158 protein-coding genes, 2 tRNA genes and 6 pseudogenes (1 of these 166 running past the window's edge) are annotated in these 175592 nt (G+C 71.8%); 93 read left to right on the top strand and 73 right to left on the bottom strand.

The annotated features are described in order from the left end of the window. From ABZ117_RS02600 to ABZ117_RS02575, 6 genes are all read right to left on the bottom strand, one after another. The coding region (locus ABZ117_RS02600) for a DEAD/DEAH box helicase (protein ID WP_356816607.1) at positions 1 to 628 on the bottom strand (628 nt) is incomplete at its 3' end. A 342-nt stretch (positions 629 to 970) separates the two neighbouring features. Then, positions 971 to 1174 carry a cold-shock protein gene (locus ABZ117_RS02595; protein WP_077060004.1) on the bottom strand — a complete coding sequence of 68 codons (204 nt, stop codon included), beginning with the start codon at positions 1172 to 1174 and terminating at the stop codon, positions 971 to 973. A 400-nt stretch (positions 1175 to 1574) separates the two neighbouring features. After that, positions 1575 to 1647 (bottom strand) — tRNA-His (locus ABZ117_RS02590). 114 nt (positions 1648 to 1761) lie between these two features. Beyond that, positions 1762 to 2364: an oligoribonuclease gene (gene orn, locus ABZ117_RS02585; RefSeq protein ID WP_356816604.1), complete on the bottom strand. Its 603-nt coding sequence runs from the start codon at positions 2362 to 2364 to the stop codon at positions 1762 to 1764. A 147-nt stretch (positions 2365 to 2511) separates the two neighbouring features. Then, positions 2512 to 3732 (bottom strand): helix-turn-helix domain-containing protein, encoded by a 1221-nt coding sequence (locus ABZ117_RS02580; RefSeq protein ID WP_356816603.1) that lies wholly within the window; start codon positions 3730 to 3732, stop codon positions 2512 to 2514. Positions 3733 to 4110: 378 nt separating this feature from the next. Beyond that, positions 4111 to 4380: a hypothetical protein gene (locus ABZ117_RS02575; RefSeq protein WP_356816601.1), complete on the bottom strand. Its 270-nt coding sequence runs from the start codon at positions 4378 to 4380 to the stop codon at positions 4111 to 4113. Between the two features lie 320 nt (positions 4381 to 4700). Between ABZ117_RS02575 and ABZ117_RS02570 the strand changes: the two genes are divergently transcribed. Then, a complete protein-coding gene (locus ABZ117_RS02570) occupies positions 4701 to 5228 on the top strand; it encodes a universal stress protein (RefSeq protein WP_121788617.1) in 528 nt (175 codons plus the stop codon). A gap of 258 nt (positions 5229 to 5486) precedes the next feature. On the opposite strand, the gene glmS is transcribed toward ABZ117_RS02570, so the two are convergent. Beyond that, positions 5487 to 7304 carry a glutamine--fructose-6-phosphate transaminase (isomerizing) gene (glmS, locus tag ABZ117_RS02565; RefSeq protein WP_356816599.1) on the bottom strand — a complete coding sequence of 606 codons (1818 nt, stop codon included), beginning with the start codon at positions 7302 to 7304 and terminating at the stop codon, positions 5487 to 5489. Between the two features lie 45 nt (positions 7305 to 7349). Then, complete coding sequence (locus tag ABZ117_RS02560) at positions 7350 to 7607, bottom strand: hypothetical protein (RefSeq protein ID WP_121788619.1); 258 nt, start codon at positions 7605 to 7607, stop codon at positions 7350 to 7352. A gap of 165 nt (positions 7608 to 7772) precedes the next feature. Here ABZ117_RS02560 and ABZ117_RS02555 point away from each other — a divergent pair, with 165 nt between their 5' ends. From ABZ117_RS02555 to ABZ117_RS02490, 14 genes are all read left to right on the top strand, one after another. Then, positions 7773 to 9338 carry a metallophosphoesterase family protein gene (locus ABZ117_RS02555; RefSeq protein WP_356816649.1) on the top strand — a complete coding sequence of 522 codons (1566 nt, stop codon included), beginning with the start codon at positions 7773 to 7775 and terminating at the stop codon, positions 9336 to 9338. A 1426-nt stretch (positions 9339 to 10764) separates the two neighbouring features. Beyond that, entirely contained in the window at positions 10765 to 12366 is a 1602-nt protein-coding gene (locus ABZ117_RS02550) for a beta-N-acetylhexosaminidase (protein ID WP_356816597.1), read from the top strand. A 68-nt stretch (positions 12367 to 12434) separates the two neighbouring features. Further along, the gene (locus tag ABZ117_RS02545) at positions 12435 to 13028 is read left to right on the top strand and encodes an RNA polymerase sigma factor (protein WP_356816595.1); all 594 of its coding nucleotides are present in this window, start codon (positions 12435 to 12437) and stop codon (positions 13026 to 13028) included. Next, positions 13025 to 13825 carry an MGMT family protein gene (locus ABZ117_RS02540; protein ID WP_356816594.1) on the top strand — a complete coding sequence of 267 codons (801 nt, stop codon included), beginning with the start codon at positions 13025 to 13027 and terminating at the stop codon, positions 13823 to 13825. The genes ABZ117_RS02545 and ABZ117_RS02540 overlap by 4 nt, the downstream gene beginning before the upstream one ends. A 42-nt stretch (positions 13826 to 13867) precedes the next feature. Then, positions 13868 to 14539 (top strand): methylated-DNA--[protein]-cysteine S-methyltransferase, encoded by a 672-nt coding sequence (locus ABZ117_RS02535; protein ID WP_356816592.1) that lies wholly within the window; start codon positions 13868 to 13870, stop codon positions 14537 to 14539. A 93-nt stretch (positions 14540 to 14632) separates the two neighbouring features. Further along, the gene (locus tag ABZ117_RS02530) at positions 14633 to 15409 is read left to right on the top strand and encodes a 2OG-Fe(II) oxygenase (RefSeq protein WP_356816590.1); all 777 of its coding nucleotides are present in this window, start codon (positions 14633 to 14635) and stop codon (positions 15407 to 15409) included. A 297-nt stretch (positions 15410 to 15706) separates the two neighbouring features. Then, positions 15707 to 16792, top strand: coding sequence for a 50S ribosomal protein L11 methyltransferase (locus ABZ117_RS02525; RefSeq protein WP_356816588.1), 1086 nt, complete (start codon positions 15707 to 15709; stop codon positions 16790 to 16792). Positions 16793 to 16862: 70 nt separating this feature from the next. Beyond that, positions 16863 to 18275 carry an iron-containing redox enzyme family protein gene (locus ABZ117_RS02520; protein ID WP_356816586.1) on the top strand — a complete coding sequence of 471 codons (1413 nt, stop codon included), beginning with the start codon at positions 16863 to 16865 and terminating at the stop codon, positions 18273 to 18275. Next, positions 18263 to 18643: a Rieske 2Fe-2S domain-containing protein gene (locus tag ABZ117_RS02515; RefSeq protein ID WP_356816584.1), complete on the top strand. Its 381-nt coding sequence runs from the start codon at positions 18263 to 18265 to the stop codon at positions 18641 to 18643. Before ABZ117_RS02520 ends, ABZ117_RS02515 begins: the two co-directional genes overlap by 13 nt. A gap of 132 nt (positions 18644 to 18775) precedes the next feature. After that, positions 18776 to 20023 carry an ATP-grasp domain-containing protein gene (locus ABZ117_RS02510; RefSeq protein WP_356816583.1) on the top strand — a complete coding sequence of 416 codons (1248 nt, stop codon included), beginning with the start codon at positions 18776 to 18778 and terminating at the stop codon, positions 20021 to 20023. Then, the gene (locus tag ABZ117_RS02505) at positions 20023 to 21327 is read left to right on the top strand and encodes an MFS transporter (protein ID WP_356816581.1); all 1305 of its coding nucleotides are present in this window, start codon (positions 20023 to 20025) and stop codon (positions 21325 to 21327) included. Before ABZ117_RS02510 ends, ABZ117_RS02505 begins: the two co-directional genes overlap by 1 nt. A 53-nt stretch (positions 21328 to 21380) precedes the next feature. Then, on the top strand, positions 21381 to 22352 hold the full coding sequence (locus ABZ117_RS02500; RefSeq protein ID WP_356816579.1) for an alpha/beta hydrolase: 972 nt from the start codon (positions 21381 to 21383) through the stop codon (positions 22350 to 22352). Further along, positions 22339 to 23613 carry an ATP-grasp domain-containing protein gene (locus ABZ117_RS02495; RefSeq protein WP_356816577.1) on the top strand — a complete coding sequence of 425 codons (1275 nt, stop codon included), beginning with the start codon at positions 22339 to 22341 and terminating at the stop codon, positions 23611 to 23613. Before ABZ117_RS02500 ends, ABZ117_RS02495 begins: the two co-directional genes overlap by 14 nt. Then, positions 23610 to 24248, top strand: coding sequence for a LysE family translocator (locus tag ABZ117_RS02490; RefSeq protein ID WP_356816575.1), 639 nt, complete (start codon positions 23610 to 23612; stop codon positions 24246 to 24248). The genes ABZ117_RS02495 and ABZ117_RS02490 overlap by 4 nt, the downstream gene beginning before the upstream one ends. Before the next feature lie 56 nt (positions 24249 to 24304). Here the strand turns inward: ABZ117_RS02490 and ABZ117_RS02485 are convergent, their stop codons facing one another. The 11 genes from ABZ117_RS02485 to ABZ117_RS02435 all read right to left on the bottom strand — a co-directional run bounded on the left by ABZ117_RS02485 (position 24305) and on the right by ABZ117_RS02435 (position 39722). After that, complete coding sequence (locus ABZ117_RS02485; protein WP_356816574.1) at positions 24305 to 26401, bottom strand: BTAD domain-containing putative transcriptional regulator; 2097 nt, start codon at positions 26399 to 26401, stop codon at positions 24305 to 24307. A gap of 358 nt (positions 26402 to 26759) precedes the next feature. After that, positions 26760 to 28529 (bottom strand): IucA/IucC family siderophore biosynthesis protein, encoded by a 1770-nt coding sequence (locus ABZ117_RS02480; protein ID WP_356816572.1) that lies wholly within the window; start codon positions 28527 to 28529, stop codon positions 26760 to 26762. Next, positions 28526 to 29050 (bottom strand): GNAT family N-acetyltransferase, encoded by a 525-nt coding sequence (locus tag ABZ117_RS02475; RefSeq protein ID WP_356816570.1) that lies wholly within the window; start codon positions 29048 to 29050, stop codon positions 28526 to 28528. Before ABZ117_RS02475 ends, ABZ117_RS02480 begins: the two co-directional genes overlap by 4 nt. Then, positions 29047 to 30327 (bottom strand): lysine N(6)-hydroxylase/L-ornithine N(5)-oxygenase family protein, encoded by a 1281-nt coding sequence (locus ABZ117_RS02470; RefSeq protein WP_356816569.1) that lies wholly within the window; start codon positions 30325 to 30327, stop codon positions 29047 to 29049. The genes ABZ117_RS02475 and ABZ117_RS02470 overlap by 4 nt, the downstream gene beginning before the upstream one ends. Beyond that, complete coding sequence (gene desA / locus ABZ117_RS02465; protein WP_356816568.1) at positions 30311 to 31753, bottom strand: lysine decarboxylase DesA; 1443 nt, start codon at positions 31751 to 31753, stop codon at positions 30311 to 30313. The genes ABZ117_RS02470 and desA overlap by 17 nt, the downstream gene beginning before the upstream one ends. Positions 31754 to 31864: 111 nt before the next feature. Beyond that, complete coding sequence (locus ABZ117_RS02460; RefSeq protein WP_356816566.1) at positions 31865 to 32731, bottom strand: siderophore-interacting protein; 867 nt, start codon at positions 32729 to 32731, stop codon at positions 31865 to 31867. 113 nt (positions 32732 to 32844) lie between these two features. Then, positions 32845 to 33891, bottom strand: coding sequence for an ABC transporter substrate-binding protein (locus tag ABZ117_RS02455; protein WP_356816565.1), 1047 nt, complete (start codon positions 33889 to 33891; stop codon positions 32845 to 32847). Between the two features lie 155 nt (positions 33892 to 34046). Continuing rightward, entirely contained in the window at positions 34047 to 35207 is a 1161-nt protein-coding gene (locus ABZ117_RS02450) for an acyl-CoA dehydrogenase family protein (RefSeq protein ID WP_356816563.1), read from the bottom strand. Positions 35208 to 35212: 5 nt separating this feature from the next. Further along, positions 35213 to 36157, bottom strand: a complete 945-nt coding sequence (locus tag ABZ117_RS02445) for a hydroxymethylglutaryl-CoA lyase (protein WP_356816561.1) — start codon at positions 36155 to 36157, stop codon at positions 35213 to 35215. Then, the gene (locus ABZ117_RS02440) at positions 36154 to 38094 is read right to left on the bottom strand and encodes an acetyl-CoA carboxylase biotin carboxylase subunit (RefSeq protein WP_356816559.1); all 1941 of its coding nucleotides are present in this window, start codon (positions 38092 to 38094) and stop codon (positions 36154 to 36156) included. The genes ABZ117_RS02445 and ABZ117_RS02440 overlap by 4 nt, the downstream gene beginning before the upstream one ends. A gap of 11 nt (positions 38095 to 38105) precedes the next feature. Further along, the gene (locus ABZ117_RS02435) at positions 38106 to 39722 is read right to left on the bottom strand and encodes a carboxyl transferase domain-containing protein (protein WP_356816557.1); all 1617 of its coding nucleotides are present in this window, start codon (positions 39720 to 39722) and stop codon (positions 38106 to 38108) included. Between the two features lie 98 nt (positions 39723 to 39820). On the opposite strand from ABZ117_RS02435, the gene ABZ117_RS02430 reads away from it, so the two are divergent. The 4 genes from ABZ117_RS02430 (at position 39821) to ABZ117_RS02415 (ending at position 43641) form a co-directional block, all read left to right on the top strand. Next, positions 39821 to 40417, top strand: coding sequence for a TetR/AcrR family transcriptional regulator (locus tag ABZ117_RS02430; protein WP_121788643.1), 597 nt, complete (start codon positions 39821 to 39823; stop codon positions 40415 to 40417). A gap of 243 nt (positions 40418 to 40660) precedes the next feature. Beyond that, the gene (locus tag ABZ117_RS02425; protein ID WP_356816556.1) at positions 40661 to 41818 is read left to right on the top strand and encodes an acyl-CoA dehydrogenase family protein; all 1158 of its coding nucleotides are present in this window, start codon (positions 40661 to 40663) and stop codon (positions 41816 to 41818) included. A gap of 36 nt (positions 41819 to 41854) precedes the next feature. Further along, positions 41855 to 42739, top strand: coding sequence for an acyl-CoA thioesterase II (locus ABZ117_RS02420; protein WP_356816554.1), 885 nt, complete (start codon positions 41855 to 41857; stop codon positions 42737 to 42739). Positions 42740 to 43278: 539 nt separating this feature from the next. After that, positions 43279 to 43641 (top strand): hypothetical protein, encoded by a 363-nt coding sequence (locus tag ABZ117_RS02415; RefSeq protein ID WP_356816553.1) that lies wholly within the window; start codon positions 43279 to 43281, stop codon positions 43639 to 43641. 80 nt (positions 43642 to 43721) lie between these two features. Here the strand turns inward: ABZ117_RS02415 and ABZ117_RS02410 are convergent, their stop codons facing one another. Together ABZ117_RS02410 and ABZ117_RS02405 are read right to left on the bottom strand one after the other, a co-directional pair. Beyond that, positions 43722 to 44513: a phosphatase gene (locus tag ABZ117_RS02410; RefSeq protein WP_356816551.1), complete on the bottom strand. Its 792-nt coding sequence runs from the start codon at positions 44511 to 44513 to the stop codon at positions 43722 to 43724. A gap of 79 nt (positions 44514 to 44592) precedes the next feature. Next, positions 44593 to 46119 carry a PucR family transcriptional regulator gene (locus ABZ117_RS02405; protein ID WP_356816549.1) on the bottom strand — a complete coding sequence of 509 codons (1527 nt, stop codon included), beginning with the start codon at positions 46117 to 46119 and terminating at the stop codon, positions 44593 to 44595. A gap of 194 nt (positions 46120 to 46313) precedes the next feature. On the opposite strand from ABZ117_RS02405, the gene ABZ117_RS02400 reads away from it, so the two are divergent. From ABZ117_RS02400 to ABZ117_RS02340, 13 genes and pseudogenes are all read left to right on the top strand, one after another. After that, positions 46314 to 47780 (top strand): sodium:solute symporter, encoded by a 1467-nt coding sequence (locus ABZ117_RS02400; RefSeq protein ID WP_356816548.1) that lies wholly within the window; start codon positions 46314 to 46316, stop codon positions 47778 to 47780. A gap of 56 nt (positions 47781 to 47836) precedes the next feature. Next, positions 47837 to 48817, top strand: a complete 981-nt coding sequence (gene speB / locus ABZ117_RS02395; protein ID WP_356816546.1) for an agmatinase — start codon at positions 47837 to 47839, stop codon at positions 48815 to 48817. Further along, complete coding sequence (locus tag ABZ117_RS02390) at positions 48814 to 50499, top strand: thiamine pyrophosphate-binding protein (RefSeq protein WP_356816544.1); 1686 nt, start codon at positions 48814 to 48816, stop codon at positions 50497 to 50499. Before speB ends, ABZ117_RS02390 begins: the two co-directional genes overlap by 4 nt. Positions 50500 to 50659: 160 nt before the next feature. Continuing rightward, a pseudogene (locus tag ABZ117_RS02385) lies at positions 50660 to 50809 on the top strand (UTRA domain-containing protein); the annotation flags it as partial. A 106-nt stretch (positions 50810 to 50915) separates the two neighbouring features. Continuing rightward, positions 50916 to 52256, top strand: coding sequence for a VanZ family protein (locus tag ABZ117_RS02380; RefSeq protein ID WP_356816542.1), 1341 nt, complete (start codon positions 50916 to 50918; stop codon positions 52254 to 52256). Positions 52257 to 52450: 194 nt separating this feature from the next. Next, a complete protein-coding gene (locus ABZ117_RS02375) occupies positions 52451 to 53374 on the top strand; it encodes a serine hydrolase (RefSeq protein ID WP_356816540.1) in 924 nt (307 codons plus the stop codon). 503 nt (positions 53375 to 53877) lie between these two features. After that, positions 53878 to 54798 (top strand): serine hydrolase, encoded by a 921-nt coding sequence (locus ABZ117_RS02370; protein WP_356816538.1) that lies wholly within the window; start codon positions 53878 to 53880, stop codon positions 54796 to 54798. Positions 54799 to 55834: 1036 nt separating this feature from the next. Then, the gene (locus ABZ117_RS02365) at positions 55835 to 56401 is read left to right on the top strand and encodes a DUF642 domain-containing protein (RefSeq protein ID WP_356816536.1); all 567 of its coding nucleotides are present in this window, start codon (positions 55835 to 55837) and stop codon (positions 56399 to 56401) included. Between the two features lie 117 nt (positions 56402 to 56518). Further along, positions 56519 to 57976 (top strand): DUF642 domain-containing protein, encoded by a 1458-nt coding sequence (locus tag ABZ117_RS02360; RefSeq protein WP_356816535.1) that lies wholly within the window; start codon positions 56519 to 56521, stop codon positions 57974 to 57976. A gap of 379 nt (positions 57977 to 58355) precedes the next feature. Then, a pseudogene (locus ABZ117_RS02355) lies at positions 58356 to 59108 on the top strand (esterase-like activity of phytase family protein). Positions 59109 to 59470: 362 nt separating this feature from the next. After that, positions 59471 to 63187: an ABC transporter ATP-binding protein gene (locus ABZ117_RS02350; RefSeq protein WP_356816533.1), complete on the top strand. Its 3717-nt coding sequence runs from the start codon at positions 59471 to 59473 to the stop codon at positions 63185 to 63187. Between the two features lie 122 nt (positions 63188 to 63309). Continuing rightward, positions 63310 to 63705 carry a hypothetical protein gene (locus tag ABZ117_RS02345; RefSeq protein WP_356816531.1) on the top strand — a complete coding sequence of 132 codons (396 nt, stop codon included), beginning with the start codon at positions 63310 to 63312 and terminating at the stop codon, positions 63703 to 63705. Between the two features lie 116 nt (positions 63706 to 63821). Beyond that, a complete protein-coding gene (locus tag ABZ117_RS02340; protein ID WP_356816529.1) occupies positions 63822 to 65237 on the top strand; it encodes a S28 family serine protease in 1416 nt (471 codons plus the stop codon). 16 nt (positions 65238 to 65253) lie between these two features. Here ABZ117_RS02340 and ABZ117_RS02335 read toward each other — a convergent pair whose 3' ends face one another. Next, entirely contained in the window at positions 65254 to 67104 is a 1851-nt protein-coding gene (locus ABZ117_RS02335; RefSeq protein ID WP_356816527.1) for a glycoside hydrolase family 3 protein, read from the bottom strand. A gap of 187 nt (positions 67105 to 67291) precedes the next feature. On the opposite strand from ABZ117_RS02335, the gene aroA reads away from it, so the two are divergent. Together aroA and ABZ117_RS02325 are read left to right on the top strand one after the other, a co-directional pair. Next, positions 67292 to 68527 carry a 3-phosphoshikimate 1-carboxyvinyltransferase gene (aroA, locus tag ABZ117_RS02330; RefSeq protein ID WP_356816525.1) on the top strand — a complete coding sequence of 412 codons (1236 nt, stop codon included), beginning with the start codon at positions 67292 to 67294 and terminating at the stop codon, positions 68525 to 68527. A 50-nt stretch (positions 68528 to 68577) separates the two neighbouring features. Further along, on the top strand, positions 68578 to 69174 hold the full coding sequence (locus ABZ117_RS02325; RefSeq protein WP_356816523.1) for an alpha/beta hydrolase: 597 nt from the start codon (positions 68578 to 68580) through the stop codon (positions 69172 to 69174). 10 nt (positions 69175 to 69184) lie between these two features. Here ABZ117_RS02325 and ABZ117_RS02320 read toward each other — a convergent pair whose 3' ends face one another. The 3 genes from ABZ117_RS02320 to ABZ117_RS02310 form a co-directional block, all read right to left on the bottom strand. After that, the gene (locus ABZ117_RS02320; RefSeq protein ID WP_356816647.1) at positions 69185 to 69985 is read right to left on the bottom strand and encodes a sugar phosphate isomerase/epimerase family protein; all 801 of its coding nucleotides are present in this window, start codon (positions 69983 to 69985) and stop codon (positions 69185 to 69187) included. Between the two features lie 77 nt (positions 69986 to 70062). Then, the gene (locus ABZ117_RS02315) at positions 70063 to 70665 is read right to left on the bottom strand and encodes a dihydrofolate reductase family protein (RefSeq protein WP_356816521.1); all 603 of its coding nucleotides are present in this window, start codon (positions 70663 to 70665) and stop codon (positions 70063 to 70065) included. A 1094-nt stretch (positions 70666 to 71759) separates the two neighbouring features. Then, positions 71760 to 72809 (bottom strand): LacI family DNA-binding transcriptional regulator, encoded by a 1050-nt coding sequence (locus ABZ117_RS02310; RefSeq protein WP_356816645.1) that lies wholly within the window; start codon positions 72807 to 72809, stop codon positions 71760 to 71762. Positions 72810 to 73057: 248 nt separating this feature from the next. Between ABZ117_RS02310 and ABZ117_RS02305 the strand changes: the two genes are divergently transcribed. Genes ABZ117_RS02305 through ABZ117_RS02295 form a run of 3 tightly spaced genes read left to right on the top strand, consistent with a single transcriptional unit; the run spans position 73058 to position 76193 of the window. Then, positions 73058 to 74209 carry a Gfo/Idh/MocA family oxidoreductase gene (locus tag ABZ117_RS02305; RefSeq protein WP_356816519.1) on the top strand — a complete coding sequence of 384 codons (1152 nt, stop codon included), beginning with the start codon at positions 73058 to 73060 and terminating at the stop codon, positions 74207 to 74209. Next, positions 74206 to 75357: a dihydrodipicolinate synthase family protein gene (locus ABZ117_RS02300; RefSeq protein WP_356816517.1), complete on the top strand. Its 1152-nt coding sequence runs from the start codon at positions 74206 to 74208 to the stop codon at positions 75355 to 75357. The genes ABZ117_RS02305 and ABZ117_RS02300 overlap by 4 nt, the downstream gene beginning before the upstream one ends. A gap of 38 nt (positions 75358 to 75395) precedes the next feature. Next, on the top strand, positions 75396 to 76193 hold the full coding sequence (locus ABZ117_RS02295) for a sugar phosphate isomerase/epimerase family protein (RefSeq protein WP_356816643.1): 798 nt from the start codon (positions 75396 to 75398) through the stop codon (positions 76191 to 76193). 177 nt (positions 76194 to 76370) lie between these two features. Here ABZ117_RS02295 and ABZ117_RS02290 read toward each other — a convergent pair whose 3' ends face one another. Both ABZ117_RS02290 and ABZ117_RS02285 read right to left on the bottom strand, forming a co-directional pair. Beyond that, entirely contained in the window at positions 76371 to 76598 is a 228-nt protein-coding gene (locus tag ABZ117_RS02290; protein WP_356816515.1) for a DUF397 domain-containing protein, read from the bottom strand. Next, positions 76585 to 77409, bottom strand: a complete 825-nt coding sequence (locus ABZ117_RS02285; RefSeq protein ID WP_356816514.1) for a helix-turn-helix transcriptional regulator — start codon at positions 77407 to 77409, stop codon at positions 76585 to 76587. Before ABZ117_RS02285 ends, ABZ117_RS02290 begins: the two co-directional genes overlap by 14 nt. Before the next feature lie 128 nt (positions 77410 to 77537). Here ABZ117_RS02285 and ABZ117_RS02280 point away from each other — a divergent pair, with 128 nt between their 5' ends. Further along, complete coding sequence (locus ABZ117_RS02280) at positions 77538 to 77768, top strand: hypothetical protein (protein ID WP_356816512.1); 231 nt, start codon at positions 77538 to 77540, stop codon at positions 77766 to 77768. After that, positions 77765 to 78067 (top strand): hypothetical protein, encoded by a 303-nt coding sequence (locus tag ABZ117_RS02275; protein ID WP_356816510.1) that lies wholly within the window; start codon positions 77765 to 77767, stop codon positions 78065 to 78067. Before ABZ117_RS02280 ends, ABZ117_RS02275 begins: the two co-directional genes overlap by 4 nt. Before the next feature lie 24 nt (positions 78068 to 78091). On the opposite strand, the gene rbsD is transcribed toward ABZ117_RS02275, so the two are convergent. The 5 genes from rbsD to ABZ117_RS02250 all read right to left on the bottom strand — a co-directional run bounded on the left by rbsD (position 78092) and on the right by ABZ117_RS02250 (position 83988). Beyond that, a complete protein-coding gene (rbsD, locus tag ABZ117_RS02270; RefSeq protein ID WP_356816509.1) occupies positions 78092 to 78481 on the bottom strand; it encodes a D-ribose pyranase in 390 nt (129 codons plus the stop codon). Continuing rightward, positions 78478 to 79380, bottom strand: coding sequence for a ribokinase (locus ABZ117_RS02265; protein WP_356816507.1), 903 nt, complete (start codon positions 79378 to 79380; stop codon positions 78478 to 78480). Before ABZ117_RS02265 ends, rbsD begins: the two co-directional genes overlap by 4 nt. Positions 79381 to 79464: 84 nt before the next feature. Continuing rightward, on the bottom strand, positions 79465 to 81414 hold the full coding sequence (locus ABZ117_RS02260) for a substrate-binding domain-containing protein (RefSeq protein WP_356816505.1): 1950 nt from the start codon (positions 81412 to 81414) through the stop codon (positions 79465 to 79467). Beyond that, the gene (locus tag ABZ117_RS02255; protein ID WP_356816503.1) at positions 81404 to 82936 is read right to left on the bottom strand and encodes a sugar ABC transporter ATP-binding protein; all 1533 of its coding nucleotides are present in this window, start codon (positions 82934 to 82936) and stop codon (positions 81404 to 81406) included. Before ABZ117_RS02255 ends, ABZ117_RS02260 begins: the two co-directional genes overlap by 11 nt. After that, positions 82933 to 83988 (bottom strand): LacI family DNA-binding transcriptional regulator, encoded by a 1056-nt coding sequence (locus ABZ117_RS02250; protein WP_356816501.1) that lies wholly within the window; start codon positions 83986 to 83988, stop codon positions 82933 to 82935. The genes ABZ117_RS02255 and ABZ117_RS02250 overlap by 4 nt, the downstream gene beginning before the upstream one ends. Before the next feature lie 239 nt (positions 83989 to 84227). On the opposite strand from ABZ117_RS02250, the gene ABZ117_RS02245 reads away from it, so the two are divergent. Then, a complete protein-coding gene (locus tag ABZ117_RS02245) occupies positions 84228 to 85715 on the top strand; it encodes a protein kinase (RefSeq protein ID WP_356816499.1) in 1488 nt (495 codons plus the stop codon). 151 nt (positions 85716 to 85866) lie between these two features. Here the strand turns inward: ABZ117_RS02245 and ABZ117_RS02240 are convergent, their stop codons facing one another. From ABZ117_RS02240 to ABZ117_RS02230, 3 genes are all read right to left on the bottom strand, one after another. Beyond that, positions 85867 to 86121: a hypothetical protein gene (locus ABZ117_RS02240; RefSeq protein WP_356816497.1), complete on the bottom strand. Its 255-nt coding sequence runs from the start codon at positions 86119 to 86121 to the stop codon at positions 85867 to 85869. A gap of 68 nt (positions 86122 to 86189) precedes the next feature. Next, positions 86190 to 87134, bottom strand: coding sequence for a hypothetical protein (locus tag ABZ117_RS02235; protein WP_356816495.1), 945 nt, complete (start codon positions 87132 to 87134; stop codon positions 86190 to 86192). Positions 87135 to 87167: 33 nt separating this feature from the next. Then, complete coding sequence (locus ABZ117_RS02230) at positions 87168 to 87578, bottom strand: ATP-binding protein (protein ID WP_356816493.1); 411 nt, start codon at positions 87576 to 87578, stop codon at positions 87168 to 87170. Positions 87579 to 87777: 199 nt separating this feature from the next. On the opposite strand from ABZ117_RS02230, the gene ABZ117_RS02225 reads away from it, so the two are divergent. Then, positions 87778 to 88614: a helix-turn-helix transcriptional regulator gene (locus ABZ117_RS02225; RefSeq protein WP_356816491.1), complete on the top strand. Its 837-nt coding sequence runs from the start codon at positions 87778 to 87780 to the stop codon at positions 88612 to 88614. Positions 88615 to 88622: 8 nt separating this feature from the next. Next, complete coding sequence (locus ABZ117_RS02220) at positions 88623 to 88829, top strand: DUF397 domain-containing protein (protein ID WP_356816489.1); 207 nt, start codon at positions 88623 to 88625, stop codon at positions 88827 to 88829. Positions 88830 to 88833: 4 nt separating this feature from the next. Here the strand turns inward: ABZ117_RS02220 and ABZ117_RS02215 are convergent, their stop codons facing one another. Continuing rightward, positions 88834 to 89337: a hypothetical protein gene (locus tag ABZ117_RS02215; RefSeq protein ID WP_356816487.1), complete on the bottom strand. Its 504-nt coding sequence runs from the start codon at positions 89335 to 89337 to the stop codon at positions 88834 to 88836. A gap of 54 nt (positions 89338 to 89391) precedes the next feature. Here ABZ117_RS02215 and ABZ117_RS02210 point away from each other — a divergent pair, with 54 nt between their 5' ends. Together ABZ117_RS02210 and ABZ117_RS02205 are read left to right on the top strand one after the other, a co-directional pair. Continuing rightward, entirely contained in the window at positions 89392 to 91668 is a 2277-nt protein-coding gene (locus tag ABZ117_RS02210) for an ATP-dependent RecD-like DNA helicase (protein ID WP_356816485.1), read from the top strand. Between the two features lie 178 nt (positions 91669 to 91846). Further along, entirely contained in the window at positions 91847 to 93136 is a 1290-nt protein-coding gene (locus ABZ117_RS02205) for a citrate synthase (RefSeq protein ID WP_356816484.1), read from the top strand. Between the two features lie 614 nt (positions 93137 to 93750). Here the strand turns inward: ABZ117_RS02205 and ABZ117_RS02200 are convergent. From ABZ117_RS02200 to ABZ117_RS02190, 3 genes are all read right to left on the bottom strand, one after another. Continuing rightward, a complete protein-coding gene (locus tag ABZ117_RS02200; protein ID WP_356816482.1) occupies positions 93751 to 96009 on the bottom strand; it encodes a heavy metal translocating P-type ATPase in 2259 nt (752 codons plus the stop codon). A gap of 86 nt (positions 96010 to 96095) precedes the next feature. After that, a complete protein-coding gene (locus tag ABZ117_RS02195) occupies positions 96096 to 96335 on the bottom strand; it encodes a heavy-metal-associated domain-containing protein (RefSeq protein ID WP_356816481.1) in 240 nt (79 codons plus the stop codon). A 182-nt stretch (positions 96336 to 96517) separates the two neighbouring features. Continuing rightward, positions 96518 to 96718, bottom strand: a complete 201-nt coding sequence (locus ABZ117_RS02190; RefSeq protein WP_356816480.1) for a MerR family transcriptional regulator — start codon at positions 96716 to 96718, stop codon at positions 96518 to 96520. Positions 96719 to 97054: 336 nt separating this feature from the next. Between ABZ117_RS02190 and iolC the strand changes: the two genes are divergently transcribed. From iolC to ABZ117_RS02160, 6 genes are all read left to right on the top strand, one after another. Continuing rightward, entirely contained in the window at positions 97055 to 98005 is a 951-nt protein-coding gene (gene iolC, locus ABZ117_RS02185) for a 5-dehydro-2-deoxygluconokinase (protein WP_356816479.1), read from the top strand. A gap of 44 nt (positions 98006 to 98049) precedes the next feature. Continuing rightward, entirely contained in the window at positions 98050 to 98940 is an 891-nt protein-coding gene (locus tag ABZ117_RS02180; RefSeq protein WP_356816641.1) for a deoxyribose-phosphate aldolase, read from the top strand. Between the two features lie 7 nt (positions 98941 to 98947). Next, positions 98948 to 99772: a 5-deoxy-glucuronate isomerase gene (gene iolB / locus ABZ117_RS02175; protein ID WP_356816477.1), complete on the top strand. Its 825-nt coding sequence runs from the start codon at positions 98948 to 98950 to the stop codon at positions 99770 to 99772. Beyond that, positions 99769 to 101646 (top strand): 3D-(3,5/4)-trihydroxycyclohexane-1,2-dione acylhydrolase (decyclizing), encoded by a 1878-nt coding sequence (iolD, locus tag ABZ117_RS02170; protein WP_356816475.1) that lies wholly within the window; start codon positions 99769 to 99771, stop codon positions 101644 to 101646. The genes iolB and iolD overlap by 4 nt, the downstream gene beginning before the upstream one ends. A gap of 15 nt (positions 101647 to 101661) precedes the next feature. Then, complete coding sequence (gene mmsA / locus ABZ117_RS02165; RefSeq protein WP_356816473.1) at positions 101662 to 103164, top strand: CoA-acylating methylmalonate-semialdehyde dehydrogenase; 1503 nt, start codon at positions 101662 to 101664, stop codon at positions 103162 to 103164. 470 nt (positions 103165 to 103634) lie between these two features. Beyond that, the gene (locus tag ABZ117_RS02160; protein WP_356816471.1) at positions 103635 to 105110 is read left to right on the top strand and encodes an APC family permease; all 1476 of its coding nucleotides are present in this window, start codon (positions 103635 to 103637) and stop codon (positions 105108 to 105110) included. Between the two features lie 3 nt (positions 105111 to 105113). Here ABZ117_RS02160 and ABZ117_RS02155 read toward each other — a convergent pair whose 3' ends face one another. Further along, on the bottom strand, positions 105114 to 105521 hold the full coding sequence (locus ABZ117_RS02155; RefSeq protein ID WP_356816469.1) for a GNAT family N-acetyltransferase: 408 nt from the start codon (positions 105519 to 105521) through the stop codon (positions 105114 to 105116). Positions 105522 to 105636: 115 nt separating this feature from the next. Here ABZ117_RS02155 and ABZ117_RS02150 point away from each other — a divergent pair, with 115 nt between their 5' ends. Together ABZ117_RS02150 and ABZ117_RS02145 are read left to right on the top strand one after the other, a co-directional pair. Further along, complete coding sequence (locus ABZ117_RS02150; RefSeq protein WP_356816467.1) at positions 105637 to 108288, top strand: CocE/NonD family hydrolase; 2652 nt, start codon at positions 105637 to 105639, stop codon at positions 108286 to 108288. Next, positions 108285 to 109139, top strand: a complete 855-nt coding sequence (locus ABZ117_RS02145; protein WP_356816465.1) for an ABC transporter permease — start codon at positions 108285 to 108287, stop codon at positions 109137 to 109139. The genes ABZ117_RS02150 and ABZ117_RS02145 overlap by 4 nt, the downstream gene beginning before the upstream one ends. A gap of 81 nt (positions 109140 to 109220) precedes the next feature. Here the strand turns inward: ABZ117_RS02145 and ABZ117_RS02140 are convergent, their stop codons facing one another. Further along, positions 109221 to 109619 (bottom strand): rodlin, encoded by a 399-nt coding sequence (locus ABZ117_RS02140; RefSeq protein WP_356816463.1) that lies wholly within the window; start codon positions 109617 to 109619, stop codon positions 109221 to 109223. A 245-nt stretch (positions 109620 to 109864) separates the two neighbouring features. Between ABZ117_RS02140 and ABZ117_RS02135 the strand changes: the two genes are divergently transcribed. The 3 genes from ABZ117_RS02135 (at position 109865) to ABZ117_RS02125 (ending at position 111515) form a co-directional block, all read left to right on the top strand. Continuing rightward, entirely contained in the window at positions 109865 to 110257 is a 393-nt protein-coding gene (locus tag ABZ117_RS02135; RefSeq protein ID WP_356816461.1) for a rodlin, read from the top strand. A 237-nt stretch (positions 110258 to 110494) separates the two neighbouring features. Then, a complete protein-coding gene (locus ABZ117_RS02130; protein ID WP_356816460.1) occupies positions 110495 to 110722 on the top strand; it encodes a chaplin in 228 nt (75 codons plus the stop codon). 115 nt (positions 110723 to 110837) lie between these two features. After that, a complete protein-coding gene (locus tag ABZ117_RS02125) occupies positions 110838 to 111515 on the top strand; it encodes a chaplin (protein WP_356816458.1) in 678 nt (225 codons plus the stop codon). A 1310-nt stretch (positions 111516 to 112825) separates the two neighbouring features. Here the strand turns inward: ABZ117_RS02125 and ABZ117_RS02120 are convergent. After that, complete coding sequence (locus ABZ117_RS02120) at positions 112826 to 114139, bottom strand: ATP-grasp domain-containing protein (protein ID WP_356816456.1); 1314 nt, start codon at positions 114137 to 114139, stop codon at positions 112826 to 112828. A gap of 154 nt (positions 114140 to 114293) precedes the next feature. Between ABZ117_RS02120 and ABZ117_RS02115 the strand changes: the two genes are divergently transcribed. Beyond that, positions 114294 to 115604: a glycosyl hydrolase gene (locus ABZ117_RS02115; RefSeq protein ID WP_356816454.1), complete on the top strand. Its 1311-nt coding sequence runs from the start codon at positions 114294 to 114296 to the stop codon at positions 115602 to 115604. On the opposite strand, the gene ABZ117_RS02110 is transcribed toward ABZ117_RS02115, so the two are convergent. The 9 genes from ABZ117_RS02110 to ABZ117_RS02070 all read right to left on the bottom strand — a co-directional run bounded on the left by ABZ117_RS02110 (position 115601) and on the right by ABZ117_RS02070 (position 126515). Next, positions 115601 to 116722, bottom strand: a complete 1122-nt coding sequence (locus tag ABZ117_RS02110) for a GNAT family N-acetyltransferase (protein WP_356816452.1) — start codon at positions 116720 to 116722, stop codon at positions 115601 to 115603. The genes ABZ117_RS02115 and ABZ117_RS02110 overlap by 4 nt on opposite strands. After that, the gene (locus ABZ117_RS02105; protein WP_356816451.1) at positions 116719 to 117375 is read right to left on the bottom strand and encodes a lipopolysaccharide biosynthesis protein; all 657 of its coding nucleotides are present in this window, start codon (positions 117373 to 117375) and stop codon (positions 116719 to 116721) included. Before ABZ117_RS02105 ends, ABZ117_RS02110 begins: the two co-directional genes overlap by 4 nt. Beyond that, positions 117372 to 118529 (bottom strand): glycosyltransferase, encoded by a 1158-nt coding sequence (locus ABZ117_RS02100; protein WP_356816449.1) that lies wholly within the window; start codon positions 118527 to 118529, stop codon positions 117372 to 117374. The genes ABZ117_RS02105 and ABZ117_RS02100 overlap by 4 nt, the downstream gene beginning before the upstream one ends. After that, positions 118526 to 119293 carry a polysaccharide deacetylase family protein gene (locus ABZ117_RS02095; protein ID WP_356816448.1) on the bottom strand — a complete coding sequence of 256 codons (768 nt, stop codon included), beginning with the start codon at positions 119291 to 119293 and terminating at the stop codon, positions 118526 to 118528. The genes ABZ117_RS02100 and ABZ117_RS02095 overlap by 4 nt, the downstream gene beginning before the upstream one ends. Continuing rightward, the gene (locus ABZ117_RS02090; protein WP_356816447.1) at positions 119277 to 120974 is read right to left on the bottom strand and encodes a lipid II flippase MurJ; all 1698 of its coding nucleotides are present in this window, start codon (positions 120972 to 120974) and stop codon (positions 119277 to 119279) included. The genes ABZ117_RS02095 and ABZ117_RS02090 overlap by 17 nt, the downstream gene beginning before the upstream one ends. Before the next feature lie 877 nt (positions 120975 to 121851). Further along, on the bottom strand, positions 121852 to 123213 hold the full coding sequence (locus ABZ117_RS02085; protein ID WP_356816445.1) for an O-antigen ligase family protein: 1362 nt from the start codon (positions 123211 to 123213) through the stop codon (positions 121852 to 121854). A gap of 3 nt (positions 123214 to 123216) precedes the next feature. Next, entirely contained in the window at positions 123217 to 124638 is a 1422-nt protein-coding gene (locus tag ABZ117_RS02080) for an exopolysaccharide biosynthesis polyprenyl glycosylphosphotransferase (protein ID WP_356816443.1), read from the bottom strand. Then, entirely contained in the window at positions 124635 to 125876 is a 1242-nt protein-coding gene (locus ABZ117_RS02075; protein ID WP_356816441.1) for a glycosyltransferase family 4 protein, read from the bottom strand. Before ABZ117_RS02075 ends, ABZ117_RS02080 begins: the two co-directional genes overlap by 4 nt. A 57-nt stretch (positions 125877 to 125933) precedes the next feature. After that, on the bottom strand, positions 125934 to 126515 hold the full coding sequence (locus tag ABZ117_RS02070) for a hypothetical protein (RefSeq protein ID WP_356816439.1): 582 nt from the start codon (positions 126513 to 126515) through the stop codon (positions 125934 to 125936). A 211-nt stretch (positions 126516 to 126726) separates the two neighbouring features. On the opposite strand from ABZ117_RS02070, the gene ABZ117_RS02065 reads away from it, so the two are divergent. From ABZ117_RS02065 to ABZ117_RS02030, 8 genes are all read left to right on the top strand, one after another. Beyond that, positions 126727 to 126966 (top strand): chaplin, encoded by a 240-nt coding sequence (locus ABZ117_RS02065; RefSeq protein WP_356816438.1) that lies wholly within the window; start codon positions 126727 to 126729, stop codon positions 126964 to 126966. 170 nt (positions 126967 to 127136) lie between these two features. After that, positions 127137 to 128153, top strand: coding sequence for a hypothetical protein (locus tag ABZ117_RS02060; RefSeq protein WP_356816436.1), 1017 nt, complete (start codon positions 127137 to 127139; stop codon positions 128151 to 128153). A gap of 137 nt (positions 128154 to 128290) precedes the next feature. Continuing rightward, positions 128291 to 128578, top strand: coding sequence for a hypothetical protein (locus tag ABZ117_RS02055; protein WP_356816434.1), 288 nt, complete (start codon positions 128291 to 128293; stop codon positions 128576 to 128578). Between the two features lie 158 nt (positions 128579 to 128736). Beyond that, positions 128737 to 129240, top strand: a complete 504-nt coding sequence (locus ABZ117_RS02050) for a DUF5949 family protein (RefSeq protein ID WP_356816432.1) — start codon at positions 128737 to 128739, stop codon at positions 129238 to 129240. Next, on the top strand, positions 129240 to 129824 hold the full coding sequence (locus ABZ117_RS02045) for a vitamin K epoxide reductase family protein (protein WP_356816430.1): 585 nt from the start codon (positions 129240 to 129242) through the stop codon (positions 129822 to 129824). The genes ABZ117_RS02050 and ABZ117_RS02045 overlap by 1 nt, the downstream gene beginning before the upstream one ends. Before the next feature lie 100 nt (positions 129825 to 129924). After that, entirely contained in the window at positions 129925 to 130437 is a 513-nt protein-coding gene (locus ABZ117_RS02040; RefSeq protein ID WP_356816428.1) for a hypothetical protein, read from the top strand. 225 nt (positions 130438 to 130662) lie between these two features. Continuing rightward, positions 130663 to 131160: a tyrosinase family oxidase copper chaperone gene (locus ABZ117_RS02035; RefSeq protein ID WP_356816426.1), complete on the top strand. Its 498-nt coding sequence runs from the start codon at positions 130663 to 130665 to the stop codon at positions 131158 to 131160. Next, positions 131144 to 132010: a tyrosinase family protein gene (locus tag ABZ117_RS02030; protein WP_356816424.1), complete on the top strand. Its 867-nt coding sequence runs from the start codon at positions 131144 to 131146 to the stop codon at positions 132008 to 132010. The genes ABZ117_RS02035 and ABZ117_RS02030 overlap by 17 nt, the downstream gene beginning before the upstream one ends. Positions 132011 to 132091: 81 nt before the next feature. On the opposite strand, the gene ABZ117_RS02025 is transcribed toward ABZ117_RS02030, so the two are convergent. Then, positions 132092 to 132397, bottom strand: a complete 306-nt coding sequence (locus tag ABZ117_RS02025; protein WP_356816422.1) for a chaplin — start codon at positions 132395 to 132397, stop codon at positions 132092 to 132094. A 211-nt stretch (positions 132398 to 132608) separates the two neighbouring features. On the opposite strand from ABZ117_RS02025, the gene ABZ117_RS02020 reads away from it, so the two are divergent. Then, positions 132609 to 133163: a DUF2087 domain-containing protein gene (locus ABZ117_RS02020; protein ID WP_356816421.1), complete on the top strand. Its 555-nt coding sequence runs from the start codon at positions 132609 to 132611 to the stop codon at positions 133161 to 133163. Positions 133164 to 133245: 82 nt separating this feature from the next. Here the strand turns inward: ABZ117_RS02020 and ABZ117_RS02015 are convergent, their stop codons facing one another. Then, entirely contained in the window at positions 133246 to 134208 is a 963-nt protein-coding gene (locus ABZ117_RS02015; protein WP_356816419.1) for a D-2-hydroxyacid dehydrogenase family protein, read from the bottom strand. Positions 134209 to 134330: 122 nt separating this feature from the next. Here ABZ117_RS02015 and ABZ117_RS02010 point away from each other — a divergent pair, with 122 nt between their 5' ends. The 6 genes from ABZ117_RS02010 to ABZ117_RS01985 all read left to right on the top strand — a co-directional run bounded on the left by ABZ117_RS02010 (position 134331) and on the right by ABZ117_RS01985 (position 138472). After that, positions 134331 to 134798 carry a hypothetical protein gene (locus ABZ117_RS02010; RefSeq protein WP_356816417.1) on the top strand — a complete coding sequence of 156 codons (468 nt, stop codon included), beginning with the start codon at positions 134331 to 134333 and terminating at the stop codon, positions 134796 to 134798. 249 nt (positions 134799 to 135047) lie between these two features. Further along, positions 135048 to 135404 carry a DUF4333 domain-containing protein gene (locus tag ABZ117_RS02005; protein WP_356816416.1) on the top strand — a complete coding sequence of 119 codons (357 nt, stop codon included), beginning with the start codon at positions 135048 to 135050 and terminating at the stop codon, positions 135402 to 135404. 120 nt (positions 135405 to 135524) lie between these two features. Further along, positions 135525 to 135959, top strand: coding sequence for a hypothetical protein (locus ABZ117_RS02000; protein ID WP_356816415.1), 435 nt, complete (start codon positions 135525 to 135527; stop codon positions 135957 to 135959). A 96-nt stretch (positions 135960 to 136055) separates the two neighbouring features. Beyond that, positions 136056 to 137360, top strand: coding sequence for a hypothetical protein (locus ABZ117_RS01995; RefSeq protein WP_356816414.1), 1305 nt, complete (start codon positions 136056 to 136058; stop codon positions 137358 to 137360). A 40-nt stretch (positions 137361 to 137400) separates the two neighbouring features. Then, positions 137401 to 137898 (top strand): hypothetical protein, encoded by a 498-nt coding sequence (locus ABZ117_RS01990; protein ID WP_356816413.1) that lies wholly within the window; start codon positions 137401 to 137403, stop codon positions 137896 to 137898. 61 nt (positions 137899 to 137959) lie between these two features. Further along, positions 137960 to 138472, top strand: coding sequence for a hypothetical protein (locus ABZ117_RS01985; protein ID WP_356816412.1), 513 nt, complete (start codon positions 137960 to 137962; stop codon positions 138470 to 138472). Between the two features lie 3 nt (positions 138473 to 138475). Here ABZ117_RS01985 and ABZ117_RS01980 read toward each other — a convergent pair whose 3' ends face one another. Continuing rightward, positions 138476 to 138955, bottom strand: a complete 480-nt coding sequence (locus ABZ117_RS01980; RefSeq protein WP_356816411.1) for a hypothetical protein — start codon at positions 138953 to 138955, stop codon at positions 138476 to 138478. 137 nt (positions 138956 to 139092) lie between these two features. After that, a pseudogene (locus ABZ117_RS01975) lies at positions 139093 to 139221 on the bottom strand (GntR family transcriptional regulator); the annotation flags it as partial. Positions 139222 to 139557: 336 nt separating this feature from the next. On the opposite strand from ABZ117_RS01975, the gene ABZ117_RS01970 reads away from it, so the two are divergent. The 3 genes from ABZ117_RS01970 to ABZ117_RS01960 all read left to right on the top strand — a co-directional run bounded on the left by ABZ117_RS01970 (position 139558) and on the right by ABZ117_RS01960 (position 141398). After that, the gene (locus ABZ117_RS01970) at positions 139558 to 139836 is read left to right on the top strand and encodes a hypothetical protein (protein WP_356816410.1); all 279 of its coding nucleotides are present in this window, start codon (positions 139558 to 139560) and stop codon (positions 139834 to 139836) included. A gap of 395 nt (positions 139837 to 140231) precedes the next feature. Then, positions 140232 to 140648, top strand: a complete 417-nt coding sequence (locus ABZ117_RS01965; protein ID WP_356816409.1) for a hypothetical protein — start codon at positions 140232 to 140234, stop codon at positions 140646 to 140648. Positions 140649 to 141200: 552 nt separating this feature from the next. After that, a complete protein-coding gene (locus ABZ117_RS01960) occupies positions 141201 to 141398 on the top strand; it encodes a hypothetical protein (RefSeq protein ID WP_356816408.1) in 198 nt (65 codons plus the stop codon). A gap of 469 nt (positions 141399 to 141867) precedes the next feature. On the opposite strand, the gene ABZ117_RS01955 is transcribed toward ABZ117_RS01960, so the two are convergent. Next, a complete protein-coding gene (locus ABZ117_RS01955) occupies positions 141868 to 142092 on the bottom strand; it encodes a cold shock domain-containing protein (protein WP_356816407.1) in 225 nt (74 codons plus the stop codon). A gap of 231 nt (positions 142093 to 142323) precedes the next feature. Further along, positions 142324 to 142788: a hypothetical protein gene (locus tag ABZ117_RS01950; protein ID WP_356816406.1), complete on the bottom strand. Its 465-nt coding sequence runs from the start codon at positions 142786 to 142788 to the stop codon at positions 142324 to 142326. A gap of 471 nt (positions 142789 to 143259) precedes the next feature. Here ABZ117_RS01950 and ABZ117_RS01945 point away from each other — a divergent pair, with 471 nt between their 5' ends. The 3 genes from ABZ117_RS01945 (at position 143260) to ABZ117_RS01935 (ending at position 145019) form a co-directional block, all read left to right on the top strand. Further along, complete coding sequence (locus tag ABZ117_RS01945; RefSeq protein ID WP_356816405.1) at positions 143260 to 143535, top strand: hypothetical protein; 276 nt, start codon at positions 143260 to 143262, stop codon at positions 143533 to 143535. Between the two features lie 505 nt (positions 143536 to 144040). Next, positions 144041 to 144280: a hypothetical protein gene (locus tag ABZ117_RS01940; protein ID WP_356816404.1), complete on the top strand. Its 240-nt coding sequence runs from the start codon at positions 144041 to 144043 to the stop codon at positions 144278 to 144280. Positions 144281 to 144539: 259 nt separating this feature from the next. Further along, positions 144540 to 145019 carry an SMI1/KNR4 family protein gene (locus tag ABZ117_RS01935; RefSeq protein WP_356816403.1) on the top strand — a complete coding sequence of 160 codons (480 nt, stop codon included), beginning with the start codon at positions 144540 to 144542 and terminating at the stop codon, positions 145017 to 145019. 563 nt (positions 145020 to 145582) lie between these two features. On the opposite strand, the gene ABZ117_RS01930 is transcribed toward ABZ117_RS01935, so the two are convergent. Beyond that, positions 145583 to 145658: transfer RNA gene (locus ABZ117_RS01930), tRNA-Arg, on the bottom strand. 322 nt (positions 145659 to 145980) lie between these two features. Between ABZ117_RS01930 and ABZ117_RS01925 the strand changes: the two genes are divergently transcribed. From ABZ117_RS01925 to ABZ117_RS01910, 4 genes are all read left to right on the top strand, one after another. Then, positions 145981 to 147588, top strand: a complete 1608-nt coding sequence (locus ABZ117_RS01925; protein WP_356816402.1) for a dynamin family protein — start codon at positions 145981 to 145983, stop codon at positions 147586 to 147588. 3 nt (positions 147589 to 147591) lie between these two features. Next, positions 147592 to 150186, top strand: coding sequence for a YfjP family GTPase (locus ABZ117_RS01920; protein WP_356816401.1), 2595 nt, complete (start codon positions 147592 to 147594; stop codon positions 150184 to 150186). 344 nt (positions 150187 to 150530) lie between these two features. Further along, positions 150531 to 151007, top strand: coding sequence for a single-stranded DNA-binding protein (locus ABZ117_RS01915; RefSeq protein ID WP_356816400.1), 477 nt, complete (start codon positions 150531 to 150533; stop codon positions 151005 to 151007). A 376-nt stretch (positions 151008 to 151383) separates the two neighbouring features. Further along, positions 151384 to 152742, top strand: coding sequence for a Cys-Gln thioester bond-forming surface protein (locus ABZ117_RS01910; RefSeq protein WP_356816640.1), 1359 nt, complete (start codon positions 151384 to 151386; stop codon positions 152740 to 152742). Positions 152743 to 152791: 49 nt separating this feature from the next. Here ABZ117_RS01910 and ABZ117_RS01905 read toward each other — a convergent pair whose 3' ends face one another. The 4 genes from ABZ117_RS01905 to ABZ117_RS01890 form a co-directional block, all read right to left on the bottom strand. Then, positions 152792 to 153997 carry a cellulose-binding domain-containing protein gene (locus tag ABZ117_RS01905; protein ID WP_356816399.1) on the bottom strand — a complete coding sequence of 402 codons (1206 nt, stop codon included), beginning with the start codon at positions 153995 to 153997 and terminating at the stop codon, positions 152792 to 152794. A 122-nt stretch (positions 153998 to 154119) separates the two neighbouring features. Next, positions 154120 to 154791, bottom strand: a complete 672-nt coding sequence (locus ABZ117_RS01900) for a lytic polysaccharide monooxygenase (RefSeq protein WP_356816398.1) — start codon at positions 154789 to 154791, stop codon at positions 154120 to 154122. A 312-nt stretch (positions 154792 to 155103) separates the two neighbouring features. Continuing rightward, positions 155104 to 156384, bottom strand: coding sequence for a site-specific integrase (locus ABZ117_RS01895; protein ID WP_356816397.1), 1281 nt, complete (start codon positions 156382 to 156384; stop codon positions 155104 to 155106). Next, entirely contained in the window at positions 156384 to 156581 is a 198-nt protein-coding gene (locus tag ABZ117_RS01890; protein ID WP_067314647.1) for a helix-turn-helix domain-containing protein, read from the bottom strand. Before ABZ117_RS01890 ends, ABZ117_RS01895 begins: the two co-directional genes overlap by 1 nt. A 13-nt stretch (positions 156582 to 156594) precedes the next feature. Here ABZ117_RS01890 and ABZ117_RS01885 point away from each other — a divergent pair. The 3 genes and pseudogenes from ABZ117_RS01885 to ABZ117_RS01875 form a co-directional block, all read left to right on the top strand. Further along, positions 156595 to 156873 (top strand): annotated as a pseudogene (locus ABZ117_RS01885) (NUDIX domain-containing protein); the annotation flags it as partial. A 255-nt stretch (positions 156874 to 157128) separates the two neighbouring features. Then, positions 157129 to 158307, top strand: coding sequence for an IS110 family transposase (locus ABZ117_RS01880; protein WP_356816396.1), 1179 nt, complete (start codon positions 157129 to 157131; stop codon positions 158305 to 158307). Between the two features lie 339 nt (positions 158308 to 158646). After that, entirely contained in the window at positions 158647 to 159321 is a 675-nt protein-coding gene (locus ABZ117_RS01875) for a hypothetical protein (RefSeq protein WP_356816395.1), read from the top strand. Between the two features lie 350 nt (positions 159322 to 159671). On the opposite strand, the gene ABZ117_RS01870 is transcribed toward ABZ117_RS01875, so the two are convergent. Further along, positions 159672 to 160259, bottom strand: coding sequence for a hypothetical protein (locus tag ABZ117_RS01870; RefSeq protein ID WP_356816394.1), 588 nt, complete (start codon positions 160257 to 160259; stop codon positions 159672 to 159674). Between the two features lie 379 nt (positions 160260 to 160638). Here ABZ117_RS01870 and ABZ117_RS01865 point away from each other — a divergent pair, with 379 nt between their 5' ends. Both ABZ117_RS01865 and ABZ117_RS01860 read left to right on the top strand, forming a co-directional pair. Continuing rightward, positions 160639 to 160992 (top strand): hypothetical protein, encoded by a 354-nt coding sequence (locus ABZ117_RS01865; RefSeq protein ID WP_356816393.1) that lies wholly within the window; start codon positions 160639 to 160641, stop codon positions 160990 to 160992. Positions 160993 to 161040: 48 nt separating this feature from the next. Further along, positions 161041 to 161810 (top strand): annotated as a pseudogene (locus tag ABZ117_RS01860) (transposase). A gap of 232 nt (positions 161811 to 162042) precedes the next feature. Here ABZ117_RS01860 and ABZ117_RS01855 read toward each other — a convergent pair. Then, positions 162043 to 162993: a hypothetical protein gene (locus tag ABZ117_RS01855; protein WP_356816392.1), complete on the bottom strand. Its 951-nt coding sequence runs from the start codon at positions 162991 to 162993 to the stop codon at positions 162043 to 162045. 124 nt (positions 162994 to 163117) lie between these two features. On the opposite strand from ABZ117_RS01855, the gene ABZ117_RS01850 reads away from it, so the two are divergent. Further along, a complete protein-coding gene (locus ABZ117_RS01850; RefSeq protein WP_356816391.1) occupies positions 163118 to 163402 on the top strand; it encodes a hypothetical protein in 285 nt (94 codons plus the stop codon). Positions 163403 to 163544: 142 nt separating this feature from the next. Further along, a complete protein-coding gene (locus ABZ117_RS01845; protein ID WP_356816638.1) occupies positions 163545 to 164420 on the top strand; it encodes an IS481 family transposase in 876 nt (291 codons plus the stop codon). Positions 164421 to 164548: 128 nt separating this feature from the next. On the opposite strand, the gene ABZ117_RS01840 is transcribed toward ABZ117_RS01845, so the two are convergent. From ABZ117_RS01840 to ABZ117_RS01815, 6 genes and pseudogenes are all read right to left on the bottom strand, one after another. Further along, entirely contained in the window at positions 164549 to 165418 is an 870-nt protein-coding gene (locus ABZ117_RS01840; RefSeq protein ID WP_356816390.1) for a hypothetical protein, read from the bottom strand. 515 nt (positions 165419 to 165933) lie between these two features. Next, a pseudogene (locus tag ABZ117_RS01835) lies at positions 165934 to 166750 on the bottom strand (IS5 family transposase). Between the two features lie 38 nt (positions 166751 to 166788). Then, positions 166789 to 167091 (bottom strand): hypothetical protein, encoded by a 303-nt coding sequence (locus ABZ117_RS01830; RefSeq protein ID WP_356816389.1) that lies wholly within the window; start codon positions 167089 to 167091, stop codon positions 166789 to 166791. Beyond that, the gene (locus ABZ117_RS01825; protein ID WP_356816388.1) at positions 167088 to 167831 is read right to left on the bottom strand and encodes a GntR family transcriptional regulator; all 744 of its coding nucleotides are present in this window, start codon (positions 167829 to 167831) and stop codon (positions 167088 to 167090) included. The genes ABZ117_RS01830 and ABZ117_RS01825 overlap by 4 nt, the downstream gene beginning before the upstream one ends. Next, positions 167828 to 168052: a hypothetical protein gene (locus ABZ117_RS01820; RefSeq protein ID WP_356816387.1), complete on the bottom strand. Its 225-nt coding sequence runs from the start codon at positions 168050 to 168052 to the stop codon at positions 167828 to 167830. Before ABZ117_RS01820 ends, ABZ117_RS01825 begins: the two co-directional genes overlap by 4 nt. A 516-nt stretch (positions 168053 to 168568) precedes the next feature. Beyond that, positions 168569 to 168853, bottom strand: coding sequence for a hypothetical protein (locus ABZ117_RS01815; RefSeq protein WP_356816386.1), 285 nt, complete (start codon positions 168851 to 168853; stop codon positions 168569 to 168571). Between the two features lie 78 nt (positions 168854 to 168931). Here ABZ117_RS01815 and ABZ117_RS01810 point away from each other — a divergent pair, with 78 nt between their 5' ends. After that, positions 168932 to 169687 carry a GntR family transcriptional regulator gene (locus ABZ117_RS01810; protein ID WP_356816385.1) on the top strand — a complete coding sequence of 252 codons (756 nt, stop codon included), beginning with the start codon at positions 168932 to 168934 and terminating at the stop codon, positions 169685 to 169687. On the opposite strand, the gene ABZ117_RS01805 is transcribed toward ABZ117_RS01810, so the two are convergent. Beyond that, positions 169684 to 170178, bottom strand: coding sequence for an HAD domain-containing protein (locus ABZ117_RS01805; protein WP_356816384.1), 495 nt, complete (start codon positions 170176 to 170178; stop codon positions 169684 to 169686). The two genes, ABZ117_RS01810 and ABZ117_RS01805, sit on opposite strands and share 4 nt — an antisense overlap. A 241-nt stretch (positions 170179 to 170419) precedes the next feature. On the opposite strand from ABZ117_RS01805, the gene ettA reads away from it, so the two are divergent. The 3 genes from ettA to ABZ117_RS01790 are packed head-to-tail and all read left to right on the top strand — an operon-like array spanning position 170420 to position 173193. Further along, the gene (gene ettA, locus ABZ117_RS01800) at positions 170420 to 172084 is read left to right on the top strand and encodes an energy-dependent translational throttle protein EttA (RefSeq protein ID WP_356816383.1); all 1665 of its coding nucleotides are present in this window, start codon (positions 170420 to 170422) and stop codon (positions 172082 to 172084) included. 6 nt (positions 172085 to 172090) lie between these two features. After that, the gene (locus tag ABZ117_RS01795; protein ID WP_356816382.1) at positions 172091 to 172519 is read left to right on the top strand and encodes a thioesterase family protein; all 429 of its coding nucleotides are present in this window, start codon (positions 172091 to 172093) and stop codon (positions 172517 to 172519) included. Then, positions 172516 to 173193 (top strand): hypothetical protein, encoded by a 678-nt coding sequence (locus ABZ117_RS01790; RefSeq protein WP_356816381.1) that lies wholly within the window; start codon positions 172516 to 172518, stop codon positions 173191 to 173193. The genes ABZ117_RS01795 and ABZ117_RS01790 overlap by 4 nt, the downstream gene beginning before the upstream one ends. Before the next feature lie 122 nt (positions 173194 to 173315). Here ABZ117_RS01790 and ABZ117_RS01785 read toward each other — a convergent pair whose 3' ends face one another. Further along, the gene (locus tag ABZ117_RS01785) at positions 173316 to 173720 is read right to left on the bottom strand and encodes a globin (protein ID WP_356816380.1); all 405 of its coding nucleotides are present in this window, start codon (positions 173718 to 173720) and stop codon (positions 173316 to 173318) included. 159 nt (positions 173721 to 173879) lie between these two features. Between ABZ117_RS01785 and ABZ117_RS01780 the strand changes: the two genes are divergently transcribed. Then, entirely contained in the window at positions 173880 to 174857 is a 978-nt protein-coding gene (locus ABZ117_RS01780) for a methyltransferase domain-containing protein (protein ID WP_356816379.1), read from the top strand. A 6-nt stretch (positions 174858 to 174863) separates the two neighbouring features. Here ABZ117_RS01780 and ABZ117_RS01775 read toward each other — a convergent pair whose 3' ends face one another. Continuing rightward, positions 174864 to 175592, bottom strand: partial view of an FHA domain-containing protein gene (locus ABZ117_RS01775; protein ID WP_356816378.1) — the 3' portion only. Its footprint extends 852 nt past the window's final position; only the last 729 of its 1581 coding nucleotides appear in the window; the start codon falls outside the window, past its right edge; its stop codon occupies positions 174864 to 174866.

Below are 175592 nucleotides of genomic sequence, written 5' to 3'. Positions count from 1 at the left end.
CGACCTGGTTCAGCCGGCAGTCGCCGCGCTCGATGAGGTCCTTGAGCCGTCCGGGAGTGGCGACGACGACCTCGGCTCCGCCGCGCAGCGCGGCGGCCTGGCGGCCGATCGACATCCCGCCGACGACCGTGGCCAGCCGCAGCCTGACCGAGCGGGCGTACGGGGTGAGCGCGTCGGTGACCTGCTGGGCCAGCTCACGCGTCGGTACCAGGACCAGGGCGAGCGGCTGGCGGGGCTCGGCACGCTGTCCGGCGGTCCGGGCCAGCAGGGCCAGACCGAAGGCGAGGGTCTTGCCGGACCCGGTGCGCCCCCGGCCCAGCACGTCACGGCCGGCCAGTGTGTTGGGGAGGGTGGCGGCCTGGATCGGGAACGGCACGCTCATCCCCTCGGCGCGGAGGGAGGCCAGCAGCTGCTCGGGCATGTCGAGATCGGCGAACGCCTCGACGGCGGGCAGCGCCGGAGTCTGGGTGACCGGCAGGGCGAACTCCCCCTGCACGGAGGTCCGGCGGGCCGGGCCACTCGAGCGGCTCGGCTTGCCGGAGCGGCCGGAACCACCCCAGCGGGCGGCGCGGTCGGAGCCGCCGGTCGAACGGTTGCGGGAGCGCTCGGACGTACGTGTGCGGTTCATGCGGAACCTTCCTCGATATGGCTCGTGTCAAGGAATTACCGCGGAAGAAGAGCACACGGAGAATCGCGAGAACGGGCCAGAATGAAAACAGCAGCGAAAGGAAATGCGGCCGGGAAAAAAGCAGCCATCGCTGGAAAAAGTCACGGCAGGGGTCCTCGGCCGGGGCCGAAGCTCATACGGAACATGTCCGGAGCAAGAGGGGAACGCCCAGTGCGCGTGAGCCCGCGGGTTCAGGGCCTGTCACGTGGGGCAGGCGCCGGGAGCGGGGGAGGGCTGTGCCCGGATACTCCATGAGCTGGGGCCCGCACTCAAAGGTGCGGGCCCCAGCTCACGATGCGCGTGTCAGGCCGGAACGATGTTCTCGGCCGTCGGGCCCTTCTGGCCCTGCGCGATGTCGAAGTTCACCTTCTGGCCTTCGAGCAGCTCACGGAAGCCCTGGGCGGCGATGTTCGAGTAGTGGGCGAAGACGTCGGGGCCGCCGCCGTCCTGCTCGATGAAGCCGAAGCCCTTTTCCGCGTTGAACCACTTCACGGTGCCAGATGCCATGTTAAATCTCCTTCGGGGCAGTGCCCGGAGTCCACACTGTGCGGACTCCGCGTCGCCGCGTTGATCGCCCCTCCGGAAAGCTTGGAGTTTTTGGGAACCACAACTGCAACTGGAAACGACACTAGCACGGCGGGAGTGGCGCTGCCGCGTGACTAATCCCTCCCGGCCCGCCTGTTTGAGAAATCCTGACACGGAATCGCTCTGAATTCTCGCTTCCCGGCTACAGATATTCGCTCACCCCGGAGGCATGTCCCGCGAGAGGGCGGAGGGGCGTGGGGGAGGAGGGGGGTGAGGCGAGGAGGGGCGTCAGGGGTGGGCCGGCCGGTCGTCCGGTCATCCCGGACACACGAAAACGATGAAGGGCTGACCCGGTTCTCCGGATCAGCCCTTCATCTGTGAGGGTGAGTGACGGGACTTGAACCCGCGACATCCTGGACCACAACCAGGTGCTCTGCCAGCTGAGCTACACCCACCATGACCGGCGGTGGAACTGTCGTTTCCCCGACCGGCCGAGAAGAAGTCTACAGGGTCCGAAGGGATGCTCGCGCACAGGTTTTCGCGCGGGCGCCCACGCGGACCCGGGGCGGTTACTGCGCGGGCAGGACGTGCCGGGCGGCGATCTCCCTCGCGGTGTCGGAGTCCGGGCCGGGCTGCGGGACGAAGACGGCCTCGCGGTAGTAGCGCAGCTCGGCGATCGACTCGCGGATGTCGGCGAGGGCGCGGTGGTTGCCGTTCTTCTCGGGGCTGTTGTAGTACGCCCGCGGGTACCAGCGGCGGGCCAGCTCCTTGATCGAGGACACGTCCACGATCCGGTAGTGGAGGTAGCCCTCCAGCGTCGGCATGTCCCGCAGCAGGAAACCGCGGTCGGTGCCGACGGAGTTGCCGCACAGCGGGGCCTTGCCGGGCTCCTTGACGTGCTCCCGGACATAGGCGAGGACCTGTTCCTCGGCGTCGGCCGGCGTCGTGCCCCCCTCCAGTTCGGCGAGCAGCCCGGACGCGGTGTGCATCCGACGCACCACCTCCGGCATCGTCTCCAGTGCCCGGTCCGGCGGCCGGATGACGATGTCGACCCCCTCGCCGAGTACGTTCAGTTCGGAGTCGGTGACGAGGGCGGCCACCTCGATGAGCGCGTCGTCCGACAGCGAGAGGCCGGTCATCTCGCAGTCGATCCACACCATGCGATCGTTCATGCGACCACCCTAAAGCTGACGTCGGCGTTTGGATGCCCCGCGTCGGTGCGGGGCCTCGCGCGCACGCGCACGGGTACACGCGCACGGGTAAAGGGGGACGGAGTCGTACTCCGTCCCCCTTGCCTCCTGCTTTCTCCCGCTCCCCGCTCAGCTGCCGCTGCGCGGGCCCGGGAGCAGGCCCACCGCGCCGGCCGCCGCCCGGCGGCTCTGCATCGGCACCCCGCCGTCCCGCTCCGAGTGGAGCAGGGCGGCCGCCCCGCTCATCGGTCCGGGACCGGGCAGGCCCAGGGGCGACCCGTGCTGGCCGGGCGGCGCCATCGCCGGCTCGGCCTCACCCGGCCGGTCGCCCTGCGGGCGGCGAGCCCGGTAGGCGGCGCGGTAGGCGGCGGGGGACGAGCCGAGCTGGCGGCGGAAGTGCCCGCGCAGCGCGACCGGTGAGCGGAAACCGCACCGGCCCGCCACCTCGTCCACCGAGTAGTCCGACGTCTCCAGCAGCCGCTGGGCCTGGAGCACCCGCTGCGTGATCAGCCACTGGAGCGGGGCGCTCCCGGTGAGCGAGCGGAACCGGCGGTCGAACGTACGGCGGCTCATGTAGGCGCGTGCCGCCAGTGTCTCCACGTCGAACTGCTCGTGGAGGTGTTCCAGCGCCCAGGCGACGACCTCCGCGAGCGGGTCGGCGCCGATCTCCTCGGGTAAAGACCTGTCGAGGTAGCGCTCCTGTCCGCCGCTGCGGCGCGGCGGGACCACCAGGCGCCGGGCGAGCGCGCCGGCCGCCTCGTTGCCGTGGTCCGACCGCACGATGTGCAGACACAGGTCGATGCCCGCCGCCGTGCCGGCCGACGTCAGGACGTCGCCGTCGTCGACGAACAGCTCCCGCGGGTCGACGTGCACGGACGGATAGCGCTTGGCCAGCGTCGGCGCGTACATCCAGTGGGTGGTCGCCGGGCGGCCGTCCAGCAGGCCGGCCGCCGCGAGCACGAACGCGCCCGTGCACAGGCCGACGATGCGGGCCCCCTCCTCGTGCGCCCGGCGCAGCGCGTCGAGCGCGTCCTCCGGTGGCGGTGAGGTGATCGAGCGCCAGGCCGGTACGACGACCGTTCCGGCGCGTGAGATGGCCTCCAGCCCGTGTGGCGCGGTGAGTTCCAGGCCCCCTGTGGTCCGCAGCGGGCCTTCCTCACCGGCACACACCAACAGGCGGTAGCGCGGTACTCCGGCGTCCTGGCGGTCGATCCCGAACACCGAAAGCGGTATGGAACTCTCGAAGATGGGACCGCCGCTGAACAGCAGCACCGCGACGATCTCCTTGCGTCGTCGCCCGGAAAGTTTCCGGGCCGCGGCGTCCGGCGCGGCAGTGGAGTCGTGGCTCATCCTGCTAAGCCCCCCTCGGTGGTCGCGGCTCCTCGGTCGTGTCGCTCCTGCACGTTTCCCCTCGGTCCTGCACGAGTCCCCCGCCGTAAGACAGTCAAGATCGAATTTACTGGCTCCCGCGTGACCACGGTGACCAGTTACCCACGCGGCACATTGTCGACATGACAACTTGGCGTAAAGCATTCGATCACGAAGCGTTGCACTCGGGAGACGCACAGGGAAGTGCGCCTTGTCGCGGTGGCCAAACCGCGTAGGGTGCGCAGCGGCCCGTGGACCCTTTCCGTGCAGGTGGAACGGGGGTTGGGGGTGGTTCGGAACCCCCCTGGGGCGGTATCCAGAAGTTGGCTGAAAAGCAGCGCTCGAAGGTACGGAAACAGGTCAGTCGACCGGTGTCTGTCCCCGGGTGTGCCGTCCGCCCCTTTGCGCCTCGCAACGCCCGGCGCACCGCTCGGAGCGGCGCAGCAGCCACCGGCAGACGGCCGTGACGGCCATGAGGCCCAGTGCGGTGCCCGTGGTGCCGGCCAGCGAGGTGCCGAACCAGAGGAGGACCACCGGCACGAGCACACAGCTGAAGGCTGCCCAGCGGATCACATCACTCACGGTGTCCGGTGCGGACCGCGGGCCGCGAGGGGACCGGGGGGCGGGCATCTCGTACTCCCTGTGGCGGTGGTTCACCCCGGTTCAACGTCCGTCCGTCCGGTCGGTCACCGGCGGCGCGGGAGTGAACCCCGTGCAAACCGCCTGTACGGGGCAGCAACCATTGCGTTACGGGCGCGGCTCGTGCATGCTCCGGTGAACCCCTACGGACGTCGGGGACCGCTTACGGAGCGTGCGCGGGATCTGGGCTCAGGAGGCTTGCCGCCGTACCCTTGTGGGTAAGGGCTTGGGAAGATGTTTCCCGGACACAGCTCCGCCGCACTTCCGCCGCACACTGTCCCCCCATAAAGGATCACAACGCCGAGACAGTCATGGCCGGTCACGAATTCTTCGAACCCGCGGACCGCAAGCGGCCGGTCGCCGATCCCACGGCGGCCGATCCCCTGGCGGCGGCAGACTCACGCCCGTCCTGCGATCCCGCCTTCCGGCACGGAGTGGTCGTCGGCTTCGACGGCTCCGACTCCAGCGAGCGTGCCCTTGCCTACGCGATCGGCATGGCCCACCGGTCCCGTTCCGGCCTGATCATCGTGCACGTCGCCAACCGGCTGCCCACCACCGTGTGGGCCGGCTGCGAGCCGCCCGTCTTCGTCGACGTCCCCGACCACCGCACCGAGGTCCTCGGGCTCGAACTGGCCTGCGCGGACTATCTGGCCGAGGTGCCCTGGATCCTGGTCGAGCGCGGCGGCGACATCTGCCACGAACTCGAAGAGGTGGGGCGGGAGTACGAGGCGGACGCGATCGTCGTGGGCTCCACGCACGGCATCGTCGGCCGGATCTTCGGCTCCGTCGCGGGACGGCTCGCCAAGCGGGCGCGGCGGCCCGTGATCGTCATCCCCTGACCGTCGCGTCCCCCGGCGGCCTCACACACCGTGAATTGTGTTGCGGTGGCGCGAGACTACTCGTGCGTAGAGGTGGTTCGCGCCCCGGCGCAGGGCATATAGCGGTCACCGCACCACCACTCACGCAGGAGAGGCGCCGGCCCGCGCCCCCTCCGTGGCGTGCCGCCGGCCGGGGGGTGACGGCCACCGGCCGATGGACCGCGGCACGGGAAGGACCCCCACGTGCTGGGTGGCACACGTGGGGGTCCGTTCCGCCGCCTACTCGACCGTGACCGACTTGGCGAGGTTCCTCGGCTTGTCGATGTCCCGGCCCAGGGCCTTGGCCGTGTGGTAGGCGAGGAGCTGGAGCGGGATGCCCATCAGGATCGGGTCCAGCTCGTCCTCGTTCTTCGGGACGATCACCGTCTGGTCGGCCCTCTCCTGCTCCCGGTGGGCCACCGCCAGGATCCTGCCCTCGCGGGCCTTGATCTCCTCCAGGGCCGCGCGGTTCTTCTCCAGCAGGTCGTCGTCGGGGACGATGGCGACCGTGGGCAGGGCCGGCTCGATGAGGGCCAGCGGACCGTGCTTCAGCTCGGAGGCGGGGTAGGCCTCGGCGTGGATGTAGGAGACCTCCTTGAGCTTCAGGGAGGCCTCGCGGGCCACCGGGTAGCCCCGGACGCGGCCGATGAAGAGCATCGAGCGGGCGTCGGCGTAGCTCTCCGCCAGCTTCCTGATCTCCTCCTCCTGCGCCAGGATCTCGGAGATCTGCCCCGGCAGCCGGCGCAGGCCCTCGATGATCCGCTTGCCGTCGCGGACGGAGAGGTCGCGGGTGCGGCCGAGGTGCAGGGCGAGCAGCGCGAACGCGACCGTGGTGTTGGTGAAGCACTTGGTGGAGACGACGCAGACCTCGGGGCCCGCGTGCACGTAGATGCCGCCGTCGGCCTCGCGGGCGATCGCCGAGCCGACCACGTTGACCACGCCGAGGACGCGCGCGCCCTTGCGCTTCAGCTCCTGCACGGCGGCGAGGACGTCGTACGTCTCACCGGACTGCGACACCGCGACGTACAGGGTGTCGGGGTCCACGACCGCGTTGCGGTAGCGGAACTCGGAGGCGGGCTCGGCGTCGGCGGGGATGCGGGCCAGCTCCTCGATCATCTGGGCGCCGATCATGCCCGCGTGGTAGGAGGTGCCGCAGCCGAGGATCTTGACGCGGCGGATCCGCCGGGCCTCGCGGGCGTCCAGGTTGAGCCCGCCGAGGTGCACGGTGGAGAACCGGTCGTCGATGCGGCCGCGCAGCACGCGGTCCACGGCGTCGGCCTGCTCGTGGATCTCCTTGTGCATGTACGTGTCGTGGCCGCCCATGTCGTACGACTCGGCCTCCCACTCCACGGTGGTGGGCTCGGCCGTCGTACGGGTGCCCTCGGTGGTGTAGGTGCGGAAGTCGTCGGCCTTGAGGGTGGCCATCTCGCCGTCGTCGAGGGTCACTATCTGCCGGGTGTGGGTGACGAGCGCGGCGATGTCCGAGGCGACGAACATCTCCTTCTCGCCGATGCCGAGGACGACCGGGGAGCCGTTGCGGGCGACCACGATCCGGTCCGGGAAGTCGGCGTGCAGCACGGCGATGCCGTACGTGCCCTCGATCAGGCGCACGGCCTGGCGGACCTTGTCCTCCAGCTTCTCGGCCTGGGAGCGGGCGATCAGGTGGGTGAGGACCTCGGTGTCGGTCTCGGAGAGGAACTCGACGCCGTCCGCCTCCAGCTTGCGGCGCAGGTCGGCGGCGTTGTCGATGATGCCGTTGTGCACGACGGCGACCTTGTGGTCGGCCGACATGTGCGGGTGGGCGTTCACGTCGGAGGGGGCGCCGTGGGTGGCCCAGCGGGTGTGGGCGATACCGGTGGTGCCCTTGAAGCGCGCCGGGACCTTGGCCTCCAGGTCGCGCACGCGGCCCTTGGCCTTGACCATCTTCAGGCCCGGCGTCTTCGGGGAGGTGACGACGATGCCCGCGGAGTCGTAGCCGCGGTACTCCAGGCGCTGCAAGCCCTCCAGCAGGAGGGGCGCCACGTCACGCTTCCCGATGTATCCGACAATTCCGCACATGTAAGAGGTATCCCTTGGGTGTCGCTGGTCCGGTACGGCCGGTTCTCAGCCGTAGACCATGCGGCGCAGCTGCCTGAGCGTCAGCTCCGGCGGCGCGACCGCGCGGTATTTCAGATCCGCCTCGATCCGTCCGAAGATCTCCGTGTTCACCAGGCCCTGGGCCTGGAGTTCACGGTGGCGGCGACGGACGTACTCGGCGGTCGTCTCGTCGAAGTAGGCGAGCACGTCCTGGACCACGCGCAGCGCCTCGCCCCGGCTCAGGGGCGTGGACCGCGTCAGATGATCAACGAGTTCGTCGTGCACCCGGTAGATCCTGGAGTACCGGCGCCTCTTTCGCAAGAATCGTGCCCGATTCCGGGCAGGCGCCTGTTGGATCTCTTATGGTGCTCTGTTCGCAAGCTGTCCATCCTGCGTCTTGCGCGTCGTCGCCCGGACAGACGAGTTTCAGACGCCATGGACATACCTCGCATGGGCGTTCCCGAGAAGCTGGCCGAGCGCATGAGCATGGCCGAGCAGCACGAGTACCTGCGCGCCCGTTTCTCGCGGCGCTCGATGATCAGGGGCGGCGCCGTCACGCTGGGCGCCGTCGCGGGCGGCGCGTTCGTGCCCGGCGCCACCGCCCAGGCGGCCGCGCCGACGCGGCACACCGCCCCGGCCGCCACTCCGGTCGACGGCGCGCTCGTCGCCCCCTTCGGCCGCCACCTCGCCTACGGCAACGACCCGCGCACCGAGATCACCGTCTCCTGGCAGGTCCCGGTCGCCGTCAAGAAGCCGTTCATCCGCATCGGCGCCCACCCCTGGGACCTCTCCCGCAGGATCGAGGCCGAGGTCCGCACCCTGTACACCCCGGCCGGCGTCGGCGCGAGCGGCGACCACACGCAGTACTACCTGCACGCCGAGCTCACCCACCTGCGCCCCGGCCGGACGTACTACTACGGCGTCGGCCACCAGGGCTTCGACCCGGCCCGGCCCCACCTGGCGGGCACCCTGGGCACCTTCACCACCGCCCCCGCCCACAAGGCGCCGTTCACCTTCACCGCCTTCGGTGACGAGGGCGTCGGCTACCACGGCCTGGCCAACAACTCCCTCCTCCTCGGCCAGAACCCCGCCTTCCACCTGCACGCCGGTGACATCGCCTACGCCGACCCGTCCGGCGCGGGCAGGACCACCGACACCGGGTTCGACGCGCGCACCTGGGACCAGTTCCTCGCCCAGACCGAGTCGGTCGCCAAGCAGGTCCCGTGGATGCCCGCCTACGGCAACCACGACATGGAGGCCTGGTACTCGCCCAACGGCTACGGCGGCGAGGAGGCCCGCTGGAACCTCCCCGACAACGGGCCCGACAAGAAGAACCTGCCGGGCGTCTACTCCTTCGTCTACGGCAACACGGCCGTCATCTCGCTCGACGCCAACGACATCTCCTTCGAAATACCGGCGAACCTGGGCATATCCGGCGGAACCCAGACCAAGTGGCTCGAAGGCCAGCTGAAGAAGTTCCGCGCCGCGAAGGACATCGACTTCGTCGTCGTCTTCTTCCACCACTGCGCCTACTGCACCTCCACCGCGCACGCCTCGGAGGGCGGGGTACGCCAGGAGTGGGTGCCGCTGTTCGAGAAGTACACCGTGGACCTCGTCATCAACGGCCACAACCACCAGTACGAGCGCACCGACGTCATCAAGGGCGGCAAGGTCGCCAAGAAGCTCCCGATCGGCGGCACCGCCTACCCCGAGACCGAGGGCGTGGTCTACGTCACCGCCGGCGCGGCCGGCCGCAGCCTGTACGCCTTCAGCGCCCCGGACTCCTACGAGGGCCACGAGCACGAGACCGACTCCGTGGCCTCGTTCGTCAACACCAAGGACGGCAAGGTCGACGAGACCGTCGCCTGGTCCCGGGTGCGCTACCTCGACTACTCCTTCCTGCGCGTGGACGTCACGCCCGCCCCGAAGGGCCGGCAGACCACACTGACGGTCTCGGGCATCGCCGAAACCGGCGACCGCGTCGACCACTTCACGGTGTCCCGCAGGGCGAAGTAGCGAAAGGGCCACGCGCGGGGGCGTGGCCACGCCCGGACGGCGGGTGCGCCCGCCCACCGGCCGCGCCCCGGCGGGCCTCCGCGGTCCGGTGGGGGCGCGGTGGCGGCGGACAGCGGGCGGTCCGCACGGTCTCACGGCCGTCCGGGGAGCGCCTGTCCGGCCGGGGCCGGCTGCGCGTCCGGCGAGCGGGGGCCGGCGTCGGTGCAGCAGCGGTAGCCGCCGTGCGGCGGTAGCGCCGCCGCCTACGGGCGCTGCCCTGCGGGGGCAGGGGTTGGCGCCGCCTCGCAGCCGCAGCCGCAGCCGTGCCGCCGCTCACGGGCGCGCCCGGACGAGCGGACGCGGTCCCGGTGGACAGCGGGCGGCTCTCACGGCCTCACGGCCGTCTGGGGGAGCGCCTGGCCGGCGGGGGCCGCTGCGCGTCCGGCGGGCGGGGACTGGCGCCGCCGTACCAGCGGTGGTCGCCGTGCGGTGGTCGTGCCGCAGCCGTGCCGCCGCCTGCGGGCGTGGCCCGGCGGGCGGGCGCGGTCCCGGTGGGTAGCGGGCGGTTCTCATGACCTACACGGCCGCCGGGGGACCGGCTGTCCGGCCGCAGCCGGCGCGTCGTGCGGTCGAGGTTCGGCGCCGCCGTACCAGCGTTAGCCGCCGTGCGGGGGTAGTGCCGTCGCCTGCGGGCGGGGGCCCTGCGGGTGGGCGCGGTCCCGGTGGGTAGCGGGCGGTCCGCATGGGCCTCACGGTCGTCGGGGCGCCGCCTGGCCGGCCGGGGTCGAGTGCGTGTCCGGTGGGCGGGGGCCGTCGCCCACCGCGCAGTCGCAGCAGCGCCGCCGTACCAGCGTTAGCCGCCGTGCGGCGGTAGTGCCGTCGCCTGCGGGCGGGGGCCCTGCGGGTGGGCGCGGTGCCGGTGGGTAGCGGGCGGTTCTCATGCGCCTCACGGCTGTCGGGGCGCCGCCTGGCCGGCCGGGGCCGAGTGCGTGTCCGGTGGGCGGGGGCCGTCGCCCACCGCGTAGTCGCAGCAGCGGGGGCGTCGTAGCGGTAGTCGCCGTGCGGGGGTAGTGCCGTCGCCTGCGGGCGTGGCCCTGCTGGTGGGCGCGGTGGCGGCGGACAGCGGGCGGTCCGCACGGTCTCACGGCCGTCCGGGGAGCGCCTGTCCGGCCGGGGCCGGCTGCGCGTCCGGTGGGCCGGGCCGGAGCCACCACCACCACCACCACCGCAGCCGCAGCCGCAGCCGCAGCCGCAGCCGCAGCGGCAGCGGTGGCGCCGTAGCGGTGGCCGTCGCGTGGTGGTACCTCCGTCGGCGGTGCCGCGGTCGGTCCGGATCGCGATGCCGGACCGCTCCAACTTCCGCCGCGGCGGGGACGATTCGGCCGTTGTGCGGGACAGTGGGGGCCCGGCCGTGTCCGACGGTCGGGTTCCCTCGAAGGGAGCGCATGTGAGTCGGAAAAGCCGTGGCACGACCTCCCGGACATCCCGCGTTCTCGGATCCCTGCTGCTTCTCACGGCCGGTGTCCTCACCCTCGGCGCGACCCCCGCCGCGCCGCCCGTGGCCCCCGTTCCCCTGGACCGGGTGGTCCCGGCGCCCGCCTCGGTCGCGCCGGGCGGCACCCCGTACCGCATCACCCGCGCGACCGGCATCCGCGTCGACGACTCCGCCGAAGTGCGCCGCGTCGGCGCCTACCTGGCCGGCATCCTGCGGCCCTCCACCGGCTATCCCCTGCCGGTCACCGACCACGGCGTCGGCGGGGTCCGACTCCACCTGGCCGCCGGGGACTTCGGCGCCGAGGGGTACCGGCTGCACAGCGGCGCCGACGGCGTCACCGTCACCGCGAGCACCCCGGCCGGGCTCTTCCACGGCGTCCAGACGCTGCGTCAGCTGCTCCCGGCCGCCGTGGAGAAGAGGACCGTGCACGGCGGCCCCTGGCGCGTCGCCGGCGGCACCGTGCGGGACCGCCCCCGGTACGCCTACCGGGGCGCCATGCTGGACGTCGCCCGGCACTTCTTCACGGTCGCCCAGGTCGAGCGGTACATCGACGAGCTGGCCCTGTACAAGATCAACGAGCTGCATCTGCACCTCAGCGACGACCAGGGCTGGCGCATCGCCGTCGACTCCTGGCCGCGCCTGGCCTCCCACGGCGGCTCCACCCAGGTCGGCGGCGGCCGGGGCGGCTCCTACAGCAAGGCGGACTACCGGGAGATCGTCCGGTACGCGGCCTCCCGGTACCTGGAGGTCGTGCCCGAGATCGACATGCCCGGCCACACCAACGCGGCCCTCGCCTCCTACGCGGAACTCAACTGCGACGGCGTGGCACCGCCGCTGTACACCGGCACCGCCGTCGGCTTCAGCTCCCTGTGCGTCGCACGGAAGACGACGTACGGCTTCGTGGACGACGTCGTCCGGGAGCTGGCCGCCCTCACCCCGGGCCGCTATCTGCACATCGGCGGTGACGAGGCGCACTCCACCCCGCACGCCGACTACGTGACGTTCATGGACCGCGTCCAGCCGGTGGTGGCGTCCTACGGCAAGAAGGTCATCGGCTGGCACCAGCTCACCGGCGCCCGTCCCGCCCGCGGCGCCCTCGCCCAGTACTGGGGCCTGGACGGCACCGGCGCCGCGGAGAAGGCGCAGGTCGCGAAGGCCGCACGGAACGGTACCGGCCTGATCCTGTCCCCGGCCGACCGCACCTACCTCGACATGAGGTACACGAGGAGCACCCGGCTCGGCACGGACTGGGCGGGCCTGGTGGAGGTGAGGCGGGCCTACGACTGGAACCCGGGCGCCTACCTGCCGGGCGTGCCCGCGGCGGCCGTCCGCGGCGTGGAGGCACCGCTGTGGTCGGAGACGCTGAGGAAGTCCGCCGACCTCGAGTACATGGCCTTCCCCCGGCTCGCCGGCACCGCCGAACTGGGCTGGTCACCGGCGGCCACCCACGACTGGAACCGCTACCGCGCACGGCTGGCCGCGCAGGGCCCGCGCTGGGACGCCCTCGGCATCACCTACTACAGGTCGCCCCAGGTGCCCTGGCCGAGGCGATGACCGGCGGCGGAGAACGCGTCCCGGAACGGGGTGCAACCCTTCACCCGGATCCGGTGTTTTCCTGAGTGATGGATGAGAAGGCCGAGCGGCAGCTGACCGAACTCCTGGCGGCGGACCTCGACGACGGCTTCACCGAGCTGGTCAGGGTCCACGGCAGGGCGGTGTACACGTTCCTGCTCCGGGTCTGCGGCTCGGCCACCGAGGCCGACGACCTGGGGCAGGACGCCTTCCTGCGCGCCTACACGGCCTTACAGGACTACGGCCCCGAGCGCCGGCGGGACCTCAGGCCGCGTGCCTGGCTGCTCACCATCGCCGCCAACGTGTGGCGCAACCACCTGCGCACCTGTTCACGCCGGCCCGCCCTGGCGGGGCTCCCCGTCGAGGACACCGCCGACACCTGGACCGACCGCAGTCCGGGACCGGAGGAGCGGGCCGCGCTCGCCGACGACCGGCGCCGGCTGGTCACGGCGCTGCTGGAACTGCCGGAGCACCACCGCACGCCCGTGGTGCTGCGCCATGTGGTGGGTCTGAGCTACACGGAGGTGGCCGAGGTGCAGCGGTGCGCGGTCGGAACGGCCAAAGCACAGGTGTCCCGGGGTCTGAAGAGTCTGCGCCGGCTGCTGGAGCCGGAGACAGCCGTGCTGGAGGAGGTGACGACATGAGGAGTGACCGCGAGGTACCGCGCCCCGGCGCGGACCGGCCCGGCCTGGCCGGGCTCGCCACGGAGCCACCGGCGGACTTCGCCGTGCGCGTGCTGCGGCGCACCGGCGTCCCGCGCGAGATCTACGACACCTATGTCCGCCTCGACACCGCCGTCGGCGGTCTTTTCGTGGCGGCGAGCCCGGAGGCGGTGACCGGGGCCGCGCTGGACACGGGCGGACTGTCCGCCACGGCCTTCGAGGAACTGCACCGCGCCCGGACCCGGCGTTCGGCCCTGCGGTCGGGCAGACCGTTCCCGGGGGTGACCACCGCGCTGCGGACCGGCCGCGCCCGGCGGCTGCCCATCGACCTCTCCCCGCTCGGCCCGGTGGACCGGGCCGTGCTGGAGGCGGTCCGCGCCGTCCCCGCCGGGCAGCTGCGCCCGGTCGGCTGGCTCGCCCGGGAGGCCGGGGTGGCACCGGAACGCGTGGTCGGCGCCCTGGCCCGCAACCCGGCCGCGGTGCTGATCCCCTGCCACCGTGTGACGTACGACAACGGCACGCCCTGCGACGCCGGCCACCTCCCCGCGGTGGGGGACGCGCTGCGCGCCGCGGAGGGCGTCGACCTGCTGCGGATGGCGGAGCTGCACCGGCGCGGCGTGGTGTTCCTCGGCAGCGACACGACCCGTATCTACTGCCATCCCACGTGCGCCCACGCCCGCCGCATCACCCCGCCCCACCAGGTGCCGTTCCGTACCGCGCGGGAAGCCGGCCGGGCCGGGTACCGCGCCTGCAAGAGCTGCCGGCCGGTCGCGGTATGACGGCCATCCGAACCCGACGGTCACGATCCACACGGAGTTGTTGTGCGAACCAGTAACATCCCCGGCGACACCACGGCGGCGGTCGCGGTCCATCCCACCCCGCTGGGGCCGCTCGTGCTGGCGGCCACGGCCGACGCCCTCGTGCTGTGCTGCTACGGCACCCCCGAGACCGGTGTCGCCCGCCTCACCAGGGCGGGGCTGCGCACCGTCGAGGAGGAGCACGCGGACGCGGGTTCCCGCGCGGTGCTGGCGGAGACCCGGACCCAGCTCGACGCCTACCTCACCGGCGCCCGCCGTGACTTCACCGTGCCGGTGGACCTGCGGCTCGCCACGCCCTTCAGCCGGCTGACCGTGGCGGCGCTGGACGCGTTCGTGCCGTACGGGCGCACCGCGACCTACGCGCAGCTGGCGGCGGCGCTCGACCGGCCGCGGGCCGCCCGCGCGGTCGGCACGGCCCTCGGCGCCAACCCGGTCTGCGTCGTCCTGCCGTGCCACCGGATCGTCGGTTCCCAAGGCAGCCTGACCGGGTACGCGGGCGGCCTGGCGGCCAAGCAGTTCCTGCTCGGCCTGGAGTCCTGGCACGACGGCCTGACCGGAGAGCGGGAGCCGGCGGCGCTGCCCACCGGCCTGACGGCCCCAGAAGGCCTGACGGCCCCAGAAGGCCTGACGGCCCCAGAAGGCCTGACGGCCTCCACCGGCCCGACGGCCCCCTGACCGGTGGGCGTCGGGAGATCCCCCGTCACCGGCGCCCACCTCCCCTTCCTCGTGTCCCCCGTACGACCTCCCGTCCCCCGGAGAGCTGAGCGCGTGAACTCCTACGACACCCCGTCCCTGCCCGGGCTCGACGAGCCGGCGGCCCTGGACCGGCCGGCCCCCGACGCCGACGGGCTGCCCGCACTGCGCCGCCTCGACTGGCCCGTCCTGGCCGCCGAACTGGACGCGGAGGGCGTCGCGCTCACCCCGCCCCTGCTCTCCGCCGACGAGTGCGCCCGGCTGCGGGACATGTTCGACGAGCCGGGGCTGTTCCGCAGCACGGTGACGATGGCGCGGCACCGGTTCGGCGAGGGCTCGTACCGCTACTTCGCCCGCCCGCTGCCCGATCCGGTGGCGGCCCTGCGCCGGGAGCTGTACCCGCCCCTGGCGCGCATCGCCAACACCTGGGCCGCGCGGCTCGGCGAGCCGGAGTTCCCCGGCCGGCACGAGGACCTCGTCGCGGCCTGCGCCGCCGAGGGCCAGCACCGGCCGACGCCCCTGCTGCTGCGCTACGGGCAGGGCGGTTACAACTGCCTGCACCAGGACGTCTACGGCGACCTCACGTTCCCGCTCCAGGTGGCGGTGCTGCTGGACCGGCCGGACGAGGACTTCACCGGCGGCGAGAGCGTGTTCGTGGAGCAGCGGCCGCGCGCCCAGTCCCGGCCCCTGGTGCGACGGCCGGCGCAGGGGCAGGGGCTGATCTTCGCCGTGCACCACCGCCCGGTGCGCTCGGCGCGCGGCTGGAGCCGGGTGATGCTGCGGCACGGGGTCAGCGCCGTCACCAGCGGACAGCGGCACGTGCTCGGCGTGATCTTCCACGACGCCCGCTGAAACGCCGCCGCGGCGAACCTGCCCGCGCCCCGCTGAAACGCCGCCTGCGGCGAACCTGTGTACGACCGCTGCACCGGCCCGGTTCTGCCGCCTCGCTCCAGTGAACCGGCAGTCTCCGCAACGCCGCTGGTCAGCGCCGCCTCCTCCGCTCGTGGAACTGCCGCTCCGGCTGGAGTGCCGCTGGAGAACCGCAACAACACGGTTACGTACGGTCGCTGTTGCGACGGCAGGAGGGTTTCGGGACCTGCCTCGTACCACTGTCAACCCGGCGAGTCACCGTAAGGAGCAGTGGCACACATGCAGCACGTACAAGGGGCACGGGACACCCCAGCGGAGCGGGAAGTCCGGCCGGAAGCGGGGGCCAAGCCGTCGAGCGGCTCCTCCTACCGGCTGGGCGCGGCTCTGCTGCAATCGCTCGCGCAGGAGATGAACGCCCTCGCCGAGCAGGCGTCCGCGCTGTTGAGCACGCCCCCGGAGAGCCTGTCCCTGGACGCGGACGTGTTCGCCCAGATCGCCCGCAGGAACGTTCCACGCTGGCACTTCGCCATGCTGAACGACACCGAGCGCAACGACGGGCTCGTCACCGCCCTGGAGCGGGGCATCCCGGCGGGGGCGACCGTGCTGGACATCGGCTCCGGCAGCGGGCTGCTCGCCATGGCCGCGGCCCGCGCCGGTGCGAGCAAGGTGTACACCTGCGAGATGAACCCGCTGCTGGCCGAGATCGCCCGCAACGTCATCGACGCGCACGGCCTGTCCGACGTGATCACGGTGTTCGGCAAGCCGTCCACGGAGCTGGACGCCGAGCGGGACCTCGGCGGCCGGGTCGACGTCCTCGTGTCGGAGATCGTCGACTGCGGCCTCATCGGTGAGGGCCTGCTGCCCTCGGTGCGCCACGCCCGCGAGCACCTGTTGGCGCCGGACGGCATCATGCTGCCGTCGGCGGCCCGGCTGCGCGGCAGGCTGGTCAGCAGCGAGGCGGTGCTGAAGCTGAACCAGGTCACCACGGCCGGCGGTTTCGACGTCTCGCTCATGAACACGGTCGCCACCCGCGGCCACTTCCCGGTACGGCTGGACACCTGGCCCCACCGCTTCCTGTCCGAGGCGGCGCCGGTGCTGGAGTTCGACCTGGCGCGCGACGCCCTGGAGCCCGGCGAACGCGCCCTCACGCTGCCCGCCACCGCCGACGGTGAGGCACAGGCCCTGGTGGTCTGGTTCGAGCTGGACATGGGCAACGGCGTCGTCCTGTCCAACCCGCCGGACAACCCCGGTTCGCACTGGATGCAGGGCTGGGTCCCGCTGGAGAAGCCCGTACCGACGAAGGCGGGCGAGACGGTCTCCCTCCGGCTCCGCTGGAGCGACTTCACGCTCCGCGTGAGCCTCTGACACGGCCTCGGCCGGCGCCCGCGCGGCACCGGCGGCCGGACCTTATTCGATTAGGACCAGGGAGCAAGCGATGAGTCACGTCCCCGCGCACGTCCCGTTCGAGCTGAGCGGCACCGAGCTGCGCGACGCGGTGGTGCAGTACGCCACCGCCCCGATCTACCACGACAACCTGGACTGGCTGAACCACGACAACCCCTACCGCCGCCAGCTCAGGCCGCAGGTCCTGCCCCATCTGAACTACGACAAGATACCGGGCCGGGAGAACATACTCGACTACTCGAGCCTGGCCGTGCAGCGCCTGCTGACCTCGATCTACGAGGCCGACCTCGTGTTCTTCCCGAAGTCCGGCCTGAAGGGCAAGGAGGAGGACTTCCGGGCGTTCTACAGCCCGGCGAACCGCGCGCTCGGCGAGCGGATCCGGCCGGCGCTGGAGCGCTACGCCTTCGGCTTCCTCGACGACGAGGTGGAGACGTCCGGGAACTGGACCGCCGAGAGCCTGGACGCCTACCTGGACGCGCTGGACACCAGCGGCGGCCAGGAGCAGTCACCGGCCGAGAAGGCCATCGCAAACTCCTCCGACCCGCAGCGGGCGGCCCGGATGTGGCTGGTGCAGTTCGCGCCGGACTTCCTCTCCGAGGCCTCGCCGATGATGCGCAACGTCCTCGGCTACTACGGCCCGGCCCAGTCCGAGTGGTTCAAGGTCGTCATCGACGAGTACGGCTACGGCGTCCACGACACCAAGCACAGCACCCTGTTCGAGCGGACCCTGGAGTCGGTCGGCCTCGAGTCCGACCTGCACCGGTACTGGCAGTACTACCTCAACAGCAGCCTGCTGATGAACAACTACTTCCACTACCTGGGCAAGAACCACGAGCTGTTCTTCCGCTACGTCGGGGCGCTCTACTACACGGAGTCCTCCCTGGTCGACTTCTGCCGCCGCGCCGACCAGCTGCTGCGCGACGTCTTCGGCGACTCGGTGGACACCACCTACTTCACCGAGCACGTCCACATCGACCAGCACCACGGCCGGATGGCCCGCGAGAAGATCATCAAGCCACTGGTGGAGGCCCACGGCGAGGGCATCATCCCGGAGATCGTGCGGGGCATCGAGGAGTACCGGGTGCTCCTGGAGGTCTCCGACTTCGACTTCTCCGAGCAGATCTCGTGGATGGACGACCAGCCCGAGCTGAAGAAGCTGCACGACCCGGTGTTCGAGGGCCTGGGCAAGATCGACGCGCCCGTGGCGCACATCGTCGAGCCCCGCGGCGAGCTGTCCAACACCCACTGCCACGACGGCGACGAGCTGTGCCACATCGTCTCCGGCACCATGCGCTTCGAGAGCGGCCTGGGTTCGTCGCTCACCCTGGAGGCGGGCGAGGGCGTCGTCATCCGGCGCAACCGGCTGCACGGCGCCAACATCGAGTCGGACGAGTGCGTCTACGAGATCCACTCGGTGGGGGACTACCGCAAGTGCCTGTCGTGACCTTCTCCGCCGCGGGGCGGGACAACTGCGTCGTCGTCGCCGGGACACCGTACGTCTACGCGACGGTCGGCGGCCGGGGCTTCGTGATGCGGGCCCAGTGCCCGCACCGCGGCGGCCCCCTGCACCTGGCCGACGTCGCCGAGGACGGTGTCCGGCTCGTGTGCCCGTGGCACGAGCGCAAGACCTCCGTGGCCCGGATGCGCGGGGAGATCCCGGCCGTACGGGTGGGCGAGCGGATCACCGCGGTCTTCCCGGAACGCCCGCCCGCCCGGGGCTGGCCCGCGGCACCGGCGGCCTGCGGCGACGTGGCCCTGGAGCACCGGCCGCTGGCCCCCGCGCTCACGCGTGCGCGCGTGACGGCCGGCTGACCCGCCGGCGACTGCAACGACCCGGGGCCGGCCGGTGTTCTACAGACGGCCGGTACGCGCGCGCCGGGGGCCCGGCACGGCCCCCGGCGCGCGTACCGGACCACGAGTGACCACATGCAAGGAGAGCGGAACATGGGCACGGACGGTGGCAAGCCGTTGCTGCTGCTGATCGGCAGCAGCGCCCGGCGCAGCCGGGAATTCATCCTTCGGTCGGTGAGCCGGCGCTACGCGCTCTGGCTGCTCCAGCCGGCCCAGGTGACCTGGGAGGAGCCCTACGTCGTCGGCAGCACGTCGGTCGACAACACCCGTCCCGAACCCCTCATAGCAGCAGCCCGGCAGGTGGCGGCCGAGCACGAGGTGGCCGGCGTGTTCTGCTACGACGAGGGCCTGGTCACCCCGGCCGCCCACGTGGCGCAGGCGCTCGGACTGCCGGGCAACTCCCCGGAGACCGTCATCGCCTGCCGCGACAAGAACGCCACCCGGGTGGCGCTGGAGCGGGCCGGGGTGGCCCAGCCCGCCTCCATCGGCGTGCGTTCCCTGGAGGAGGCACGGCAGGCGGCCGAGAAGATCGGCTTCCCGGTCGTCCTCAAGCCCCGGGGCCTGGCCGGCGGCATGGGCGTGCGCCGGGCCGACGGCCCCGGTGACGTGGAGAGCGCCTACCGGGCGGCGTCCGGCGCCTCCTACCCGGGCGTTCCCGTCTTCGAGGTGTCGGTGCTCGTCGAGGAGTACGTCGACGGCCCCGAGATCAGCGTCGACGCCGTCTTCTTCGAGGGCGAGGGCACCCCGCTGGCCGTGGCCCGCAAGAAGGTGGGGCTCGCGCCCTTCTTCGAGGAGACCGGCCACGAGGTCGACGCCGCCGACCCGCTGCTGACCGACCCCCAGCTCCTCCAGGCGCTGCGGGCCAGCCACGCCGCGCTCGGCTTCCACACCGGCGTCAGCCACACCGAGTTCCGCCTCACCGCGGCCGGCCCGCGCCTGATGGAGGTCAACGCCCGCCTCGGCGGCGACATGATCCCCTTCCTCGGCGAACTGGCCACCGGCGTCGACGTGGCGCTGGCCGCGGCCGACGTCGCGGCCGGCCGGCGGCCCCGGACGACGGCGACCCGGCGGCGGGCCGCGGCGATCGCCTTCCTGTACCCCGAGCGCGACACCGAGATCGAGTCGGTGACCGTGCACGAGGACCGGTTCTCGCCCGACGTCCACAGCGCCGACGTGATGGCCGACCCGGGAGCCGTGCTGCGGCTGCCGCCGCGCGGCTACATCTCCCGCTACGCCCGGGTCATCACCCTCGCGGACTCCGTCGAACAGGCGCGGGCGGCACTGCTGCGGGCGCCGGAGATCGTCGAACTCACGGGCCGCCCGGTGGAGGAGTCCCCCTGATGAGCCCCGGAAAGACCTCGTCCGAGCCCGGGAAGACCGGCCGGCCGTCGATCGTGCAGACCCTGCGGGGCATCCCGGGCCCCATCTGGCTCGTGCTCGTCGGCATGCTGGTCAACCGGCTCGGCAACTTCCTCCAGATCTACCTGGTCCTCTACCTCACCGCGAAGGGCTTCTCCGCGACCGAGGCGGGCCTGGCGCTCGGTGCCTACGGCGTGGGCTCGGTGGTCGGCGTACTGGTGGGCGGCACGGCGTCCGACCGGATCGGCTACGCCTGGACGATCGTCGGCTCCATGGCGCTCGCCGGACTGGGCACGCTGAGCCTGCCCCACCTGCACACGCTGCCCCTGATCATCGCGGTGGCCTCGGTCATCGGACTCCTGGCGCAGATGTACCGGCCGGCCTCCTCGGCGCTGCTGGTGGAGCGCACCCCCGAGGACCACCACGTGATGGTGTTCGCCGTCTACCGGATGGCGTTCAACCTGGGCACCACGGTCGGCCCGCTGCTCGGCGCGCTGCTGATCAGCCACTCGTACGACCTGATCTTCTACCTGGAGGCGACGGCCCAGCTGGTCTTCGCCGCCTTCGCCCTGATCCTGGCGCGCTCCGGGGGCGCGGCCCGCCCGGCCGGACACGACACGGACGGCCCCACCCGGTCGTACGCCGCCGTGCTGCGCGACACCCGGTACGTGGTGTTCCTGCTGGCGCTGTTCCTCAACGCCGTCGTCTACATCCAGCACACCTCCGCGCTGCCGCTCCAGATCAAGGCCGACGGACACGGGGTCACGTTCTACTCCAGCCTGCTGTCGCTGAACGCCGTCATGGTCATCTCCCTGGAGCTGCTGTTCACCAAGTACGTCCAGCACCTGCCCGGCAAGGTGGCGGTGGCCCTCGGCGTCGGCCTGGTCGGCGTCGGGATGAACCTGTACGTGGCCGGACCCAGCATGGCCATGTACGTCGTGGCGACCGTGGTGTGGACGTCGGGCGAGATGATCGGCACACCGACCGCCTCGGCCTGGCCGGGCAAGGTCGCCCCCGGACACCTGCGGGGCCGCTACATCGCGGCCGCCGCGTTCCCCATGCAGATCGGTTACGCCATCGGCCCCGTGCTCGGCGTCGCCGCCTGGCAGGCGTCGTCGTCCTCCGTGTGGTGGCTGTCCGGGCTGCTGACCGTGGGCGCCGTGGCCGCCGTCCTCTTCGGCATGAGCGAACGGCCCGCGGACGCGGAACCCGGCGCCACCACCCCGGCCGACGGGACCGCCCCGGCCGACGAGCCGGCCGGACCGGTCGCCGCCGACACCCCCTGACCCTCCCACTCCTTCAGTCCGTGCCGCGGGTTCCGGCACCCAGTCCCCAGGAAATGAGCGAGCTGCGCATGGCGTACGCCGATGGCATCGAGAAGTTCGTGGAAACCGTGAACGGCGCGCTGCCGCCCGACTTCTACACCTACCCCGTCGACCGGCAGCGCGTCCTGTACGACTCGCTGACCGAGGTCCTCCCCATCCCCGTCCCCGACGGCGTCCGGCACCGGGACGCGACCGTCGTGCACGAGGGCCGCACCGCGCGGATCCGCATCTACGAGCCGGCCGAACGCGCCGGCAGCGCCGTGCTCTTCTACATCCGCGGCGGCGGCTTCGTCATCGGCTCGCTGCACAGCCACCACAGCCTGGTCGCCGAACTGGCCGACCGCACCGGCCTGGTGACCATAGCCCTGGACTTCGGCATGGCGCCGGAGAACCCCTTCCCCGGCCCGCTGGAGGACTGCTACGCCGGCCTCTGCGGCACCCTCGCCGACCTGCCCGGACTCGGACTGGACGGCCTCGACCCGGACGGCGCGGTGATCTGCGGCGAGAGCTCCGGCGCCAACATGGCCGTCGTGCTGTCGATGATCGCCCGCGACCGCGGCGGCCCCCGGCTGCGCGGCCAGGCGGTGATCAGCCCGGTCCTGGACTTCACCCGCTGGCGGCACGGCGGCGAGGACGCGCCCCTGCTCTCCGGCGGCGAGATGGAGTTCTACACGGCCTGCTACTGCCCCGAGCCGGAACAGGCCACCGACCCCTACGTCTCACCGCTGCTGGGCGCCGCCTTCCACGACCTGCCGCCGGCCTACGTCGTCGGCTGCGAGATGGACTCGCTGTGCGTCGACGCGGAGAAGTACACCGCCCTGCTCAGGGAGAACGGCACGCCCGTGACGTACGTGCGGGAGGAGGGCATGGTGCACGCCCCGGTGCGCGCCCGGCGGGTCAGCGAGCCCGCGGCCGACTTCTTCGCCCGCTACTGCGCCGCCGTCTCCGCCCTGGCGGCGAAGGGGAGCGCCGATGGTCGGCACTGACCCGCTCACCGGGCCGGGGCCCGGCCCCTGCGTCATCGTCGACCCCTACTCCTCGGGCGCCCTCTTCACGGAGGCGCTGCGGGGCCGGGGCGTACCGGTCGCGGCCGTGGTGAGCAGCCCGCACCCGCCCGAGGCGTTCGCCTCGTCCTACCGGCCGCAGGACTTCCCCGACGTCATCGTGTACGACGGCGATCTGGACGACGTCGTACGGCGGGTACGGGCGCTGGAGCCGCGCTGCGTCATCGCCGGCTGCGAGTCCGGCGTGGAACTGGCCGAGCGGCTCGCCCCCCGGGTGCTGCCCGGGCTGAGCAACGTACCGGAGCTGGCCGAGGCCCGCCGGGACAAGAGCCGCATGGCCGACGCCGTACGCGCGGCCGGGCTGCCCGTCATCCCGCAGCTGTGCACCTCCGACGTCGAGGAGGCGGCGGCCTGGCTGGAACGCGAGGGTCTGTCCGGCGCCGACCTCGTCATCAAGCCGCCGAAGAGCGCCAGCACGGACGGTGTCGTCAAGGTGCAGGGCGGCACGGACTGGCGGGCCGTGTTCGAGCGGCAGATCGGCCGGGTCAACCAGTTCGGCGAGGTCGACGACCGGCTGCTCGTGCAGAAGTTCGTCACCGGCACCGAGTACGTGGTGGACACCTTCAGCCACGACGGCAAGCACTCCCTCGTCGACGTCTGCGCCTACGGCAAGGTCGACAACGGACCGCACATGGCCGTCTACGACACCATGCGCTGGCTGCCGCCGGACGAGCCCGCCGTCGCGGTCCTGGCCGAGTACGTCTTCGGCGTACTGGACGCGGTGGGCGTCCGTTTCGGCTCCGCCCACGTCGAGGTGATGGGCACCGCCGACGGCCCCGTCCTCATCGAGCTGGGCGCCCGCCCGCACGGCGGCGGCCAGCCGCGGTTCAACCGCAACGCCACCGGCGACAGCCAGATCGACCGGACGGTGCGCTGGCTGACCGGGGGCGAACTGCCGCAGAGCTACGAGCTGCTGACCCACCAGATGTGCGTCTTCCACATGGCCCGCCGCTCCGGGGAGGTACGCGGCACCGCTGTCCTGGACGAGATCCGGACGCTGCCGAGCCACCACTTCTCGGTGCAGAACCTGTCCGACGGGGACCACGTGCCCGTCACCCGGGACCTGGTCGACAGCCTCAACTTCGGGTTCGTGATCCTCGCCCACCCGGACGAGGAACAGATCCAGCGGGACTACCGGGCCGTCCGCGCCCTGGAACAGCGGCTGGTCATCGGAGAGCCGTGATCAACGCGCTCGCGTTCCTGACGAGTTCACTGGTGGTGATCATGGCGCCGGGTCCCGACCTGGCCCTGATCACCCGCCTGGTGCTGGCCGGCTCGCCGCGCACGGCGGCGCCCGCCGCGTTCGGGATGATCGCGGCGGGCGCCGCCCAGGCGGCGCTGGGGGCCCTGGGCCTGGCCGCGCTGCTCGCCGCGCGCCCGGACCTGTTCGCCGCCTTCCGCTGGGCGGGGGCCGCCGTCCTGCTCGTCTGGGCCTGCCGGGCCCTGCGCGCGGCCCTGCGCCCGCCCGGGCCCGAGGACCCGGGCCCGGGGGAACCGGCGCAGCCGGACGGGCCGCCGCGCGGCAGGCGCCGGGCCTTCGTCCTGGGACTGCTGTGCACCGGCTCCAATCCCAAGGTCGGCATCTTCCTGATGGCGTTCCTGCCGCAGTTCGTGCCGGCCGGGATGAACCCGACCGCCGGAGTGGTGGTCCTGGCCGCCTGCTACCTCGCCCTGGTGCTCGTATGGCTGCTGACCTGGATGAGGCTGGTGCACCGGCTGGCCCGGCACCTGAACTCCGCGTCGGCCCAGCGGCTGACCAACGGGCTCACCGCCGCCGTCTTCGGCGTGTTCGCGGTGCGTCTGGCCCTCGGCGGATGAGCGCCCCCCACCGGACCGCAGCCGGCCCCCGCCCGGGTCCGGCGGCCCCGGGCCGCTCAGACCGTCTGGAAGCGCTCCTCCTCCTGCTCGGACAGCGCCTGCGCGTACCGCAGCAGCGGGGCGGACATGCTGAACCGGCCGGGCGCGTGCTCCCGCAGCAGACTCGCGTCGACCAGGCGGTACAGAGCCCACCTGGTCTCCGCCGGCGTCATGCCCCCCGCCGCGTCGGCCAGGGAGTACGCGGTGATGCCGTTGCCGTCGGTCCGGCCGAGCAGCCGGAACACCCGGCGCGCCGGCTCCGGGAGCGCCGTGTAGGACAGCTCGAAGGCCGTCTGGACGTTGGACAGCAGCAGGTCCCCCGGGACGGAGGGCCGCCGGAAGAGCCCGGCGTCCTGCAACTCCACGTAGTACTGGGCGATGCTGAGACAGGGGTGCTGCGCGAGACGCGTGGCGAGGATCCGCACCATCAGCGGCAGCCCGCCGCAGTACCGGCCCAGGGCCATGGCGGCCAGCGCCTCCGCGCCGACCCGTTCGGGCCCCAGCAGCCGCCCGAGCAGGGCGAGCACGTCCTCGTCGTCGAGCGCGTCCACGAAGACCCGCCGGACCCCGTCCCTGGCCACCAGGCCGGGCAGTGTGTTGCGGCTGGTGACGAGCACGGCGCAGCCGGCGTCACCGGGGATCAGGGGCCGTATCTGGTCCTCGTCGCGGGCGTTGTCCAGGACCACCAGCACCCTCCGGCCGGACAGCCGGGTGCGGAACAGGTTCGCCGCCTCGTCCAGGGTGTCCGGGATGCTGCCGTCCGGGACGCCGAGGGCGCGCAGGAACGAGGCCAGGGCCGTCAGGGCGTCGAGGGGACGCCGGCGCGCGTGGCCGTGCAGGTCGATGTAGAGCTGCCCGTCGGGGAAGCGGCCGAGCACCCGGTGCGCCCACCGCAGCGCCAGCGCCGTCTTGCCCACGCCGGGCGGCCCGGTGATCAGTGCGGCCGGCACCTGCCCGTCCCGTTCGCCGGCGGCGAGGAACAGCTGGTCCAGGTCCCGGATCTGGGCGGTGCGCCCCACGAAGTGCCGCGTCCGGGCGGGCAGTTGCGACGGCCTGACGTCCGGCGGCGGATGGGGGGCCGCCGGTCCGGGCGGCCGCGGGGTGTCCGCCGGCTGCCGGGTGAGCAGTCCGTTCCCGGGCCAGGCCAGCTCCTGCTGGAGAACCCGCAGATGGGCCTGGCGCAGCTCCGGTCCTGGCTGGAGGCCCAGTTCGCCGTCGAGGCGCTGGGTGACGTCGGCGTACACCCGCAGTGCCTCGTACTGCTCGCCGCAGCTGGCCAGGGCCAGCATGAGCCGCGCCTGGAGTCCCTCGTGCAGCGGTTCGTCCTCGGCGGCGGCCCGCAGCGCCGGCACCACCTGCTCGGGCTGCTGGAACCGCAGGGCGAGATCCGCGTACAGCAGCAGGTTCTCGATCCGCCGGCGGACCGCGGCCGTGGCCGCCGGATGCAGGGCGAGCACCGGCTCGTCCGCCAGGATCGGGCCGCGCCAGCAGTGGTGGGCGAGCGAGGCGAACTCGTAGGCGGCCCTGGCCTCCCCGGCGGCGTGGGCCTGCCGCGCCTTCTCCGCCAGGCTCCGGAACCGGGTCAGGTCGACCTGGTCGCGGCCCAGGGACAGCGCGTAGCCGGTCGGTGTGCGGATGAGGTACGAGGTGGCCTGGCCCGCGGGGCCGGACTCCGGGAGGCGCAGCAGCCCGCGCGCCTGGCTCACGTAGGTGTGGATGAGGTTCTGGTAGGAGCGCGGCGGCTCCTGCGGCCAGAGGGTGCTGCCTATTTCGTCGAGTCCGGCCGGCTGCGGGTGGCAGAGCGCCAGCAGGGACAATAAGCGCCGCAGTTTGAAAGCGCGCACTTCGCTGACGACGCCGTCGCGTTCGATGGTCAGGGCGCCGAGAATGCCGATACGAAGGCCCGCTCTGTCCTGATCGACGGGTTTACGCATACTGGTCATGGAACGCCGCAGGTCGTCGACGTCGAGTCCGAGGACGAGCGCCAGGCTGCGCAGGGTTCGCTCCTGCGGCTGTTCCACCCGGCCGCTCTCGATGTCCCGCAGGGTTCGCACGCCGACCCCGGCCAGCTCGGCGAACTGACGCTGCGTCAGGCCCGTGCGCTGCCGGAACATGCGGATCTGGGTGCGGACGGGAAGCGGTTCTGCCGGATGGGGTCGATGGCTCGTGGCCGCTCCGGCACTTCGAAGGTTCGACATGGTCCCCCCGCCGCCGAGTGATGACTCAGCTCGTGATCAGAATGTCCCCGGGTGATCTCGACTTTTTGATCTCTGATCCCCGGCACCGCTCGATCGGGAATGATCGTAGATCGAGTGGCTGGATACCGCAATTGACACTCTGGTGAACGACTCGGTGCCCGGCAAAAGTCCCCGGGGGCACGGCACAATTCAGGTCACATATTCTTGTCCGAAAAGGAAGTTGACGGGCATCCCGGAGGACCGTACTCCGGGATGCCCGTCCGCCGGCCGGCCCTCAGTGGCCCGCGAGGGGGTTCTTCAGGCTGCCGGCCAGCTGGAGCGCGCTGGACGGATCGGCGAGGTCCACCATCTGCCGGTTGTCGCGCAGCTGGAGCCGGTTGAGACAGGACAGCGGGAACTCGGGCGCGAACATGTCGTACTGGCCGAACTTGTCCGCCAGCTGGGGGTTCGCCTCCTGGTACTCGCGGGTGACCTCGGCGACCGTCCGCCAGAAGCCGTCCTCCGCCAGGACGCCCTCCTCGGCCAGGAGGGCGGCGAGGAAGCGGAAGAAGCAGTCGAAGACGTCGGTGAAGACCGACAGCAGCTTCTTGTCGTCCGGCACCTCGACACGGATCCGCCGCACCGGACGCGGCAGGGCCGCGTCCGGGTCCATGACGGCGATCTCCTCGGCGATGTCCTTGTACACCGTGCGCTGCACGGCGCCGTCCTTCAGCACCAGGATCGTGTTCTCGCCGTGCGGCATGAACACCAGGTCATAGGCGTAGAAGCTGTGCAGCAGCGGCGTGTAGTAGGCCCGCAGGTACTGCCGCAGCCACGTGGTGGGCCCGAGGCCGGAGCGCTCGATCAGCGCGCCCGCGAAGGAGGCGCCCCGGTGGTCCACGTGCAGCAGGGAGGCCATGGTCGCGAGGGACTCGCCGTCCCGCAGCGAGGACACCGGGCTCTCCCGCCACAGGGCGGCCAGCATCTTGCGGTACGGCGAATGGCGGTCGGTGGCCTGCTCGTACTCCAGGTGCCGGTAGCCGACGGCCGCCCGCTCCCGGATGATCGTCAGGCCCGTCGACCGCAGCACCGGGTCGTCCTCGATCAGCTGGGCCAGCCAGTCGTTGATGGCCGGGGTCGCCTCCATGTAGGCGGCCGACAGTCCTCGCATGAAGCCCATGTTGAGCACCGACAGGGCCGTCTTCACGTAGTGCTTGCGCGGGTCGCTGATGTTGAAGAACGTCCGGATCGACTGCTGTGCCAGGTACTCGTCGTCGCCCTCGCCGAGGCACACCAGGTGGTCCCGGGCCACCTCGGCGGCGAAGGTGACGCTGAGCTTGTTCCACCACTGCCAGGGGTGGACCGGGATGAACAGGTAGTCGGCGGGGTCGAGGCCCCGGCCGGTGAGGACGGCGTGGAAGCGGCGCACCGCCGGTTCGCCCAGCTCCTCGCGCAGGAACGACTCGTACGCGATCCCGGCACCGGCGGTGAACGCGGCCCGCGAGCGGTGCGCGGCGAGCCAGACCAGGCGGACGGGGTTCGCCGTCTCGGGGGCGTACGCCAGGTACTCGTGGCCGGCGAACCCGAGCCGGCCGCTGTTCGCGACGAAACAGGGGTGGCCCTCGGTCATCCCGGTCTCGATGGTCTGGAATCCGCCGCGGGCCAGCTCGGCGGAGGTCACCCGCGGCTTGGCGAGTTTGTAGCAGGTGCTGGAGAGAGTGGAGGAGATCTCCTCCAGATAGACCGGCAGGATCTCGTCACTCAGCCCCAGGGACCGCCGGAACTCCAGGAAGAAGTCGAGCGCGGCCAGGGGCAGCCGGTCCCCGCCGCGGTACCGGGTGACGGAGCCGGCGTCGACCTGCCAGTGGTCGAGGGACCGCCGTACGGCGGTGAACCGGTAGGTGGTGTGCCCGTCGTCGCTGCGGACGGTGTACGCGTCGCCGTCCGGCTCGGGGGTGAGCAGCCGCTCGTGCGCGAACTCGGCGAGCGCCTTGCGGACCAGCAGCCGGTTGGCCCTCTCCCAGCGCTCGGGGGACAGGTGGGCCACGGCGTCGGCGGGGGTCACGCGGCCACCGCCCGTTCGAACCGTTCGCGGGTGCAGAAGCTCAGCAGGGCCTTCTTCTCGGGCTTGCGTATCTCCCGCTCGGGCACGAACCCGACGGCCGCGTTCAGGGCGTGCACGGCCGTGTTGCGGACGTCCGGCTCGACGACGACGCGGGCCACCGCCGGGTCCTGGAAGAGGCGGGCCAGCACGGCGGTGATGACGGACCGGGTGAACCCGTGCACGGGCGTGCCGGTCGCCGGCACGAGGAAGTGCATGCCGACGTCCCCGGGCCGCGGCTCGTACAGCCCGGCCAGTTCCCGGTGCGCGGGGTCGTACGTCTCCATGAGGAAGGCGGGGACGCCGTCGCGCAGCCCGAGCAGCGCGTGATGGTGCGCGTCCGCCGCGATCTCCGCGTAGGCGCGTTCGACGTCCGCCTCGCTCGCGTCCTGCATCATCCAGAACACCGCCTTGGGGTGGGTGACCCAGGAGTGCAGCAGCTCCGCGTCCTTCGGGGGGTCGACGGGACGGAAGGTGAAGGTCATACGGCGAACTCCTGGAAGGCGATGCTCTTCTCGACCGGGTAGTACTCCGTGCCGAGCAGCTCACGGATGATGTACGCGTTCCGGTACGCGCCCATGCCCAGGTCGGGGCTGGTGATGCTGTGGGTGTGGACCCCGGCGTTCTGGAGGAAGACGCCGCGGCCGGTGCGGTCGACGGTGTAGTTGCGGGCGATGTCGAAGTTGCCCCGGCCGTCGTAGCGCAGCCGGTGGCGGACGGGCCGCAGGAACTCCGGTTCGGTGTACCGGTAGCCGGTGGCCAGGATCAGGCCCTCGCTGGTCAGCTCGTAGTCCTTCTCCTGCTCCTCCTGGCGCAGCCCCAGGACGTAGGTGCCGTTCTCGTGACGGGCACCGGTGAGCGCGGAGTTGGTGAGCAGCCGGGTGGGGACCGGGCCGCCCAGGCTCTTGCGGTAGAGCAGGTCGAAGATCGCGTCCACCAGGTCGCCGTCGATGCCCTTGAACAGGCCCTTGTGCGCGTCGGTGAGGCGGTAGCGGGTGGCCTCGGGGAGGGCGTGGAAGTAGTCGACGTACTCCGGGCTGGTCATCTCCAGCGTGAGCTTGGTGTACTCGAGCGGGAAGAAGCGGGGGGAGCGGGTGACCCAGTTCAGCTGGTAGCCGTGGACGTCGATCTCGCCGAGCAGGTCGTGGTAGATCTCGGCCGCGGACTGGCCGCTGCCGACCAGGGTGATCGACTTCTTGCGCTGGAGGTCCGCCTTGTGGTGCAGGTAGCGGGAGTTGTGGATGAAGTCGCCGCCCAGGCCCCGGCAGGCGTCCGGGAGGTGGGGCGGGGTGCCGGTGCCGAGGACCAGGTGCCGGGCGTGGTAGGTGTCACCGTCCCCGGTGCGCACGACGTACGTCCCGTCCTCGTCCTCGTACGTCACCTCGGTGACGGTCGCGCCGAAGCGGACGCTGCTCAGCCGGTGCGCGGCCCAGCGGCAGTAGTCGTCGTACTCGACGCGCAGCGGGTAGAAGTTCTCGCGGATGTAGAACGAGTACAGTCTGCCCTTCTCCTTCAGGTAGTTGAGGAAGGAGTACGGCGACGTCGGGTCGGCCAGGGTGACCAGGTCCGACAGGAACGGGGTCTGGAGGTGGGCGCCGTCCAGGAACATCCCGGCGTGCCACTCGAAGTCGGGCTTGGACTCCAGGAAGACGCCGTCCAGCTCGGCGATCGGCTCGGTGAGGCAGGCGAGGCCGAGATTGAAGGGACCGAGCCCGATCCCCACGAAGTCGTGGGTGCGGTGGGCTTCAGGACGCGCGGTCAAGGGACTCTCCCAGGTACTGCTCGGCATGGCCGGCGATCAGGTCGAGGACGGCGGTGATGTCGGCCGTCGTGGTCTCGGGGTTGAGCAGGGTGAACTTCAGGTAGTGGCGGCCGGCCACCTTGGTGCCCGCGACCACGGCGTCACCGGAGGCGAACAGGGCCTTGCGGGCGTACAGGTTGGCCCGGTCGGTCGCGGCCGGGTCGGTGACGGCCGCCGGGACGTAGCGGAAGACGAGGGTGGACAGGGTCGGCTCGACGACGACGTCGAAGCGCGGGTCGGCGGCGAGCAGCCGGTAGCCCTCCCGTGCCAGGTCGCAGACCTCGTCGAAGAGCTGTCCGATGCCGTCGGCGCCCATCGTGCGCAGGGTGAGCCACAGTTTCAGGGCGTCGAAGCGGCGGGTGGTCTGGAGGGACTTGTCGACCTGGTTGGGGATACGTTCCTGCACCATGCGGCGCGGGTTGAGGTACTCCGCGTGGTAGGTGGCGTGCCGCAGGGTGGCCGCGTCCCGGACCAGCAGGGCCGACGAACTCACCGGCTGGAAGAAGGACTTGTGGTAGTCGACGGTGACCGAGTCGGCGCGCTCGATGCCGGCGAGCCGGTCCCGGTACCTCAGCGAGGCGAGCAGCCCGCAGCCGTAGGCGGCGTCGACGTGCATCCAGACGCCGTACTGGGCGCACAGCCCGGCGATCTCCGGCAGCGGGTCGATGGAGCCGAAGTCGGTGGTGCCGGCGGTGGCGACGACCGCCATGGGGACCAGGCCGTCCTTCGCGCAGCGCTCCAGCTCGTGCGCGAGGGCCACCGTCTGCATGCGCTTGTCGTGGCCGACGGGGATCGTGACGACGGCGTCCTGCCCCAGGCCGAGGAGTTTCGCGGACTTCCCTACGCTGAAGTGGCTCGCCTCGGAGGCGAAGACGCGCAGTCTCGCGATGCTGTCGGTCTTGGCCTCCTCCCGGGCCAGCAGCAGCGCCTGGAGGTTGGACTGGGTGCCGCCGGAGGTGAACACGCCGTCGGCGGACGGGCCGAGGCCGGCGCGGGCGGCCGTCCAGTCGACGAGCCTGCGCTCGATGAGGGTGGCGCCGGCCGACTGGTCCCAGGTGTCCAGGGAGGAGTTGACGGCGGAGAGGACGGCCTCGGCGAGCACCGCCGGGATGACGACGGGGCAGTTGAGGTGGGCGAGGTAGCGGGGGTGGTGGAAGTAGACCGCGTCCCGGAGGTAGACGTCCTCCAGCTCGTCCAGGACGGCGGAGGTGTCGCCCAGGGGACGGTCGAGGTCGACCGCGTCGATGCGGGGCGCCAGCGCGTCCGCGGTGACGCCGGTGAACGGACGCCCGGTGGTGGCGAGTCTGGCCGCCACCCGCTCGACTCCTTCGGTCACGGAGCGGCGGTAGTGCTCCGCGGTGAGGCCATTGAGCAGGTGCGAGCGCATGCGGGGGTCCTCCGAGGGGACGGTCCGTCGGGATCAACTTAGGTTAGCCTAACCTAAAATTCTTGGGTCAGGGTATGCCTCACCGGCGGTCGGCGGCAGGGCCGCGACAGGTCATTCGGCGGCGCGGAGCTGCTCCTCCGTCATCCCCCGCCGCCAGTACCCGACGAAGGTGACCCGCCGCCGGTCCACCCCGCACTCGGTGACGAAGTACCGCCGCAGCGCCTTCACCTGACCGGACTCGCCCGCGATCCACACGTACGGCCGCCCGGCGCCCGTGAGCCCGGCGGCCCGTACGGCGTCGACGGTCGTGGGGGCCGGCGCGTCCGTGCCGTCGCGCCGCACCAGCCAGGTGATCTCCGCGTCGGCCTCCGTGCGCACGTCCTGGATGTCTCCGGCGTGCGGCACCTCCAGCCAGGCCCGCGCCGGGGTGCCGGCGGGCAGGGATTCGAGGATCGCGGTCGCCGCGGGCACGGCGGTCCCGTCGCCGCACAGCACCACGAGGCCGGTGTCGCCGGGCGGACGGAAGCGGATCGCGCGGTTGTCCGCGAGGGCCGGGCCGAGCAGCAGCACCCGGTCCCCGGCGGCGGCCCGCGCGGCCCATCGGGAGGCCGGCCCGGCGGGGGAGACGGCGTCCGGTCCGACCCCGTGCAGCGCGAAGTCGATGTCGATCTCGGCCGTCTGCCCCGAAGCGTCCCGCCGCAGGGCCCGCAGGGTGTACGAGCGCATCACCGCCCGCACGCCGTCGGGGAGTTCGCGCCAGCCCTGCCACCAGCGGTCGCCCAGCTCCAGCGGGACGACCGGCTCGGCCTGCCCCGGGTGCGGCAGGAACAGGGACAGGGACTGGTCCCGGCCGTGGGACCGGAAGGCGTGCAGATCCGGGCCGGTGAAGGTCACCCGGACCAGGGACGGACCGAGCCGCCTCGTCGTCACGACCTGGAGGGAGAAGAAACGGAACGGGGCGGCCACGGCCGTTGTCATGGGGGCTCCTGAGGGATGCGGGCAGGCGGCGATCCGGGGGGGGGCGCCGGGAACCGCGACGGGCCGCGACGAACCCGCGGTTCCCCGGGAGCGGACCGGCCCTTCGGTGGGACCTAGCCGACCTTCCTTGCCTTCTCCAGCGCCTCGGCGAGCCCGGTGAGCAGCGGCACGCACTTGTCGTAGGAGAGGATCGGCTCCGGGGAGCGGGGGATGACCTGGCCGGCCTTCACCGCGGGCAGTTCCTTCCAGGTGGCCTTGGTGATGCCGGCCGGCTGGATGGCCGAGGTGCGGTCGTCCATCATGATGATGTCGGCCCGGTACTTGTCGGCGTTCTCCCAGCTCAGCGACTCGTACCAGCCGCCGCCCTTGGCCTTGGCGCTCGCCGGCGGCTCCACGAAGTCCACCCCGAGGGACTTGAAGTACTCCAGGTCGACGGAGAGGTCGGTGCCGGAGACGTAGAACAGCTCGTCGCTCGCGCTGGCGGCCATCACCCTGATGCCGGGCTTGGCCCTGGCGGCGGCGCGCAGCCGGGCGGCGGCGTCCTCGAACCGCTTCTTCGCCGCGGTCACCTCGGTGGCCTTCAGGTCCGCGCCCAGTGACCCGGCCAGCTCCCACATCCGCTGGAGCGGCTCGGTGAGCGGGCGGTCGTAGACCGAGATGCCGACGCTGGGGGCCAGCTGGGAGATCTTCTTCTTCGACTCGTCGGGGACGTACCAGAGGGTGCCGGCGTCGTCGAACATCGTGCTGATGAGCACGTCCGGTGCGAGGGCGGCGTACTTCTCGATGCTGAACTGGCCCCAGGCGTTGCCGAGGACGGTCACCTTGCTGATGTCCATGTCGCCGGCCTGGACGTCGGGCTTGCCGCCGCTGGTCCTCGTCGGGCCGAAGACGCCCTTCACCTGGACGCCGTAGTCGTACAGCGCGGCGGCGGCACCGGTGAAGGCGACGATGTTCGCCGGGACCTTGTCCAGCTTCACGGTGGTGCCCCGGTCGTCCCTGAACGACCAGGGGCCGGACCCGCCGGCCGTCGTCCCCTTGCCCGAGCCGGTGTCCTTGCCCTTGTCGTCCCCGCAGGCCGCGAGCGCGGCACCGAGTCCGAGGGCGCCGCCCGCGGCGAGCAGGCCGCGGCGAGTGGGGTGGGTGGCACGGGCGTGGGGCATGGGTACGACTGCTTTCGAACGGGGCGGGACGCCCACCGGACAAGGTGAAGATAGGTTAGCCTAACCTCACTTGATGTCCAGTGGGCGGTCGCTCCGTGCCCGGGCCGGCGTACCGCCCGCGCACCGGCCGCAGTTGCGGCCGTGGTGCTCCTGTCTCAGCTCACCAGGCCCAGTTCGCGGGCGATCAGCATGCGCTGGACCTCGCTCGTGCCCTCGCCGATCTCCAGGATCTTGGAGTCGCGCCACATGCGGGCCACCGGGTACTCGTTCATGAAGCCGTAGCCGCCGTGGATCTGGGTGGCGTCGCGGGCGTTGTCGACGGCGACCGTGGAGGAGTGCAGCTTGGCCAGCGCCGCCTCCTTCTTGAAGGGTTCGCCCGCCACGAGCCGTGAGGCGGCGTCCCGCCAGGCCAGCCGGGCGGTGTACGCCTTCATCTCCATGTCGGCGATCTTGAACTGGATCGCCTGGTTGGCGCCGATCGGCCGGCCGAAGGCGTGCCGCTCCCTGGCGTACTTCACCGACTCGTCCACACAGCCCTGCGCCAGCCCGGTCGCGAGCGCCGCGATCGCGATGCGGCCCTCGTCCAGGATGCGCAGGAACTGGGCATAACCGCGGCCCTCTTCGCCGAGCAGGTTGGCGGCCGGTACCCGGACGTCCTGGAAGGACAGCTCGCGGGTGTCGGAGGCGTTCCAGCCGACCTTCGAGTACGGCGCGGCCACCGTGAAACCCGGCGTACCGGCGGGGACGATGATCGCCGAGATACGCGGCCGGCCGTCCGGCTTGCGGCCGGTGACCGCGGTGACCGTCACCAGGCCGGTGATGTCCGTGCCCGAGTTGGTGATGAAGCACTTCGTGCCGTTGATCACCCACTCGTCCGTGTCCGGGTCCAGGCGGGCCGTCGTACGGGTCGCCCCGGCGTCGCTGCCGCCGTCCGGCTCGGTCAGGCCGAACGCGCCCAGCATCTCGCCGGAGCAGAGGCGGGGCAGCCACTCGCGCTTCTGCTCCTCGGTGCCGAAGAGGTGCAGCGGCATGGCACCCAGGGAGACGCCCGCCTCCAGGGTGATGGCCACCGACGAGTCGACGCGGGCCAGTTCCTCCAGGGCGATGCCGAGGGCGAGGTAGTCGCCGCCCATGCCGCCGTACTCCTCGGGGAAGGGCAGCCCGAACAGGCCCATGCGGCCCATCGCGCGGACGATCTCGTAGGGGAACTCGTGCCGCTCGTAGAAGTCGCCGATCTTCGGCGCCACCACGTCGTGCGCGAACTCTTCCACCGTGCGGCGGAGTTCCTCCAGCTCGGGGCTGAGGCGGTGGTCCATGCTGATCACTGGTCCTTGTGGGAGAGAGCGCGGACGGTACGGGACGGGCTGGGCCGGCCCAGCTGTTCGGCCATCCACACGCTGGTGGCGGTCAGACGGCCGAGGTCGACGCCGGACTCGATGCCGAGCCCGCGCAGCATCCAGACGAGGTCCTCGGTGGCGAGGTTGCCGGTGGCGGACCTGGCGTACGGGCAGCCGCCGAGGCCGCCCGCGGAGGCGTCGACCGTGGTGACGCCGTGGCGCAGGGCGGCCAGGGTGTTGGCGAGCGCCTGGCCGTACGTGTCGTGGAAGTGCACACCGAGCGCGGGGGTCGGCACGCCCCGCTCGTTCAGCAGGGTGAGGAGGGCCCGGACCTGGCCCGGGGTGGCGACCCCGATGGTGTCACCGAGGCTCAGCTCGTCACAGCCCATGTCCCGCAGGGCCGTGCAGACCCGGGCCACCTGCTGCGGGGGCACCGCGCCCTCCCAGGGGTCGCCGAAGCACATGGACACGTAACCGCGCACATGCGCGCCGGCGTCCTTCGCCTGCCGCACCACCGGTTCGAACACGGCCAGCGACTCGTCCACGGTGCGGTTGAGGTTGGCCTTCGCGAAGGACTCGGTGGCGCTGGCGAACACCGCGACCCGGCGGGCGCCGAGCGCCAGCGCGCGGTCCAGGCCGCGCCGGTTGGGGACCAGGACGGGCAGGTCCACCCCGTCCAGGTCGCTCACCCCCGGATACAGCTCCTCGGCGTCCGCCAGCTGGGGGACCCACTTGGGGTGCACGAAGCTCGTCGCCTCGATGGTCGTCAGACCCGCGCCGGCCAGCCGCCGGATGAACTCGGCCTTCACCGCGGTGGGTACGGCAGTCTTCTCGTTCTGGAGCCCGTCCCGCGCGCCGACCTCGTGGATCCGTACCCGGGCGGGCAGGTCCGGGGCCGGTACGACCATGGGCAGTGCGCCGGCGGTCACCGCGCCACCTCCGCTTCCTCTGCGTGGGGGGCGATGACGGCCAGTACCTGGTCCATGGCGACCGTCGAGCCCGGGGAGACGTCCAGCTCGGCGACCGTGCCGGCGTGCGGGGCGGAGATGACGTGCTCCATCTTCATCGCCTCGACCACCAGCAGGCTCTGGCCGGCGGCCACCTCGTCGCCGACGGCCACCTTGACCACGGTCACCGTGCCGGGCATGGGCGCGGTCAGCGAGTCGGCGCCCGCGTGCCCGGCCCGCGTCAGGGAGGCGGCCACCGGGTCGTGGTCGCGCACGTGCCAGGCGTCGCCGTCCCGGCCGATCCAGTCACCGGCCCGGCGGAAGGTGTGCCGGACGCCGTCCAGGGTGACGGCCACCCGGTCGCCGGTCACGGTGTGGGTGCCGCGCGGGCTGTACGTCACCGGCTCGGCCACCCGCAGCGGGAACGCCGGCGGTTTCGGGGTGCCGCCGAGCCGCCAGCCGCTCGGCACGGAGAACGGGTCCACCCAGCCTTGTGCGCGCGGCCTGAGCGCCTCCAGGCGGACGGCCGCCGCCGCCTCGTACACCTCCTCCGGGACGTCCGTGGTGACCAGCTCGTCCACGACCCGCTCCACGAGCCCGGTGTCCAGCTCGCCGGCCACGACCGCCGGATGGCCCAGCAGCCGGCGCAGGAAGCCCGCGTTGGTCTGCACGCCCAGCGTGACCGTCTCCGCGAGGGCCGCGCGGAGCCTGCGCAGCGCCGTCTCGCGGTCGGGGCCGTAGGCGATCACCTTGGACAGCATCGGGTCGTACAGGCTGCCGACCTCGGTGCCCTCGCTGAGCCCGGAGTCGGTGCGGACGCCTTCGCCGCCGGGCTCGTCCAGCAGCAGCACCGTGCCGCCGGAGGGGAGGAAGCCGCGCGCGGGGTCCTCCGCGCAGATCCGGGCCTCCACCGCGTGCCCGGTCAGCCGCACGTCCTCCTGCGTGAAGCCCAGCCGCTCCCCGGCCGCCACCCGCAGCTGCCACTCCACCAGGTCCAGCCCGGTGACGAGTTCGGTGACCGGGTGCTCCACCTGGAGGCGGGTGTTCATCTCCATGAAGTAGTACGAGTCCGGGTCCCCGCCGGGGACGATGAACTCCACCGTGCCCGCGCCCCGGTACCCGCACGAGCGGGCCGCCTGCACGGCCGCCTCGCCCATCGCGGACCGGGTCCGCTCGTCGAGGAGCACGCTGGGCGCCTCCTCGATGATCTTCTGGTGCCGCCGCTGGAGGGAGCACTCCCGCTCGCCCAGGTGGACCACGTTCCCGTGGCCGTCGGCCAGCACCTGGATCTCGATGTGCCGGGGCCTGTCGACCCACCGCTCCACCAGCAGCGTGTCGTCGCCGAAGGAGGCGCGGGCCTCGCGGCGGGCGGCGGCGATCTCCTCGGCCAGCGCGTTCACGTCCCGGACCAGGCGCATGCCCTTGCCGCCGCCGCCGGCCGACGGCTTGAGCAGCACGGGTGTGCCGATCTCGCGGGCGGCCGCGGCCAGTTCGGCATCGGACAGCCCGCTGCCGCTCGACCCCGGCACCACCGGCACCCCGGCGGCCCGCACCGTCTCCTTGGCGCGGATCTTGTCGCCCATGAGCGCGATCGCGTCGGCCGGCGGGCCGATGAAGACCAGGCCCGCCTCCTCGCAGGCGCGCGCGAAGCCCGCGTTCTCCGCCAGGAAGCCGTATCCCGGGTGGACGGCCCGGGCGCCGGTGCGGGCGGCGGCCGCCAGGAGCCGCTCCACCGACAGATAGCTCTCGGCGGCCGGGGCCGGACCGATCCGCACCGCCGTGTCGGCCTCCCGCACATGCCGCGCGTCGGCGTCCGCGTCGGAGAAGACCGCCACCGAGCGCACGCCCAGCGAGCGCAGCGTACGGATCACGCGTACGGCGATCTCGCCCCGGTTGGCGACCAGCACTGTGTCGAACACGGTTCCCCTCCTCACATCCGGAAGACGCCGAACTGGGGATCTCCCAGAGGCGCGTTGGCGCAGGCCGTCAGGGCGAGCCCGAGGACCTGACGGGTGTCCAGCGGGTCGATCACACCGTCGTCCCAGAGCCGGGCGGTGGCGTAGTAGGCGTTGCCCTGGCGCTCGTACTGCGCGCGGATCGGCGCCTTGAAGGACTCCTCGTCCTCGGCGGCCCAGTCCTCGCCCCGCGCCTCCGACTGGTCGCGCTTGACCGTGGCGAGGACGCTGGCGGCCTGCTCGCCGCCCATGACGGAGATCTTGGCGTTGGGCCACATCCACAGGAAGCGGGGGGAGTAGGCCCGGCCGCACATCGAGTAGTTGCCCGCGCCGTACGAGCCGCCGACGACCACGGTCAGCTTCGGCACGCGCGTGCAGGCCACCGCCGTGACCATCTTGGCGCCGTGCTTGGCGATGCCGCCCGCCTCGTAGTCCTTGCCGACCATGAAGCCGGAGATGTTCTGGAGGAACAGCAGCGGGATGCCGCGCTGGTCGCACAGCTCGATGAAGTGGGCGCCCTTCTGGGCGGACTCGGAGAACAGGATGCCGTTGTTGGCGACGATCCCGACGGGGTGGCCGTGGATCCGGGCGAAGCCGGTGACCAGGGTCTGCCCGAACTCGCTCTTGAACTCGGCGAACCGGGAGCCGTCGACCACGCGCGCGATGATCTCGCGGACGTCGTAGGGGGTGCGGGAGTCGACCGGGACGGCGCCGTACAGGCCGTACGGGTCCACCTTCGGCTCGGCCGGTGCCGTCACCTCCCAGGGCGGCGACTGCCCGGCGGGCAGGGTGGCGACGATGTTCCGGACGATCCTCAGGGCGTGCGCGTCGTCCTCGGCGAGGTGGTCGGTGACCCCGGAGATCCGGGAGTGCACCTCGCCGCCCCCCAGCTCCTCGGCCGTGACGACCTCGCCGGTGGCCGCCTTCACCAGCGGCGGGCCGCCCAGGAAGATCGTGCCCTGGCCGCGGACGATGACCGCCTCGTCGCTCATCGCCGGGACGTACGCGCCGCCGGCGGTGCAGGAGCCGAGGACGGCCGCGATCTGCGGGATCCCGGCGCCCGACAGCCGCGCCTGGTTGTAGAAGATCCGCCCGAAGTGGTCCCGGTCCGGGAAGACCTCGTCCTGCATCGGCAGGAAGGCGCCGCCGGAGTCGACCAGGTAGACGCACGGCAGCCGGTTGTCGAGGGCCACCTCCTGGGCGCGCAGGTGCTTCTTCACCGTCATCGGGTAGTACGTGCCGCCCTTGACGGTGGCGTCGTTGGCGACGACCACGCACGCGCGTCCGGCGACCCGGCCGATCCCGGCGATCACGCCCGCCGCCGGGGCCTGTCCGTCGTACATCCCGTCGGCCGCCAGCGGGGCCAGTTCCAGGAAGGGGGAGCCCGCGTCGAGCAGGGTGTCCACCCGGTCCCTGGGCAGCAGCTTGCCGCGCGCGGTGTGCCGCGCCCGTGCCTTCTCGCCGCCGCCGAGCGCCGCCGCGGCCAGCTTGGCGCGCAGCTCCTCCACCAGCGCCCGATGGCCCTCCTCGTTGGCCCGCCAGGCCTCCGACGCGGGATCGGCCGCGCTCCGAAGCTCCGGTGCCTCCTGCATCCTGCGGTTCCCCTCACCCGGTGGTCGAACCTGTTAATGAGCGTTAACCATTTCCTTCAGGTTAACGACCGCTAACCTCGCTGTCTAGAATTGACGGCATGGTCACCAGAACCGACGCCTCGACCCGCCGCGAGCAGATCCTCAAGGAGGCCGCCCGGCTCTTCGCCGAGCGCGGCTTCCACGGCGTCGGTGTCGACGAGATAGGCGCCGCGGTCGGCATCAGCGGCCCCGGTCTCTACCGGCACTTCCCGGGCAAGGACGCGATGCTCGCCGAGCTGCTCGTCGGCATCAGCGGCCAGCTGCTGACCGGCGCCAGACGGCGGCTGGCGGAGGCCGACGGGGTGCCCGCGAGCCGGGTCCTGGACTCGCTGGTCGAGGGCCACATCGACTTCGCCCTGGACGACCGGCCCCTGATCACCCTGCACGACCGCGAGTTGGACCGGCTGCGCGACAGCGACCGCAAGCTGGTGCGCCAGCTCCAGCGGCAGTACGTGGAGCTGTGGGTGGAGGTGGTGCGCGAGGCGCATCCGGGGCTGACGGAGCCGTCCGCCCGCTCGGCCGTCCACTCGGTCTTCGGCCTGCTCAACTCCACCCCGCACCTGGGCCGCGCCGGCACGCTCCCCGGCCGGGGCGCGACGGCGGCCCTGCTGCACCGGATGGCGCGGGGCGCGTTCGCGGCGGCGGGCGAGGAGTGACCGGGGCCGGGGTGGCCGGGGCCGGGGTGGCCGCCCGGGGCCGCCCGCGCCGGGCCGCGTGACGAGCATTACGGCCGAACCCCTGGACGACCTTTCCTACCGGCCGGTACGGTTGAGTGAGCAAGCGCTTAGCCATCGGGTCGCCGCCCAGCCGGGGGAAACCAGCCGGGGGGACGCCCGAGGGCGAGCAGCCAGGTACGCGAGAGCGGCGCCGGTCCAGGCGCGAAGAAGGGCGGTGGCGGCGTGCGCCGTACGGTGTTCAACGAGGATCACGAGGCGTTCCGGGAGACCCTTCGTTCCTTCATCGAGGCCGAGGTCGTCCCGGTGTACGACGAGTGGTTCGCCGCGGGCCAGGCGCCGCGCGACTTCTACTACAAGCTGGGCGAGCTGGGCATCTTCGGCATCAGCGTTCCCGAGGAGTTCGGCGGCGCGGGCCTGGACACCCACAAGTTCGAGGCCGTCATGTACGAGGAGACGGCCCGCGCGGGCGTCCAGTTCGGCGGCTCCGGAGTGCACGTCCTGCTCGCCCTGCCGTACATCAAGATGCTCGCCACCGACGAGCAGAAGAAGCGGTACCTGCCGAAGTTCGTCTCCGGCGAGGAGATGTGGGCCATCGCGATGACGGAGCCGGGCACCGGTTCCGACCTCGCGGGCATGAAGTCCACCGCCAAGCTCTCCGAGGACGGCACGCACTACGTCCTCAACGGCGCCAAGACCTTCATCACCGGCGGCGTGCACGCCGACCGGGTGATCGTCTGCGCCCGTACGGCCGCGCCGACCGCCGAGGACCGCCGCCACGGCATCTCCCTGTTCGCCGTGGACACCAAGTCCGAGGGCTACTCCGTCGGCCGCAAGCTCGACAAGCTCGGCCTGAAGACCTCCGACACCGCCGAGCTGGCCTTCGTCGACGTCAAGGTGCCGGTCGAGGACCTCCTCGGCGAGGAGAACAAGGGCTTCTCCTACCTCGGCCACAACCTGGCCTCCGAGCGCTGGGGCATCGCCTTCGGCGCCTACGCGCAGGCCAAGGCCGCCGTCCGGTTCGCCAAGCAGTACGTGCAGGAGCGCACCGTCTTCGGCAAGCCGGTCGCCCACTTCCAGAACACCAAGTTCGAGCTGGCCGCCTGCCAGGCCGAGGTGGACGCCGCCGAGGCCGTCGCCGACCGTGCCACGGAGGCCCTGGACGCCGGTGAGCTGACCCCCGCCGAGGCCGCCTCCGCCAAGCTGTTCTGCACCGAGGTCGCCCACCGCGTGATCGACCGCTGCCTCCAGCTGCACGGCGGCTACGGCTACATGAACGAGTACCCGATCGCCCGCCTGTACGCGGACAACCGGGTCAACCGCATCTACGGCGGCACCAGCGAGATCATGAAGACGATCATCGCCAAGGACATGGGTCTGTAAGGTCCGGGCAACCGCCGGCCGGTACAACCGACACCCATGAGCCAGGCACTCCAGGATCTCCTCGATCTGCTCGACCTCGAACAGATCGAGGAGAACATCTTCCGCGGCCGGTCCCGCTCCGCCGTCGTCCCCCGGGTCTTCGGCGGGCAGGTCGCGGCCCAGGCGCTGGTCGCCGCGGGGCGCACGGTCCCCGCCGACCGGCCCGCCCACTCCCTGCACGCCTACTTCCTGCGCCCCGGCGACCCCGGCGCGCCGATCGTCTACACCGTGGACCGCATCCGCGACGGCCGGTCCTTCACCACCCGCCGGGTGGTCGCCGTCCAGCACGGCAAGCCGATCTTCCACCTCTCGGCGTCCTTCCAGGCGGACGAGGAGGGCCTGGAGCACCAGGCCGTCATGCCGCCCGCGCCCGACCCGGCGACCCTGCCCACCTCCCAGGAGCGGCTGCGCGGCTACGGCCACCTCGCGCCCGAGGTGGTGGAGCGCTTCCTGGAGGCCCGCGAGGCGATCGACCTCAGATACGTGGACGAGCCGCCGTACGGAAGGTTCGGCGAGCCGCGCGACCCGCACTCCCAGGTGTGGTTCCGCACCAACGGCAAGCTCGGCGGCGCCGTGAGCGCCCTCGACGAGCCCCTGCTGCACGTCGTCCTCGCCACCTACGTCTCCGACATGACCCTGCTCGACTCCGTCCTGCTCGCGCACGGCCGGGGCGGCTGGGCCGTCGGTGACGTCGTCGGGGCCTCCCTGGACCACGCGATGTGGTTCCACCGGCCCTTCCGCGCCGACGAGTGGCTGCTGTACGACCAGGAGTCGCCCTCCGCCCACGGCGGCCGCGGCCTCGGCCAGGCCCGTATCTACACCCAGGACGGGCGGCTCGCCGTCACCGTCATCCAGGAGGGCGTCGTCCGCGTCCCGCGCTGAGCCGCCCCCCTGCCGGCCGCACACGGCGAGGCGGGCGGGAACCCCGTCCGGGGGACCCGCCCGCCTCGCCGTACCCGCGTCGTCAGCCCACGTGGACGCAGCCGGCGTCGACGTAGGCGGCCTGCACGTCACCGGCGACGGCCGCGCCGCCGGAGTGCCAGCAGGCGGGACTTGCCCGACTCTCCGGCAGGGCCTGCCGCTCCGCACGCCGGGTGGCGCGACCGGGTGGCACGACATCCGTTGCCCAAGGTGACGTACGACGTATGTGGGATTAGGCTCTAGTGTGAAAGCCGCAGCGAACGGCATGCTCGGCCGGCGAGGTGTGGGAACGTTCCGTGACTCAGCCGCAGCACCCGAAGGCGCCACGACGTACGGGTGGGCTGCAGGCGCCGGCGAAAGCGTCGTGCCGCTCATGACGCAGCGGTGACATCCGAAGACCGCGCCGCCAACTTCCCCTTCGTCATGACGGCGCCGGCCATCAACCTCGTGACGCTCCCCGCGGGGAGCCGCGAGAGACGATGGGAACGGAAGGTATTCCTATGCGATCACTACGCACCAGGCGTCTCGTCGCGACGTCAGCGGCCGGGCTGCTGCTGGCCGGCGGAGCCGCCATCGCCGGGGCCGGCACCGCGTCGGCGTCGTCGGACCACCACGACAGTGGCAGCAGCTACAGCCGCCACTTCGACGACAACAACCGGGACAACAACAACCGGGATCACAACAACCGGGACAACAACAACCGGGACAACAACAACTGGTGGAACAACGACAACGGCCACGGCGGTCGCCACAACCATGACAATGGCTACGGCAACGGCCATGACAACGGCTATGGCAACGGCCATGACAACGGCTACGGGCACAACAACGGTCGTCACAACAACAACGACAACTGTGACTGACTGACCCGTCCGACCAGCGCGGCGTGCGGCTCCGGTTCTCGGCCGGACCGCGCGCTGCGGCACGTCAGCAGGACGGCACCTCAGGTCCCGAGCCCCGCCCGCGCCAGCAGATACGCCGTCATCGGGTCGTAGTGGCGGGGACTGACCACGTGGTCGTCCAGCGGTACGGCGACCTGGAGCGTCCCCTCGGACTCGGCGAGGAACAGCGCCGGGTCGTTGCAGTCGGCGTACCCGACCGAGTCCACGCCGTGCTGTCCCGCGTACCCCGCCCAGCCGTGATCGGCGACCACCAGGTCCGGCAGCGGGCGCCCCTCGCGCTCGAGGCCCGTGAGAACGGCCCGCATCGGCTCCCCCGAGTGCGTGTGCCACAGCGTCGCCCCGTGCTCCAGCACGGCCACGTCGGCGAACTGCATGACGTACCCCTCGTCCGTCCGCAGCCCGTCCGGGATGACGACGATCTCGCAGCCGGCGGCACGCAGCGCGGCGGCCGTGGCCCGGTGCACGTCCAGCAGGCCGCCCGGGTGCCCGGTGGCGAACAGCACCCGCTGGCGCCCCTCGGCCGCCTTCCGCAGCCGGGCCGCCACGCGCTCCAGCGCGTCCACGGTCAGTTCGGGGTCGATGGTGTCCTGCCCGTACCGGTACTCCGGGTCGTCGTTGACACCCACCCGCTCGGCCATCACCGCGAGCACGTCCTGCTCGTCCGTCCAGCGGTCGCCCAGCTCCAGGCCGAACCAGAAGTTGCGGACCCCGTTGGCGAGCTGACGGTAATGGGAGAGGTTGTTCTCGCGGGGCGTGGCGACGTCCCCCGCGATACGGGTCCTCACCAGGTGGTCGACGAGCTGGGCGCGGCTGGGTGTCCCGGGTATCGGCATGGCTCCCATTGTGGGGCAGCGCCCCGCGCGCGTCCTCGGCATACCGCCCGCTGGGACGGGCGTCACCCGGCCTCGTCCGTCACTCCTGCCGCAGCGCGAACCACAGTTCCATGCGCACGTCCGGGTCGTCCAGGTCGGCGGGCAGCAGGGCCGCGCAGCGGGCGATCCGCTGCCGCACGGTGTTGCGGTGCACGGCCAGCGCCACCGCCGTACGGTCCCAACTCCCGTGCAGCGACAGCCAGGTGCGCAGAGTCTCGGCGAGCGCCGGCTGCCCGGCGAGCGGTGCGAGCAGCGTCCGGGCGTGCGCCCGCGCCTCCGCCGGGGGCACCAGGTCCGCCAGGGCCGGCCGGGCGCCGTGCCGGACCAGGCGGACGCGGGTGGCGCGGGCGCGGGCCAGGGCCCGGGCCGCCTGGGTGTCGGCGGCCGGCCAGTCGCGCGGCGCCGCGGCGGCACTGATCCCGAGCGTCCAGCCGGGCTGCGGCTCCGGTTCCCGCCCGGCCGGCACCAGCACCCGTACGGCGTCCCGGCCGACGTCGACCAGCGGTGACCCCAGGGCGGCGCCGAGGGCGGAGGCGGAGACGGCGTCGTGCGGGCCGCCCCGGTCGGGGCCGCCCCGGTCCGGCCGCGCGTGCACGACGACCCACTCACCGGTGCCCAGCAGGGGCGCCACCTCCTCGGGCGGGGCGCCCAGCAGCAGCCGTACCAGCGCGGAGGACCGGGCGGTGCCGGTGCCGCTGCGGTGCTCACCGGTCAGCAGGGACAGCAGGACGGCGGCCACGGAGGCGATGGTGTGGTCACCGGGCTCCCGGCGGGGCGTGGCCACACCGAGCACGAAGCCCTCGCCGGCGCCGAGGGCGTAGACGGCGAGGTGGGTGGAGCCGAGGGTGTCGGTGGCGGAGGCGGGCAGGGGCCCGGGTCCACCGCCCGGCGTGCCGTCCGCCGTGTGCTCCGCCGGCGGTCTGACCACGCCGGTCAGCTCCGCCAGTGCCTCCCGCACGCCCTGCCCCGGCTCGCGGCCCGCCGTCGCGATCGCGGTGCCGTCGGGGCCGTGCAGGACCGCGTGCCCGCCCAGCCGCTGGGCCAGCCGGCGCAGGACCGACGGCACCGGGTCCGGGCGGGAGGCCGCGGCGGCGAGGCTCTGCTGGGCCTCCGTGACGCGGCGCAGCTCGGCCAGCCGGGCCTGCGCCATCAGCTGCCACACCGCGCGGGCCACACCGGAGAACGTGGTCTGCGGCGGGACCTCCAGCAGCGGCAGGCCGTGGCGGTCGCAAGCGGTGGCCAGGGCGGGGGGCACCGTGTCGTGCACCGGTGCCAGGCCGAAGCCGAGGGCCGCGCCGCCCGCGGCCACGATCCGGCAGACGTAGTCGTCGAAGTACGTCCCCGCTTCCGCCGCCCGGGGGATGTGCACCCCGGCCGTCAGCAGCAGCTCGCCGCCCAGCAGGTACGGGTACGGGTCGGCCATCTCGGAGGTGTGCGCCCAGTGGACGACGGCGCCCGGGTCCGCGGGGCCCGCGATCTGCCGCAGGCCGAGGTCCTCCCGGGCCAGCAGGGCCGCGAGCGGCACGGGCGGGGTCGGGGGTACCGCTGGGGTGATCGTCTCCGGCATGGTGTGCGTTTCCTCCATCCCGCCCCGCTCCACTGGATGAAACGTACTCTTCGCAGTCGCTTTCCGGCCACCTAGGGTCGTCAGGGAACGGCAGCCGCGGGTACGGGCGGATGTCCCCGCGATCCGCTGCCGTCACACCCCACCCCCACGCCCCCGCACGACACGCCACCGAAGTCAGCGAAGGAGCACCGCCCATGGCCGTCGACTACACAGTGATCGTCGTCTATCTCGCCGGCATGCTGGGCATGGGCTGGTGGGGCATGCGCCGGGCCAGGTCCAAGAGTGACTTCCTGGTGGCCGGCCGCCGCCTCGGGCCCGCCATGTACTCCGGCACCATGGCGGCGATCGTCCTCGGCGGCGCCTCCACCATCGGCGGCGTGGGCCTCGGCTACCGGTACGGCCTGTCCGGCGCCTGGATGGTCCTCACCATCGGCCTCGGCCTGCTCGCCCTGTCGGTCTTCTTCTCGGCCCGCATCGCCCGACTGAAGGTCTACACGGTCTCCGAGATGCTCGACCTGCGCTACGGCGGCCGGGCGGGGGTCATCTCGGGCGTGGTGATGTGGGCGTACACCCTCATGCTGGCGGTGACGTCCACCATCGCCTACGCCACGATCTTCGACGTCCTGTTCGACATGGACCGCACGGTCGCGATCGTCCTCGGCGGCGCCGTCGTCGTCGCCTACTCCACCCTCGGCGGCATGTGGTCCATCACGCTCACGGACATGGTCCAGTTCGTCGTCAAGACCATCGGCGTGCTCCTCCTGCTCCTGCCGGTCGCCGTCGTCAGGGCGGGCGGCTTCGCCGAGATGAAGGCCCGGCTGCCGGCCTCGTACTTCGACCCGCTGGGCATCGGCGGCGACACGATCTTCACCTACGTCCTGATCTACACGTTCGGCATGCTGATCGGCCAGGACATCTGGCAGCGCGTGTTCACCGCCCGCAGCGACAGGACCGCCAGGTGGGGCGGCACGGTGGCCGGAACCTACTGTCTGGCCTACGCCCTCGCCGGCGCGGTGATCGGCACGGCCGCCAAGGTGCTCTACCCCGACCTGGGCAGCCCCGACGACGCCTTCGCCACCATCGTCAAGGACCAACTCCCCGTCGGCGTGCGCGGACTGGTGCTGGCCGCCGCCCTCGCCGCCGTGATGTCGACGTCCTCCGGCGCCCTGATCGCCTGCGCCACGGTCGCCAACAACGACATATGGTCCCGGCTGCGCGGTGCCGTACGACGGGACGGCGACGGCGACGGCCACGACGAGGTCGCGGGCAACCGGGCCTTCATCCTCGTCATGGGCGTGGCCGTGATCGGCACCGCGATCGCCCTGAACAACGTGGTCGAGGCCCTCACCGTGGCCTACAACCTCCTCGTCGGCGGCCTGCTCGTCCCCATCCTCGGCGGCCTGCTGTGGAAGCGGGGCACGGCCCCGGGCGCGCTGGCCTCGGTCGTCGTCGGCGGCCTCGCCGTCATCGGGCTGATGGCCGGCTACGGCATCCTCGCCGACGAGCCCGTCTACTACGGCCTGCCGGCCTCCCTCGTGGCCTACGTCGCCGTCTCCCTGGCGACGAGGCCCACCGACGAGGCGGTCCTCGCCGCCTGGCGTGAACGCCTCGCCGGACGGTCCCCCGAACTCGTGTCCGAACCGGCCCCGGCTCACCAGTAGAGTCGTAGGGAAAGCAGTACATGCGCGACGAAGCGCAGGAAAGAAGGCATTCGACCATGAGCAGCAACGAGACGCCCCGCGGCCCCGTGGACTCCTCCCGCATCCCGCGGTACGCCGGCCCCGCGACCTTCGCCCGGCTGCCCCGCCTCGACGAGGTCGGCACCGCCGATGTCGCCGTCGTGGGCGTGCCGTTCGACTCCGGCGTCTCGTACCGGCCGGGCGCCCGCTTCGGCGGCAACGCCATCCGCGAGGCGTCCCGGCTGCTGCGCCCGTACAACCCGGCGCAGGACGCGTCCCCGTTCGCCCTCGCCCAGGTCGCGGACGCCGGTGACATCGCCGTCAACCCGTTCAACATCAACGAGGCCGTGGAGACCGTCGAGGCCGCCGCGGACGAGCTGCTGGGCACCGGCGCCCGCCTGATGACCCTCGGCGGCGACCACACCATCGCCCTGCCGCTGCTGCGCTCGGTCGCGAAGAAGCACGGCCCGGTCGCCCTGCTCCACTTCGACGCCCACCTCGACACGTGGGACACCTACTTCGGCGCCGAGTACACCCACGGCACCCCGTTCCGCCGCGCCGTCGAGGAGGGCATCCTCGACACCGAGGCCCTCTCCCACGTCGGCACCCGCGGCCCGCTGTACGGCAAGCAGGACCTCACCGACGACGAGAAGATGGGCTTCGGCATCGTCACCTCCGCCGACATCTACCGCCGCGGCGCCGACGAGGTCGCCGACCAGCTGCGCCAGCGCATCGGCGACCGCCCGCTGTACATCTCCATCGACATCGACTGCCTCGACCCGGCCCACGCGCCCGGCACCGGCACCCCGGAGGCGGGCGGCATGACCTCCCGCGAACTCCTGGAGATCCTGCGCGGCCTGGCCTCCTGCAACCTGGTCTCGGCGGACGTCGTCGAGGTCGCCCCGGCGTACGACCACGCCGAGATCACCTCGGTCGCCGCCTCCCACACGGCGTACGAACTCACCACCATCATGAGCCGCCAGATCGCGGCGGCCCGGAAGGACGCGGAAGCGAAGTGACGCACGACCACGACCTGGTGCTCCGCCCGACGGCCGCGCAGACGGAGGCCGCGCTGAACCCGCCCGCCGGCCGCAACGGCGGAGACCTGGTCGTGGAGACGCTGGCCGGGCTCGGCGCGACCACGGTCTTCGGCCTGCCCGGCCAGCACGCCCTCGGCATGTTCGACGCGCTGCGCCGCTCCTGCCTCCACTACGTCGGCCTGCGGGTGGAGAACAACGCGGGCTTCGCGGCGGACGCCTACGGCAGGATCACCGGCGAGGCGGCCCCGCTGCTGCTGTCGACCGGCCCGGGCGCCCTGACCTCGCTCGCCGCCCTCCAGGAGGCGGCAGCCGCCTCCGCCCCCGTCCTGGCGATCAGCAGCCAGATCCCGACGGCGGGCCTGGGCGGCGGCCGGCACGGCTACCTCCACGAACTCCCCGACCAGTCGGCCTCGTTCCGGGGTGTCGTCAAGTCCGTCCACACCGTCCGCACCCAGTCCCAGATCCCCTCCGCCGTCGCGGCGGCCTGGAAGTCGGCGCTCACGGTCCCGCACGGACCGGTGTGGGTGGAGATCCCGCAGGACGTGCTCCTCGCGGAGACGGTCCTGCCCGTGGTGACGGCGATCGACGCGACCCCCGAGGACCTCGTCCCGCGCCCCGAACTGACGGCGGTGGCCGCGGACCTGCTGTCGCGCGCGGCCCGCCCGGTGATCATCGCGGGCGGCGGGGTCGTACGGTCGGACGCGTCGGGCAAGCTGCTCCAGCTGGCCGAGAAGCTGGACGCGCCCGTGGTGACGACGTTCGGCGGCAAGGGCGCCTTCCCCTGGGAGCATCCGCTGTCCCTGCGGTCCTGGCTGGAGGACCGGCACACCACGGACTTCCTGGAGGACGCGGACGTCCTCCTCGTGGTCGGCTCCGGCCTCGGTGAACTCTCCTCGAACTACCACACGTTCAAGCCCCGTGGACGGGTCGTCCAGATCGAGGCGGACGCCGGCAAGCTGGAGTCCAACCATCCGGCCCTGGGCATCCACGCCGACGCCCGCCTGGCCCTCCAGGCCCTGCTGGAGACGGTGCGGGAACGGACGGACGCGTCGGCGCCGGACCGCGTACGGGACCTCCTCGCGAGGGTCGCGGACCGCATCGCGTCCCAGGAACTCACCCTGGAACAGGACGTGCTGGCCGCCGTCCGCGCCGCCCTGCCCGCCGACTCCCCGTCCTTCTGGGACATGACCATCCTCGCCTACTGGGCCTGGTCCGCCTTCGACGCCCAGGGCCCCAACACCATGCACTCGGCCCAGGGCGCCGGCGGCCTCGGCTACGGCTTCCCGGCGGCACTCGGCGCGGCGACGGCCGACCCGACCCGCCCGGTACTGGCGGTGTCCGGCGACGGCGGCGCCCTGTACTCCATCGCGGAACTGGCCACGGCCCGCCAGTACGACCTCCCGGTCACCTGGCTGATCGTGGACGACGGCGGTTACGGCATCCTCCGCGAATACATGACGGACACCTTCGGCCGGGCGACGGCGACGGAACTGACCCGCCCGGACTACGTGGCCCTCGCAGAGTCCTTCGGAGTCCCCGGAATCCGTACGACCCCCGAAACGCTGGCACAGGACCTGACGAAGGCCCTGGCCACCCCGGGGCCGTCGGTGGTGGTACTCCCGGCGGTACTGAGGATGTTCGCTCCGACGCATCTGGGCTGACCGGGATCCGGCAGCAACAGCTCGGCCCGGGCCGCCTTCCCGATCCCGTGCCGGCGCGGGCGACAGCCCCAGCGTGCGGCCGGGGCACTGATGACGGTGCGGCCGCGGCCTTCCTCGTCGTCGTCCGCCGCCGTTCGCGGCAGCGGCCGGGCGCAGTCGGCAGGAGGCCGAGCGGTTGGCGCTCGGCGTGGGAGTGCCCGTCGTGCTGATCGCGCGTACCGCCTTCGACGCCGAGGGGCTGGTCGTCGAGGTCAACGAGATGGTGCTCGACTCGTCGGCCTACGTGCTGGAGTACGACTTCGAAGCGTGAGGCGGGAGTTAGAGTGATCATGCTCCGGTGGCCCTGACCAGGCCGCTGCGTGAGCGAAAGTGCCGCCGACACGAGAAGAGGCGGTTCTACGGGGGGACGGCGAAGCGTGTTCGAGGCTGTGTTCGGCGATGACCTGGGGTTCCTGTGGGGGCTCACCGTCGTCGCGTCGGTGGTCGGTGCCGGAGCGTGGGATGTCGCCCGGCGGCGTCGGGCTCCCCACGCCGGATGGTGGTTGCCGTTCGCGTTCTGCCTCACCGGCGTGCTCGGGGTCACTCTCGCGATGCGCGGGGGCGACGCCGGGCGGGGCGAGTGTGTGATCGACCATGACATCACCGAGCCGCTCCACACCACCCAGGGCCTGTGGAACCTGGCCATGTTCGTGCCGGTCGGCCTGTTCGGACTGCTCGCGTCGCGGCGGCCGGTGCCCGTGCTCGGGTGCGTGCTCGCGTTGCCCTGTCTCATCGAACTCATCCAGGCACTGGCCCCGTTCGCCGCCGGCGTCTGTGACAGCGCCGATGTCGAGATGAACGTGGCCGGGGGAGTGGCCGGTCTCGCCGTGGGGCTGTCGGTGGTGCGTGGCCGGGTGGCCTGGCGGGCCCTGGGCAGGTCCACTGGGGTCGCCCTCGGGGTGCTCGGTGTTCTCGGGGTCACCGTGCTCCAGAGCGCGGTCACCCTGGAGCATGTCGACGGTTCCAGCGTCCGGGACGCCCACGGGGATGAGCGGGAGGCCGCCGAGCGGGCCGTCCGGCAGGCCTTCGGGAACCGGTACGAGATCGGAGACGTACACGTCAGCCCCGGAGTCGACGGCTACAACGGCTGGATGTCCGTCCAGTTCGCCGGCGGGTTTCCCGCGGAACTGATGTGGCCCGGCGGACGCCGGCTCACCGTCGACTTCAGCGGCACTTCCGGTGCGGGGTACGCCGTCCCCGGTGCCACCCCGGCCCACGACGCCCGGGACGCGTACCGCGTCGCCCGCGCCTACATGCGGGCCCACTACCCGTGGGCCGATTCGGCCTCCTGGCATGCGACACGGGCGGTGGGCCACGCCGCGGGTGGCGGCGCCTGGGTCACCTCGTGGCGGTTCAGGGAGCGTGGGGTGGCCATGCCCCGCAGCCTCGATGTGCGGATCAGCCGGGCCGGGCGCGTCTACGGGCTGTCCGTCGACCTCGGGCCCACGCACGTGGCGCTGCCCGCGCGACTCCTCTCGGCACGGCAGGCCGAGGACCTCGTCAGGAAGTGGGAGCGGCGGAGCCGCGCCGACGCCGGGCACCTGCGGATCCACGCCCGGGAGCTGACGACGGAGCGCGCCAGGGGGCATCAGGGGCCCTGGCGCGCGGTGTGGTCCGTCGAGGTCGCCGACCCGAGGTGCCGGCCCGACGGGGACGGGGACGGCTGCGACCCCTACGTCACGGCGGTGGACGCCGCCACCCGGGAGATCGTCGACTGACGGGTGACCCCGTGACCCGGTGGGAGCCGGGTGAGGGGGCACGGTCCGGGCGGGGAGCCCGCGCCTGCTCGAACGCACGCCCTGCGAACACGCGTACAACCCTCCGTCGTTCTGGCGAGTCTTCCTCGACAGCGCACGGGTGCGCTCAACGGCGTTCAGGGGGACGCCCGTTCGACGTTCAAGGGGATCTTTTCATGACTTTCCGGATATCCGGCCGGGCCGGTGTGCTCGCGGCCGCCGTCGGTGGCGCGCTGCTCGTACCGGCCGTCGTCGCCGCCACCCCGGCCGCCGCCACGACGCCCGCCGTCAGCTGTACGTCCGCCAAGGCGGGCCTCGCCGACAAGCTGAAGAAGGACATCACGGCCGCCCTGGCGAACCGCAAGGGCACCGTCGCCGTCGGCCTGTACGACCGCGGCACCGACACGACGTGCACGCTGCGCGCCACCACCGCCTACGACTCGGCCAGCAGCGTCAAGGTCACCGTGCTCGCCACGCTGCTGTGGGACGCCAGGAAGCACAACCGGTACCTGACGGCCACCGAGCAGTCGCTCGCCAAGGCCATGATCACGCAGTCGGACAACACCGCGACCAGCAAGCTCTGGAAGCAGCTCGGCGTGACGAAGGTCAAGGGCTTCCTGACCGCCGCCGGGATGACGAAGACCGTGCCGGGCGCGAACGGCTACTGGGGTCTGACCCAGGAGAACGTCACCGACGAGCAGAAGCTGCTCAAGCTGGTCACGGCGAAGAACAGCGTGCTGAGCGACAACTCCCGCGCCTACATCCTGAAGCTGATGGGCCAGGTCGTCTCCTCGCAGCGCTGGGGCACCCCCGCCGGTGCGCCGTCGTCCGTCTCCGTGCACGTCAAGAACGGCTGGCTCCAGCGCTCCACGCACGGCTGGCGCGTGCACAGCCTGGGCACCTTCAACGGCGCCGGCCACGACTACATGGTCACCGTGCTGACGCAGGACAACAGCACCATGGACTACGGCGTCACCACCATCCAGAACGTCGCCAAGGCCATCCACAAGGACCTGGTGCCGGTCACCTCCGGCGTCACCCGCTACACCCCGACCACTCAGCCGCGCGAGGCGTTCGTCGCCGTACCGCCGCAGGCCTGAGGACGAGGACGCGGCCTCGCGACCTGCCGTCGCGAGGCCCCGCCTGCGTGCGGGCCTGCCGGACGGGCCCTGGTCGGCCGGTACCGTGAGCGCGACCGTGTCGCCGCTCGTCACGGCGAAGGTGCCGGAACCGCCGGCGGCGACCGTGCCGCTGTGGACGGCCGGGCCCGCCGGGGTCCTCTCCGTCAGGGTGAGGGTCCGGTTCGTGAGATGCGTGACCGCGAACTGCGTGGCCCCGGCCTGGACGCCGTCACCCTGCTCGCCGATGCCGGTAAGGCTGGCGCCGGCCGGCCGGAACAGGCCACCGCCGTACGGGTGTCGCCCGCCGCCCGGCCCTCGTCGACGGCCCTCCGCTCCGAGGTCAGCCCGCTGATCCGCCGAACTCCCGTGCCTGCGAACATGCGTACAGCCGTCGTCCGTCCCGGCGTCGCGGCAGGCCCTGCGGGGACACGGCCGACGGTGACCGCAGGACGCCCGAACGACGTTCCAGGGGGACGCACTTCATGACCCACCGGATATCCGGCCGAGCCGGGGCACTCACGACCGCCCTCGGCGCCACACTGCTCGTCTGCGCCACCGCCCTTCCGGCCTCGGCGGCGCCCACGGCCACCGTGACCTGCACGTCCGCCAAGGCGGGTCTGGCCGACAAGCTGAGGAAGGACATCACGGCCGCCCTGGCGAACCGCGAGGGCACCGTCGCCGTCGGCCTGTACGACCGCTCCACCGGCACCACCTGCACGCTGAACGCCACCACCGCCTTCGACTCGGCCAGCACCGTCAAGGTCACCGTGCTCGCCACACTGCTGTGGGACGCCAGGAAGCACGACCGGTACCTGACCGACACCGAGGCCGACCTCGCCACGGCCATGATCACCCAGTCGGACAACGACGCGACCAGCAAACTGTGGAAGCAGCTCGGCGCGGCGAAGATCCAGGGCTTCCTGACCGCCGCCGGGATGACGAAGACCGTGCCGGGTGCGGACGGGTACTGGGGTCTGACCCAGGAGAACGTCACCGACGAGCAGAAGCTGCTCCAGCTGGTCACCGCGAGGAACAGCGTGCTGAGCGACAACTCCCGGGCGTACATCCTGAAGTTGATGGGTCAGGTCGTCGCGGACCAGCGCTGGGGCACCCCCGCCGGTGCGCCGTCCTCGGTCTCCGTGCACGTCAAGAACGGCTGGCTCCAGCGCTCCTCGCACGGCTGGCGCGTGCACAGCCTGGGCACCTTCAACGGCGCCGGCCACGACTACATGGTCACCGTGCTGACCGAGGACGACAGCACCATGGACTACGGCGTCGCCACGATCCAGGACGTCGCCACGGCGATCCACAAGGACCTGGTGCCGGTCACCTCCGGCGTCACCCGCTACACCCCGACCACTCAGCCGCGCGAGGCGTTCGTCGCCGTACCGCCGCAGGCCTGAGGCCCGGGGCCTCGCGACCACCGTCGCGGGGCCCCCGCCGCCGGTGCCGACGCCTGCGCGGCCGCCCCGAACCGATCCCCGGCACCGGATCTTCTCCAGCACGCCGATGAACTGGGGCGGCTTCACCAGCCTCGACCACGAACGGGCATTGCGGCGCACCACCCGCGGACTTCGCCCTGCTCCGGCCTGTTGTCCCTACGTCGGGCTGCCGGTCGAGGTTGTGGGCCGCACAGCGCGATCACCGTGCCGGGAGCGTCAACGTCGCAGGCGGCTGGTCACCCTGGGCAAGGGTGAGCACAAGAGGTGCACCGGGAGCATCCGGCCATGACTGATCGGGCCCGAAGAGAGCTGAGAGGCCCGGTGTGGCGGGAGTGGTGCGCTGATCCGGCGTGGGTGACGGTGTGCTGACGGGGGCGGGGTTCGCAAACCTCTCGCACGGGATTGGCCGAACTCAATCGCCTGTCACTTTACGTGTCCTCTTGATTGCGATGGGCTACTTCCTGCTTCGGCTCCGCCACGGTGCGCATCAGTGCGACCGGTCGGCGGTACGTCCAGCAAGTGTCGACGCGAGGGAACGAACCATGGCCACACCTCCTGCTGTTCCGCGCGGGATCGCCCTGGTCAACGGCAGCTTCGAAGCTCCCGCCGTCACCAACCCGAGATTCTGCCGGACGCCTCACAGCCGCAGGCGTCCGAGCGGGTTCCGGGCTGGCCCATCACGGTTCTCTCGGCCTCTGGTCACATGATCGAGCTGTGCCGGTCGGGCTTCAGCGCGCTCGTGCTGCGGGCCGAGGCCATCAAGGCCGCCTGACCGGCAACACCGTCACCGCCACCGGCGACGAAAGAGACTCCGACGCCACCGACGACACCTCAGCGTCACCGTCTGCATCGGACCGGCCCCTCCTGCTGCGACCCCTGCTCCACCGATAAGCAGTTCCCCCGGCATGTACCGGGCGGGCTGCTGCTCCCCAGCCTCCGTGTCCTCCACACCATCCGCGCACGCGTTGTGTGCGGGCTGCCCGAAAGAGGAGATTTCATGAAGCGTGCTGCTCGCGGCTCCCTGTTGGGTGCCGCACTGCTGGCCCTGTCCTTCTCGGTATCGCCGGCCGGTGCCGCCGACGAGATCATCAGGAACGGCGAGTTCTATCCTCCCGCCGTCTCCGACTACGGCTACCTCACCATCTGGCCCCACAGCAACCCGGGCATCGACCAGTGGAAGGTGTCCGACGGCAACGTCGATATCTACAGCACCCAGCTGGCCCGTGCCCCCTACCAGGCCGTTGACCTCAACGGCGGTCAACCCGGTTCCATCACGCAGGTCATCCGCACCACGCCGGGGACGACGGTGCACCTGACGTGGAAGCACACCCGCAACACCTATGCAGGGTGCGCGCCCGTCACCGAGCAGAGGTACAACGTGTCGATCGAGGAAGCCGGGCTTCAGGAAGACCACCTCGTCCGCGGCCGGATCGGCAACTGGCAGCCCGCCGAACTCACCTTCAAGGCACAGCGCAGCCGATACAACCTCACGTTCGCCTCCGACACCATCGGGGTGTGTGGCGCCCTGATCTCCGATGTCGAGGGTGAGCTCATCGACTCCTAGCCGGCCCTTGCGGGGGTCCGCCCGTCCGTCGCCGGGCGGCCGGAGCGGGCGGCCCCCCGCCTCATGCGAGCCCTGCCCGGCTCCGAATCCCACGCACGAAGCGCAAAGGAACGAAACATGGCCATCGACTTCCGCAACGCCTCGTTCGGCGAACCCTCACTGACCACCGAACCGTTCGTACAGTTCACCACCGACGGCGGCCGGCACATCCCGGGCTGGAAAGTCACCCAGGGTGTCGTGGAGGTGGTGCGCCTGGGGTCCGGCGACGGCCCGGACACCGCCACCACTCAGGCGCTGCGACTGAAGAACGAGAAGCGCGCCGAGGATCGAGACGTGGGCGGAGTGAGCCAGGACATCCCCACCCGTCCGGGAGAGGGGGTCACGATCAGATGGAAGGAGCGCGCCGACCGCGGAGGTGACTCCACGCCCAACGAGCAGCGCTACACCGTGCAGGTCACCCCGGTGCGCGGGACGCCCAGCACGCTCAAGAAGCCCTTCGATCCTGAGCCGGTCGAAGAACAGGGCTGGGTGACGCGGTCGGTGGAGTTCACCGCCGACGCGTCCACCACGACCGTCCGTTTCACGGCCTACAAGGCGGGGCTGCGCTGCCCCCTGATCACCGGCCTGACGGCCACTTCGTCGGACGGTGAGGTCTCCGGGAAGCCCCGGCTTTTCGCCACAGCCGAGGCCACCGTCGTAGCCGCCCAGGCCGGCGACACGGTCGCTCTGGCGTTCTTCGCCGGCAACCGGGGTTCCGCGCCCGCCGTGGGGGACAAGGTCCTTGTCACCCTCACACCCAATCCGCCGCTCGCCCTGGCCCAGGACGCCCCGGCCACGGTGTCGTTCCCCGGCCAGCAGCTGGTGGCCGGCGGGCCGACGCTGCCGGGCGAATTCAAGGTCGTCGTCCCCCCAGGCACGGCTGCCGGCACCTACACCGCGCAAGCCGTCGTCTCCTATGACGGACTGGTCCTGAGCGACACACTGGTCTGGCAGATCGAGGTGACCGCCAAGGACACTCCCAAGCCGGTCGTCGACGAAAGTCAGCTTGTGGTCTTTCAGGTGACCAGCGAACCCACCGAACCGCCGTCCCCGTACCTGATGTTCATGGCTGAGGCCCCCAAGTGGCCGTCCGCGCACCCGGGCCGGAGCAGGGAGGAGGATTCGCTGCTCTGTATCGGCATTGCCACCCTCGGGCCGAACGCCGACCTGCTGGGCCTGCCGCAGGAGTTCAAGGCCCCGACCGGCTTCGTCTTCACCGATGTCGCGGCCTTCGGCCACTTCCGCACCGTGCGCAACTGGGCGGCCGTCTCACCCAAGCCGCGTCTTGTCCTGCGCCGCAGCGAGGACAACACCAAGGCCTGGGTGACCGGCAGCGAAACGGGGCAGATCCCCGTCCACCGACTGGAGCCAGCCTCCTTCACCGACCCCGCGAAGGCACTGACCCACAACCAGGTGTTCCTCGGCTACGGCTTCAGCCTGGCCGCCCGGCCGGACGCGAAGCCCGGCCTCTACGAGGACGGCTACGCCAAGTTCGGCAAGAATCTGACGGTCAGGCTGATCGGCAGGATCCTCTGACTGGGGCAGCGCGAGTGCCGACGGCCCGGCAGCGGCCGTCACTGGCACACCCGCTGCCCTGGCACACGTCGCGCGAGTCCGCCATCTGCGCGGGCAGGCGGGCGAGCCCGCCCCCGGTATGGGCTGGGGGGCGGGCTGCGGAGGAGCTGAGTGGCCGTGGAACACGGTCCACGAAATGATGCGCCAGGTCGTCGCGGACCAGCGCTGGGGCACCCCCGCCGGTGCGCCGTCCTCGGTCGCCGGGCACGTCAAGAACGGCTGGCTCCAGCCAGTGAGCCGCGCGAGGCGTTCGTCGCCGTACCGCCGCGGAGCTGATCCGGGGCCGCGGCTTCTCGGGGCGATCTCCCACCGGACACCGTCCCGTTCCACGGTGACCGCGATGCGCCTGAGAACCGTACTCGCCGCTCTGGCGGCGGCCAGCTGCCTCACCGCGCAACCGGCCGCCGCCGACGCACTTGCCTGTCACGCCTGTTCGCCCCGCGTCCAGCTCGACCGCTTCTCCGACACGCTCGACAGGACGACGTACGACGGCACCCCCGTCGGCACTCTTCCCGCCCCGACCGTGGACCGGGACGGCTCGTTCGCGGCGCTGGAGGACCGCTCGCCCCTGCTCCGCCTGGACGCCGTACCCTGCGGCCCGGATCGGCCGTCCGCCTCGCCGACGAGACGGGCGCCACGGAGTCCGCCCTCCACGGAGTCCGCGCTCCCGGTCGCCACCCCGGCCTCGTCCGCTTCCGGACCCGGCGGCGCACCGCGGGCGGCCACTTCCGGCCCGCCCGGTACGCCTGCCGCACCGACGCCGGTCTCGGCGTCCCCGAGGTCCAGGCCGCCCCCGACGGCCGCCTCCTCGTCGTGGAGCGCGGCTTCACCGCCGGCGTGAGCGGTATCGAGAACCCGACCGGCCAGGACGGTGTCCGCCCGGCCCGCACGACCCTGCCGGCCGACATCGCCGCCTGCCCGTCCCCGGGCGCGACGGCCAGGCAGCCCCAGCCCGATCCGCTGCTGGACACCATCGAGGGCATGACGGTCGCGGGCCGGGACCGCACGGGCCGCCCGCGGGTCCTCCTGGTCAGCGACGGCAACCAGAACGCGGACCACCCACCTCTGCTTCCGGCGGGTACGCACCCGGTGACCTGACGGCCGACGTCGCCGTGCCCGGCCCCGTGGACGTCCAGGACGCGTGCCGCGGTGGCGGCGGTCACGGGGCGTACGGCCCGGGTGGCCGAGAAGGCGGGCGCGGCCGGGCGGAGGACCGGGACCTGTCCCGGTCCTCCGCCCGGCCGGCTCCGGCATGGCGTCCGGCCGCGCGGCGGCGCCGGGCCACCGGTTCACGCCGGCCGCCGAGCGGCTGCCCGAGCCGGCCCGCCGCGCGCCGGCCGCCGAGCGGCTGCCCGAGCCGGCCCGTCCGGTGCCCCGATTGTTGCGGAGGGATGAAATCCGCATCCGGCGGCGTTGCAGCCTTGCGGTAGATCGGCTCTGACGGAAGGCACCGGTGTGGCACCGCGACGGGGATGGGCACGAAGGCTGGCGGGCTATGCCTGGCGGTATCCGAAGGACGTCGTCCTGGCCCTCGGCTCCTCCCTCGCCGGCATGGCCGTCACGGCCCTCGTCCCGCTGATCACCAAGGTCGTCATCGACGACGTGATCGGCGCCCACACCCGCGGCATGGCCCCCTGGGCCGGCGCCCTGGTCGGCGCGGCCCTCCTGGTGTACGGCCTCACCTACGTCCGCCGTTTCTACGGCGGCCGGCTCGCCCTGGACGTCCAGCACGACCTGCGCACCGAGATGTACGCCACGATCACCCGGCTGGACGGCCGCCGCCAGGACGAGCTGTCCACCGGCCAGGTCGTCGGCCGGGCCACCAGCGACCTCCAGCTGATCCAGGGCCTGCTCTTCATGCTCCCGATGACCATCGGGAACGTCCTGCTCTTCCTGCTGTCCCTGGTGATCATGGCGTGGCTGTCGCTGCCGCTGACCCTGGTCGCGCTGGCCGTCGCCCCGGCCCTCGGCTGGATCGCCCGGCGCAGCCGCAGCAGGCTGCACCCCGCCACCTGGTACGCCCAGGCCCAGGCCGCCGCCGTCGCGGGCGTCGTGGACGGCTCGGTGAGCGGCGTCCGCGTCGTGAAGGGCTTCGGGCAGGAGGAGCAGGAGACCGGCAAGCTGCGCGAGGTCGGCCGCCGGCTCTTCGCCGGACGGCTGCGCACCATCCGCCTGAACAGCAGGTACACCCCCGCGCTCCAGGCGGTCCCGGCGCTCGGCCAGGTCGCCATGCTGGCCGTCGGCGGCTGGCTCGCCGTACGCGGTCACATCACGCTCGGCACGTTCGTCGCCTTCTCCACCTACCTCGCCCAGCTCGTCGGCCCGGTCCGCATGCTCGCGATGGTCCTCACCGTCGGCCAGCAGGCCCGCGCCGGCACCGAACGCGTCCTGGAGCTGATCGACACCGAGCCCGGTCTGAAGGACGGCACCAGGACCCTCCCCGCCGACGCGCCCGCGGCCGTCGAGTTCGACGACGTGTCCTTCGCGTACGGCGGCACCCCCGTCCTCCAGGGGCTCAGCTTCGAGATACGCCCCGGCGAGACCCTCGCCGTCGTCGGCTCCTCCGGCTCCGGCAAGTCCACCCTCTCCCTGCTCCTGCCGCGGTTCTACGACGTCACCCACGGCGCCGTCCTGATCGGCGGCCACGACGTGCGCGAGCTGACCCTGGACTCGCTGCGGGCCGCGATCGGACTGGTCCCGGAGGACTCGTTCCTCTTCTCCGACACCGTCCGGAACAACATCGCCTACGGCCGCCCGGACGCCACCGCCGAGGAGGTCGAGGCCGCCGCCCGCGCCGCCCGGGCGGACCGTTTCATCGCCGAGCTGCCCGACGGCTACGACACCACCGTCGGCGAGCACGGCCTCACCCTCTCCGGCGGCCAGCGCCAGCGCGTCGCGCTCGCCCGCGCCCTGCTCACCGACCCCCGCCTGCTCGTCCTCGACGACGCCACCTCCGCCGTCGACGCCCGCGTGGAGCACGAGATCCACGAGGCGCTGAAGCAGGTGATGCGGGGCCGTACGACCCTGCTCATCGCCCACCGCCGCTCCACCCTCAACCTCGCCGACCGCATCGCCGTCCTCGACGGCGGCCGGCTCGCCGACCTCGGCACCCACGAGGAACTCCAGCAGCGCTCGGCGCTCTACCGCCGCCTGCTCACCGACCCCGACGAGCTGGGCCGGGTCTCACCGGGCCACGCCGTGCCCGCCGGACCGCACGAGGACACCTCCGTCCGCGACGAACTGGACGCCGAGTTCGACGCCGAGCGGGGCGTGACCCCCCGGCTGTGGACCGGCGACCGCGAACCCCGCGATCAGGCCCTGGCCGGCACCCCGGCCACCCCCGAACTCCTCGCCCAGGTCCAGGCGCTGCCTCCGGCCACCGACACCCCGGACATCGACGAGGGCCGCGCGGTCCTGCCCGAGGACTCCTACGGACTGCGCCGCCTGCTGCGCGGCTTCCGGCTGCCCCTGCTGGTCAGTCTGCTGCTGGTCGCCGTGGACGCGGGCGCGGGCCTGCTGCTGCCGGTGCTGATCCGGCACGGCATCGACTCGGGCGTGACGAAGGCGGCGCTCGGCGCGGTCTGGTCGGCGGCCCTGCTCGGCCTGCTGACCGTCGTCGTCCAGTGGGCCGCGCAGACCGGCGAGATCCGGATGACCGGCCGCACCGGCGAACGCGTGCTGTACACCCTGCGCCTGAAGATCTTCGCGCAGCTCCAGCGGCTCGGCCTCGACTACTACGAGCGTGAGCTGACCGGCCGGATCATGACCCGGATGACGACCGACGTCGACGCCCTGTCCACGTTCCTCCAGACCGGCCTGGTGACCGCGTTCGTCTCGGTGGTCACCTTCTTCGGCATCATGGTCGCCCTGCTGGTCCTCGACGTACGGCTCGCCCTCGTCGTCTTCGCGACCCTGCCCCCGCTGGTCGTGGCCACCTTCTTCTTCCGCCGGGCGAGCGTGAAGGCGTACGAACTCGCCCGCGAGCGCGTCTCGACGGTCAACGCCGACCTCCAGGAGACCGTGGCCGGGCTGCGGATCGTGCAGGCGTTCGGCCGGGAGCGGGACAGCGGCCGGCGGTTCGCCGAGCGCAGCGACGCCTACCGGCGCGCCCGCGTCCGCGGCCAGCGGCTGATCTCCGTCTACTTCCCGTTCGTGCAGCTGCTGTCCTCGGTCGCCGCGGCGGCCGTGCTGATCGCGGGTGCCGGCCGGATCGAGGCGGCCACGCTCACCACCGGCGCCCTGGTCGCCTACCTGCTCTACATCGACCTGTTCTTCACCCCCGTCCAGCAGCTGTCCCAGGTCTTCGACGGCTACCAGCAGGCCACGGTCTCGCTGGGCCGCATCCAGGAACTGCTGCGCGAGCCGACGTCCACCGAGTCCGCCGGGCAGCCGCTGGAGGTGCTCTCGCTGCGCGGTGACATCGCCTTCGAGGACGTCCACTTCGCGTACGGCGACGAGGAGGAGGCCCTGTCCGGCATCGACCTGCGGATCCCGGCCGGGCAGACGGTCGCGTTCGTCGGCGAGACCGGCGCCGGCAAGTCGACGGTGGTGAAGCTGGTCGCGCGGTTCTACGACCCCACCGCCGGCCGGGTCACGGCCGACGGCACGGATCTGCGCGCCCTGGACCTCACCTCGTACCGGCACCGGCTCGGCGTCGTCCCGCAGGAGGCGTACCTCTTCCCGGGCACCGTCCGCGACGCCATCGCCTACGGCCGGCCGGGCGCCACCGACGCCGAGGTGGAGGCCGCGGCCCGCGCGGTCGGCGCCCACGAGATGATCGCCACCCTGGAGGGCGGCTATCTGCACGAGGTCGCCGAGCGCGGCCGCAACCTCTCGGCGGGCCAGCGCCAGCTGATCGCACTCGCCCGCGCCGAACTGGTCGACCCGGACGTCCTGCTCCTGGACGAGGCCACGGCCGCCCTCGACCTGGCCACCGAGGCACAGGTCAACCAGGCCACCGACCGCCTGGCGGGCCGCCGTACCACCCTGGTCGTCGCCCACCGCCTGACCACCGCGGCCCGCGCCGACCGGGTGGTGGTGATGGATCGCGGCCGGGTCGCCGAGGACGGCACCCACGAGGAGCTGCTGGCCCGCGGCGGCCGGTACGCCGAACTGTGGCGGACCTTCGTCGGCCGGTCCGAACCCGAGGAGCCGGTCGGCGTGTCCCGCTAGCCCGTGTCCGAACCCCGGCCACGCGTGTCGCTGACGGTCGTGCAACCATCCGGCACACGTGTGCGTCCGTACATCAGTACGGGCACAGGGGAGTGTGAACCGCGGTACGGGGAGGACGACGAGTGGACACTGGTGCGATACGCCGGCGACTGGCGTTCGGCGCGGCCGTGCTGGCCGTGTCGGGGGCGCTCACCCTCTCGGTGACGGGGGCCGCGCAGGCCGCCCCGGCCGGTGGCGGCTGCGCCGGGCACGAGGTGCGGACCCTGCCGTTCAGAACCGGCGTCACCCACGTCTACAAGCAGGACGGCTACGTCTGCGCCGTCACCGTCGCCCGGCACTCCGGCGCCGCCCGGACGATGTCGGTCAGCGTGCAGGCCCGCGGCAACCGGCCGGTCGTCGACCGGGGCCGCTACCGGCACCACGCCGGCCCGGTGACCGTGCACACCGGTCACCGCTGCGTCTGGATCAAGGGCACGGTGGACCGGTACACGATCAGCTCCGGCTGGATCCTGTGCTGAACGGCTGAACGGCTGAACGGCTGAACGGCTGAACGGGGCCGCGCAATCTCCTCTGGTGTGACGGCAGTTGCTGGGATAGCTTCCGGCGCACATCTGTCTCACAGGGGAGAGTACGCATGCGCAAGGCGCTCAGATGGCTGCTGGCGCTCACGGTGCTCCTGGGCACACTGAGCACGGCGGCCGGGGCGGCCACCGCCGCCGAGCCCGAGCCCACCGACATCAAGGACCGGCTGCTGTCGATACCCGGCATGAGCCTGGTCCAGGAGAAGCCGTACCCCGGCTACCGCTACTTCGTCCTGAACTACACCCAGCCGGTCGACCACCGCCACCCCGGCCGGGGCACCTTCCAGCAGCGGATCACCGTGCTGCACAAGGACACCAGCCGTCCCACTGTCTTCTACACCAGCGGCTACAACGTCTCCACGACCCCCTCGCGCCGCGAGCCCACCCAGATCGTGGACGGCAACCAGGTCTCCCTGGAGTACCGCTTCTTCACCCCCTCCCGCCCCGAGCCGGCCGACTGGTCCAAGCTCGACATCTGGCAGGCGGCGAGCGACCAGCACCGCGTCTACCAGGCCCTCAAAACGGTCTACGCCGCCAACTGGCTGGCCACGGGCGGCTCCAAGGGCGGCATGACGGCCACCTACTACGAGCGGTTCTACCCGCGCGACATGGACGGCGTGGTGGCGTACGTCGCCCCGAACGACGTCGTCAACGACGAGGACTCGGCGTACGACCGCTTCTTCACCCAGGTCGGCACCAAGGCGTGCCGGGACCGGCTGGACGCCGTCCAGCGGGAGGCGCTGGTGCGCCGCGAGCCACTGGAGAAGCGGTACGCCCGGTACGCCGCCGACAACGGCTACACCTTCGACACCATCGGGAGCCTGGACCGGGCGTACGAGGCCGTCGTCCTCGACTACGTGTGGGGCTTCTGGCAGTACAGCCTGCTCAAGGACTGCGACACCGTCCCGGCGGACGCGGCCACCGCGAGCGACGACGCGATCTGGGACTCGGTCGACACCATCTCCGGTTTCTCCGCCTACACCGACCAGGGCCTCCAGACGTACACGCCGTACTACTACCAGGCGGGCACCCAGCTGGGCGCGCCGACCATCCACTTCCCGTACCTCGGCAGGGACCTGGTCCGCTACGGCTACCAGCCGCCGCGCAACCTCGTGCCGCGTTCCATCCCGATGCGTTTCCAGCCGCGGGCCATGCGGGACGTGGACACCTGGGTGCGGCACCACGCCACGCACATGCTCTTCGTCTACGGCCAGAACGACCCCTGGGGGGCGGAGCGCTTCCGGCTCGGTGCGGGCGCCCGTGACGCGTACGTCTTCACGGCGCCCGGCCTGAACCACGGCGCGAACGTGGCGGGCCTGGTCCCGGAGGAGAAGAGCCTCGCCACCGCCCGCGTCCTGGACTGGGCGGGCCTCTCACCGGCCACCGTGGCCCGGGCGAAGCCGCTCGCCCGGTACGACGCCCGGCTGGACGCCCGGGATACGGAGCGCGAGCCGGCTCCGCGTCCCTGAACGGTCCGGCCGGCCGCTAGTAGGTCAGCCCGTGTCCGATCGGGTACAGCACCCGATCCGGGTCGTCCGCCCGCTGCACCGGTACCGGCAGCTTCCCGCGCGGTGCCACCCGGCCGGCGATCACCCGTGCGGCGGCGCGCAGTTCGACGTCCGTCCAGCAGTACGTGGCCAGGCAGGCCCGGACGGAAGGGAACTGCGCGACGTCGTACGGGTTGCGGACCGCGACCACGGCCACCGGCTTCCCGGTCTGAAGCAGGCGGTCCACCAGGGTCCGCTGGGCGCTGGACGCCGTCACGTTGTAGGTGCACACGACCACCGCGTCCGCGTCCCGCGCGGCCGTGACCGCCGCGGTGACGGCCGCGGCGGAGGGCGTGGTGCCGGTGGACAGGGCCGTGGCGGTGAAGCCCAGTTCGGTGAGGGCGGCGGCCAGGACGCCGGTGGGCGGGCCGGTGGTGCCGGACGGCGAGGCCGGGTCGGCGCCGACGACCAGGACCCCGCGTTCGCGGCGGGGTTCGAACGGCAGGGTGCCGTCCTCGTTGACCAGCAGCGTGGTGGTGCGTTCGGCGATGCGGTCGGCGGCGGCCAGATGTGCCCGCGTGCCCACCGTGCGGCCCACGCCCGCCGGGTCGGCGTAGGGGTTCTCGAAGAGCCCGAGCCGGGCCTTCAGCCGCAGGATGCGCAGGATCGATTCGTCCAGGCGGGCCTCGGTCAGCTCGCCCTCGCGCACGGCCGTCAGCACCGCGTGCCACGCCACGTCCAGCGACGGCGGGTTGAGCAGCTGGTCGACGCCGGCCTTGAGCGCGAGCACCGGTACCCGGTCGTCGCCGTACTTGGTGCGGACCCCCTCCATCCCCAGCGAGTCGGTGATCACCACCCCGTCGTAACCGAGTTCGCCGCGCAGGATGCCGGTGACGATCGGACGGGACAGGGTCGCCGGGTCACCGGAGTCGTCCAGGGCCGGGAACTGGATGTGCGCGGTCATGACCGAGTCGATGCCCTCCCGGATCGCGGCCCGGAACGGCACCGCGTCCAGCCGCTCCCACAGCTCCCGGCTGTGCGTGATGACCGGGAAGCCGTAGTGGCTGTCGACGGCGGTGTCCCCGTGGCCCGGGAAGTGCTTGGCGGTCGCCGCGACCCCGGCCGCCTGATAACCCCTCACCTCGGCGGCGACCAGAGCGGCCACCGCCTCCGGGTCGGCACCGAAGGAGCGGACGCCGATGACGGGGTTGGCCGGGTTGACGTTCACGTCGGCGTCGGGGGAGTAGTCCTGGTTGACGCCCATCGCGCGCAGCTCGGCACCGGAGATCCGGCCGAGGGCGCGGGCGTCGGCGCGGGAGCCGCCCGCACCGAGGGCCATCGCGCCCGGGAACAGGGTGGCCGGCCTGCCGATCCGGCAGACGGCGCCGTGCTCCTGGTCGGTGGCGATGAGCGCCGGCAGTCCGCGCGGCTGCTCCAGGCAGGCCCGCTGGATGCCGTCGGACAGGTCCGCGATCTGCCGCGGGTCGCGCGTGTTGTGGGCCCAGGTGAAGTAGATGATGCCGCCGACCCGGTACCTGCCGATCAGCTCGGCTGCGGTACGGACGCCGATCTCCCGGAGGTTGGCGTCGACGTCGGCCTTGTCGGGGGCGGTGGCGGAGTGGCCGTAGACCCGCATGACGAACAGCTGGCCGACCTTCTCCTCCAGCGTCATCCGGGAGATCAGGGCGCGCAGCCGGCGGTCGTGGACGGCGGAGCGGCCGGCGGCCCGGGCGGTCGCCGGGACGGTGAGGCCGGCGGTGAGACCGGCGGTGGCGGTGAGGAGGGCGCGCCTGGACGGCCGTGCGGCGCTTCCCGTGTGTCCCGTGCTTCCCGTGCTGGTGTCGTGCACGTGCGCTCCTTCCAGAGGAGAACCGCTGAAGGAAACTTCCGAGGAGTCACCAATATCCGGGAAGTTTCTTTCCGTCAAGGGAATGCACAGTAACCACGGGAGGGCCGCCGCCGACGCATTCCGGCGGGCGCGTCCAGCTCCTGGACATCACGTGACCGGATGCCGGGCGAGCCGTCATCATTCGGCCATGCCCGCAGTCGACATCCCCGGTTCCAAGTCCATCACCGCCCGCGCGCTCTTCCTCGCCGCGGCCGCCGACGGAGTCAGCACACTGGTCCGGCCGCTGCGCTCCGACGACACCGAGGGCTTCTCCGAAGGCCTGACCCGGCTCGGCTACCGGGTCGGACGCACCCCCGACACCTGGCAGATCGACGGCCGCCCGCAGGGACCGGCGCGCGCCGAGGCCGACGTCTTCTGCCGCGACGGCGCCACCACCGCCCGCTTCCTGCCCACCCTGGTCGCCGCCGGACACGGCACCTATCGCTTCGACGCCTCCCCGCAGATGCGCCGCCGCCCCCTCGGCCCGCTCACCCGCGCCCTGCGCGACCTCGGCGTCGACCTGCGGCACGAAGGCGCGGACGGCCACCACCCGCTCACCGTGCACGCGGCCGGCGTCGAGGGCGGCGAGGTCTCGCTGGACGCCGGCCAGTCCTCCCAGTACCTCACCGCGCTCCTCCTGCTGGGCCCGCTGACCCGCACCGGCCTGCGCATCCGGGTGACCGACCTGGTGTCGGCGCCCTACGTGGAGATCACCCTCGCGATGATGCGGGCGTTCGGCGCCGACGTCGTCCGGGACGGCACGGTGTACGACGTCCCGCCCGGCGGCTACCGGGCCACCACCTACGCCATCGAACCCGACGCCTCCACCGCGAGCTACTTCTTCGCCGCGGCGGCCGTCACCCCGGGCCGCGAGATCACCGTGCCCGGCCTCGGCACGGACGCGCTCCAGGGGGACCTGCGCTTCGTGGAGGTGCTGCGGCGGATGGGCGCGGACGTGACGGTCGCGAAGGACCGCACGACCGTACGCGGCACGGGCGAGCTGCGCGGGCTCACGGTGAACATGCGGGACATCTCGGACACCATGCCGACGCTGGCCGCGATCGCGCCGTTCGCCTCCGGACCCGTCCGCATCGAGGACGTCGCCAACACCCGGGTGAAGGAGTGCGACCGCCTGGAGGCCTGCGCGGACAACCTGCGGCGGCTCGGCGTCGACGTGGTGACCGGCCCCGACAGCATCGAGATCCGGCCCGGCACGCCCGCGTCCGGCGTCGAGATCAAGTCCTTCGGCGACCACCGCATCGTCATGTCGTTCGCCGTCACGGCCCTGCGCACCCCCGGTCTGACGTACGACGACCCCGGCTGCGTGCGCAAGACGTTCCCCGGTTTCCACGACGCGTTCGCGACGCTGCCCGCCGCCGGCTGACGCCCCCGGGAACGTCCCGGGAAAGATCCCGACAGGAGAGGGCCACCGCCATGACCCCCCGCTCGTACCTGATCCTGCACGGCTGGCAGAACCACCGCCCGCCGGCGCACTGGCAGCACTGGCTGGCCGACCGGCTCACCGCACTCGGCCACCGGGTCCTCTACCCGGCGCTGCCCGACCCGGACGACCCCGGCCTCGACGTGTGGCTCGGCGAACTCGCCCGGCACCTCGAAGACCTGGACGGCACGGGGGAGCGGGTCGTGCTGGCGCACAGCGCGTCCGCCCTGCTGTGGCTGCACGCCGCCGCCCGGGGCATGAAGCAGCTTCGCCACGCCGACCGGGTGCTGCTCGTCGCGCCGCCGTCCGGGTCCGTCACCGCCCGGCACCCGGAGATCGCGGAGTTCACCCCGCCCGGCCTCGACTTCACCCTCCCCGGGCCGGCGCGGCTGGTCGCGGGCGATGACGATCCCTACTGCCCCGAGGGCGCGGGCCACCTCTTCGCCGGCCCGCTCGGCATCCCCGCCGACATCCTGCCGGGCGCGGCCCACCTGGACCTGGACGCCGGCTACGGCCCCTGGCCGGCCGTACTGGACTGGTGCGTCGACGCCACCACACCCCTCACCCCGCGCCCGGCGGCCGGCATCTGAGGCGGGCGGTCTACGCCGCCTCGCCCAACAGCCGCGCCAGGTGGTCGCGGCCCGCGTCGAGCAGTCCGGCGAGCGGGGCGGCCTCCTCGTACCAGCGCTTCTCGTACTCCCAGCACAGCCAACCGTCCCAGCCCTGCCGGGTGAGGACGTCCACGCACTCGGTGAGCGGCAGCACGCCCGCGCCGAGCGGCAGCGGGGCGGTGTCCTCGGCCGAGACGATGTCCTTCACCTGCACGTACCCCAGGTGCGGGGCGAGGGCCGCGTAGGTCTCGGTGGGCTGTTCACCGCCCAGCCAGGTGTGCATCACGTCCCACACCGCGCCCACCTGCCGGTGGCCGACCGGGCCGATGATCCGGATCGCGTCGGCGCCGGTGGGGTGCGAGTCGTGGGTCTCCAGCAGGATGCGGACGCCGAGCGCGGCGGCGTCCTCCGCGGCGGTGCCGAGCCGGCGGGCGGCGATCGCGTCGGACTCCTCGCGGGGCTGCTCCGCGTCGGCGCCGGGCAGGACGCGGACGTAGGGCGCGCCGAGGTCGTGGGCCAGCCGGAGCAGGTCCCGGATCTCCTCCAGCACGGGGGCGTCGTCGCCGGGGGCCGCCACCCGGGCGTACCCGGCGATCCCCAGCACCTCGATCCCGGCGCCCCGGAACTGCGCCGCGATCTCGGCACGGCCGGCCGGGGAGAGGCCCGGATGCACCGGCTCCTCGGGGTGAGCGCGCAGTTCGACCCCGTGGTAGCCGTGGGCGCTCGCGAGCGCCAGGACCTCCGGGACGGGCAGACCGGGGACACCGAGAGTGGAGAACGCCAGCTTCATGGTCACGGAACGTACCCCCGGCCGCCGGGCTCATGCCCCGTACGACGGCACGGCAGCGCCGGAACCGCCCGGACCGCTCAGCCGCGCGCCCCCCGCACCGGCCGGAACACGTTGACCTGGGCGCCGGTCTTCGCGGTGACCGACGACACCGGCTCCCAGGTCCGCAGGGTTCCGTCCGCCGGGAAGACCGTCTTGCCGCCGCCGAGCATCACGGGCATGACCACGAGCTGCAACTCGTCCACGAGGTCCGCCCCGATGAGCGCCCGCACCAGCGTCGGACTGCCCATCATCGCCACGTCACCGCCGTCGGCGGCCCGCAGTTCCCGCACCTTGTCCAGCGCCTGGGCACCCGGCAGGCGCACGGTGTTGTCCCAGGTCAGGTCCTCGTCGCCGAGGGTGTCCGACACGACGTACTTGCGCAGGGAGTTCAGCCGGTCGGCGAAGGGGTCCCCGGCCCGCTCCGGCCAGGCGGCGGCCATCGTCAGGTAGGTCCGCCGCCCGTACAGCAGCGCCTCGGCCCTCTCCAGGCCCGCGGCGAAGGTCCCGCCGAGGACCTCCGGGTCGAAGAAGGGATGCGACCAGCCGCCGTGCGCGAACCCTCCGTCGGTGTCCTCCTCGGGCCCGCCGGGGGCCTGCACGACTCCGTCGAGGCTGATGAACTCGGTGACTACGACACGCATGGGGTTGCTCCCGTTCCTGTTCTCCGGTCCGTACTTCAGTGCAGACCGGCGGTCGCCGCGGAACTCATCGCTCGGCCGCGGGCGCACGGACATCGAACCCGCCGCCGACGGCCGTCGGCGGCAACTCCGCTGAGTCGACCGCCCGGTGAGGACACCGTACGCGCCGGCACGGCACCGGGAACATCGCGGCCCACCCACCGCCCGACGAGAAGCCCGCACCCCGATGAGCACCCCGCGGCCCGCATCCCGCCGACACCCGCGTCCCACGTCCCGCCCGACACCCGCGGCCCACGTCGCGCCCGACACCCGCGTCCCGCGCCCCACGTCGCGCTGGTCCGCGCCCGTTCCCGGCCTGCGCCCGTTCCCGGCCGTCGGTCCGCGTCCGGCCCGCGGTCCGCGTCCGGCCCCCCGGCCCCCGGTCCGCGTCCGGTCCCCGGCCTGCGCTCGTCCCCGGCCTGCGCTCGTCCCCGGTCCGCGTCCGGTCCCGGGTCCTCGGCCCGCTCCGGTCCCCGGCCCGCGCCCGCGCCCGCTCCCGGTCCCCGGTCCGCTCCGGTCCCCGGCCTGCGCTCGTCCCCGGTCCGCGTCCGGTCCCGGGTCCTCGGCCCGCTCCGGTCCCCGGCCCGCGCCCGCGTCCGGTCCCCGGTCTGTGCTCGGACCCCGGCCCGCGCCCGCGTCCGGTCCTCGGCCCGCTCCCGGTCCCCGGCCCGCGCCCGCGTCCGGTCCCCGGTCTGTGCTCGGACCCCGGCCCGCGCCCGCGTCCGGTCCTCGGCCCGCGCCGGCCCCGGTCCGCTCCCGGTCCCCGGCCCGCGCCCGCGCCCGGCTCCCCGGCCCTCGGCCCGCGCCCGGCCCCCGGTCCGCTCCCGGTCCCCGGCCCGCGCCCGGCTCCCCGGCCCTCGGCCCACGCCCGGCCCTCGGCCCGCGCCCGCCCTCGGCCCCCGCCCGGCCCTCGGCCCCCGCCCGGCCCTCGGCCCCCGCCCGGCCCTCGGCCCCCGCCCAGCCCTCGGCCCGCTCCCGGTCCGCGCCCGGCTCCCCGGCCCTCGGCCCGCGCCCGGCCCCCGGTCCGCTCCCGGCCCGCGCCCGGCCCCCGGCCGCGCTCAGGACGTCCGGGGCACCCCCGTGGACCCCCGCACCATCAACTCCCCCCGTACGGAGGCGATCCCGCCGGGCGGTGGTTCCTCGCGGCCCATCGCGATGCGGCCCGCCCGGGCTCCCGCCTCCGCCAGCGGCAGGCGGACCGTGGTCAGTGAGGGCAGCGTGTCGACGCTGAACGGCAGGTCGTCGAAGCCGGCGACCGAGACGTCCCCGGGGATGCGCAGACCGGAGTCGCGCAGGGCGGCGCAGGCGCCGAGGGCGACGGAGTCGTTCGCGGCCACGACGGCCGTCAGGGAGGGGTCGCGGCGCAGCAGCTCCAGCGTGGCCTCGTACCCGGACCGGCGGTCGTAGCGGCCGTACACCGTCCGGCGCGGGTCGTCCTCGACGCCGGCCGCCGTCAGGGCCGCGCGGTGGCCCTCCAGGCGGTGCCGGGTGGTGGTGCGCTCCTGGGGGCCGGCGATGTAGCCGAGCCGGCGGTGGCCGAGGCCGACGAGGTGGTCGGTCAGCGCGCGGGCGCCGCCCCGGTTGTCGAAGGTGAGGGCGACGGCGTTGGCGTCGGCTGCGGGCGGGCGCCCGCACAGCACGACCCGGGTGCCGGCGTCCGCCAGCTTCCGCAGTTTCGCCGCCACCGCCGCCGCGTGCGGCGCCTTCTCCACGGCTCCGCCGGTCAGGACGACGGCCGCGGCCCGCTGCCGCTGGAGCAGGGTCAGGTAGGTCAGTTCGCGTTCCGGGGAGCCGCCCGTGTTGCAGACGACCGCGAGCCGTTCGCCGCCGGCCCGCCCGCCGGGTCCGCCGATCTCCGCCTGGATCGCGCCGGCCATGATCCCGAAGAAGGGGTCGGCGATGTCGTTGACGAGGATGCCGACCAGGTCGGAGGTCGCCGCGGCGAGCGCGCTGGCGGGCCCGTTGAGGACGTAGTCCAGCTCGTCCACGGCCCGCAGCACCCGTTCGCGCGTGGAGGCGGCCACCGGGTAGTTGCCGTTCAGCACGCGCGACACCGTCGCTGGGGAGACCTGGGCGCGGGCCGCCACGTCCGCCAGGGTCACCGTCATCGTCGTCCTCCGGTCGCGCGTGTCGTCGTACGCCCTCGTAGACATCCAGGCGGATGTCCTGGTTCCGAGCAGACCCTAAGGCCAAGGGCCCCGATTGTTCGCCCCCTCGAACGACTCGAAGCGGACACGGTCTTGTACGGGCCACGTCCAGGAGCTAGCTTCTCTGCATAGAAAGCGCTTGCTGCATGGGTAGGGGCACGTGCTTGCCGTACTGATCGGGGCGCGCGGCGCCCACGGAGGGGACTGACGTGACACGCAAGACGGTGCGTATCGCCATGAACGGCGTGACCGGGCGCATGGGCTACCGCCAGCACCTCGTCCGGTCGATCCTCGCCCTGCGCGAACAGGGCGGCCTCGACCTCGGCGACGGCACCGTGCTCTGGCCCGAACCCATCCTGCTCGGCCGCCGCGAGCACGCCCTGAGGGAGATCGCCGGCCGGCACGGCCTCACCGAGGTCTCCACCGACATCGACGCCGTCCTCGCCGACCCGTCCGTCGACATCTACTTCGACTCCCAGGTCACCTCCGCCCGCGAGGAAGCCCTCGGGAAGGCGATCGCCGCCGGCAAGCACGTCTACACCGAGAAGCCCACCGCCACCGGACTGGACGGCGCCCTCGCGCTCGCCCGTCTCGCCCACGCCCGGGGCGTCCGGCACGGTGTCGTCCAGGACAAGATCTTCCTGCCGGGCCTGCGGAAACTGAAGCGGCTCGTCGACGGCGGTTTCTTCGGCCGGATCCTCTCCGTCCGCGGCGAGTTCGGCTACTGGGTCTTCGAGGGCGACTGGCAGCCGGCCCAGCGCCCCTCCTGGAACTACCGCGCCGAGGACGGCGGCGGCATCGTCGTCGACATGTTCCCGCACTGGGAGTACGTGCTGCACGAGCTGTTCGGCCGGGTGAGGTCCGTCCAGGCCCTGGCCACCACCCACATCCCGCAGCGCTGGGACGAACAGGGCAAGCCGTACGACGCCACCGCCGACGACGCCGCCTACGGCGTCTTCGAACTCGAGGGCGGCGCCGTCGCCCAGATCAACTCCTCCTGGGCGGTGCGCGTCCACCGCGACGAACTGGTCGAGTTCCAGGTCGACGGCACCGAGGGCTCGGCCGTGGCCGGCCTGCGCACCTGCCGCGTGCAGCACCGCAGCGCCACCCCCAAGCCCGTCTGGAACCCCGACGTCCCCGCCACCGAGGTCTTCCGCGACCAGTGGCAGGAGGTCCCCGACAACACCGAGTTCGACAACGGCTTCAAGGCCCAGTGGGAGCTGTTCCTCAAGCACGTCTACGCCGACGCCCCCTACCACTGGGACCTCCTGGCCGGTGCCCGCGGCGTCCAGCTCGCCGAACTGGGCCTCAGGTCCTCCGCCGAGGGCCGCCGCATCGACGTGCCGGAGGTCTCCCTGTGACCATCCGGCTTCCCGACGCCCAGGGGCGGCTGCGGACGTACGAGCCGCGCACCGAACCCCTCGCCGTCACCCCCGGCACCCCCTTCACCTCCCGTACGGTCTTCTCCGCGGCCCATGTCGTCGCCGACCCGTACGCCGACGTCTCGCCCGACGCGCCCGCCGCCGTCGACTGGGACGCCACCCTCGCCTTCCGCCGCCACCTGTGGTCCCACGGCCTCGGTGTCGCCGAGGCCATGGACACCGCCCAGCGCGGCATGGGCCTGGACTGGGCGGGCGCCGCCGAGCTGATCCGCCGGTCGGCGGCGGAGGCGAAGGCGGCCGGCGGCCGCATCGCCTGCGGAGCCGGCACCGACCAGATCACCGGCGGCACCCTCGCCGGCATCCGCGCGGCCTACGAGGAACAGCTCGCCGTCGTCGAGGACGCGGGCGCCCAGGTCATCCTCATGGCGTCCAGGGCACTGGCCGCGACCGCCACCGGACCCGAGGACTACCTGGAGGTCTACGGCCACCTCCTGCGCCAGTGTGCCGAGCCGGTCGTCCTGCACTGGCTGGGCCCGATGTTCGACCCGGCGCTGGAGGGCTACTGGGGCGCCACGGACCTCGACGCGGCCACCGACACCTTCCTGGAGGTGATCGCGGCGCACCCCGACAAGGTCGACGGCGTCAAGGTCTCCCTGCTCGACGCGCGACGCGAGACGGACCTGCGGCGCAGACTGCCGCACGGGGTGCGCTGCTACACCGGCGACGACTTCCACTACCCCGAGCTGATCGCGGGCGACGACCAGGGCTTCAGCCACGCCCTGCTGGGCGTCTTCGACCCGCTGGGCCCGCTGGCCGCGCAGGCCGTACGGGTACTGGACACGGGAGACGTGACCGGTTTCCGCGCGCTCCTCGACCCCACGGTCGCCCTCTCCCGCCACCTCTTCCAGCCCCCCACCCGCTTCTACAAGACGGGCGTCGTCCTCCTCGCCTGGCTCGCGGGCCACCAGTCCCACTTCACGATGGTCGGCGGCCTCCAGTCGGCCCGCTCCCTCCCGCACCTCGCCCGCGCCTACGAACTCGCCGACGGGCTCGGCCTGTTCCCCGACCCGGGGCTCGCCGAGGAGCGCATGAAGAACCTCCTCTCCCTGTACGGGGTGAGCCGGTGAGCACGACGAACGGCCTGGACCGCCTCTCCATCAACCAGATGACCGTGAAGCAGCTGCCCCTGCCCGAACTGGCGGCCGCCTGCGCGGAGTCGGGCATCACCCAGGTGGGCCTGTGGCGCGAACCCGTCCAGGCGTACGGCGTCGAGGCGACGGCCGGGCTGGTGCGCGACACGGGTCTGACGGTGACGACCCTGTGCCGGGGCGGCTTCCTCACCGCGATCGATCCGGCGGCCCGCGCGACGGCCCTGGCCGACAACCGCAGGGCGGTGGAGGAGGCCGCGACCCTCGGCACCGGCACGCTCGTGCTGGTCTGCGGCGGCCTCCCGGCCGGCTCCAGGGACCTGCACGGCGCGCGGGAGCGGATCGCCGACGCCCTGGCGGAACTCGGCCCGTACGCCGAGGGCCACGGTGTCCGTCTCGCCATCGAGCCCCTGCACCCGATGTACGCCGCCGACCGCTGCGTCGTCTCCACCCTCGCCCAGGCCCTCGACCTCGCCGAACGCTTCCCCGCCCACCAGGTCGGCGTGACCGTGGACACGTACCACGTCTGGTGGGACGACCAGGCCCCCGCGCAGATCGCCCGCGCGGGCGCAGCCGGCCGCATCCACGCCTTCCAGCTCGCCGACTGGACCACCCCCCTGCCCGAGGGCGTCCTCAACGGCCGCGGCCAGCTCGGCGACGGCGCGATCGACCTGCGCGAGTGGCTGGGCCACGTGGAGGCCGCCGGCTACACCGGCCCGATCGAGGTCGAACTCTTCAACGACGGCCTGTGGGCCCGGGACGGCCGGGAGGTACTGGCCGAGACGGTGGCCCGGTTCGTCACCCACGTCGGCTGAGGTCCGCCGGGGCGCGCGAGATTTTTCGGGACGCCGTACAACCCTCTCGCCCCGGAGCGTGTCGTACATGACATCAGCACTCCCGACGGGGGATCCGGGGGGACAGGGAGTGCTGACGGGGGAGGGGAGAGCCGAGGGGCTTGCCGGGGCCGGGGACCGGGCAAGCCCCTCGAATCGTCAGGCCTGGAACCGCCCCCGCTTCACGGCGGTCACGAAGCACGCCCAGCCGTCCGAGGAGAAGAGCAACGCCGGACCGGCGGGCCCCGCCTTGCTGTCGCGGACGGGCACGGCGGCGTGACCACGGGCGACTTCGAGGCACTCCCCTTGGTCGCCGCCGCTGTGGCTCGACTTGTACCACCCGGTGAGCGTGGACGAGTCGACGACGGTGTCCTCACTGCTGACCATGTGCGTGTTCCTCCGCTGCTGCCCTGACCAGGGCCAGTGACTCCCGCTGCGACAAAGCGTCGCTCAGGGCCAGAGCGTAGGCCGTCTGGCTGGCGGTCACCAGGGCCGGATCATCCAGCAAGTTCCCCGTCACGAAGCCTTCGACGTAGGCCACCGGCGCCGAGTCCTCGAAGGCCATCAGGGTGAGCAGGCTCTGCAAGAGGGCGTGTGCGCCGACTTCGTACGGCAGGACGTGCAGGCGCAACTGCCCCGCCTCGGCCATGTCGGCGATACGCCGCAGCTGTTCCGCCATGACCTGCGGGCCGCCGACCCGGCGTCTGAGAACACCCTCGTCCAGCAGCGTCCAGACGACGGGCCGTGCGGGTCCGTCCAGAACGCGGCGGCGGTTCGTTCGGATGACGATGAACTCGTCAAGTTCCGCGGCTGTGTAGTTCGGCCTGTAGGCGCGGAAGAGGGCACTCGCGTAGTCGTCGGTCTGCAAGATCCCCGGAACCAGCGTGAGCGCGAACTGCTGGATGACCGAAGCATGTTGCTCCAGTTCGGCAACGACCGCGAAGTGGTCGGTGTACTTCGTCTCCAGGTCCTCCAGCCACCGGGCGAAGAACCCGTCCGTCCCCAGCGCCTGGTCGATCCGCCGGGCGTCATCCGGCTTGGGCAGCCGCCTGCCCGCCTCGTAGTGACTGATCAGCGTGGGCGAGCAGACCACCTGGTCGCCCAGTTTCTCCTGCGTGAGCCGGGCCGCCGTCCGGCGCAGGCGTAACTCCTCCCCGTACTTCTCGCGCGGCGTACGCGGCCTGTGGTCCTCGCTCATGCGGCCAACTCCCTTGCTGACAGGCGCGATGTCAACTCCCCGCCCCTGGCAGCGTAGCCACCGCCGACCCCACGCTGTGAGTGATTCGCCACAGAACGCAGTCACCGCAGGTGAGAGAGCAGGCTGACATGACGCATTTCCTGGCCCGGCTGGTGGAGCCGCTGTTCCGGCTGCTCCTGCCCGCCCGAGGGCGACGGCGCCGCGGGCCGGCCACGCCACCCCCGTGCGGCTACGCGTACCCGTACTCGTGCCGGTACGTCGGCGGCCCCACGGCGTACCGCAGGGGCGAGGCCCCGCTGCGCGGCGAGGACAGCCCGCTGGTCCGCCCCTACCTCGATCGCGTGGAGACCTGCGCATGAGCGAGCCGATGCCCGGCCCCCCGGCGAGCGGGCGCCTGCTTCCCTGGACCGGCGGGGAGGGCAAGCCCTGCTATCTCCTGGGCGACGGCACGGGGTACGTCTCCCGGCTCGCGGACGAGATCGAGAGCGTGCAGCTCGGCATGGCGGACGCCCTGCTGGAACACGCGGCCGAACTCCTCACCGAGCACCGGCTGACCGGTGAGGAGCTGCGCTACCTGGCCCGGCGGCTCAGCGAGTCCCTGCGCGACGTCAAGCGCGTCGCGGAGAGCAGGGGAGCACGCCTGGGCCGGGCGGACTGAACGGCGGGGTCCGGGGGGATCCCCTCAGAAGAACACCCCGCAGCGCAGCAGCACGTTGGCGTACGGCCGGGCCTCGCCGGTGCGGACCACCAGGCGGGCCCCCGCCGACAGCTCCTTCAGCCGCTCGTGCGGGACCAGGGCCAGGCCGGGGAGGCGGGACTCCAGCAGCGCCGTCGCCGCCGGATTGGCCGCCCGTACCTCCGCCGCCGCCGTCGCGCCCTCCACCACCAGCTCGGCCAGCAGGCCGTCCAGCACCTCCGCGAACGACGGGACACCGGCCCGGAAGGCGAGGTCCACCACCCGGGGTCCGGAGGGGACGGGCATGCCCGCGTCGCAGACCAGCACCCCGTCCCCGTGCCCCAGTTCGGCGAGGGCGCCGGACAGCTGGCGGTTGAGGATCCCGGCCTTCTTCACAGCGCCTCGACCTCCGCCGCCGTGGGGTACGACTGCTGCGCGCCCGGCCGTGTCACGGCCGCCGCGCCGACCCGGGCCGCGTAGGCCGCGGCCCCCGCCAGACCTTCACCCGTGCCCAGCTTCCAGGCCAGGGCCGCGGTGAAGGCGTCGCCCGCGCCGGTCGTGTCCACCGCCTCCACCCGTACCGACGGGACCCGGGTCACCCCGGAGCGGTCGCACACCAGCGCCCCGGCCGCGCCCAGCGTCACCACCACCGAGCGCGGGCCCTTGGCCAGCAGCAGCCGGGCCCAGTCCGCGGGATCCTCGCTCACACAGGCGTCGCCGAGGACCACCCGTGCCTCGTGCTCGTTGACGATCAGCGGATCGCAGGCCGCCAGCACCTCCGCGGGCAGCTCACGCGGGGGAGAGGGGTTCAGCACGAACCGGCTGCCCGGCGCCAGGGCACGGACCACCTCCACGACCGTCTCCAGCGGGATCTCCAGCTGCGCCGACACCACCCGGGACGCGTGGAAGAGGCTCGTGGCCGCCCGGATGTCCCCGGGCGTGAGCCGGGAGTTGGCGCCCGGCGACACCACGATGCTGTTGTCGCCGGAGGGGTCGACGGTGATGAGCGCGACACCCGTCGGGGCGCCGCCCACCAGGACACCCACCGTGTCGACCCCCGCCGTGAGCAGGGAGTCGAGCAGCAGCCGGCCGTGCCCGTCGTCACCGACCCGTGCCAGCAGGGCCGTGGCGGCGCCGAGCCGGGCGGCGGCGACCGCCTGGTTGGCGCCCTTGCCGCCCGGGTGGACGGCGAGGTCGCCGCCGAGCACCGTCTCGCCGGCGGCCGGCCGCCGCTCGACACCGATCACCAGGTCGGCGTTGGCCGATCCCACGACCAGGAGGTCGTAGTCGTACATCTGTTGACTCCCCTGTGAATGGCTGTGGGGCGGACGGCCGTCCGGGCTCCTCGCCCGGCACGGCCGTCCGCCCCCGCGTCCGTGTCAGCCGCCGAAGCCGGCCACGTTGTCCTTCGTGACCACCTTCACCGGCACCTTCACCATCGGTTCCACCTTCTTGCCCCGGACCGCCTTCAGCGCGTTGTCCACGGCGGTCCGCCCCAACTGGGCCGGCTGCTGGGCGACCGACGCGTACAGCGTGCCGTCCTTGACCGCGGTCAGTCCGTCCGGGGTGCCGTCGAACCCGACGACCTGCACGGACCGGCCCGCCCTTGAGCCGAGTGCCTTGATCGCGCCGAGGGCCATCTCGTCGTTCGCGGCGACGACGCCCTGCACGTCGGGGTGGGCCTGGAGCAGGTTCGACATCACGTCCAGGCCCTTGGTGCGGTCGAAGTCGGCGGGCTGCTGGGCCAGTACCCGGATGCCGGGGTAGGCCTTGAGGCCGTTGGCGAAGCCCTGCGCGCGCTCCCGGGCCGCGGAGGTGCCCGCCTGCCCCTGGAGGATCACGATCCGGCCCCTGCCGCCGAGCTTCTCGGCGATCGTCTTCGCGGCCAGCTCGCCGCCGGCGACGTTGTCGGAGGCCACCAGGGCGTCGACGGACGCCTTGTTCACACCCCGGTCGACGGCGATCACCGGGATCCCCGCCCGGCCGGCGGCCTTGACCGAGTTGCCGGCCGCGTCGGAGTCCACCGGGTTGACGATGACCGCCCCCAGCCGCGAACTGGTGAAGTTCTGCAACTGGTTGGCCTGCTGGGAGGCGTCGTTCTGGGCATCGGTGACGGTGAGGTCGACGCCCAGCTTCTTCGCCTCGGCCTGGGCGCCCGCCCGGATCTGCACGAAGAAGGGGTTGTTGAGCGTCGACAGGGACAGGCCCATTCTCGGAGCCGTCGAGGACGGGGAGCCGCCGTGCAGGAAGGAGGTCGCGCCGACCACCGCCACGGTCACCACGGCCGCGAGCCCGTATGTCGCCGCCTGCCTGCCCTTCGGCCCGCCCGCCCCGGCGGCCACCGGGGTCGCCCCGGCCTTGCGCCGCAGGGTGTCCAGCAGCACCGCCAGCGCGATCACGACACCGATCACGACCTGCTGCCAGAACGCCGACACCGACAGCAGGTTCAGGCCGTTGCGCAGCACCGCCAGGATCAGCGCGCCGATCAGCGTGCCGGACGCCTTGCCGGTGCCGCCCGCCAGGGAGGCGCCGCCGATGACGACGGCGGCGATGGCGTCCAGCTCGTAGCCGTCGGCGGCCTGCGGCTGCGCCGAGGACAGCCGGGAGGCCAGCACGACACCGGCGACCGCGGCGAACACCCCGGACAGGGCGTAGACCGCGAGCTTCTGCCGCCGCACCCGCAGCCCCGACAGCCGCGCGGCCTCCTCGTTGCCGCCGATCGCGTACATCGACCGGCCGATGTACGTCCGCCCGAGCACCAGCGCGGCGATCAGCCCCATCACCACCATGACCAGTACCGGCACCGGCAGCCAGCCGCCGAGGGTGTCACCGAGGTGGGACACCGAGCCGGGGAAGGGGATGGGGGAGCCCTGCGAGATCACCAGGGCGAGACCGCGGCCCACCGACAGCATGGCCAGCGTCGCGATGAACGGCGGCAGCTTGCCGTAGGCGATGAGGAAACCGTTCACCAGCCCGGCGGCGACGCCGGTGGCGACGGCGAGGACGACCGCGAGCACCACCGGCACACCGTGCTGGGTCGCGCTCCAGGCCAGGACGGTCGCCGACAGCGCGGCCACCGAGCCGACGGAGAGGTCGATGCCCGCGGAGACGATCACGAAGGTCACACCGAAGGCGAGGATCGCCGTGACGGCCGCCTGGACACCGATGTTCAGCAGGTTGTCGGTCGTCAGGAAGTCGCCGGACAGCGCCGACAGGGCGATGACGAGGACGATCAGCGCGGTCAGCGCACCGTTGTCGAGGAGCAGCCGGCGCAGGCCGCCCGGGGCGCTGCTCGCGCCCGTCGTGCTTCTGAGCGTGTCAGTGGCCACGGGTGGCCTCCTTCTCGGTCTCGGAGGTGGGGGTGGGGGTGGAGACGGCGAGCGCCATGACGGCGTCCTGGGTGGCCTCGCCGGCCGCGAGTTCACCGGCGATCCGGCCCTGGGCCATGACCAGCACCCGGTCGCTCATCCCGAGCACCTCCGGCAGATCGCTGGAGATCATCAGGACGGCGGCCCCGGCGGCCGTCAGTTCGTTGATCAACTGGTAGATCTCGACCTTCGCGCCGACGTCGATACCGCGCGTCGGCTCGTCGAGGATCAGCACCCGGGTGTCGGCCAGCAGCCACTTGCCGATGACGACCTTCTGCTGGTTGCCGCCGGACAGGGTCCGCACCTGCTGCCCGAGCCCGGCCATCCGCACGCCCAGCTGCCCGGCGATCCGTCCGGCCGCCGCGTGCTGCGCCTTGCGGTCGACCAGCCCGGCCCGGGTCGCGGAGCGCAGCGTCACCAGCCCGAGGTTCTCCTCGACGGAGGCGTCCAGCACCAGCCCCTGGCCCTTGCGGTCCTCCGGCACGAGACCGATCCCGGCGGCCATCGCGGCGTTCACGTCGTGCCGCCTGAGCGGTCCGCCCGACACGCGCACCACTCCGCGGTCGTACGGGTCGGCGCCGAACACGGCCCGCACGACCTCCGTCCGCCCGGCGCCCACGAGCCCCGCGACCCCGACGACCTCGCCGGCGTGCACCTCGAAGCTCACGTCGTGGAAGACGCCGTCCCGGGTGAGCCCCTCCACGGACAGCAACGGAGCGCCCCGCTCCGGCCGTTCCCGCGGATACTGCTGCTCGATGGACCGCCCCACCATCAGCCGGACGAGTTCGTCCTCGGCCGTGGAGGCGGGCACCTGCCCGACGCTCCTGCCGTCCCGGATGACGGTGACCCGGTCCCCCAGGGCCGCGATCTCCTCCAGGTGGTGGGTGATGAACACGATGCCGACGCCGTCCGCGCGCAGCGCGCGCACGATGGCGAACAGCTTCTCCACCTCCTCGGAGGTGAGCACGGCGGTCGGCTCGTCCATGACGAGCACGCGCGCGTCGACGCTGAGCGCCTTGGCGATCTCGACCATCTGGAGCCGCGCGATCCCGAGGTCCCGCACCCGCGCGCGGGGCGAGACGTCGACGCCCACCCGCTCCAGCAGTTCCCCGGCCCGGGCCTCCATCCGCTTGCGGTCGATCATCCCGAAGCGGCGCGGCTGCCGCCCCAGGAAGATGTTCTCGGCCACGGTCAGGTCCGGCACCAGGTTGAACTCCTGGTAGATGGTGGCGATCCCGAGCCGCTCGGCGTCCTGGGCGCCCTGGATGCGCACCTCCCGGCCGCCGACGTGGATCCGGCCCGCGTCGGGCGTGTAGGCACCGGAGAGCATCTTGATGAGGGTGCTCTTGCCCGCGCCGTTCTCACCGAGCAGCACATGGACCTCGCCCCGGCGCAGGTCGAAGTCGACGCCGTCGAGCGCGACCACGCCGGGGAAGGTCTTGCGTATGCCCTCGATGCGCAGCAACTCGTCCGGGTCGCTCACGACGTGCTCCTCTGCACTGACGTGCTCCTTCGCACTGGGGAGGGGGACTGTGGGGGCCGGGCCGGCGCACCGCACGAGCGGCGTACGACGAGCCGGGCGGGCAGGGTGACGGAGCGCGGGGCGCGCCCCTCGATCCGGTCGGCCAGCGCGCGTACGGCGGCGCGCCCCAGTTCGCCGGTCGGCTGGGCGATCGCGGTCACCGGCGGGTCGGTGTGCACGAACCACGGGATGTCGTCGAACGCCGCCAGCGCGATGTCGTCCGGCACGCGCAGCCCACGCGCGCGTACGGCGTCCAGCGCGCCGAGCGCCATCAGGTTGTCGGCCGCGAAGACCACCTCGGGCGGCTGCGGGAGATCCAGGAACCCCTCGGTCACCCGCCGCCCGCTCTCCGCCTGGAAGTCGCCCTGGCCTGTGTAGGCGTCCGGGAGCGGAACCCCGTACTCGGCGAGGGCGGCCCGGAAGGCCTCGACCCGCTCGCTGCCGGTGGTGGTGGCCGCCGGCCCCGCGATGATCGCGAGCCGGCGGTGCCCGAGCCCGTACAGATGCGCCACGAGATCCCGTACGGCCGCCCGTCCGTCGGCCCGTACGACGGGCACGTCCACGCCCGGGATCCACCGGTCGACGAACACCATCGGGGTTCCCGCGCGGACGGCGTCCAGCATCAGCGGCGACCCCCCGTCGGTCGGCGACACGAGCAGCCCGTCGATGCGCCGGTCCAGCAGGTTGCGCACGTGGTGGTCCTGCAACTCGGGCCGCTCGTCGGCGTTGCCGATGATCACGCTGTAGCCGAGCGCGCGGGCCTCCTCCTCGACGGAACGGGCCAGCTCGGTGAAGTAGGGGTTCAGCACGTCGCTGATCACCAGCCCGAGGGTGTGGGTCTGGTCGGTGCGCAGCGACCGGGCGACGGCGTTGGGCCGGTACCCGAGGGCGTCGACGGCGGCCAGCACCCGCGCCCGCGCGTCCGCACTGACCGACGGATGCCCGTTCAGGGCCCGCGACACCGTGGCCACGGACACCCCGGCCGCGGCGGCGACATCCTTGATGCTCGCCATGAGCCGCCTCCACCTCCTTGTGGAATCGTTTACACGACTGTGTGGGAAGCATTGGAATCGATTACACGGGCAGGAGACAAGAGGGGTGGGGGTGGCCGAAACCCAATCGTGACCAGGCCGGCCGGAAGTGCGGGAGGATCGTCACAGGGGTACACCGGCCCGCCCTGGGTACGCGTGCTCGGCGCCCTCCCGGTGAGGTGAGGACGCCCGCCCCGGCACGCGACACAGAGGGAGATGACATGAGGCTCAGCCGGCCGGCCCTGGCGCTGTCCCGGTGCGCCACGGAGGTGCTGGGCGGGCGGTACCGTCTGGACGCGGTCATCGGCTCGGGCGGCGCGGGCGACGTCCACCGGGGCTACGACCTGCGCCTGAAACGGCCGGTGGCGGTCAAGGTCTTCCGTACCGACGCCGACATCGACATGGAGGACCGCCTCGACAACGAGGCGGTGATCCTGGCCCGGCTGCACCATCCCGGGCTGGTCACCGTCTACGACGCCGGACGGCACAACGGTCGCGCCTACCTGGTCATGCAGCTGGTCGAAGGTCCCACGCTGAGGAAGCGCATCGCCGCGGGCCCACTGGCCCCCGGCGAGACCGCCGCGCTCGGTGCCGGCCTCGCCCCGGCGCTGTCCCACGCGCACGAGGCCGGGGTCGTCCACCGCGACGTGAAGCCCTCGAACATCATCCTGGACGCGTCCGGCCACCCCCACCTGACCGATTTCGGCATCTCCCGGCTGCTCGACTCCACCACCCGCACCGCCACCGGCACCCTCATCGGCACCGCCGCCTACCTGTCCCCCGAACAGGTGCTCGGCCGGCCCGTCGGCCCGCCCGCCGACGTCTACGCCCTCGGGCTGGTCCTCCTCGAATGCCTCACCGGCAGGCTCGAATACGACGGCGGCCCCCTGGAGGCGGCTGTCGCGCGACTCCACCGCGCGCCCGAGCTGCCCGGCTGCCTGCCGGACGAACTCGCCTCCCTGCTGCGGGACATGACCGCGCTGGAGGAGGGGACACGGCCGTCGGCACGCGAGTGCGCCGGGACACTGGCCGCCCTCGCCGGCACGGCCGACGCACGGTCCGTCGTGGTCCCGGCCGACGTCACGAGCATGGTGCCAAGCGAGGCACCGGCGAGGGCCGACGTCACGCACCCGCATCCGCCGCCCCTCGAGGGCACGCCCAGCCGGAAGGGCACGCCCGCACGGGGGCGGAGGGCGCTGGCAGGCGGAGTGGCCGCGCTCGCCGCTGTCACGGCCGCCGCGTTCACCGTCTCCGACGGCCTCTCACATCAGGGAAGCGGCGCCGGAACGACACGGGCCGCCGGTACCCCTTCCGCGCGGGCCGAGCACCCGGACGCGTCCCCCGCCGGGACCGAGCGGGGACCCTCGGCTCCCACGTCCCCCACCCGCGATGCCTCATCCGTACGGCTCCGCGACGCCGCGCTCGACCGGAGCGCGGGCCCTGCCGCCGTCACCCCGAGCCGGAAACCGAACACCGGCACGATCGCACCCGGCACGCCGGCCCCGCCCTCGCACTCCACGGCCGGTGCCCCACCGGGCAGCCGGCTCACGGAGACGTCCCCCAGGACGACGCGGGCCGGGGCCGGGGCGAAGCCCGTGAACAAGCACTCCGGCAAAGCCGGTAAGCCCGGCAAAGCCGAGAGGGCGCAGAAGAAGGCCGAGCAGAAGGCCCAGAAGGAAGCTGAGAAGAAGCTCCGGAAGAAGAAGTAACAGCAGCACCGGGCTCAACCCCGGCGGAGGCGGCCCCGCCTGCTGATGGACCTCCCCTGCGGCTCGGAGTCCACCGCGGGCGTCCAGCGCGCCGTGGGCTTCCTCCTCGGCGTGATCACCGACCCACGGCCGTAATCACCCCGAACGCCCGTCACTCCTCGGCGAACAGGTCGGCCGCGTCGGTGGCCTCTACGGCACGCTCGACCCAGGCCTCGAGCTGGTCGAGGTCCGTGCAGGCGTGCACTCGCTCGCGGACGGGGCCGGGTGCTGGGATGCCGCGCCATTCGAGGATGCGGAGGATCATCTGCCGACGGCCCTCGATGTGCCCTTGCTCCAGGCCCTGCTCCCGTCCTTCCTCGCGTACCTGTTCGGCCAGTGGGTGTCGCCAGAAGTACTGGATTGCCATCGTCGGACCCTCCGCATCCCATTGTTCAGCGGCCGTGGCCGGACTGGACCACGGCCGCTGACGACCACTCACTCTTCGGCGAACAGCTCCGCCGCGTCCGTGGCGTGGAGGGCCCGCTGTGCCCAGGTTTCGAGCTGGTCGAGGTCCGTGCAGGTGTTCACTCGCTGGTGGACGGTGTCGGGTGCGGGGAGGCCGCGCCATTCGAGGATGCGGAGGATCATCTGCCGACGGCCCTCGATGTGCCCTTGCTCCAGGCCTTGCTCCAGGCCTTGCTCCAGGCCCTGCTCCAGGCCCTGCTCCAGGCCCTGCTCCCGTCCTTCCTCGCGTACCTGTTCGGCCAGTGGGTGTCGCCAGAAGTACTGGATTGCCGTCATCAGGTCCCTCCACATCTGCTTCGCCTGGGGATCGGCCAGGCAGGAGTCGACGAACTGCACGAAGACCGCGGCACTGTCGGGGTCGATGGTCCGCAGGGCGGATGCCAGTGATTCCAGTATGGCGGGCGCCTGGGGGCCACGCCCGTGTGTCATCGCCGAGAGCACCGCAAGGGGTACGTCCCGTTCGGCCTGCCGTTCGTCGGCGATCACCGGCACGTTGTCCGGGCCGAGGACCAGTGGACGTACCGTCAGCGAGTGCCAGCCGGGGAAGCCCAGCCGGATGGGCTGGGACGCCCACCGCGCGGTGTTGCTGCTCTGGGTGATGACGATGAGCACGGGCTCGCAGCGGTACTTCTCGTACAGGTACGACAGGTAGTACGGCCAGCTGCCCCGCTTGCGGTCATCCACCTTGCCCTGGGACTCGACCACGAGGAGGTACGTCCCCTCGTCGGTCTCCGCCCGGAGCAGGGTGTCCACCCGGCGCTCGACCGGTTCGACCTCCGTGAGGTCCACGTTCAGCGCGGCGATCTCCCTCGGTTCGGGAAACGGCACGTGCAGTACCCGCTGTAATGCCCGAGTCAGCAGCGTCGGATCCTTCTGGAAGATCCGGTGCAGCGCCTCGTGCGACGAGCCGACCATCAGCTCTCCTTTCCGTACGACGTGATCAACGAGCTACGCCGCCACAAGTTCGCACCACACGTACTTCCCCCGGTCCCCGAACCGGGCCGACGGCTGCCACCCCCAGTACTGCGCGCAGGCCATCACCAGCCCCAGCCCGCGTCCCTCCTCGAGGTCCACGGCCCGCTCCAGCGGTTGGGGCGGCGGAGGCGGCGCGGGGTCCGTGTCCCACGCCCCGATCCACACCGGGCCCTCCGGTGACCGGCGGACCCGCAGTGCGGCCGGTCCCTCGGTGTGCCGTACGGCGTTCGAGACCAGCTCCGCCGCGAGCAGTTCGGCCGTGTCCACCAAGCCGATCAATCCGTGCATCGTCAGGATCAGGCGCAGGGTGCGGCGGCAGACGGAGACGGCTCTGAGGTCGTTCGGGATGTAGAGGGTGTAGTCCCAGGCGTCGTTCTCGGGCATGCGTCATCCACTCCGGTGGGGTGAGGGGTTTCGCGCGCGGTGGCATGTCGCAGCCGCCCTGGCGGGACGGAGCGTCGCACTTCCGCTGTGTGTGCGTTGCGTCACCGACCGTAGGGCTAATTGTTTAAACGGCGCAAGCCGATCGCGTAATGTGACGCCGAACGAGTAGCGCGGGCAGCCGCGTTGGGAGGAGTCGGCGATGGCATTGAGGAGCGAGCCGACAGCCCGTCAGCTGCGGCTGGCGGTCGAGCTGCGCAGGCTTCGCGAGGCGGCGGGTCTCACGGCCCGGGAGGCGGCCGGACTCCTTGGCGTGACCGCGCCGGTCATCAGCCAGATCGAGTCCGGCATCGCCGGTGTCAGCGAGCAGCGGCTGCGTCGTCTCGCCTCCCACTACGACTGCACGGACACGGAGTTCATCGACTCCCTCGTCGTCATGGCCACCGGGCGTACGCGCGGCTGGTGGGAGGAGTACCGGGGTCAGCTGCCCACGGCCTTCCTGGACCTGGCCGAACTGGAGCATCACGCCGGGTTCCTCAGGGAGGTCGCGCTGCTCTTCGTGCCGGGCCTCTTGCAGACCGAAGAGTACGCACGCGCCGTCTTCTCGGCCCGCGTGCCGGAACTGACGCCCGAGGAACTGGAGTTGCGCATTGAGCACCGCATGAGACGCCAGCAGGCCGCCTTCCCCTACGAAGCGGTGATCCATGAGGCGGCGCTGCGCATCCGGGTCAGCGATCGTGCGGCCTCGAAGGCACAACTGGCCCGCCTCCTGGAGCTATCCGACGCGGACCGCATCACCGTGCGGGTCATCCCCTTCGACCTCGACGGTTTCGCGAGGGCTTCGAGCGCCATGACCTATGCGGGCGGCCCGCTGCCCCGGCTGGACACAGTGGTGCGGGACGCGCCCCATGGCTCGGTCTTCGTCGATTCGGAGGCGCAGCTCGCGGCCTACCGAACGCGCTTCCGTAAGGTGGAGGCCGTATCCCTGGAGCCCGACCGGTCGCGTGACTTCCTGCACGAGCTGGCGAAGGAGCTGTGAGGCAATCCATGACCATGCCTGAGAACTGGCGGAAGTCCTCCCATTCCGGTGAGGGGGACGGCAACGCCTGCGTAGAGATAGCAACGACCCCCACCCACACAGCCGTCCGCGACTCCAAGGCCCCCGCCCGGGCCACCCTCACCTTCCCCGCCTCCGCCTTCACCACCTTCCTCGAAGGGCTGAAGGGGAACCCGGACGTCCACCCGCTCTCCTGAACCCTCAGAACAGGAAGACCACGGCGAGGGCGATCAGCGTGCCCAGGGCTATGAGGGCGCCGAGGAGTCCGGCCGCCAGGGCCACCTTGACGCTGGTGGGGCGGATCTCGCGCCAGCCCAGATCCCGGGCCACGCCCCGGATCAGGCGGTGGCCGGCGGCGGACGAGAAGGAGTGGCGCTCGGTGCCGTCGAGGCTGCGGCTCCAGGTGGCGTACACGTTCCGGCCGGAGGACACCGTCTTGCTGGTGCGCACTCCGCCGAGGCCCGCCTCGTACTCGACGGTGCGGACGATGTCCGTCATGGAGAAGCGCCGGTCCTCCGGGTGCAGGACGACCCGGTAGGTGTGGACCTGGCTGACCCGCCGCGCGGTCAGGGGCGACCGGGGGACGTCGACGGTCAGGTCGAAGCCCGGCACGGTCCGGCGCGGCCGGTACCGCGTGTCCGCGGTGGCGGCCACGATGCGGTCGTAGAAGTCCTGGCGGGCGTCGGCGCTGCCGGTGTCGATCACGGGCAGGCACAGTAACAGTGGGCCGCTGTCAGAGCGCACCGGTACCGTCGGATCATGTCCAACCAGGCGGGGAACCCCACGGGTGAGCGGCGTCTCGCCGTGCTCGAAGGCGTGCTGGAGCGTGTCACGTACGCCAATGAGGAGAACGGTTACACGGTCGCCCGGGTCGACACCGGCAGGGGCGCCGGGGAGCTGCTCACCGTGGTCGGCGCGCTGCTCGGGGCCCAGGTGGGGGAGTCCCTGCGCATGGAGGGGCGCTGGGGGTCGCATCCGCAGTACGGCAAGCAGTTCCATGTGGAGAACTACACGACCGTGCTGCCCGCCACCGTGCAGGGCATCCGGCGGTATCTGGGCTCGGGGCTGGTCAAGGGGATCGGGCCGGTGTTCGCCGACCGGATCACCCAGCACTTCGGGGTGGACACGCTGCGGGTCATCGAGGAGGAGCCGAAGCGGCTGATCGAGGTGCCGGGGCTCGGGCCCAAGCGAACCGCGAAGATCGCCGACGCCTGGGAGGAGCAGAAGGCGATCAAGGAGGTCATGCTCTTCCTCCAGACCGTGGAGGTGTCCACCTCGATCGCCGTGCGGATCTACAAGAAGTACGGCGACGGGTCGATCTCCGTGGTGAAGGAGCACCCCTACCGGCTCGCCTCCGACGTGTGGGGCATCGGGTTCCTCACCGCCGACAAGATCGCGCAGTCGGTCGGCATCCCGCACGACAGCCCGGAGCGGGTCAAGGCCGGTTTGCAGTACGCGCTGTCGCAGTCCGCCGACCAGGGGCACTGCTTCCTGCCGGAGGAGCGGCTGATCGCCGACGCGGTCAAGCTCCTCCAGGTCGACACGGGGCTGGTCATCGAGTGCCTCGCGGAGCTGGGCCGGGCGCCGGAGGACGGCGCCGATCCAGGGGTCGTACGGGAGCGGGTGCCCGGGCCCGACGGAGACCCGGAGCCCGTCAGCGCGGTCTACCTGGTGCCTTTCCACCGGGCGGAGCTGTCCCTGTCCGCGCAGCTGCTGCGGCTGCTGCGGACGGACCAGGACCGGATGCCCGCCTTCCGGGATGTCGAGTGGGACAAGGCCCTGGGCTGGCTGGCGTCGCGCACCGGCGCCGACCTGGCGCCCGAGCAGAAGGCCGCCGTCCGGCTCGCGCTGACCGAGAAGGTGGCCGTGCTGACCGGCGGGCCGGGCTGCGGCAAGTCGTTCACCGTCCGTTCGATCGTGGAGCTGGCCCGGGCCAAGCGCGCCAAGGTGCTGCTGGCCGCCCCGACCGGCCGGGCGGCCAAGCGGCTGGCCGAGCTGACCGGCGCGGAGGCCTCGACCGTGCACCGGCTGCTGGAGCTGAGGCCGGGGGGCGACGCGGCCTATGACCGGGACCGGCCGCTCGACGCCGACCTGGTCGTCGTGGACGAGGCGTCGATGCTGGACCTGCTGCTCGCCAACAAGCTCGTGAAGGCCGTACCGCCGGGCGCGCATCTGCTCTTCGTCGGGGACGTGGACCAGTTGCCGAGCGTGGGTGCCGGGGAGGTCCTGCGTGATCTCCTCGCCGACGGCAGCCCGGTCCCTTCCGTCCGGCTCACCCGGGTCTTCCGGCAGGCCCAGCAGTCCGGCGTGGTCACCAACGCGCACCGGATCAACGCCGGGCAGCAGCCGCTCACCGACGGGCTGAAGGACTTCTTCCTCTTCGTCGAGGACGACACCGAGGCCGCCGGCCGGCTCACCGTGGACGTGGCGGCGCGCCGGATTCCGGCCAAGTTCGGGCTGGACCCGCGCCGGGACGTGCAGGTGCTCGCGCCGATGCACCGGGGGCCGGCGGGCGCGGGGGCGCTGAACGGGCTGTTGCAGCAGGCCATCACGCCGGGGCGCCCCGATCTGGCGGAGAAGCGGTTCGGCGGCCGGGTCTTCCGCGTCGGCGACAAGGTCACCCAGGTCCGCAACAACTACGAGAAGGGGAAGAACGGCGTCTTCAACGGCACCGTGGGCGTCGTCACCTCCCTCGACCCGGTCGACCAGCGCCTGACGGTGCTGACGGACGAGGACGAGGAGGTGCCGTACGAGTTCGACGAACTGGACGAACTGGCCCACGCGTACGCGGTGACCATCCACCGTTCGCAGGGGAGCGAATATCCCGCCGTGGTGATTCCGGTCACCACCGGGGCATGGATGATGCTCCAGCGCAATCTCCTGTACACGGCGGTCACCCGGGCGAAACGGCTGGTCGTCCTCGTCGGTTCGCGCCGGGCGATCGGCCAGGCGGTGCGCACGGTGTCGGCCGGGCGCCGCTGCACGGCCCTGGACCACCGGCTCCTCGGGAAAAATGATCGATCAAATGAGTCATGAAGGTCACAGAGCACTACCGGATGCCCCGTGCAGGGGGCAGGATGAGCAGGTTGACGGCACTGAGTGCCGCCAATAGGCCCAATGGTCGACCCCGAGTGCACTCTCCTGAGCCAAATGGGGGATGGTAGAGACAGTCAGGGCACCTCGAAGATGAGGCACTACGTCGGTGAGGGAAGACGTGAGCGACAACTCTGTAGTACTGCGGTACGGCGACGGCGAATACACCTACCCGGTGGTCGGCAGCACCGTCGGCGACAAGGGCTTCGACATCGGGAAGCTCCGCGCCCAGACCGGTCTGGTGACTCTGGACAGCGGTTACGGCAACACGGCCGCCTATAAATCCGCCATCACCTACCTCGACGGCGAGGCGGGCATCCTCCGCTACCGCGGCTACCCCATCGAGCAGCTGGCGGAGCGCTCCACCTTCCTCGAGGTGGCGTACCTGCTGATCAACGGCGAGCTGCCCACCGTCGACGAGCTGACGACGTTCAAGAACGACATCACGCGGCACACCCTGCTGCACGAGGACGTCAAGAACTTCTACAAGGGCTTCCCGCGCGACGCCCACCCGATGGCGATGCTGTCCTCGGTCGTCTCGGCGCTGTCCACCTTCTACCAGGACAGCCACAACCCGTTCGACGAGAAGCAGCGCGACCTCTCCACGATCCGGCTGCTCGCGAAGCTTCCGACGATCGCGGCGTACGCGTACAAGAAGTCGATCGGCCACCCGTTCGTCTACCCGCGCAACGACCTCGGCTACGTCGAGAACTTCCTGCGCATGACCTTCTCGGTGCCGGCGGACGACTACGAGCTGGACCCGGTCGTGGTCTCCGCGCTGGACAAGCTGCTCATCCTGCACGCCGACCACGAGCAGAACTGTTCGACCTCCACGGTCCGCCTCGTCGGTTCCTCGCAGGCCAACATGTTCGCCTCGATCTCGGCGGGCATCAGCGCCCTGTGGGGCCCGCTGCACGGCGGCGCCAACCAGTCGGTGCTGGAGATGCTGGAGGGCATCCGCGACTCCGGCTCCGACGTCGACACCTTCATCCGCAAGGTGAAGAACAAGGAGGACGGCGTCCGCCTGATGGGCTTCGGCCACCGGGTGTACAAGAACTTCGACCCGCGCGCCCGCATCATCAAGGCCGCCGCCCACGACGTGCTCTCCGCGCTGGGCAAGGACGACGAGCTGCTCGACATCGCCCTGAAGCTGGAGGAGCACGCGCTGTCCGACGACTACTTCGTCGAGCGCAAGCTGTACCCGAACGTCGACTTCTACACCGGTCTGATCTACCGGGCCATGGGCTTCCCGACCGAGATGTTCACGGTCCTGTTCGCCCTCGGCCGCCTGCCGGGCTGGATCGCCCAGTGGACCGAGATGATCAAGGAGCCGGGTTCCCGCATCGGCCGCCCGCGTCAGATCTACACGGGTGTCGTCGAGCGCGACTTCGTGCCGGTCGAGGAGCGCTGAACCGACCGGACGGCCGGGGCCTGCCGTCACCGGCGGGCCCCGCGTCACCGGTGTGAGAGAGCAGCCGTAAGACAGACGGAAGGCGCCCCAGGACGCCGGTCCCCCCACGGGCCGACGACCAGGGCGCCTTCCCATGTCCCGGTGCGGATTCCCCCCACGGGATCCGGCCGGGCGCTCGGAGAGGACAGCGCCTGAATCGCTGTCTGTGAGCAGGACGAGCACAGCCCGTCCTGCTCCGGTGATGCGGTGCGGTCTGCCGGGACAACGCACGCTGGGAGGGCCGCTCAAAGCTCCCCGGTGTACGTGCCCCGGCAACGCAACTCTGAGGAAGTCCCCCAAGACATCCCCAGATGCCGGTCAGCGCCCCCCAAGACGCTGGTCCGACATCGCCAACTTAGACCTTCGAAGCCCTTCGAGGGTTACGTTCGCATCACTGTGATGTGCGTCTCTTGCATATGTCCTTTAGGTGCGCAAGAGGCCCGATACGTCGATCGGGTCCCAAGCGTAAGGAAGATGCGCGAGCCTCGTGAAGAGCTTATGTGAGGTGCGCGCCGGACTCCAGGGGCATGTCCGTTTCGGTCACGGGCAATCTGTGCCGGTTCCGCCGCGCCGGTTCACCGGAAGGTCCGCAGCCGCAGGCTGTTGGTCACCACGAACACCGAGGAGAAGGCCATCGCGGCACCCGCGATCATCGGGTTGAGCAGTCCCGCGGCGGCCAGCGGCAGCGCGGCGACGTTGTAGCCGAAGGCCCACACCAGGTTGCCCTTGATGGTGGCCAGCGTCCTGCGCGAGAGCCGGATCGCGTCGGCGGCCACGCGCAGGTCCCCGCGCACCAGGGTCAGGTCGCCGGCCTCGATCGCCGCGTCGGTGCCGGTGCCCATGGCGAGGCCCAGGTCGGCCGTGGCGAGCGCCGCCGCGTCGTTCACGCCGTCGCCCACCATCGCCACGGACCGGCCCTCGCGCTGGAGGCGCCGTACGATGTCCACCTTGTCCTCGGGCAGCACCTCGGCGTAGACGTCCGCGGAGTCGATGCCGACGCTCCGGGCGACGGCCTCGGCGACCGTCCGGTTGTCGCCGGTGAGGAGCACCGGTGTGAGCCCCAGCCCGCGCAGCGCGCGCACCGCCTCGGCGCTGGTCTCCTTGACCGTGTCGGCCACCGCGAGGACGCCGCGGGCCCGCCCGTCCCAGCCGGCCACGACGGCCGTACGGCCTTCCCGCTCGGCCTCGCGTGCGGCGCGGGCCAGCTCCTCGGGAAGGTCGTCGTAGAGACGGCCCACGGCCACCTCATGGCCGTCCACGCGCCCGCGTACGCCCCGTCCGGGCACGTTCTCGAAGTGGTCGGCCGCCGGGAGCGCGCCGGCGCGCTCTTCGGCGCCCGCGGCGATCGCACGCGCGACCGGGTGTTCGGAGGCGTGCTCCAGGGCGCCCGCGAGCCGCAGCAGCTCCTTCTCGTCCTCGCCGTCGGCGACGTACACCGCCTGGAGGCTCATCCGGCCGGTGGTGACCGTGCCGGTCTTGTCGAGGACGACCGTGTCGACGCGGCGCGTGGACTCCAGCACCTCGGGGCCCTTGATCAGGATGCCGAGCTGGGCGCCGCGGCCGGTGCCGACCATCAGCGCGGTCGGGGTGGCCAGGCCCAGCGCGCACGGGCAGGCGATGATCAGGACGGCGACGGCGGCCGTGAACGCGGCGACCGTGTCCCCGGTGACGCCCAGCCACACGCCGAACGTGCCGAGCGCGAGGAGGATGACCACGGGCACGAAGACCGCGGAGATCCGGTCGGCGAGCCGCTGCACCTCGGCCTTGCCGTTCTGTGCGTCCTCCACCAGCTTCGCCATCCGGGCGAGCTGGGTGTCCGCGCCGACCCGGGTGGCCTCGACGACCAGCCGTCCGCCCGCGTTGACCGTGGCGCCGGTGACCCGGTCGCCGGGGCCGACGTCCACCGGCACCGACTCGCCGGTCAGCATGGAGGCGTCCACCGCGGAGAGGCCCTCCGCCACCGTGCCGTCGGTGGCGATCTTCTCGCCGGGCCGGACGACGAACCGGTCGCCGACGGCCAGGGAGGACACCGGTACGCGCACTTCGCGGCCGTCCCGCAGGACCGCCACCTCCTTGGCGCCCAGCTCCATCAGGGCCCGCAGGGCGGCACCGGCGCGCCGCTTGGAGCGGGCCTCCAGGTAGCGGCCGAGCAGGATCAGCGCGACGACCCCAGCGGCGACCTCCAGATAGATGGTGGAGGCGCCGTCCGTGCGGGACACGGTCAGGCGGAACTCGTCGTGCATCCCGGGCATGCCCGCGTCGCCGAGGAACAGGGCCCACAGCGACCAGCCGAACGCGGCCAGCGTGCCGACCGAGACGAGGGTGTCCATGGTGGCGGCACCGTGCCGGGCGTTGGTCCACGCGGCCCGGTGGAAGGGGGCGGCGCCCCAGACGACCACGGGCGCGGCGAGCGTCAGCGACAGCCACTGCCAGTTGTCGAACTGGAGTGCCGGGATCATGGCGAGCAGGACGACGGGGGCCGCGAGCAGCGCGGAGACGAGCAGGCGGTGCCGCAGGGCGCCGAGTTCGGGGTCCCGGCCGGGCGTCTGCGGCCCGTCCGCGGCCTCGGGTGCGGGATCCGGCGGCGGGGGCTCCTCGGCGGTGTAACCGGTCTTCTCCACGGTGGCGATCAGGTCGGCGACCTCGACGCCGTCGGCGTAGGCGACCCTGGCCTTCTCGGTGGCGAAGTTGACGGTGGCGCTGACGCCGTCCATCCGGTTGAGCTTCTTCTCCACCCGGGCGGCACAGGAGGCGCAGGTCATGCCGCCGATGAGCAGCTCGACCCGGTGGGCCGCGTCCGCGGTTATGGCTGTCTCTGCGGTGGTGCTGGTCATGTCCGGACTCCAGACATCGGACCGGACCGTACGGATCCAGTATCAGCTGGTCGGCGCGGCCCGGTCGGGGAAAGGGGGAGTCTTTCTCAGGCCTTGCCGGCCAGCTCGAAGCCGGCCTCGTCCACGGCGGCGCGGACGGCCTCCTCGTCCAGCGGGGCGTCGGAGACGACGGTCACCTCGCCCTTCGACGCGACGGCCTGCACCGAGGTGACGCCGGGGATCCGGGAGATCTCGGCGGAGACGGAGCCCTCGCAGTGGCCACAGCTCATGCCGGTCACCTGGTAGACGGCGGTGACGGAGCCCGGGGTGTCGGTGTGGGCGGTCATGTCATTACTCCTCGTCGAGGCGGGTGGGGCCGGTGGGGCCCACGGGGGAGCCCCACGTTCTTCAGGTTATACCCCTAGGGGGTATTTCACCAAGGGGGGTCCCGGCGTGCCGGAAGCGCCGTGCGGCCGGCGCTTCCGGGTACCCCGCGCGCGTGCCGCCTCTCCCGGCGGCCCGGCGGGGATCAGCCGCCCCCGCGGCCGCGGTTGCCGGGCCGGGAGGCGACCCAGGCGCGGACGGTGTCGGCGTACCAGTAGGGCTTGCCGCCCTCGACATGGTCGGGTGGGGGCAGCAGCCCGTGTTTGCGGTAGGACCGCACGGTGTCCGGCTGGACCCGGATGTGCGCCGCGATCTCCTTGTAGGACCAGAGCCTTCGGTCGGTCATGAGCCGTACCTCCCCGCGCGCGCCGCGGCGGCGGCCGGGTACGGCCGCCGGGGGGACCGGGCGCTGCGCTGGCGATCACCAAGCCTGTGCCCGTTGAACGACGCAGAGTTACCGGCCGGACACCCTTGTCGTCCGGGTGTGACCGAGAGCCCGCGTATACGTGACATGTGTGACAGGAAGAGGGTGTTTGTGACACGACCGCCACAGAAGGGCGGCGCCCCGACGGGGTCCCGTCCCACCCCGGGAGGGAACTCGTCCGAATGTCCGGACAAAACATTGACAGGGCTCGGCGCGCGGGACTAGAAAGCCGGGGAGAGCCACGACGAAGGGATGCCGATGGCCTACGACCTGATCACCATGGGGCGGATCGGAGTGGACCTCTACCCGCTCCAGACCGGTGTCCCGCTCGCCCGGGTGTCGTCCTTCGGCAAGTTCCTCGGCGGGTCGGCCGCGAACGTCGCGGTCGCCGCGGCCCGGCTCGGCCGGCACACCGCCGTGATCACCCGCACCGGCGACGACCCGTTCGGCGCCTACCTCCACGAGGCGCTGCGCGGCTTCGGCGTCGACGACCGCTGGGTGACCCCCGTCCCCGGCCTGCCCACCCCGGTGACCTTCTGCGAGGTCTTCCCGCCGGACGACTTCCCGCTCTACTTCTACCGGCAGCCCAAGGCCCCCGACCTGGAGATCGACGCCCACCAGCTGGACCTGGACGCCGTCCGCGGGACCCGGATCTTCTGGGTCACCGGCACCGGCCTGAGCGAGGAGCCCAGCCGTACGGCCACCCTCGCCGCCCTCGCCCACCGGGCCCGGTCGGGGACCACCGTCCTCGACCTCGACTGGCGCCCCATGTTCTGGGCCGATCCCGCCTCCGCCCGCCCGTTCTACACCGAGGCCCTGCGCCACGCCACGGTGGCCGTCGGCAACCTGGACGAGGTCGAGGTCGCCACCGGGGAACGCGAGCCGTATGCCGCCGCCCGCGCCCTGCTGGCCGCCGGCGTCGAGCTGGCCGTCGTCAAGAAGGGACCCGAAGGGGTCCTCGCCGTCCGCGGTGACGGCGAAAGCGCCGAGGTCCCGCCCCTGCCCGTCACCGTCCTGAACGGACTCGGCGCCGGCGACGCCTTCGGCGGCTCCCTCTGCCACGGCCTGCTGGCCGGCTGGGACCTGGAGACGGTCATGCGGCACGCCAACGCGGCCGGCGCCATCGTCGCCTCCCGCCTGGAGTGCTCCTCCGCCATGCCCGGCCCCGACGAGGTGGCCGCCGCGCTCGAAGCCGGAGCGGTCCGGTGAGGGCGGGCCGCGTCACGGGCACGCACACCCACGGCGGCGACGGGATCCGCCCTTCCCGCGTGGACGTCTCCGAACTCGTCCGCGTCCGCACCCGGCACCCCGAGGCGATCGCCGAGGCCGCCGCCCGCCGGGCCCGCAGACCCCTGCTGGACGACAGCGGCCGGCTGATGATCGTCGCCGCCGACCACCCGGCCCGCGGCGCCCTCGGCGTCGGCGGCCGCGGACTCGCCATGGCCAACCGCGCCGACCTCCTCGGACGCCTCTGCCTCGCCCTGTCCCGGCCCGGCGTCGACGGCGTCCTCGCCACCGCCGACATCCTGGACGACCTGCTGCTGCTCGGCGCCCTGGAGAACAAGGTCGTCATGGGGTCGATGAACCGCGGCGGCCTCCAGGGGGCCAGCTTCGAGCTGGACGACCGGTTCACCGGCCACCGCCCCGAGGACATCGAGCGACTCGGCTTCGACGCGGGCAAACTGCTGCTGCGCGTCGACTACGCCGACCCGGGATCCCTGACCACCCTGGAGTCCGCCGCCCGCGCCATCGACGCCATGGCCGCCCGCCGGCTCCCGGTGTTCGTCGAGCCGTTCATCAGCCGCCGCACCCCCGAGGGCAGGCTGGGCAACGACCTGTCGGCCGAGGCGGTCACCCGGTCCATCGCCATCGCCTCGGGCCTCGGCGGCTCCTCCGCCTACACCTGGCTGAAGGTGCCGGTCACCGACGACCCCGGCGACATGGCCCGGGTGATGGAGACGTCGACGCTGCCCGCCGTGCTGCTCGGCGGCGATGTCGGGGACGACCTGGAGGGGGCGTACGCCAAGTGGCGCGGCGCCCTGCGCCTGCCCACCGTGCGCGGCCTGGTCGCCGGCCGCTCGCTGCTGTACCCGGCGGACGGCGACGTGGCCGCCGCCGTGGACACCGCCGTAGGACTGCTGTGAGGGCCGCATGACGAGCACCGACCTGCATCTGCCCAGGGGCGCCACCGCGAACGACCGGTACGCCGTCGACATCGGCCCCGAGCGGGCCGGGTGGACGCACAGCAGCCTGCGCGTCGTGGAGCTGACACCGGGCGGTACACAGACGTTCACCACCGGGGACAGCGAATGGATCGTGCTTCCGCTGGAAGGCGGATGTACCGTGCGGATCGAGCAGAGCGAGTTCCAACTCCTGGGCCGGGAGAGTGTGTTCGCGGACGTCTCCGACTTCGCGTACGCCCCCCGGGACACCCGGGTCCAGATCGCCTCCGGCGCGGGAGGCCGCTTCGCCCTGGCAGGAGCGAAGTGCGAGCGACGACTCCCCGCCCGCTACGGCCCCGCGCCGGAGGTACCCGTCGAGGAGCGCGGCAGCGGCAGGTGCGCCCGCCGGGTGCGCAACTTCGCCTCGGCCGACACCTTCGACTGCGACAGGCTGATCGCCGTCGAGGTGATCACCCCGGGCGGCAACTGGTCCTCGTACCCGCCGCACAAGCACGACGAGCACCGGCCGGGCGAGGAGTCCGAGCTGGAGGAGATCTACTACTTCGAGATCGACGGCCCGAACGGTCTCGGCTACCAGCGCGTGTTCCCCTCCCGGCCGGGCGGCTGCGACCTGCTCGCCGAGGTCCGCTCCGGCGACGCGGTCCTCGTCCCCGACGGCTGGCACGGCCCCTCCATCGCCCAGCCCGGGCACGACCTGTACTACCTGAACGTCATGGCCGGCCCCGGCGCGACGCGTGAGTGGCGGATCTGCTTCCACCCCGACCACACCGAGACCACAGGGGGATACCGATGACGACGCGGCTGACCGTCGCCCAGGCACTCGTCCGCTTCCTCGCCGCCCAGTACACCGAGCGGGACGGGGAGCGGCGGCGGCTGATCGGCGCCACCTGGGGGATCTTCGGGCACGGCAACGTCGCCGGGATCGGCCAGGCGCTGATCGAGTACGCCGACGTCATGCCGTTCCACCAGGGCCGCAACGAGCAGTCCATGGTGCACGCGGCGGTCGGCTACGCCCGCCAGTCCAACCGCCTGTCCACGCACGCGGTGACGACGTCCATCGGCCCCGGCGCGACCAATCTCGTCACCGGCGCCGCCCTGGCCACCGTCAACCACCTGCCGGTGCTGCTCCTGCCCGGCGACGTCTTCGCCACCCGCCCGGCCGACCCGGTGCTCCAGCAGCTGGAGGTGCCGTACGCGGGCGACGTGTCGGTCAACGACACCCTGCGCCCGGTGTCCCGGTACTTCGACCGCGTCACCCGCCCCGAGGCGCTGATCCCGGCGGCCCTCCAGGCCGTGCGGGTCCTCACCGACCCGGTCCGGACCGGCGCGGTCACCCTCGCCCTGCCGCAGGACGTGCAGGCGGAGGGCTACGACTGGCCGGAGGAGTTCTTCGCCGAGCGCGTGTGGACCGTACGCCGGCCGGGCGCGGACCCGGCCGAGCTGGCGCAGGCGGTCCGGGCGGTCCGGCAGGCGCGCCGGCCGCTGGTCGTCGCGGGCGGCGGAGTGCACCACAGCCGCGCGGAGGAGGCCCTCGCGCAGTTCGCGTCGGCCACCGGCATCCCCGTCGCCTCCACCCAGGCCGGCAAGGGCTCCCTGCGCCACGACCATCCGCAGGACGTCGGCGGGATCGGGCACACCGGCACCGCGACCGCCGACGAGCTGGCCCGCACGGCCGACCTGGTGATCGGCGTCGGCACCCGGTACACCGACTTCACCACCGCCTCCGGCACCCTCTTCGCCCACCCGGACGTCCGCTTCCTCAACCTCAACATCGCGCCCCACGACGGCCACAAGCTCGCCGGCCTCCCGCTGATCGCCGACGCCCGCAGCGGGCTCGTCGAGCTGACCGAGGCACTGGCCATGCACGGGCACACGGTCCCCGGCTCCTACGTCGCCGCGTACACCGCGGACAAGGAGCGCTGGGAGCGGCGCGTCGACGCCTGCCTCACGGCCGGCGACGACGGCGCACGGCCGACCCAGCCGCAGGTCATCGGCGCCCTCGACGCGCTCGTGGACGAGTCGGACATCATCGTCAACGCGGCCGGCTCGCTCCCCGGCGACCTGCACAAGCTGTGGCGGACGCGCTCGCGCGACCAGTACCACCTGGAGTACGGCTACTCCTGCATGGGCTACGAGATCCCGGCCGCGCTCGGCGTGAAGCTCGCCGCGCCGGAGCGGAACGTGTGGGCGCTGGTCGGCGACGGCACGTACCTGATGATGCCGACGGAGATCGTCACCGCCGTGCAGGAGGGCGTCGCGATCAAGGTCGTGCTGGTGCAGAACCACGGGTACGCCTCGATCGGCGGCCTGTCGGAGTCGGTGGGCGCCGAGCGGTTCGCCACCGCCTACCGGTTCCCGGCCGGGCAGGGCGGGTGCACGGGTGCCCCGCTGCCCGTCGACCTCGCCGCCAACGCGGCCAGCCTGGGCATGCGGGTGCTGCGCGCCGGGACCGTACGGGAACTGCGGGAGGCGCTCGCCGAGGCCCGGGCCGCCGGCACTCCCACATGTGTCTACGTGGAGACCGAAACGTCCGACACTGTGTCGGGCGCGCCCGAGGCGCAGGCCTGGTGGGATGTTCCTGTGGCCGAGACCGCGACCCGACCGTCGGCGGTCCGGGCACGCGAGCTGTACGAACGGCACGTCTCGACCCGACGCCGCCATCTGTAGAAGGAGTTTCTGGGCATGACGAAAATCGTCAACCACTGGATCGGCGGAAAGACCGTCGAAGGCGCGTCGGGCACGTACGGGCCGGTCACCGACCCGGCGACCGGCGCGGTCACCACCAAGGTCGCCTTCGCCTCGGCCGAGGAGGTGGACGCGGCGGTCGCGGCCGCCAAGGACGCCTTCCTGACCTGGGGCCAGTCCTCGCTGGCCCAGCGGACCACCGTCCTGTTCCGGTTCCGCGCGCTGCTGGACGCCCACCGCGACGAGATCGCCGAGCTGATCACCGCCGAGCACGGCAAGGTGCACTCCGACGCGCTCGGCGAGGTCGCGCGCGGCCTGGAGATCGTGGACCTGGCCTGCGGGATCAACGTCCAGCTGAAGGGCGAGCTGTCCACGCAGGTCGCCAGCCGGGTCGACGTGGCCTCGATCCGCCAGCCGCTCGGTGTCGTCGCGGGCATCACGCCGTTCAACTTCCCCGCGATGGTCCCGATGTGGATGTTCCCGCTGGCCATCGCCACCGGGAACACCTTCGTGCTGAAGCCGTCCGAGAAGGACCCCTCGGCCGCCGTCCGGATCGCCGAGCTGCTGGCCGAGGCGGGCCTGCCCGACGGTGTGTTCAACGTCGTCCACGGCGACAAGGTGGCCGTCGACCGGCTCCTGGAGCACCCGGACGTCAAGGCCGTCTCCTTCGTCGGCTCGACCCCGATCGCCCGCCACATCCACACCACCGCCTCCGCCCACGGCAAGCGCGTGCAGGCACTCGGCGGCGCCAAGAACCACATGCTGGTCCTGCCGGACGCCGACCTGGACGCGGCGGCCGACGCGGCGGTCTCGGCGGCGTACGGCTCGGCGGGCGAGCGCTGCATGGCCATCTCGGCCGTGGTGGCCGTGGGCGCGATCGGCGACACGCTGGTGGAGAAGATCCGCGAGCGCGCCGAGAAGATCAAGATCGGCCCGGGCAGCGACCCGGCGTCCGAGATGGGCCCGCTGATCACCAGGGCGCACCGCGACAAGGTCGCCTCGTACGTCTCCGGCGCCGCCGCCGAGGGCGCGGAGGTCGTGCTCGACGGCACCGGGTACACCGTCGAGGGCTACGAGGACGGCCACTGGATCGGCATCTCGCTGCTCGACAAGGTGCCGACCGGCGCGAAGGCGTACCAGGACGAGATCTTCGGCCCGGTGCTGTGCGTGCTGCGCGCCGAGACCTACGAGGAGGGCCTCGCGCTCATCAACGCCTCGCCGTTCGGCAACGGCACCGCGATCTTCACCCGGGACGGCGGCGCGGCCCGCCGCTTCCAGCTGGAGGTCGAGGCAGGCATGGTCGGCGTGAACGTGCCGATCCCGGTCCCCGTCGGCTACCACTCCTTCGGCGGCTGGAAGGACTCGCTCTTCGGCGACCACCACATCTACGGCAACGACGGCACGCACTTCTACACCCGCGGCAAGGTCGTCACCACCCGCTGGCCCGACCCGGCCGACGCCCCGGCAGGCGTGGACCTGGGCTTCCCACGCAACCACTGAGCCGGACCGCACGGCGCCCCGCCCCCCTCCGCGCGCCGGAGGGGGGCGGGGCGCCGCCGTGTCCGGCCCCGGCGCGCCCCCAGCGGGCGATGTTGACATGAGCGCGACCAGATTGGCGGTCCGGATACCGGACGGCTGACATTTTTTTGAAACACACGCTGCGGTTCCCGTTCCAGCCGGACGAAACGGATGACGAAGGGGTTTCTCCGGAAACACCTTTGAAAACAAGGTCACACTTGGTTGAAGCTTGATGGATGCACCTATGGGGCGTCACAGCCTGGGAAAGTGATGCGGTGCCGGATCTTCCGCGGGTGCGGATTCCGCAGGTAAACGGCCATTGACGTGACGGTTTTCGTCGGGGTTCTCTAGGCAACGCCGGGAGCGGACGAGATGAACGTACGACGATCCGCCGGAGGCGATATCGCTCCCGACCCCCACCCTCAGCCGCTCACGTCGATCGGAACCGCCGCATGACCGACACGCTCCCGAAGTCCGTGGCCGACACCGCGACAGCACCCGCACCCGAGCTGAAGCGCTCCATCGGTGTCGTCGGCGGCACGCTGCTGACGCTGTCCTGCGTCACGCCCGCCTCCACGCTCTTCGTCGTCGTCCCCGACCTGTTCGGTTCACTCGGCACCGCCACCGCCCTCACGATCGGCATCGGCTCCCTCCTCTGCATCGCCGTCGCGTTCTGCTACTCGGAGCTGGGCACCCTCATCCCCAGCGCGGGCGGCGAGTACGCCATGGTCTCCACGATGGCCGGACGGCTCGCGGGCTGGCTCGTCTTCGTCCTCTCCCTGCTGGTCGTCATGATCGTGCCGCCCGTCATCGCCATGGGCACCGCCGACTACCTCGCCCCGCTCGTCCACCTCGACCCGGCGATGACCGGCGCCGGCGTCATGCTGCTCGCCACCCTCGCCGGCCTGCTCGACCTGCGCGCCAACGCCTGGATCACCGGCATCTTCCTGGTCCTGGAGGTCATCGCCGCCGGGGTCGTCGCCCTGCTCGGCTTCTCGCACAGCCACCGCGGGCTGAGCAGCCTGACCTCCATGCAGGTCGCCGGCTCCGGCGGCCACGCGGACACCGTGACCGCCATGCTGGTCGTCTCCGGGCTCGCCATCGCGCTCTTCGTCACCCAGGGCTTCTCCACCGCCGTCTACCTCTCCGAGGAACTGGAAGACCCGCGCCGCAACGTCGCCCGGACCGTCATGGCCACCCTCGCCATCTCCACCGTGGTCATCCTGGTCCCGGTCGCCGCCATCACCATGGGCGCCGGCGACCTCAAGGAACTGACCGGCGGCGACATCAGCGCCATGGTCACCGCCTGGTCCAACTCCGCGGTCGGCACCTTCGTCAGCCTCTGCGTCGCCCTCGCGATCATCAACGCGGGCATCGTCATGGTCATCCAGAACTCCCGCGTGCTGTTCGCCTCCGCCCGCGACAAGGCCTGGCCCGGCCCCGTCAACAGCCTCTTCGCCAAGCTCGGCCGCTTCGGCTCCCCGTGGGTCGCCACGCTCGCGGTCGGCGTCCCCGGCGCGCTGCTCTGCTTCGTCAACCTGGACACCCTGTACGGCGTCACCGGCGTCTCGGTGACCGGCATGTACCTGCTCGTCGCGGTCGCCGCCCTGCTCTCGCGCCGCGGCTCCCACAAGCACACGACCGCCTGGCGGATGCCGCTGTGGCCCGCGGTGCCGCTCCTGCTGATCGCCGTCCTCGCCTACATCCTGACCCAGCAGGAGGCGTCCTACCTGCTGTGGACCGGCGGCATCACCGCCGTCGCCACCCTCTACTGGGCGCTCTACCTGCGCCCGCGCCGCGAGACCCGCTGGCTGGTGTCCATCCCCCAGGACGCCCAGGCGGCGGAGCACCCCCAGGCGCCCGAGAACGCGCCGGCCACCGAGGGAACGCAGCTCATCGCGGGCACGCCGCTCCCCGACACGGCCTAGGGTTCACAGGACCCACGTCACCACGGTGCACGTCCCGTCGTCCTCGCCGCCCGCACTGCGATAGGCGGCGAGGGCGACGTCGTTGCCGGTGTCCACGCCGACCCACATGCCGTAGCAGCCCCGCTCCCGGGCCAGCGCGGCCAGCCGTTCCACCAGCGCCCGCCCGATGCCCCGGCGGCGGTACGGCTCCGCGACGGCCAGCTCGTACAGGAACATCTCGGTGCCCTTGTCCGGGTGGACGGTCTCCACACCGCTGACGAAACCGGCGACGGCCGGCCCCTCGTACGCCAGCAGCAGATGGTGTCCGGCGGTGGTGAGGAAGCGCTTCGCCCACTCCGTGCGCACCGGATGATCGAACAGGTGCGCGGCGGCGGCGACTTCGGCGACCGTGGCGGCCCGGCGGATCTGCATGGGCCTTCGTACCACGGGTGAAGTACGCCGGGACAGGTCCGTACGCCCCAGGGAGGGCACGCGGCTCCGTCCCCCGGCAGCGGCGGTTGTCGGTGGCGGCCCGTACCGTTGGAGCATGGATCTTCGACCTCCCCGGCTGCGGGCGCTGCTGCGCGGGCCGCGCCGGCTCCTCGCCGGCCTGGCCGCCGTCGCGGTGCTCGCCGGTGCCGGGACGTGGACGGCGGCCGTCGCCTCCGACGGCACCCGGGCCGTGCGCCGCGGCGACCGGGTGATGGCGGTCGACGGAGTGCGCCTGGACACCTCGTTCTTCACCCCGGCCGGCGCCGGCCGGCACCCCGCCGTCCTGCTCGCGCACGGCTTCGGCGGCAGCAAGGACGACATGCGCCGGCAGGCCGAGGACCTGGCCCGTGACGGGTACGCGGTGCTGACCTGGTCCGCGCGCGGCTTCGGCCGGTCCACCGGGAAGATCGGGCTGAACGACCCCGAGGGCGAGGTCGCCGACGTATCCCGGCTCGTCGACTGGCTGGCCCGGCAGCCCCAGGTCCGGCTCGACGGGCCCGGCGACCCGCGCGTGGGCGTCGCCGGCGGCTCCTACGGCGGCGCGGTCTCGCTGCTCGCCGCCGGGCACGACCGCCGGGTGGACGCCATCGCCCCGGCCATCACCTACTGGAACCTCGCGGACGCCCTGTTCCCCGACGGGGTGTTCAAGAAGCTGTGGGCCGGCATCTTCGTGAACAGCGGCGGCGGCTGCGCGAAGCTGGAGCCCGCGCTGTGCCGGATGTACGACCGGGTCGCCGAGTCCGGCACCCCGGACCCGGCCGCCCGCGCCCTGCTGGAGGCACGCTCGCCGTCCGCCGTCGGCACCCGCATCAAGGTGCCCACCCTGCTCGTGCAGGGGCAGACGGACTCCCTGTTCACCCTCGCCCAGGCCGACGCGGCCCAACGGGCGATCCGGGCGAACGGCGCCCCCGTCGACGTCGACTGGATCGCCGGCGGACACGACGGCGGCGACATGGAGAACGGCCGCGTCGAGGCACGCGTGCGTGCGTGGTTCGACCGGTACCTCAAGGGCGACAAGGCCGCCGACACCGGCCCGGCCTTCCGGATCACCCGCACCGGAGGCGTCGACTCCACCGACGGCACCGCCCAGCTGCGCGGCGCCAGTGCCGGCACCTACCCCGGCCTGCACGACCACCGGCACACCGTCGCCCTCACCGGCCGCACCCAGCACGTCGCCAACCCGGCCGGTGCCAGCCCGCCCGGCGTCTCCGCCCTGCCCGGCCTCGGCGGCTCCGGCGGCCTCGCCCAGCTGTCCGCGCTCGGCGTCGGCGTCTCCCTGGACTTCCCCGGCCAGTACGCGCGCTTCGACTCGGCACCCCTCACCCGCGACCTGCGCATCACCGGCGCCCCGACCGCCACCGTCCACGTCACCTCCACCCGCGACGACGCCGTCCTGTTCGGCAAGGTCTACGACGTCGCCCCCGACGGCACCGGGCAGGTGCTGCCCGCCCAGCTCGTCGCCCCCTTCCGGGTGACCGGCGCCAAGGCCGGCAAGGACGTCACGGTCGCCCTCCCCGCGATCGACCACGAGGTACGCAAGGGCCACCGGGTCCGCCTGGTCCTGGCCTCCACCGACCTCGGCTACGCCTCACCGGCCGCCCCGGCCACCTACACCGTCGCCCTGAAGGGCGGCCTGAGCGTGCCGACGGCCCCCGCCGTCACCACCGCGGCGGCCCCGCTGCCCGCCTGGGTGTGGTGGCTGCCCGCCGCAGGCGCGGCCACCGCGCTCGCCCTGCTGCTCACCGCCCGCCGCCGCACCGCGGCCCCCGCACCCGACCCGGAGCTGGCCGACGTCCCGCTCGTGATCAGGGACCTGCACAAGCGGTACGCCGGCTCCGCCGACCGTTACGCGGTGCGCGAGCTGTCCTTCCGCGTCGAACGCGGCCAGGTGCTCGGCCTGCTCGGACCCAACGGCGCGGGCAAGACCACCACGCTGCGCATGCTGATGGGCCTGATCGTGCCGGACGACGGCGAGATCCGGGTGTTCGGCCACACCATCCGGCCCGGCGCCACCGTGCTCTCCCGCGTCGGCGCGTTCGTGGAGGGCGCCGGCTTCCTGCCGCACCTGTCCGGCCGGGAGAACCTGGAGCTGTACTGGCGGGCCACCGGCCGCCCGGCCGAGGACGCCCACCTGGACGAGGCCCTGGAGATCGCCGGCCTCGGCGACGCGCTCGCCCGCGCCGTGCGGACCTACTCCCAGGGCATGCGCCAGCGGCTGGCCATCGCCCAGGCCATGCTCGGCCTGCCCGACCTGCTCATCCTGGACGAGCCCACCAACGGCCTCGACCCGCCCCAGATCCGCGAGATGCGCGAGGTGATGATCCGCTACGCGGCCGCCGGCCGCACCGTGATCGTCTCCAGCCATCTCCTCGCCGAGGTCGAACAGACCTGCACCCACCTGGTGGTCATGGACCGAGGCCGGCTCGTGCAGGCCGGCCCCGTCCGCGACATCACCGGCTCCGGAGACACCCTGCTGGTCGGCACCGCCGCGCCCGTGGAGGAGCCGGTGGTCGAGAAGGTGGCCGCGCTGCCCGGCGTCGCCTCCGCCGTACGCGCCGACGACGGGCTGCTGATCCGGCTCGGACCGGACGGCACCGCCGAGCGGCTGGTCGCGGAGCTGGTCCGGCTGGCGGTGCCGGTCGTCTCGGTCGGCCCGCACCGCCGCCTGGAAGACGCCTTCCTCACCCTGATCGGAGGTGCCGCATGAGCACGCTCACCGAGGTCGCCCCCGGCTACCGGGCGGGCCGCACCCTGCCGCTGCGCGTCGAGCTGGTCCGCCAGCTCACCCGGCGGCGCACACTGGTCATGGGCGCGATCCTGGCCGTGCTGCCCTTCGTCCTGCTGATCGCCTTCGCCGTCGGCGGCGACCCGGGCGCCCGGAACAACCAGGTCACCCTGATGGACACGGCCACCGCGTCCGGCGCCAACTTCGCCGCCGTGAACCTCTTCGTCTCGGCGGGCTTCCTGCTGGTCGTCCCGGTCGCCCTGTTCTGCGGGGACACGGTCGCCTCGGAGGCGAGCTGGTCCTCGCTGCGCTATCTGCTCGCCGCGCCCGTGCCCCGCGCCCGGCTGCTGTGGTCCAAGCTCGTCGTGGCGCTCGGGCTGAGCCTCGCCGCCATGCTGCTGCTGCCGCTCGTCGCCCTGGCCGCCGGCACGGCCGCCTACGGCTGGGGCCCGCTGGAGATCCCCACGGGCGGTGCGCTGGACACGGGTACGGCGGCCCAGCGGCTGGTGGTGGCCGTGGCGTACATCTTCGTCTCCCAGTTGGTCACCGCCGGGCTGGCGTTCTGGCTGTCCACGAAGACGGACGCCCCGCTCGGCGCGGTCGGTGGCGCGGTGGGCCTGACCATCGTCGGGAACGTCCTGGACGCCGTCACCGCCCTCGGCCACTGGCGGGACTTCCTGCCCGCGCACTGGCAGTTCGCCTGGGCCGACGCCGTCCAGCCGCGCCCCGAGTGGTCCGGGATGATCCAGGGCGGCGTGCTGTCCGTGACGTACGCGCTCGTGCTGTTCGCCCTCGCCTTCCGGGGCTTCTCCCGCAAGGACATCGTCTCCTGAGCCACCGGGGGGTCCGGTCCCGGGCCCGGCACGACGGAGCGGGCCGCCGAGATACTCGGCGGCCCGCTCCGGTGCGCAGAATCAGTGACCGGCCTCGGAGTTCGTGGACAGGATGGACACGTCCTCCAGCAGGTGCGCCAGCGCGCCGTCGCGCTTGGCCTGGGTGGAGTTCTCCGTGCACTGCTGCGTCATCTGGTCCGACAGGATGTTGATGTCCTGGAGCGGCACGGCGTCGAGCACGGCCACCGGGATGTCGCTCACGGCGATGCACGGCTTGTTGAAGGAACCCTGGATGAGTGCGATCTGCGGACTCATGTTCCCGTAGGTGGCCGAGTTGCCGTAGCTCTGCCACGAGCCGTTCCCGTTCGCGGCGGTCGGACCGCTGTCGTTCCCGATCGCGAGCGCCTGCGGGGCGGCGGCTGCGGAGGCACCGATGACGGAAGCGGCGACGGCTGCGGTAGCGAAAACCTTCTTGATCACTGGCCAGTCCTTTCGAGAGAACCCCGTTCACCGGAGCGCCTTGTACAACTGGGTGAGCACGGCGGGGTTTCCCCCATTCACTCCGTCAGTCGATACCGCGGACTGGTTGTGTGTTGAGCGGACACCACGATTACCGGACCGATGGCGGCCATGCGCGCCAACCGGGTGAATCCCCGGAACCATTCCCGCTGCGACGGGTTGATGAGGCAGTAGGGCATGCGTCGCTACGAGGAAAGGAACGCGAAGTGCTCAAGAAGGCAATGGTCGCCGCTATGACCGCCGCTTCTGTCGTGGGAATGGCGGTGGCGGCCGCGCCGCAGGCGCTTGCCATCGGCAACGACGACGGACCGACTATCGCGAACGGCAACGGCGCCGTGTCGTCGTTCGGCAACTCGGCGACCAAGGGCGACATGAGCCCGCAGCTCTCCCTGGTCCAGGGTTCGCTCAACAAGCCGTGCCTCGGCATCAACGACGTCAACGTCGCGGTGCTCGACATCGTCCCGATCCAGGACGTCAACATCCTGGGTGACGAGCTGGAGCAGCAGTGCTCCGACAACTCCACCCAGGCCAAGCGGGACGGCGCGCTCTCGCACATCCTGGAGGACCTGTCGGTTCTCTCGGCCAACGGCGAAGGCTGAGCCGTCTGGCCGGCCCGGGCCGTCCGCTGCATCATCGGCGGGCCGCCCGGGCCTTTTTTCCACGGATTCCGGGCGAGGGGAAACGCGTGAGGCAGCGGTGCGATCGAGTGATTGTCACGCGGTCGGTGTTCCGCGGTCTCCCATTGTGTCTATCCCTCGTTCCGTGCCGCGACCGTTCACGTCGTGCGCACACGGTTCTGGCCGTCACTGGGGTTTGACCCCGAAGAAGGGAACATCATGAAGAAGAGCGTTGCTGTCGTCACGGGCGCCATCCTGGCCCTGGGCCTGGCCGGACCCGCCTTCGCCGACGCCGAAGCCGAGGGCGCCGCCGTCAACTCCCCGGGCGTGCTGTCCGGCAATGTCGTCCAGGTGCCGATCCACATCCCGATCAACATCTGCGGCAACACCATCAACGTCGTCGGTCTGCTGAACCCGACGTTCGGCAACGTCTGCGTCAACGACTGACGAGGCAGCACCCCACACCAGTCCCGGATGTGTCTGGCCGGCCTCGGACCGTCGAGCCTTCGACTCGTCGGTGCGAGGCCGGCCTTCCACTTCTTCGAGCAGGAAGAGCACGAGATTGCGACAGACTCTCAGCAAGGGCATGGCCGTGGCCGCCGCCGCGACCGGCATGCTGTCCTTGTACGCCGGCTCCGCGCTCGCCGACTCCGACGCGCACGGCGCCGCTCAGGGCTCGCCCGGGGTGCTGTCCGGCAACAGCGTCCAGGCCCCGGTGAACGTACCGGTCAACGTGTGCGGCAACTCCGTCGACGTGGCGGCCGCACTGAACCCGGCGTTCGGCAACTCCTGTGTCAACGGCCACGGCCCGAAGCAGGAAGCCGGCAGCCCGAGCCGTGACACGCACGGCGACTCGCACGACTCCGGTCACCGCGACTCCGACGACTCCGGCGGTTACGGGGACTCCCGCAGCCACGGCGGTTCCGGCGACTCCGGCGGTTACGGTAAGTCCGACGATTCGGGGGGCTACGGGGACTCCGGTGACTCGGGCGGTTACGGGGACTCCGGGGGCTACGGCGACGACCACACCCCGCCCCCGTACGGCGACGAGGAGTCGCCCCCGCCCAGCGAGCACAGCACGCCGCCCGCCGGCGGTGAGCACCACCCCGGGCAGCCGCCCGTGCTCGCGCAGACCGGTGGTCAGACCGGTGCCATGATCGGGACCTCGGCCGCCAGCGCCGCGCTGATCGCGGCCGGAACGATCATGTACCGCCGGGGCAGGGTCGCCTCCCGCCGGTAGCGCGCCGGGTGCCGGACCGAACCCCGGCACCCGCCCGCGCACCCCGCACCCGCCCGGGCACGCCGCACCCGCGCACCCCCGTTGCCCGGGCTCCCCGCATCCGTGCGCCCGTCCGGGCACGCCGCGCCCCCGCGCCCGTCCGGGCACGCCGTACGCACGCGCCCGTCCGGGCACGCCGCACCCCCGTTGCCCACGCACACGTTGCCCGGGCTCCACGCACCCGTTGCCCGCGCACCCCGCGCCCGAGCGCACCCGTTGCCCGGGCTCTCCGCGCCCGTGCAGCTCCCCGTGCCCGCGCGCCCCGTGCCTCCCGGCCTCCTGCCTCCCGGGCTCCCCGTGCCTCCGCGGACCCCGTGTGCCTCCCGGCCTCCTCTGCCTCCCCCGGCTCCCTGTGCCTCCGCGGACCCCGTGTGCCTCCCGGGCTCCGCCCGCGCACCCGCGCACCCCCGCACCCCCGCGCCCACCCACGCAGTGCCTTCGCCTCTGGCTCCCCGCCCTAAGCCGGCCCCAGCGGGCCACCGGCTCCGGTACCCCGGCCGGCCGGGGCCCGTGCGCAGCCGGCGCCGTACCCCGCGCACCAGCGTGCCCGCCGTGAAGGTGGTGCCGTGCACGAGCCGCATCGCCGGGCGAAGCCGGCGGCCGTGACCAGCCCGGCCAGGAACGGACGGGGGTACGACGACTCGAACGCAGGCCCCACCTCCGGCGCGCCCGGCGGTGCCTGTCCGGCAGCGCGCGCAGGTCGGCGGAGAGCAGCCGCAGCCGGTCGAGGCCGGCCCGGAACCCGGTCGCCGACGGACATCCTCACCGCCCTGCGGCGATGACGTGCCCCGTCTCCAGCACCGCCGGACCGCATCACCGGGCCGCGGTCGCCAGGCGCAGCCCGCCCGGCACCTCACGGGCCCGCACCCCCTCCCCGGCCCAGCAGCACCTCCACCCGCGCGCACCCACCAGGCACCGGCCGGGCCGAGCGCGTCGGCCGCGCTCCGGGTCCGGGTGCGCTCCGGCAGCCGCCGGTACAGGCCGAGCCGCTCGGCGTAGCACCGGTTCCGCCAGCCCGGGCCGAGTCCGCCGTGCGGGAGCGGGCCGAGCGCCACCAGGGGCGCTCCCAGAGCGGTGGCACGTCGTTCCGGCACAGCCGGTCCGCGCGGGCCGGCACCCGGACCCGGGTGCCCTGCTCGCCGAGGAGCGCGGCCGTCTCCAGGGCCGCCTGGTCATCGCCGATCACGGTGACGTCCTCGACCAGGGCTGGCGGCAGGCCACGCCGGGCGGCCGGCCGTACGGTCCGGCGCCCACCACCAGCACGTCGTCCATCAGCGGCTGCTCGCTCTCTCGTCCTCGGCCACGGCCAGGCCCTGGGGGAGGTCCGGGACGCTGACCCGGTGGACCGTGCCGGGCCGGGGACGCGGTGCCGGTGGTGCCGTCCGTCTCGCGCGAAGGCGAAGGCGCAGGCGCAGGCGCAGGCGCCCGGCGAGCCGGCCCGTCACGTGCCGGCCCCACAGCGCCCACATCGCCCGGCCCGGCGCCCGGTCGTCCGGCGCGTACCAGGCCAGCTCGCGGCCCCGGGGCGCGGGGCGCAGCACGGTCAGGGGCGCGTAGTTCTCCACCACGAACTCCCGCCCGGGCAGCGGCCTCCCCGCCGGCAGCGGACGGTGCGTCAGATCGAGGTGCAGGGCGCGTACGACGTCCAGGCCGGCGGTGTCGGTGAACAGCCGGAACTGGGCGCCCGGGCGCGGGTTGAAGTCCAGCAGGTGGTAGCGGCCGGTGCGGCCGCAGCGGCGGAAGTCGAGGTCGAAGATGCCCCGGTAGCCCAGCTCGCCGGTGAGCCGTTCGGCCAGCGCCCGCACCTCGGGGTCAGGCGTCCACCGGCCGGCCGCGGTCAGGCCCGCCCCACGCGGCCACGCCAGCTGTTTGCGGCCGGACCCGCCGGCCCGCACGACGCCGGCACGGTCGACGTACCCGTGGAAGAACCGGTCACGGCCCGGGCCGGGCGGCAGGAAGGCCTGCAACAGCAGCGGGCTGCCCGCCTCCCCGGTGCGCAGGTACAGCTCCCGCGCCTCCCGCGCCGAGCGCAGCAGCACGGTCGAGCGGAGCCCGCTGCCGGCCGGCACCAGCCAGGGCCGGCTCCACTTGGCCATCACCGGCAGGCCCAGCCGCCGGGTGGCCGCCGCCGCGTCCTCGGCGCTGTCCGGGACCAGGGTCACCGGGTGCGGGACACCGGTGGCGGCGCACATGCCGGCCAGTTGCGCCTTGTCCGCCACGAGTCCGGGCAGCGCGCCGGGCTGCCGCGGCAGCAGGAAGGCGGGCGCCAGTTCCTCCCGCAGCAGGCCGGCCGCGATGGCGCCGGCGTCGTCCATCGGGATCAGCACGGCCGGGCGGGCGATCCGGGCCGCGACCCGGTGCAGCGCGGCGGCGATCTCACCGGTGGACGCGCCGGGTGCCGGCGGCGGATGCAGTTGCCGTACAAAGCGCGAGACGTGCACCGGACTTGGCGTGGAGTCGGCGACGACGTGCACCTCCACCCCGGCCCTGCCGAGCGAGCGCACGGCGCCCAGGGTGCCGTGGTGAAAGGGATTCGGATCGATCCGCAGCAGGACCGCGGGGACCCGGATGTCCAGTAGCGACACGGGCTTTTCCTTTTCCTCTTGTCCGTTCGTCCGTGCGGGGGTTCGGGCCACCTGAACGCCGTAACCGCACTGGCGGAATTCACAGGGATATGACTGTGTGTCAATAACAGGAAATGGACGGCGGAGACGCGGTCGAGCGGAGAGAGGGGCAGGCATGGCTCCACAGCAGCGACGGGACCGCTCCCGGCGGCTGACCGTGGTCGCGGCGGCGGTCGCCGCGTCGGTCACCCTGGTGACCGGACCCGGATCCGCGGTGGGGGTGGCGCGGGCCGCCGGTCCTCCCGCACCCACTCCGACGGCCCCCGCCCCGGCCACTCCGACAGCCCCGGCACCGGCGACCCCGCCGGTCACCCCGCCGGTCACCCCGCCGGGCCCGGTCGTCCCGTCGGCCGCGCCGGTACCCGTACGGACGGTCCCGCCCTTCGGGGCCTTCCTGGACTCCGGGGCCCGCGGGGTCGCCCGGATGGCCGAGCTGAGCCACTGGCTCGGCGGGACCGAGCTGAAGGTCGCCCACACCTATCTGCCCGGCGGCACCTGGCAGGACATCGAGGGCCCGCCCGGCTTCCTGGACGTCTGGGCGAACTGGCGGCGCGAGAAGGCCGACCGCACCCTCGTCCTCAACGTGCCGATGCAGGAGCGCAACGAGGAGAACGTCCCCGACTCCGAGGTGCGGCGGCTGCTGGGGCAGGCCGCGGCCGGCGCGTTCGACCATCACTTCAGGGCCCTGGCCGAACGGCTGGTGCGGCTGAAGGTGCCGGACACGGTCATCGTGCTCGGCTGGGAGATGAACGGAACCACCTACACCCATCGCTGCGGACCGGACCCCGAGGCCTGGAAGACGTACTGGAACAGGATCGTCACCACCATGCGCTCGGTGCCGGGCCAGGCGTTCCGGTTCGACTTCACGCCGAGCCGCGGCCGGGACGCCGTGCCCTGGACCGAGTGCTACCCGGGGGACGACACGGTCGACGTCATCGGCATGGATTCCTACGACCAGCCGCGCGGAATGCCGTTCGACGAACAGGTGAAAGAGCCCTTCGGTCTCCAGCAGCACGTGGAATTCGCGAAATCCCACGGCAAGCCCGTCTCCTATCCGGAATGGGGCCTGTTCCGCAACGGGGACAACGCCGAGTACATGCGGCGCATGCTCGCCTGGATCGACGAACACCGGCCGCTGTACAACACGCTGACCGACTACTGCCCGCACGGCGTGTGGCAGTGCTCGGCCAACCCCCGGTCGGCGAGCGTCTACCGCACGGCCCTGTACGGCCGCACCGAGCAGCCCGCCCCGGCACCCACGACTCCCGCACCGACACCGACACCGACGCCCACCCCGCCCTCTACCCCGGCGCCCGCCACGAAGCCCCCGGCCAACTGCTCGCCGCTGGACCTGGGCGACTGGGTCGAGTACTGGCTCGGCGGAAAGCTCTGCCTCCGCTTCGACTGGTGGTCGCGCAGCCGCTAGCCCTCGCCGCGTTCCCGCCACCGGTGCAGCACCTCCCTGCCCCGCTGCCGGGCGGCCGCGTCACCCAGCGCGGCCGTCAGCAGCGGTGCGGTGCGCCGCCGGGCCATGAGCAGGCGCCGGCTGACGACCCGCTCCGGCCGCCAGTGGTGCTTGTACGGCTCGTCGCCGCGCAGCAGGCTCAGCGTGCGGCGGCCGCCGCCGGTGTGCTCCGCGCAGGCGTCCAGCAGCATCACCGCCACGTCCGCCTTCCGCCCCCGAAGGCCCGGATGGGCGCCGTAGAGGTAGCCGCCGGCCAGGCCGCGCGAGAGCAGGGTCAGGTCGACGGCCACCACCTCCTCACCGATCCGGAACTCGGTGACCACCGCGTCCCCCGAGCGCACCATCGGACCCACCGCGCGCACCAGATGCTCGCGGAACCGGGGCTGGAGGTGCTCCGGCGTCACCTTCCGCCCCTGCCACTGCAAGCGGTGCAGCTCCAGCAGCCGGCCCAGCGCCGCGTCCACCTCCTCGGGGCCCACCGGCCGCCGCCACACGCCCAGCGCGTCCAGCCGGCGCAGCTTGGCCCGCACCCGCTGGGCCTTGTTCGACGGCAGCCGGGCCACCAGAGCGTCCATGGGCACGGCGGGCAGCTCCAGGCAGACGGAGTCGGCGACCGTGCGGCGCGGCCCGCGCCAGCGGTCGTAGACCCGTTCCACCGCGCCGCCCGGCCGTACCTCGCGGAAGTCGACGAGCGCGGTGCGCGCCGCGCCCGCCAGCGCCTCGGTGAGCAACCCGGTCACCCGCCCGTCGTCGCCGTCGTCCAGCAGCACGTCCGCGTAGTCGGAGATCGCACCCCCCAGCGGCACCAGCGCGGGCAGCGGCCGGCGGACCAGCATCAGCGGCGCGGCGGCCACCAGTTCACCGGCGGCCCGCACCACCAGCAGCCGCAGCCGACCGGGGACGCCGTACGACAGCCACCACGAGTACAGCCAGGCGTGGCTCTGGAACGGGGTCGCGGCGGCGCACCGCCCGTACAGCCGCCCCCAGGCCGGGGCCAGGGCGGCGAAGGCCGCCTCGTCGGTGACGACGTCCGCGCTGAGGACGGCGGGTGCGGTGCGCGCCGCGTACGTCGCGGTCACAGCTGGCCGTGCGCGTCGGCGGCGACGGCCGGTCCGGGTACGGAGGCCGGACGCACCGTGTCGTCCTCCGGCCGGCGCTTCGGCCGGACCAGCAGCGCCAGGGCGCCGAGCAGCCCGCCGGCACTCGCCCCGACCAGCCCGGTCACCCCGGCGGAGGCCGAACCCGGCTCGGTCGGCGCGACCGCCCGGGAGAACTGGAGGAGACCGACGTGCGTGCCGGCCTTGGCGGCGTCGGCGTGCCGGATGAGGGCGCGGGCGACCGCGTTGGCCATGTCGGTGGCCCGGGACGGGCGGGCGGAGACGGCGGAGACGGCCACCATGGGGGCGTCCGGCGAGGTCGCGGTGCGCACGCTGTCGCGCAGGGTCCGCACCGGCACCCCGGCCTCCACCTGCGCGTCGCCGAGGACCGCGAGCTGGGTGGCGACCCGGCCGTAGGCCTGGGCGAAACCGAGTGCGGTGGCGGTGTCCGACCCCGACGTGGGGACGGCGATGACATAGCTGGTCGCCGTGTACTCCGGCGTCCTCAGCACGCCGTACCCGCCGCCGAGCAGCCCGCCCGCGAGGACGCCGGCCGCCACCAGCGACCAGGGCGGGAGCGCACGCGCGCGGAACGGACGGGGGGTGCGGTGCTGCCGGGTGTGGTTCTCGCTCATGAGGGGCTGACTCCCTGGGAGGAACGGGACTTCGGGACCGTGCGGGCGAGCGCCGCCGTGTAGACGTCCATGAGCCGGGCGGCGCTGCGGGTGATGCAGTAGTGGCGGGCCGCCTCCGGCGCGGTGCGCGGGCCGGGCCCGGCGGCACGGACCCCGGCGAGCGCACGGGCGTAGGCGCCGGCGTCGCAGGGCACGCGCAGCGCGTCCGGGGCGGCGCCGGGCGGCAGGTCCTCCAGGGCCGGGCAGGAGGTGTAGCGCACGGGCAGCCCGGCCGCGAGCGCTTCCACGACCGCGAGGCCGAACGCCTCCTCGGGGGAGGGGGCGGCGAGCACGTCCATCGCCGAGGCCAGCGCCGGCAGGCCGGGCCCGGGCGAGCCGTCGGGCAGGTACGGCCGTTCGCCGGCGAACAGCACCCGGCCGGCGACCCCCGCCTCCCGCGCGCTCTCCCGCAGCGCGCGTTCCTCCGGTCCGCCGCCGACCAGCAGCAGCCGGCAGTCGTCCGGCAGCGCGGCCAGAGCGCGGATGACGACGTCGAAGCGTTTGCCGGGGACGAGCCGGCCGATGCCGCCGATGACGAACGCTTCCTCGGGCAGGCCCAGTTGCTCCCGGGCGTACCGGCGGGCGACCGGATCGAAGGCGAACCGCGCCAGGTCGATGCCGTTGGGCACGACCGCGATGCGCGGCCCGGGCACGCCCCAGCGGGTCAGCCGGGCGGCGACCGTGGGCGACACGGCGACGGTGGACCGGCCCAGCCGCTCGCCCAGCAGATACAGCGAGCGCACCCCCGCGGTGAGCGGCCGGCCCTCCATCTGCGAGTCGCCGAGGGAGTGTTCGGTGGCGACGACCGCCCGCACCCCGGCCAGCCGGGCGGCGATCCGCCCGTACAGGCAGGCCCGGTACAGATGGGTGTGCACGAGGTCGTACCGGCCCCGCCGGACGATCCGGGCCAGCCGGGGCAGCGCGCCCAGGTCGCGGTTGCCGGTCATGCCCAGGTGCACCACCCGGACCCCGTCGGCCGCCAGCCCGTCGGCCACCGCCCCGGGGCTGGTCAGTGTCACCACGTCGCACTCGACGGGCAGATGGCGCAGCAGCAGCCGCAACTGCTGCTCGGCGCCGCCCACCCCGAGCCCGGTGATGACGTGCAGCGCCCTCACCGCAGCCCCTCGACCGGCCGCCGGCGCAACCGGTGCAGCCGGTACTTCAGGAACAGGCGTACGGCGGTGTCGTTCTGCCCGACGTGCACGCGCGGCAGGACGTGCGGGCCGTTCAGCCCACCGGGGTCGATGGCGCAGGCATAGCGGTAACCGGCCCGCCGTACGGCCTCCACGGCGCGCCGGTCGACCGTGCCGTACGGATAGCAGAAGCCGTGCACCGGGGCGCCGGTCAGGTCCTCCAGCGCGGCCCGGCTGCCCGCGGTCTCCGCCGCGAGCAGCGCGTCGTCGGCCCGGGTCAGATCGACGTGGCCGAGGCCGTGCGAGCCGATCTCGACGCCCGCCGCGGCGGCCCGCCGGATGCCGTCGGCGGTCAGCAGCGGCTTGCGCGGGCCCAGCGGATCCCAGGCGTTGTCGCCACCGAGCCGGCCGGGCAGCACGAACAGGGTGGCCGTGCACCCCCGGCGCGCCAGCACGGGCAGGGCGTGGGCGACGAAGTCGGCGTACCCGTCGTCGAAGGTGAGACCCACCAGGTCCCGCCCCTCGCCACGGGCCCGGGCGGCGAGCAGCTCGCCCACGGACACCCCGCGCAGCCCCTGCCCGCGCAGCCAGCACAGCTGCCGGTCCAGCCGGTCGGGGGTGACCGTGATGCGGTACGGGTCGTCGGAACAGTCACCGACCGAGTGGTACATGGCGATCCACGGGACCGGGCCGGTGCCGGCGGCGGCCGGGGTCGCCGCGCGGGCGGACTCAACGGAGGACGGCATGGGCGAGCCTTCGGGTGTGGGTGCGTACGGAACGGGAAGCGGCTGCCAGACCCCGGGCGTCCGGCCCCAGGCCGAGCAGGACGAACACGACGGTCACCGTGGTCCCGCCGGCGGCCAGCCCGGCGAGCGGGGCCGGGAACAGGCCCGCCGCGAAGGCGCCGGCCACGGCGGCCGCCCCCGCCGCCCACACGGGCCGGCTCAGCCCGCGCAGCACGGCCCCGGTGCGGATGGGCACGCTCCGGCGGCGCATGCCGGCGATCAGCAGGACGGCGGTGAGCGTGATACCGGTGGCGTTGGCGGCGGCGATCCCCGCGGCCCCCCAGGGACCGATCGTCCAGGCGCCGGCACAGGACGTCGCGACGATCCCGGCGGTCATCGCGGCCAGCGGGTACCAGGTGACGCGGCCCGCCGAGAAGTAGGAGCGGACCAGGACACCGGTCAGGGTCTGGCCGAGCAGCCCGAGCGCGTAGACCCGCATCACCCCGGCGGTCGCCACGGTGTCCTGGGCCGTGAAGGCGCCCCGCTGGAACAGCAGCCCGATCAGCTGCGGCGCGCACGCGACCACCGCCGCGGCGCCGAGCAGCACCAGGCGGGCGGCCAGCGCCACATCCCGCTCCACCCGGACCCGGGCCCGCTCGGTGTCCCCGTCCGCCAGGGCCCGCGCCACCACCGGGAACGTGACCGTGCACAGCATCATCGACAGGGTCATCGGGATCTGCGCGACCTTCTGCGCGTAGTTCAGGTGGCTGATGGCCCCGGCGGGCAGCCCCGAGGCGAGGAAGCGTTCGATCAGCACCTGCGACTGCCGGCACAGCGCGAACAGCAGCACGGTGGCCAGCAGTCGTACGTCCATCGGCTGTGCGGCGGCCACGGCCCCGGTGTCCGCCCTCCCCGGACGGCGGCGCAACTCCCGCACCAGCGACGGAAGCTGCACCAGCACCATCAGGCAGCCGCCCGCCGCCACCCCGAACGCTGCCGAACGCACACCCCAGCGGGTGCCGAGCGTGTACATCGCCGTGACGATGCCGACGTTGTACGCGATGTAGATCGCGGCCGGCGCCAGGAAACGGCGGTGCGCCCGGAGCGCCGCGCTGGAGTACCCGGCGAGGCCGAAGCTCAGCACACAGGTCGCGGTCAGCCGGGTGCAGTCCACGGCGAGCCCCGGATCGGGCAGACCCGGCGCGAGCGCCCCGACGAACTGCGGCGCCGTCAGCGCCAGCAGCGCCCCGACCGCCGCGAACGACAGCACGAGCCGGGGCAGGCTGCCCGCGACCAGCGACCGCACCGGATCCCCCGGGGCGCCCTGGGCCCGGCGGGCCAGGGCCCGGCTGAACGCCGGGATCAGCGCGAACGCCAGCCCGTCCTCGATGAGCAGCGTGGCCGCGAACTCCGGCACGGTCCACGCCACCAGAAAGGCGTCCGTGTCCCGCCCGGCCCCGAACAACCGCGCCAACGACTGATCCCGCACCAGCCCGAGCAACGCCGCCGCGATGGACAACGACGCGGTGACGAGCGCGGCCCGGGCGAGGAACTTGCGGGTGGGGTGGGGGAGTTCGGGGGGTGGGGGTGCGGGTGCGGGTGCGGTCTCTGCGGGCGGTGCGGATGCGGGCGTGGGCGCCGGTCCGGGAACTGGCGGCGGAGACGGGGACGGGGCCGCCGATGGGGTCGGCGGGGTGGTCACGGGGTCGGGTGGGAGCGGGGCTGGGTGTGCTGCGGTGGTGGGGTCGGGTGGGAGCGGGGTCGGGTGTGCTGCCGTGGTGGGGTCGGCCGGGACGCCGGCCGGGCCCGCTGTTGCGGTGGTGGTGCTCACGGGGAGGGGCGCGGCCGACCGGGCCGTCGGCAGGGCGGCCCTGCCGTCACCGGTCTCCGACACGACCGCCGCCCTGGACACGCGCCCGGCCCCCAGGCCGGGAGCCGCTGTGGGCCTCTTTGCCGCACCGGCTCTGGGCCAGGCCCCGGCCCTGGCACGCCCCGTCGGGGCGGGTGCCGCACCGGTCTCCGGCCGTGAGAACGGTCCCACTGTCGGAGTAGGTGCCGCACCGGTCTCCGGCCTGGGATCCGGACCCCCCGCCGACGCCGGTGCCCCACCGGCCTGCGGCCTGGGACCCGGACCCACCGCCGATGTCGGCGCCACTCCGATCTCCAGCCGGGAGAACGACCCCACCGCCGGCGCCGGTGCCGCACCTGTCTCCGGCCGCGAAGGCGGAGTCACCGCCGGCGCCGGTGCGACCTCGATCCCCGGCCCGGATCCCGGCCCCACCGCCGGCGCCGGTGCCACCCCGGCCTGCGGTGCGGAACTCGGCGTCGGCGTCGGTGTCGTAGCGGGCCGCGAGGCGGAAGACCGGGCCCTCGTCGGTTCCGGCGCCGTACCGGCTCCCGAGGCCGAGCCGCGGCCGACAGGCGGCTTCGGCTGTTCCGGGGCGTCCAGGGCGTCCGAGATGTTCGAGATATCTGAGATGTTCGGGGTGTCCGTATCCGGGTCCGAGGGTTCGCCGGTCGTCGGGGTCGTCATCGTGTCGGCCTCCGGCGCAGCGCCGGAGCGCGGGGCGGTGTCGTCGTCATCGCAGGGCCGCCTCACCCGTCACCGTTCCCCGTCCGGCCGGTACGGCGGTGTGCTCCTCCGCGGCGACCCGGTCGGCGCCGGCCAGCGCCCACCAGGCGACCAGGCCGAAGCACACCGCCGTCAGCACGGTCGAGGGTCCGCCGATGTCGGCGTACGCGAAGTCCACGAGCTGCCACACCAGCAGCCCGCAGGCGACGAGCGCGCAGTCCAGGCCCCGGCCGCCGGCCGCGCGGGCCCGCCACAGGCCGCGCAGGGCGCACACCAGCAGGGCGAGCCAGCAGCCCGCCAGGCAGAGCAGCCCGATCAGGCCCTGTTCGCCGAGGACCAGCAGGTACATGTTGTGCGGGGACAGCAGCGGCTGCCGGCGGAAGGCGGCGCCCGCACCCTCGGTGTCGCTGCCCGAGGACAGCGCGAGCGAGGCGTACCCGTCGCGGTACTCGGGGAACCCCTTCAGGCCGACGCCGGTCAGCGGGCGCGCGCGCCACATGTCGCCGGCCGCCGCCCACATCGTGTACCGGTCGGTGACCGACTGGTCGGGCGCGTCGGTGACCTGGCCGATGCTGTCGATCCGCTCCTGGAGCATGGCCGTACCCGTCCCGAACCCGCCGACCAGCACCACGCCCACGGCCACCACGGCCGCCCCCACCCGCAGCGCCCGGCGCAGCCCGGACAGCACCAGCTGGACGGTGAGCGTGATCACGGTGGCGATCCAGGCGCCCCGGCTGAAGGACAGGGCGAGGGGGACGGTCAGGGCGAGCGCGCAGCCGAGCGCGACGGCGCGTTCGCGCGCCGCGGTCCGGCCGAGCGCCAGGCCCACCGCGCACACCAGCCCGAAGGCCACCACGGTCGCCATGCCCATCACGTCCGTCACCCCGAAGGTGCCGACCGCGCGGACGTCCGCGCCCTGGTAGGAGGCCCCGGTCCCGGTGACGTACTGGTGCACGCCCACCGCCCCCTGCCATCCCGCGAGGCCCACGAACGACCAGGCCAGCAGCCGGAAGTCGGCGCGGTGCCGGACGAGCAGCACGACGGCGGCCGGGACCAGCACGAAGACCTGGAGGTAGCGGCCCAGGCCGGTGAGCCCGGCACCCGGTGGGACCGCGTGCAGCGCGGCGAGCGCGACACCGGCCACCGGCAGGCCGAGGACCACCGCGGCGGTCCGGGTGAGCGGGCGGCGGCGCGCCCGCAGCAGACGTACCGCGCAGGCGACGACGACCAGACCGGACAGCGCGTCGGCGGGCCCGGCACCGCCGTCGCCGCCGGGCGTGACGGGCAGCGCGAGCAGCGCCACCACGGCCATCACCGGCAGCACCGGGGTCAGCCGCGCGGGGCGGCGGAGCGGCAGGACGAGGGCCATGGGTCAGCTCCCCGTGGAACGCACGAGCGCGGCGGCGGTGCGCAGCAGGATGCAGATGTCCTGCCACAGCGACCAGGTGTCGATGTAGGCGTTGTCGAAGCGGGCCCGGTCCTCGATGGAGGTGTCGCCGCGCAGCCCGTTGATCTGGGCGAGCCCGGTGATGCCGGTCCGCATGCGGTGCCGGGCCGCGTAGCCCGGGTAGGACTGGCTGAACTGCGAGACGAAGTAAGGCCGTTCGGGGCGCGGGCCGACCAGGCTCATGTCACCCCGGAAGACGTTCCACAGCTGGAGCAGTTCGTCCAGCGAGGTCTGCCGCAGGAACCGGCAGAAGGGGCTCATCCTCCGTTCGCCGGCCACGCTCCACCGGGTGGCCGCCTCGTGCTCGTCGGCCGGGCGGTGGGTGCGGAACTTCAGCAGCGTGAAGGGGCGGCCGTCCTTGCCGATGCGCTCCTGCCGGAAGACCACCCCGGGCCCGTCGGTGACCCGCAGCACCACCGCGCACACCAGCAGCAGGGGACTGACGAGCACGAGCAGCGTCCCCGACACCAGCACGTCCAGCAGCCGCTTCCCGGCGCTCGTCCGCCGCCGCGCGCCCAGGTCCAGGCGGCGTACGGCGAACCCCGCGAGCTGGTGGCGCACCTCGTAGGACGGGCAGTCCGCGTCCACCTCCCAGACCGTGCAGCCCGACTCGGCGAGCGCCCGCAGCAGCGGCCCCTTCCCGGTGCGTACGGCCGGGTCGACGGTGAGGACGGCCCGCACCCCGTGCCGGACCAGGGCCCGCTCCACCTCCTCGCCGGTGGTGAGCACCGGCAGCCCGCCGGAGCCGTCCGGGTGTTCCGCGACCACACCCACCGGCCGCACCCCGCAGCGCGGGTGCCTGAGCAGCGCGGCGGCCACCCGCTGCGCGGTCGCGGCCGGCCCGATCATCAGGGCGGTGTCCGGCCGGCGCAGCAGCGCGGCCCGGCGCCGCCAGTGCACCGCGCCCCGGCCCGCGCAGGCCGCCGCCGCGTGCGCCGCCCAGCCGAGCAGCAGGGTGGGGACGGCGAGGGCCCGCTCCGGGCCGTGGGCGGCGAGCACGGTGGCGAGGGCCAGCCAGACCACCGCGATCCGCCCGCACACCGTGGGCAGTTCGTCGAGGATGCCGGGGACCGGCCGGGCGGAGCGCGGGCGCAGCAGCAGCGCGCCGGCCACCAGGACGCCGACGAGCACCGGCGGGCGGACGGCCCCGTCCAGCGCGACCGCGCCCGCCAGCGCGGCGCACAGGTCGGCGGTGAACAGCGGCAGTGGCGAGGCGGGCCGCGCGGGCGGGCGCCGCAGGGGGAACCGGAAGCTGCCGGCGGCACGGGCCGGGAGGACCGAGACGGGCGAGAATCCGTGCTCCCATGGCTGCGCGCCGGGGGAGGGGACGGTACTTTCCGCAGTCACGAGTGGATGGACTCCCTGCGCTCGGAGGGCACGGGCTGGGCTGTTCCGCTGTCCGCCGCCGGGGCGGGGACGAGGAGTTCGCGGTAGAGGGCCGCGACCCGTCCGGCGGTGTGCCGCACGTCGTGCGTGGACAGGACATGCCGGCGCCCCTGGTCGCCGAGCGCCGCGCGCAGCGGTGCATCGGACAGCAGCCCGGTGACCGCGCCCGCGAGCGCCGCGGGATCCTCCGGCGGGACCAGGCAGCGCGCGGCGAGGGCGGGCGGCAGGCTCTCGCGGGCGCCGTCGACGTCGGTGAGTACGACGGCCCGGCCGCAGCCCAGCGCCTCCAGCGGGGCCAGCGCCATGCCCTCCCAGCGCGAGGGCAGCACCACCAGGTCCGCGGCCCGGTACCAGGGCACGACGTCGGCGACGGCGCCGGCGAACCGCACGCCGGGGGGCGCCTGCCGCCGCAGGGCCTCGCGGTCCGGGCCGTCGCCGACCAGCACCAGCCGGGCCGGCGGCAGCGTGCCGAGGACCTCCGCCCAGGCACGCAGCAGCACGTCCTGGCCCTTCTGGCGGCACAGGCGTCCCACGCAGACGACGAGGGGCGCAGGTGGCTCGGACGGGTGTGGCACGGGTGGTGGCGGCGTGGCGTTCCCGTCTCCGGGCGGCTGCGGCGGGTGCGAGACGGCCGCCGTGGCGGCGGGGGGAGCCGGTGAGAAGCGGGCGGTGTCGATGCCGTTCGGGATGACCGCGTACGCCGCGTGCACCCCGGCGCGTACGCCTGTCGCACGCTCCGCCTCGCTCACGCACACCACCCGGTCGGCCCACCGCACCCCCCACCGCTCCCAGCGCAGGGCGAGCGCCGCGGTGAGTCCGCCGACCGCCGCGAACGACCAGGCGTGCGGCTGGAACACGGTGGGCGTGCGCCCGCGGACGGCGAGCCGCGCGGCGAACCCGGCCTTGGCACTGTGCGCGTGCACCAGGGCGGGCCGTACGTCGTCGATCAGGCGTACGAGCCGCCGTACCTCGCCGGGCAGACCGGGCCCCGGGGACCGGCCCGCCCGCCACTCCCGTACGTCGGCGCCCAGCTCCCCGAGACCCGCGGCCAGTTCACCTCCGGGACAGGCCACCGTGACCCGCAGACCCGCCGCGAGCTGGGCCCGCGCCAGGTCGAGCACGACCCGGGCGACCCCGCCCTCGACGGGTTGCGCGAGGTGCAGGATCCGGGGCCGTGGATCGGGTGCTGGCTGGTGCATTCGCGGGTTACCTCGCTCACGGGGGGCGCTCGGAACTGCGGTCGTGAACGCGTCGCACTACCGGGCGTCCGCGGCGACGAAGAGCGCGCCGGCCCACGCCGCGTCCGCGTGGGAAACGAGCCGGAAGCCCCGCCGGTCACCGCCGTGCCGCAGAGCCGCACCAAGATCGGACACGTCGAAGTCGTAGCCGAGCGTGTTGGCGTAGGCCGGAACCCGCCGGGACGGTACGGCGCCCGGTTCGTTGATCGTGGAGTTCGGTACGTCGTCCGCAGGACGCGGGGAGCCGGCGAGTGCGACGGGCGTACGCCGGGGCCCTGCGGCGAACGTGAGCGTGCCACCCGCGCGTCCCCGTCCGCCGTCGTACGCCACCCGACCGACACGTCTGCCCACGCCCCGCCGGTCACCGACACGTCCGCCCCCCACGGCCCGCCGGTCACCGTTCGCCGCGCGGGCGAAACCGCCGTGCCGCACCGTGCGGTGGCGCGGGGCGAAGGGCGGGCGCGCGGCCTCGGGGGAGGGGAGCGTGCCGGCCCGGGTGGCGGCCGGGACGGAGAGGGCGGCGAGGGCGAGGGCGGCGAAGTCGGCGAGGGTGAGGGCGCCCGCCGCCGTACGCAGCAGCGGACCCGGGAACTTGCGCATGGCCGGCGGTGCCCTTTCGCACGTACTGGAGAGACCGCAACTCTAGCGGCAACCCCGTCAATTCGTATAAATAGGGCAAGTGTGTCGTAACCGGGAAGCGTCTCCGCCCGTGCGTCACTCCATTGGCGGCACAACTCCGGGGGGCGCGGCGCGTTGACACAGCGCCGGGCATCCGCCCGGGTGTTGTGTCGATCTCAAGGAGCACTTCTCCATGTCGCGTATCGCGAAGGGCCTGGCCCTGACCTCTGCCGCCGTCGCGGCCGTTGCCGGCGGTGCCGGTGTGGCCTCCGCCGACGCGGACGCTCACGGCGTCGCCGCCAACTCGCCGGGCGTGGTGTCGGGCAACGTCATCCAGGTCCCGATCCACATCCCGGTGAACGTCTGCGGAAACACCATCGACGTCATCGGCCTGCTGAACCCGGCGTTCGGCAACACCTGCGTCAACGGCTGACACCGGGACGCAACCCTTCGGCCGGCCGGCCGCCCGCACATCCGTCGCGGCGCGGACGGCCGGTTCCGTGCTACTCCGGACGGATCACGTTCCGTACGCGAGCGGTTGCGCCCGGCCATCGGTGAACTGACGGTGGGCTCAGGTCCCACTGTTCACCGAAAGGAACACCCATGCGTGATCTGCCTGCCCGGCGTCTCGCGTCCACCGCTCTCTGCGCGGCCGTCCTGGTCGGCATCACCGGCCCCGCCGTCGCCGCCGACACGGCCGACACGGCCGACACGGCAAGCGGACACGCCCGCGCCGCGTCCCGGGCAGCCGTCCCCGCGGCGGAACGGGAGCGGCTGCTCGCCCAGGTGAGGGCCCTCGGCGCCGCCGGGTCCGTCCTCAACCCCGTCGTCGACCTGCTCAACCGGTCGCTGGAGAAGGGCAAGCTGCCCGCCGACGAGGCCAGGAGGCTGGGCGAGGCCGCGAAGAAGGCCATCGCCAAGGCCGCCGAGGACCCCTCCCCGGCGACATCCGCCTCCCCGGCCTCGCCCGCGGCCCCCGCGAAGCCCGCCTCGCCCGCGGCCCCCGCGTCTCCGGCCTCGCCCGCGGCCCCCGCGAAACCCGCCTCGCCCGCGGCTTCCGCGTCACCCGCCGATGCCGCGAAGCCCGCGTCCCCCGCCTCCCCTTCGGCCTCCGCGTCCCTGTCGACCGCCGCCTCCCCTTCGGCCTCCGCTTCTGTGTCGACCGCAGCCTCCCCCTCGGCCGCCGCGTCCCCGCAGGCCGCCAAGCCGGCCGCCCCCGCCAAGCCGGCCGTCCCCGCCAAGCCGGCCGTCCCCGCCAAGCCGGCCGTCCCCGCCAAGCCGGCCGCCCCCGCCAAGGCCGCCGCCCCCGCCGTCCCCGCCAAGCCCGCCGTCCCCGCCAAGGCCGACGACGGCAAGCCGCCCTCCTCCCGTGACCTCGCGAGCGACGCGCTCTCCGCGCTCCAGACCGCGGTCGACAACCTGGTGAAGGCGGTCACCGGAGACCTCGACCAGCTCCTGTCGTCCGCCAGTGACGTGGTGTCCGGCCTGGTGGATCTGCTCGGGACGACCCTCCTCGGCAACGACATGCCCGCCCCCGGCATCGACTCCCTCCCGTCCCTGCCCTCGCTGCCCGCCCTGCCGTCCCTCCCCGCCACGCCGAGCCTGCCGACCACCGGCTGACGTGGGGCCGGCCCCCCGGCCGGCTCCACGGGGATCTCATATGTCTTCTCGGTGCGGGGTTTCCGGCCCGCCCGGACCTCGTTAGGCAGGGCGTCAGAATCCCTGGGGCGACGCGAGTTGCCGAGGAAAGGAACACGATGAAGTCCCTGAAGGCTGCCGCCGTTGTCGCCGGTTCCGTGGCCCTTGCCGGCGTCGCCGCGCCCGCGTTCGCCTACGACGCCCAGCACCTGCCGCCCCTGAGCCTCAACGGCGGGATCGCCCACATCGCCGAGCACCCGCCCACGGTCACCGACCTGCTGCCGGTCCAGCACCAGTCGGACGCGCTCGACACCGAGAACAAGGACTCCCTGCTGAGCGGCGTCAAGGGCGCCACCACGAACCTCAACCGGAAGGGGCTGCTCGGCGGTCTGCCCGTGCAGCACTGACGTCCACGTACCGAACGGGCCGGTACCGCACCCGCGGGACCGGCCCTCGGCACGTCCGGCGAGCCGCGTCCCCCGATCGTGTGGAGCGGCCCCGGGCACTGCTCCGGACGAGTGAGAAGCGGCCGGGTCGCCCCGCGGCCCGTCGGTATGGTCGCGCGGTGACCTCAGTATCGAGCGATACCCGTCCCTTCCGCGCCGCCGACCTCGGCACACTCGCCCTGCTCGCCTGGATGGCCAGGAACGAGGTGGGCGACGGCAGGACCCCCTGCCTCCTCGCCTGCTCCCTGGGCGACGGCCCGGACGGCCCGGAGGCCGCGTCCGCCGCCGTCGGGCGGCTGCTCGACGACATGGGGCTGCCCGTGGGCGGCGAGCCCGTCGACGGCACCACCCGGCCCAGCCTCAAGGTCAGCATGCTGGTGGTCGCCGGACAGATCGTCCTCCAGATGCCGGGCGTCAGCAACCAGGTCAGCCCGCCGGCGGAATGGCTGAGCGCGGTCGAGGAACTCGGCTACGCCTACTTCATGTTGACCACCCGCATCTGCCCCTCGACCGGGCCCCGCCGGGCGGCCACCGGAGAGGCACTGGCCGCGTTCGCGGCCGCCCCGGACACGGTGAACGCCGCCGCCCACCTCTACCTCCCCGCCCGCAGCCTGCGCGCCTGATGGGCCGGCGGGCGGGCGCGAGCCGCGGGCTCGCCCTGCTGATCGCGCTCACGGGGGCGGCGGGAGTGCTGGCCTCCTGGGTGATCACCCTGGACGAGTTCAAGCTGCTCCAGGACCCGCACTTCGTCCCCGGGTGCAGCCTGAACCCGGTGCTCTCCTGCGGCAGCGTGATGAAGAGCGGCCAGGCCACCGTGTTCGGGTTCCCCAACCCGATGCTGGGCCTGGTGGCCTACGGCATCGTGGTCTGCGCCGGCGTCGGCCTGCTCGCCGGGGCCCGCTTCCCCGGCTGGTACTGGCTGCTGTTCGAGGCGGGCTGTCTGTTCGGCGTCGGCTTCGTGTCCTGGCTCCAGTTCGAGTCGCTGTACCGGATCAACGCGCTGTGCCTGTGGTGCTGCCTGGCCTGGATCGCGACGATCGTCCTGTTCTGGTACGTGACGTCCGTCTGCGTGCGCCACGGTTTCCTGCCCGCGCCCCACTGGCTCAGGACGTTCTTCGCCGAGTTCACCTGGGTGCTTCCCGTACTGCACCTCGGGGTGGTCGGCATGCTCGTGCTGACCCGCTGGTGGGACTTCTGGACAAGCTGACCATTACGGCAGCCGGGGGAATTGCGCGCTGAAGCCGTTTTCCGCTCGTTACGCGGTACGGACGTCGAACCCCCGCACTGTGAAAGGGACCGTACCTGACATGAAGCCGACCACCCGAGGAACCCTTGCCGCCGTCGTCACGGGCGTCGCGGCCACCGTCGGGGCCGCCGGCCCCGCCGCGGCGGCCGGCGCGGTCCCCGTCCCCGTGCCCCTGGGCGGCGTCTCCAAGGCCCTGCACATGGAGGTGCCCAGGCTCGGCGCGGAGCTGCCGCTGCTGACGCCGGGCGCCCCCGACGGTCCCCGGTACGTCACCGGCCGGCTCCTCCCGGACCGGACCCTGCCCCAGGTGCCGTTGAGCAGCGGGCTGCCCGGCCTGGACGCCCGGGCACCGCTGCCGCACGTCCTGGGTGACGACTTCGACCACCTCGACGTGGTCGCGCCAACCTCCGACGTGCGGGCACTCGCCCCCGGCCTGTCCGTGGACGCCCCCCTCACCGCGCCCCGCGGGGACAACCTCGGCCTCCCGGACGCCAAGCTCCCCCAGGCCGGCGTCCTCGCCCCGGTCCTGCGCACCGTCGCCGGCGCGAACGTGGGCACCGGCTCGGGACTGTAGGCGACGGCGGGCGGGCCCGGCCGGTATCGCGGGCGGTACTGCCGTGCCTCAGTGCCCCATAGCCCCCGCACCTCCTGCTGACGCTTGTGCCCCCGCACCTCCTGCTGACCCTTGAGCCCCCGCACTCTCCGCCCTCCGGCTCCCCGTATGGCTCCTCGGCGGTGACCCCTCGCGCCCTTCGCCGGTTAACCGGTAGGACATCCGAACCCGGAGGAGGAGCGAGCGATGGTCGTCGGTGCCGGTGGTGTGGCGGTCGGTGCGGAACAGCAGGGCGGAACGGGGGCGGTCAGACCCTCGCGGAGGGAGATGGCGCGGGGGCTGCTGGCCTCCGCGGCCACCCTTGCGCTCGCCCCGGTCGTCGCCGCGTCCCGGCCCCTGGCTCCGGCCGGCGGCACCGGGGGCGGCTCCTTCGACGAGACCTACCGGGGCCGCCGCATCCAGGGCGTCCTGACGCCGTCCGCGGGGCACCGGGCGGTGGCCGGCGGCGACTGGCGGATCACCATCGACGGCCGCCCGCTGCACCTGATGCGCCGGGCCGACGGCACCTGGCTGAGCATGGTCGACCACTACACGTCGTACCGCACGCCCCTGGAGGCCACCCGGGCGGCCGTCGACGGGCTCGGCCCCGGCCAGCGGCTGCGCGACCTGGCGCCGGGACCGGTCGGGGACCCGCGGCACGGGGAGCACACGCACTCGGGGGGCCCGCATGGCGTACGTGCGTAAGAACGTCAGCACACTCACCCGCACCGAGCGCCGGCGGTTCGTCAACGCGCTGCTGGAACTGAAACGGCGCGGGGAGTACGACGAATTCGTGCGCATGCACATCGACTTCTACACCCCCGACGGCGAGAACGGCCTGCGCAGCGCCCACATGGCACCGTCGTTCCTGCCCTGGCACCGCCGGTTCCTGCTGGAGCTGGAGCGGGCCCTGCGCCGGATCGACTCCTCGGTGACGGTGCCGTACTGGGACTGGACCCGGGACCGCACGACGACCTCCGTGCCCTGGAAGAAGGACCTCCTCGGCGGCAACGGGCGGCGCTCCGACCGGCAGGTGACGACCGGCCCGTTCGCCTACTCGGCGGGCCACTGGACCATCCGCGAGGGCGTCACCGACGGCAAGTTCCTCACCCGGGACCTGGGCCGGGCCGCCGCCCCCATCAAGCTGCCGACCCGCGGTGAACTCCGCGAGGCGCTCGACGACCCCGTGTACGACGTGTGGCCCTGGGACTCCACCGTCCGCAAGGGCTTCCGCAACAAGCTGGAGGGCTGGGGGGCCGGCACGGGCAGCGCCTCCTGGCGCAACCACAACCGGGTGCACCGCTGGGTCGGCGGCGTGATGCTCGGCGGCGCGTCCGTCAACGACCCGGTGTTCTGGCTGCACCACGCCTTCGTCGATCTCCAGTGGTACCGCTGGCAGCGGGCCCACCGCGGCCACCGCTATCTGCCGGCCGAGCCGCCCCGGGCCACCGACCGCCAGCACGGCCGGGTCGTCGCCCGGCACGAGAGGCTGCCGCCGTGGGACGAGACACCGGACCAGCTGGAGGACGTGAGCCGCGTCTACCGGTATGCGTGAGGTGCCCGCCGGGTGAGGCGGGCACGGGCAAGAGCCCCGGCGCTCGGAGTGCCGGGGCTCTTGCCTGTGGATGCGGTCGGCTCAGCCGCCGTAGCCACCGTCGTGGCCGGGACCGGCGTTGCCGTCCTTGTCCTTGTCCTTGTGGCCGCCGTCGTTGATGCAGACGTTGCCGAACGCCGGGTTCAGCAGCGCGATGATGTCGACGGTGTTGCCGCAGAGGTTGATCGGCACGTTGACCGGAACCTGGATGACGTTGCCCGACAGGACGCCGGGGGAACCGACGGCCGCGCCCTCGGCGGTGGCGTCGGCCAGGGCCAGCCCGGCCGAGCTGATCACCACGGCACCGGTGCCGAGAGCGACAGCGGCTGCCTTCGCGATGCGAGACATCACGTTCTCCTTTGGTAGCTCGGATAGCGCAGCGGCAGACCAGCCGCCGCACTTCCCGTTCAACGGCGCCACGCGGGGCTGGTCACGGTGATCAGCCGGGGATCACCCTTTCAACGGCAACGCCCCTCCAGCGGACGAGCCGGCGCGGCGCGCACGCGGCTCCGGCGTTATTCGCGGGCACCGGTCCGCACTGCTCCCCTACCCTCCGGCCATGGACAACGACAACCTCCCCGATGCGCGCGAGCGGTCCCGGCAGCTGATCGGGCTGCTCGCCGACACCGGCCGGCTGCGGGCCTTCGCGGCGGTGGCGCTGGGCGCGCGGAACCCCGAAGAGGTCGCCGGGGCGGCCGACCTCCCGGCGAGGGCCACGGCCCTCGCGCTGTACAGACTGCGCGAACAGGGTGCCGTGACCGACGGCGCCGACGGCGCGCTCACCGTCTCCTACGGCCTCCTGCGCGACCTGGCCCGCCCCGAGCAGCCCGCGCGGCAGGCCGGGCCGGACGTGATCGCCACCTTCGTCCGGGACGGCCGTCTGCTACGGCTGCCGGCCCAGTGGACCCGCAAACAGCGCGTACTGCGGCACATCGCGGAACAGACCTTCGAACCGGGCGTCGCCTACCCGGAACGCGTCGTGAACGAGCGTCTGCGGGCCTGGTGCGAGGGCTCCGACGACATCGACCATGTGACGCTCCGCCGGTACCTCGTCGACCTGCACGAACTGCGCCGGACCGACGGCATCTACGAACGCGTGCCGACCGGTACGTGACCGGAACGTTCCGGCCGCGCACGCCGACCCCTCCCCCAGGGCATGACCGACGCCACGGCGGTCCACCGTGCGGCCGTCCCCCTCAGCCGGGCAGCCGGCGTACCGGCGAGCCGTCCAGCCAGGCCCTGATGTCCTCCACCGCCTGGCCGTAGTACGTCGTGTAGTTGGCGTGGGAGACATAGCCGAGGTGCGGTGTGGCGAGGAGACGGGGCGCGGTCCGCATCGGGTGGCCGGCGGGCAGCGGCTCGATGTCGAAGACGTCGATGCCGGCGCCCGCGATCCGGCCCTCGTGCAGCGCGGCCAGCAGCGCGTCCTGGTCGACGATCGCCGCCCGGGAGGTGTTGACCAGGTAGGCGGTCGGCTTCATCAGGGCGAGTTCGGCGGCGCCGAGAAGACCACGGGTACGGTCACCGAGGGCCAGATGAACGGATACGAAGTCGCTCGAGGCGAGCAACTCCTCTTTGGAGTGCGCGAGTTCCACCCCGACCTCGGCGGCGCGCTCCTCGGTGAGGTGCCGGCTCCACGCGCTCACCCGCATCCCGAACGCGAGCCCGACCTGCGCCACCCGGCTGCCGATCTTCCCGAGCCCGAGCAGCCCCAGCCGGCGTCCGTGCAGATCGGCGCCGACGGTCGACTGCCAGGGCCCGTCGCCACGCAGGGCGGTGCTCTCCTGGACGATCCCCCGGGCGAGACCGAGCAGCAGCGCCCAGGTCAGCTCGACCGGCGGGGTGCTGGAACTCGCCGTCCCGCACACGGTGACCCCGTGCGCCTCGCAAGCGGCGTAGTCGATGACGCTGTTGCGCATCCCGGAGGCGACGAGCAGCTTCAGCCGGGGGAGACGGGCGATCAGCGAACCGGGGAAGGGGACGCGTTCGCGCAGGGTGACGACGATGTCGTAACCGGCGAGGGCCGCGGCGAGGGCGTCCTCGTCACCGAGATGCTCGCGCAGCGAGACGACCTCCACCCGCTCCCCGACCACCGACCAGTCGGCCAACTCGGTGGCCACCCCCTGGAAGTCATCCAGCACCACACAACGAAGTCGCACGACATCTCCCTCCGGCCCGACGACTCTAACGACCGGTCGACACCGGATTCCCCGCAGGTGGACCAGGACGCCCGACGCTGCCAGGATCGGCGGTCCAAAGGCACGCTGTGAGGAGAAACAGGTTGGGTTACGACCTCAGGGCAGTGATCGCGGAGCGGGGTCTGCTGGCCGCGGTGACGGCTGATGTGTCCGCCGCCCGCCTCGTGGATGTGCGTCATGGTCTGGCACTGCTGCCCATGACCGGTGTTTTGTCCGACGCGCTGACCGATGCGGCAAGGCCCCGCCGTACCGCCTTCTGGAGCCTCCCGCCCGGCTTCGACGATGTGCTGGCCGAGTGGTCGAGGACGGGTTCCGTGGCGTATGCCGAAGCGGAGTACTTCGGGGGCGTAGGGGAGGAGAACGCGGCGGTGTGGCGCGACGGGGAGCTCGTCCTCGGACCGCTCCACCTCGCCGAAGGCGAAACGGCACCGGCCGGGGGGTCCCCGGTCTGCCAGGTGCTGCGTGCGCTCGGCGTCCACGCCGGTCAGGAGGACGAGTTCACGGCCGTGGGCCTTGGCGAACATCGGGACAACGAGGGATGGCTGCGCTGATGGCGCGGCGTGGACGTGGCGGTGGTGCAGCCCGTGCCCGCGAGCGACGGCCCCTTTCTGGCGGGACCTCTGACTCTTCTTCGGGAGGTGATTCTCCAGGCTTACGTGAATGAGGTGAAGGGATAGGGAGAATGCGTGTGCCCGCGAATTGCGCGCCCCCTGTCGGCCGCCCCCTTCGACATGTCCACGGCACCCCGCCAGTATGCTCATCGAGTCTTCCCGCCCTGCCCGGCTGACCAGGAGTGCACGATGTTCAAAGCCCGGACGACCACAAGCGTGTCGATCCTCGCGGCCGTCGTGGCGAGCACGCTGCTCCTGGGCTGCTCGGCCTCCGCCGAGGTCAAGAAGTCCACGCCGCCGAAGCTGTCCGCGGACAAGCTGTCCGGCATGCTGTCCGAAAGGCTCGCCACTGCCACAGGGCAGCAGAAGCCGCGCGTCTCCTGCCCCGAGGACCTCGTCGGCAAGGTCGGCACCACCTCGCGCTGCACGCTCACCGCGGATGACGGCAGCACCCTGGGTGTGACGGTCAAGGTCACCTCGGTCAACGACGGCCGGATCCACTACGACTTCAAGGCCGACGACAAGGCCTCTCCGGCCCCGAACTGATATTTCCAGGCGAGTAGTTGACGCCGCCGGCACTTTGCCGAAAGCGCTACGGTACGAGCGGATCGTTGCAACGGGGGCGCCCGCCACGCCGGCGCCGGACAGCGGCAGGAGGCAAGGCTGATGGCAGGGGCGGAACCGGGGGCCAGTGCGGCGGCACAGCCCGTCGGGATGCGGCTGAACCAGGTACCCGGCGATGTCGGAGGCTCCCCGACCCCACCGGGACTGATCGGCGGCCAGAAGAAGCTCGTCTCCACACCGGCCCAGAAGCAGGCCGCGGCCAACGCCATCGAGCAGCACATCGAGCCCGACACCCGCAAAGCCGGAGATTACGCGGACGCGCACACCGACGCGGCGGTCAAGGCCTTCCGTGACGGCTGGCACACTGCGGGGGCGCTGAAGAAGGCACACACGGCCTGGGGGCAGCAGGTGACGAACCTGATGAACATGCTGGCTTCGGACAAGGCGGCGTTGCGCAGCACCAACACCACTTTGCAGGGCACCGACGTCCAGGTCGGTTCGCACACGAACTCGGTGTCGCCGCTCTACGGGTACTGACCGGGCGGCGCCACGCGGCTCACGCCCTGGCCGCGGCCTCACTCGCAGACAGCTTGGCAATGACAACGGGGACCCATGCCGACGTATCACGAGATCATGACGACCGACCTGTCCACACTCACGACGGCCGCGGAGCACTGGGACGGGATGGCGAAGGAGTTCCACAAGCAGGAGACCGCCTACCGGCGCGACGTCTACGGCATCACCCTGAGCCCGGGCTGGTCGGGGTTGAGCGCGGACGCCGCGAACGGCCGCTTCAACGTCACGCTCAGGCAGTTCCAGGCCGCGCAGGTCGAGGCCAGGGCAGTGGCCTCACTGCTGCGCGAGGCGCACACGGACTTCACGGATCTCCGCAAGAAGCTGGACTCCGCCCGGTCGGACGCCGTCAAGGCGGGCATGGCGGTCTCGGAGGCAGGCGTGGTCTCCTACGACACCGCGAAGCTGAGCGAGGGCGAACGCAACGCCCTGCACCACGACCCCGATTACCAGCAGTCCGTGCGCAAGGCGGTCACCTCCTGGCAGGCGGAGATCGACCGGCTCGTGAAGGAGACGAGCGACACCGACACCGAGGTCGACAACGCCCTCACCCGGGTGGTGATCGACTTCGACCTCCGTGACGGCACGCTCGCCGGCTTCAACAGCCACGCCCACGGCGACATCAAGACGTACGAGGACGAAGCCGAACGCGAGGCCGCCCGCACCGGACCCGACGGGTGGAAATCCGAGGGCAAGACCGAGACATCCGGCCCCGGGGTTGGGGCGAGTGCGACGGGACCGGACTTCGGTTCCGGCAAACTCGGCGAGGCGGACGCACACGCCGACCTGAGCAGCGCGAGCGCCGAGGGCTCGCTCACCAGGGGGCCGTGGAAACTCGACGGAAAAGCCGAGGCCTACGCGGGGATCAAGGGCTCCGCCAGCGGCGGCGTCTCCCACAGCGGCGTGCAGGGGGACGCGAGCGCCTTCGCGGGAGGTGAGGGCTCGGCCGAGGGCAGCGTCGATGTCGGCCCGGTCGGCGTCTCCGCGAAGGCCGAAGGCATGGCGGGCGGAGAGGCCGGCGCCAACACGGGGGGCGGAAAAGAGGGCGTGCACGTCGGCGCCGAGGCCTTCGCGGGGGCCAAGGGCGGCGGCGAGTTCGGCGCGGACGTCGGAGGAGTCTCGGCGGGCTTCTCCGGCGAGGGCTGGGCCGGCCCCGGAGCCGAGGCGAACCTGGACTTCGGCAAGAACGCCGAAGGCGCGTGGGAGTTCAGCACCAAAGTAGGCCTCTCTCCCGTCCTCGGCGGCGAATTGGGCTTCGACTTCAGTGTCGACCCGGGCAAGGTCGCCCACACCGCAGGTGACCTGGCCAGTGCCGTGGACCATGGTGTGAGTTCGTTCGGGCATGCGGTCACCAGCGTGTTCTGAACCCTCACCGACGTGCTCCCTGGAGGAAGGAAACCCCGCGATGTCCACGAAGCTGCCGATCCCGATCCGGTTCGACGTACCGCACGGCTGGCGAGCCGCGCCCCCGGACGAGGCCGGCGCGCCCGGTGCGGCGTTCGTCGCGATCCATCCGCCGTCGGACGCCGGTTTCACCGCGAACATCACCGTCGACGGCGAGTACCGCCCCGACACGGCGACACTGCCCGAGATCGCCGACGAGTCGGTGGCCCTCATGGGTGAGTCCGTCACGTCCCTCACGGTCACCGACCGCCGTGAGACCGGCTCCGCGGACGCCCCGGGCCTCACCCAGACCCTCACCTTCTCCGTAGTCGCCGGTCGGCACAGCCACGAACTCGTGCAGTCACAGGTGTACTTCTCCATGCTCGACGTCGACGATCCGCACAGGCGGGTCGTGATCCGACTGGTGCTCACCTCCACCGCGTCGCAGCATCCCGCCCTGCTGGACGACTTCCGGGACCTGGTGCGCACCGTCCGCCCGGGCGAGGCCGTGACACCGTAGCGGTTCCCGGGGGAGTCGGCCGGGCTTGTGCCGCCGGTCCAGGCCTTCGTAGGTTGGCCCCATGGGACTCTTCGACAAGCTGACCGGCACCCAGCATCCCCCAGAGGGGGTGTCGCCGGTCCCGGGGGAGGAGGTGCGGGCGGCGCTGCTCGGCCTCAACCAGCCCGAGGTTCCGTACGTCATCCGGTACGGCGGCGGTGAACAGTGCGACCTGCTGGCGGAATGGCGGCTGACGGAGCCCGCCTGGCAGCAGATCTTCATCCGGTCCCAGGTCAGCCACGCTGTCCGGATCCGGATGCGGCTGGACCACAAGGACCACGAGGTGCGCGCTCTCGAGGAACAGTGGGAACTCAGCCGGGCCGGAACTCCGACGAGGCTCCAGATGACATCGGAGTACACGCGCGGACCGAGCCGGACCGTCAGCCGCCGGTGGACCATCGGACGCGGGACGGACGGTCACCTCGAGACGACGGAGACCTTCCGCTTCGACAGCGCCCAGATGCGCGACCCACTGCGCGACACCGTCCTCAAGTCCGGCTGGACCTGGCGCGGAGTGCTCCTCGGCAAACTGTGACGATCACTCGATCCCGAGGGACCCGAAACCCAGGTCCTCACGCATGAGACGACGCATCCGAGCCATGGCCGTACGCCGTACCGCTACCAGGGACGCTTCCTCGGCGGAGCCGACTGCCATCCCCCGGGCGTAAGCGTTGCGTATCGCGCGCAGCCCATGAAACGCCTCGTTACCCGCCGCGACGACCTGCGGCGGGCCCACGAGCCAGAGGCGTTCACTGGCCGTATAGAGGCCGGTGCCACGGACGGCCTCCCTCACGGCCGCATCACGCGCCGACTCCGACCTGTGATCGCCGAGGGCGACGGCCCGCATCTCTTCTCCTGCCGCTTTGAGGGCGGTCACGAACTCCGTATACACCTCACGCCTTACTTCCCACGCATGCCTGGCCTCCTCCCGCCGCCACCGGCTGCGATCGGCGATGGCAGTAGCTGTGATGCCGATGACGGCACCGGTCAGGGTGGAGAGAAGCGGCGTCCAGTCCATATGCCGCAGCGTGTCTCAGTCGGTGCACGGGCACCAGTGGTGCTCGCTGGAGGCGAGCGCCGTGGTCCTGTACGGGACAACGTCAGTGACGGTTGATCGGAACCGCGTAGACGATGTCGCGGTGGCCGTGGGGCGCGAGTGCCGGCGATGAGGTCGTACGGCTCCGCACTCGTCGACAGCCGCACGGGCCTGCCACCGGCCAGGAACTCGTACGTCGTCCGGACGCGCAGGTCGCCCTCGGCGATGCCGGGCCGCGCCGCGATGTCCACCGTCACCGGCAGGGGTAGTTCCTCGGCGGCCGCGATGGCGGCGATCGTGTCTGCGACTTGTGACCTTCTTGGCCGAGCCAGAAGGCACTGTTGTCCCCGACAGTCACCCTCGTCGACTGTTGCTTCCTCCCGTTATCCGGCCCGACTGTGGCAAGCGGCGATTCGGGCCCGTACTCCCCTCCCCGCTCTACACGTTGATCTTGTCGGTCCTGGTGCGGGATTTTGAGCTGAACGAACCGGAGGGAGACGTAACGTGGCTGTCCCGTAGGGGCTCCTGATATCAACCGCTGGAGGCATCGCCGCCACCGTGGGGGCGTCATCGCTGGTGGCGTCGTGGGGCGGCGCAGTCAGAACCGTCAGTGGCTCCAGGAGGCGCGAACGGCCGCCTACGAGAAGTTCCTCCAAGCCTTCGGAAACGTGGAAATGGAGCTACGTGAAGCGTTCGTGGACAGACGCGCACCCGCGGTCGTCTGGGCGCCGTTCAATGCCGCTGTGCAATCGATGTCTCTTGTGGCAAGCCAGGAGGCCATGGCGGCGGCTGAGCAGATCTGCGACGTCGTCGAGGAATTCACGATCCTGTTCCACGGGCGTCATCCGGCGGATCTCGAATAACTCCGGCCAATTCACGGTCGGTTGTACGAGGCACACGTGAGGTTCGTCAACGCGGCCCGCCGCTCGCTCGACTCCTCGCGGTGGTGTCGCCCGTCCGTGGGTTATGGGGCGGTTCCACGCCGAGCCGCGACTGCGTGGCTACGACGAGGGCCCGCGCCAGCCGAAGCGCGCGCTGCACGACAGGAGATCGCGGGCATACCGCCTACCCCGAAGCCACTAAGTACGGCACTGTGTCTCCGACTGTCCGCGTTAGTCATGGGGGATCAACGTTGTGGGAGCAGTTGCCTGCTTTGGCTGGCGTTCTCGTGGGAGCCATCGGCTCCTACGTGGCAACCAGCCTTACGGAACGGAGCCGGTGGCGACGAGCAAGAGCCGAACGCTGGGATCAGAAGAGAATGGACACCTACGCGTCCTACGCGAACAGCTTGAAACTTCAGATCAACATCGCCCAGCGCATAGGGGCCGCAAGGGGGTTCCAGCACGCTGTGGACCCGCTGGATCCGGAGCGGGGCCTAGCACAGCTCGCCGAGGCCGAGGCGCGGCGTGCAGCCGAGTGGGAAACGGTGCTACTCGTTGGGGATGCTGAGACCATAGCGGCGGCTCGTAAGTGGCATGAAGCAGTGTGGAACGTCGAACTTTATGCTCGCGGCCTGAAGGACGACCCAGCCGGCTGGGAGAGGGCAATCGGGCAGATGAGCCGAGCACGTGATGACTTCTATGCACTCGCACGGCGTGACCTGGGCATCTTGGGGCCCCCTCCACCGTCCGGCAACTGGCCTCGTGTCTGGCAGCAGCAAGACGAAACGAACTGAGAGCAACCCGGTGAGGAAACCGGACGCACCTACTTTGGCGCAGCGTGAAGACCCCGACCTCAGCATTTCCGCTGGTGACGGAGCCCTTCGGCATCTCATGCAGGGTGCCCCCCGGCAGGATTCGAACCTGCGACACCCGCTTAGGAGAGAGGGTGGGGCGCCTGGGCGGTGACCTGCGGTTCACTGGCCGAGCTAGTCAGCCCGGATGAAGCTGCTAGCCACCCCTCTTGACCGTGACTGACCCCCGCATCTGGCAAGGCGGTGGCACGCGGCCGCCTGCCTCGTACACAAGCAGTGGACCAACACCGGGGGGTCTACGAGGAACGTAACCTGAAGGGCCGTGCCGAGGGCGAGACGCGTGCCGTGCCGGGGCATCCCCCTGACGCGCATTCTGCGGCAGCACCTCGAGGACGAGCAGCTCAAGCCGGGGGTCTGCTGTTCCAGGGCGGGACGGGCGGCGTCCTCGCGGGTTCGGTCATCCGCCGGGCGTGGTGCAGCCCGCGCAAGGCCGTCCTGCCCCCTCGCGTCTTCGAGTCGCCCACCAGGAGGCGGGTGTACGACAACCGGCACACGCGCCTCACGAAGTGGCTCAACGACGGGATCCCGCCCGCCCAGGTTGCCGACTGGGCCGGGAACTGCGTGCCGGCGCTGCTGGCCACTTACGCACGGTGCGTCGAGGGGCAGCTGCCTGACCTGAAACGGCGCCTGGAGGCCGCTGGAGATCTCCCCGAGCCGGCCGGCGGAGACTGACGCTTCCCGCCGAAAACTTCGACACGTATTCGACACAGCCACCCGCGAGAAGCCGGTGACAACCGGACGGCCCCGGAACCTCCCCATGATCGTCGGGGAGTGTCCGGGGCTCGCCGTGGCGAGTGAAACGCGCCCTGACCAGCAAAAATGCCCTCCCATAGGAAGGCGGAGACTTGCGCCCCCGGCAGGACTCGAACCTGCGGCCAAGCGCTTAGAAGATGCGGGCACCACCCTGCGGTGCCTTCGGATGGGTCAGCGTCATTGCCGCGACTGACCGCTGACGATCACCGCCGTCCGCCGTCGTTGCCGTCAGCGCTGCCGTCACTGCCGTCGGCGACGTCGCTGTGTGACCACCGCATTAGAAGTTCGATCAACCGGGCGCTACTGCATGCTGCGATAAGGGGTGTGGTGGCGTAGTGGACCGCTGGAGGCCGTGGACGTACGCCGCCGTTGATGTCAGCCGTGGATGTCAGGCGGGCCAAGGCACGATGCTCACGGCGCGGTAGTCGTACCCGTCCTGCTTGAAGCCGGGGGCCTCCCATGCGAGGTCGACCTGCTGTCCGGGCGACAGAGTGCGGAAGCCGGTCGCCTGAATGTCGGAGTAGTGGCCGAAGCAGCCGCCGGGGGTTTCGGGGGAGTCGAGGACGCCCCACCCTTCCTCGTCGTCCCACTTGCGGACGGTTGCGATCACCATGGACGGAACCTTACGGCTTTCCTTGCTGCGATGAGCTTGGCACCTCAGCTCGGGAAGCTGCGGGCCTTTGGGACCGGCTTCGGCGCTGACCTGGATGAACGGTTCGCTCGGGGGCCTTCGACGGGTGCTGCCCCAGTCACCGTGGTTCCCCGCTGTTTCCCGCGCGATCTGGTGCGGTTGTGGTGCGATCCGTCGATGTTCGGAATCAGCTCAGAGGCCTGTGCAAGTACCTCAAAGGTGCTGCTTCGCTGAGCCGACGAGTCGGCTGATGTTGTCACGGGTCCGTGCTCTCAGCTCGTCCAGCTCAGCCCTGGCGTCCGCCTTCGGCAGCTCCGTGATGTCCGCAAGCACGTCTTCCGCGGTCCGGCTCAGCCGGTCGTCATCCGTCAGCATCTGCACCCGGAATAGGGCCTCCTGGGCGCTGGAGCGCAAGTCGTAGGCGCGGATGCGCACCGTGTCGGGGTTCTCCGGTGGTGGCGGCTCATGCTCACAGAACCACAGATGGACCAGGCAACGGCGATAGTTGACCAGCGCGCCGGCGTAGGCGGAGTAGGCATCGAGTCGCTCCTGCCGAAGCTTCTCGCGGCGGGTGAACTGATGGCTCCTGTCGGTGGTGCGCTGCTGGAACGCCAGGGTGATCCCCGACCCAAGCAGGGTTCCGAGAACGGCTATGGCGCTGGCGATGATGGACTCCACGCCTCAAGCTGATCACGTCTCGCCGCCATGGGTGGGCCGCTGGCCCAACTTCGGCGTCAAGTCGGCGATGCCATCGGCATCACTGACGCCGATGGCATGACCTTCTGATCCGTAGCTCTAGAGAGATGGGTCGGAGACGGTCATACGGGTTGCTTGGAGGCCCATGACGGCCGGTGCGGGGTGCTGCCGGTTGCTTGGGTTGCTGTACCTCGCTGCTGTACCGCAACTCACGGCAGCCATCCCGTTGTCCGTCTCCCCTGTTAGCGTGCCTGGCGGGATGAGACCGGTCAGAGAACCTTCGAGGTCCGCGGTCAAGGGGGGTGGGCACGGCGCTCGGGCTGGTCTGAGGTCAGCACCTCTGGGGCTCTAGTTCCTCGTACATGCGGACGTGCAGTGAGGCACACTGGTGCCTCCGTGAGCGTGAGGGGGACCGTGGGTAATCCGTATCTCAACGCACCGATCCGGGCGCGCATGTACTCATCCACCGTGCACAAGGCGGTCTGGATCGTGGTCGTCGTGGCGTCCGCTGGTCTGCTGGCGCCGCCGCTGTTCTTTATAGCGGCGAAGAAGCGGGTCGTCGCCATGTACGTGCCCGCTCTGTACGCCGTCTTCGCCTGGGGCACGCCGATCGCCGCGTCCCTGGTCGGCAACGCGAAGAACTGGTCGGGCGGCGTATTGGTCTTTGCGTTGATCGTCGCGGCCGTCCACGCTGCGATCCTGGACACTGATTGGAAGGCCGGCCGCTAGGACGGGAAGGAGGCTACCGTGATTGGGCTCGCGATCTCGCTGGTGCGGCTGATGCTGCGCCTGACCTTCGGGATGATCGACATGATGTTCTGGATGTGCACCCTTGGGAAGGTGGACCCGAGGACTCGCAGGTTCGTTTAGAGCCTGGCCTCTGTACGCCTGCTACCTCGATCCGAACTACGGGCGGGGAGGTCGTTGAGGTCTCGCGACCTGATCGCAGGGGTGGCAACGGTTCGCCATAGTGTCTCAACTCACCTTTGTGTGCGCGGCGTTCACCTCTTGCCGTCTGCTACATTCGAAGCATCAGGTGTCCTACGACGTACGGGATGCCGCCTCGTGAGAAACGCGGGACGTAACACCAAGTCGGCGCCCCTCCGAGGAGCTTCACCACTGCTTTGAGAGCTGAACGTCGGCAGATCTCAGGCCAACACCCAAATTTGGGTGGTTGGGCTGAGGTCTGCTTTTTTCGGTCCAACCACCTTCCCTACAGGAAGGAAACGGATCGTTGAGCACCCAGTCGGCACCCCCGACGATCGGCATGAGGGTCCTGTACATCACGATTGCAGCGCTGCTGTCCGCGGTCGTGGCTCTCATCGCGGGGATCCTCATTAGGACCACCGGGGTTTCTCTGGCGCAGGCCGTTCTGTACGGCGGTGGGGCCTTCATCGCCGTCATGACGCTGTCCCTCGCGGTGCTCACGGTTCTGGGACTCCGTGAGCACCGAACGGATCCCGCACTGACGTAGCGGGCGGCGGACGGACCCAGTCAAGCGCCGCTGCCCGCTACCTGGAGCACGAGTTTGGAAGATCGCGTATGCGGATGTGCGGTGACCTGGCGAGGCGCTGAACTGCGCGGTTCTGGGCTGGTTGCCGTGGCTCCCCGCTGTTCCCCGTGCGATACCCGCTCATCGGGCACGCAGGGGGCACGGTCGAGCCCTCTCCCAGTGTTCGACTCCGGTCTTGGAGGGCATGGCGTCCACGGCTCCGAATTGGGAGGCTGAGCCGGTGACTGATGATGAGATTCTGGAGGCGCTGTGTACCGTAGCTCAGGCGCGTCCCTTGCCCCCGCCTGCATCACCGGAGGCTGTTGCCGAGGCGGAACGAGTCATCGGGTTCCCGGTGCCTCCGCTCCTGCGGCGTCTGTACACCGAAGTCGCCAACGGAGGATTCGGCCCCGATGAGGGGATCCTGGGCGTGAGCGGCGGGCGCCCCCAGGGCAACTTCTGTGACATCGTCGAGCCGTACCAGGACGGCCCGGATCCGTCCGGCCGTATCCCTGCCGGTTTGGTGCTGATCTACGACTGGGGCTGCACCATCTGGTCGCTGGTCGACTTCCGTGATCCTGCAGGTCCCATGTGGTGCAACCACGAGGGAGAGCTCTGGCCCGCAGGCATCACTCTCGGGGAATGGCTGATCGCTACATCGGCGGGGACCCTGACGGTAGAGACGCTGCTGGAGGGTCAACCCCGTTCGCACATCATCTAGCCAGTCCGCCGCTTCCCGACCACCTCCACCACCACTCTCCCCAGCTCCCATCCCGTCCGCCGTCGACCCACACACCGTGGAGCGGGCGTGGTTCCTGGCGTCCAGGTGGAGCGCGCCACTGTACGAACGACCTGGACGCCAGGGGCCGCGTCTGCTCGGCTCTGCCTGGGTCGACGGTGGACGGGATGGGAGCACCCCGCGCACGCCACTACGTCCCCGCAGTCGGCGACGGCGCCCCCTCCATCCCGGTGCCGGCCGATCCCCCGCCGGAGGCATCGCCCTGACCGTGGGCAGCGCTCCGCGGTGCTCGACTCATGGCCACCGGCCCTATCCACATGTGGGCGCGCGTCGGCGCAGCGCGGGCGGAGCGGGCCGAAGGCAGGAGCGTCGCCCGCAGCGGAGCCGGGAAGCGCGCCCGGCGGAGCGGAGCGCAGCCGGGGCTTGACAGGCTGGGGAATCTGCTGGCCGAAGAGTGACGGGCCCGTTGCCGTCAGCGTTGCCGTCAGAGACACGAAACGCCCTGGAGGGAAGATCCCCTCCGGGGCGTTTTTGCAGGTAGCAGGTGGCGCCCCCGGCAGGACTCGAACCTGCGGCCAAGCGCTTAGAAGGCGCCTGCTCTATCCACTGAGCTACGGGGGCCGGGTGGGGTGGCCTCGTGACCGGTGCCCTGGTGGGGGCTGATCCGTGACGGTGCCGGGGTCAAGGATAGGGCTCCCGGTTCCTTGACCCTGTCGCTTCCCCTCCGTGGCTCGATGTGGAGGTTCGGTGAAGCGGTCCTGATAATCGCAGGCAGGTGCGAATCGTGCACCGTTTTTGGCGGCCTGTGCCACCGGGTGTTGTGCACTCGTTATGCCTCGACTGCGCCCGTGTCCCAGTCGTCCCCTGCGTCCGTTCTGTCCCGTCGGCACGCAGACATGTCTATATGCTTCAGAATTCCCCTGAAATTGGGCATTCTTCACATGTGGTGACCTTGGACGTACGGCCTCAGCTGCTCGACACACTTTCCGCTCTGCGCGACCGTGTCGCCGCCGCACGCTTTCCGCTGCCCCTGGCCGGGGCCCCACGCGCGCGTGCCAACCGCGACGAACTCCTCGCGCAGCTCGACGACTACCTCGTACCCCGGCTGCGGGAACCCGAGGCGCCGCTGCTCGCCGTCGTCGGCGGTTCCACGGGCGCGGGGAAGTCGACGCTCGTCAACTCGCTCGTCGGCCGCCGGGTGAGCGAGGCCGGTGTGCTCCGGCCGACCACCCGGACGCCGGTGCTGGTCTGCCATCCGGAGGACCATCACTGGTTCAGCGGCATGCGCGTGCTTCCCGATCTGACGCGCGTGTGGGTGCCCCACCAGGACCCCGTCGACGATTTCATGCCCCCCGGAGAGGAACCCGGACGTCTGCTGCGCGTCGAGTCCGCCGACTCCCTCCCGCGCGGGCTCGCGCTCCTCGACGCCCCCGACATCGACTCCCTGCTCGCGGACCACCGCGTCCTCGCGGCCGAACTGATCTGCGCCGCCGACATCTGGATCATGGTCACGACGGCCGCCCGCTACGCCGACGCCGTCCCCTGGCATCTGTTGCGTACCGCCAAGGAGTACGACGCCGCCCTCGTCACCGTCCTGGACCGGGTGCCCCACCAGGTCGTCTCGGAGGTCTCCCGGCAGTACGGCGCCCTGCTCACCAAGGCCGGTCTCGGTCACGTACCCCGCTTCACCGTGCCGGAGCTGCCCGAGTCCGCCTGGGGTGCCGGCCTGCTGCCCGCCACCGCCGTCGCGCCCCTGAAGAGCTGGCTCACCCAGCACGCCCAGGATCCCGCCGCCCGGCAGTACGTCATGGCCCGTACCGCCCACGGCGTCCTCGACTCGCTCAAGGCGCGCATGCCCGAGCTGGCCGGCGCCGCCGCCGCCCAGTACGCGGCGGCCCTCCGGCTCACCTCTGCCGTGGAGACCGCCTACGACCGCGAGCACGAGCGGGTACGGGGCCGCCTCCAGGCCGGCGCCGTACTCGCCGGGGACGCCCTCAAACGCTGGCGCGCCTTCCCCCTGGACTGCACAGCAGGGGAACTCCTCGACGCCCTCGTGGAGAGCCTCGCGGCCCTGCTGCTGTGTGCCGTCACCGCCGCCGACGAGCGCGTCGACGACGTCTGGCGGCGCGAGCCGGCCGCTGGCGCCCCCGGTCTCATCGGCCGCGACGTGTCCCTGGAGAACGCCGAGCACCGTATCGGCCTGGCGGTACGGCGCTGGCGGCGGGAGCTGGAGGAGTACGCCGAGGACGAGGTACGGGACCTGGACCGCACCGGCGCCCCCGACTCGGAGGCCGTCGCCGCCCTGGTCGCCACGGCGGTGCTGGGCGGGCGCCGGGCGCGTACCGCCGGGGAGGGACTCGCCCAACGGATCGGCGCCCATGGCGCGCTGCGGCTGCGGGACCGGGCCGGACGGCTGCTCATCGAGCACGTGGACCGGGTCGTGCACGCCGAACGGGAGCGGCGCCTCGCCCCGCTGGACGCCCTGGACGTCCATCCCGAGCACCAGGCCGAACTCATCGCCGCGCTGTCGGTACTTCAGAAGGAGAGGTGAGCGGTGACCGCCGTCACTGACCAGGACCACACCGAACACACCGACCACATGAGGCGCGGCGATCACGGCAGCGGCCATGGCAGCGATCACGGCAGCAGCCAGGGCAGTGACAGTGGCGGCACCCGGTCCACGGAGCACAGCGGTCGCGCCGGCACGGCGCCTGCGGACGACGCCACGACCGCCGGGATCGCCGCGCGCGCAGACGGCCCCGCACACGGACGCGCGAGCCGCGCGGAGGGCAGCCGTGGCGATGACGGTCCCGGCAGCGACCACCGCACCGCGAACCCCGGCTCCCGGCCCACCGCCGTCAGCGTCTGCGCCCTCGGCGTCCCCGAGGACATCGAGGACATCGAGGACATCGAGAGGGGAGACGCCGGCGGGAACGGGGAGCGCAGGCGAGGCGGAGGCGAGGTCACGGACCGGGACGGCGGCGGCGAGGGCAACGGCCACGGTGACGGCCGCGGCGAAGGTGAGCAGGAGGACGACGGCGGCAAGAGCAAGGGCAAGGACAAGGGCAAGGAGACCGTCGGCGGGCAGCACGCGCGCGTGACGGACGAGAACGCCGACCGCGAGAGTCCCGCGCGCGTGCACAGCGAGAACACCGACCGTGAGCGACACGCGCGCGGGGCCGGCGCGGGCGAGATCGCCTGTGTCCCCCGCCCGCACCCCCACTCGCCGAGGCCCCGCCCCGCGGCGGAAGCCAAGCCGGGCACCGGCAGCGGAACGGGTACCAGCACCGGCACCGGCACCGAAACCGGCAGCGGAACCGGCAGCGACACCGGCACCCACACGAAGACGCAGGCGAAGACGAAGGCGAACACCGGCACGAACCCGAGCACCACCCCCGGCCGGGACGCGGCAGCCGAGGCGGAGTCCCAGGAGGCCTGGGACGACGGTCTCATCGCCCGGCGCGTCACCGAGGCCAACGCCGCCGCCCTCGCCGCCGACCGCGCCTCCGCGATCGAGCCCGCACACCGCGGCCCGGCCGGCCACATCCCGGCCCCGCTGGCCTACGACGGCCCCCTGCGCTCCCGCCTGGACGCCCTGCGGGAACTCGTCGGGCTGTCCCGCACCCGCCTGGACAGCCACACCCTCGCCGAGGCGGGCCGGGTGCTGGACGAGGCCGCTGCCCGCCGCAAGCTGTCCGGCCGGCACACCGTCGTCGCCCTCGCCGGGGCCACCGGCAGCGGCAAGTCCCAGCTGTTCAACGCCCTCGCGGGCGTGCCCATCTCGGAGACCGGCGTACGACGCCCCACCACCGCCGCGCCCATCGCGTGCAGCTGGAGCGACGGCGCGGCGGGCCTCATCGACCGGCTGGGCATCCCGGGCCGGCTGCGCCGCAGGCCGCTGCACAACCAGGAGAGCGAGGCGCAGCTGCGCGGACTGGTCCTGATCGACCTGCCCGACCACGACTCCGCGGCCGTACAGCACCGCGAACAGGTCGACCGGATCCTGAAGCTGGTCGACGCGGTGATCTGGGTGGTCGACCCCGAGAAGTACGCCGACGCCATCCTCCACGAGCGCTATCTGCGCCCCATGTCCGGTCACGCCGAGGTCATGTTCATCGTCCTGAACCAGGTGGACCGGCTGCCCGGCGACGCCGCCGACCAGGTCCTGGACGACCTGCGACGGCTGCTGGACGAGGACGGCATCGCACTCGGCGAGTACGGCGAACCGGGCGCCACGGTGCTCGCGCTGTCCGCCCTCACCGGCGAGGGCGTCGGTGATCTGCGCGAGTCGCTCGGTGAGTTCGTGGCGGAACGCGGCGCGGCGGCCCGCCGGGTGGCGGCCGACCTGGACGCCGCAGCGGCCGAGCTGCGGCCCGTCTACGCCACCGGGCGGCGGGTCGGCCTGACCGAGGAGGCGCGTGAGGAGTTCGCCGCGCGGCTGGCGGACGCGGTGGGCGCCACGGCGGCGGGCGAGGCCGCCGAGCGCGCCTGGCTGCGGAACGCCAACCGCGCGTGCGGCACGCCGTGGCTGCGGCTGTGGCGCTGGTACCACGGCCGCGGCGAGTCCACCACGGGCCGCATCCCGGTGCGCACCCAGGCGGACGAGGAGGCCACGGCCCGCCAACGGGTGGAACAGGCGGTCCGTACGGTCTCCGAGCGCGCCTCGGCCGGGCTGCCCACGCCCTGGGCGCAGGCGGTGCGCGAGGCGGCCGTGCGCGGCTCCCAGGGGCTGTCCGAGGCGTTGGACGACCTGGCGGCGCGGGCGGGCCTCCCGCCGGGCCGGCCGCCGCGGCCGGGCTGGTGGCCGATGGCCGTGCTGGTCCAGGCGGCGATGACGCTCCTCCAGGTCGTGGGCGGCCTGTGGCTGGTGGGCCAGATCGCCGGCGTGATGGCGCCCAACCTCGGTGTGCCGGTGCTGCTGATGGTGTGCGGGATCATCGGCGGACCGCTGGTGGAGTGGGGCTGCCGGATGGCGGCCCGCGGCCCCGCACGGCGCTACGGCCAGGAGGCGGAACGCCGGCTGCGGGAGGCGGCGGCGAGTTGCGGCCGGGCCCGGGTGCTGGACCCGGTGGCGGCGGAGCTGCTGCGGTACCGGGAGGTCCGCGAGCAGTACGGCAGGGTCGCGCGGACCGGGGCCGCGGTGGGATGAGCGGGGCGGGGCGGGGCGGCGCTCCTCCCGTGCGAGGCGTCTGGCGGCGCTTCCCGCCCGCGAACAGCGGCGCGGTGGTCACCCGTGCGGGTGGCGGGGTTTTCCACAGACAGATGGTCGTCCACAGCGCTCAGCGGGCCCGGCCCGGCGGAGGCAGTCTGAGGTCACGGCGATCGCACGGCGGGTCCGGCCGGAGACACGGCGGACGGTACGGGCGGTCGGCGGGAGGTGCGGGCGCGTACGGCAGTCGTACGCGCCGGCACGGCAGACGCAGCCGTACGGGACGGGCCCGTAGGCGTGCCCGCCCGGCCGGAAGGGGACGGGCGAGGGAGGGGAACGAGGACATGAACGAGACCATCGTGTGCGTGGTGGGCAACGTGGCGACCCAGCCGGCGTACCGCGAGCTGGCGGCGGGACCGTCGGCGCGATTCCGGCTGGCGGTGACCGCGCGCTACTGGGACCGGGAGAAGAACGCCTGGGCGGACGGGCACACCAACTTCTTCACGGTGTGGGCCAACCGCCAGCTCGCGGTCAACGTGGCCGCGTGTGTGGAGGTGGGCCAGCCCGTCGTCGTCCAGGGCCGGCTGAAGGTGCGCACGGAGCAGCGTGAAGGGCAGCAGCAGTGGACGTCGGCCGACATCGACGCCGTGGCGATCGGCCACGACCTGTCCCGCGGTACGGCGCTCTTCCATCGCGCGGCCAAACCGGAGGCACCGCCGACGGCGAACCGGCCGGAGCCGACCTGGGAGACGCCCCGGCCCGCCGGCCCCGAGCAGGGCGGAGAGGCGCAACGGGTGCGCGAGGAGGTGGCGGTGACGTGACGTCGGACGGGCGTCGCCCGCGGGACCTCAGGGGGACCGCCCGAGACCCGGCCGGCGCTCCGTTCCACACCCCGGCACCCCGGCGCCCGGGTGCGCACGGTGCGCACGGTCTCAACCCCCCGTACGAACCGGTGGATTTGTCGATATGGCCAGCTCATGGGCGGTGCTGGCGATAACGATTCCAGATCGGATCTGCCATCGGATGATCCGACCGGCAGGTGAGGCTCCGCCTGATCCATAGGATGCCGGGGCGTGCCCCTAGGGGCTGCTGATTCTGCTGGTGGGACCGTCCCCCACGTCCAACGGGTCCTGCTCGAAGGGGAATTCTGTGCTTGCTGCGCTCTCTGGCTTCTGCCGGTCCACCGGAGCGGCCCGCCTGGCCGCCGCCACCACGGTGTCCGGCCTCGCGGCAGCCGGCGTGCTGTCCGGCGCCGGTACGGCCGCGGCCGAGGGGACGCCGCAGAGACAGGGCGGGGCCACGGCCACGATCAACGGGCTGAAGACCTACGGCGAGGCCGTGATCCACGGGGACGGCGGCGACCAGCGGGTGTCGGCGGGCTTGTTCGAGATGTCGGTGGACGGCGGCGGCACCTTGCAGACGTACTGCATCGACCTCCACAACCCGACCCAGCGTGACGCCCGGTACCAGGAGACGGCCTGGAGCGGTACGTCGCTGGGCACCAACAGGAGCGCCGGCCGGATCCGCTGGATACTCCAGCACTCCTACCCCCAGGTCAACGACCTCGCCGCGCTCGCACGGCGGGCGGGCACGAGAGGACTGACCGAGCAGGACGCGGCGGCCGGCACCCAGGTGGCCATCTGGCGCTACTCGGACGGAGCGAAGGTCGACGCCGTCGGCCCGCGGGCCGAGAAGCTCGCCGACTACCTGGAGAAGAGCGCCCGGAACACCGCCGAACCGCAGGCCTCGCTGACCCTGGACCCGCCCGCGGTCTCCGGCCGGCCGGGCGATCTGCTCGGACCGGTGACCGTGCACACCAACGCGGGCGCCGTCACGGTGAGTCCGCCGGCGGACGCGGCCGCCGGCGGGGTGCGGATCATCGACAAGACCGGCAAGGTGATCACCTCCGCGAAGGACGGCACCCGGCTGTACGTCGACGTGCCCGAGGACGCGGCGGACGGGACGGCCGAGCTGACCGTGCAGGCGTCCACGACCGTGCCGGTGGGCCGTGCCTTCGCCTCCGAGAGCCGCAGCCAGGCCCAGATCCTGGCCGGTTCCAGCGAGTCCACGGTCTCGGCGGCCGTGACGGCCACCTGGGCCGCCGAGGGCGCCGTACCGGCGGTCTCGGCCCGCAAGAACTGTGCCGAGGGCGGTGTGGACATCGTCGTGGCCGACAAGGGTGACAAGCCGTTCACCTTCGAGCTGATGGGCGCCGAGCACACCATCCCCGCGGGCGCCTCCCGGACGGTGACCGTCCCGCTCCAGGAGGACCAGGCCTACGACTTCACGATCACCGGCCCCCACGGCTTCAGCCACCGCTTCACCGGCGTCCTGGACTGCCGGACCCAGGGAACGGTCACGACCGAGACGGCCCAGCTGCGGAGCGAACCCAGCCCCGCCACGGTGGGCGCCGTCACGGCGGACACCACCGACCTGGCCGCGACGGGCGGTTCGGCGATCACCCCGCTGATCGCGGGCGTGGCCATCGGCCTGGTGGTGATAGGCGGCACGGTGCTGGTGGTGCTGCGCCGCAAGGAGACGACGCCCGGCGCGTGACGGTGCCGGGTGACGGCGCCGACGTGCCGGGTGGGCTCCGTGCGGCCCGTCAGCAGCCGATCGGTGCCGGGCCGGCGGCCACGTCGTCGAACCACAGAGTGTCGTCGCCGGTCCCGTAGCTCTCCCAGCCCAGCCGCAGCGCGGTCGGCCGGGGCGGGACGGTACGGGACAGCCACTGCTGGTCGACGTCCTGCGTCGGTACGCCGTCGACGTGCAGACCCGGCACCTGCTCGTCCCCGAGCCAGGTGTCCAGCCGGGGCGCCTGGGTGTCGACCGCGAACCGCAGGCACTGCCAGCTTCCCGTCGGCAGCGGCCTGCTCAGCGCCACCCCGGCAGGACTCTGCGCCGGGAGCGTGGCGTCGTCGCTCTCCCGGTTCCACTGCAAGGCCCCGTTCTGGCCGCCGACCCGCAGCGCCCGGCCGGACTGGGAGGTGTCCGGCATCGACATGAAGGTCACATGGGAGGCCGGAAGCGCGGTGGTGTGCCGTACCCACATGCGGACGTACAGCACCGGGCCGACCGAAGACAGGTCGGCGGTGGCGGCGACGAAGGCGTGATTGCAGTAGCCGGCCCGGCCGTCCACCCGCAGCGATCTCGTGCCGCTGTGCGCGACGGCGGTGTCGACGGCGGCCGTGCCCGTGCCCTGGCAGTCGGGCGCGGTGAAGCGCCAGTCACCGGACGGCGTGGAGCCGGTCTGGTCCTCGAAGCCGGTGCAGAGGACGGCGGTGCCGCAGCCCGCGGGCGGTGGTGTGGGGGAGGGGGTGCCCGGGGTGGTGGGAGGCGGTGTCGGCGGGGTGGTGCCGTCGCCATCACAGGGCACGCCGTTGAGGCTGAAGCCGGTGGGCGCGGGGTCGGCGGGCTGCCGGGTCCCCTGGAGGCCGAAATCGGCGCCGGCACCGGTGGCCAGTGCCCCGTTCCAGTCCGTGTTGACGGCGGTCACGGAATGGCCGGTCTGGGTGACGGACGCGTTCCAGGCCGAGGTGACGTGCTGGTCGCCGCCGTACGTCCAGGTCAGCCGCCAGCCGGTGAGGGAGGCGCCGAGGTTGGTGACGCGGACCTGGGCGGTGTATCCGCCGGTCCACTCGTCGGCGGTGTAGTCGACCCGGCATCCGGACGCCGCACCGGCGCCGCTCGCGGGCATGGCGACCAGGAGGGACACGGCGAGCGCGAGAGCGGCCGAGGCCACCACCCAGGGGCCGCGCACCCGGGGCCCCCGTCGCAGCCGGAACAGGCATCGCACGAGAGGGGTGAGCATGTGCGCCTCCTGGGCGTACGGACGGAAGAGAGAGGAACGGAGAGGCGGTGCTCCGGCCGGCCGGCCCGGGTGGGGGCCGGCCGACGGGAGCCGTGTCCGGTGGTGGGAGGGGTGCCGCCGGGTCAGCGGAAGTTCACGTCACTGCACAGGAAGTACGTCTGGTCCATGTGCGACGCCTGCCAGATGGTGTAGACGACGTGGCGGCCGGTGTAGCCGGACGTGTGCACGGGGATCGCGTAGTTCTGGCTCGGGGCGTACTTGCCGGTCCGGGTGACCAGTTGCAGATCGTTCCAGGTCAGCGACTGGGTGGTGGGGTCGAAGCCCTGCCGGGTGACGTAGACGAGGAAGTAGTCCGCGCCGTGGCTCGCCTGGTCGTACAGCTTGACGGTGAAGTCGGAGCCGATGTCCGTGGTCTTCCAGGGACCGACGGCGTCGAGGGAGTTGTAGCGCCCGCTCTCGGTCCGGCCGCCGCTGCACAGCTGGCCGTCGGGGACGACGGCCGGGAAGTTGCCGGCGGAACCGTTGCGGTAGAGGCCGTTCCAGTTCCACATGGCGTTGGGATTGGCCTGCCACGCCTGCCAGCACATGGGGTCCTGCTGGGCCATCGCCGGGTTCTGGAAGTCGCTGCCCCAGCGCAGCCAGCAGCCGTAGTTGCGGGAGGCCGGGTCGACCACCGACCCGTGGGCGGAGGCCGTTCCGCCCCAGGTGACCAGGCTGATCAGTACCGCGACGAGAGGACTGAGGAGGAGCAGTGACCGATGCCGCAAGGAACGTACATGCTCATGACAATGCATGACGGGACTCTTTCCGTGGGGGGAGAAGTGCCGGTGTGCGGTGGAGCCACGGGAACATGGTCCGGTCGGGACAACCGAAGCGTGGGAGCGCTCCCGCGCCTCCAGGCTGCGCGGCCCGCCGCGGCACGGCAACAGCTCGTTTGCGCCAAAGCCGAACACCGCCACTGCCCACGGCGAACCCCCAGGTCAGCGTCGCCCGCCCGGACGGGTTTCCCCCCAGGGGTGGCGGTCAGGCAAGATGGGGTGTTACTTGCCAGGGGAGGGCAGGAAAAGGCCCCTCACCAGCAATTTCCTTGCCGATGAGGGGCCGTGTCAGGCGGCTTGGGCCGTCTCTGGGCCGTCACCCGTTTTCGGGCCGTCGTGAGCGTGACCGGCGGCCCGGTACATCGCGGAGATGGCTTTCCGGGTCCGGGTCTCGCTGGATGGCATGAGGTGCGTGTAGACGCGGAGGGTGAATCCGGGGTCACTGTGGCCCAGGTAGAGACTCAGGGCCTTGATGCTCTCCCCGGCGTCCAGGAGCACCGAGGCGTAGAAGTGGCGGAGCGCGTGCATCCCGTGCTCACGGGCAGCTGCGTGACGCTCACCCTTCTCCGGCACCGGGATGATGCCCGCGGAGGCCAGCGCAGGCTTCCACGCCTGGTCGTTGAACCCCTGGCTCCAGATGGCAGCGCCGATGCTGCTCGTGAAGACCAGGCGGTGTGTGACCTTGGGGCCGGTCGGTGTCAGCCAGGGCAAGGTCACCTCGACAGGCGGGAAGCGCTTCATATGCTCGCGGAGCGCGGCCGACACCTCGGGGTCGAGGGGGACGTCACGGAGCTTGCCGCGCTTGGGCGGGGCGAAGACGAGCGTGCCGCGAACCTTCTTCACCTGTTGGCGGACGTACAGCCAGCCGAGATCCCCGATGTTGTCGACGGCCAGGCCGAAGATCTCGCCCTGGCGAAGACCGCATCCGGCGCCGAGGTCGACCATGGCCATGTAGCGCTCGGGGAGGCTAGCCCGTACGCCGAAGACCTGTTCAGCAGACCACGGGTGCACACGTGTCGGCGTCGGACGGGGCGCCTTGACCGATCGGGCCCGGCAGGGGTTCGAGGCCAGCAGACGGTCATCTACGGCCGCGTTGAGTACCGAAGAGACTGCGTCGAAGATGAGGCGCCGGTACTGGGCTGACGCCACGGCGTCTTCCAACTGGCGGTTCCAGTCGCGGATGTGCTCCGGCTGGAACGAGCCGATTGGGCGGGTGCCGAGGTAGGGGAGTGCGTGCAGGCGCAGCCGACCCTCGACGGCAGCCCGGCTCGTCAGGTCGGTCGTGAGCGACGCAAGCCAGCGGTCCGTGTACTCCCGGAACGTTGTCCGGGCCGCTTGCGGGTCGATGTACTGCCCGCGTGCCATGTCGGCTTCGATGTTGGTCAGCCACTTCTCGGCCAACCTCTTCTGCTTGTCGGGGAAGCTCTTGGACTTTTCTGTGCCATCCGGGCCGATGTAGCGGGCCCGGTAGCGCATGCCCGTGCCGTGGCGTTCGGTCTTGACCCGGTGTGGCTTGCCGTTCGCGCCTACCTCGGTCCTGTACCAGCGGTCTTGGATGTGCCCAGCCATCAGGCGGCCTCCCCGAGCTGGGTGTCCACCCAGGCCCGCACGTCGGTCGGGTCAAAGCGGAGATGCCGACCGACACGGAAGCCACGAGGACCAGTGTGCTTGCGGCGCCACTGGTAGACCGTTTCCACACTCGGGAGTTCGAACATTTCGACCAGGTCCTCAGGGGTCAGGAACCGGTTCGGAAGCTCTGCTGCCATGGTCAGCACTCCTGAGGTCCTGGAGGAGACCGGCATCCACGTTGACGTGGACTCACTGACCGGCGTCTACAAGAACCTCACCCGCGGCATCGTGGCCCTCGTCTTCCGCTGCAAGCCCTCCGGCGGCACCGAGCGCACGTCGAGCGAGTCCACGGCTGTTTGCTGGCTCACGCCCGAGGAGGTCAGCGAGCGCATGGCCGAGGTCTTCGCAGTCAGACTCCTGGATGCCTTGGACGGCAACGGCCCTCACGTACGCAGCCACGACGGCAAGCGCCTCATCCCAACGGGATAAAACCTTCTCTCCTTCATCAAGGCGGCTCCGTAAGTTGTTGGGTGGTCCGGAAGGGCGGGGTGTGGCTTAAGGCGGCTTGTCGAGTGTGGCTCGGAGCGAGTGGCCGCCGCGCCCTTCGGGACACCTTGGCTGCTGATTGAGATGTGCGCGCCTTGTGCGGTCGCTGTTTACGGAGCAGACAGCGGGGTGTTCCTCGGGCCGACGGAATGCGGTGCGGTGCGAGGAGGGGCGAGTGAGCGAGCCACGGACCCGAGTATGGCCGGCGTCGATGCAGGCAAGGGGCACCACTGGGCAGCGGTCGTCGACGAGACCGGCGCGACACTCTGGTCGAAGAAGATCGACAACGACGAGTCGGACATCCTGACCGCACTCGGCGAAATTCTCGACCTGGCGGGCGAAGTCCACTGGGCCGTGGACATCTCCGGGAAGTCCTCCGCGCTGTTGTTGGCCCTGCTTGCGGCCCATGGCCAGCAGGCTGTCTACGTGCCTGGCCGCACGGTGAATCGTATGTCCGGCGCCTACCGTGGCGAAGCGAAGACCGACGCCCGTGATGCCTATGTCATCGCCGAGACGGCACGTCATCGCAGCGACTTCGCGACCATCGATGTGCCCGCGCAGCTGGCCGCCGATCTTGCGCTGCTGACGGCTCATCGGTCAGATCTGGTCGCCGATCGGGTGCGGATGACCAATCGGCTTCGTGACGTGCTGACCGGCGTCTTCCCTGCCTTGGAGCGCTCCTTCGACTACTCGAATCACAAGGGCGCGCTGGTACTGCTGACCGGCTATCAGACACCGGCTTCGATCCGCCGCCGCGGCCGGGCCCGGCTGACAGCCTGGCTGGCGGCTCGCAGCGTGCGGGGCGCCGACGCGGTGGCGGCGACCGCGCTGGAAGCCGCTCAGGCCCAGCAGACCGCTCTCCCCGGCGAGGAGGTCGCCGCGCAGATCGTCGCCGACCTGGCGACCCAGATCCTTGCTCTGGACGAACGCCTCAAGCGGATCGACCGGCAGATCCGCGACACCTTCCGCCGTCACCCACAAGCGGAGATCATCGAGTCAATGCCCGGCCTGGGCCCGATACTCGGCGCCGAATTCGTCGTGGCGGCCGGGGACCTGGCGGCCTACGCCGACGCCGGCCATCTCGCTTCCGCGGCCGGGCTCGTACCCGTGCCCCGCGACTCGGGCCGCCGAACCGGCAACCTGCACCGGCCCAAGCGCTACAGTCGCCGCGTACGACGGGTGTTCTACATGTCCGCCCAGACCAGCATCATCCGCGAAGGCCCGAACCGGAACTTCTACCTGAAGAAGCGAGGCGAAGGCTGCAACCACGTCCAGGCCGTCATCGCCCTGGCCCGGCGGCGCACCAGCGTCCTATGGGCACTACTGCGCGATAACCGGGCATTCACCAGCGCCCCGCCTGCCACGCAAGCGGCTTGACGGCCCCCGGCCGGGCCTGCGCTCCTGTCTCCGCCCCGCTCCAGCCCGGCCGACGTCCGTGCCGCGCGCACAGCAACCAGCCGCCTGAGCTTCGAGAAGGGGTACGTCATGGTTGGGGCGGTCGACTCCACGGCTTTAGGCAGCCACTTTGGCGCGAGCCTCGAAGATCATGGCCCCAACGTCGTGCTTTACCGGGCAGGTCCACAGACTGCCCGACGCGCCGGAAGCTTACGGGGCCATGATCACTCGCGCCAAAGCAGCTCCAGCCCAAAGCCGCTACGCCGACCGCGTACCCAAAGTGCAGGTCGCCCTGGGGTTGCCATGCGGCATCATGCGCCTGTGGACATTGCTCGCTTAGTGCTCGACTACCTCAAGGTCATCATCTGGCCAGCTGTGACGGTGGTGATCGTCTACGGCTTCCGAAGCCAGCTCAAAGACCTCATACGCAGAGTCCGGATGCTGAGCGCCCCAGGTGTTGATGCCGAGTTCTCCAACGAGGTCATCGCTGCCAGCGCAGATGCAGAGGTGGCAGTACTAAACAATCACCTCGGAGGCCCCGACCAATCTGAGTTGCCGCCCGTAGTCGACCACGGGGTACAACCCGCGGTGCCACCTGGGGCAGATTCCAGTGGCCGGCCGCAGGGCTCGTTCGTGCACTTCCACAGGGTGGCTCCAGACGACGACCCTCTCCTGACCCTCGCAGAGACGCACTCAAACGCCGCAGTCGTTGCAGCCTTCTTAGGGGTAGAGGCTCAGCTGCGGCGACTTGAAGAGCAAGAATTACCGGCATCACGGCTTCGGTGGCCAGTCAGGCGCCTAGCCGAGCGACTAAACCTGCCCTCCGACATCAGAGCGTCGATCATCGAGCTAAGCGAAGTGCGCAACAGAGTCACCCATGGTCATCGCTACGTCGTGACTCCTGAGGCAGCTCGCACTTATGTTCGCAGCTGTCGAGAGATGATCGATTGGCTTGAAGAGCGGGGACAGCAGCAGATGATGTTTGACCTGGAATAGGCAGGCCCAGGCCGCAAGCCAGACACCTAGCCCTTCACTTCTTCGGTGCCTGACCATCGGTCAGGCACCGGGCTTGTACCAGGCGCCGTGGCTCATGACCGGACTGGGCCGTCTCTGGGCCGTCGAAGGGTGCTCAACGACAACCAACGCAAGACCCAGGCTGTCCGTCTCAGTTTCCGTCTCGTTCAGGGACGGACGCCGACGTTCAGGAGAGTTCGGCCGTCAGCTCTCGTCGAACGGCCGGACGGCCATGAACCCAGGTGAACGCCCCGGCATCGGGCCAGCCAGACCGCCAGCAGACTTGGAAAGCGTATTGCGTGCAACCGCTGCCCAATACCAGCTCAGAGTGCTCACACGGCGCCTCTCCGGGCGCGCCGCCGGGTCAACTGTTCGTCGATGTCATTGATGAAGAGAGCAAGGAGGTCACCCTCCTTCACCTGCCTGCCGCTGTGCCCGAAATCTCGGCGAATTGCGGACAAGAGTTCTTCGAAGCTAAATATCGTATCCTCGGCTTCGAGAACTTGGGCTTCCCGCTTGAATTTTGACCAGGCAAGCAGAACATCGTCGGAAGCCCACGTAATGAGATCTGGCGCGATTTCCCGTAGGAATTGTGCCACCTCATCTCCGCTCGAAGAGTCGGGGTTCATGATCGTCCTCATGAGTCCACTTACGAGCCTGGTGTAGACGGGGATCTTACTGGCTCGAATCTCTGCCTCGACAGATTTCCGGCGTTCGAGGTAGCGTCCAATAACCAACGTGGCAACGGTTACGAGAACCGTTGCCATCGCCGTTACCGCTGCCGCAGCAACCGTAGGGTTCACGCCATGGAAAACTTGGCGCCCCAAGTATCTCGCCAAGAAGGCTATGCCCTCCACCGCGCCGAACAGCAGGGCAGCAAGGACAGCGAGGCTACCTATCCCTTTGATGAATGCGCGCATGGGCACACTGTGGCACGACGCCAAGCGTCGACGAGACGAATCGGCGGCAAGAGCTGGGAAGGAGCCAGCGACTTGACAGTGAGCTGCCGCTGACATCCAACGCTGACATCAACGACCACGAACAGCCGCGACGGTCAGCACCCAACGATGGCACATGGGCACGTGCTGGATCGCGGCCGCGTAGGGGCAGGACCGAACTTGTAAAGCGGTGCTCACACACGAGCGCCCTCCCGGGGCCGTCCTAAGGGCTGTCCCGTAACTGCTGGTCAGGGAGCTGACCAGGGTGCGGAAACTGCGTAGCTGCTGAGTTCGCGGTGCCGGTATCGTCCGGACTCCCGACCCGCCGTACCGGCGCGCCTGCGTTCACAGAGCGATGCGGATGACCAGCCAGCAAGCAACTACGACCCTGTGGCGCCCCACCGGCCCCAAGGAGCTGGACCTGGTCCGGGAGCTGAACTGGCGTGCCTGGCCGCCCCGGCTGCCCGAGCAGCCGATCTTCTACCCGGTCCTCAACGAGGACTACGCCGTCAGGATCGCGCGGGACTGGAACGCGAAGCACGACGGCGCCGGCTTCGTCACCCGTTTCGAGGTCGAGTCCGCCTTCTTGAGCAGGTATCCCGTCCAGCAGGCCGGCGGGCAGACGATCCTCGAACTCTGGGTTCCGGCCGAGGAGCTGGACGACTTCAACGCCCACATTGTCGGCGAGATCCAGGTGGTCCACGAGGTCCGCTGAGGCGGGGAAGCCCGCTGGCGGGGCACGCCACGCTGCGATGATCCCGGCGTGGCTGGCGTGATCACGGCGTCGGAGCCGTCCTGGATAGCCCCGTTCACCGGGCTGAGCCCGCGCGCCTTCGGGAAGCTGGTGACCGCGCTGCGGCGCGAGGGTGCTTACGCGGTCCGCAAGGGTCGGCCGTGGGGCCTGCCCCTGGAGGACCGGGCGCTGCTGATCGCGGCGTACGGGCGCACCACCTGACGTTCCGCCAGCTCGCGCCGCTTTTGGGGGTGTCGAAATATGCGGCGGCCCGTGTGATCGACCATCTCGGACCGATGCTCGCGCTCCAGCCCCGCAAGCGGTTCGCCAAGGACACCGTGCTCATCGTGGACGGCACCCTGGTGCCCACTCGCGACCACACCATCGCCGTGCAGTCGAAGAACTACCGGATACTCCACCAACCACCAAGTCGTCATCGACGCCGGCACCCGGCTCGTCGTCGTGGTCGGCCGACCGCTGCCCGGGAACCGCAATGACTGCAAGGCGTGGGAGGAATCCGGCGCCAAGGCCGCCGTCGGCAGGACACTCACAATCGCCGACGGTGGCTATCCCGGCACGGGACTCGTCATGCCCCATCGTCTACGCAAGGGCGAAGATTTGCCCGACTGGAAACAAGCGCACAACAAATCCCACAAGCAGGTCCGCGCCCGAGTCGAGCACGTCTTCGCCCGAAAATGAAGACCTGGAAGACCCTCCGTGACTGCCGTTTCAAAGGCGACGGAGTCCACCACGCCATGCGCGGCATCGCTCGGATGCACAACCTCGCCCTCGCCGGATAAACGAGAGTGCCACACGGTGGCCCTACACGCCTGAGGTGACCCAGGGATCATTTACGGGACAGCCCTTGGGCGGAGCTTCTCCATGCCCCATCCGCTGACACCCCAGGATCGGATCCCCCAATAGCGAAAGCCCTGTGCGCCTTCCTGGCGCAACTCCGAACCGAGTACGACGAGAGTGGCGCCGAGCGGGAGAACAAGACGCGGAACTCCTATGCGCACATTTCCTATCCCGTTACGCCTGCGGGGTGCCGTTCACGGAGCTGGTATGCCGTTTCGGCGTCCGCTTCTTCGACCGAGGCTCCGGGGTCCGCTCCTTGTCCGACTCCGCCTTGCCACCCATCCGGGCGCCGTTACTAAGAACCTCGCGGATAACCTGCATCCTTATCTCGTCCTGGTGCTGCTCCCCGAGACCCTCTGTGAGGCGCTCGGCGGTCAGGTAGTAGCTGTTCAACACCGGCTGGTCGAAGTAGCGGTTCAGCTGGCCGATCGACTCTTTGTACAGGGACAAGTAGGTGCGGCTCAGATAGCCGGACAGGAGCGTGCTGAAGGCAGCAAGCGCGCCGATGAACCAGCGGACTTGTTCCAGGGGCACGAAGGCGCCTCCGACAGCGGCAGCTACTAGGAGGAGCATGCCGATACCCATCGCGATGCGGGAGGACTTGAAGGACTTGTCCGCCTGGTCGGTGACGATGTCGTGGTAGGTCTTGATCTGCCCTTGATTGAGATCCATCAAGGTGGCCAGTTCGGTGGCTTTCTTGAGGTTCTCAAGCCTCTGGCGGTAGTACGCCTTCTCCGCCTTTAGTCTTTCCTCGAACTCCACGTTCCGGTTCTTCATGTACTTACGTCGCGTAGCGAGCCATGGGATTCCGAACGCGAGGATGCCCAGCGCACCTGCGCCGATCGACACTTCGATGATCGTGAGGTCGGAGCCTTTGAGTACCTCTTGGTGCCTGCCCGGGGTGGACTTCGTGTTTCTTGCGATGACGTCCGCGAGGAGCAGGAGCAAGATCATCAACAGGAAAAGCCCGAAGGTGACAAGTAGCCAAATGTTGCGCAGCTTTTGGCTGCCAGAGCGCTGGCGGAGCAAGGCGGAGGGGGGCCTGAGACCTTCAAGCTGCCCCCAGGTGATGCCGCCCGTGACCGAGACGTTCTCGTCGTCACCTGGATCCATCACTGTCGTCACTGTTCCCCCTTGTGATCAGGCGTGGAAGCCTAGACGGAGTCGCGCTCAGAGGGAAACGGTTCAACGGAACTAGGAGTTGTCTCCTGAAGCGGTGATCTGCACCGGCGAGTGAGATCATCCGTAGATGGCCGACGCGCGACTACCCCGGGGATGGACTCTTCAGAAGATCCGCGATGTCTCGGGAGTCCGAGAGGCTGTCGCCCTTGCTCCCGACCGACCAGTGCAGTGGGTCAGCGTCACCGAGGCCCACGAGATGCAATGCCCAGAGATCGTCCTCGGGTTCCACAGCTTGTGTCTCCTGAAGCCTGTGGATGGCGACGACTGGTACATGGGCAGCCTGTACGACGACGGCAGCATCGACTGCTGGACCACCTGCGGCGACCTGTACGAGGCGCTAAGCGACCTTTAAGAGGTCGTCTTCACCTGAAATGCTCGCGTATCCACATTTTCGGATTGCCGGGTTGTGGGGCTCGTGCTGGTGGAGATGCGGGTTGATTCTTGCTGGTCAGGTGGGGTGGCAGGGGAGGCGGGAAGCGGCTTGTGCCTGTCTCATCCCAGGACGCCCGGCTTTCGCGGCCGGGTGCTTCCGTTGTCGGGCTCGCTGTGTCGTCGAGGACGGCTGGACTCTTCGCCGGGCCGCCGAACGTTTCCAGGTCTCACCGACCACGGCCCAGCGGTGGGCCGACCGTTACCGCGCCCAGGGCGAGGCCGGGATGAGCGATCTGTCCTCCCGGCCGCACACCAGCCCCCGCCGCATTCCGACCGGCACCGAACGGCGGATCATCAAGGTCCGCATCCTGCGCCGCTGGGGACCGGCCCGCATCGCACACCTGCTGCGGCTCGTGCCCTCCACCGTGCACCGGGTGCTGACCCGCTACGGCCTGGCCCGGCTCACACACCTTGACCGGGCCACCGGCCGCGTCATACGCCGCTACGAACGCGACCGCCCCGGCGAACTGGTCCACGTCGACATCAAAAAGCTCGGCAACATCCCCGACGGCGGCGGCCACAAAGTCCTCGGCCGCCAAGCGGGCCGCAAAACCCGCGCTAACGCCGGCTACAGCTACCTGCACACCGCCATCGACGACCACTCCCGTCTGGCCTACAGCGAGATCCCCGGCGATGAGAAGAAGGAGACCGCCACCGGGTTCTGGCAGCGGGCCCACGCCTTCTTCACCGAGTGCGGGATCATCGTCGAGCGGGTCCTGACCGACAACGGCTCCTGCTACCGCTCACGCGACTGGCGAGACCGGCTGGTAGCGGCCGGGATCGCCCACAAGCGAACCCGCCCCTACCGCTCGGAGACAGAACGCCGCGAGGCGTTCCCCGGCTGGCCGCACACCTACAATCACCACCGCGGACACACCGCGCTGAAAGGCCAGCCACCCGCCAGCCGCGTCCCCAACCTCACAGGGCAATACACCTAGCCGTGCCACATCATGCGGTCAACGACGGCGCCGCAGTCGAGATGGTTCGCTGAGCCGGGCGGGCGCTACAGACGGAGTGAACTCGGCGTTTCTCGCTGCCGATCACGTCCGCCCTTACAAATCAGACATCACAGGTCGCTGCTTTCCTCAGCTGGATTGGAATCCGCAGTTTTTGTCTCCTCGGTGTGCCCATTGGGACTTTCGGGGCGAAACTCGACTGCGCGATAGTCTTTAGGGAGCCAACTAACAATGGTTACTTGCCCTGGTGTCACAAACTGCCACTCCTTGGAAGTAACCGCAGATTCGCCTCCCAAGTAGGTCCAATCCTGCTCCGCTGTCTCAGTTCTTGGGTGGAAGACGGACACGGAGAGAGTAGGGAGTGCCGAACCTTCTAGCTCAATCTTGAAATTCATGGCGAAGTCACTGTGTACTAGAGGGACCCAGCTGACTGCGCTTTGATACATACAAGCTGCCCTGTTGTGGGCGAAAGACTCAGCGAATGGAATTTTCTGATTCTCGGAGAGTCGCTCACCAAGAAGAGCCTCTTGGTTGAGCTTCAACTTTCCAGCCTCCTCGGCAAGGAACGGTATTAGAGCGGCTTGCTCCTCTACGATATTGATGCTCGCGTTTGGGCATTGAAGGGCGTAACTCAGATAGACAGTATTATACCCGCGGACAGACGCCAAGGACCAGAGTCTACGTTTCGGCAAGTAGCCATCATGCGCGAGACTCACACCCGTAAGCTTAAGTGAGATAAGCAGCTTCATGACTGTCTGTTCGTCATTAGCCCACTCAAACTTAATGCGCCAGAGCGCCTGTCGGATGTATACATCGCGATTCGCGAACCGCAGAACGGCGGCACGAAGTGCTTGAGGTTGGCCCGGCTCAAGAAAGCCCAATGTCTCGCCTAGTGCAGTTTGCACGCCTCGCTTGACGGATTCTTCGCCAAGTTTTTTCTTGAGGTAGAAGTCTCCGCAAAGACCAAGAAGAAACGCCACAATGAACGCTTCTCCGATTGCGTGAATTAGTTCATGTGCGAATCCCGCTTCCCGTGCCGCGGTGTGCTCCAGGGCGAAACATGCAGCAGCCCCGATGAGGAGCAGGCAAAGGATTAGCCACGTAACCCTTGCATCCGAGGGGCGTCTTGGTCTAGCGCCGTGATCCCCACCATTAGTCATCTCATGTCCGATCGCACATCCACAGGCAAGCTTCGATGCAATGATTCCCCATAGGGTCAATTCGCGCACCCTGGATCAGCCCATTCAGGTGACTGGAATAAACGATCCGATCTATATTGATCTCTCTGCACCCGAATGAGCCATCGGGCTGGGCCGTCCCTGGGCCACCCGACGTTGACTAACAACGGCAGAAGCCCACGGCATCCGAGCTTGTCGGAGCCGTGGGCTTCCTCAGTCCCGCTGGTCAGCGGAAGCGTTGATCAGTAGACTGGCAAGTTAGGCCCGCACCGAGCAGGTTGCAGACGCCAAGGGCGCCGGCCCCTTTAGACCGTGTCCTATGTGGTGAGGCGGATGAGCCGTTTGTAGCAGCAGAGGGCTGCGGCGAGGCCGAGAAAGGCCAGGTAGTTGCGGGGATCGCGCTCATAGCGGGGGCTCAAGCGTCGGTAGCCGGACAGCCAGGACATCGTCCGCTCGATGACCCAGCGGCGGCGGCCCAATCGTTCGCTGGACTCGATGCCTTTGCGCGCGATCCGTACTCCGATGCGTTTGCCACGTAACCATTTCCGCAGGTCAGTGCGGTCGTAGGCTTTGTCCGCGTGGAGGCGCTGGGGCTTGAAGTGGCGGCCGCGGTGGGGGTCGTGTCTCGTTTGGTGACCCTCGACCATGGGCTTCAGCCCTTCGCTGTCATGGGTGTTGCCGGCCGAGACGCCAACGAGGAGGGGCAGTCCGTTCGCGTCCGACAGGACGTGCATCTTGGAACCCGGCTTGCCCCGGTCCACGGGGCTTGGACCTGTGTGTTCGCCCCCTTTTTAGCGCGGACGTGGGCGGTGTCCAGGACGACGCGGGTGACGTCGATGAGGCCGGCGTCGTCGAGCCGGTGCAGCACGGCCTCGTGCAGCCGCCCCCAGACGCCGGCTCTCGACCAGATCATGAACCGGCGGTGGGCAGTCGACTTCGATATACCGAAGCAAGGCGGCAGTTGGCGCCATGCACAGCCGCTGACCAGCACGTTATGTTCGCCGCGAACAGCGTCTCATCAGGGGTGTTCTGCGTTCCTCCGCCCTGCGGCCGCACCTTCGACGGTGGGATCAGCGGCTTCGCGATCTCCCACAGCCCGTCCGGAACAATCCAACTCCACGTACCCCGCCCCATACGTGACTCAACGAGCCCTCACCACATAGGACACGGTCTTAGGGCGGATGAGGGTCGCTTCCTGCCAGGAGGCGACCGCGGTTGGTTGCAACGCGGAGTACGTCTCGCAAGGCCCCGGTCAGTTCCTTGGCCAATCGGCGCAGGTCCTCCGGGCCCTGGTCGTGGTCGTCGAGGGTGTCCGAGGCATGCTCCAGCAGCTCGGCAGCCGTTCCCAGTTGTACCGCTTCGATGTTGTCCGCCAGGCGGGACATGTAGCCGCCCTTGTCGTCGGTGTTCAGGTAGCAGGGCTTGCCTTCCGACCCCGACCACGGGAGGAGTCGTAGTTCGTTCGGTGCCGTCATCCTTGCGTCTGCCTCTCATCGGTCACGTGATGGGTGGTGAAGACCGCGTCGACGCGATCCCCAGGGAACGCCAGTAGGGCGGCTTCGACGACTCGCCCGGCGGTGTCGGTCGCGACGCGTGTGATCGCGAGGACTGTCTTGGAGGAGCTGGTCCGGAGGGCCGATGCTTCGTCCGGTGTTGGCGGGCGGGCGCATACCGTCTCCCGGACGGTTGCCGGCGGCGAGCCCAAAACCGCGAGTCGAAGGGCGGTCTCCTGCCAGGAGTGTTCGTCGTCCAGTACTCCGGCCGGGACCAGGTCGCGCGGGATGTACATGCGGGCCAGTCCGCGCGGTGACTCTTCCTCGTGGCTGACGCAGAAGAACTCAGCGAGTGGACTGCCTGTCGGCACCTTGAGCAACGTCGCCAGGTGGCTGTCCGCCGGAACCGTGGTGGTGCGCACGGCGACACGCAGGGCCGCTTCAGCAGCGGTCCACGGGTCCAGCGTCCCCCATCCGCCGACGTACACGATCTTGCGCGGCCGGCGGCGGACGAAGTTGCCTTTCCCGTGCATCTTCTCGACCAGGCCTTCGCCCTGGAGGACCGCTAGGGCGCTTCGTAGTGTCACCGTGCTGACCTTGTATCGGTCAGCGAGGTCGGCCTCGGACGGAAGACGTTCACCCGGCTTCATGCGACCGGTCGTGATCTGCTGCCGGAGATCGTCGGCGATGTCGTGATGGCGTGAAGGCACGGAGCGGGTCACCGCCTTCTCAGCACGCGAACGGCAGTGAGCCGGGTACGCGCGTGTATGGTCAGCAGCTCTCCCGACTCGAAGAGCAGTTGCTTGGCCCCGTTGGGCAATTGGAAGAGGTTGCCCACACGGCATGCCCGGCCGCCGACCTGGATGATGTCGCCGTACCGAACAGTGGCCGCGGTGACCTCGACGTTGGATGCCAGCGCGCCGCCGGGTACAAGGGGGCTCACCGCTTCACCTCCGCGGGTGCTGAGGGGACGAACGGCGAGTGGCACGGGCAGTCGCACGTCTCGTAGACAACCGGCAGGTCGACCGGTGCCGGGGCGGGGGATGACTCCGCGCAGGCGGGGTGCGTACCGATCCGGCATGCGGTCGATCGGTAGGAGGCGGCCGCGGTGTCCTCGATGTGAGGCTGTCGGCGGGAAGGCATCAACGGACACCCGCCAAGGCCGACCAAGCTTCAGCCGGCAGATGGGAAGCGACGACCACCGGGCGTGGCCGCACTCGTCTCTCCCAGGCCAGCACGTACGGGCGGACGAGGGCGTTTTCCTCGCCGCTGATCGGGTGTCGGTGGTTCGAACTGTCGGGAGCCGGGCCCAGGATGACCGTCGACGTGTCAGCGGACGCAGGAAAGGCGGGCGCGGCCGATGACCGGAAGGGTGCTAAGGGGCGGCGATGCCTGCCCTTGGGGGCGTACCGCGCTCTGGTGAGTGAGACGGCACGGCGGATACGGTTGAGCACGCTACTCAGCTCCTATCGCTGATGGCAGGTCCCCCGACATCGCCCGTCGTGGGGACCGCTTTGCGTACGACCGCCCAGAGGGTGCGGCCGTTCAAGCCGGTGGCGACGAGACCGAATCGATCGGCTTCCGCCACCGCTTCCAGGGCCTCCCGCCATAAGTCGGCGGAGAGCGAGTCCGGCACTTCCGCTTCGACCGATGCGTACCGGTCGTGCTCCTCCACTCGCGCGGGGAGCCCGACGGCGGACAGCCGGGCAGCGATGGCCGCCGCGCTAACTCCCGAAGCGGGCACAGGGCAGCCTCCGTAACCGGCGATCACTTTCAGTGAAGCTAGTTAACTAGATTAGAGCTAGTGGACTAGATTTTCCATATGCCTGAGCAGCCGCCCTATCTCCGCATCGCCGACGAACTCCGGCGACGGATCGCGGAGCACGTATGGGAGCCGGGGGACCGTCTGCCCTCCCGCGCTCAGATCGGCCAGGAGTGCGGCGTGGGCGAGAACGTCGTCCGCCGCGCGCAGGAGCTGCTGATCTCCCAGGGTGTGCTGGAAGGCCGCGCCGGGTCGGGCACGTACGTCGCCGAGCCCCGGAAGCGGGTCCGGGTCGTCCGGTCGTCGGCCCGGGAGCAGCCCAGCGGATCGCCGTTCCGCACGGATATGAAGGCCCTGGGCAAGCAAGGCGATTGGGAGAGCCGGACCGATGCCAAGGTCCCGGCGCCGGCGGACATCGCGGCGCGGCTCGGCATCCCCGAGGGTGACCTGTGTGTCCGGACGACGTACGAGTTCCTGGCCGACGGCAGGCCGGTGCAGTTGTCCACGAGCTGGGAGCCGTACGACCTCACCGCCGGCACCCTCGTCGTCCTCCCCGAGGGAGGGCCGCACGCAGGGGCGGGCGTCGTGAATCGCATGGCCGCGATCGGCGTCACGGTCAGCCACGCCGTGGAGCAGCCCGAGCCGAGGCAGGCGACCGCCGAGGAGGCGTCGATACTCGGTATCCAGAAAGCTGCGCTCGTCACGCACATTCGGCGGACCTACTACAGCGACCAGGGGCGGCCCGTGGAGACGGCCGACATCCTGGTGCCCGCCGCGCACTGCGAGATCGTCTACGAGATCCCGATCAACCGTTAGTCGGCGCCCTCAGTAGCGAGCCAATCGCCGAGCGCCGAGAAGTCGGCGTCTACGAGTCCTTGAGCCGGATCGACGCGATGAAGCAGCGACGGTCCAGGATGTTGGGCATCGACCCACAAGCGATCCATGGCGCTGATTTCGTCGTCGACCCAGATGAACGGCCGACCGTCGGCCCACTCGACCAAGGGGCGAGTTTTCCAGTGCAGACCGCGGGGTCCTTCGTCGGCGCTGGCATCCGGCCACTCCACCACGGGCAGCTTCGGCAGTCCCAGACGCGGGGCGACGGCCGCGTTCGCATCTTCCATCCACGTCGTGGCCCACACGAGACGGCAGGCCAGGGCGAGGAGACGCGATCCGATGCCGGGGTCTAGTCGATCAAGTAGCGGGTTGCCCTGATCGAAAGACGTCGAGGAGCTGTACGACGCCCCGAAGGGGATGAGTGGTCCGTCGACGTCGAGGAAGAGGATGGGGCGCTCCGCTGCGCTGGTCACAGCGGCACGATAGCCCGGCGCGGTGTCGGCGGAGACTCTGCTTCCTGGGCCGTCCCTGGGCCGTGCGAGGGCGCCCGAGAGCACTCAACAGCGACCGACAGTGACAGACGAGCTCGAGCCGCCAACAGCGAACCCCCAGGTCAGCGTCGCCCGCCCGGACGGGTTTCCCCCCAGGGGTGGCGGTCAGGCAAGATGGGGTGTATCTGCCCACTGCCAGTTTCAAGCTGCCGGACGGTTTCTCTTGGCTGAGTTCATTTACACCATGCGCAAGGCGCGCAAAGCGCACGGCGACAAGGTGATCCTCGACGACGTCACCCTCAGCTTCCTGCCGGGGGCGAAGATCGGCGTCGTCGGCCCGAACGGTGCCGGTAAGTCGACCGTGCTGAAGATCATGGCGGGCCTCGAGCAGCCGTCGAACGGTGACGCGTTCCTGTCGCCCGGCTACACCGTCGGCATCCTGCTCCAGGAGCCTCCGCTCAACGAGGAGAAGAACGTCCTGGAGAACGTCCAGGAGGGTGTCGCCGAGGTCAAGGGCAAGCTCGACCGGTTCAACGAGATCGCCGAGCTGATGGCGACCGACTACTCCGACGCGCTCCTCGACGAGATGGGCAAGCTCCAGGAGGAGCTGGACCACGCCAACGCCTGGGACCTCGACGCCCAGCTGGAGCAGGCCATGGACGCGCTGGGCTGCCCGCCCGGCGACTGGCCGGTCACCACTCTCTCCGGTGGTGAGAGGCGCCGCGTCGCGCTGTGCAAGCTGCTGCTGGAGCAGCCCGACCTGCTGCTCCTCGACGAGCCCACCAACCACCTCGACGCCGAGTCGGTGAACTGGCTGGAGCAGCACCTCGCCAAGTACCCGGGTACCGTCGTCGCCGTCACCCACGACCGGTACTTCCTGGACAACGTCGCCGGCTGGATCTGCGAGGTCGACCGCGGCCGTCTGCACGGCTACGAGGGCAACTACTCCAAGTACCTCGAGACCAAGCAGACCCGTCTCAAGGTCGAGGGGCAGAAGGACGCCAAGCGCGCCAAGCGCCTCAAGGAAGAACTCGAGTGGGTGCGCTCCAACGCCAAGGGGCGGCAGGCCAAGTCCAAGGCGCGTCTCGCTCGCTACGAGGAGATGGCCGCCGAGGCCGACAAGATGCGGAAGCTGGACTTCGAGGAGATCCAGATCCCGCCGGGGCCGCGCCTCGGCAGTGTCGTCGTCGAGGTCAACAACCTCAGCAAGGCCTTCGGGGACAAGGTCCTCATCGACGACCTCTCCTTCACGCTGCCGCGTAACGGGATCGTCGGGGTCATCGGGCCGAACGGCGCCGGCAAGACGACGCTCTTCAAGATGATCCAGGGCTTCGAGCAGCCCGACTCCGGCAGCATCAAGGTCGGCGAGACCGTCAAGATCTCCTACGTCGACCAGAGCCGCGAGAACATCGACCCGAAGAAGTCGCTGTGGGCCGTCGTGTCCGACGAGCTCGACTACATCAACGTCGGACACGTCGAGATGCCCTCGCGGGCCTACGTCTCCGCCTTCGGCTTCAAGGGGCCGGACCAGCAGAAGCCGGCCGGTGTGCTCTCCGGCGGTGAGCGCAACCGTCTCAACCTCGCGCTCACCCTCAAGCAGGGCGGCAACCTGCTGCTCCTCGACGAGCCGACCAACGACCTCGACGTGGAGACCCTGTCCTCCCTGGAGAACGCGCTGCTCGAGTTCCCGGGCGCGGCCGTGGTCGTCTCCCACGACCGGTGGTTCCTGGACCGGGTCGCCACGCACATCCTCGCCTACGAGGGTGAGTCGAAGTGGTTCTGGTTCGAGGGCAACTTCGAGTCGTACGAGAAGAACAAGGTCGAGCGGCTCGGCGCGGACGCCGCGCGTCCGCACCGTGCCACCTACAAGAAGCTGACCCGGGGCTGATCGGTCTTGCGCCACATCTACCGCTGCCCGCTGCGCTGGGCGGACATGGACGCGTACGGCCACGTCAACAACGTGGTCTTCCTCCGCTACCTGGAGGAGGCGCGGATCGACTTCCTGTTCCGCCCGGACAAGGACTTCAAGCAGGGGTCCGTGGTGGCGCGCCATGAGATCGACTACAAACGGCAGCTCGTCCACCGGCACGAGCCGGTGGACATCGAGCTGTGGATCACCGAGATCCGGGCCGCGTCCTTCACCCTCTCCTACGAGGTGAAGGACGGTGACCTGGTGTACGTACGGGCCTCGACGGTCATCGTCCCGTTCGACTTCGACGCTCAGCGTCCGCGGCGGATCACCGCGGAGGAGCGCGAGTTCCTCCGGGAGTACATGGACGCGGCCGAGGACCCCGAGACCGAGGGGGAGGCCGTCGCCGCATGACGGTCCTCCACCTGGCCGACGAGACGGAGGCCGCGGACCTCGCCGCCTTCCTCTCCCGGCTGCTCCGCTACGACCGTGGAGCGGCGGTGCGGCTCCAGGCGGCCGGCACGGCGCTCGCCGTCTTCGGCCGGCCGCCGTCCTTCGAGGTGCTGGCGGTCCGCGCGGTGAGGCTGGCCAAGCCGTACGAGCACGGGCTCGACGTCGCTCTCGACGTGACGGTGTCCGCCGGTGAGCTCCTGGAGTCCGTGGACGAGCGGGCGGCCACCGCCGCCGTCCCGGGCGCCGTCACGGGACCGCCGTGGGCCGGTGTGCTGCCGCCGCGGTCCGGCTGGCAGCCCGAGCCAGGACTGCCCGCGCCGGACGCGCTGCGCGCCACGGTCGCCGCCGCGGTGGCCGAATTCCGCTCGCGTACCGAAGAACTGGGGCCGCAGGGGCGTACCCGCGCGGAGCTGGACCGGATCGGGCGGGACATCTGGTCCCGGCGGATCGACGGCACCCGGCTGCCCGTACGCGCCGTGCACGCGGCCCAGTCCCTCGGCTTCCTGCGGCCGGGGACCGAGCACGAGGACACCGGGTTGTTCTCCTCGGGGGCGTGGCTGCGGCTGCGCACCCCCTACGGGTCCGTCGCCGTCCGGCAGGCCGGACGGGAATCCCTCGGGCTCAGCGTGCGCTGAGGAGCCGTGCGCGGGGCCTTCGGTAGGGGCTTCCCGTAACGGGTTTCCCGTACGGCTCACCTCCGCGTCGTACGGCCGTCGGCCTCCGGCACTGAGCCGGGCCGGGGCCGGGGCCGGTGCGGTCAGTCGGGGGTGTTCACCATCGACGCGGCGGCGTACGTCAGGTAGTTCCACAGCGTCCGCTCGTGCTCCTCGGACAGGCCCAGCTCGTCGACGGCCGTCCGCATGTGCCGCAGCCAGGCGTCGTGCGCCGCCCGGTCCACGGTGAACGGGGCGTGCCGCATCCGCAGCCGGGGGTGGCCGCGGTTCTCGCTGTACGTCGTGGGGCCGCCCCAGTACTGCATCAGGAACAGGACCAGCCGTTCCTCGGCCGGACCGAGGTCCTCCTCCGGGTACATCGGCCGCAGGACCGGGTCCCCGGCGACTCCCTCGTAGAAACGGTGGACGAGCCGGCGGAAGGTGTCCTCGCCGCCGACCTGCTCGTAGAAGGTCTGCTCCTGAAGCGTGCCGCGCCGAATCTCGGTCACGTTGGGTTGCCTCACATCTGTGTGCCGGTCCGCCCCTGGGCTTGTTCGGCCGGGGGTCCGGGGACGTCCCCGGGAATTGCAGTACCCGTCCATCGTCTCAGACGCGGTGACCCAGGACTTCGGGCTCAGGACCGGCCGCCGCGCCCCTAGTGTGGAGACATGGGCGCCTACGACACGGAGACCGAGGAACTCGCCGCCGCGGCGCGGGCCGCGCTGGTGCGGGAGATCGACGCCGACGGGGCCTGGGCCGGGGACCCGGTGTGGCGGGAGGCGTTCGCGGAGGTGCCCCGGCACCTGTTCGTGCCGTACTACTACGTCGTCGGACCGGGCGGTTACGAGCGCCGCTGGGGCGAGAGCAGCGACCGGCAGGCCCGCAGACGCTGGGTGCACGGCGCCTACGCGGACGTGCCGCTCGCCACCCGGCTGCGCGACGGCGAGCTGCTCTCCTCCAGCAGCCAGCCTTCGCTGATGGCGCAGATGCTGGTCGCGCTGTGTGTCAGGGACGGTGACCGGGTCCTGGAAGTGGGCGCCGGCACCGGCTACAACGCGGCCCTGCTCGCCCACCGGCTCGGCGACGACGGCCTCGTCACCACGATCGACCTGGAGCCGGAGATCACCGAGTCGGCCCGGCAGCACCTCGCGGCGGCCGGCTACCACCCGGTGGTGGTGACCGGCGACGGCGCTCGCGGGGTAGCCGAGCGCGCCCCCTTCGACCGGATCATCGCCACCTGCGAGCTGCCGACCGTCCCGCGCGCCTGGCTCGCCCAGTGCCGCCCCGGCGCCCGCGTGCTCACCCCGCTGGCCACCGGCCTGCTGGCCCTCACGGTGCACGGCCCGGGACACGCCGAGGGCCGCTTCCTGCCCACGGCCGCCTTCTTCGTACCGCTGCGCGGCGAGGGCCGGGCGGAACCCGAGGACGTGTCCCTCGCCGGGCTGCCGGGCCGGGCCCGCGCGCAGGAGCCGTTCCGCTTCCTGCTCGGGCTGACCCGGGGGACCCTCGATCCGCGGGAGGCGTACGCGCTGTGGGAGCGCGAGGGCGGCCCGGACCGCGGACGGTACGGCGTCACGGTCGGCGGCGGGCGTGCCTGGGCGTGGCTGGACGACCCGGAGGGGCCGTACCTCTGGCCCCTGCCGTGATCTCCCTCAGCCCCGGCGGACGGTGATCGACGTCCAGGCGCCCACGTGCACCCGGTCGCCGTCCTGGAGCGGGACCGGCACGAACGGCTGGATCGGCTCCTCCGACATGTTGACCGTGGTGCCGTTCGTCGAGTTCTGGTCCACGACGGCCCAGCCGCCGTCCGGCTGCTGCACCAGCACGGCGTGCTGATGCGAGACGCCCGGGTCCTCCGGCGGCACCGACAGGTCGATGTCGGGGGTGTCGCCGGTGGAGTGCCGGCGGCGGCCGATGGTGACCTGGTTGCCGGTGAGCGTGCGCTGCTGCTCCGGCGAGTACGCGGGCAGGTTCAGGCCCGCGGCCTCGGGGCCGGAGCGCTGCATCATCGCCATGAAGTACTCGCGGTCCGGGCCTATGGTCGCGGTCCAGGTGGCCGACTGCTGCGCGTGCTGGCCGTGCCGGCCGTGCGGGGCCTGGGGGAAGCCGCCGGGGCCCTGGGGAGCCTGGCCGGCGCCGGGCTGCGGGTAGCCGTAACCGCCGCCCTGGCCGCCGGGGCCCTGGCCGGGTCCGGACGGGTCGGAGGCCGACGGCGGGGGGAGTACCCAGTCGTCGTCACCGGGCCGGGTCCGGCCGCCCTCGCGCGGGAACGCGGGCGCAGCCGGGGCACCTCCCTGCTGGAACGCCTGCGGGGCACCGCCGGGACCCTGACCCTGACCGCCGCCGAAGCCGGACGGACCGCCAGGTCCCTGGGGGCCCTG

This window comes from Streptomyces sp. NPDC006309, assembly GCF_040613095.1.
Lineage (GTDB): Bacteria > Actinomycetota > Actinomycetes > Streptomycetales > Streptomycetaceae > Streptomyces.
This window is presented reverse-complemented; position numbering and strand designations above follow the sequence as displayed.

Bases quoted from the DNA above. Each gene is read 5' to 3' on its own strand.
- ABZ117_RS02575 (WP_356816601.1), bottom strand. From the start codon at position 4,380: ATGCCCGCCCCCCGGTCCCCTCGCGGCCCGCGGTCCGCACCGGACACC.
- ABZ117_RS01790 (WP_356816381.1), top strand. From the start codon at position 172,516: ATGACGGTCCTCCACCTGGCCGACGAGACGGAGGCCGCGGACCTCGCC.
- ABZ117_RS02130 (WP_356816460.1), top strand. From the start codon at position 110,495: ATGAAGAAGAGCGTTGCTGTCGTCACGGGCGCCATCCTGGCCCTGGGC.
- ABZ117_RS02020 (WP_356816421.1), top strand. From the start codon at position 132,609: ATGGACAACGACAACCTCCCCGATGCGCGCGAGCGGTCCCGGCAGCTG.
- ABZ117_RS02240 (WP_356816497.1), bottom strand. From the start codon at position 86,121: ATGGCAATCCAGTACTTCTGGCGACACCCACTGGCCGAACAGGTACGC.
- ABZ117_RS02265 (WP_356816507.1), bottom strand. From the start codon at position 79,380: ATGTACGACTACGACCTCCTGGTCGTGGGATCGGCCAACGCCGACCTG.
- ABZ117_RS02400 (WP_356816548.1), top strand. From the start codon at position 46,314: ATGGCCGTCGACTACACAGTGATCGTCGTCTATCTCGCCGGCATGCTG.
- ABZ117_RS02025 (WP_356816422.1), bottom strand. From the start codon at position 132,397: ATGTCTCGCATCGCGAAGGCAGCCGCTGTCGCTCTCGGCACCGGTGCC.
- ABZ117_RS02500 (WP_356816579.1), top strand. From the start codon at position 21,381: ATGAGCGAGCTGCGCATGGCGTACGCCGATGGCATCGAGAAGTTCGTG.
- ABZ117_RS02095 (WP_356816448.1), bottom strand. From the start codon at position 119,293: ATGCCGTCCTCCGTTGAGTCCGCCCGCGCGGCGACCCCGGCCGCCGCC.
- ABZ117_RS02450 (WP_356816563.1), bottom strand. From the start codon at position 35,207: ATGGACCACCGCCTCAGCCCCGAGCTGGAGGAACTCCGCCGCACGGTG.
- ABZ117_RS02275 (WP_356816510.1), top strand. From the start codon at position 77,765: ATGAGCGAGCCGATGCCCGGCCCCCCGGCGAGCGGGCGCCTGCTTCCC.
- aroA (WP_356816525.1), top strand. From the start codon at position 67,292: ATGCCCGCAGTCGACATCCCCGGTTCCAAGTCCATCACCGCCCGCGCG.
- ABZ117_RS02155 (WP_356816469.1), bottom strand. From the start codon at position 105,521: ATGCAGATCCGCCGGGCCGCCACGGTCGCCGAAGTCGCCGCCGCCGCG.
- ABZ117_RS02150 (WP_356816467.1), top strand. From the start codon at position 105,637: ATGGATCTTCGACCTCCCCGGCTGCGGGCGCTGCTGCGCGGGCCGCGC.
- ABZ117_RS02405 (WP_356816549.1), bottom strand. From the start codon at position 46,119: ATGCCGGAGACGATCACCCCAGCGGTACCCCCGACCCCGCCCGTGCCG.
- ABZ117_RS02145 (WP_356816465.1), top strand. From the start codon at position 108,285: ATGAGCACGCTCACCGAGGTCGCCCCCGGCTACCGGGCGGGCCGCACC.
- ABZ117_RS01945 (WP_356816405.1), top strand. From the start codon at position 143,260: ATGTACTCATCCACCGTGCACAAGGCGGTCTGGATCGTGGTCGTCGTG.
- ABZ117_RS01985 (WP_356816412.1), top strand. From the start codon at position 137,960: ATGGGACTCTTCGACAAGCTGACCGGCACCCAGCATCCCCCAGAGGGG.
- ABZ117_RS02115 (WP_356816454.1), top strand. From the start codon at position 114,294: ATGGCTCCACAGCAGCGACGGGACCGCTCCCGGCGGCTGACCGTGGTC.
- ABZ117_RS02295 (WP_356816643.1), top strand. From the start codon at position 75,396: ATGACCGTGAAGCAGCTGCCCCTGCCCGAACTGGCGGCCGCCTGCGCG.
- ABZ117_RS02200 (WP_356816482.1), bottom strand. From the start codon at position 96,009: ATGACCAGCACCACCGCAGAGACAGCCATAACCGCGGACGCGGCCCAC.
- ABZ117_RS02225 (WP_356816491.1), top strand. From the start codon at position 87,778: ATGGCATTGAGGAGCGAGCCGACAGCCCGTCAGCTGCGGCTGGCGGTC.
- ABZ117_RS02290 (WP_356816515.1), bottom strand. From the start codon at position 76,598: ATGGTCAGCAGTGAGGACACCGTCGTCGACTCGTCCACGCTCACCGGG.
- ABZ117_RS01780 (WP_356816379.1), top strand. From the start codon at position 173,880: ATGGGCGCCTACGACACGGAGACCGAGGAACTCGCCGCCGCGGCGCGG.
- ABZ117_RS02030 (WP_356816424.1), top strand. From the start codon at position 131,144: ATGGCGTACGTGCGTAAGAACGTCAGCACACTCACCCGCACCGAGCGC.
- ABZ117_RS02520 (WP_356816586.1), top strand. From the start codon at position 16,863: ATGAGTCACGTCCCCGCGCACGTCCCGTTCGAGCTGAGCGGCACCGAG.
- ABZ117_RS02245 (WP_356816499.1), top strand. From the start codon at position 84,228: ATGAGGCTCAGCCGGCCGGCCCTGGCGCTGTCCCGGTGCGCCACGGAG.
- ABZ117_RS02370 (WP_356816538.1), top strand. From the start codon at position 53,878: ATGACCCACCGGATATCCGGCCGAGCCGGGGCACTCACGACCGCCCTC.
- ABZ117_RS02195 (WP_356816481.1), bottom strand. From the start codon at position 96,335: ATGACCGCCCACACCGACACCCCGGGCTCCGTCACCGCCGTCTACCAG.
- ABZ117_RS02105 (WP_356816451.1), bottom strand. From the start codon at position 117,375: ATGAGCGAGAACCACACCCGGCAGCACCGCACCCCCCGTCCGTTCCGC.
- ABZ117_RS02235 (WP_356816495.1), bottom strand. From the start codon at position 87,134: ATGGTCGGCTCGTCGCACGAGGCGCTGCACCGGATCTTCCAGAAGGAT.
- ABZ117_RS02070 (WP_356816439.1), bottom strand. From the start codon at position 126,515: ATGCGCAAGTTCCCGGGTCCGCTGCTGCGTACGGCGGCGGGCGCCCTC.
- ABZ117_RS02000 (WP_356816415.1), top strand. From the start codon at position 135,525: ATGGCAGGGGCGGAACCGGGGGCCAGTGCGGCGGCACAGCCCGTCGGG.
- ABZ117_RS02540 (WP_356816594.1), top strand. From the start codon at position 13,025: ATGAGGAGTGACCGCGAGGTACCGCGCCCCGGCGCGGACCGGCCCGGC.
- ABZ117_RS02570 (WP_121788617.1), top strand. From the start codon at position 4,701: ATGGCCGGTCACGAATTCTTCGAACCCGCGGACCGCAAGCGGCCGGTC.
- ABZ117_RS02505 (WP_356816581.1), top strand. From the start codon at position 20,023: ATGAGCCCCGGAAAGACCTCGTCCGAGCCCGGGAAGACCGGCCGGCCG.
- iolC (WP_356816479.1), top strand. From the start codon at position 97,055: ATGGCCTACGACCTGATCACCATGGGGCGGATCGGAGTGGACCTCTAC.
- ABZ117_RS01955 (WP_356816407.1), bottom strand. From the start codon at position 142,092: ATGGTGATCGCAACCGTCCGCAAGTGGGACGACGAGGAAGGGTGGGGC.
- desA (WP_356816568.1), bottom strand. From the start codon at position 31,753: ATGCGCTCGCACCTGCTCAATGGCCTCACCGCGGAGCACTACCGCCGC.
- ABZ117_RS02035 (WP_356816426.1), top strand. From the start codon at position 130,663: ATGGTCGTCGGTGCCGGTGGTGTGGCGGTCGGTGCGGAACAGCAGGGC.
- ABZ117_RS02160 (WP_356816471.1), top strand. From the start codon at position 103,635: ATGACCGACACGCTCCCGAAGTCCGTGGCCGACACCGCGACAGCACCC.
- iolB (WP_356816477.1), top strand. From the start codon at position 98,948: ATGACGAGCACCGACCTGCATCTGCCCAGGGGCGCCACCGCGAACGAC.
- ABZ117_RS02525 (WP_356816588.1), top strand. From the start codon at position 15,707: ATGCAGCACGTACAAGGGGCACGGGACACCCCAGCGGAGCGGGAAGTC.
- ABZ117_RS01905 (WP_356816399.1), bottom strand. From the start codon at position 153,997: ATGCTCACCCCTCTCGTGCGATGCCTGTTCCGGCTGCGACGGGGGCCC.
- ABZ117_RS02005 (WP_356816416.1), top strand. From the start codon at position 135,048: ATGTTCAAAGCCCGGACGACCACAAGCGTGTCGATCCTCGCGGCCGTC.
- ABZ117_RS01870 (WP_356816394.1), bottom strand. From the start codon at position 160,259: ATGCGCGCATTCATCAAAGGGATAGGTAGCCTCGCTGTCCTTGCTGCC.
- ABZ117_RS02325 (WP_356816523.1), top strand. From the start codon at position 68,578: ATGACCCCCCGCTCGTACCTGATCCTGCACGGCTGGCAGAACCACCGC.
- ABZ117_RS02545 (WP_356816595.1), top strand. From the start codon at position 12,435: ATGGATGAGAAGGCCGAGCGGCAGCTGACCGAACTCCTGGCGGCGGAC.
- iolD (WP_356816475.1), top strand. From the start codon at position 99,769: ATGACGACGCGGCTGACCGTCGCCCAGGCACTCGTCCGCTTCCTCGCC.
- ABZ117_RS01995 (WP_356816414.1), top strand. From the start codon at position 136,056: ATGACGACCGACCTGTCCACACTCACGACGGCCGCGGAGCACTGGGAC.
- ABZ117_RS02420 (WP_356816554.1), top strand. From the start codon at position 41,855: ATGAGCCAGGCACTCCAGGATCTCCTCGATCTGCTCGACCTCGAACAG.
- mmsA (WP_356816473.1), top strand. From the start codon at position 101,662: ATGACGAAAATCGTCAACCACTGGATCGGCGGAAAGACCGTCGAAGGC.
- ABZ117_RS01915 (WP_356816400.1), top strand. From the start codon at position 150,531: ATGAACGAGACCATCGTGTGCGTGGTGGGCAACGTGGCGACCCAGCCG.
- ABZ117_RS02085 (WP_356816445.1), bottom strand. From the start codon at position 123,213: ATGGCCCTCGTCCTGCCGCTCCGCCGCCCCGCGCGGCTGACCCCGGTG.
- ABZ117_RS02485 (WP_356816574.1), bottom strand. From the start codon at position 26,401: ATGTTCCGGCAGCGCACGGGCCTGACGCAGCGTCAGTTCGCCGAGCTG.
- ABZ117_RS02220 (WP_356816489.1), top strand. From the start codon at position 88,623: ATGACCATGCCTGAGAACTGGCGGAAGTCCTCCCATTCCGGTGAGGGG.
- ABZ117_RS02075 (WP_356816441.1), bottom strand. From the start codon at position 125,876: ATGCACCAGCCAGCACCCGATCCACGGCCCCGGATCCTGCACCTCGCG.
- ABZ117_RS02475 (WP_356816570.1), bottom strand. From the start codon at position 29,050: ATGACCTTCACCTTCCGTCCCGTCGACCCCCCGAAGGACGCGGAGCTG.
- ABZ117_RS02060 (WP_356816436.1), top strand. From the start codon at position 127,137: ATGCGTGATCTGCCTGCCCGGCGTCTCGCGTCCACCGCTCTCTGCGCG.
- ABZ117_RS01850 (WP_356816391.1), top strand. From the start codon at position 163,118: ATGGCCGACGCGCGACTACCCCGGGGATGGACTCTTCAGAAGATCCGC.
- ABZ117_RS01890 (WP_067314647.1), bottom strand. From the start codon at position 156,581: ATGGCAGCAGAGCTTCCGAACCGGTTCCTGACCCCTGAGGACCTGGTC.
- ABZ117_RS02230 (WP_356816493.1), bottom strand. From the start codon at position 87,578: ATGCCCGAGAACGACGCCTGGGACTACACCCTCTACATCCCGAACGAC.
- ABZ117_RS01980 (WP_356816411.1), bottom strand. From the start codon at position 138,955: ATGGACTGGACGCCGCTTCTCTCCACCCTGACCGGTGCCGTCATCGGC.
- glmS (WP_356816599.1), bottom strand. From the start codon at position 7,304: ATGTGCGGAATTGTCGGATACATCGGGAAGCGTGACGTGGCGCCCCTC.
- ABZ117_RS02285 (WP_356816514.1), bottom strand. From the start codon at position 77,409: ATGAGCGAGGACCACAGGCCGCGTACGCCGCGCGAGAAGTACGGGGAG.
- ABZ117_RS01880 (WP_356816396.1), top strand. From the start codon at position 157,129: ATGGCCGGCGTCGATGCAGGCAAGGGGCACCACTGGGCAGCGGTCGTC.
- ABZ117_RS02430 (WP_121788643.1), top strand. From the start codon at position 39,821: ATGGTCACCAGAACCGACGCCTCGACCCGCCGCGAGCAGATCCTCAAG.
- ABZ117_RS02040 (WP_356816428.1), top strand. From the start codon at position 129,925: ATGAAGCCGACCACCCGAGGAACCCTTGCCGCCGTCGTCACGGGCGTC.
- ABZ117_RS02495 (WP_356816577.1), top strand. From the start codon at position 22,339: ATGGTCGGCACTGACCCGCTCACCGGGCCGGGGCCCGGCCCCTGCGTC.
- ABZ117_RS02510 (WP_356816583.1), top strand. From the start codon at position 18,776: ATGGGCACGGACGGTGGCAAGCCGTTGCTGCTGCTGATCGGCAGCAGC.
- ABZ117_RS02365 (WP_356816536.1), top strand. From the start codon at position 55,835: ATGAAGCGTGCTGCTCGCGGCTCCCTGTTGGGTGCCGCACTGCTGGCC.
- ABZ117_RS01830 (WP_356816389.1), bottom strand. From the start codon at position 167,091: ATGACGGCACCGAACGAACTACGACTCCTCCCGTGGTCGGGGTCGGAA.
- ABZ117_RS01965 (WP_356816409.1), top strand. From the start codon at position 140,232: ATGGACACCTACGCGTCCTACGCGAACAGCTTGAAACTTCAGATCAAC.
- ABZ117_RS02595 (WP_077060004.1), bottom strand. From the start codon at position 1,174: ATGGCATCTGGCACCGTGAAGTGGTTCAACGCGGAAAAGGGCTTCGGC.
- ABZ117_RS01895 (WP_356816397.1), bottom strand. From the start codon at position 156,384: ATGGCTGGGCACATCCAAGACCGCTGGTACAGGACCGAGGTAGGCGCG.
- ABZ117_RS01865 (WP_356816393.1), top strand. From the start codon at position 160,639: ATGACCAGCCAGCAAGCAACTACGACCCTGTGGCGCCCCACCGGCCCC.
- ABZ117_RS02250 (WP_356816501.1), bottom strand. From the start codon at position 83,988: ATGGCGAGCATCAAGGATGTCGCCGCCGCGGCCGGGGTGTCCGTGGCC.
- ABZ117_RS02375 (WP_356816540.1), top strand. From the start codon at position 52,451: ATGACTTTCCGGATATCCGGCCGGGCCGGTGTGCTCGCGGCCGCCGTC.
- ABZ117_RS02340 (WP_356816529.1), top strand. From the start codon at position 63,822: ATGCGCAAGGCGCTCAGATGGCTGCTGGCGCTCACGGTGCTCCTGGGC.
- ABZ117_RS02210 (WP_356816485.1), top strand. From the start codon at position 89,392: ATGTCCAACCAGGCGGGGAACCCCACGGGTGAGCGGCGTCTCGCCGTG.
- ABZ117_RS02555 (WP_356816649.1), top strand. From the start codon at position 7,773: ATGGGCGTTCCCGAGAAGCTGGCCGAGCGCATGAGCATGGCCGAGCAG.
- ABZ117_RS02410 (WP_356816551.1), bottom strand. From the start codon at position 44,513: ATGCCGATACCCGGGACACCCAGCCGCGCCCAGCTCGTCGACCACCTG.
- ABZ117_RS01810 (WP_356816385.1), top strand. From the start codon at position 168,932: ATGCCTGAGCAGCCGCCCTATCTCCGCATCGCCGACGAACTCCGGCGA.
- ABZ117_RS02360 (WP_356816535.1), top strand. From the start codon at position 56,519: ATGGCCATCGACTTCCGCAACGCCTCGTTCGGCGAACCCTCACTGACC.
- ABZ117_RS02435 (WP_356816557.1), bottom strand. From the start codon at position 39,722: ATGCAGGAGGCACCGGAGCTTCGGAGCGCGGCCGATCCCGCGTCGGAG.
- ABZ117_RS02055 (WP_356816434.1), top strand. From the start codon at position 128,291: ATGAAGTCCCTGAAGGCTGCCGCCGTTGTCGCCGGTTCCGTGGCCCTT.
- orn (WP_356816604.1), bottom strand. From the start codon at position 2,364: ATGAACGATCGCATGGTGTGGATCGACTGCGAGATGACCGGCCTCTCG.
- ABZ117_RS02320 (WP_356816647.1), bottom strand. From the start codon at position 69,985: ATGAAGCTGGCGTTCTCCACTCTCGGTGTCCCCGGTCTGCCCGTCCCG.
- ABZ117_RS01990 (WP_356816413.1), top strand. From the start codon at position 137,401: ATGTCCACGAAGCTGCCGATCCCGATCCGGTTCGACGTACCGCACGGC.
- speB (WP_356816546.1), top strand. From the start codon at position 47,837: ATGAGCAGCAACGAGACGCCCCGCGGCCCCGTGGACTCCTCCCGCATC.
- ABZ117_RS02190 (WP_356816480.1), bottom strand. From the start codon at position 96,718: ATGACCGACCGAAGGCTCTGGTCCTACAAGGAGATCGCGGCGCACATC.
- ABZ117_RS02460 (WP_356816566.1), bottom strand. From the start codon at position 32,731: ATGACAACGGCCGTGGCCGCCCCGTTCCGTTTCTTCTCCCTCCAGGTC.
- ABZ117_RS02065 (WP_356816438.1), top strand. From the start codon at position 126,727: ATGTCGCGTATCGCGAAGGGCCTGGCCCTGACCTCTGCCGCCGTCGCG.
- ABZ117_RS02045 (WP_356816430.1), top strand. From the start codon at position 129,240: ATGGGCCGGCGGGCGGGCGCGAGCCGCGGGCTCGCCCTGCTGATCGCG.
- ABZ117_RS02310 (WP_356816645.1), bottom strand. From the start codon at position 72,809: ATGACGGTGACCCTGGCGGACGTGGCGGCCCGCGCCCAGGTCTCCCCA.
- ABZ117_RS02315 (WP_356816521.1), bottom strand. From the start codon at position 70,665: ATGCGTGTCGTAGTCACCGAGTTCATCAGCCTCGACGGAGTCGTGCAG.
- ABZ117_RS01900 (WP_356816398.1), bottom strand. From the start codon at position 154,791: ATGCATTGTCATGAGCATGTACGTTCCTTGCGGCATCGGTCACTGCTC.
- ABZ117_RS02455 (WP_356816565.1), bottom strand. From the start codon at position 33,891: ATGCCCCACGCCCGTGCCACCCACCCCACTCGCCGCGGCCTGCTCGCC.
- ABZ117_RS02280 (WP_356816512.1), top strand. From the start codon at position 77,538: ATGACGCATTTCCTGGCCCGGCTGGTGGAGCCGCTGTTCCGGCTGCTC.
- ABZ117_RS02415 (WP_356816553.1), top strand. From the start codon at position 43,279: ATGCGATCACTACGCACCAGGCGTCTCGTCGCGACGTCAGCGGCCGGG.
- ABZ117_RS02580 (WP_356816603.1), bottom strand. From the start codon at position 3,732: ATGAGCCACGACTCCACTGCCGCGCCGGACGCCGCGGCCCGGAAACTT.